The sequence below is a fragment of the Citrobacter sp. Cpo126 genome, from assembly GCF_030332445.1.
GTDB lineage: Bacteria > Pseudomonadota > Gammaproteobacteria > Enterobacterales > Enterobacteriaceae > Citrobacter > Citrobacter portucalensis.
Map to the genome: position 1 here is coordinate 250,553 of NZ_JAOWHT010000043.1, position 230,686 is coordinate 481,238.

Annotated in this window: 211 protein-coding genes, 1 tRNA gene and 1 riboswitch (1 of these 213 only partly in view); of the genes, 127 read left to right on the plus strand and 85 right to left on the minus strand. The window is 52.4% G+C overall.

Annotated elements, in window-relative coordinates; genetic code table 11:
* Nucleotides 1–84 carry the 5' end (the start) of a flagella biosynthesis regulator Flk gene (gene flk / locus OGY17_RS21775; RefSeq protein ID WP_008785362.1) on the minus strand. It extends 918 nt beyond the left edge of the window, so 84 of the gene's 1,002 nt are visible here — the first part of the coding sequence; it begins with the start codon at nt 82–84; its stop codon lies off the left edge, out of view.
* Between the two features lie 108 nt (nt 85–192).
* Between flk and pdxB the strand changes: the two genes are divergently transcribed.
* From pdxB to purF, 9 genes are all read left to right on the plus strand, one after another.
* Complete coding sequence (gene pdxB / locus OGY17_RS21780; protein WP_048234815.1) at nt 193–1,329, plus strand: 4-phosphoerythronate dehydrogenase PdxB; 1,137 nt, start codon at nt 193–195, stop codon at nt 1,327–1,329.
* 68 nt (nt 1,330–1,397) lie between these two features.
* The gene (locus OGY17_RS21785) at nt 1,398–2,411 is read left to right on the plus strand and encodes an aspartate-semialdehyde dehydrogenase (protein ID WP_008785360.1); all 1,014 of its coding nucleotides are present in this window, start codon (nt 1,398–1,400) and stop codon (nt 2,409–2,411) included.
* A complete protein-coding gene (gene truA / locus OGY17_RS21790; RefSeq protein ID WP_003028142.1) occupies nt 2,411–3,223 on the plus strand; it encodes a tRNA pseudouridine(38-40) synthase TruA in 813 nt (270 codons plus the stop codon). Before OGY17_RS21785 ends, truA begins: the two co-directional genes overlap by 1 nt.
* 24 nt (nt 3,224–3,247) lie before the next feature.
* Nucleotides 3,248–3,907 (plus strand): DedA family protein, encoded by a 660-nt coding sequence (locus tag OGY17_RS21795; protein ID WP_003028140.1) that lies wholly within the window; start codon nt 3,248–3,250, stop codon nt 3,905–3,907.
* Between the two features lie 149 nt (nt 3,908–4,056).
* Nucleotides 4,057–4,971: an acetyl-CoA carboxylase, carboxyltransferase subunit beta gene (gene accD / locus OGY17_RS21800; protein WP_191215527.1), complete on the plus strand. Its 915-nt coding sequence runs from the start codon at nt 4,057–4,059 to the stop codon at nt 4,969–4,971.
* A gap of 192 nt (nt 4,972–5,163) precedes the next feature.
* On the plus strand, nt 5,164–6,432 hold the full coding sequence (gene folC, locus OGY17_RS21805) for a bifunctional tetrahydrofolate synthase/dihydrofolate synthase (protein ID WP_137377455.1): 1,269 nt from the start codon (nt 5,164–5,166) through the stop codon (nt 6,430–6,432).
* Nucleotides 6,422–7,084: a cell division protein DedD gene (gene dedD, locus OGY17_RS21810; RefSeq protein WP_048218334.1), complete on the plus strand. Its 663-nt coding sequence runs from the start codon at nt 6,422–6,424 to the stop codon at nt 7,082–7,084. Before folC ends, dedD begins: the two co-directional genes overlap by 11 nt.
* 213 nt (nt 7,085–7,297) lie before the next feature.
* Entirely contained in the window at nt 7,298–7,786 is a 489-nt protein-coding gene (gene cvpA / locus OGY17_RS21815) for a colicin V production protein (protein ID WP_003028129.1), read from the plus strand.
* Nucleotides 7,787–7,819: 33 nt separating this feature from the next.
* The gene (gene purF / locus OGY17_RS21820) at nt 7,820–9,337 is read left to right on the plus strand and encodes an amidophosphoribosyltransferase (protein WP_003028127.1); all 1,518 of its coding nucleotides are present in this window, start codon (nt 7,820–7,822) and stop codon (nt 9,335–9,337) included.
* A gap of 102 nt (nt 9,338–9,439) precedes the next feature.
* On the opposite strand, the gene OGY17_RS21825 is transcribed toward purF, so the two are convergent.
* On the minus strand, nt 9,440–11,401 hold the full coding sequence (locus tag OGY17_RS21825; protein WP_071445213.1) for a glycoside hydrolase family 127 protein: 1,962 nt from the start codon (nt 11,399–11,401) through the stop codon (nt 9,440–9,442).
* Nucleotides 11,402–11,408: 7 nt separating this feature from the next.
* A complete protein-coding gene (locus OGY17_RS21830; protein ID WP_071445215.1) occupies nt 11,409–12,812 on the minus strand; it encodes an MFS transporter in 1,404 nt (467 codons plus the stop codon).
* 338 nt (nt 12,813–13,150) lie between these two features.
* On the opposite strand from OGY17_RS21830, the gene OGY17_RS21835 reads away from it, so the two are divergent.
* The 7 genes from OGY17_RS21835 to hisP all read left to right on the plus strand — a co-directional run bounded on the left by OGY17_RS21835 (nt 13,151) and on the right by hisP (nt 19,238).
* Nucleotides 13,151–14,164 carry a LacI family DNA-binding transcriptional regulator gene (locus tag OGY17_RS21835; protein ID WP_191215528.1) on the plus strand — a complete coding sequence of 338 codons (1,014 nt, stop codon included), beginning with the start codon at nt 13,151–13,153 and terminating at the stop codon, nt 14,162–14,164.
* A gap of 40 nt (nt 14,165–14,204) precedes the next feature.
* Nucleotides 14,205–14,774, plus strand: a complete 570-nt coding sequence (locus tag OGY17_RS21840; RefSeq protein WP_003028125.1) for a UbiX family flavin prenyltransferase — start codon at nt 14,205–14,207, stop codon at nt 14,772–14,774.
* Between the two features lie 287 nt (nt 14,775–15,061).
* Nucleotides 15,062–15,844 carry a lysine/arginine/ornithine ABC transporter substrate-binding protein ArgT gene (gene argT, locus OGY17_RS21845; protein ID WP_006683634.1) on the plus strand — a complete coding sequence of 261 codons (783 nt, stop codon included), beginning with the start codon at nt 15,062–15,064 and terminating at the stop codon, nt 15,842–15,844.
* Nucleotides 15,845–16,091: 247 nt separating this feature from the next.
* On the plus strand, nt 16,092–16,874 hold the full coding sequence (gene hisJ / locus OGY17_RS21850) for a histidine ABC transporter substrate-binding protein HisJ (RefSeq protein WP_191215529.1): 783 nt from the start codon (nt 16,092–16,094) through the stop codon (nt 16,872–16,874).
* Nucleotides 16,875–17,060: 186 nt separating this feature from the next.
* Complete coding sequence (locus OGY17_RS21855; RefSeq protein WP_003028118.1) at nt 17,061–17,747, plus strand: histidine ABC transporter permease HisQ; 687 nt, start codon at nt 17,061–17,063, stop codon at nt 17,745–17,747.
* On the plus strand, nt 17,744–18,451 hold the full coding sequence (hisM, locus tag OGY17_RS21860) for a histidine ABC transporter permease HisM (RefSeq protein ID WP_003028116.1): 708 nt from the start codon (nt 17,744–17,746) through the stop codon (nt 18,449–18,451). The genes OGY17_RS21855 and hisM overlap by 4 nt, the downstream gene beginning before the upstream one ends.
* A 13-nt stretch (nt 18,452–18,464) precedes the next feature.
* Nucleotides 18,465–19,238 carry a histidine ABC transporter ATP-binding protein HisP gene (gene hisP, locus OGY17_RS21865; RefSeq protein WP_003028114.1) on the plus strand — a complete coding sequence of 258 codons (774 nt, stop codon included), beginning with the start codon at nt 18,465–18,467 and terminating at the stop codon, nt 19,236–19,238.
* Nucleotides 19,239–19,271: 33 nt separating this feature from the next.
* Here the strand turns inward: hisP and OGY17_RS21870 are convergent, their stop codons facing one another.
* From OGY17_RS21870 to yfcG, 4 genes are all read right to left on the minus strand, one after another.
* Nucleotides 19,272–19,787, minus strand: a complete 516-nt coding sequence (locus tag OGY17_RS21870) for a GNAT family N-acetyltransferase (RefSeq protein ID WP_071845290.1) — start codon at nt 19,785–19,787, stop codon at nt 19,272–19,274.
* Between the two features lie 71 nt (nt 19,788–19,858).
* Nucleotides 19,859–20,752 (minus strand): TIGR01777 family oxidoreductase, encoded by an 894-nt coding sequence (locus OGY17_RS21875; protein ID WP_003834782.1) that lies wholly within the window; start codon nt 20,750–20,752, stop codon nt 19,859–19,861.
* Nucleotides 20,753–20,772: 20 nt separating this feature from the next.
* Nucleotides 20,773–21,135, minus strand: coding sequence for a dihydroneopterin triphosphate 2'-epimerase (gene folX / locus OGY17_RS21880; protein WP_003028107.1), 363 nt, complete (start codon nt 21,133–21,135; stop codon nt 20,773–20,775).
* A 54-nt stretch (nt 21,136–21,189) separates the two neighbouring features.
* The gene (gene yfcG / locus OGY17_RS21885; protein WP_020996685.1) at nt 21,190–21,825 is read right to left on the minus strand and encodes a GSH-dependent disulfide bond oxidoreductase; all 636 of its coding nucleotides are present in this window, start codon (nt 21,823–21,825) and stop codon (nt 21,190–21,192) included.
* A gap of 134 nt (nt 21,826–21,959) precedes the next feature.
* Here yfcG and yfcF point away from each other — a divergent pair, with 134 nt between their 5' ends.
* Genes yfcF through yfcD form a run of 3 tightly spaced genes read left to right on the plus strand, consistent with a single transcriptional unit; the run spans nt 21,960 to nt 23,822 of the window.
* Nucleotides 21,960–22,604 carry a glutathione transferase gene (yfcF, locus tag OGY17_RS21890; RefSeq protein WP_003834778.1) on the plus strand — a complete coding sequence of 215 codons (645 nt, stop codon included), beginning with the start codon at nt 21,960–21,962 and terminating at the stop codon, nt 22,602–22,604.
* A 55-nt stretch (nt 22,605–22,659) separates the two neighbouring features.
* Nucleotides 22,660–23,211 (plus strand): phosphodiesterase, encoded by a 552-nt coding sequence (gene yfcE / locus OGY17_RS21895; RefSeq protein WP_048215855.1) that lies wholly within the window; start codon nt 22,660–22,662, stop codon nt 23,209–23,211.
* Between the two features lie 56 nt (nt 23,212–23,267).
* Nucleotides 23,268–23,822, plus strand: a complete 555-nt coding sequence (yfcD, locus tag OGY17_RS21900) for an NUDIX hydrolase YfcD (RefSeq protein WP_003834775.1) — start codon at nt 23,268–23,270, stop codon at nt 23,820–23,822.
* 56 nt (nt 23,823–23,878) lie between these two features.
* Here yfcD and yfcC read toward each other — a convergent pair whose 3' ends face one another.
* The 3 genes from yfcC to ackA form a co-directional block, all read right to left on the minus strand.
* Entirely contained in the window at nt 23,879–25,399 is a 1,521-nt protein-coding gene (gene yfcC / locus OGY17_RS21905; protein WP_191215530.1) for a putative basic amino acid antiporter YfcC, read from the minus strand.
* A 199-nt stretch (nt 25,400–25,598) separates the two neighbouring features.
* Nucleotides 25,599–27,743, minus strand: a complete 2,145-nt coding sequence (pta, locus tag OGY17_RS21910) for a phosphate acetyltransferase (protein WP_008785351.1) — start codon at nt 27,741–27,743, stop codon at nt 25,599–25,601.
* Nucleotides 27,744–27,818: 75 nt separating this feature from the next.
* Nucleotides 27,819–29,021, minus strand: a complete 1,203-nt coding sequence (gene ackA / locus OGY17_RS21915) for an acetate kinase (RefSeq protein ID WP_003834770.1) — start codon at nt 29,019–29,021, stop codon at nt 27,819–27,821.
* Nucleotides 29,022–29,360: 339 nt separating this feature from the next.
* Between ackA and yfbV the strand changes: the two genes are divergently transcribed.
* The 4 genes from yfbV to OGY17_RS21935 all read left to right on the plus strand — a co-directional run bounded on the left by yfbV (nt 29,361) and on the right by OGY17_RS21935 (nt 32,974).
* Complete coding sequence (gene yfbV / locus OGY17_RS21920) at nt 29,361–29,816, plus strand: terminus macrodomain insulation protein YfbV (protein WP_003028087.1); 456 nt, start codon at nt 29,361–29,363, stop codon at nt 29,814–29,816.
* Nucleotides 29,817–29,899: 83 nt separating this feature from the next.
* Complete coding sequence (locus OGY17_RS21925) at nt 29,900–30,394, plus strand: YfbU family protein (protein WP_003028086.1); 495 nt, start codon at nt 29,900–29,902, stop codon at nt 30,392–30,394.
* A complete protein-coding gene (locus OGY17_RS21930; protein ID WP_008785348.1) occupies nt 30,387–31,064 on the plus strand; it encodes a sugar phosphatase in 678 nt (225 codons plus the stop codon). Before OGY17_RS21925 ends, OGY17_RS21930 begins: the two co-directional genes overlap by 8 nt.
* Nucleotides 31,065–31,141: 77 nt before the next feature.
* Nucleotides 31,142–32,974, plus strand: coding sequence for an SLC13 family permease (locus OGY17_RS21935; RefSeq protein WP_032944084.1), 1,833 nt, complete (start codon nt 31,142–31,144; stop codon nt 32,972–32,974).
* Between the two features lie 63 nt (nt 32,975–33,037).
* Here the strand turns inward: OGY17_RS21935 and yfbR are convergent, their stop codons facing one another.
* A complete protein-coding gene (gene yfbR / locus OGY17_RS21940; RefSeq protein WP_003028083.1) occupies nt 33,038–33,637 on the minus strand; it encodes a 5'-deoxynucleotidase in 600 nt (199 codons plus the stop codon).
* An 83-nt stretch (nt 33,638–33,720) separates the two neighbouring features.
* Nucleotides 33,721–34,938, minus strand: a complete 1,218-nt coding sequence (gene alaA / locus OGY17_RS21945; protein ID WP_003028082.1) for an alanine transaminase AlaA — start codon at nt 34,936–34,938, stop codon at nt 33,721–33,723.
* Nucleotides 34,939–35,865: 927 nt separating this feature from the next.
* On the opposite strand from alaA, the gene lrhA reads away from it, so the two are divergent.
* From lrhA to nuoN, 14 genes are all read left to right on the plus strand, one after another.
* Nucleotides 35,866–36,804, plus strand: a complete 939-nt coding sequence (gene lrhA, locus OGY17_RS21950) for a transcriptional regulator LrhA (RefSeq protein WP_003834760.1) — start codon at nt 35,866–35,868, stop codon at nt 36,802–36,804.
* A 627-nt stretch (nt 36,805–37,431) separates the two neighbouring features.
* Nucleotides 37,432–37,875 (plus strand): NADH-quinone oxidoreductase subunit NuoA, encoded by a 444-nt coding sequence (gene nuoA / locus OGY17_RS21955; protein ID WP_003028077.1) that lies wholly within the window; start codon nt 37,432–37,434, stop codon nt 37,873–37,875.
* A gap of 15 nt (nt 37,876–37,890) precedes the next feature.
* On the plus strand, nt 37,891–38,553 hold the full coding sequence (gene nuoB / locus OGY17_RS21960; protein ID WP_003028075.1) for an NADH-quinone oxidoreductase subunit NuoB: 663 nt from the start codon (nt 37,891–37,893) through the stop codon (nt 38,551–38,553).
* Between the two features lie 85 nt (nt 38,554–38,638).
* Entirely contained in the window at nt 38,639–40,441 is a 1,803-nt protein-coding gene (gene nuoC, locus OGY17_RS21965; RefSeq protein WP_003834757.1) for an NADH-quinone oxidoreductase subunit C/D, read from the plus strand.
* Nucleotides 40,442–40,443: 2 nt separating this feature from the next.
* Nucleotides 40,444–40,944: an NADH-quinone oxidoreductase subunit NuoE gene (gene nuoE, locus OGY17_RS21970; protein WP_003028069.1), complete on the plus strand. Its 501-nt coding sequence runs from the start codon at nt 40,444–40,446 to the stop codon at nt 40,942–40,944.
* Entirely contained in the window at nt 40,941–42,278 is a 1,338-nt protein-coding gene (gene nuoF, locus OGY17_RS21975) for an NADH-quinone oxidoreductase subunit NuoF (protein ID WP_003834753.1), read from the plus strand. The genes nuoE and nuoF overlap by 4 nt, the downstream gene beginning before the upstream one ends.
* Before the next feature lie 80 nt (nt 42,279–42,358).
* Nucleotides 42,359–45,085 carry an NADH-quinone oxidoreductase subunit NuoG gene (gene nuoG, locus OGY17_RS21980; protein WP_191215532.1) on the plus strand — a complete coding sequence of 909 codons (2,727 nt, stop codon included), beginning with the start codon at nt 42,359–42,361 and terminating at the stop codon, nt 45,083–45,085.
* Nucleotides 45,082–46,059 carry an NADH-quinone oxidoreductase subunit NuoH gene (nuoH, locus tag OGY17_RS21985; RefSeq protein WP_003028063.1) on the plus strand — a complete coding sequence of 326 codons (978 nt, stop codon included), beginning with the start codon at nt 45,082–45,084 and terminating at the stop codon, nt 46,057–46,059. Before nuoG ends, nuoH begins: the two co-directional genes overlap by 4 nt.
* Nucleotides 46,060–46,073: 14 nt before the next feature.
* Nucleotides 46,074–46,616, plus strand: a complete 543-nt coding sequence (nuoI, locus tag OGY17_RS21990; protein WP_003028062.1) for an NADH-quinone oxidoreductase subunit NuoI — start codon at nt 46,074–46,076, stop codon at nt 46,614–46,616.
* An 11-nt stretch (nt 46,617–46,627) separates the two neighbouring features.
* Nucleotides 46,628–47,182, plus strand: coding sequence for an NADH-quinone oxidoreductase subunit J (gene nuoJ, locus OGY17_RS21995; protein WP_003028059.1), 555 nt, complete (start codon nt 46,628–46,630; stop codon nt 47,180–47,182).
* Complete coding sequence (nuoK, locus tag OGY17_RS22000; protein ID WP_000612644.1) at nt 47,179–47,481, plus strand: NADH-quinone oxidoreductase subunit NuoK; 303 nt, start codon at nt 47,179–47,181, stop codon at nt 47,479–47,481. Before nuoJ ends, nuoK begins: the two co-directional genes overlap by 4 nt.
* Nucleotides 47,478–49,319 (plus strand): NADH-quinone oxidoreductase subunit L, encoded by a 1,842-nt coding sequence (nuoL, locus tag OGY17_RS22005; RefSeq protein WP_003834744.1) that lies wholly within the window; start codon nt 47,478–47,480, stop codon nt 49,317–49,319. Before nuoK ends, nuoL begins: the two co-directional genes overlap by 4 nt.
* Nucleotides 49,320–49,570: 251 nt before the next feature.
* Entirely contained in the window at nt 49,571–51,100 is a 1,530-nt protein-coding gene (gene nuoM, locus OGY17_RS22010; RefSeq protein WP_003027692.1) for an NADH-quinone oxidoreductase subunit M, read from the plus strand.
* Nucleotides 51,101–51,106: 6 nt separating this feature from the next.
* Entirely contained in the window at nt 51,107–52,564 is a 1,458-nt protein-coding gene (gene nuoN / locus OGY17_RS22015; protein ID WP_003027689.1) for an NADH-quinone oxidoreductase subunit NuoN, read from the plus strand.
* Nucleotides 52,565–52,622: 58 nt separating this feature from the next.
* Here the strand turns inward: nuoN and OGY17_RS22020 are convergent, their stop codons facing one another.
* Both OGY17_RS22020 and rbn read right to left on the minus strand, forming a co-directional pair.
* Nucleotides 52,623–53,627, minus strand: coding sequence for a chemotaxis protein (locus OGY17_RS22020; protein WP_128317425.1), 1,005 nt, complete (start codon nt 53,625–53,627; stop codon nt 52,623–52,625).
* Nucleotides 53,628–53,691: 64 nt separating this feature from the next.
* The gene (rbn, locus tag OGY17_RS22025; protein ID WP_286608334.1) at nt 53,692–54,609 is read right to left on the minus strand and encodes a ribonuclease BN; all 918 of its coding nucleotides are present in this window, start codon (nt 54,607–54,609) and stop codon (nt 53,692–53,694) included.
* A gap of 67 nt (nt 54,610–54,676) precedes the next feature.
* Here rbn and OGY17_RS22030 point away from each other — a divergent pair, with 67 nt between their 5' ends.
* The 9 genes from OGY17_RS22030 (at nt 54,677) to pmrD (ending at nt 63,037) form a co-directional block, all read left to right on the plus strand.
* Entirely contained in the window at nt 54,677–55,138 is a 462-nt protein-coding gene (locus OGY17_RS22030) for a GNAT family N-acetyltransferase (RefSeq protein ID WP_008785342.1), read from the plus strand.
* Nucleotides 55,139–55,201: 63 nt separating this feature from the next.
* Nucleotides 55,202–55,507, plus strand: coding sequence for a stress response protein ElaB (gene elaB / locus OGY17_RS22035; RefSeq protein ID WP_003027683.1), 306 nt, complete (start codon nt 55,202–55,204; stop codon nt 55,505–55,507).
* Between the two features lie 104 nt (nt 55,508–55,611).
* Nucleotides 55,612–56,910, plus strand: coding sequence for an isochorismate synthase MenF (menF, locus tag OGY17_RS22040; RefSeq protein ID WP_286608336.1), 1,299 nt, complete (start codon nt 55,612–55,614; stop codon nt 56,908–56,910).
* A gap of 87 nt (nt 56,911–56,997) precedes the next feature.
* Nucleotides 56,998–58,668: a 2-succinyl-5-enolpyruvyl-6-hydroxy-3-cyclohexene-1-carboxylic-acid synthase gene (gene menD, locus OGY17_RS22045; RefSeq protein WP_032944073.1), complete on the plus strand. Its 1,671-nt coding sequence runs from the start codon at nt 56,998–57,000 to the stop codon at nt 58,666–58,668.
* On the plus strand, nt 58,665–59,423 hold the full coding sequence (menH, locus tag OGY17_RS22050) for a 2-succinyl-6-hydroxy-2,4-cyclohexadiene-1-carboxylate synthase (RefSeq protein ID WP_186413144.1): 759 nt from the start codon (nt 58,665–58,667) through the stop codon (nt 59,421–59,423). The genes menD and menH overlap by 4 nt, the downstream gene beginning before the upstream one ends.
* A 14-nt stretch (nt 59,424–59,437) precedes the next feature.
* Nucleotides 59,438–60,295 carry a 1,4-dihydroxy-2-naphthoyl-CoA synthase gene (menB, locus tag OGY17_RS22055; RefSeq protein ID WP_003027671.1) on the plus strand — a complete coding sequence of 286 codons (858 nt, stop codon included), beginning with the start codon at nt 59,438–59,440 and terminating at the stop codon, nt 60,293–60,295.
* On the plus strand, nt 60,295–61,257 hold the full coding sequence (gene menC / locus OGY17_RS22060) for an o-succinylbenzoate synthase (RefSeq protein ID WP_125362701.1): 963 nt from the start codon (nt 60,295–60,297) through the stop codon (nt 61,255–61,257). Before menB ends, menC begins: the two co-directional genes overlap by 1 nt.
* Complete coding sequence (gene menE / locus OGY17_RS22065) at nt 61,254–62,678, plus strand: o-succinylbenzoate--CoA ligase (RefSeq protein ID WP_185757607.1); 1,425 nt, start codon at nt 61,254–61,256, stop codon at nt 62,676–62,678. Before menC ends, menE begins: the two co-directional genes overlap by 4 nt.
* A 95-nt stretch (nt 62,679–62,773) precedes the next feature.
* A complete protein-coding gene (gene pmrD / locus OGY17_RS22070; protein ID WP_008785336.1) occupies nt 62,774–63,037 on the plus strand; it encodes a signal transduction protein PmrD in 264 nt (87 codons plus the stop codon).
* A gap of 2 nt (nt 63,038–63,039) precedes the next feature.
* Here pmrD and arnF read toward each other — a convergent pair whose 3' ends face one another.
* The 8 genes from arnF to nudI all read right to left on the minus strand — a co-directional run bounded on the left by arnF (nt 63,040) and on the right by nudI (nt 71,127).
* Entirely contained in the window at nt 63,040–63,426 is a 387-nt protein-coding gene (gene arnF / locus OGY17_RS22075) for a 4-amino-4-deoxy-L-arabinose-phosphoundecaprenol flippase subunit ArnF (RefSeq protein ID WP_128317419.1), read from the minus strand.
* Nucleotides 63,426–63,761: a 4-amino-4-deoxy-L-arabinose-phosphoundecaprenol flippase subunit ArnE gene (arnE, locus tag OGY17_RS22080; RefSeq protein ID WP_286608338.1), complete on the minus strand. Its 336-nt coding sequence runs from the start codon at nt 63,759–63,761 to the stop codon at nt 63,426–63,428. Before arnE ends, arnF begins: the two co-directional genes overlap by 1 nt.
* Entirely contained in the window at nt 63,758–65,416 is a 1,659-nt protein-coding gene (gene arnT / locus OGY17_RS22085) for a lipid IV(A) 4-amino-4-deoxy-L-arabinosyltransferase (RefSeq protein ID WP_060683506.1), read from the minus strand. The genes arnE and arnT overlap by 4 nt, the downstream gene beginning before the upstream one ends.
* Complete coding sequence (arnD, locus tag OGY17_RS22090; protein WP_032944062.1) at nt 65,413–66,315, minus strand: 4-deoxy-4-formamido-L-arabinose-phosphoundecaprenol deformylase; 903 nt, start codon at nt 66,313–66,315, stop codon at nt 65,413–65,415. Before arnD ends, arnT begins: the two co-directional genes overlap by 4 nt.
* Entirely contained in the window at nt 66,312–68,294 is a 1,983-nt protein-coding gene (arnA, locus tag OGY17_RS22095; protein ID WP_286608340.1) for a bifunctional UDP-4-amino-4-deoxy-L-arabinose formyltransferase/UDP-glucuronic acid oxidase ArnA, read from the minus strand. Before arnA ends, arnD begins: the two co-directional genes overlap by 4 nt.
* Nucleotides 68,291–69,274 (minus strand): undecaprenyl-phosphate 4-deoxy-4-formamido-L-arabinose transferase, encoded by a 984-nt coding sequence (gene arnC, locus OGY17_RS22100; protein WP_042307134.1) that lies wholly within the window; start codon nt 69,272–69,274, stop codon nt 68,291–68,293. Before arnC ends, arnA begins: the two co-directional genes overlap by 4 nt.
* A 2-nt stretch (nt 69,275–69,276) precedes the next feature.
* The gene (arnB, locus tag OGY17_RS22105) at nt 69,277–70,416 is read right to left on the minus strand and encodes a UDP-4-amino-4-deoxy-L-arabinose aminotransferase (protein ID WP_286608342.1); all 1,140 of its coding nucleotides are present in this window, start codon (nt 70,414–70,416) and stop codon (nt 69,277–69,279) included.
* Between the two features lie 285 nt (nt 70,417–70,701).
* A complete protein-coding gene (nudI, locus tag OGY17_RS22110) occupies nt 70,702–71,127 on the minus strand; it encodes a nucleoside triphosphatase NudI (RefSeq protein ID WP_008785327.1) in 426 nt (141 codons plus the stop codon).
* A 316-nt stretch (nt 71,128–71,443) separates the two neighbouring features.
* Between nudI and OGY17_RS22115 the strand changes: the two genes are divergently transcribed.
* The gene (locus tag OGY17_RS22115; protein ID WP_008785326.1) at nt 71,444–71,986 is read left to right on the plus strand and encodes a YfaZ family outer membrane protein; all 543 of its coding nucleotides are present in this window, start codon (nt 71,444–71,446) and stop codon (nt 71,984–71,986) included.
* 79 nt (nt 71,987–72,065) lie between these two features.
* Nucleotides 72,066–73,262 carry a nicotinamide mononucleotide deamidase-related protein YfaY gene (locus tag OGY17_RS22120; RefSeq protein WP_060683509.1) on the plus strand — a complete coding sequence of 399 codons (1,197 nt, stop codon included), beginning with the start codon at nt 72,066–72,068 and terminating at the stop codon, nt 73,260–73,262.
* A 38-nt stretch (nt 73,263–73,300) separates the two neighbouring features.
* Here OGY17_RS22120 and OGY17_RS22125 read toward each other — a convergent pair whose 3' ends face one another.
* The 4 genes from OGY17_RS22125 to glpA form a co-directional block, all read right to left on the minus strand.
* Nucleotides 73,301–74,254, minus strand: coding sequence for an Rpn family recombination-promoting nuclease/putative transposase (locus OGY17_RS22125; RefSeq protein WP_192463877.1), 954 nt, complete (start codon nt 74,252–74,254; stop codon nt 73,301–73,303).
* A gap of 183 nt (nt 74,255–74,437) precedes the next feature.
* Nucleotides 74,438–75,628 (minus strand): anaerobic glycerol-3-phosphate dehydrogenase subunit GlpC, encoded by a 1,191-nt coding sequence (glpC, locus tag OGY17_RS22130; protein ID WP_204558315.1) that lies wholly within the window; start codon nt 75,626–75,628, stop codon nt 74,438–74,440.
* Nucleotides 75,625–76,884, minus strand: a complete 1,260-nt coding sequence (gene glpB, locus OGY17_RS22135; RefSeq protein ID WP_286608346.1) for a glycerol-3-phosphate dehydrogenase subunit GlpB — start codon at nt 76,882–76,884, stop codon at nt 75,625–75,627. The genes glpC and glpB overlap by 4 nt, the downstream gene beginning before the upstream one ends.
* Nucleotides 76,874–78,502, minus strand: a complete 1,629-nt coding sequence (gene glpA, locus OGY17_RS22140) for an anaerobic glycerol-3-phosphate dehydrogenase subunit A (protein ID WP_286608348.1) — start codon at nt 78,500–78,502, stop codon at nt 76,874–76,876. The genes glpB and glpA overlap by 11 nt, the downstream gene beginning before the upstream one ends.
* 270 nt (nt 78,503–78,772) lie before the next feature.
* Here glpA and glpT point away from each other — a divergent pair, with 270 nt between their 5' ends.
* Together glpT and glpQ are read left to right on the plus strand one after the other, a co-directional pair.
* Nucleotides 78,773–80,131 carry a glycerol-3-phosphate transporter gene (gene glpT, locus OGY17_RS22145; RefSeq protein WP_003834677.1) on the plus strand — a complete coding sequence of 453 codons (1,359 nt, stop codon included), beginning with the start codon at nt 78,773–78,775 and terminating at the stop codon, nt 80,129–80,131.
* A gap of 3 nt (nt 80,132–80,134) precedes the next feature.
* On the plus strand, nt 80,135–81,202 hold the full coding sequence (gene glpQ / locus OGY17_RS22150) for a glycerophosphodiester phosphodiesterase (RefSeq protein ID WP_286608350.1): 1,068 nt from the start codon (nt 80,135–80,137) through the stop codon (nt 81,200–81,202).
* 61 nt (nt 81,203–81,263) lie between these two features.
* Here the strand turns inward: glpQ and OGY17_RS22155 are convergent, their stop codons facing one another.
* Entirely contained in the window at nt 81,264–82,142 is an 879-nt protein-coding gene (locus OGY17_RS22155) for a LysR family transcriptional regulator (RefSeq protein ID WP_057066394.1), read from the minus strand.
* Between the two features lie 160 nt (nt 82,143–82,302).
* On the opposite strand from OGY17_RS22155, the gene OGY17_RS22160 reads away from it, so the two are divergent.
* Nucleotides 82,303–83,493: an MFS transporter gene (locus OGY17_RS22160; RefSeq protein WP_048234859.1), complete on the plus strand. Its 1,191-nt coding sequence runs from the start codon at nt 82,303–82,305 to the stop codon at nt 83,491–83,493.
* Nucleotides 83,494–83,496: 3 nt separating this feature from the next.
* On the opposite strand, the gene yfaE is transcribed toward OGY17_RS22160, so the two are convergent.
* The 4 genes from yfaE to ubiG all read right to left on the minus strand — a co-directional run bounded on the left by yfaE (nt 83,497) and on the right by ubiG (nt 88,425).
* Nucleotides 83,497–83,751, minus strand: coding sequence for a ferredoxin-like diferric-tyrosyl radical cofactor maintenance protein YfaE (gene yfaE / locus OGY17_RS22165; RefSeq protein WP_003027609.1), 255 nt, complete (start codon nt 83,749–83,751; stop codon nt 83,497–83,499).
* Entirely contained in the window at nt 83,751–84,881 is a 1,131-nt protein-coding gene (gene nrdB / locus OGY17_RS22170) for a class Ia ribonucleoside-diphosphate reductase subunit beta (RefSeq protein ID WP_003834668.1), read from the minus strand. Before nrdB ends, yfaE begins: the two co-directional genes overlap by 1 nt.
* A gap of 110 nt (nt 84,882–84,991) precedes the next feature.
* Complete coding sequence (nrdA, locus tag OGY17_RS22175; protein ID WP_003834667.1) at nt 84,992–87,277, minus strand: class 1a ribonucleoside-diphosphate reductase subunit alpha; 2,286 nt, start codon at nt 87,275–87,277, stop codon at nt 84,992–84,994.
* A 419-nt stretch (nt 87,278–87,696) separates the two neighbouring features.
* Nucleotides 87,697–88,425, minus strand: a complete 729-nt coding sequence (gene ubiG / locus OGY17_RS22180; protein WP_008785314.1) for a bifunctional 2-polyprenyl-6-hydroxyphenol methylase/3-demethylubiquinol 3-O-methyltransferase UbiG — start codon at nt 88,423–88,425, stop codon at nt 87,697–87,699.
* 158 nt (nt 88,426–88,583) lie between these two features.
* Between ubiG and gyrA the strand changes: the two genes are divergently transcribed.
* Entirely contained in the window at nt 88,584–91,223 is a 2,640-nt protein-coding gene (gyrA, locus tag OGY17_RS22185; protein ID WP_286608352.1) for a DNA topoisomerase (ATP-hydrolyzing) subunit A, read from the plus strand.
* 121 nt (nt 91,224–91,344) lie between these two features.
* Nucleotides 91,345–94,191: a two-component system sensor histidine kinase RcsC gene (gene rcsC, locus OGY17_RS22190; RefSeq protein ID WP_286608354.1), complete on the plus strand. Its 2,847-nt coding sequence runs from the start codon at nt 91,345–91,347 to the stop codon at nt 94,189–94,191.
* A 118-nt stretch (nt 94,192–94,309) separates the two neighbouring features.
* On the opposite strand, the gene rcsB is transcribed toward rcsC, so the two are convergent.
* Together rcsB and rcsD are read right to left on the minus strand one after the other, a co-directional pair.
* Nucleotides 94,310–94,960 (minus strand): response regulator transcription factor RcsB, encoded by a 651-nt coding sequence (gene rcsB, locus OGY17_RS22195; RefSeq protein WP_003027592.1) that lies wholly within the window; start codon nt 94,958–94,960, stop codon nt 94,310–94,312.
* 16 nt (nt 94,961–94,976) lie between these two features.
* Complete coding sequence (rcsD, locus tag OGY17_RS22200) at nt 94,977–97,646, minus strand: phosphotransferase RcsD (protein WP_286608356.1); 2,670 nt, start codon at nt 97,644–97,646, stop codon at nt 94,977–94,979.
* 737 nt (nt 97,647–98,383) lie between these two features.
* Here rcsD and OGY17_RS22205 point away from each other — a divergent pair.
* From OGY17_RS22205 to mgtE, 6 genes are all read left to right on the plus strand, one after another.
* Nucleotides 98,384–99,493 (plus strand): porin OmpC, encoded by a 1,110-nt coding sequence (locus OGY17_RS22205; protein ID WP_020996678.1) that lies wholly within the window; start codon nt 98,384–98,386, stop codon nt 99,491–99,493.
* A 114-nt stretch (nt 99,494–99,607) separates the two neighbouring features.
* Nucleotides 99,608–100,660 carry an FAD:protein FMN transferase ApbE gene (gene apbE / locus OGY17_RS22210; RefSeq protein ID WP_008785309.1) on the plus strand — a complete coding sequence of 351 codons (1,053 nt, stop codon included), beginning with the start codon at nt 99,608–99,610 and terminating at the stop codon, nt 100,658–100,660.
* Nucleotides 100,661–100,739: 79 nt separating this feature from the next.
* Nucleotides 100,740–101,804: a bifunctional DNA-binding transcriptional regulator/O6-methylguanine-DNA methyltransferase Ada gene (gene ada, locus OGY17_RS22215; RefSeq protein WP_008785307.1), complete on the plus strand. Its 1,065-nt coding sequence runs from the start codon at nt 100,740–100,742 to the stop codon at nt 101,802–101,804.
* Nucleotides 101,804–102,454, plus strand: a complete 651-nt coding sequence (alkB, locus tag OGY17_RS22220; protein ID WP_008785306.1) for a DNA oxidative demethylase AlkB — start codon at nt 101,804–101,806, stop codon at nt 102,452–102,454. Before ada ends, alkB begins: the two co-directional genes overlap by 1 nt.
* Before the next feature lie 75 nt (nt 102,455–102,529).
* Nucleotides 102,530–104,173: a multidrug ABC transporter permease/ATP-binding protein gene (locus OGY17_RS22225; protein WP_008785305.1), complete on the plus strand. Its 1,644-nt coding sequence runs from the start codon at nt 102,530–102,532 to the stop codon at nt 104,171–104,173.
* Nucleotides 104,174–104,278: 105 nt separating this feature from the next.
* On the plus strand, nt 104,279–105,715 hold the full coding sequence (gene mgtE / locus OGY17_RS22230) for a magnesium transporter (protein WP_008785304.1): 1,437 nt from the start codon (nt 104,279–104,281) through the stop codon (nt 105,713–105,715).
* Here mgtE and OGY17_RS22235 read toward each other — a convergent pair.
* Nucleotides 105,678–106,925, minus strand: a complete 1,248-nt coding sequence (locus OGY17_RS22235; protein ID WP_008785303.1) for a SulP family inorganic anion transporter — start codon at nt 106,923–106,925, stop codon at nt 105,678–105,680. The genes mgtE and OGY17_RS22235 overlap by 38 nt on opposite strands.
* A 278-nt stretch (nt 106,926–107,203) precedes the next feature.
* Between OGY17_RS22235 and mqo the strand changes: the two genes are divergently transcribed.
* Nucleotides 107,204–108,865: a malate dehydrogenase (quinone) gene (gene mqo, locus OGY17_RS22240; RefSeq protein WP_003834639.1), complete on the plus strand. Its 1,662-nt coding sequence runs from the start codon at nt 107,204–107,206 to the stop codon at nt 108,863–108,865.
* A 96-nt stretch (nt 108,866–108,961) separates the two neighbouring features.
* Here mqo and eco read toward each other — a convergent pair whose 3' ends face one another.
* Nucleotides 108,962–109,459 carry a serine protease inhibitor ecotin gene (gene eco, locus OGY17_RS22245; RefSeq protein WP_048216405.1) on the minus strand — a complete coding sequence of 166 codons (498 nt, stop codon included), beginning with the start codon at nt 109,457–109,459 and terminating at the stop codon, nt 108,962–108,964.
* Nucleotides 109,460–109,872: 413 nt separating this feature from the next.
* Here eco and napF point away from each other — a divergent pair, with 413 nt between their 5' ends.
* The 15 genes from napF (at nt 109,873) to OGY17_RS22320 (ending at nt 122,058) form a co-directional block, all read left to right on the plus strand.
* Nucleotides 109,873–110,364 (plus strand): ferredoxin-type protein NapF, encoded by a 492-nt coding sequence (gene napF / locus OGY17_RS22250; protein ID WP_286608359.1) that lies wholly within the window; start codon nt 109,873–109,875, stop codon nt 110,362–110,364.
* Nucleotides 110,354–110,617, plus strand: coding sequence for a chaperone NapD (napD, locus tag OGY17_RS22255; protein ID WP_003027560.1), 264 nt, complete (start codon nt 110,354–110,356; stop codon nt 110,615–110,617). Before napF ends, napD begins: the two co-directional genes overlap by 11 nt.
* Nucleotides 110,614–113,100, plus strand: a complete 2,487-nt coding sequence (napA, locus tag OGY17_RS22260; RefSeq protein ID WP_286608361.1) for a nitrate reductase catalytic subunit NapA — start codon at nt 110,614–110,616, stop codon at nt 113,098–113,100. The genes napD and napA overlap by 4 nt, the downstream gene beginning before the upstream one ends.
* Nucleotides 113,101–113,106: 6 nt before the next feature.
* Nucleotides 113,107–113,802 carry a ferredoxin-type protein NapG gene (gene napG, locus OGY17_RS22265; protein WP_286608363.1) on the plus strand — a complete coding sequence of 232 codons (696 nt, stop codon included), beginning with the start codon at nt 113,107–113,109 and terminating at the stop codon, nt 113,800–113,802.
* Nucleotides 113,789–114,652, plus strand: coding sequence for a quinol dehydrogenase ferredoxin subunit NapH (gene napH / locus OGY17_RS22270; protein ID WP_003027552.1), 864 nt, complete (start codon nt 113,789–113,791; stop codon nt 114,650–114,652). Before napG ends, napH begins: the two co-directional genes overlap by 14 nt.
* Nucleotides 114,649–115,098 (plus strand): nitrate reductase cytochrome c-type subunit, encoded by a 450-nt coding sequence (napB, locus tag OGY17_RS22275; RefSeq protein WP_003834627.1) that lies wholly within the window; start codon nt 114,649–114,651, stop codon nt 115,096–115,098. The genes napH and napB overlap by 4 nt, the downstream gene beginning before the upstream one ends.
* Before the next feature lie 9 nt (nt 115,099–115,107).
* Complete coding sequence (napC, locus tag OGY17_RS22280) at nt 115,108–115,710, plus strand: cytochrome c-type protein NapC (RefSeq protein ID WP_003027548.1); 603 nt, start codon at nt 115,108–115,110, stop codon at nt 115,708–115,710.
* A gap of 20 nt (nt 115,711–115,730) precedes the next feature.
* Nucleotides 115,731–116,351: a cytochrome c biogenesis heme-transporting ATPase CcmA gene (gene ccmA / locus OGY17_RS22285; RefSeq protein WP_008785298.1), complete on the plus strand. Its 621-nt coding sequence runs from the start codon at nt 115,731–115,733 to the stop codon at nt 116,349–116,351.
* Nucleotides 116,348–117,007 carry a heme exporter protein CcmB gene (ccmB, locus tag OGY17_RS22290; protein WP_003027542.1) on the plus strand — a complete coding sequence of 220 codons (660 nt, stop codon included), beginning with the start codon at nt 116,348–116,350 and terminating at the stop codon, nt 117,005–117,007. The genes ccmA and ccmB overlap by 4 nt, the downstream gene beginning before the upstream one ends.
* A gap of 76 nt (nt 117,008–117,083) precedes the next feature.
* On the plus strand, nt 117,084–117,821 hold the full coding sequence (locus OGY17_RS22295; RefSeq protein ID WP_008785297.1) for a heme ABC transporter permease: 738 nt from the start codon (nt 117,084–117,086) through the stop codon (nt 117,819–117,821).
* Nucleotides 117,818–118,030, plus strand: coding sequence for a heme exporter protein CcmD (gene ccmD / locus OGY17_RS22300; RefSeq protein WP_020996676.1), 213 nt, complete (start codon nt 117,818–117,820; stop codon nt 118,028–118,030). Before OGY17_RS22295 ends, ccmD begins: the two co-directional genes overlap by 4 nt.
* On the plus strand, nt 118,027–118,506 hold the full coding sequence (ccmE, locus tag OGY17_RS22305) for a cytochrome c maturation protein CcmE (protein WP_003834619.1): 480 nt from the start codon (nt 118,027–118,029) through the stop codon (nt 118,504–118,506). Before ccmD ends, ccmE begins: the two co-directional genes overlap by 4 nt.
* Nucleotides 118,503–120,458, plus strand: coding sequence for a heme lyase CcmF/NrfE family subunit (locus OGY17_RS22310; RefSeq protein WP_204558305.1), 1,956 nt, complete (start codon nt 118,503–118,505; stop codon nt 120,456–120,458). The genes ccmE and OGY17_RS22310 overlap by 4 nt, the downstream gene beginning before the upstream one ends.
* Nucleotides 120,455–121,012 carry a thiol:disulfide interchange protein DsbE gene (gene dsbE, locus OGY17_RS22315; protein ID WP_003834613.1) on the plus strand — a complete coding sequence of 186 codons (558 nt, stop codon included), beginning with the start codon at nt 120,455–120,457 and terminating at the stop codon, nt 121,010–121,012. Before OGY17_RS22310 ends, dsbE begins: the two co-directional genes overlap by 4 nt.
* Entirely contained in the window at nt 121,009–122,058 is a 1,050-nt protein-coding gene (locus OGY17_RS22320; RefSeq protein ID WP_032944027.1) for a cytochrome c-type biogenesis protein CcmH, read from the plus strand. Before dsbE ends, OGY17_RS22320 begins: the two co-directional genes overlap by 4 nt.
* 96 nt (nt 122,059–122,154) lie before the next feature.
* Here OGY17_RS22320 and narP read toward each other — a convergent pair whose 3' ends face one another.
* The 4 genes from narP to OGY17_RS22340 form a co-directional block, all read right to left on the minus strand.
* A complete protein-coding gene (narP, locus tag OGY17_RS22325; protein ID WP_003834605.1) occupies nt 122,155–122,802 on the minus strand; it encodes a nitrate/nitrite response regulator protein NarP in 648 nt (215 codons plus the stop codon).
* Between the two features lie 208 nt (nt 122,803–123,010).
* Nucleotides 123,011–123,087: transfer RNA gene (locus OGY17_RS22330), tRNA-Pro, on the minus strand.
* Between the two features lie 74 nt (nt 123,088–123,161).
* Entirely contained in the window at nt 123,162–124,922 is a 1,761-nt protein-coding gene (yejM, locus tag OGY17_RS22335) for an LPS biosynthesis-modulating metalloenzyme YejM (RefSeq protein WP_003834595.1), read from the minus strand.
* A gap of 31 nt (nt 124,923–124,953) precedes the next feature.
* Entirely contained in the window at nt 124,954–125,181 is a 228-nt protein-coding gene (locus tag OGY17_RS22340) for a YejL family protein (protein WP_003027506.1), read from the minus strand.
* Between the two features lie 134 nt (nt 125,182–125,315).
* Between OGY17_RS22340 and yejK the strand changes: the two genes are divergently transcribed.
* On the plus strand, nt 125,316–126,323 hold the full coding sequence (yejK, locus tag OGY17_RS22345; protein WP_048234884.1) for a nucleoid-associated protein YejK: 1,008 nt from the start codon (nt 125,316–125,318) through the stop codon (nt 126,321–126,323).
* A 120-nt stretch (nt 126,324–126,443) separates the two neighbouring features.
* On the opposite strand, the gene rplY is transcribed toward yejK, so the two are convergent.
* Both rplY and radD read right to left on the minus strand, forming a co-directional pair.
* Entirely contained in the window at nt 126,444–126,728 is a 285-nt protein-coding gene (gene rplY / locus OGY17_RS22350; protein WP_003027502.1) for a 50S ribosomal protein L25, read from the minus strand.
* Nucleotides 126,729–126,852: 124 nt separating this feature from the next.
* A complete protein-coding gene (gene radD / locus OGY17_RS22355; RefSeq protein WP_286608366.1) occupies nt 126,853–128,613 on the minus strand; it encodes a DNA repair helicase RadD in 1,761 nt (586 codons plus the stop codon).
* A gap of 151 nt (nt 128,614–128,764) precedes the next feature.
* On the opposite strand from radD, the gene rsuA reads away from it, so the two are divergent.
* The 3 genes from rsuA (at nt 128,765) to OGY17_RS22370 (ending at nt 131,356) form a co-directional block, all read left to right on the plus strand.
* Nucleotides 128,765–129,472 (plus strand): 16S rRNA pseudouridine(516) synthase RsuA, encoded by a 708-nt coding sequence (rsuA, locus tag OGY17_RS22360; protein ID WP_008785291.1) that lies wholly within the window; start codon nt 128,765–128,767, stop codon nt 129,470–129,472.
* Nucleotides 129,473–129,487: 15 nt separating this feature from the next.
* A complete protein-coding gene (locus tag OGY17_RS22365; protein WP_003834584.1) occupies nt 129,488–130,678 on the plus strand; it encodes a Bcr/CflA family multidrug efflux MFS transporter in 1,191 nt (396 codons plus the stop codon).
* 333 nt (nt 130,679–131,011) lie between these two features.
* Nucleotides 131,012–131,356: a YejG family protein gene (locus tag OGY17_RS22370; protein ID WP_085951589.1), complete on the plus strand. Its 345-nt coding sequence runs from the start codon at nt 131,012–131,014 to the stop codon at nt 131,354–131,356.
* A gap of 3 nt (nt 131,357–131,359) precedes the next feature.
* On the opposite strand, the gene yejF is transcribed toward OGY17_RS22370, so the two are convergent.
* The 9 genes from yejF to OGY17_RS22415 all read right to left on the minus strand — a co-directional run bounded on the left by yejF (nt 131,360) and on the right by OGY17_RS22415 (nt 143,015).
* Nucleotides 131,360–132,949, minus strand: a complete 1,590-nt coding sequence (yejF, locus tag OGY17_RS22375; RefSeq protein WP_267441451.1) for a microcin C ABC transporter ATP-binding protein YejF — start codon at nt 132,947–132,949, stop codon at nt 131,360–131,362.
* Between the two features lies 1 nt (nt 132,950).
* Nucleotides 132,951–133,976 (minus strand): ABC transporter permease, encoded by a 1,026-nt coding sequence (locus OGY17_RS22380; RefSeq protein ID WP_003834577.1) that lies wholly within the window; start codon nt 133,974–133,976, stop codon nt 132,951–132,953.
* The gene (locus tag OGY17_RS22385; protein WP_003834575.1) at nt 133,976–135,070 is read right to left on the minus strand and encodes a microcin C ABC transporter permease YejB; all 1,095 of its coding nucleotides are present in this window, start codon (nt 135,068–135,070) and stop codon (nt 133,976–133,978) included. Before OGY17_RS22385 ends, OGY17_RS22380 begins: the two co-directional genes overlap by 1 nt.
* The gene (locus OGY17_RS22390) at nt 135,071–136,885 is read right to left on the minus strand and encodes an extracellular solute-binding protein (RefSeq protein ID WP_286608369.1); all 1,815 of its coding nucleotides are present in this window, start codon (nt 136,883–136,885) and stop codon (nt 135,071–135,073) included.
* A 100-nt stretch (nt 136,886–136,985) separates the two neighbouring features.
* Nucleotides 136,986–138,545 (minus strand): cyclic di-GMP phosphodiesterase, encoded by a 1,560-nt coding sequence (locus OGY17_RS22395; RefSeq protein WP_008785287.1) that lies wholly within the window; start codon nt 138,543–138,545, stop codon nt 136,986–136,988.
* Nucleotides 138,546–138,712: 167 nt separating this feature from the next.
* Complete coding sequence (mepS, locus tag OGY17_RS22400; protein ID WP_003834567.1) at nt 138,713–139,282, minus strand: bifunctional murein DD-endopeptidase/murein LD-carboxypeptidase; 570 nt, start codon at nt 139,280–139,282, stop codon at nt 138,713–138,715.
* A gap of 413 nt (nt 139,283–139,695) precedes the next feature.
* A complete protein-coding gene (locus OGY17_RS22405; RefSeq protein WP_286608371.1) occupies nt 139,696–140,409 on the minus strand; it encodes a phosphatase PAP2 family protein in 714 nt (237 codons plus the stop codon).
* A gap of 33 nt (nt 140,410–140,442) precedes the next feature.
* A complete protein-coding gene (locus OGY17_RS22410) occupies nt 140,443–141,429 on the minus strand; it encodes a CobW family GTP-binding protein (RefSeq protein ID WP_003834563.1) in 987 nt (328 codons plus the stop codon).
* A gap of 119 nt (nt 141,430–141,548) precedes the next feature.
* Entirely contained in the window at nt 141,549–143,015 is a 1,467-nt protein-coding gene (locus tag OGY17_RS22415; protein WP_153687479.1) for a mannitol dehydrogenase family protein, read from the minus strand.
* A gap of 202 nt (nt 143,016–143,217) precedes the next feature.
* Here OGY17_RS22415 and uxuA point away from each other — a divergent pair, with 202 nt between their 5' ends.
* The gene (gene uxuA, locus OGY17_RS22420) at nt 143,218–144,408 is read left to right on the plus strand and encodes a mannonate dehydratase (RefSeq protein ID WP_048215901.1); all 1,191 of its coding nucleotides are present in this window, start codon (nt 143,218–143,220) and stop codon (nt 144,406–144,408) included.
* 45 nt (nt 144,409–144,453) lie between these two features.
* On the opposite strand, the gene pdxR is transcribed toward uxuA, so the two are convergent.
* A complete protein-coding gene (pdxR, locus tag OGY17_RS22425) occupies nt 144,454–145,926 on the minus strand; it encodes a MocR-like pyridoxine biosynthesis transcription factor PdxR (RefSeq protein WP_048234896.1) in 1,473 nt (490 codons plus the stop codon).
* Between the two features lie 165 nt (nt 145,927–146,091).
* On the opposite strand from pdxR, the gene torC reads away from it, so the two are divergent.
* The 3 genes from torC to torD are packed head-to-tail and all read left to right on the plus strand — an operon-like array spanning nt 146,092 to nt 150,355.
* Nucleotides 146,092–147,225: a pentaheme c-type cytochrome TorC gene (torC, locus tag OGY17_RS22430; protein ID WP_125362683.1), complete on the plus strand. Its 1,134-nt coding sequence runs from the start codon at nt 146,092–146,094 to the stop codon at nt 147,223–147,225.
* 9 nt (nt 147,226–147,234) lie between these two features.
* Complete coding sequence (torA, locus tag OGY17_RS22435; RefSeq protein ID WP_286608373.1) at nt 147,235–149,733, plus strand: trimethylamine-N-oxide reductase TorA; 2,499 nt, start codon at nt 147,235–147,237, stop codon at nt 149,731–149,733.
* Nucleotides 149,723–150,355: a molecular chaperone TorD gene (torD, locus tag OGY17_RS22440; RefSeq protein ID WP_008785279.1), complete on the plus strand. Its 633-nt coding sequence runs from the start codon at nt 149,723–149,725 to the stop codon at nt 150,353–150,355. The genes torA and torD overlap by 11 nt, the downstream gene beginning before the upstream one ends.
* 715 nt (nt 150,356–151,070) lie before the next feature.
* Here torD and yeiP read toward each other — a convergent pair.
* Nucleotides 151,071–151,643: an elongation factor P-like protein YeiP gene (gene yeiP / locus OGY17_RS22445; protein ID WP_003027452.1), complete on the minus strand. Its 573-nt coding sequence runs from the start codon at nt 151,641–151,643 to the stop codon at nt 151,071–151,073.
* A 157-nt stretch (nt 151,644–151,800) separates the two neighbouring features.
* On the opposite strand from yeiP, the gene OGY17_RS22450 reads away from it, so the two are divergent.
* The gene (locus tag OGY17_RS22450; protein WP_008785278.1) at nt 151,801–152,055 is read left to right on the plus strand and encodes a YkgJ family cysteine cluster protein; all 255 of its coding nucleotides are present in this window, start codon (nt 151,801–151,803) and stop codon (nt 152,053–152,055) included.
* Here OGY17_RS22450 and setB read toward each other — a convergent pair.
* Nucleotides 152,052–153,233: a sugar efflux transporter SetB gene (gene setB / locus OGY17_RS22455; RefSeq protein ID WP_003834548.1), complete on the minus strand. Its 1,182-nt coding sequence runs from the start codon at nt 153,231–153,233 to the stop codon at nt 152,052–152,054. The genes OGY17_RS22450 and setB overlap by 4 nt on opposite strands.
* A gap of 368 nt (nt 153,234–153,601) precedes the next feature.
* Here setB and fruB point away from each other — a divergent pair, with 368 nt between their 5' ends.
* From fruB to fruA, 3 genes are read left to right on the plus strand one after another with little or no spacing between them, the layout of a single operon-like run.
* Nucleotides 153,602–154,732, plus strand: coding sequence for a fused PTS fructose transporter subunit IIA/HPr protein (fruB, locus tag OGY17_RS22460; protein ID WP_057066527.1), 1,131 nt, complete (start codon nt 153,602–153,604; stop codon nt 154,730–154,732).
* Nucleotides 154,732–155,670 (plus strand): 1-phosphofructokinase, encoded by a 939-nt coding sequence (gene fruK, locus OGY17_RS22465; RefSeq protein ID WP_003834544.1) that lies wholly within the window; start codon nt 154,732–154,734, stop codon nt 155,668–155,670. The genes fruB and fruK overlap by 1 nt, the downstream gene beginning before the upstream one ends.
* Nucleotides 155,671–155,686: 16 nt before the next feature.
* A complete protein-coding gene (gene fruA, locus OGY17_RS22470; protein ID WP_057066528.1) occupies nt 155,687–157,375 on the plus strand; it encodes a PTS fructose transporter subunit IIBC in 1,689 nt (562 codons plus the stop codon).
* A gap of 107 nt (nt 157,376–157,482) precedes the next feature.
* Here the strand turns inward: fruA and OGY17_RS22475 are convergent, their stop codons facing one another.
* Nucleotides 157,483–158,781 carry an anaerobic C4-dicarboxylate transporter gene (locus OGY17_RS22475; RefSeq protein WP_008785273.1) on the minus strand — a complete coding sequence of 433 codons (1,299 nt, stop codon included), beginning with the start codon at nt 158,779–158,781 and terminating at the stop codon, nt 157,483–157,485.
* 75 nt (nt 158,782–158,856) lie between these two features.
* A complete protein-coding gene (gene cuyB, locus OGY17_RS22480) occupies nt 158,857–159,576 on the minus strand; it encodes a cysteate racemase (RefSeq protein WP_020996671.1) in 720 nt (239 codons plus the stop codon).
* Between the two features lie 352 nt (nt 159,577–159,928).
* Between cuyB and hypT the strand changes: the two genes are divergently transcribed.
* The gene (gene hypT, locus OGY17_RS22485) at nt 159,929–160,840 is read left to right on the plus strand and encodes a hypochlorite stress DNA-binding transcriptional regulator HypT (protein WP_020996669.1); all 912 of its coding nucleotides are present in this window, start codon (nt 159,929–159,931) and stop codon (nt 160,838–160,840) included.
* Between the two features lie 32 nt (nt 160,841–160,872).
* Here hypT and nfo read toward each other — a convergent pair whose 3' ends face one another.
* Together nfo and OGY17_RS22495 are read right to left on the minus strand one after the other, a co-directional pair.
* The gene (gene nfo / locus OGY17_RS22490; RefSeq protein ID WP_032944004.1) at nt 160,873–161,730 is read right to left on the minus strand and encodes a deoxyribonuclease IV; all 858 of its coding nucleotides are present in this window, start codon (nt 161,728–161,730) and stop codon (nt 160,873–160,875) included.
* A 71-nt stretch (nt 161,731–161,801) separates the two neighbouring features.
* Nucleotides 161,802–162,851 (minus strand): YeiH family protein, encoded by a 1,050-nt coding sequence (locus tag OGY17_RS22495; protein ID WP_258735448.1) that lies wholly within the window; start codon nt 162,849–162,851, stop codon nt 161,802–161,804.
* A 315-nt stretch (nt 162,852–163,166) separates the two neighbouring features.
* Between OGY17_RS22495 and yieE the strand changes: the two genes are divergently transcribed.
* Nucleotides 163,167–164,048, plus strand: a complete 882-nt coding sequence (gene yieE, locus OGY17_RS22500) for a DNA-binding transcriptional regulator YeiE (protein WP_003834519.1) — start codon at nt 163,167–163,169, stop codon at nt 164,046–164,048.
* Between the two features lie 195 nt (nt 164,049–164,243).
* Nucleotides 164,244–165,713 carry a lysine-specific permease gene (gene lysP / locus OGY17_RS22505; RefSeq protein WP_003834517.1) on the plus strand — a complete coding sequence of 490 codons (1,470 nt, stop codon included), beginning with the start codon at nt 164,244–164,246 and terminating at the stop codon, nt 165,711–165,713.
* 65 nt (nt 165,714–165,778) lie between these two features.
* Here the strand turns inward: lysP and OGY17_RS22510 are convergent, their stop codons facing one another.
* Nucleotides 165,779–167,764, minus strand: coding sequence for a ligand-gated channel protein (locus OGY17_RS22510; RefSeq protein WP_103285549.1), 1,986 nt, complete (start codon nt 167,762–167,764; stop codon nt 165,779–165,781).
* Between the two features lie 279 nt (nt 167,765–168,043).
* A complete protein-coding gene (gene fghA / locus OGY17_RS22515) occupies nt 168,044–168,880 on the minus strand; it encodes an S-formylglutathione hydrolase (protein ID WP_008785267.1) in 837 nt (278 codons plus the stop codon).
* Between the two features lie 322 nt (nt 168,881–169,202).
* Between fghA and folE the strand changes: the two genes are divergently transcribed.
* From folE to mglC, 6 genes are all read left to right on the plus strand, one after another.
* On the plus strand, nt 169,203–169,871 hold the full coding sequence (folE, locus tag OGY17_RS22520) for a GTP cyclohydrolase I FolE (protein WP_003027410.1): 669 nt from the start codon (nt 169,203–169,205) through the stop codon (nt 169,869–169,871).
* Nucleotides 169,872–169,885: 14 nt separating this feature from the next.
* A complete protein-coding gene (yeiB, locus tag OGY17_RS22525) occupies nt 169,886–171,043 on the plus strand; it encodes a DUF418 domain-containing protein YeiB (RefSeq protein ID WP_286608376.1) in 1,158 nt (385 codons plus the stop codon).
* Between the two features lie 144 nt (nt 171,044–171,187).
* Nucleotides 171,188–172,213, plus strand: coding sequence for an HTH-type transcriptional regulator GalS (gene galS / locus OGY17_RS22530; protein ID WP_032943995.1), 1,026 nt, complete (start codon nt 171,188–171,190; stop codon nt 172,211–172,213).
* Nucleotides 172,214–172,506: 293 nt separating this feature from the next.
* Nucleotides 172,507–173,505, plus strand: coding sequence for a galactose/glucose ABC transporter substrate-binding protein MglB (gene mglB, locus OGY17_RS22535; protein WP_003027399.1), 999 nt, complete (start codon nt 172,507–172,509; stop codon nt 173,503–173,505).
* 71 nt (nt 173,506–173,576) lie between these two features.
* Nucleotides 173,577–175,097 (plus strand): galactose/methyl galactoside ABC transporter ATP-binding protein MglA, encoded by a 1,521-nt coding sequence (gene mglA / locus OGY17_RS22540; protein WP_003027396.1) that lies wholly within the window; start codon nt 173,577–173,579, stop codon nt 175,095–175,097.
* A gap of 15 nt (nt 175,098–175,112) precedes the next feature.
* Nucleotides 175,113–176,123, plus strand: coding sequence for a galactose/methyl galactoside ABC transporter permease MglC (mglC, locus tag OGY17_RS22545; RefSeq protein WP_003027393.1), 1,011 nt, complete (start codon nt 175,113–175,115; stop codon nt 176,121–176,123).
* 51 nt (nt 176,124–176,174) lie between these two features.
* Here mglC and OGY17_RS22550 read toward each other — a convergent pair whose 3' ends face one another.
* The 6 genes from OGY17_RS22550 to OGY17_RS22575 form a co-directional block, all read right to left on the minus strand.
* Nucleotides 176,175–176,414 (minus strand): DUF2542 family protein, encoded by a 240-nt coding sequence (locus tag OGY17_RS22550; RefSeq protein WP_003834502.1) that lies wholly within the window; start codon nt 176,412–176,414, stop codon nt 176,175–176,177.
* Nucleotides 176,415–176,416: 2 nt separating this feature from the next.
* Nucleotides 176,417–177,136: an outer membrane permeability protein SanA gene (gene sanA / locus OGY17_RS22555; protein WP_003027383.1), complete on the minus strand. Its 720-nt coding sequence runs from the start codon at nt 177,134–177,136 to the stop codon at nt 176,417–176,419.
* Between the two features lie 163 nt (nt 177,137–177,299).
* Nucleotides 177,300–178,184, minus strand: coding sequence for a cytidine deaminase (gene cdd / locus OGY17_RS22560; protein ID WP_286608378.1), 885 nt, complete (start codon nt 178,182–178,184; stop codon nt 177,300–177,302).
* 148 nt (nt 178,185–178,332) lie between these two features.
* Nucleotides 178,333–179,028 (minus strand): CidB/LrgB family autolysis modulator, encoded by a 696-nt coding sequence (locus tag OGY17_RS22565; RefSeq protein WP_003027380.1) that lies wholly within the window; start codon nt 179,026–179,028, stop codon nt 178,333–178,335.
* Nucleotides 179,025–179,429, minus strand: coding sequence for a CidA/LrgA family protein (locus tag OGY17_RS22570; RefSeq protein ID WP_003834497.1), 405 nt, complete (start codon nt 179,427–179,429; stop codon nt 179,025–179,027). Before OGY17_RS22570 ends, OGY17_RS22565 begins: the two co-directional genes overlap by 4 nt.
* Before the next feature lie 131 nt (nt 179,430–179,560).
* On the minus strand, nt 179,561–180,469 hold the full coding sequence (locus OGY17_RS22575) for a LysR substrate-binding domain-containing protein (RefSeq protein ID WP_008785262.1): 909 nt from the start codon (nt 180,467–180,469) through the stop codon (nt 179,561–179,563).
* Between the two features lie 126 nt (nt 180,470–180,595).
* Here OGY17_RS22575 and mhbT point away from each other — a divergent pair, with 126 nt between their 5' ends.
* The 6 genes from mhbT to dusC all read left to right on the plus strand — a co-directional run bounded on the left by mhbT (nt 180,596) and on the right by dusC (nt 186,587).
* Nucleotides 180,596–181,954, plus strand: a complete 1,359-nt coding sequence (gene mhbT, locus OGY17_RS22580; protein ID WP_286608381.1) for a 3-hydroxybenzoate transporter MhbT — start codon at nt 180,596–180,598, stop codon at nt 181,952–181,954.
* 11 nt (nt 181,955–181,965) lie between these two features.
* Entirely contained in the window at nt 181,966–183,003 is a 1,038-nt protein-coding gene (gene gtdA / locus OGY17_RS22585) for a gentisate 1,2-dioxygenase (protein ID WP_048215915.1), read from the plus strand.
* Between the two features lie 15 nt (nt 183,004–183,018).
* Nucleotides 183,019–183,720 carry a fumarylacetoacetate hydrolase family protein gene (locus tag OGY17_RS22590; protein WP_060683539.1) on the plus strand — a complete coding sequence of 234 codons (702 nt, stop codon included), beginning with the start codon at nt 183,019–183,021 and terminating at the stop codon, nt 183,718–183,720.
* A gap of 8 nt (nt 183,721–183,728) precedes the next feature.
* Entirely contained in the window at nt 183,729–184,373 is a 645-nt protein-coding gene (maiA, locus tag OGY17_RS22595) for a maleylacetoacetate isomerase (RefSeq protein ID WP_079934534.1), read from the plus strand.
* A gap of 14 nt (nt 184,374–184,387) precedes the next feature.
* Nucleotides 184,388–185,581, plus strand: coding sequence for a 3-hydroxybenzoate 6-monooxygenase (locus OGY17_RS22600; RefSeq protein WP_286608383.1), 1,194 nt, complete (start codon nt 184,388–184,390; stop codon nt 185,579–185,581).
* 61 nt (nt 185,582–185,642) lie between these two features.
* Nucleotides 185,643–186,587, plus strand: a complete 945-nt coding sequence (gene dusC, locus OGY17_RS22605) for a tRNA dihydrouridine(16) synthase DusC (protein ID WP_003834483.1) — start codon at nt 185,643–185,645, stop codon at nt 186,585–186,587.
* Nucleotides 186,588–186,690: 103 nt separating this feature from the next.
* On the opposite strand, the gene yohP is transcribed toward dusC, so the two are convergent.
* Both yohP and OGY17_RS22610 read right to left on the minus strand, forming a co-directional pair.
* Nucleotides 186,691–186,774 (minus strand): small membrane protein YohP, encoded by an 84-nt coding sequence (yohP, locus tag OGY17_RS23395; protein WP_015572324.1) that lies wholly within the window; start codon nt 186,772–186,774, stop codon nt 186,691–186,693.
* A gap of 70 nt (nt 186,775–186,844) precedes the next feature.
* Nucleotides 186,845–187,579 carry a class I SAM-dependent methyltransferase gene (locus OGY17_RS22610; protein ID WP_267448059.1) on the minus strand — a complete coding sequence of 245 codons (735 nt, stop codon included), beginning with the start codon at nt 187,577–187,579 and terminating at the stop codon, nt 186,845–186,847.
* 169 nt (nt 187,580–187,748) lie between these two features.
* Here OGY17_RS22610 and mdtQ point away from each other — a divergent pair, with 169 nt between their 5' ends.
* Entirely contained in the window at nt 187,749–189,188 is a 1,440-nt protein-coding gene (gene mdtQ / locus OGY17_RS22615; protein WP_286608388.1) for a multidrug resistance outer membrane protein MdtQ, read from the plus strand.
* A 38-nt stretch (nt 189,189–189,226) separates the two neighbouring features.
* On the opposite strand, the gene OGY17_RS22620 is transcribed toward mdtQ, so the two are convergent.
* Nucleotides 189,227–189,796: a DedA family protein gene (locus OGY17_RS22620; RefSeq protein ID WP_126317691.1), complete on the minus strand. Its 570-nt coding sequence runs from the start codon at nt 189,794–189,796 to the stop codon at nt 189,227–189,229.
* 239 nt (nt 189,797–190,035) lie between these two features.
* On the opposite strand from OGY17_RS22620, the gene OGY17_RS22625 reads away from it, so the two are divergent.
* Together OGY17_RS22625 and pbpG are read left to right on the plus strand one after the other, a co-directional pair.
* Nucleotides 190,036–190,623 (plus strand): Yip1 family protein, encoded by a 588-nt coding sequence (locus OGY17_RS22625; RefSeq protein WP_003834475.1) that lies wholly within the window; start codon nt 190,036–190,038, stop codon nt 190,621–190,623.
* Between the two features lie 180 nt (nt 190,624–190,803).
* Nucleotides 190,804–191,751 carry a D-alanyl-D-alanine endopeptidase gene (gene pbpG / locus OGY17_RS22630; RefSeq protein WP_286608390.1) on the plus strand — a complete coding sequence of 316 codons (948 nt, stop codon included), beginning with the start codon at nt 190,804–190,806 and terminating at the stop codon, nt 191,749–191,751.
* A gap of 100 nt (nt 191,752–191,851) precedes the next feature.
* Here the strand turns inward: pbpG and dld are convergent, their stop codons facing one another.
* On the minus strand, nt 191,852–193,561 hold the full coding sequence (dld, locus tag OGY17_RS22635) for a D-lactate dehydrogenase (RefSeq protein WP_020996666.1): 1,710 nt from the start codon (nt 193,559–193,561) through the stop codon (nt 191,852–191,854).
* A gap of 232 nt (nt 193,562–193,793) precedes the next feature.
* Here dld and bglX point away from each other — a divergent pair, with 232 nt between their 5' ends.
* The 5 genes from bglX (at nt 193,794) to OGY17_RS22660 (ending at nt 200,078) form a co-directional block, all read left to right on the plus strand.
* Nucleotides 193,794–196,091, plus strand: a complete 2,298-nt coding sequence (bglX, locus tag OGY17_RS22640) for a beta-glucosidase BglX (RefSeq protein ID WP_191215566.1) — start codon at nt 193,794–193,796, stop codon at nt 196,089–196,091.
* A gap of 232 nt (nt 196,092–196,323) precedes the next feature.
* Nucleotides 196,324–197,241: a glycine betaine ABC transporter substrate-binding protein OsmF gene (osmF, locus tag OGY17_RS22645; RefSeq protein WP_008785251.1), complete on the plus strand. Its 918-nt coding sequence runs from the start codon at nt 196,324–196,326 to the stop codon at nt 197,239–197,241.
* Nucleotides 197,242–197,256: 15 nt separating this feature from the next.
* The gene (locus tag OGY17_RS22650; RefSeq protein WP_275051892.1) at nt 197,257–198,423 is read left to right on the plus strand and encodes an ABC transporter permease; all 1,167 of its coding nucleotides are present in this window, start codon (nt 197,257–197,259) and stop codon (nt 198,421–198,423) included.
* The gene (locus OGY17_RS22655) at nt 198,416–199,363 is read left to right on the plus strand and encodes an ABC transporter ATP-binding protein (RefSeq protein WP_191215568.1); all 948 of its coding nucleotides are present in this window, start codon (nt 198,416–198,418) and stop codon (nt 199,361–199,363) included. The genes OGY17_RS22650 and OGY17_RS22655 overlap by 8 nt, the downstream gene beginning before the upstream one ends.
* Nucleotides 199,347–200,078 (plus strand): ABC transporter permease, encoded by a 732-nt coding sequence (locus tag OGY17_RS22660; protein ID WP_048234924.1) that lies wholly within the window; start codon nt 199,347–199,349, stop codon nt 200,076–200,078. The genes OGY17_RS22655 and OGY17_RS22660 overlap by 17 nt, the downstream gene beginning before the upstream one ends.
* Here the strand turns inward: OGY17_RS22660 and OGY17_RS22665 are convergent.
* The gene (locus OGY17_RS22665) at nt 200,059–200,166 is read right to left on the minus strand and encodes a protein YohO (RefSeq protein WP_003027354.1); all 108 of its coding nucleotides are present in this window, start codon (nt 200,164–200,166) and stop codon (nt 200,059–200,061) included. The genes OGY17_RS22660 and OGY17_RS22665 overlap by 20 nt on opposite strands.
* 259 nt (nt 200,167–200,425) lie before the next feature.
* Nucleotides 200,426–201,157: an HTH-type transcriptional regulator MlrA gene (mlrA, locus tag OGY17_RS22670; protein WP_286573232.1), complete on the minus strand. Its 732-nt coding sequence runs from the start codon at nt 201,155–201,157 to the stop codon at nt 200,426–200,428.
* Nucleotides 201,158–201,382: 225 nt separating this feature from the next.
* Here mlrA and OGY17_RS22675 point away from each other — a divergent pair, with 225 nt between their 5' ends.
* From OGY17_RS22675 to OGY17_RS22685, 3 genes are read left to right on the plus strand one after another with little or no spacing between them, the layout of a single operon-like run.
* Nucleotides 201,383–203,068 (plus strand): sensor histidine kinase, encoded by a 1,686-nt coding sequence (locus OGY17_RS22675; RefSeq protein WP_191215569.1) that lies wholly within the window; start codon nt 201,383–201,385, stop codon nt 203,066–203,068.
* Nucleotides 203,065–203,784: a two-component system response regulator BtsR gene (gene btsR / locus OGY17_RS22680; protein ID WP_003840155.1), complete on the plus strand. Its 720-nt coding sequence runs from the start codon at nt 203,065–203,067 to the stop codon at nt 203,782–203,784. Before OGY17_RS22675 ends, btsR begins: the two co-directional genes overlap by 4 nt.
* Before the next feature lie 46 nt (nt 203,785–203,830).
* Nucleotides 203,831–204,301, plus strand: coding sequence for a YehS family protein (locus OGY17_RS22685; protein WP_003834454.1), 471 nt, complete (start codon nt 203,831–203,833; stop codon nt 204,299–204,301).
* 43 nt (nt 204,302–204,344) lie between these two features.
* Here OGY17_RS22685 and OGY17_RS22690 read toward each other — a convergent pair whose 3' ends face one another.
* Together OGY17_RS22690 and metG are read right to left on the minus strand one after the other, a co-directional pair.
* The gene (locus tag OGY17_RS22690) at nt 204,345–204,803 is read right to left on the minus strand and encodes a YehR family lipoprotein (protein WP_103285543.1); all 459 of its coding nucleotides are present in this window, start codon (nt 204,801–204,803) and stop codon (nt 204,345–204,347) included.
* 205 nt (nt 204,804–205,008) lie between these two features.
* Nucleotides 205,009–207,042 carry a methionine--tRNA ligase gene (metG, locus tag OGY17_RS22695; RefSeq protein ID WP_003834451.1) on the minus strand — a complete coding sequence of 678 codons (2,034 nt, stop codon included), beginning with the start codon at nt 207,040–207,042 and terminating at the stop codon, nt 205,009–205,011.
* A 164-nt stretch (nt 207,043–207,206) separates the two neighbouring features.
* Here metG and apbC point away from each other — a divergent pair, with 164 nt between their 5' ends.
* From apbC to OGY17_RS22725, 6 genes are all read left to right on the plus strand, one after another.
* Complete coding sequence (gene apbC, locus OGY17_RS22700; protein WP_003027343.1) at nt 207,207–208,316, plus strand: iron-sulfur cluster carrier protein ApbC; 1,110 nt, start codon at nt 207,207–207,209, stop codon at nt 208,314–208,316.
* A 265-nt stretch (nt 208,317–208,581) separates the two neighbouring features.
* The gene (locus OGY17_RS22705) at nt 208,582–208,863 is read left to right on the plus strand and encodes a DUF2574 family protein (protein WP_191215570.1); all 282 of its coding nucleotides are present in this window, start codon (nt 208,582–208,584) and stop codon (nt 208,861–208,863) included.
* 285 nt (nt 208,864–209,148) lie between these two features.
* A complete protein-coding gene (gene yehD, locus OGY17_RS22710) occupies nt 209,149–209,703 on the plus strand; it encodes a fimbrial protein YehD (protein WP_191215571.1) in 555 nt (184 codons plus the stop codon).
* A gap of 54 nt (nt 209,704–209,757) precedes the next feature.
* Nucleotides 209,758–210,441: a fimbria/pilus periplasmic chaperone gene (locus tag OGY17_RS22715; RefSeq protein ID WP_191215572.1), complete on the plus strand. Its 684-nt coding sequence runs from the start codon at nt 209,758–209,760 to the stop codon at nt 210,439–210,441.
* Between the two features lie 12 nt (nt 210,442–210,453).
* Nucleotides 210,454–212,934: a fimbrial biogenesis outer membrane usher protein gene (locus tag OGY17_RS22720; RefSeq protein ID WP_286608396.1), complete on the plus strand. Its 2,481-nt coding sequence runs from the start codon at nt 210,454–210,456 to the stop codon at nt 212,932–212,934.
* 8 nt (nt 212,935–212,942) lie between these two features.
* A complete protein-coding gene (locus OGY17_RS22725) occupies nt 212,943–213,920 on the plus strand; it encodes a fimbrial protein (protein WP_198801549.1) in 978 nt (325 codons plus the stop codon).
* 71 nt (nt 213,921–213,991) lie between these two features.
* On the opposite strand, the gene OGY17_RS22730 is transcribed toward OGY17_RS22725, so the two are convergent.
* The gene (locus OGY17_RS22730; RefSeq protein WP_003834436.1) at nt 213,992–214,324 is read right to left on the minus strand and encodes an RcnB family protein; all 333 of its coding nucleotides are present in this window, start codon (nt 214,322–214,324) and stop codon (nt 213,992–213,994) included.
* A gap of 237 nt (nt 214,325–214,561) precedes the next feature.
* A riboswitch (TPP riboswitch) is annotated at nt 214,562–214,658 on the plus strand.
* Between the two features lie 31 nt (nt 214,659–214,689).
* Between OGY17_RS22730 and thiM the strand changes: the two genes are divergently transcribed.
* The 3 genes from thiM to OGY17_RS22745 are packed head-to-tail and all read left to right on the plus strand — an operon-like array spanning nt 214,690 to nt 217,064.
* Complete coding sequence (gene thiM, locus OGY17_RS22735; protein ID WP_286608398.1) at nt 214,690–215,478, plus strand: hydroxyethylthiazole kinase; 789 nt, start codon at nt 214,690–214,692, stop codon at nt 215,476–215,478.
* Nucleotides 215,475–216,275: a bifunctional hydroxymethylpyrimidine kinase/phosphomethylpyrimidine kinase gene (thiD, locus tag OGY17_RS22740; RefSeq protein WP_286608400.1), complete on the plus strand. Its 801-nt coding sequence runs from the start codon at nt 215,475–215,477 to the stop codon at nt 216,273–216,275. The genes thiM and thiD overlap by 4 nt, the downstream gene beginning before the upstream one ends.
* A 42-nt stretch (nt 216,276–216,317) precedes the next feature.
* The gene (locus OGY17_RS22745) at nt 216,318–217,064 is read left to right on the plus strand and encodes a GntR family transcriptional regulator (protein ID WP_008785236.1); all 747 of its coding nucleotides are present in this window, start codon (nt 216,318–216,320) and stop codon (nt 217,062–217,064) included.
* Here the strand turns inward: OGY17_RS22745 and OGY17_RS22750 are convergent.
* The 3 genes from OGY17_RS22750 to OGY17_RS22760 are packed head-to-tail and all read right to left on the minus strand — an operon-like array spanning nt 217,038 to nt 220,278.
* Nucleotides 217,038–218,003, minus strand: coding sequence for a PfkB family carbohydrate kinase (locus OGY17_RS22750; RefSeq protein WP_286608402.1), 966 nt, complete (start codon nt 218,001–218,003; stop codon nt 217,038–217,040). The two genes, OGY17_RS22745 and OGY17_RS22750, sit on opposite strands and share 27 nt — an antisense overlap.
* The gene (locus tag OGY17_RS22755) at nt 218,000–219,004 is read right to left on the minus strand and encodes an ADP-ribosylglycohydrolase family protein (protein WP_286608404.1); all 1,005 of its coding nucleotides are present in this window, start codon (nt 219,002–219,004) and stop codon (nt 218,000–218,002) included. Before OGY17_RS22755 ends, OGY17_RS22750 begins: the two co-directional genes overlap by 4 nt.
* Nucleotides 219,001–220,278 carry a nucleoside permease gene (locus OGY17_RS22760; protein WP_286608406.1) on the minus strand — a complete coding sequence of 426 codons (1,278 nt, stop codon included), beginning with the start codon at nt 220,276–220,278 and terminating at the stop codon, nt 219,001–219,003. Before OGY17_RS22760 ends, OGY17_RS22755 begins: the two co-directional genes overlap by 4 nt.
* Before the next feature lie 252 nt (nt 220,279–220,530).
* On the opposite strand from OGY17_RS22760, the gene fbaB reads away from it, so the two are divergent.
* On the plus strand, nt 220,531–221,583 hold the full coding sequence (gene fbaB / locus OGY17_RS22765) for a class I fructose-bisphosphate aldolase (RefSeq protein WP_286608408.1): 1,053 nt from the start codon (nt 220,531–220,533) through the stop codon (nt 221,581–221,583).
* Nucleotides 221,584–221,603: 20 nt separating this feature from the next.
* On the opposite strand, the gene yegS is transcribed toward fbaB, so the two are convergent.
* From yegS to OGY17_RS22800, 7 genes are all read right to left on the minus strand, one after another.
* Complete coding sequence (yegS, locus tag OGY17_RS22770) at nt 221,604–222,503, minus strand: lipid kinase YegS (RefSeq protein WP_048215937.1); 900 nt, start codon at nt 222,501–222,503, stop codon at nt 221,604–221,606.
* 131 nt (nt 222,504–222,634) lie between these two features.
* On the minus strand, nt 222,635–223,366 hold the full coding sequence (artJ, locus tag OGY17_RS22775) for an arginine ABC transporter substrate-binding protein ArtJ (RefSeq protein ID WP_286608410.1): 732 nt from the start codon (nt 223,364–223,366) through the stop codon (nt 222,635–222,637).
* A 261-nt stretch (nt 223,367–223,627) separates the two neighbouring features.
* Complete coding sequence (artM, locus tag OGY17_RS22780) at nt 223,628–224,296, minus strand: arginine ABC transporter permease ArtM (protein WP_003840185.1); 669 nt, start codon at nt 224,294–224,296, stop codon at nt 223,628–223,630.
* A complete protein-coding gene (gene artQ, locus OGY17_RS22785; RefSeq protein WP_003027301.1) occupies nt 224,296–225,012 on the minus strand; it encodes an arginine ABC transporter permease ArtQ in 717 nt (238 codons plus the stop codon). The genes artM and artQ overlap by 1 nt, the downstream gene beginning before the upstream one ends.
* Before the next feature lie 6 nt (nt 225,013–225,018).
* Nucleotides 225,019–225,750, minus strand: coding sequence for an arginine ABC transporter substrate-binding protein ArtI (artI, locus tag OGY17_RS22790; protein ID WP_003027298.1), 732 nt, complete (start codon nt 225,748–225,750; stop codon nt 225,019–225,021).
* Between the two features lie 16 nt (nt 225,751–225,766).
* The gene (gene artP / locus OGY17_RS22795; RefSeq protein ID WP_003027295.1) at nt 225,767–226,495 is read right to left on the minus strand and encodes an arginine ABC transporter ATP-binding protein ArtP; all 729 of its coding nucleotides are present in this window, start codon (nt 226,493–226,495) and stop codon (nt 225,767–225,769) included.
* A 225-nt stretch (nt 226,496–226,720) separates the two neighbouring features.
* Nucleotides 226,721–227,236, minus strand: coding sequence for a lipoprotein (locus tag OGY17_RS22800; protein ID WP_003834409.1), 516 nt, complete (start codon nt 227,234–227,236; stop codon nt 226,721–226,723).
* Between the two features lie 520 nt (nt 227,237–227,756).
* On the opposite strand from OGY17_RS22800, the gene cspG reads away from it, so the two are divergent.
* From cspG to OGY17_RS22820, 4 genes are all read left to right on the plus strand, one after another.
* Nucleotides 227,757–227,969 carry a cold shock protein CspG gene (cspG, locus tag OGY17_RS22805; protein WP_020996661.1) on the plus strand — a complete coding sequence of 71 codons (213 nt, stop codon included), beginning with the start codon at nt 227,757–227,759 and terminating at the stop codon, nt 227,967–227,969.
* A 10-nt stretch (nt 227,970–227,979) separates the two neighbouring features.
* Nucleotides 227,980–228,168 carry a cold shock small protein YmcF gene (ymcF, locus tag OGY17_RS22810; protein WP_071692589.1) on the plus strand — a complete coding sequence of 63 codons (189 nt, stop codon included), beginning with the start codon at nt 227,980–227,982 and terminating at the stop codon, nt 228,166–228,168.
* Nucleotides 228,169–228,372: 204 nt separating this feature from the next.
* Nucleotides 228,373–228,696, plus strand: a complete 324-nt coding sequence (locus tag OGY17_RS22815) for a heavy metal-binding domain-containing protein (RefSeq protein WP_286608412.1) — start codon at nt 228,373–228,375, stop codon at nt 228,694–228,696.
* Nucleotides 228,693–229,523, plus strand: a complete 831-nt coding sequence (locus OGY17_RS22820; RefSeq protein WP_032943958.1) for an N-acetylmuramoyl-L-alanine amidase — start codon at nt 228,693–228,695, stop codon at nt 229,521–229,523. The genes OGY17_RS22815 and OGY17_RS22820 overlap by 4 nt, the downstream gene beginning before the upstream one ends.
* Before the next feature lie 100 nt (nt 229,524–229,623).
* Here OGY17_RS22820 and OGY17_RS22825 read toward each other — a convergent pair whose 3' ends face one another.
* Nucleotides 229,624–230,637 (minus strand): 3-beta-hydroxysteroid dehydrogenase, encoded by a 1,014-nt coding sequence (locus OGY17_RS22825; protein ID WP_060683559.1) that lies wholly within the window; start codon nt 230,635–230,637, stop codon nt 229,624–229,626.
* Between the last annotated feature and the right edge of the window lie 49 nt (nt 230,638–230,686).

Here is a 230,686-nt window from a genome sequence, read left to right on the forward strand (position 1 = left end):
GGATAACGGTTGTTCACCCGCAGCGGAAGGGGCATTTTGGCCTTCGCCGGGAGGGCGTGCGGGCGTACCTGAAATGGGCTGCATCATCTCTGTTCCTTAAATCTGTGCTGACCAGGTCTCGCAGTATGCCTGGCGGCGAGATTATGGCACACTTGCCCGGTTAACTCTCGTTCTCAAACAGGTGCGAAAGACGTGAAAATCCTCGTTGATGAAAATATGCCCTATGCCCGCGAACTGTTCAGTCGTTTGGGGGAGGTCAAAGCGGTTCCCGGTCGTCCGATTCCCGTTGCTGAACTGGATGATGCGGATGCTTTAATGGTGCGCTCGGTGACGAAAGTAAATGAATCACTGCTTGGCGGAAAACCGGTTAAATTTGTCGGTACGGCAACCGCTGGCACAGACCATGTGGATGACGCCTGGCTTGCGCAGGCGGGGATCGGTTTTTCCGCCGCGCCCGGTTGTAACGCAATAGCGGTCGTAGAATATGTTTTTTCAGCGTTACTGATGCTGGCGGAGCGCGACGGGTTTGCGTTACGCGATCGCACCGTAGGCATTGTGGGTGTGGGTAACGTTGGCGGGCGTTTGCAGGCGCGTCTGGAAGCGCTGGGGATCCGCACGCTGCTGTGCGATCCACCGCGAGCCGATCGCGGTGACGAAGGCAATTTCTGCTCGCTGGATGAACTGGTTGAGCAAGCCGATGTGCTGACTTTCCATACCCCGCTGTTTAAAGACGGGCCGTACAAAACGCTGCACATGGCGGATGACGCGCTGATTAGCCGGTTGAAGCCGGGCACTATTCTGATCAACGCCTGCCGTGGGGCGGTCATCGACAATACGGCATTGCTGAACCGATTGAATGCCGGTCAGTCGCTGAGCGTTGTGCTGGATGTCTGGGAAGGAGAGCCGGATCTCAATGTGGCGTTGCTGGAGAAAGTCGATATCGGCACGGCGCACATTGCCGGGTATACCCTCGAAGGAAAAGCCCGTGGTACCACGCAGGTCTTTGAGGCCTATAGTAAGTTTATTGGTCACGAGCAGCACGTTGCGCTCAGTACCCTGTTACCCGCGCCGGAATTTGGTCGTATCACCCTGCATGGCCCGTTAGATCAGCCAACGCTGAAAAGGCTGGTGCATTTAGTGTATGATGTGCGCCGCGATGATGCGCCGCTGCGCAAAGTCGCTGGAATTCCGGGTGAGTTTGATAAACTGCGTAAAAATTACCTTGAGCGTCGTGAATGGTCGTCTTTATATGTGATGTGTGACGACGCAACGGCTGCTGCCTTATTGTGTAAGCTGGGTTTTAACGCTGTTCATCATCCGGCACATTAATGTCTTCTTAATGCTCCCTGTCGAATAATGCGACAGGGACGCTTACGTATTTCTTGGAGTAAATCACCATGTCTGAAGGCTGGAATATTGCCATTCTGGGCGCAACGGGCGCCGTAGGCGAAGCCCTGCTCGATACGCTGGCTGAACGCCAGTTCCCGGTCGGTGAAATTTATGCGCTGGCGCGTAATGAAAGCGCCGGTGAACATCTGCGTTTTAACGGTAAATCGGTCATAGTGCAGGACGTTGCAGACTTTGACTGGACGCAGGCACAGTTGGCATTTTTTGTTGCGGGCGCTGAAGCCACCGCCGCCTGGGTAGAAGAAGCCACTAATGCGGGTTGCCTGGTGATCGACAGCAGCGGTCTGTTCGCGCTTGAGCCAGACGTTCCGCTGGTGGTTCCGGACGTTAACCCGTTCGTGCTGGCGGATTACCGTAACCGCAATGTGATTGCGGTACCTAACAGTCTGACCAGCCAACTGCTGTCTGCGCTGAAACCGTTGATTGATGACGGTGGGCTTTCGCGTATTACGGTGACCAATATTATCTCGGCTTCCGCTCATGGCAAAAAAGCGGTGGATGCGCTGGCCGGACAGAGTGCAAAACTGCTTAACGGCATCCCGATTGACGAAGATGATTTCTTTGGCCGTCAGTTGGCATTCAACATGCTGCCGCTGCTGCCCGATCGTGAAGGTAGCGTGCGTGAAGAACGTCGTATCGTTGATGAAGTGCGCAAAATTATGCAGGATGATGGTCTGCTCATCTCTGCCAGCATCGTGCAGTCCCCGGTATTTTATGGCCACGCGCAGATGGTGAATTTTGAGGCCCTGCGCCCGTTGGCGGCGGAAGAAGCGCGCGATGCGTTTTCACGCGGTGAAGACGTGGTGTTGTCGGAAGAGACCGATTTCCCGACCCAGGTTGGCGATGCATCGGGCACGCCGCACCTTTCTATTGGCTGCGTGCATAATGATTACGGTATGCCAGAGCAGGTTCAGTTCTGGTCTGTGGCGGACAACGTACGCTTTGGCGGCGCGTTAATGGCGGTGAAAATAGCGGAAAAACTGGTGCAGGAGTACCTGTACTAATGTCTGACCAGCAACAGCCGTCAACCCATAAAATTGCGCTGGGCATTGAGTATGACGGCAGCAAATATTATGGCTGGCAGCGCCAGAACGAAGTGCGTAGCGTTCAGGAAAAACTGGAAAAAGCGCTCTCTCAGGTGGCGAATGAACGCATCAATGTTTTTTGTGCAGGACGCACGGATGCGGGCGTTCATGGCACTGGGCAGGTCGTGCATTTTGAAACCACTGCCCAGCGTAAAGATGCGGCCTGGACACTGGGGGTAAATGCGAATTTACCTGGTGACATCGCCGTGCGCTGGGTTAAAGCTGTACCCGATGATTTTCATGCCCGATTTAGCGCCACGGCTCGCCGTTATCGCTACATCATCTACAATCATCGGTTGCGCCCTGCGGTTTTGGGTAAAGGGGTAACCCATTACTATGAACCGCTGGACGCTGAGCGTATGCATCGTGCGGCCCAGTGTCTGATTGGCGAAAATGATTTTACCTCGTTTCGAGCGGTGCAGTGTCAGTCGCGCACGCCGTGGCGAAACGTGATGCACATTAACGTCGAACGTTTCGGTGCATATGTGGTGGTGGATATTAAAGCGAATGCCTTTGTACATCATATGGTCAGGAATATTGTCGGCAGCCTGATGGAAGTTGGCGCCAACAACCAGCCGGAGAGCTGGATAGCAGAACTGTTAGCGGCAAAGGACAGAACGCTGGCAGCGGCAACGGCGAAAGCGGAAGGACTGTATCTGGTTGCGGTAGATTACCCGGACCGGTTCGACCTGCCAAAACCGCCTATGGGCCCGCTATTTCTGGCGGACTAATTTGAGTCGTATAAAGGCAAAACTATGGACCTGATTTACTTTCTTATCGATTTTATCCTGCACATTGATGTGCACCTGGCGGAGCTGGTTGCGGAATACGGTATCTGGGTATACGCCATTCTGTTTCTGATCCTGTTCTGTGAAACCGGGCTGGTGGTGACACCATTCCTGCCAGGGGATTCGCTGTTGTTTGTTGCGGGTGCGCTTTCTGCGCTGCCAACCAACGATCTTAATGTTCATCTGATGGTGGCACTGATGATTGTGGCGGCGATTGTGGGCGATGCGGTGAACTACACGATTGGCCGATTGTTCGGGGAAAAACTTTTCAGTAACCCGAACTCCAAAATTTTCCGCCGCAGCTACTTGGATAAAACCCATGCGTTCTACGAGCGTCATGGCGGTAAGACGATTATCCTGGCGCGTTTCGTGCCTATCGTGCGTACATTTGCGCCGTTTGTTGCCGGTATGGGACATATGTCCTACCGTCACTTTGCGATGTATAACGTCGTAGGTGCATTGCTGTGGGTATTGTTGTTCACCTACGCAGGCTACCTGTTCGGCGATCTGCCGATCGTCCAGGAAAACCTGAAATTATTGATTGTGGCGATTATCGTCCTTTCCGTATTGCCGGGGGTGATTGAAGTAATTCGCCATAAGCGTGCTGCGTCACGGGCTGCAAAATAGAAAGTAACTCAGCGGTTCGACCACTTTTTTATCCAAAGTTTCGGGCTGTTATGTTTTAATGTGCAACATTCATGGTCTGTTAGGGGCAAAAATGGCATTATGCGCCCCTTATAACAAAGCTGACTAGGGTTCAGGCAGAAAGGTCACCAATGAGCTGGATTGAACGAATTAAAAGCAACATTACTCCCACCCGCAAGGCAAGCATTCCTGAAGGGGTGTGGACCAAGTGTGATAGCTGCGGTCAGGTTTTATACCGTGCTGAGCTGGAACGTAATCTTGAGGTCTGTCCGAAGTGTGACCATCATATGCGCATGTCGGCGCGCAATCGCCTGCATAGCCTGTTAGATGAAGGTTCTCTTGTGGAACTGGGTAGCGAGCTTGAGCCGAAAGACGTGCTGAAGTTTCGTGACTCCAAAAAATACAAAGACAGACTGGCTTCTGCGCAGAAAGAAACTGGCGAGAAAGATGCGCTGGTGGTGATGAAAGGCACACTTCACGGTATGCCGGTCGTTGCTGCGGCATTCGAGTTCGCGTTTATGGGCGGCTCCATGGGCTCTGTGGTCGGCGCGCGTTTTGTCCGTGCCGTTGAGCAGGCGCTGGAAGACAACTGTCCGCTGATCTGCTTCTCCGCTTCTGGCGGGGCGCGTATGCAGGAAGCGCTGATGTCTTTGATGCAGATGGCGAAAACCTCTGCTGCGCTGGCGAAAATGCAGGAACGCGGTTTACCGTATATTTCTGTACTGACCGACCCAACAATGGGTGGTGTTTCCGCAAGCTTTGCGATGCTGGGCGATCTCAACATTGCAGAACCGAAAGCATTGATCGGCTTCGCTGGTCCGCGTGTTATCGAGCAAACCGTACGTGAGAAACTGCCGCCGGGATTCCAGCGCAGCGAGTTCCTGATTGAAAAAGGCGCTATCGATATGATCGTCCGCCGTCCGGAAATGCGCCTGAAACTGGCAAGCATCCTGGCGAAGCTGATGAATCTTCCTGCGCCGAATCCGGATGAGCTGCGTGAAGGCGAAGTGGTACCTCCGGTTCCCGATCAGGAACCAGAGGCCTGATAGTTTACGCTATGGGTTTCGGGTTGCAGGCAGGCGACAAGAGTGTTAATCCCGATGAACTTACACCGTTAAGTGATTCGGGAGAGCGAGTACAGCCAACACATCTGCAACGTGGAAAACGACGTGTAAAAAAGGGCAGGCCGGTTGGCGCTGCCCTTTTGCTTTTCTCAACGTAAAGAATCTACAGGCATCATGGACAATAAACGTATCCCTCAAGCCGCGTCGCCCCTGGCGTCGTGGCTTTCTTATCTTGAAAACCTGCACAGTAAAACCATCGATCTGGGCCTTGAACGCGTCAGCCAGGTGGCGCGTAAACTGGGTGTGTTGAAACCTGCGCCATTTGTTTTTACGGTGGCAGGAACCAATGGGAAAGGCACAACCTGTCGTACGCTGGAATCTGTGCTGACTGCGGCAGGCTATAAAGTTGGGGTGTACAGTTCGCCTCATCTGGTGCGCTACACGGAACGCGTGCGCGTGCAGGGGCGTGAACTGCCGGAATCAGCTCATACCGCCTCGTTTGCTGAGATTGAAGACGCACGTGGTGACATTTCCCTGACTTACTTTGAATACGGTACGTTATCGGCACTCTGGCTGTTTAAACAGGCCCAACTGGATGTTGTTATTCTGGAAGTGGGGTTAGGCGGCCGCCTTGACGCCACCAATATCGTCGATGCCGATGTCGCAGTAGTCACCAGTATTGCGCTTGACCATACTGACTGGCTGGGCCCGGATCGCGAAAGTATTGGTCGTGAGAAGGCAGGGATTTTCCGCGCAGAGAAACCGGCCATTGTCGGCGAACCGGAAATGCCTTACACCATCGCGGATGTCGCTCAGGAGAGCGGGGCGATTTTGCAGCGCTGCGGTGTGGACTGGCGCTATGCGGTCACGGAGAATGACTGGTCGTTTACGGACGCTCATGGAACGTTGACGCACCTGCCGTTGCCGCAGGTGCCACAACCTAACGCTGCAACCGCACTGGCAGCACTGCGCGCAAGCGGTCTTAACGTCAGCGAGCAGGCCATTCGTGACGGTATCGAACAAGCGATTTTACCGGGACGCTTCCAGATTGTGAGCGAGTCGCCGCGGGTGATTTTTGATGTTGCCCATAACCCGCATGCGGCGGAGTATCTGACCGGACGTCTGAAAAAGTTAGTGAAAAGCGGGCGTGTACTTGCGGTTATCGGTATGCTACATGATAAAGATATTGCAGGTACGTTGGCCTGGCTGAAAAGTGTGGTTGACGACTGGTACTGTGCGCCCCTGGAAGGGCCGCGTGGTGCAACGGCAGAACAGCTGTTGGAGCACCTGGGCAAAGGCAACGCTTATGACAGCGTGGCGCAGGCATGGGCTGCGGCACTTGCTGAGGCGAAGCCAGAAGATACCGTGTTGGTGTGTGGATCGTTTCACACTGTCGCACATGTCATGGAAGTAATAGACGTGGGGAGAAGCGGTGGCGAGTAAGTTTCAGAATCGATTAGTCGGCACAATTGTGCTGGTCGCGCTCGGGGTGATTGTGCTTCCCGGGCTGCTTGACGGGCAGAAAAAGCATTATCAGGATGAATTTGCAGCGATCCCACTGGTGCCTAAACCCGGCGATCGCGATGAACCAGACATGATGCCTGCAGCAACGCAGGCACTGCCGACTCAGCCGCCGGAAGGGGCGGCAGAAGAGGTGCGTGCGGGTGATGCTGCCGCGCCATCGTTGGATCCATCACGTTTGACGACGGCAAACAGCGCGGAGTTAGATCCTGTCCCTGCGCCTGTGGAACCACCGAAACCTAAACCGAAACCGCAGCCTGTTGCCGTCGCCCCGACGCCGGCACCGACTCCAGCGCCGAAACCGGCCGCTGAGGAAGCGCCAGCCCCAACCGGCAAAGCGTATGTTGTACAGCTCGGTGCATTGAAAAACGCGGATAAGGTCAATGAGATCGTGGGTAAACTTCGTGGCGCGGGCTTCCGGGTATATACTTCCCCGTCAACGCCGGTGCAGGGTAAAATAACCCGCATTCTCGTAGGGCCTGACGCCTCCAAAGATAAGCTGAAGAACTCGCTGGGCGAGCTGCAGAAGATCTCTGGTTTGAGCGGTGTGGTGATGGGGTATACCCCTAACTAAGGGATTGCGTTACGTTGCTCTGATGTAGGCCGGACAAGGTGTTTACACCGCCATCCGGCAGTGCCCGAAGAGGCATAAAATCGTATGGCGTTGAAGATTTTTTCAGCGCCATTTTTATTTACGCGTGGAAAGGAAATCCCTACGCAAACGTTTTCTTTTTCTGTTAGAATGCGCCCCGAACAGGACGACAGGGCGTAAAATCGTGGGACACATATGGTCTGGATTGATTACGCCATTATCGCGGTGATTGGTTTTTCCTGTCTGGTTAGCCTGATCCGTGGCTTTGTTCGTGAAGCATTATCGTTGGTGACTTGGGGTTGTGCTTTCTTTGTCGCCAGCCATTACTACACTTACCTGTCTGTCTGGTTTACGGGCTTTGAAGACGAACTGGTTCGAAATGGGATTGCTATCGCGATACTGTTCATCGCGACACTTATCGTCGGCGCTATCGTTAACTTTGTGATAGGCCAACTGGTAGAGAAAACAGGACTGTCGGGTACCGACAGAGTGTTGGGGATTTGCTTCGGTGCTTTGCGTGGAGCGTTGATCGTCGCCGCCATACTGTTCTTTCTCGATACCTTTACCGGTCTGTCGAAAAGTGAAGACTGGGGTAAGTCACAGCTGATCCCGCAGTTCAGTTTCATCATCAGATGGTTCTTTGACTATCTGCAAAGCTCGTCAAGTTTCTTGCCCAAAGTATAAACTTTGGGTCGTTGCTGAACGAGGAAAAGACGTATGTGCGGTATTGTCGGTATCGCCGGTGTTATGCCGGTAAACCAGTCGATTTATGACGCGTTAACGGTGCTCCAGCATCGTGGTCAGGATGCTGCAGGCATCATCACCATTGATGCCAACAACTGCTTCCGCTTGCGTAAAGCAAACGGAATGGTGAGCGATATTTTTGAAGCGCGCCATATGCAGCGTTTGCAGGGCAATATGGGCATCGGTCATGTGCGTTACCCAACGGCTGGCAGCTCCAGCGCCTCCGAAGCTCAACCTTTTTACGTCAACTCACCGTATGGCATTACGCTTGCCCACAATGGCAACCTGACCAATGCGCATGAGTTGCGTAAAAAGCTGTTTGAAGAAAAGCGCCGCCACATCAATACCACTTCAGATTCTGAAATTCTGCTGAATATTTTCGCCAGCGAGCTGGATAACTTCCGCCATTACCCGCTGGAAGCCGACAATATTTTTGCGGCCATTGCGGCAACCAACCGCCAGATTCGCGGCGCCTATGCCTGCGTGGCGATGATTATCGGTCACGGTATGGTTGCCTTCCGCGACCCTAACGGTATCCGTCCGCTGGTGATGGGCAAACGCGATATTGGCGATGGCCGTACCGAGTACATGGTGGCGTCTGAGAGCGTAGCGCTGGATACGCTGGGCTTTGAATTCCTGCGCGACGTAGCACCTGGCGAAGCGGTGTACATCACCGAAAAAGGCCAGCTGTTTACCCGTCAGTGTGCCGATAACCCGGTGAGCAATCCATGTCTGTTTGAATACGTTTACTTCGCACGTCCTGACTCCTTTATCGACAAGATTTCCGTCTACAGCGCCCGTGTGAATATGGGGACTAAGCTTGGCGAAAAAATTGCCCGTGAGTGGGAAGATCTGGACATCGACGTAGTAATCCCAATCCCGGAAACCTCCTGTGATATCGCGCTGGAAATTGCTCGTATTCTCGGTAAGCCGTACCGCCAGGGGTTTGTGAAAAACCGCTATGTGGGCCGTACCTTTATCATGCCGGGCCAGCAGTTGCGCCGTAAATCCGTGCGCCGTAAGCTGAACGCTAACCGTGCGGAATTCCGTGATAAAAACGTGCTGCTGGTGGATGACTCCATCGTGCGCGGCACCACTTCTGAGCAGATTATCGAGATGGCGCGTGAAGCCGGAGCGAAGAAGGTGTATCTGGCCTCTGCCGCCCCGGAAATTCGCTTCCCGAACGTTTATGGCATTGATATGCCTACGGCGACGGAGCTGATTGCGCATGGTCGTGAAGTGGACGAGATTCGCCAGATAATCGGCGCAGATGGTCTGATCTTCCAGGATCTGAACGATCTGATTGAAGCTGTCCGTGCTGAGAACCCGGATATTCAGCAGTTTGAATGTTCAGTGTTTAACGGGGTGTACGTTACCAAAGACGTCGACCAGCAATATCTCGATTTCCTCGACTCCCTGCGTAATGACGATGCCAAAGCGGTATTGCGTCAGAACGAAGCGGAAAACCTTGAGATGCACAACGAAGGTTAAAACTGGACATGCCGGATGGCGACGCATCGCGTCTTATCCGGCCTACAGTCCATCATCGTTGTAAGCCGGATAAGGCGTAGCCTCCATCCGGCTTTTTTATGGCTACACCTCGTCGACCCAAATTCGCATTTCTCCTTCGCCGCGGTTGGCCCAACTAAACCACGGGATAAAGGTCAGCGTCTGCTTCACAAGCGCCGTCTGGCGATTATCAAAGCTGTATAGCGGCTTATCCTCATGCGCGCTCAACACGCGTACCCCTTCCGCCTGTAGCAGCACTTTCCCTTTCAGCATGCCAACGCCCTGAATCTTACGAAACGCGCTCACCTTCGGTAGCGACAGGTTGTGCAATTGTGCGCCGTTATCCGCCTCTTCCAGACAGTAGACCAGCGGCCCGCGCTGGATCGCCACTTTGCCCGCCGCGTGGCGCACCTGAGGATTGGCATACACGCGACGAACGGGCATCGGTAGATTCAGGGTAATGATATCTCCCTCCTGCCACAGGCGATGCAGGTGCAGATAACCTTTCACCATTTTGCCCTGAGCCGCTTCGCCGTTTACCTGCACCGTTGGTGCTGCGCACCACTCTGGCAGGCGCAGCGCCAGCGTGTGCTCGACTACTTGTGGCTGGTTAAAGCGAATCGAGACCTGCTCATCCCACGGATAGTTACCCTCAATCTTTAGCGCCAGTGTCTGAGCGTCAACCGTAAACTGCGCCTCGGTACCAGCATAGAAGTTAATAAACAGCGCGTCCGGGCGTGGGGTAAAAATATAGTGACCGATGGCGACCAGCGTACGGGCGATGTTTGGTGGGCAGCAGGCGCAGCCGAACCAGCGTTGGCGCACGGGTTTTATGTGGTCGTAAATATGGTTATGCGGAATACTTTTGGGCTGCGTTTCCAGCGGGTTCACATAGAAGAAATGTTTGCCGTCCAGCGCCATCCCGCCCAGCACCGTATTGTAAAACGCGCGTTCCATGACATCGGCATAGTGCGCGTCGCCTTCCATTTCCAGCATGCGACGGGCAAACATCATCAGGCCGATGGAGGCGCAGCTTTCACCATAGGCGGTATCATTCGGTAAATCGTAATCGCTGGTGAAGGCCTCGCCGATCCCTTGCGAGCCAATACCGCCTGTGATGTACATCCGGCGCTGCACCATGTTATTCCAGATGCGCAGGCAGGTCTGGCGCTTTTCTTCGTCGTTCGTCATGCGGGCGATATGCGCCAGCCCGGTCATAAGATACACCGAACGTACCGCATGGCCGACGGCTTCGCTCTGTTGCGCCAGCGGTTTGTGGGCGTGGGTATAGGCTTTATCTTTGACCATCCATGCCTCGCCCCAGTTATCCCAGTGCCAGGTGCCCCCGCGCTTAGCAAACTCAATATCGTAATAGTACGGTTGTTGGCCGCGCTCTTCGAGAAAGAAGCGTGCCAGCGCCTGATAGCGTGGTTCCTGTGTGACTTCATACAGGCGCATCAGCGCCAGCTCAATTTCCGGATGACCCGGATAGCCACGCAACTGGCCTTCGTTTGGACCGAAAACGGTGTCGATGTGGTCGGCGAAGCGGCAGGCTATCTCCAGCAGCCGACGCTTGCCGGTGGCGTTAAAAAAGGCCACTGCGGCTTCAAACAGATGCCCGGCGCAGTACATCTCATGGCATTCCGCAACGTTGGTCCAGCGCAGCCCCGGCTCTTTAACGGTGTACCAGGTGTTGAGATAACCATCTTCACACTGCGCTTTTGCCAGCAGCTCGATGACCTCATCGGCGGTCTTCTCAAGTTGTGCGTCCGGCTTTTGACTGAGTGACCAGGCCACGGCTTCCAGCCATTTAGTCACATCGCTATCCTGAAATACCATGCCATAAAACTCACCGTGCTCAAGTCCGGCGGCAATGCGGTAGTTCATCAGCGCGTGGCTTGGCTCCGCTTCAGGGATTTCGTCGTTCAGCGCCTGCCATTGATAGGGGATAACGACGTCGCGAATCAGACGCTGGTACTCTCCTAAAAACGGGTCGGTGATGGTGATGTTATTCAGGTCGGCTTCAATCACATCAGACTGCATCATGTTTACCTCAGGAAATGTGTGAATGTCGTTGGTGAAGATCGGTTGAAATTTGCTGCATCATCGGGCCGTTGAGACGGCATTTGAGCAGGCACAGCGCCAGCGCGAGATGGAAAATTGCGGGTACGATGCTTTGCAGAAGGGTGATGCCCTGAATCGATGCTGCGGTCTGGTTTTCCAGTCCCGGTCGATAGGCCACCATAATCAGAATCAGGCTGATAATGCCCCCGGACGATGCCCATGAGAGCTTGATAAAAAAGAGGTTGAAGGCGAAGTTCATGCCGGATGAACGAACGCCATTTTTCCATTCACCGTAGTCATCGGCAAAGGCCATAATGGAGAAGTGCAGCGGCAGGGTGAAACCCAGCACCACGTTGTTGATTAAGATACAAACCAGCCACAGGGTCTGGTACTGCGGCCCGGTCGGCAGAAAGTACATGGCGATACCGAAGACGAACAGCGCCAGGTTGGTGTAAAAATACAGTTTCACCATATCAAAGCGGCGGGAGAGGGGATTAACGATAATCGCCCCGGCAATGGATGCCACGGTCACCACGCCAAAAAACAGCGACATAAATCCGGCGCTGCCCTGCAGGACATAAGAGATAAAGTACATGTAGCCGCCGCCGCGAATACATAGAATGTTCACTAGCAGGAAGGACATCACCAGCATCATCAAGAGCTGATCGTTTTTACGCAGCCCGACCAGATGTTCGCGCAACGTAAAGCTGCCCGCCAGCGATAACGGTACGCGCTCTTTGACCCAGAAGAAGCACAGCAGAAACATCACCACGCCCACGGTACACAGTACCGTTACGCCATATTGGTAGCCTTTTGCCAGGTTGCCCTGCCCAAAGACCTCCACCATCCACGGTAATCCTACCGCGACCAGGAAACCCGCAATGCCGCTTAATACAAAGCGCCAGGACTGACAAGACATCACCTGATCGTGTCGATTAGTCACCGCGTTAATCAGCGCACAGTATGGAACGTTGTTAGCGGTATAGCCGATGGAGAGCAGGAAGTAGGTGCCAAAGGCCCAGGCAATTTTCGCGTTTGGCCCCATATCCGGCACGGTGAAAGTCAGAATGCCGATTACGCCGAGCGGTACTGCGGTCCACAGTTGCCAGGGACGAAAACGACCCCAGCGGCTGCGGGTACGATCGGCAATCACGCCCATCACCGGGTCAGAAACAGCATCGAAAATACGCAGAACAAAAAACATCGCCCCCACAATGGCCGGGCTTAAGCCAAAAACATCGGTATAGAAAAAGAGCAAAAAGCCGCTTATCAAATCTGAGATGCAGTGCCCGCCGGCATCGCCTAATCCATAGCCTATCTTTTCGCGGGTCGAAAGCGTCTCGCCCGCGTCAATTGTCTGTACATCAGTATCCAGGTTATCAGCAATTGTCATAACCAATCCTCGAACAGGGGATGATTTAAAGAGTCATTACGGCTTATCTCTGACAATTTTTACTAAACAAGTAACGGCGATGAGAATAGATCTGCTGTGGAGTATTGGTATATGACGTGTTTCTTTCTCTGTGAAAATGATCTTAATTTTTACTAGAAAAATATTTTTAATAGTGATCTTAATCACAAGTGCAGGGTGGAGGAGCACGATTAGCGGTTCTGCTAGTGACTCTGTGGGGAAATTACGTATTGTTAATCGTCTGCTGTGAGAGTGATATTCTTACGGCTAATGGAATCAGACGTCGACTGAAGAACGCGTGACAGGTGCAAACAAACGGAATGGCGAAAAAGACCCGAATTAAAGACATTGCCGCGGCATGCGGCGTTTCTATTGCTGCGGTTTCCCGGGCGCTGAAAGGGCAACCCGGTCTTGGCGAGGAGACGCGTCAGAGAATACTGACGATTGCGCAGGCTGAGGGCTACGATTTTGGCCGTTTGCGCAGCGGTCGTATTAAACGCTTACTTTTTTTGCTGCATCGCGAACACAATATCGCCAGCGCGTTACCTTTCTATTCCACGGTGATGCTCGGCGTGGCTGAGGCTTGTCGGGAAAATGACATTGCGATGAGTTTCTTACCCATCGGACCGGAAGACTCGGTGGCGGAGATGATTAACCTGCACCAGCCCGATGCGCTTATCTGCGCCGGTTATCTGGAAGCTGAAATACTTGCTGAATTGCGGAAGCTGGCATTGCCTGTGGCGCTGGTGGATCTGTGGGCCGCCGACTTTCCTTGCGTCAACCCAGATAATTTTCATGGCGGATTTATTGCTACACGTCACTTGCTTGAACAGGGACGCAAGCGCATTGCATTTCTTGGACATTCGCAACGACATTACAGTATTCGCCAGCGCGTAGAAGGGTATCAGCAGGCGCTGTTTGACGCCGGACTCTCGCTTCCTGAGGAATATCAGGTTGAAGCGCCGCCAGTCAAAAATATTGAGCAGGCGCTGATTGAGGGGATGGACAAACTGCTGGCGCTGGCCCAGCCGCCGGACGCGATTTTTGCCTATAACGATATTGCCGCTCTGGTGGCGATGCGGGTCTGTGCGCGCAAAGGAATCAGGGTGCCGGAAGATATCGCCATTGTTGGATTCGATGATATTGATGCAGCGGCCTGGGCGCATCCGGCGTTAACCACCGTTGCGGTTGATAAGCACGAGCTTGGACAGGATGCGTTTCGTTTGCTGCTCAATGAGCAAGGGGAACGAAATCTGCTGCTGCCGGTTCGTCTGGTGGTTCGTGAAAGCTCGCTCAGTTCAGCGCCACATTCACAGTTGCGCCCGACGCCGTAATCCGGCAAAGTCTCGCCATTATGACGAAAAGGCTCTCACTGTGAAACGACTCATCATTGGTATTTCTGGTGCAAGCGGGGCAATTTACGGCGTGCGCCTGTTGCAGGTATTGCGTGACGTCACTGATGTGGAAACCCACCTGGTGATGAGTGCCGCTGCCCGGCAGACGCTGGCGCTGGAAACGGACCTCTCTGTGCGCGACGTGCAGGCGCTGGCAAATGTGAATCATGATACCCGTGATATCGCCGCCAGTATCTCCTCCGGCTCTTTTCAGACTGCCGGAATGGTTATTCTGCCTTGTTCAATCAAAACGCTTTCTGGCATCGTCCACAGTTACACCGATGGGTTGCTTACCCGTGCGGCAGATGTGGTGTTGAAAGAACGTCGTCCGCTGGTGCTGTGTGTACGCGAAACGCCGCTGCATCTGGGGCATTTGCGATTGATGACGCAGGCGGCAGAAATTGGGGCGGTAATTATGCCACCTGTCCCGGCGTTTTATCATCGTCCGCAAACGCTCGATGATGTGATTAATCAAACGGTTAATCGCGTGCTTGACCAGTTTGATATTACCCTTCCGCAGGACCTGTTCACCCGCTGGCAAGGGGCGTAAGCCGTTCCATCAGCGTGCAAAGAATCATCCGTTGCCCTGTTTCAGGGCAATTTTGTAACCGCGATCATATCCTCAACATTTAATTCGTTAAAACTCAACGAAACGCTGCGGTTCAACCGCCAGACCTGCTATCTTCAAAATCAGGACATTATTGCAACGTTTTATTAACATATTTAACGTCGAATATCCTCATCGACGTGAAAATGGCATAAGACATGCATGAAAAAGTCTGCAAACACACAACACAACGTAAAACATAATAAAATTACGCCACTTGAGGGTTATGTATGAAGAAGACGGTTCTTGCTTTGTCTTTGCTGGTAGGACTCTCCGCCACCGCGGCCAGCTACGCAGCACTTCCGCAGACGGTTCGTATTGGTACAGATACAACGTACGCTCCTTTTTCCTCTAAAGATGCCAAAGGCGACTTTGTCGGCTTCGATATCGATCTGGGAAATGAGATGTGTAAGCGCATGCAGATCAAATGCACCTGGGTTGCCAGTGACTTTGATGCGCTGATCCCATCGCTGAAAGCGAAAAAAATTGATGCCATCATCTCCTCGCTTTCTATCACCGAAAAGCGTCAGCAAGAGATTGCGTTCTCAGACAAACTTTACGCTGCAGACTCACGTCTGATCGCCGCGAAAGGTTCCCCAATTCAGCCGACTCTGGATTCCCTCAAGGGTAAACACGTTGGCGTCCTGCAAGGCTCTACTCAGGAAGCCTATGCCAATGACAACTGGCGCAGCAAAGGCGTGGACGTGGTGGCCTATGCGAACCAGGACCTCATCTATTCTGACCTGACGGCAGGCCGTCTGGACGCGGCATTGCAAGATGAAGTCGCGGCCAGCGAAGGCTTCCTGAAGCAGCCTGCTGGTAAGGATTACGCTTTTGCCGGTCCGTCGGTGAAAGATAAAAAATACTTTGGTGACGGAACCGGGATTGGCTTGCGCAAAGATGATGCAGAGCTGAAAGCCGCTTTCGACAAAGCGCTGGGCGAACTGCGTAAAGACGGCACCTACGACAAAATGGCGAGCAAATATTTTAATTTTAATGTCTACGGCGATTAATACAGCGGCGTGGGGAATTGACTGCACCATTGCGGGTAACCATTTCGGTGCATAATAAATTCAGTGCACTGTTTTGGTGCTTTTATCGCTGACTTAATAAGCATGAGTGCATACTTAAGCGCTTTTCATGCAAATAAATACCGCCGACAGGGTAGAATGCTTTGCCTTGTCGGCCTGATTAATGGCACGATAACTGCACCTGGTCCTGTAAAGATCCCCTATAAAAGACAGTCTGTTGAGGATAGTTATGAAAAAACTGGTGTTGTCTCTTTCTCTGGTTCTGGCTTTCTCCAGTGCTTCCGCAGCATTTGCAGCCATTCCGCAAAAAATTCGTATCGGTACCGATCCTACTTATGCGCCGTTCGAATCGAAGAATGCGCAGGGTGAATTAGTCGGTTTTGATATCGATCTGGCTAAAGAGCTGTGCAAACGTATCAATACGCAATGTACCTTCGTGGAAAACCCGCTGGACGCGTTGATCCCTTCGCTAAAAGCGAAGAAAATCGATGCCATCATGTCCTCGCTATCCATTACTGAAAAACGTCAGCAGGAAATCGCATTTACCGACAAGCTTTATGCAGCCGATTCGCGTCTGGTTGTCGCTAAAGATTCTGCTATTCAGCCGACCATTGAGTCGCTGAAAGGCAAACGTGTTGGTGTGCTGCAGGGCACTACCCAGGAAACGTTCGGCAACGAACACTGGGCGCCAAAAGGTATTGAGATTGTCTCTTATCAGGGGCAGGACAATATCTATTCTGACCTGACTGCCGGGCGTATTGACGCCGCGTTCCAGGATGAAGTCGCGGCTAGCGAAGGCTTCCTGAAACAGCCAGTCGGTAAAGATTACAAATTCGGCGGCCCGTCTGTGAAAGACGAGAAGTTGTTCGGCGTGGGTACCGGTATGGGGCTGCGCAAAGACGATAACGAACTGCGCGAAGCGCTGAATAAAGCCTTTGCCGAAATGCGAGCTGACGGTACTTACGAGAAGCTGGCGAAAAAGTACTTCGATTTTGATGTTTACGGCGGTTAATTACCGCAGGTGCTGATAAAGCCCGTAGATTTTTGACGCATTGAATTTATGCCCGATGGCGCCGCACTTATCAGGCCTACGGTGATTTTGTAGGCCGGATAAGGCAAAGCCGCCATCCGGCATTTAACGGTTAGTCTGAAATCAAAAGAGGCTTACTACTCCACCACACACGACAGGACAGGCAGCATGTTGTATGGCTTTTCAGGTGTTATTTTACAGGGCGCAATTGTTACGCTGGAGCTGGCACTCAGCTCGGTGGTACTGGCGGTTCTGATAGGTCTTGTCGGCGCAGCAGCAAAGCTGTCGCAAAGCCGGGCAATGGGGCTTATTTTCGAAGGGTACACAACGCTAATCCGCGGCGTGCCCGATCTGGTCTTAATGCTGCTCATCTTCTACGGATTACAAATCGCGCTGAATACCATTACCGATGCCATCGGTATCGGCCAGATTGATATTGATCCGATGGTTGCGGGCATTATCACCCTTGGATTTATCTACGGCGCCTACTTTACCGAAACTTTTCGCGGTGCGTTTATGGCTGTACCAAAAGGCCATATTGAAGCCGCGACGGCGTTTGGCTTTACCAGCTCACAAATATTTCGTCGCATTATGTTCCCGGCGATGATGCGTTATGCCTTACCGGGAATCGGTAATAACTGGCAGGTTATTCTTAAGGCTACGGCGCTGGTATCGTTGCTTGGACTTGAAGACGTGGTGAAAGCGACTCAGCTTGCCGGGAAGAGTACCTGGGAGCCGTTCTATTTTGCCGTCGTGTGCGGGGTCATCTATCTGGTGTTTACCACTGTTTCTAATGGTGTGCTGCTGTACCTTGAGCGCCGCTATTCCGTGGGTGTGAAGAGGGCTGACCTGTGATCGAGATTATTCAGGAATACTGGAAGTCCCTGCTGTGGACCGACGGATATCGCTACACTGGCGTCGCTATCACCCTGTGGCTTTTGATTTCGTCAGTAGTGATGGGCGGAATACTGGCACTCTTTTTGGCGATTGGTCGCGTTTCCAGTAATAAATTTATCCAGTTTCCCATCTGGCTGTTCACCTATATTTTTCGTGGGACGCCGCTGTACGTTCAGCTACTGGTGTTTTATTCCGGGATGTATACGCTGGAGATAGTCAAAGGAACGGACTTCCTCAACGCGTTTTTCCGCAGCGGGCTGAATTGCACCGTGCTGGCGCTGACGCTGAATACCTGCGCCTATACCACGGAGATTTTCGCCGGGGCTATCCGTTCCGTGCCTCACGGTGAGATTGAGGCTGCGCGCGCATACGGTTTCTCGTCATTCAAACTGTATCGCTGCATTATTTTACCTTCCGCGTTGCGTATTGCGCTGCCGGCATACAGCAATGAAGTCATTTTAATGCTGCACTCAACGGCGCTGGCATTTACTGCAACGGTACCTGATTTGTTGAAAATCGCTCGCGATATCAACTCGGCAACATATCAGCCGTTTACCGCCTTCGGTATTGCCGCTGTGCTGTATTTGATTATTTCGTATGTCCTGATCAGTCTGTTCCGTAAAGCGGAAAAACGCTGGTTGCAGCATGTATCCTCTAAATGATTCGAGTAACACGATGTCTGAAAATAAATTAAACGTTATCGATTTACATAAGCACTACGGCGAACATGAAGTGCTGAAAGGGGTATCGCTGCAGGCCAACGCGGGTGATGTTATCAGCATTATTGGCTCGTCAGGTTCCGGTAAAAGTACCTTCCTGCGCTGCATTAACTTTCTTGAGAAACCGAGTGCCGGGTCGATTGTCGTCAGCGGTCAGAACATTGGTCTGGTGCGCGATAAAGACGGCCAGTTGAAAGTTGCGGACAAAAATCAGCTACGCCTGCTGCGTACGCGTCTGACGATGGTCTTTCAGCACTTTAATCTGTGGAGCCACATGACAGTGCTGGAAAACGTCATGGAAGCGCCGATTCAGGTGTTGGGGCTGAGCAAGCAGGAAGCTCGCGACCGTGCGGTGAAGTATTTGGCTAAAGTGGGCATTGATGAGCGCGCACAGGGCAAATATCCGGTGCACCTGTCCGGTGGTCAGCAGCAGCGTGTTTCCATTGCCCGTGCGCTGGCGATGGAACCGGAAGTGTTATTGTTTGATGAACCTACGTCAGCGCTTGATCCTGAGCTGGTGGGTGAAGTGCTGCGCATTATGCAACAGCTGGCTGAAGAGGGGAAAACCATGGTGGTGGTGACCCACGAAATGGGGTTTGCCCGTCATGTTTCCACGCACGTGATTTTCCTGCATCAGGGGAAAATTGAGGAAGAGGGTGACCCGGAGCAGGTATTTGGTAATCCGCAAAGCCCGCGTTTGCAGCAGTTTCTTAAAGGATCGCTGAAATAAGTCAACAGCCCGGAGGCGTTACGCTTTCCGGGCTTACAATTTTAGCGCGTCGCGCTCCAGCCGAAACACCCAGTCGTCGTAGGCGATGCCGTCAATCTCATACGCCTTTTCCAGTACCTGCGTACGTACAAAGCCTGTCTTTTCCAGAATACGGATTGAACCCTTGTTATCCGCCAGCGCGTATGCGTTTATCGCCGTCACACCTGCATGCTCGAAGGCATACTGGCACACCGCGCGCACGGCTTCGCTGGCAATACCTTTCCCCTGAGCCTGTGGCATGATGGCGTAGCCGAGGTCGGCTTCCTGCGGGTAAAGATGGCTGATTTGCAGACCAATATCGCCAAGTGGCGTCGGGCTGTTATGTTCGCGGATGACGAAAGTGTGCTGTGCGGCCAGACGTCTGGCGAATAACAGCCGCGTATCTTTCGCCGGGGCGATGTTGCCCATATAGCGCATGACTTCAGGACATTCACGGAGTTTCTGGAAAAATGACCAGTCAGAAAATTGAAACAAAGAGAGGGTAAGTCGGGGAGTCGATATTATCGCCATAACGTCGCCATTGCGGAAATCTGGTCTATAACCTTACCACCACAACGGCGACTGTGAATAGTGCTTAGGGGTTATCGGATGACATCCGCCAGCGCTTCTTCTAAATCGTACCAGCGAAACGTAAAACCGGAAGCTTCCAGGCGTTTGGGCAATGCGCGTTGTCCACCAAGGACCAGTACTGACGATTCCCCCATCAGCAGTCGCATAGCGGTGGCGGGAACGCGCAGAATTGCAGGGCGGTTCAGAGCGTGACCCAGCGCGTGGGCAAACTGCTCATTGTGCACCGGGTATGGCGAAACCATATTGAAGGGACCACGTAGATCGTTATTCAGCAGCCAGATAATTCCGTTGACCATATCATCAACATGGATCCAGGCCATATACTGGCGTCCGTTACCGATCGGGCCGCCTAAGCCAAGACGAAACGGCGGGACCATTTTTGCCAGAATGCCGCCTGCTGAGGCCAGTACCACGCCGGTACGCAGCATACACACGCGGGTTTTGTCGCTTTGCGCAGTGCTGGCAATTTGCTCCCAGCGGGCGCACAGCTTGTGGGTAAATTCGTTATGCGGTGGCTCTTCTTCCGTAACCACAACTTCGCCCAAATCGCCGTAGTAACCGGTAGCGGAACCGGAGATTAACACTGAGGGCGGCGTCTCGCTCGCATTGATTAAATCGACCAGTTTCTGCGTAATGCCCCAACGGCTCTGGCACAAGCGTTCCTTTTGCTGTGCGCTCCAGCGCTTATCTGCAATAGGCTCTCCGGCAAGGTTAATCACGGCATCAATATTATTGAGATGTTGCCGCTCTTCCAGTCCTTTCCATAACGTGACCCGAGAGTCGAGAATCTGACGAGCCTTATCAGGGGTACGTGTCACTACGATTATCTGATGCCCCAGTTCCAGCAGGCAGGGGATCAGATGACGTCCAATCAGGCCAGTACCGCCGGTAATCAGAATCTGCATGTCGCCTCCCGGGTTACGTTTTAGCGCTGCCAGCTCAGCGTCATTGATACTGAGTCGGCGTAACGCAATGCGTGAAGTTTATCTATCTCGACTTCAGCATAAGTGACCCAGTGATGTTCGCGTGCGATATCGAGCACATCTTGAGTTAATTTTTCTAACAATGAGAAGCGGTTACCCTCCACGTGGGCAATGATGCTTTTGGTTATAGTGCGGTAATTCAGCGCGTCGTTGATATCTTCGCTGGTACGCGCTTTGTCTGCCGGATAGTGAATGGCAATGTTGATGACGATATCCTGGCGGTTAAGGATCTCCTCTTCTTTAATGCCGATAAAGGTGCGCAGACGAAGGTTTTTTATACGAATAATGGCGTCAGGTTGTGACATTGCAGGTTTCCTCCATGTATGAACCTCTGCATGATACACTAGAACCGAATTGCGTCACCGCTTCTCACTCAGTGCTTGCTGCATGGCGCGTTCCGTGGCAGGACGCGTACGGATGCGTTCGTGCCAGTTATTGACCGCCGGGTAATTGTCGAGGTCGATGCGCTGACGCTGATGGGCGTGGATCCACGGCCAGCAGGCAATGTCAGCAATGCTGTAGTGATCGCCTCCCAGCCAGGGTGACGTTTCCAGACGTTTATTCATCACGTTGTACAGGCGCTGGGTTTCAACCTGGTATCTTTCAATAGCGTAAGGGATCGTTTGCGGAGCGTAATGACTGAAATGATGATTCTGCCCCAGCATGGGACCCAGACCGCTGACCTGCCAGAACAGCCACTGCAGTGTGGTGTGGCGTTCGCGTAATTCACCGCTGAGCAGCTTACCGCTCTTCTCCGCCAGATAGAGTAAAATTTCTCCGGACTCAAACAAGCTGATGGGCCTTCCGCCATCTTCCGGCGCATGATCGATAATGGCCGGGATTTTATTGTTCGGCGAGATCAGCAGAAAATCGGGGCGAAACTGGCTGCCTTTGCTGATATCGACATGAATCAGACGGTATTGCAGCTGTGCCTCTTCAAGAAACAGCGTGATTTTGTGACCGTTTGGCGATGGCGTGTAATAGAGATCGATCATTTTCAGCATCCGTTTTGTCATGAACCGGGTCATTACAAGTATAGAGCCTGTTGGCGTGCGTGAGTTTTCATCAAGTGACAGCGAGAGAAAGACTCTATATTTTGAAGGCAAGCCAATACACTTCAGAGGACATTATGAGCAAATCTGCAATTACGCTGTGGTCAGATGCCAATTTTTTCTCCCCCTACGTGCTGTCTGTTTATGTCGCTCTGCAAGAGAAGGGGCTACCTTTCACGCTGAAAACCGTTGATCTCAATAGTGGTGAACACTTGCATCCTTCATGGCAAGGTTACGCCTTGACGCGCCGCGTACCGGTTCTTGAGATCGATGGTTTTGAACTGAGCGAATCATCAGCGATTACGGAATTCCTGGAAGAGAGCTTTGCACCGCCACAGTGGGAGCGTATCTACCCACACGATGTACAAAAGCGCGCTCGGGCGCGCCAGGTTCAGGCGTGGATCCGCAGCGATTTAATGCCTATCCGTGAGGAACGATCAACAGATGTCGTTTTTGCTGGCGTGAAGAAAGGACCGTTAAGCGAAGCGGGAAAAGCCAGTGCGGAAAAACTGTTCGCTACTGCGAGCAGTTTACTGAGCCACGGTAAGCAGAATTTATTTGGCGAATGGTGTATCGCTGACTGTGATTTAGCGCTAATGCTTAATCGCCTGGTCCTTAACGGCGATGAGGTTCCAGAAGCGCTTGCGGAATACGCCACCTTCCAGTGGCAGCGCGCTTCAGTACAGCGTTTTATCGCGCTTTCAGCGAAGCGTTCCTGCTGAAAAACGGGCCGTAATCCAGTATCATTACAAGGTAATTTTCAGCGAGGAGTGAGTGATGAAACTGATGTTCGCATCGGACATTCATGGTTCGTTGCCAGCCACGGAACGCGTACTCGAGCGGTTTGCTGCAAGCGGCGCGCAATGGCTGGTGATATTGGGTGATGTTTTAAACCACGGGCCGCGTAATGCGCTTCCAGAAGGTTATGCACCTGCGCAGGTTGCTGAACGGCTGAATGAGCTGGCATCGCGAATTATTGCGGTGCGTGGTAATTGCGACAGCGAAGTGGATCAGATGCTCCTGCATTTTCCGATGACTGCGCCGTGGCAGCAAATTCTGACAGAAAACCAGCGACTCTTTTTGACGCACGGACATCTTTTTGGCCCGCAAAATTTGCCGGCGCTCAATGCGGGCGATGTTCTGGTTTATGGGCATACTCATCTGCCGGTTGCTGAGCGGCGCGAGGGTATCTATCATTTCAATCCCGGCTCGGTAAGCATCCCGAAAGGGGGCTTTGCGGCAAGTTACGGGATTCTGGATGATAATGTTCTCAGCGTAATGGCACTCAATGATCAAAGTGTTATTGCACAGGTCGAGATTAATCCGTAATTTACCCCACAAACATAAACGCGCCGTAAGAGCGCCAGAAAAAAGAAGGTTTCCTGATGGTGGAACAGCGTCGTTTGGCAAGTACTGAATGGGTGGATATTGTGAATGAAGACAATGAAGTCATTGCACAGTCCAGCCGGGAACAAATGCGGGCGCAACGCTTACGCCATCGTGCAACGTATATCGTTGTGCATGATGGTATGGGCAAAATTCTGGTTCAACGTCGCACTGAGACAAAAGATTTTTTGCCCGGCATGCTGGATGCCACCGCAGGCGGTGTGGTTCAGGCTGACGAGCAGATGCTGGAATCAGCGCGTCGTGAAGCAGAAGAGGAACTGGGGATTGCGGGCGTGCCGTTTGCCGAGCATGGTCAGTTTTACTTTGAAGACCAGAACTGTCGCGTATGGGGTGGGTTGTTTAGCTGCGTTTCCCACGGACCGTTTGCGCTTCAGGAAGATGAGGTCAGTGAAGTTTGCTGGTTGACGCCGGAAGAAATTACCGCGCGCTGCGACGAATTTACACCGGACTCCCTGAAAGCCCTGGCGCTGTGGATGACCCGCAACGCCAAGAATGAAGGGGCGAAAGCCGAAAAGCAGGAAGAAGCTGAGTAAACTCTGTTCATCCGGCCTACTGCGTCGAGAAATCGAGTAGGCCGGACGCACACTTTTTAATGGTAACCCATCATCTGCGCGCCAATCACCACCACGCTGGACATAATAAACAGCAGTCCCAACAGCGTAGCACCTACCTTCAGCCAGTTACGAAAATCCACCCGACAAACGCCTAACGTAGCCATCAGAGATGCTGACGTCGGATAGATAATATGACTGAATCCGTCGCCAAACTGGAAGGCCAGGACTGTGACCTGACGGTTTACGCCAACCAGATCGCCCAGCGGTGCCAGTAGCGGCATGGTTAACGCAGCCTGACCAGAGCCGGAAGTGACGAAGAAATTAAAAACTGCCTGGAACGACAGCATAAACCACGCCGCGATGGCGTTATCCAGCCCGCTGATGCCATTGGCAATGCTGTGCAGCAGAGTGTTTAACACGCTGGCTTCACCCGCCTCTCCATTACCGACCAGCAGTAAAATGCCTTTGGCAAAACCAACCAGCAGGGCAGGGGCAATCATCATTCGTGCACCCTCAGTGAATGAGGAGGCCATGATGTTGACCGTCATGCCGTTGAGCCGAAACACGACGCCGATAATGCCAATCACCAGACCCATCGTGAAGAACTGACTGGCGATCTCAGGAATAAACCACGCGTTGACGATAACGCCCCAGACAACCCAAATCATCACCGCGGTTAGCACCAGTAGCACTAACCAGTCGCCCAGCGTGAAGCGTCGTTCCACGACCTCGTCCTGCTGCTCGCGAAAGAAGCTGTCGGATTCATGTACCCGGGACAAAAGCGGATTCTTTTTGATACGCGCCGCATAGGCCAGCGTGAAGGTCAGCCCGATTAGTGTAGCGATCACCCAGACCACGATGCGTAGCCCGGAACCAGAGAGCACCGGTACCCCCGCAATACCTTGCGCGACCACCACGCAAAATGGGTTCATCCATGAACTGGCGAAACCAATCTGAGTCGCGATATAGGTAACCAGCACGGTGGTGATACTGTCGTAACCTAGCCGTACCATCAAAGGCGCGATGATAATGGCAAAGGCAACAGCCTCTTCCCCCATGCCAAACACCGCACCGCCTAAGGAGAAGAGAATAAACAGCACTGGGATAAACAGGACCTCGTTGCCCCGCGTATGGCGAATGAGCGCCAGGATGCCGTTATCAATGGTGCCGGTACGCATAACGATGCCGAATGCGCCGCCAATGACCAGCATAAACATAATGATGCCGACAGCAGTGCCGAATTTCGAGCCGGAGGTTAATCCTTCAAACGGGAAATTCATCAGGCCTGGGCGTTCATCTCCGGTGGTGAATAACTGCACCCGGTGATACTGCTCTTCACCTGCGTCGTTGGTCAGAATACGAAAGGAATGGGGGTCAACCACCTTACGGGTTTTGGTTTGTCCATCAACCTGATACTGAACTTCCTGGCTGTCGAACATCCCGACGGGAACAACCCATGTTGCCAGACTGGTTAAAATGGCGACGAAAAAAATAATCACCAGCGTGTCGGGCATCGCCCATTTTTTAGCTGGCTGTGATTCTGTTACTGCTGACATGAAAGACTATCCCTGTTGCAACGCAAAAGAGAGTAAGTATGCGAACAGAAGAATAGTTATTCATTGATGCAGCGCATCCAGGCAAATGTTTCAGATTATGCCAAAAGGGAAATAGACATAAAAAAACCGGAAATATCAGCTATTTCCGGTTTGATAAGCAGATGTGTTGCCGGATAAGAGATCCGGCACACTCGGCAGATTACTGCTGCTGCTGGGAAGACTGGATCGCGGTCAGTGCGATGGTGTAGACGATATCGTCTACCAGCGCGCCACGAGACAGGTCGTTCACCGGCTTGCGCATACCCTGCAGCATTGGCCCGATGGAGATCAGGTCGGCAGAACGCTGTACCGCTTTGTAAGTGGTGTTACCGGTGTTCAGATCCGGGAAGATGAACACGGTAGCGCGACCTGCAACCGGAGAGTTCGGCGCTTTGGATTTCGCTACGTCAGCCATAACAGCGGCGTCGTACTGCAGCGGACCGTCGATCATCAGGTCAGGACGTTTTTCCTGTGCCAGACGGGTTGCTTCGCGAACTTTCTCTACGTCACTACCTGCACCAGAAGTACCGGTGGAGTAGGAGAGCATCGCTACGCGCGGTTCGATACCGAAGGCAATTGCGGAATCAGCGGACTGAATCGCGATTTCTGCCAGCTGCTCTGCAGTCGGATCCGGGTTGATCGCGCAGTCGCCGTAAACGTAAACCTGATCCGGCAGCAGCATGAAGAACACGGAAGACACCAGAGAGCTACCCGGTGCAGTTTTGATCAGCTGCAGCGGCGGACGGATGGTGTTCGCGGTGGTGTGCACTGCACCAGAAACCAGACCGTCAACATCGTCCTGTTCCAGCATCAGGGTACCGAGAACCACGTTGTCTTCCAGCTGTTCGCGGGCAACGGTTTCGGTCATACCTTTGTTTTTACGCAGTTCGACCAGGCGAGCAACGTAGCTTTCGCGAACCACATCTGGATCAACGATTTCTACACCAGCGCCCAGTTCAACGCCCTGAGAGGCTGCAACGCGGGTGATCTCATCCGGGTTACCCAGCAGTACGCAGGTTGCGATACCACGTTCAGCACAGATGGCTGCCGCTTTAACGGTGCGCGGTTCGTCGCCTTCCGGCAGAACAACGCGTTTGCCCGCTTTGCGTGCTAGCTCGGTCAACTGATAACGGAACGCCGGTGGAGACAGACGACGGCTACGCTCAGAGGTTGCAGTCAGGGATTCAATCCAGTCAGCGTTGATGTAGTTAGCAACGTATTCCTGAACTTTCTCAATGCGCTCGTGATCGTCAACCGGAACTTCCAGGTTGAAGCTCTGCAGGCTCAGAGAGGTCTGCCAGGTGTTGGTGTTTACCATGAATACCGGCAGGCCGGTTTCAAATGCACGTTCGCACAGTTTAGTGATGCGCGCGTCCATTTCGTAGCCGCCAGTCAGCAGCAGGGCACCGATTTCCACGCCGTTCATAGCAGCCAGACATGCTGCAACCAGCACGTCAGGACGGTCGGCAGAAGTCACCAGCAGAGAACCTGCGCGGAAGTGTTCCAGCATATGTGGAATGCTGCGTGCGCAGAACGTCACAGACTTCACGCGACGGGTGTTGATATCGCCTTCGTTAACGATGGTGGCGTTCAGGTGACGCGCCATATCGATTGCACGAGTAGCGATTAGATCGAAGCTCCATGGCACCGCGCCCAGAACCGGCAGCGGACTGGATTCTTGCAGTTTAGCCGGATCAACTTTGATCACTTTCGCTTTGGAAGAGTCGTCGAAAATCTCGGACAGATCCGGGCGAGTACGGCCCTGCTCATCAACCGGTGCGTTCAGTTTGTTAACGATTACGCCAGTGATGTTGGTGTTTTTCGCGCCGCCGAAGCTGCTGCGAGTCAGTTCAATACGCTCGTTCAGCTGTTCCGGGGTGTCGGTACCCTGAGACATAACGAAGACGATTTCCGCGTTCAGCGTTTTCGCGATTTCGTAGTTCAGAGACTGCGCGAACTGATGTTTACGGGTTGGGACCAGGCCTTCAACCAGTACGACTTCAGCGTCTTTGGTGTTCGCGTGGTAGTTCGCGATGATCTCTTCCATCAGCACATCTTTCTGATTGCTGGACAGTAAAGATTCAACGTGGCTCATCTTCAGCGGCTCAGCGGCTGGCAGAGAAGAGTTAGCACGGACGATGCTGGTAGTCTGGTCTGGTGCATCGCCACCAGCACGCGGTTGAGCGATCGGCTTAAAGACGCTCAGACGAACGCCTTTGCGTTCCATTGCGCGGATCACGCCAAGGCTGACGCTGGTCAGGCCGACGCTGGTTCCGGTAGGGATCAGCATAATAATACGGGACACGGTTTATCCTCTTTCGTTACCGCCAATTTAGACGGGTTACAAAACAGCACCGCCAGCTAGGCTGGCGGTGTGAAATCAGGCAGTCAGACGGCTCGCGTCTTGCGCGATAACCAGTTCTTCGTTGGTTGGGATAACCAGCGCAGGACGGGTACCTTCTTTGTTGATGAAACCAGATTTGCCGAAACGTGCGGCCAGGTTACGTTCGTGGTCAACTTCAAAGCCCAGAACGCCCAGTTTGCCCAGAGACAGTTCACGAACCATCGCTGCGTTTTCACCGATACCACCGGTGAAGACAACTGCATCCAGACGACCATCCATCAGCGCAGTGTAAGAACCGATGTATTTCGCCAGACGGTGGCAGTAAACGTCCATTGCACGTTTAGCGTCTTCTTTAGTAGCGTAGTTATCTTCAACATAACGGCAGTCGCTGGTGACTTCGGTCAGACCCAGCAGGCCGGACTCTTTGGTCAGCATTTTGTTGATCTGGTCAACGCTCATGCCCAGGGTATCGTGCAGGTGGAAGATGATCGCCGGGTCGATGTCACCGGAACGCGTACCCATCACCAGACCTTCCAGCGGGGTCAGACCCATGGAGGTATCAACACATTTACCGTTACGGATAGCAGATACAGAACCGCCATTGCCCAAGTGGCAAGTGATGATGTTCAGCTCTTCAACCGGTTTGTTCAGCACTTTTGCCGCTTCCTGTGTGACGAAGAAGTGGCTGGTACCGTGCGCGCCGTAACGACGAACGCCGTGTTCTTTGTACAGGCTGTACGGCAGAGCATAGAGGTAAGACTCTTCCGGCATAGTCTGATGGAACGCGGTGTCGAATACAGCCACGTTTTTGTCTTTCAGATTAGGGAAGGATTTCAGCGCTTCTGCGATACCGATCAGGTGAGCCGGGTTATGCAGCGGTGCGAAAGAGGCAGAATCTTTGATGCCCTGAATAACGGAATCATCGATAACCACGGAGCTGGTGTACTTCTCGCCGCCGTGTACGATACGGTGACCAATAGCGGTCAATTGCGCAGACAATTCTGGTTTTTGTGCCAGAATAGTGTTAACGATAAAGTTCAGCGCTTCACTGTGAGCGGCGCCTGCACCTAAAGCCGCTTCTTGTTTACCGCCGTCCATTTTCCACTTGATACGTGCTTCTGGGAGATGGAAACATTCGGCTAAACCAGAGAGGTATTCTTCACCGTTTACTGCATCGATGATGGCAAATTTCAGTGAGGAGCTACCGCAGTTCAGAACCAGTACTAACTTACTCGACATGGAAGTACCTATTTATGATACGTGGCTAAAAAAACGTCAGGGAGTCATAGAGCGTAGCGCATGATGACACCGACGTTTATGATTAACATCATGCGCCATAGTCTTTTTGGGCACGATGGAATAAATACCTTTGAGTCTATGTCATTTTGCGTATTTTTCAGGCAATGGCATAATGTATGCCAATTTGACGACTCAATGATTTTGGACTACAGGCCTTACAGGCCGGCACAGGATACCTGAATGTGGGTATCAAAGACAAAATGTTTTGAACGATGTCCCTTGTAGTTGTTGTTTTGCACAAATTTTTTAATTTTTATATGTGAAGTTGAGGTAACCGCCATGTCGACACCGGATAATCGCTCCGTCAATTTTTTTAGCTTGTTTCGCCGGGGGCAGCACTATGCAAAGACGTGGCCAATGGAAAAGCGCCTTGCGCCCGTGTTTGTTGAGAACCGCGTGATCCGCATGACGCGTTACGCGATTCGTTTTATGCCGCCTATCGCCGTCTTCACCTTATGTTGGCAAATTGCGTTAGGGGGGCAGTTGGGCCCGGCCGTGGCGACTGCTCTGTTTGCGCTTAGCCTGCCGATGCAGGGGATGTGGTGGCTGGGAAAACGTTCCGTAACGCCGCTGCCGCCTTCAATTCTCAATTGGTTCTACGAAGTTCGGGGTAAATTGCAAGAAGCTGGGCAGGCGCTCTCTCCGGTAGAAGGAAAGCCGGATTACCAGGCGTTGGCTGACACGCTTAAGCGCGCCTTCAAACAACTGGATAAAACTTTCCTTGATGATTTGTAATTGACCCCTGATTACGCATATAAAAGAAGGCACAAGATGCCTTCTTTTTTTTCATCGCAGTAGTAGTGATACAGGAGTCCCAAATGGAAATGACCAACGCTCAACGTCTGATTTTGTCGAATCAGTACAAAATGATGACTATGCTCGATCCAACTAACGCCGAGCGTTATCGTCGTTTGCAGACGATTATTGAACGCGGTTACGGCTTGCAGATGCGTGAGCTGGATCGTGAGTTTGGTGAACTGACGGAAGAAACCTGTCGTACGATTATCGATATTATGGAGATGTATCACGCATTACATGTGTCCTGGACTAATCTTAAGGATGCGCAGGCTATTGATGAGCGTCGCGTGACCTTCCTCGGTTTTGACGCCGCAACGGAAGCCCGTTTCCTCGGGTACGTTCGTTTTATGGTCAATGTGGAAGGTCGTTACACCCACTTTGATGCGGGTACGCATGGCTTCAACGCCCAGACCCCAATGTGGGAAAAATATCAGCGTATGCTGAATGTTTGGCACTCTTGCCCGCGTCAGTATCACCTGAGCGCGAATGAAATTAACCAAATCATTAATGCCTGAGGGGGCGAGCGTGCAGTGCAAAGGTTTTCTGTTTGATCTGGATGGAACGCTGGTCGATTCCTTACCCGCAGTAGAGCGTGCGTGGTGCAACTGGGCCGATCGCTTCGGCCTCGATCACGCCGAGGTACTCGGCTTTATTCATGGCAAGCAGGCCATTACCTCCCTGCGACACTTTATGGTGGGCAAGTCTGAGGCAGAGATCGCCGCGGAATTTACCCGTCTGGAGCAGATCGAAGCGACGGAAACCGCCGGGATCACCGCGCTGCCGGGGGCAGTTGATTTACTCAACCATCTCAATAAAGCGGGTATTCCATGGGCGATTGTGACCTCCGGCTCCATGCCGGTCGCACGGGCGCGCCATCGTGTTGCTGGGCTTCCTGCTCCAGAAGTGTTTGTCACCGCTGAGCGGGTAAAAAGAGGGAAGCCAGAGCCAGACGCGTATCTGTTAGGCGCTCAACTTCTGGGGCTGGCGCCGCAGGAATGTGCAGTGGTGGAAGATGCCCCCGCCGGGGTGCTCTCAGGATTGGCTGCTGGGTGTCATGTCATCGCGGTTAACGCGCCAGCGGATACGCCGCGTCTGGACGAGGTTGATTTTTCGCTGACCAGTCTGGAACATATTTCTGTGACCAAACAACCCAACGGAAATGTGGTCGTTATAAGAAATACCTGATCATGATTTAGCCCCAGATTGTTGGGGCTTTTTTATGGCAGAATCAGCCCATCCCTCTCATTTAACAAGGATATGTTGTGAACGGTGAATTGATATGGGTTCTCTCATTGCTGGCGATTGCCGTCGTCTTGTTTGCAACTGGCAGAGTGCGTATGGACGCGGTCGCTTTGCTGGTCATTATTGCCTTTGTTCTGAGCGGAACATTGAGCATCACAGAGGCTTTTTCCGGGTTCAGCGATCCTAACGTTATTTTGATAGCGGCTTTATTCATTATCGGCGACGGTCTGGTGCGTACCGGCGTGGCGACGGTAATGGGTGCCTGGCTGGTGAAGGTCGCTGGCAGCAGTGAAGTTAAAATGCTGGTGTTGCTGATGATAACCGTAGCCGGACTCGGTGCCTTCATGAGTTCGACCGGTGTGGTCGCCATCTTTATTCCGGTTGTCTTAAGCGTTTCCATGCGCATGCAAATCTCCCCCTCACGCCTGATGATGCCATTGAGCTTTGCCGGATTGATAAGCGGCATGATGACGCTGGTGGCAACGCCGCCGAACCTGGTCGTCAACAGTGAATTGTTACGTGAAGGACTTAACGGTTTTAGCTTTTTTAGCGTAACCCCACTGGGACTGGTGGTGTTGGTACTCGGCATAATTTATATGCTGGTGATGCGTTTTATGCTGAAAGGTGAAGACTCCGGGCAGCCGGGAGACGGCTGGAAGCGCCGGACCTTTCGCGATCTGATCAAAGAATATCGCCTGACAGGGCGTGCCCGTCGCCTGGCGATTCGCCCGGGTTCTCCCATGATTGGCCAACGTCTGGATGACCTGAAATTGCGTGAGCGCTACGGGGCAAACGTGATTGGTGTTGAACGCTGGCGGCGTTTTCGCCGCGTGATAGTCGATGTTAACGGGGTTTCTGAGTTCCGTGCCCGTGACGTATTGCTGATCGATATGTCAGCGGCCGACGTTGACCTGCGTGAGTTTTGCAGCGAGCAACTGTTGGAGCCGATGGTGCTGCGTGGTGAATACTTCTCCGAGCAGGCGCTTGATGTGGGTATGGCCGAGATTTCATTGATTCCTGAATCGGAATTGATCGGTAAAACGGTGCGGGAAATCGCCTTTCGTACGCGTTATGGGCTTAATGTCGTCGGACTGAAGCGTGATGGTACGGCACTGGCCGGAGCGGTGGTGGATGAACCACTACTGATGGGCGATATCATTCTGGTGGTGGGCAACTGGAAACTCATCACTTTGTTGGGGCAAAAAGGGCGCGATTTCGTGGTGCTGAATATGCCCGTGGAAGTCAGTGAAGCTTCTCCGGCGCACAGCCAGGCGCCGCATGCGATTTTCTGTCTGGTGCTGATGGTCGCGTTAATGCTTACCGATGAAATCCCTAATACGGTTGCCGCGATTATCGCCTGTTTGCTGATGGGAAAATTCCGCTGCATCGATGCCGAAAGCGCCTATAAAGCCATTCACTGGCCAAGTATTATTTTGATTGTCGGAATGATGCCCTTTGCGCTGGCATTACAGAAAACGGGCGGTGTTGATCTGGTGGTTAAAGGGCTAATGGACGTTGGTGGAGGGTACGGCCCGTATATGATGCTGGGCTGCCTGTTCGTGCTGTGCGCGACCATTGGGTTATTTATCTCTAACACTGCGACGGCGGTACTGATGGCGCCGATTGCGCTGGCGGCAGCAAAGTCGATGGGCGTTTCGCCGTATCCTTTTGCGATGGTGATTGCGATGGCGGCTTCCGCAGCCTTTATGACGCCAGTTTCTTCACCGGTAAACACACTGGTACTCGGGCCGGGTAACTACAGCTTTAGCGATTTCGTAAAAATTGGCGTGCCGTTTACCATCATTGTGATGGTGGTGTGCGTGGTGATGATCCCGATGCTGTTTCCGTTTTGATTTTTATGTGCCGGATGGCGGCAAACGCCTCATCCGGCCTACAAAGGCAATGTCGCCGCAAACTTACAATGGAGAATCCTGACTGATTTCATCTAATGAGAGGTGAAAACTCGGGACGAACACGTCCATAAAGTAGTCCATCTCTTCGCTGCGTCGTGACTCCAGCGTTTTTTCCAGACGTGTTTTCGCCAGCAGAAATTCGTTGTTACCGGCGGAGAGTTCTTCCAGGCACTTCAGATACGCGCACAGGGCATCGGCCTGTTTAACAATCGACCTCTCTTCTTCACTTAAGGCATGTTCATCAATGAGCGGCGCAAAAATATCGCGCAGCTCATCGGGAACCATATCGACCAGTTTTTGTTGGGCAATTTTCTCTATCGCTTTATATTCCTGAGCAATCTGCGAGTTGAAATATTTCACTGGGGTAGGGAGATCGCCGGTTAACACCTCTGACGCATCGTGATACATCGCCAACAAGGCAATACGCTCAGCATTAACCTGACCACCAAATTTACGGTTTTTAATTGCGGCCAGCGCATGGGCAACCATGGCAACCTGCAGACTGTGTTCGGACACGTTTTCGGTGCGCACGTTGCGCATCAGCGGCCAGCGGTTAATGAGTTTCAGACGGGAGAGGTGGGCAAAAAAGTGGCTCTGCTTCATAACGACCCTTACTCAGTGACTTCAGTAACGGTATTTTGCGCAGAGAGTGCTACCGGATGCAAACCCGGCAGCACTTTGCGTGGTTACAGCTGGCGATACCCTGACAGGAAACGCTCAAATTTACTCAGCGACATTTCGATATCGTCAATACGCGGTAGCGTGACGATGCGGAAATGATCCGGCCACGGCCAGTTGAATGCCGTCCCCTGGACCAGCAGTACTTTTTCCTGCAACAGGAAGTCGAGTACCATCTTCTGGTCGTCATGAATATTAAAGCGTTTAGCATCAATTTTCGGGAACATATACAGCGCACCGCGCGGTTTTACGCAAGAGACGCCGGGGATGTCATTAAGCAGTTCCCAGGCGCGGTTACGTTGCTCATACAGACGTCCGCCTGGCATGATGAATTCGCTGATGCTCTGATATCCACCCAGTGCGGTCTGAATGGCATGTTGTGCCGGAACGTTGGCACACAGGCGCATAGAAGCCAGCATCTCAAGGCCTTCGATATACCCTTTGGCATGTTTCTTCGGTCCGTTCAGTACCATCCAGCCCTGGCGGAAACCGGCAACACGATAGGTTTTTGACAGGCCGTTAAAGGTAATAGTCAGCAGGTCAGGGGCCATTGCCGCAATCGAGTGGTGCTCGGCGTCATCGTAAAGAATTTTGTCGTAAATCTCGTCCGCAAAGATGATGAGATTGTTTTGGCGGGCAATCTCAACAATCTCCATCAGCAGCTCTTTAGAATACACCGCGCCAGTAGGGTTGTTTGGGTTGATGATGACGATCCCACGGGTACGCGGCGTAATTTTGGCGCGGATATCATCCAGGTCCGGGAACCAGTCTGACGATTCGTCACACAGGTAGTGCACGGCATTACCACCAGAGAGCGAAACCGCCGCCGTCCACAGTGGATAATCAGGTGCAGGAACCAGCATTTCGTCCCCACTGTTTAGCAATGCCTGCATGGCCTGCACAATCAATTCAGATACGCCGTTACCGATATAGATATCTTCCACGGTTACGTCGCGCATCCCACGGGCCTGGTAATGCTGCATGATTGCTTTGCGGGCTGAATAAAGGCCTTTGGAATCGCAATATCCTTGCGCAGTTGGCAAATTGCGGATCACATCCACCAAAATTTCATCTGGCGCTTCAAACCCGAAAGGCGCAGGGTTGCCGATGTTCAGTTTCAGAACTTTGTTGCCTTCTTCTTCCAGGCGCTTTGCTTCCTTCAGAACCGGGCCGCGAATGTCATAACAGACGTTTTCTAATTTGCTGGATTTTTCAATGGGGGACATGAACGTTGACCTTTTTAGCTGTGAATGCCACTCCCTGCCGTGGAAGTCAGCCCAGCACAATGTACTCCCACGACGGTGAGTTTTGAAGGGTCTTTAGTAGAAGATTTTGGAAAGCAGGGGGATTATAATTCACTGTTAATAACTAAATAATGTGATTTTTGTAGAGTAATGATCTGGATTATTGTGTTTTCTGTGGTTTATGTTTTGCTTTGTTAGTGTGGGTATGGTGATTTGTCTGGTCAAAAAAAGTTAGGCCTGTAAAGAAAAAGGTAGCTGAGATCTCAGCTGAATGGCGTAATTCGAAAATACTGAGGTTTGGCCTGCGAAATCTGTTATCGGTCTGATCCCTGCGTGATGCGGTGTGAATCCATTGTTAAGCATAATTAATGAATTGAGGAATTCTTAATTAATTATTATTTATTATTTAAACGACATCAAATTGAGTTGGCCAATAATACGAAAACCGTTGCACTGACATAACACCAATTTGCCCGGAATTATTCGCGATAACACTTATAAATATAGTGGTTTTAGGTTAAGATAACTCCTATGAAATGGTGTGTAGTACGAATTTTACGATAATTCAAATGTTTGTTGGTTGTTCCTAACATCCTGAAAAGTTAGTTTTTAATGTGTAAATTATTGTTCGTTAACTATTTTTTAAATTTACAAAATTTACATGTTTCCCATTAGTCAGAATCATCCAGCAGCTAAAAATACGGCTCTTTCTCGTTGCTATATTCCGATGAATATCACGGGTATTAAAATAGCTCAGAAAGAGAATTGTTTCGTTTGTTAAACCAAATACATCCTTATTTTCACTTGGTTACACTAAGCGAAACTGAAGGGAGGCACATTACAAATGGAGTTGTTTGATTCTGAATGCACAGCATTAACCCGGTATGACCCGCGAGTAAGTGAAAAACTATGATAAATGCAAATCGTCCGATAATTAACCTCGACCTCGATCTGCTGAGAACCTTTGTTGCTGTTGCCGACCTGAATACCTTTGCGGCTGCGGCAGCTGCGGTGTGTCGAACTCAGTCTGCGGTAAGTCAGCAAATGCAGCGTCTTGAACAACTTGTGGGGAAAGAGTTGTTCGCGCGCCATGGACGCAACAAACTGCTGACCGAACACGGTATCCAGCTGTTGGGTTACGCCAGGAAAATACTGCGATTTAATGATGAGGCATGCTCATCATTGATGTTTAACAATCTTCAGGGGGTGTTAACTATCGGTGCTTCTGATGAATCCGCCGATACCATACTCCCTTTTCTGCTTAACCGTATAAGTTCGGTTTATCCGAAACTTGCACTGGATGTCAGAGTGAAACGCAACGCCTACATGGTGGAGATGCTTAAGTCGCAAGAAGTGGATTTAGTGGTCACCACTAACCGACCTGGCGATTTTGAGTGCCTGAATTTGCGAACTTCACCGACGCACTGGTATTGCGCAGCCGAATATATCCTGCAAAAAGGGGAACCGGTGCCGTTAGTTCTGCTGGACGATCCCAGCCCGTTTCGCGATATCGTGCTGGCGACGTTGAATGCAGCACAGATCCCGTGGCGTCTGGCTTATGTCGCTTCAACATTGCCTGCGGTCCGCGCGGCGGTAAAAGCAGGGCTGGGCGTTACTGCCCGTCCTGTCGAAATGATGAGCCCGGATTTACGCGTACTGGGTGCGGCAGACGGATTGCCACCTCTGCCTGATACCGAGTATCTGCTGTGCAGCGATCCGGCCACGCAAAATGAATTAGCTCAGGTTATCTTTAAGTCGATGCAGACATATCAAAATCCTTGGCAATACAATCAGTTTACCCCTGAAGGGGGAGATGACTCGCTGATTGTTGAAGGCGACTTTGAGTAAAGCGTCACAAAAAAACGTTTTAAAATGTAAGTGTAAAAAAGAGCCACTGATGATGAAAAAACATCCAGTGGCTCTTTTTTTATGCGAATATTACTGCTTTCTGTTCATTCATATACTAAAACTTAACAAAATCAGCAGGTAAAAAAACAGACTGACAATAGGATGAAAAATAATCAGCTGAGTTGCTAAATGTTTCCATGTTAAAAAACTAGAGAAATTGTTGCTGTTTTTTATGGTGAATTAACAAAAGCGTGTCACAGATCAAGAAAATACTCCCATTTAGGGGGAGGCATCTGGGTGAATTCCTGTCAAAATAGACGTGTATTATCTTTTTTACTTCACTACGGACACGATTCAACAACATTAAAAATGACCGATGATGCAATCGAAGTGGGTCTAAAGAGCACTTTATGTTAATGAAGTTGGAACAGTGTAAAATAATGTGAGGAAACTTTTGTTAAAGTTGACAAAAGGTTATAGAAAGGAGTAAAAAACCCCATCAATTAGCTGTCTAAAATGATTTTTCACAGTGATTGTAAGGTTTTTTTTATTCCTCCCCATGAATCGATGTGGCGTTCATCTGCCGAAAAGAGCAGAGAATTTGGCGCTACTTTTGATGAGTAAGCAATGAGTATGTCAACATCCACTGAAATCATCGCTCATCACTGGGCATTCGCTATCTTTCTTATCGTTGCCATTGGCCTGTGCTGCCTGATGCTCGTCGGCGGCTGGTTTTTAGGGGGTCGCGCACGCGCGAGATCTAAAAACGTGCCGTTTGAATCAGGTATCGACTCGGTCGGCACCGCCCGCCTGCGCCTGTCTGCCAAGTTTTATCTGGTAGCCATGTTCTTCGTTATCTTCGACGTTGAAGCGCTGTATCTGTTCGCATGGTCAACTTCTATCCGTGAAAGCGGTTGGATTGGCTTTGTGGAAGCTGCAATTTTTATTTTTGTGTTACTGGCAGGTCTGGTTTATCTGGTGCGTATTGGCGCGCTGGACTGGACGCCCGCGCGTTCACGCCGCGAGCGTATGAACCCGGAAACGAACAGTATCGCTAATCGTCAACGCTAACCGCGAGGCATTAAGATGGATTATACGCTCACCCGCATAGATCCTAACGGTGAGAACGACCGTTACCCCCTGCAAAAACAGGAGATCGTAACCGACCCCCTGGAACAAGAAGTTAACAAAAACGTGTTCATGGGCAAACTGCATGACATGGTTAACTGGGGCCGTAAAAACTCAATTTGGCCATATAACTTTGGCCTTTCCTGCTGCTACGTTGAGATGGTGACCTCATTTACCGCCGTGCACGATGTGGCCCGTTTTGGTGCGGAAGTACTGCGTGCATCGCCGCGTCAGGCTGACCTGATGGTCGTAGCCGGAACCTGCTTTACCAAAATGGCACCAGTTATTCAGCGCCTCTACGATCAGATGCTGGAACCGAAATGGGTTATTTCCATGGGCGCATGCGCCAACTCCGGCGGTATGTACGACATCTATTCTGTGGTGCAGGGCGTTGATAAATTTATTCCGGTCGATGTGTACATCCCGGGATGTCCGCCGCGCCCAGAAGCGTATATGCAGGCTCTGATGCTGCTGCAAGATTCCATTGGCAAAGAACGCCGTCCGCTCTCCTGGGTGGTTGGCGATCAGGGCGTTTATCGCGCCAATATGCAGTCAGAACGCGAGCGTAAACGCGGCGAACGTATTGCTGTAACGAATCTTCGTACACCAGACGAGATTTAATTTGCGCCTGTCGGCAGCAGCACTTCCTTCGCTTATCACTACATAAATAGCGCGAAGCACTGCCGACCACCACGGACCATTTGCAATGGTGAACAATATGACCGACTTAACCGCGCAAGACGCCGTATGGCAAACACGGGATCACCTTGATGACCCGGTCATTGGCGAACTGCGCAACCGTTTTGGGCCGGATGCCTTTACCGTTCAGGCGACTCGCACCGGGGTACCCGTTGTTTGGGTCAAGCGTGAACAATTACTGGAAGTTGGCGATTTCTTAAAGAGACTGCCGAAACCTTACGTCATGCTGTTTGACTTACACGGCATGGACGAACGTCTGCGTACGCACCGCGAAGGGTTACCTGCCGCGGATTTTTCCGTTTTCTATCACCTGATCTCCATTGAACGCAATCGCGATATCATGCTCAAGGTGGCTTTGTCTGAAAACGATCTGCGCGTACCGACTTTCACCAAACTGTTCCCGAACGCCAACTGGTATGAGCGTGAAACCTGGGAAATGTTTGGCATCGATATCGAAGGTCACCCGCACCTGACGCGTCTGTTGATGCCGCATACCTGGGAAGGTCATCCGCTGCGTAAAGACTACCCGGCGCGTGCGACCGAATTCGATCCGTTTGAGCTGACTAAAGCTAAACAGGATCTGGAAATGGAAGCGCTGACCTTCAAACCAGAAGATTGGGGTATGAAGCGTAGCACCGAAAATGAGGACTTCATGTTCCTCAATCTCGGTCCTAACCACCCGTCTTCTCACGGTGCTTTCCGTATTGTGCTGCAGCTTGATGGCGAAGAAATCGTCGACTGCGTACCTGACATCGGCTACCACCACCGTGGCGCTGAAAAGATGGGTGAACGTCAGTCCTGGCACAGCTACATTCCGTACACCGACCGTATTGAGTACCTCGGCGGCTGCGTAAACGAAATGCCTTACGTTCTGGCCGTTGAGAAGCTGGCTGGTATCACCACGCCGGATCGCGTCAACGTGATTCGCGTGATGTTGTCCGAACTGTTCCGTATCAACAGCCACCTGCTGTACATCTCCACGTTCATTCAGGACGTCGGCGCGATGACCCCGGTATTCTTCGCCTTTACCGACCGTCAGAAAATCTATGACGTGGTGGAAGCGATCACCGGTTTCCGTATGCACCCGGCCTGGTTCCGTATCGGCGGTGTGGCACACGATCTGCCGCGCGGTTGGGACAAGCTGCTGCGTGACTTCCTCGACTGGATGCCAAAACGTCTGGATTCTTACGAGAAAGCCGCACTGCGTAACACCATCCTGAAAGGCCGTTCGCAGGGCGTTGCCGCTTACGGTAAGAAAGAAGCGCTGGACTGGGGTTGTACCGGTGCTGCGCTGCGCGCGACCGGTATTGATTTCGACGTGCGTAAAGCGCGTCCGTACTCTGGCTACGAAAACTTTGACTTTGAAGTCCCGGTTGGCGGCGGCGTTTCTGACTGCTATACCCGCGTGATGCTGAAAGTTGAAGAGCTGCGCCAGAGTCTGCGCATCCTTGAGCAGTGCCTCAATAACATGCCGGAAGGCCCGTTCAAAGCGGATCACCCGCTGACGACGCCGCCGCCGAAAGAGCGCACGCTGCAACATATCGAAACCCTTATCACCCACTTCCTGCAGGTTTCGTGGGGGCCGGTTATGCCGGCAAACGAGTCTTTCCAGATGGTGGAAGCGACCAAGGGTATCAACAGTTACTACCTGACCAGCGATGGCAGCACCATGAGTTACCGTACCCGTATCCGTACCCCGAGCTATGCGCACCTGCAGCAGATCCCGGTAGCGGTACGTGGCAGCCTGGTGTCCGACTTAATCGTCCATCTGGGTAGTATCGATTTTGTTATGTCAGATGTGGACCGCTAATTATGCACGAGAATCAACAACCACAAACCGAGGCTTTTGAGCTGAGTGCGGCTGAGCGTGAAGCGATTGAGCACGAGAAGCACCACTACGAAGACCCGCGTGCGGCGTCCATTGAAGCGCTGAAAATCGTTCAGAAACAGCGTGGCTGGGTGCCGGATGGGGCGATCTATGCGATCGCTGATGTGCTGGGTATTCCGGCAAGCGACGTAGAAGGTGTTGCTACGTTTTATAGCCAGATCTTCCGCCAGCCGGTAGGTCGCCACGTGATCCGCTATTGCGACAGCGTGGTGTGCCATATCAACGGTTACCAGGGGATCCAGGCCGCGCTTGAGAAAAAACTCAACATCAAGCCGGGGCAGACGACCTTTGATGGTCGCTTTACGCTGCTGCCGACCTGTTGCCTGGGGAACTGCGATAAAGGGCCAAACATGATGATCGATGAGGATACTCACGCTCACCTGACCCCGGAAGGCATTCCCGAACTGCTGGAGCGGTATAAATGAAAGACATTATCCGTACTCCCGAAACCCATCCGCTGACCTGGCGTCTGCGTGATGACAAACAGCCGGTCTGGCTGGACGAATACCGTAGCAAGAACGGCTACGAAGGTGCGCGTAAGGCCCTGACCGGGCTGTCACCGGACGAAATCGTTAATCAGGTAAAAGACGCTGGCCTGAAAGGGCGCGGCGGCGCGGGCTTTTCCACCGGTCTGAAGTGGAGCCTGATGCCGAAAGACGAATCCATGAACATCCGTTACCTGCTGTGTAACGCCGATGAAATGGAGCCGGGCACCTATAAAGACCGTCTGCTGATGGAACAGCTGCCGCACCTGCTGGTGGAAGGCATGCTGATTTCCGCGTTTGCGCTGAAAGCGTACCGTGGTTACATCTTCCTGCGCGGTGAATATATCGAAGCAGCCGTGCATCTGCGTCGCGCGATCGCCGAAGCGACCGAAGCCGGTCTGCTTGGCAAAAACATCATGGGCACCGGTTTCGACTTCGAACTGTTTGTCCACACCGGGGCAGGGCGTTACATCTGCGGTGAAGAAACCGCGCTGATCAACTCCCTCGAAGGTCGCCGTGCTAACCCACGTTCCAAGCCGCCGTTCCCGGCAAGCTCTGGCGCATGGGGCAAACCGACCTGCGTAAACAACGTCGAAACCCTGTGTAACGTACCGGCTATCCTCGCGAACGGCGTGGAGTGGTACCAGAACATTTCGAAGAGCAAAGACGCGGGCACCAAGCTGATGGGCTTCTCTGGTCGCGTAAAGAATCCTGGCCTGTGGGAACTGCCTTTCGGTACTACCGCGCGTGAGATCCTCGAAGATTACGCGGGTGGCATGCGCGATGGACTGAAGTTCAAAGCCTGGCAGCCAGGCGGCGCAGGGACTGACTTCCTGACCGAAGCACACCTCGATCTGCCGATGGAATTCGAAAGCATTGGTAAAGCAGGTAGCCGTCTGGGCACCGCGCTGGCCATGGCTGTCGATCACGAGATTGGCATGGTTCCTCTGGTGCGTAACCTCGAAGAGTTCTTTGCCCGCGAGTCCTGCGGCTGGTGTACGCCGTGCCGTGACGGTCTGCCGTGGAGTGTGAAAATTCTGCGCGCGCTGGAGCGTGGCGAAGGCCAGCCAGGGGATATCGAGACACTTGAGCAATTGTGTCGTTTCCTCGGCCCGGGTAAAACCTTCTGTGCACACGCACCGGGCGCAGTGGAACCGCTGCAGAGCGCCATTAAATATTTCCGCGAAGAATTCGAAGCTGGCATCAAGCAGTCCTTCAGCAATACCCATCAGATTGGTGGTATTCAGCCGAACCTGCTGAAAGAGCGCTGGTGATTACAGGGTTAGCCCTGTGTCGCGATAAGAAATTCGATTAACGCTCGGTTACGACCGAGCCAACTGGAAGCATGCTGACTATGGCTACGATTCATGTAGACGGCAAAGAATATGAGGTCAACGGAGCGGACAACCTGCTGGAAGCTTGTCTGTCTCTCGGCCTTGATATTCCGTACTTTTGCTGGCACCCGGCGCTGGGAAGCGTCGGTGCTTGCCGCCAGTGTGCGGTGAAGCAATATCAAAACGCGGAAGACACGCGTGGTCGCCTGGTGATGTCTTGTATGACACCGGCCACCGAAGGCACCTTTATTTCTATTGATGATGAAGAAGCGAAACAGTTCCGCGAAAGCGTCGTGGAGTGGTTGATGACTAACCACCCGCACGACTGTCCGGTCTGTGAAGAGGGCGGCAACTGCCACCTGCAGGATATGACCGTCATGACCGGTCACAGTTTCCGTCGCTACCGCTTCACGAAGCGTACTCACCGTAACCAGGACCTGGGGCCGTTCATCTCTCACGAAATGAACCGCTGCATCGCCTGCTATCGCTGCGTACGTTACTACAAAGATTACGCCGATGGCGCGGATCTGGGTGTCTATGGCGCACATGACAACGTCTACTTCGGTCGCCCGGAAGACGGTACGCTCGAAAGCGAGTTCTCTGGTAACCTGGTAGAAATTTGCCCGACCGGCGTCTTCACTGATAAAACGCACTCCGAGCGTTATAACCGTAAATGGGACATGCAGTTTGCGCCGAGCATCTGCCAGCAGTGTTCCATCGGCTGTAACACCAGCCCGGGCGAACGCTACGGTGAACTGCGTCGTATCGAAAACCGTTATAACGGTACCGTTAACCACTACTTCCTCTGCGACCGTGGTCGTTTTGGCTATGGTTACGTGAACCTGAAAGACCGTCCGCGTCAGCCGGTACAGCGTCGTGGCGATGACCTGATCACGCTCAACGCCGAGCAGGCGATGCAGGGCGCGGCAGATATTCTGCGTCAGTCGAAGAAAGTAATTGGTATCGGCTCCCCGCGCGCCAGCGTTGAAAGTAACTTCGCGCTGCGTGAATTGGTGGGTGCGGATAACTTCTATACCGGTATCGCCCAGGGCGAGCAGGAACGTCTGCAACTGGCACTGAGCGTGCTGCGTGACGGCGGGATTCATACTCCGGCACTGCGCGAAATCGAATCTTATGATGCGGTTCTGGTGCTGGGCGAAGATGTCACCCAGACCGGCGCACGCGTTGCGCTGGCAGTGCGTCAGGCGGTGAAAGGTAAAGCGCGTGAAATGGCGGCGGCACAGAAAGTGGCTGACTGGCAGATCGCAGCAATCCTTAACATCGGCCAGCGTGCTAAGCACCCGCTGTTCGTTACCAACGTCGATAACACCCGTCTGGATGACATCGCCGCATGGACCTATCGTGCACCGGTTGAAGATCAGGCGCGTTTAGGTTTCGCTATCGCTCATGCGCTGGATAACAACGCTCCGGCGGTTGACGGTATCGACCGTGACCTGCAAAACAAAATTGACGTTATCGTTCAGGCACTGGCCGGGGCGAAGAAACCACTGATTATTTCCGGCACCAACGCCGGTAGCGCCGAAGTGATTCAGGCGGCTGCCAACGTGGCGAAGGCGCTGAAAGGCCGTGGCGCAGACGTCGGCATCACCATGATTGCTCGCTCTGTTAACAGCATGGGCCTGGGTATGATTGGCGGTGGTTCCCTTGACGATGCGCTGACCGAGCTGGAAACAGGTCGTGCTGACGCCGTTGTGGTGCTGGAGAATGACCTGCATCGCCATGCTTCAGCAACGCGTGTGAACGCAGCGCTGGCGAAAGCGCCGCTGGTACTGGTCATTGACCATCAGCGTACGGCAATTATGGAAAACGCTCATCTGGTGCTTTCCGCCGCAAGCTTCGCCGAAAGCGATGGTACGGTGATTAACAACGAAGGCCGCGCTCAGCGTTTCTTCCAGGTCTACGACCCGTCCTACTACGACAGTAACACCGTGATGCTGGAAAGCTGGCGCTGGCTGCACTCGCTGCACAGCACCGTGCAGAGCCGCGAAGTGGACTGGACGCAGCTCGACCACGTTATCGAAGCGGTCGTTGAGAAGCTGCCGCAACTGGCGGGTATCAAAGATGCCGCGCCGGACGCAAGCTTCCGTATCCGTGGACAGAAATTGGCTCGTGAACCGCACCGCTACAGCGGTCGTACCGCAATGCGCGCCAACATCAGCGTACACGAACCGCGCCAGCCGCAGGACAAAGACACAATGTTCGCCTTCTCTATGGAAGGGAACAACCAACCGTCTGCGCCGCGTTCACAAATTCCGTTTGCCTGGGCTCCGGGCTGGAACTCCCCACAGGCGTGGAACAAGTTCCAGGATGAAGTGGGCGGTAAACTGCGTCATGGCGATCCGGGCGTGCGTCTGATCGAAGCTTCTGCAGATGGTATGGATTACTTCACTACCGTTCCGGCGAGCTTCCAGGCTCAGGATGGGCAGTGGCGTATCGCGCCGTACTACCATCTGTTCGGCAGCGACGAAATGTCCCAGCGTGCGCCGGTCTTCCAGACCCGTATGCCGCAGCCGTACATCAAACTCAACCCGGCTGATGCCGCGAAGTTGGGTGTTAATGCCGGTACGCGCGTTTCTTTCAGCTACGATGGCAACACGGTTACGCTGCCGGTTGAAATCGCTGAAGGATTAACGGCAGGGCAGGTTGGTTTGCCGATGGGTATGCCTGGCATCGCGCCGGTTCTGGCAGGTGCGCGTCTTGAGGATCTGCAGGAGGCACAACAATGAGTTGGATTACACCCGATCTGATTGAGATCCTGCTGAGCATTCTCAAAGCGGTCGTGATCCTGCTGGTGGTGGTCACCTGCGGGGCATTCATGAGCTTTGGCGAACGTCGTCTGCTGGGTCTGTTCCAGAACCGTTACGGACCGAACCGTGTTGGCTGGGGCGGTTCGCTCCAGCTGGTTGCGGACATGATCAAGATGTTCTTTAAAGAAGACTGGATCCCGAAATTCTCGGATCGCGTCATCTTTACCCTGGCACCGATGATCGCCTTTACCTCGCTACTGCTGGCTTTCGCCATCGTGCCGGTGAGTCCGAACTGGGTGGTTGCTGACCTGAACATCGGGATCCTGTTCTTCCTGATGATGGCGGGCCTCGCGGTATACGCGGTGCTGTTCGCCGGCTGGTCCAGTAACAACAAATACTCCCTGCTCGGTGCGATGCGTGCGTCTGCGCAGACGCTGAGTTACGAAGTGTTCCTCGGGCTTTCCCTGATGGGCGTGGTGGCGCAGGCCGGTTCATTTAACATGACCGACATCGTCAACAACCAGGCTGATATCTGGAACGTTATTCCGCAGTTCTTTGGTTTTGTCACCTTTGCCATCGCGGGCGTGGCGGTGTGCCACCGTCACCCGTTTGACCAGCCAGAAGCCGAGCAGGAACTGGCCGACGGTTACCACATTGAATATTCCGGTATGAAATTCGGTTTGTTCTTCGTGGGTGAATACATCGGTATCGTCACCATTTCTGCACTGATGGTTACCCTGTTCTTCGGTGGCTGGCATGGCCCGTTCTTACCGCCATTCGTCTGGTTCGCGCTGAAAACCGCGTTCTTCATGATGATGTTCATTTTGATTCGTGCGTCGTTACCGCGTCCTCGTTATGACCAGGTAATGTCCTTCGGCTGGAAAGTCTGTCTGCCGCTGACGCTCGTCAACTTGCTGGTAACGGCGGCTGTCATTCTCTGGCAGGCGCAATAAGGGACACAAAGACCATGACCTTAAAAGAATTGTTCGTAGGTTTCGGCACCCAGGTACGTAGTATCTGGATGATCGGCCTGCATGCGTTCGCGAAACGCGAAACGCAGATGTATCCGGAAGAGCCGGTCTATCTACCGCCCCGTTTTCGTGGTCGTATCGTTCTGACTCGTGATCCAGACGGTGAAGAGCGCTGCGTTGCCTGTAACCTGTGTGCGGTAGCGTGTCCGGTAGGCTGTATTTCTCTGCAAAAAGCAGAGACCAAAGATGGCCGCTGGTATCCGGAGTTTTTCCGCATTAACTTCTCACGCTGCATTTTCTGCGGCCTGTGCGAAGAAGCCTGTCCGACTACGGCTATTCAGCTGACTCCAGATTTCGAGCTGGGTGAGTACAAGCGCCAGGACCTGGTTTACGAGAAAGAGGATCTGCTGATCTCCGGTCCGGGCAAATACCCGGAATATAACTTCTACCGGATGGCAGGTATGGCAATCGACGGCAAAGATAAGGGCGAAGCAGAGAACGAAGCTAAGCCTATCGACGTCAAGAGCCTGTTACCGTAAGGAGAGGGGCAATGGAGTTCGCTTTTTATATCTGTGGCCTGATAGCCATTCTCGCAACCTTGCGGGTGATCACCCACACCAATCCGGTACACGCGTTGCTGTACCTGATTATTTCGCTGCTGGCGATTTCTGGGGTGTTCTTCTCGTTAGGCGCTTACTTCGCTGGTGCGCTGGAAATTATCGTCTACGCGGGCGCCATCATGGTGCTGTTCGTGTTCGTGGTGATGATGCTCAACCTTGGTGGTTCTGAAATTGAACAGGAACGTCAGTGGCTGAAACCGCAGGTGTGGATTGGTCCGGCGATTCTGTCGGCCATTATGCTGGTGGTTATTGTTTACGCCATTCTGGGCGTTAACGATCAGGGCATCGACGGCACGCCAATTAGCGCGAAAGCAGTCGGTATTTCCCTGTTCGGACCGTATGTACTGGCGGTTGAACTGGCTTCGATGCTGCTGCTGGCGGGTCTGGTTGTGGCCTTCCACGTAGGGCGCGAAGAGCGTTCTGGTGAAGTGCTGAGCAATCGCACCGATGACCGCGCGAAAAGAAAAACGGAGGAGCACGCATGATCCCCTTACAACATGGACTGATCCTCGCTGCGATCTTATTCGTGCTGGGCTTAACCGGTCTGGTTATCCGCCGCAATCTGCTGTTTATGCTGATCGGGCTGGAAATCATGATTAACGCCTCCGCGTTGGCCTTTGTGGTCGCCGGAAGCTACTGGGGCCAGACCGATGGTCAGGTGATGTATATTCTCGCCATCAGCCTTGCGGCTGCCGAAGCGAGCATTGGGCTTGCGCTGTTGCTGCAACTTCATCGCCGTCGCCAGAACCTGAACATCGATTCAGTAAGTGAGATGCGTGGATGAACATGCTTGCCTTAACCATTATTCTGCCATTTATTGGCTTTGTATTACTGGCGTTTTCTCGTGGTCGTTGGTCAGAAAATCTGTCCGCTACCGTGGGTGTCGGGTCGATCGGTCTGGCTGCGCTGGTTACTGCGTTTGTTGGCGTTGATTTCTTTGCCAATGGCCAGCAGGCTTACAGCCAGCCGCTGTGGACGTGGATGTCAGTCGGCGACTTCAACATCGGTTTTAACCTGGTGCTGGACGGCCTGTCGCTGACCATGCTCTCCGTGGTGACCGGCGTTGGTTTCCTGATCCACATGTTCGCCTCCTGGTATATGCGCGGAGAAGAGGGCTATTCTCGTTTCTTCGCCTACACCAACCTGTTTATCGCCAGCATGGTGGTTCTGGTGCTGGCGGATAACCTGCTGCTGATGTACCTCGGCTGGGAAGGCGTGGGCCTGTGCTCCTATCTGCTGATTGGTTTCTACTACACCGATCCGAAGAATGGCGCTGCGGCAATGAAAGCCTTCGTGGTAACCCGTGTTGGTGACGTATTCCTGGCGTTCGCGCTGTTCATCCTCTACAACGAGCTGGGCACGCTGAACTTCCGCGAAATGGTGGAACTGGCGCCTGCGCACTTTGCAGACGGTAACAACATGCTGATGTGGGCAACCCTGATGCTGCTGGGCGGTGCGGTCGGTAAATCTGCACAGCTGCCGTTGCAGACCTGGCTTGCTGATGCGATGGCCGGCCCGACGCCTGTCTCCGCGTTGATCCACGCCGCGACGATGGTTACCGCTGGTGTCTACCTGATAGCCCGTACGCACGGCCTGTTCCTGATGACGCCTGAAATCCTGCACCTGGTGGGGATTATCGGTGCTATCACTCTGGTGCTGGCGGGTTTTGCTGCGCTGGTACAGACCGACATCAAACGCGTTCTTGCGTACTCTACCATGAGCCAGATTGGTTATATGTTCCTGGCTCTTGGCGTACAGGCGTGGGATGCGGCGATTTTCCACCTGATGACGCACGCCTTCTTTAAAGCGTTGCTGTTCCTGGCATCCGGCTCGGTTATCCTGGCTTGCCACCACGAACAGAACATCTTCAAGATGGGCGGTCTGCGTAAGTCAATTCCGCTGGTGTATCTCTGCTTCCTGATCGGTGGCGCGGCGCTGTCGGCTCTGCCGCTGATTACAGCTGGCTTCTTCAGTAAGGATGAGATTCTGGCCGGTGCAATGGCGAATGGTCATATTAATCTGATGGTTGCAGGTCTGGTCGGTGCATTCATGACCTCTCTGTACACCTTCCGTATGATTTTCATCGTGTTCCACGGTAAAGAACAAATTCACGCCCACGCAGGGAAGGGGATTACCCATCATCTGCCGCTGATTGTGCTGATGATCCTGTCCACCTTCGTTGGCGCGCTGATTGTGCCGCCGCTGCAGGGTGTACTGCCTGCGACGACCGAGCTTGAGCATGGTCGCGTTATGACGCTGGAAATTACCTCCGGTATCGTAGCGATTGCAGGCATCCTGATCGCAGCATGGCTGTGGCTGGGTAAACGCACGCTGGTGACGTCGATTGCTAACAGTGCGCCGGGCCGCCTGCTGGGTACCTGGTGGTATAACGCCTGGGGCTTCGATTGGCTGTACGACAAAGTGTTCGTCAAGCCGTTCCTGGGTGTTGCCTGGTTGCTGAAACGCGATCCGCTCAACTCAATGATGAACATCCCGGCGATCCTTTCCCGCTTTGCAGGTAAAGGCCTGCTGTTGAGCGAGAACGGTTATCTGCGCTGGTATGTTGCATCAATGAGCATCGGCGCCGTCGTTGTGCTGGCACTGTTGATGGTACTGCGTTGAGTTTGTTGGCTGGATGAACGATTGCCGGATGGCGCTGCGCTTATCCGGCCTACAAACCCAAAAATAATTTTTAGAATTCGTTGAAAATCTGTTCCTGATGTACAGGCGTCATCGGCGAAGTCAGACCGGAGACCGCCAGCGCAGAGCAACCGGAGCGTACTGAAGTACGTGAGGATTGCGAGCACTGCCGGGATTTGGGCTGACGAGTGAGATAGCCTGAGCAGGAGTAAATATAAGGGACATACTTAGCTATGTTATTACCCTGGTTGATATTAATTCCCTTTATCGGTGGCTTCCTGTGCTGGCAGACCGAACGCTTTGGCGTGAAGGTGCCGCGCTGGATCGCGCTGATTACCATGGGATTGACGCTGGCGCTTGGCCTGCAACTCTGGTTGCAGGGCGGCTATTCACTGACGCAATCCGCTGGCATTCCGCAGTGGCAGTCTGAATTTGTCCTGCCGTGGATCCCACGTTTTGGCATCTCTATTCATCTGGCTATCGACGGTCTGTCGCTGCTGATGGTAGTGCTGACCGGTCTGCTCGGTGTTCTGGCGGTACTTTGCTCCTGGAATGAAATCGAAAAATACCAGGGCTTCTTCCATCTGAACCTGATGTGGATCTTAGGCGGCGTGATCGGCGTGTTCCTTGCCATCGACATGTTCCTGTTCTTCTTCTTCTGGGAAATGATGCTGGTGCCGATGTACTTCCTGATCGCGTTGTGGGGGCATAAAGCCTCTGACGGTAAAACGCGTATCACGGCGGCGACCAAGTTCTTCATTTATACCCAGGCGAGTGGTCTGGTGATGTTGATTGCCATCCTGGCGCTGGTGTTTGTGCACTATAAAGCGACCGGTGTGTGGACCTTCAACTATGAAGAGCTGCTGAATACCCCGATGTCCCACGGTGTGGAATATCTGCTGATGCTGGGCTTCTTCATTGCCTTCGCGGTGAAAATGCCGGTAGTTCCGCTGCACGGCTGGTTGCCGGATGCGCACTCCCAGGCGCCGACCGCAGGTTCCGTTGACCTGGCGGGGATCTTGCTGAAAACCGCGGCTTACGGTCTGCTGCGCTTCTCTCTGCCGCTGTTCCCGAACGCGTCGGCTGAGTTTGCACCTATCGCAATGTGGCTGGGCGTTATCGGTATCTTCTACGGCGCGTGGATGGCCTTTAATCAGTACGATATCAAACGTCTGATCGCTTACACCTCCGTATCTCACATGGGCTTCGTACTGATTGCTATCTACACCGGCAGCCAGTTGGCGTACCAGGGGGCTGTTATCCAGATGATTGCGCACGGTCTGTCTGCAGCCGGTCTGTTCATTCTGTGTGGTCAGCTGTACGAACGTCTGCACACGCGTGATATGCGTATGATGGGCGGCCTGTGGGGCAAAATGAAATGGTTGCCTGCGCTGTCGATGTTCTTCGCAGTGTGTACGCTGGGTATGCCGGGTACAGGTAACTTCGTTGGCGAATTTATGATTCTGTTCGGCAGCTACCAGGTGGTTCCGGTCATTACCGTGATCTCGACCTTTGGTCTGGTGTTTGCCTCTGTTTACTCGCTGGCGATGCTGCATCGCGCTTACTTCGGTAAAGCGAAGAGCCAGATTGCCAGTGTTGAACTGCCAGGGATGTCGCTGCGTGAGCTGTTTATCATCCTGTTGCTGGTCGTGCTTCTGGTACTGCTTGGCTTCTATCCGCAGCCGATTCTGGATACCTCGCATTCTGCGATGAGCAACATCCAGCAGTGGTTTGTTAATTCCGTTACTACTACAAGGCCGTAAATCGCCATGACAATAACTCCACAACACCTGATTGCGCTGCTACCGCTGCTGATCGTCGGCTTGACGGTGGTGGTTGTGATGCTCTCCATTGCGTGGCGACGCAATCACTTCCTCAATGCCACGCTGTCGGTCATTGGGCTTAACGCCGCGCTGGTTTCGCTCTGGTTTGTTGGCCAGGCGGGCGCCATGGACGTCACCCCGCTGATGCGGGTTGACGGTTTCGCCATGCTCTACACCGGGCTGGTGCTGCTGGCGAGTCTTGCCACCTGTACCTTCGCTTACCCGTGGCTGGAAGGCTACGATGACAACCGGGAAGAGTTCTACCTGTTGGTGCTGATTGCCGCACTTGGCGGTATTCTGCTGGCTAACGCTAACCATCTGGCGGCGCTGTTCCTTGGTATTGAGCTGATCTCTCTGCCGCTGTTTGGTCTGGTTGGCTATGCGTTCCGTCAGAAACGTTCGCTGGAAGCCAGTATCAAATACACCATTCTGTCTGCCGCAGCGTCTTCCTTCCTGCTGTTCGGTATGGCGCTGGTGTACGCGCAGTCTGGTAATCTGTCGTTTGTTGCGCTCGGTAAGAGCCTCGGCGACGGCATGCTGCACGAACCGCTGCTGCTGGCGGGCTTCGGTCTGATGATTGTTGGCCTCGGCTTTAAACTCTCGCTGGTTCCGTTCCACCTGTGGACGCCAGACGTATACCAGGGCGCTCCGGCTCCGGTTTCCACCTTCCTGGCGACGGCGAGCAAAATCGCTATCTTCGGCGTGGTGATGCGTCTGTTCCTGTACGCACCGGTAGGAGATAGCGAAGCGGTACGTATCGTACTGGGCGTAATTGCCTTTGCTTCCATCATCTTCGGTAACCTGATGGCGCTGAGCCAGACCAATATTAAACGTCTGCTCGGTTACTCTTCTATCTCTCACCTCGGCTACCTGCTGGTGGCGCTTATTGCTCTGCAGAGCGGCGAGATGTCGATGGAAGCGGTTGGCGTTTACCTGGCCGGTTACCTGTTCAGCAGCCTCGGCGCGTTCGGTGTGGTCAGCCTGATGTCCAGCCCGTACCGCGGCCCGGATGCGGACTCTCTGTTCTCCTACCGTGGTCTGTTCTGGCATCGTCCGATCCTCGCGGCAGTGATGACGGTGATGATGCTGTCTCTGGCAGGTATCCCGATGACGCTGGGCTTTATCGGTAAGTTCTATGTACTGGCCGTCGGTGTGCAGGCTAACCTGTGGTGGCTGGTTGCCGCCGTGGTGGTCGGTTCTGCGATTGGTTTGTACTACTACCTGCGCGTTGCCGTAAGCTTGTACCTGAGCGCACCGCAGCAGCTGAACCGTGATGCGCCGTCTAACTGGCAGTACAGCGCGGGCGGTATCGTGGTGCTGATTTCTGCCCTGCTGGTACTGGTGCTGGGTATTTACCCGCAACCGCTGATCAGCATTGTGCAGTTAGCGACTCCGCTGATGTAAACGAAATGCAGAAACGAAAAAACCCGCCTTGGCGGGTTTTTTTATGCGTGAAATACGGTCAGTTTAATAGCTGACGGCTCACCAGCGGACCGCTGATGCCTTTCGCTGTGCGATCCATCACTTCCTGGATCACTGAAGAAAGCTCATTGACTTCGAATTTGGCCACGTAGCCATCCGCTTTTACTCGGCGAACGTGATCTTCGTTCGCGCTACCGGAAAGCGAAGAGTGGATAACGACCGGGATTTTCTTCAGACGTTCGTCGGTTTTTATCTTACGGGTAAGCGTAAAACCGTCCATCTCCGGCATTTCGAGATCGGTGAGAACCAGAGCGATCTTCTCACTGACAGGCTTGCCCTCCGCCAGCGCTTCTGCGGAAAGCAGCTGTATTTTTTCCCACGCATCCTGACCTGTTACATGCATCAGATGCGGGATCTCCATGGCGTTAAGCCCTTTTTCCAGCATTGCGCGGGCCACTTTGGAATCATCAGCCACAATCGCCACCGCACCCGGCGTTATGTTGAATTTATTGGTTTTCAGATCGGTTGCGCGCAGGTCGTGGTTCGCCGGTACGATGTCGTACAGGATCTGCTCAACGTCGAGCACCAGCGCCAGGTTGTTGGTCTCTTTGTTGTCGTCCAGGCAAGCGATACTGGTGATATAGCGACCATTAACGGCTTTCTCGGCGGTATGCACCTGTTGCCAGTCCAGGCGCATAATGTTTTCCACTGACTCCACAGCAAACGCCTGGACGCTGCGGGCATATTCTGTGATCAACAGGATGTTGAGTCCGGTCTCTGGCTTACAGCCCGCGACGGCGGGCAGGTCAATCACCGGGATCACCTGATCGCGAATATTAACCATACCCAGTAACGGGGCCTTCATACCCGCCGGACGCGTAAAGGTCGGCATCGGCACGATTTCACGCAGCTTGAATACGTTGATGCCAAACAGCTCTGATTTCTGCTCCTCAACAGATTTTCCGAGGCGAAACAGCAGCAGTTCAAAACGGTTAGACAGGGTTAGGTTTGTCCTGTCATCAATATCTTTCTGGAAATTGTTCATCCTGTCCTCAGTGTGAAAGCCAGCCTTTCCACTGTTATCGGCACTGAGGCGGAAAAATAGAGCGTTAAACGGTGAAAATGGCGAAATCGTGAGCCAGTGCCGTGTCTGGAAATATTGTTTTGCACTCTGCGAGTAAGCGCTGGCAGCCTTTTTCATCGTAGCGTGAGCTAACGTGGGTCATTATCAGACGTCCCACTCCGGCATCCAGCGCCAGCTGTGCGGCTTGTCGGGTTGAGCTGTGCCCGCGACTGTTTGCTTTTTCCTCCATTGAAGCGTCCAGCGTGGTTTCGTGTACCATGACATCTACACCTCGAGCCAGTTCAATGGCGGACGCGCAGGGTCCTGTGTCACCGAAAATAGCGACTGATTTTCCCCTGGTGGCCGGGGCGAGGAAGTCGGCGCCGTGGATCGTACCTCCATCTTCCAGCACGATGGTTTTCCCAGCTTTCAAATCCTGAAACCACGGGCCCGCTTTAACACCTGCCGCCTTCAGGGCATTGGCGTCAAGAGCCCCCGGTTTGTCGTGCTCTTGAATGCGAAAACCGTAGCATTCCAGCGGATGCGCCAGCGGGTAAGCCGTTACTTTTCGCAGGCCGTCATCCACAATCTCACCCGCGGTGATTTCTACAATATCCAGCGGATAATCGGTCCAGGAGCCGCTCAGACGCAATGCGGTTTCGGTAAACTCTCGCAACCCTTTTGGCCCGTAGAGCGTCAGAGGCTGGACATTGCCGGCCATTGAGCGACTGCATAGTAGCCCCGGTAAACCAAACAGGTGATCGCCGTGCAGATGGCTGATAAAAATACGATCGAGTTTTCCTGGATTGAAAGGCGTGGTGAGCATCTGATGCTGCGTCCCTTCGCCGCAATCAAAAAGCCACAGCCCCGCCTGAGTCGGGTGTTGCAGATTCAGTAAAATTGCCGTTACATTGCGTGAGCGCGTGGGGACTCCCGCAGACGTGCCTAAAAATAGTAATTCCATCTTTGCGTTACACTTTTCGCCATCAATAAGGCAGGGTGTTCAGGTTATCACAACATAGGGGCAGACAATGATTCACTGGCAAGATCTCCACCATGCAAAGCTGAGTACCCAACAACTGTACGCATTACTTCAGCTACGATGCGCGGTGTTTGTAGTTGAGCAACAGTGTCCGTACCAGGATGTGGATGGCGATGACTTGGCTGGAGAGAATCGGCATATTCTGGGCTGGCATAACGATGAGCTGGTGGCGTATGCGAGGATTCTGAAAAGCGATGACGAGCTGGAGCCGGTAGTGATTGGTCGGGTGATTGTAAGCGAAGCGCTGCGTGGTGAAAAACTGGGGCAACAGCTAATGGCCCAGACGCTGGCATCCTGCGCGCAACACTGGCCACACAAGGCGTTGTATCTGGGCGCGCAGGCGCATCTGCAATCGTTCTATGCGCGCTTTGGCTTTGTTCCGGTGACGGATATCTATGACGAAGATGGTATTCCACACGTCGGAATGGCGCGGGAAGCACATCAGGCGTAAACAGGCGCAATCAGTCCTGGTTGTCTATAGTTAGCGGGTACGTCAATAGAAAGGGAGAATATAATGTCTTTTCATTCTTATGAATCACGTATCGATGATGATCTGGAATTATTAAGTGAAACGCTGGAAGAGGTGCTGCGTTCTTCTGGCGACCCAGCAGATCAAAAATACCTTGAGTTAAAAGCGCGGGCAGAGCGGGCGTTAGAAGAGGTGAGAAATCGCGTCAGCCATGCTTCTGATAGCTACTATTACCGTGCGAAAAAAGCCGTTTGTCGGGCGGATGACTATGTGCACGAAAAACCCTGGCGCGGAATCGGCGTTGGCGCCACAGTCGGTTTAGTGATGGGATTATTGTTAGCGCGGCGATAAATTCCGTTCTGTCATCGCATTTGTACGTACTCCCTAACTGGGGGTACTGCTTTTTCTGCTCAGTACCCCGTATAATGAGAGGTTTTTAACAGGGAGAGGTCCGCGTGCATTCAATCACTACTGCGCTGGAAAGTCTGATGCGTCATTTATCGCAAGAGATGCCAGCAGCACCTGGAATTCGTATTTACGATATACCTTTTCCACTGAATGATGCGTTTGACGCTTTAGGATGGCTGGCCAGTCAACCCGTCTGGCCCCAGTTTTACTGGCAGCAGCGTAACGGCGATGAAGAAGCCGCCGTATTAGGGGCCGTCGCCGAATTTTCCTCGCTGGAATCAGCACAGCAATTTTTACATCAGCATGATAATCATCCCGACCTGCGCATCTGGGGCCTGAATGCCTTTGAGCCTCAGCGTGGCAATTTACTGCTGCCGCGGCTGGAGTGGCGACGTTGCGCCGGAGTGGCGAGCTTACGCTTACATCTCTATAGCGACGTGTCGCTACGTGAAGACGCTACACAAGCGATCGCCTTCATCTCATCGCTTGCTCCCGTAAAACCGCTCCCTGCATTGCGTTTGAATTTGACGGGAGAACAGCACTGGCCGGAGAAAGCTGGCTGGATAGACCTGATAAAACTCGCCACTCAAACGATCGCAGGAGAAGACCTCGATAAGGTCGTGCTGGCGCGGGCGACCGATTTACAGTTTTCTCAGTCGGTTAATGCCGCTGCCGTGATGGCTTCCAGCCGTCGCTTAAATCTGAACTGCTACCATTTCTTTATGGCATTCTCCGCCGACACCGCTTTTCTTGGCTCTTCTCCTGAACGTCTGTATCGACGACGTGATACGGCGCTGCGCACCGAGGCGCTGGCCGGAACCGTGGCCAATCACCCTGAGGATCATCGGGCCTGGCAATTGGGCGACTGGCTAATGAAAGATGATAAAAATCAGCGCGAGAATATGCTGGTGGTCGAAGATATTTGCCAGCGTCTGCAAGGCTGTACGCAAACTCTCGATGTGCTGCCACCGCAGGTGCTCAGGCTGCGTAAAGTGCAGCACCTGCGCCGTTGCATCTGGACGGAACTGAATCAGGCCGACGATATGCTTTGCCTGATGCAGCTTCAGCCCACGGCGGCAGTTGCCGGTATTCCGCGTGAGCTGGCGCGTGAATTCATCCAACAAAATGAACCCTTTGAACGCGAGTGGTATGCCGGTTCAGCGGGTTATCTTTCTTTGCGCCAAAGCGAGTTTTGTGTGTCATTGCGTTCAGCGAAAATTAGCGCAAACGTGGTACGCCTGTATGCCGGGGCAGGGATTGTACGTGGCTCAGATCCTGAGCAGGAATGGCAAGAAATAGACAATAAAGCGGCAGGGTTACGTACTTTATTACAGATGGAAGGATAGTGATTTCGTGTATATTTCCGATTCATATCAAAAATCCATTTATTCGATTCTCTATACTGTGTCGCAATATTGATACCGGACAATCTCATGTCAGTAAGCGCATTTAACCGACGCTGGGCGGCGGTCATTCTGGAAGCACTCACTCGCCACGGCGTCAGGCATGTCTGCATTGCCCCTGGCTCTCGTTCTACACCGTTGACGCTGGCGGCAGCGGAAAACCCCGCATTCATCCACCACACCCATTTTGACGAGCGCGGTCTTGGGCATCTGGCTTTAGGTCTGGCAAAAGTCAGCCGGCAGCCTGTCGCCGTGATTGTGACGTCCGGTACCGCGGTGGCGAATTTATATCCCGCGTTGATTGAAGCGGGCCTGACCGGTGAAAAACTGATTTTACTTACCGCTGACAGACCGCCAGAGCTTATCGACTGTGGCGCGAACCAGGCGATTCGTCAGGCCGGAATGTTTGCCTCGCATCCATCGCAAACGCTCTCTTTACCGCGTCCTACTCAGGACATTCCGGCAAGCTGGCTGGTGTCCACTATTGATAATGCGTTAGCTGCCCTGCATAGCGGGGCGGTTCATATCAATTGCCCGTTTGCGGAACCGCTGTATGGTGATATGGACGAAACGGGGATTGCCTGGCAGCAGCGCCTCGGCGACTGGTGGCAGGATGATAAACCCTGGCTGCGAGAAGCGCGTCGGCTGGAAAGCGACAAACAACGCGACTGGTTTTTCTGGCGACAAAAACGCGGCGTAGTCATTGCGGGCCGCATGAGCGCGGAAGAAGGTAAGAAGGTTGCGCAGTGGGCGCAGACGTTAGGCTGGCCGCTGATTGGCGATGTTCTGTCGCAAACCGGACAACCGCTGCCGTGCGCCGACCTGTGGCTGGGAAATGCGAAAGCTGTAGCTGAATTGCAGCAGGCGCAGATTGTGGTGCAGCTTGGTAGCAGCCTGACTGGAAAACGTCTGCTGCAATGGCAGGCCAGCTGCGATCCGCAGGAATACTGGATTGTCGATAATATCGAAGGCCGCCTCGATCCGGCCCATCATCGCGGCCGCAGGTTGGTGGCGAAAGTTGGCGACTGGCTGGAGCTACATCCGGCGGAGAAACGTCATCCCTGGTGTATGGAGATCCCTCGTCTGGCGCAACAGGCCTGGCAGGCGGTAGAAGCCCGTCGTGAGGCGTTTGGTGAAGCGCAATTAGCCCACCGTATCCGCGACTACTTGCCGGAGCAGGGGCAGCTGTTCGTGGGTAACAGTCTGGTGGTACGCCTGATTGATGCTCTGTCGCAGCTTCCGGCTGGTTACCCGGTCTATAGCAACCGTGGCGCGAGCGGTATTGACGGCCTGCTGTCAACGGCAGCTGGTGTACAGCGTGCCAGCGCGAAATCGACGCTGGCGATTGTTGGCGATTTATCTGCATTGTATGACCTGAATGCGCTGGCGTTATTGCGCCAGGTTTCTGCACCGTTTGTCCTGATAGTGGTCAATAATAACGGCGGGCAGATTTTTTCCCTGCTGCCGACACCAGCCAGCGAACGCGAACGGTTCTATCTGATGCCGCAGAACGTACATTTCGAGCATGCTGCCGCCATGTTTAACCTTAAATACCAGCGCCCGGAAAACTGGGAGCAGTTGGAGAGCGCGTTGACTAACGCGTGGCGTACACCTGCGGCCACGGTGATTGAGCTGGTGGTGAACGAAACTGACGGGGCGCAAACCTTGCAGCAACTGCTGGCGCAGGTAAGTCATCTATGATCCTGCATGCGCAGGCGAAAGAGGGGCAGACGGGATTTCCCTGGCTGGTTTTCCTGCACGGTTTCTCTGGCGATTGCCAGGAATGGCAGACGGTCGGCGAAGCGTTTCAGGATTATTCGCGGCTATACATCGACTTGCCGGGACACGGTGGCTCCGCTGACATCGGCGTGAGTGGGTTCGATGATGTCAGCGTTTTGCTGCGTAATACTCTACTTAGTTACAACATGCTTAACTACTGGCTGGTGGGATACTCTCTTGGCGGCAGAGTCGCCATGATGGCGGCCTGTCAGGAGATGCCTGGGCTTTGTGGTCTGGTGGTTGAAGGCGGACATCCCGGCTTGCAAAGCGAGGAGGCGCGCGTTCAGCGTCGTCTCTCGGATGGCCGCTGGGCTGCGCGTTTTCGCGCAGAGCCGCTACGTGAGGTGTTTAATGACTGGTATCAACAGCCCGTTTTTTCCTCGCTGAACGCGGCACAAAGAGAGGCGCTGGTCGCTCTGCGTAGCCAGAATAATGGGCAAACGCTGGCGGCAATGCTGGAGGCCACCTCGCTTGCCGTACAGCCTGATTTACGTGCGCAACTCACGACGCGCACATTTCCGTTTTATTATTTATGTGGTGAACGTGACGAAAAATTCCGCGCTCTGGCGGCGGAAATATCAGTACCAAACCATGTGATTCGTAATGCCGGACACAACGCGCATCGGGACAACCCCGCGGGCGTAGTGGACTGTCTGGCTCAGATTCTGCGTCGCTGACTATAGGACATTTTATGATCTATCCTGATGAAACAATGCTTTACGCACCGGTAGAATGGCACGATTGCTCTGAAGGCTATACCGACATTCTTTACGAGAAATCCACCGACGGTATCGCAAAAATCACTATTAATCGTCCACAGGTACGCAATGCCTTCCGTCCGGTCACCGTGAAAGAGATGATCCAGGCGCTGGCGGATGCCCGCTATGATGACAACATCGGCGTAATTATTCTGACCGGTGCTGGCGACAAAGCGTTCTGCGCAGGCGGCGATCAGAAAGTGCGTGGTGACTACGGCGGATACCAGGATGACTCCGGTGTGCATCACCTGAACGTACTGGACTTCCAGCGCCAGATTCGTACCTGTCCGAAACCGGTAGTCGCGATGGTTGCAGGTTTCTCCATTGGCGGTGGCCATGTGCTGCACATGATGTGTGACCTGACCATTGCGGCTGAAAACGCCATCTTTGGTCAGACCGGCCCGAAAGTCGGTTCTTTCGACGGCGGTTGGGGCGCTTCCTACATGGCGCGCATCGTCGGTCAGAAAAAAGCGCGTGAAATCTGGTTCCTGTGCCGTCAGTACGATGCGAAACAGGCGCTGGATATGGGTCTGGTCAACACCGTGGTTCCGCTGGCGGATCTGGAAAAAGAGACCGTACGCTGGTGCCGTGAAATGCTGCAAAACAGCCCAATGGCGCTGCGCTGCCTGAAAGCCGCACTGAACGCCGACTGTGATGGTCAGGCTGGCCTGCAGGAGCTGGCAGGTAACGCCACTATGCTGTTCTACATGACGGAAGAAGGTCAGGAAGGCCGTAACGCCTTTAACCAGAAACGTCAGCCTGATTTCAGCAAATTCAAACGGAATCCGTAATGCGTAGCGCGCAGGTATACCGCTGGCAGATCCCCATGGACGCGGGGGTGATTCTGCGCGACAGGCGGTTAAAAACGCGTGACGGGCTGTACGTTTGTCTTTGTGACGGCGAGCGCGAAGGGTGGGGAGAAATTTCCCCACTGCCGGGCTTCAGTCAGGAAAGCTGGGAAGAGGCACAAACCGAGCTGCTGGCCTGGGTGAAAGGCTGGTTGCAAGGGGATGACTCCTTACCGCAACTGCCTTCGGTCGCCTTTGGCGTAAGCTGTGCGCTGGCCGAACTGACTGGCGTATTGCCACAGGACGCGGACTATCGTGCTGCGCCGCTGTGTACCGGCGATCCTGACGATCTGGTGCTACAACTGGCGGATATGCCGGGCGAAAAAGTGGCGAAGATCAAGGTCGGTCTGTATGAAGCGGTCCGCGACGGCATGGTAGCCAATCTGCTGCTTGAGGCGATCCCGGAGCTGCATTTGCGACTTGACGCCAACCGGGCCTGGACGCCGTTGAAAGCTCAGCAGTTCGCGAAATACGTTAATCCTGAGTATCGCGGACGTATTGCCTTCCTCGAAGAACCGTGCAAAACCCGCGATGATTCTCGTGCCTTCGCGCGTGAAACCGGCATTGCCATCGCCTGGGATGAAAGTCTGCGTGAAGCAGATTTCACCTTCGAAGCTGAAGAGGGCGTCAAGGCCGTGGTTATCAAACCTACGCTGACCGGCAGTCTCGATAAAGTCCGTGAACAGGTGGCTGCGGCGCATGCGCTTGGTCTTACTGCCGTTATCAGTTCGTCAATCGAGTCGAGTCTGGGCTTAACCCAGTTGGCGAGAATTGCCGCCTGGCTAACGCCGCAGACCATTCCGGGTCTGGATACCCTGAGTCTGATGCAGTGCCAGCAGGTACGCACCTGGCCGGGTAGCACGTTGCCGTGTATCGACGTTGATGCGCTGGAACGTCTGCTATGACCCAGCAGGAAATGCCCGATAGCGTGAGCTTATCGGGCCTGGTGCAGTTCCGTGACTGGCCGTGGCGTCACTGGCGACAGGTTCGTGCGAAGGCGCCAGCCTTACGCCTCAACGATGAGGTATTAAGCTGGAGCGATCTCTGCACACGTGTAGATCATCTGGCCTGCGGTTTTGCCGCTCAGGGCGTGGAAGAGGGCGATGGTGTTCTGCTTCGCGCCTGGAATCATCCACGCGCTTTGCTGGCCTGGCTCGCGCTGCTGCAATGTGGGGCGCGGGTTTTACCTGTGAACCCACAGTTGCCTCAGCCGCTGCTTGATGCGCTTATCCCGGACTTAACGCTACGTTTTGCGCTGGATCTGGAGGCCGCTATCGCACTTCCGGAACTCAGCCCGTTGCAGATGCGGTCGTTACCAGGCGATCGCGCCGCTGCGTGGTTGCCTGAACGTTTGAGCACGATGACGTTAACTTCAGGTTCTACCGGATTGCCAAAAGCGGCTGTTCATACCTGTCAGGCGCATCTGGCAAGCGCGAAGGGCGTACTGTCATTAATGCCGTTTGGTGCTGAGGATGACTGGCTGCTCTCGCTGCCGCTGTTTCATGTTTCCGGTCAGGGTATTTTGTGGCGCTGGTTGTTCGCCGGAGCGCGAATGACCGTGCGCGACAAGCAGCCGCTGGAGCAAATGCTGGCTGGATGTACCCACGCTTCACTGGTGCCCACGCAGCTGTGGCGCTTGCTGGTCAACAACACGCCGGTCACACTCAAAGCGGTACTGCTGGGAGGTGCGGCAATTCCTGTTGAATTGACGGAGCAAGCGCGCGAGCAAGGGATTCGTTGCTGGTGCGGTTACGGATTAACGGAGTTTGCTTCTACGGTCTGTGCGAAAGAGGCTGATGGTCTGGCAGATGTGGGTTCCCCCCTGGCGGGCAGAGAGGTAAGAATCGTTGATGATGAAGTCTGGCTGCGTGCCGCCAGCATGGCGCAAGGTTACTGGCGTAACGGACAGCTTATTCCTTTAGTGAACGCGGAAGGCTGGTTTGCAACCCGCGATCGCGGCGTGCTAAAGGACGGCAAGTTAACGATTGTCGGTCGTATGGATAATCTGTTTTTTAGCGGCGGGGAAGGTATACAGCCGGAAGAAGTGGAACGCGTGATTGCAGCGCATCCGCATGTTCTACAAGCCTTCATTGTTCCGATAGAAGACAAAGAGTTTGGCCATCGCCCGGTGGCTGTCATTGAGTATGACGCTAATGCTGGAGAAACTAATCTCGAAGAGTGGGTAAAAGATAAGCTAGCCCGCTTTCAGCAGCCGATTTGTTGGCTAACATTGCCGCCCGAGCTCAAAGCAGGAGGAATTAAAATTTCGCGCCGTGCGTTATTGGATTGGGTAAGTGCTTCATCATTAACATTAAGAAAACATTAATATTATTTCTCGTTATTGTCATTCCGCAGCTATTGTCCTTTTGTTTATGAGCTAATGTGTAACCTATTGTGAAATTTATTAACAATAGGTGCGCTATGGAATGGCATGTGAAGAAGACCTGCTGTCACAAAAAAGCAGGGAGGCTCTATATCGTACTTTGCGATAGCGGTGGTTCGCTCAAGATGCTTGCCCAGGCGCAATCATCTGAGCGGATTAAGCCCGGCGATCTTCTTTCGCCGCTGAAGGATGCTCAGTATTGTATTAACCGCGATACATCTCGGGTGATTAAGATCATTGATGCCAGACAGTACATTTGTGATGAATGGGAACGTCTGTTACGACTGTCTAAAGATAAATAATCTCAGGACAGGTGTTTGCGTGAAGGCAGAAAAATCGTCATTAACCCTGCCATGATGCACAGTACCCCTGCCAGCGCTTTCACTGAAAATGTTCCCTGCCAGCCGGGCAGGATCATTGAGGCAACCCACACCAGCACATAGCTCAGGCTGAGTAGGGCATAGGCTTTGCTCAGCGCGAGTTGGTGTAGGGCTTTATGCCAACAAATCACTGACAGTAAATACCCTGTCAATCCGGCATATAAAGCAAACGCTCCGATACTGACAGAGAATACGGCAGAGATGAACGCCAGCGGCTGCAGCATTGGCGGCAGATTATCCATCGCAAAGCCGAGGCTCAACTGGGCGATGGAGGTGATCATCACGCTACATAATCCCCAAAATACGCCCATTACACTGCGCTCCCAAGAATAAATATGCCGGTAATGATCAGCCCAACGCCCAGCCAGTGGCGGGTTGTGACGGGTTCGCGCCAGATTTTCCATGCCGCGAGAGTTACCCATACAAAGTTAAGACTCAGCATGGGATAGGCAATACCGACAGGAATGTTTTGTAAAACCGCCAGCCATAGCAGCATGGCCAGACCGAGGCTTGCCAGAGCAAGCCCAATCCATTGCGTAATGTAGCGTTTTCGCGCACAAACAGACACCGGTCGGGTCGCCTGCTTCTGGCATAGCTGGCCGCAGACGCTGAGCAGGCTGGCGAGGACTAAGGCTATCCAGATCATTTGGGCCGATACTGAATCAGGACCAGACGCCCCTGATTATCAATGTAGTCAGCGGGAGGGATGGCAAGCTGATTAATATCTTCATTCTTATCAATCGAGAGCACGAGCGTAATGTTTCCTTGCTGTCGATGTTGCGCTAACCAGTCGGCAAAATTCTCCCGACTGACAAAGCGGCCTTGAGCATCCGGGTAGTTGAGGCCGTATTTTAACTCGCCCGTTTGTCCGTACATCATGATGTCGTCGCGCTTCAGGCTCCAGGCCAGTCCCGCAGCGACGCCAACGCTGTCGGTGAGAATATAACGGCTCGGCTCCAGCGATTCTTTGGTCATCTCGACAAAAAACTGCGGCTGTTTAGATTCCATCACCCGGTCAGGAATGGAGAAGCCAAATAACAGCGCCAGCCCTAATGGGCATAGTGCTGCGAATTTCCAGTTCTTCTCGCGGTTATTTAGCGTATACCAGCCAAAAATCGTCCAGATGATAAAGATGCCCCAGGCACAAAAAACCTTATACGTTTCGATATGCGACCAGACCGGCGTCTTCAATGGTCCCAGCGTGGAAACATTAAACGTAGCGACGATGCCGACGACACCAAATAGCACGTTGATCCAGCCATTGATGCGCAGGGATGCTGAGTCTTTTTCCGCAGCCTGCAGGCCGAAGCGCGCCGTTAATATCGCCAGCGGCGCGAAGCAGGAAAGAATATAGGTCGGCAGTTTTCCTTTCGCGATGCTGAAAAACAGAATTGGCATAATAATCCAGCTTAACAGGTACAGAGCACTGCGCGGAACATCCCGCTCACGCCAGCCCGTACGCAGCGCGCCGGGAAGCAGACCGAGCCACGGTAATGTGCCTGCCACAAATATCGGGATGTAGTACCAGATAGGAGCCTTATGCTGGGCATCATCCTGCGCAAAGCGCTGAATATGTTCAACCCAGAAGAAGTAATGCCAGAAATCCGGCTCGCGTTGTGCAATCGCTATACCCCACGGTAGTACGATCGCGATGCAGCCGATCACCGCCAGCAGACCGTAGAGAATGAGGTCTTTCCAACGCTTTTGGGCAAAAACCCATGGTAATACGCTAAGCACAGGGACGGCGAGTGCCAGAAAACCTTTGGTCATTACACCCATACCGCAGGTCAGCCCAAGCAACAAAAAAGCGATGATTTTGCGTGTTCTGGTGGTGGCCTGCATGCCTTCCCAAAAACAGCACATGCCCGCCATCAGCCAAAGCGCTATGATGGGATCAAGTACCGCGTAGGTGCCGATGCTGTAAACCGAAAAAAACGTTAAAAAGATAGCGGAGGAGAGTACGGCGGTACGCTTATCATGCCACAGTCGCATGGCAAGCCAGGCTACCAGTAATGCGGTCAACAAAGTGGCAAAAATAGCACCCGCTCTGACACCAAAATTATTGGCGCCAAACAACCATTGTCCGATGCTGTTCAACCAGTATCCGGCAATTGGTTTTTCAAAATAACGCAGCCCTAAAAAGTGTGGAACGATCCAGTCACCAGAGTTGAGCATTTCCCGGCTGATTTCAGCATAGCGCGTTTCATCAGGCTGCCAGAGCATACGGCTGTTGATAGGTAAAATAAAATACAGTGCGATTAAAGCGATAAATGCCAGAGTGTAGCGGGCAGCAGGTTTCATGGTGTCACACTCACCGGTTGTTGGCAGCCGAGCCATCCCTCTCTGCCGGGTATTTTTCCACGTACGATCTGTCCTAACGGCAGCGTACTGATGTCGTCAGGTAACTGCTCGCCAAGCGGGCAGAATGTCATCCCCATGTCCGCGGCGCGAGTAAGCAGCTCGTCAAAGTTCTGATGAAAGGCGATGCCTTCAACTTCCGCATGAATGGTGTACACCGGTGTTCCTCTGCTCATCTGGATGTGGGAGAGAATATAGGAGTTGAAGTCCACCGCCTGGACCTCCTGACCAACCACTTCATCCCATGTTGGTAGGGTGACGGGAATTTGCGGCGTCCCCGTTTTCCCGGATTCCAGCACCGGACGAAATAACGACGTTCCTCGACAGTCACTGTTATAGCGCAGATGGAATGCTTCTTTGGCATGGACGACACGGTTGTCGGCACGCCATCCGGCAACGGCAGAGCAGGTGACTGGCTGACCGATGATGGCTTCAAGTGTGGTGATACCTTGCGAAATATCATCAATCAGCTGTTTGTCATTCCAGTTTCCGCTTCGCGCCTGCCAGGCGTGATGATCCCAGGCATGCAAACCGGTTTCATGAATCTGGGCGGTTTGTGCAATGATTGCCGCGTTGGCCTGGCCAATCTCTTTTCCCGGCCATGCGGTTCCCGCCAATAAAATATCCCATCCGTAGAGTGATGCTGCGTTTGAACGCAGCATCTTCCACAGAAATTGTGGCTTCACCAGACGCCAGAGATGGCGTCCCATGTTGTCAGGCCCAACGCTAAAGAAAAAACTTGCCCGAACGTTATGTCGGTTTAATGTCTCCAGCAGGCGGGGCACGCCTTCGCGCGTCCCCCTGAATGTATCGACATCAATGCGCAAGCCTACTTTGGTCATGATGTGTGTTCCGTGATATCCACACTGCGTAAGAAGAAGTCCAGCGTCTCTTCTACCGTTTCCTGCATCTCAATGGTCGGTTCCCAGTTCAGGCAGCGTTTTGCATTGCGAATGTTAGGCTTACGATGCTCAACGTCTTGATAACCTTTACCGTAGTAGGTGCTGCTTTCGACGTCACGGAAACCGGCAAACGGCGGGAAGTGGTTACGCAACGGATGTTTTTCAAAGCAGGAAAGCAGCATTTCTGCCAGTTCCTGAATACTTGCTTCGTTCTGTGGATTACCGATGTTGATAATCTCACCGTCACAGCGGCCGCCTTCGTTTTCAATGATGCGGTACAGAGCTTCGATACCATCGCGAATGTCGGTAAAGCAGCGTTTTTGCTTACCGCCTTCAATCAGCTTAATCGGTGAACCTTCCACGAGGTTGAGGATCAGCTGTGTAATGGCGCGTGAGCTGCCGATACGCGCGGCGTTAAGGCTGTCCAGACGCGGTCCCATCCAGTTAAACGGGCGGAACAGGGTGAAGCGCAATCCCTCTTTTTCGCCGTACGCCCAGATAACACGGTCCAGCAGCTGCTTGGATACGGAGTAGATCCAGCGTGGTTTATTGACCGGACCGACGATCAGATTCGAACTGTCTTCATCAAAGACTTTGTCGGTACACATGCCGTAGACTTCGGAGGTTGACGGGAAAATGATGCGCTTGCGGTATTTCACGCAGTAACGAATGATTTTCAGGTTCTCTTCAAAATCGAGCTCAAATACGCGCAGCGGGTTGCGGGTATATTCGATAGGCGTTGCGATCGCCACCAGCGGCAGCACAACGTCGCATTTTTTCACATGATATTCAATCCATTCGGAGTGAATGCTGATATCACCTTCGACAAAATGGAATCGCGGATGTTGCAGGAAACGCCCAATGGCGTCGCTGCCAATATCGAGTCCATACACTTCGTAATTATCTTCTTGCAGCAGGCGCTCGGTCAGATGGTTACCAATGAAGCCGTTAACGCCGAGGATCAGTACGCGAGTACGGCGTTTGCTGGTGGTCACTGACTGGCTGTTTAGGCGAGAACCTGGCACCAGACCCAGAACTTGCGCCAGTTGTGAACCCTGCATTGCAATACCATCGCCAGCTTGTCCGGTAATAATCTCCAGTGCACCATCGACACAGGCGATCAGTAAAGGAGACACTGAGATGACGGTGCCCGGCTGGGCCGCAATGTCGTTTGTGCAAACGCGCGATGACCAGACGGTGAACTTTTGTGTGCCAACATAGCTAAATGTGCCCGGCCACGGATCGCTGACGGCACGGACCTGGTTATGTAACTCCGCGGCAGGTTTGTTCCAGTCGAGGAAGCTATCTTCCGGCGTACGGCGACCAAAACAGGTAGCATCTACATCCTGTTGAGGGAATTCGGAGTAACTTCCCGCGTTGATGGCCGGCAGTGTCTGCTCCAGCAGATGACGTGCTGCCTGACACAATTTATGGTGCAGCGTTAACGCCACGTCTTCCGGTGAAATAGCGACACGTTGCTGGGCAACAATAGCACCGGCATCCGCGCGTTTGACCATGCGGTGAAGTGTGACGCCCGTTTCGGTTTCACCATTGACCAATACCCAGTTCAATGGCGCGCGACCACGGTATTTCGGCAGCAGCGAGCCGTGCAGATTAAATGCACCCTTAGGGGCAAGACTGAGGATCTCATCACTCAGTAAATGGCGATAGTAGAACGAGAAGATAACATCGGGTGCCAGTTGGCTAATGCGCTCAATCCACAGGGGATGATTAACCTCGTCTGGGGCGTAAACCGGAATACCGGCGCTGGCCGCGAGGCGGGAAACAGATCCAAAAAACGCTTTTTCACCCGGGTTGTCGGTGTGCGTAAAAATGGCAGCGATTTCATAACCTGCATCCAACAAGGCCTGGACACCCTGACATCCCATATCGTGATAGGCAAATACGACGGCTTTCATGCGCGGTTTTCCTCGGTTGACTGCGTAGTTTGTGGGCGGATAACGTGTTGAACAAAATAGCGGGGGCGGGCGCGGACATCGTTATAGATGCGACCGATATATTCGCCGAGTAAACCCATGCCAATAAACTGTGCGCCGATAAAGGTAAACAGGACGGCAAACAGCATGAATACCCCCTCCGCTGCCCACTGTGGGCCGAGCGTCAGGCGCAGAACAACAAGCAGGACTGATAAGGTAAAGCCCGTGGCAGCTATCACGCTGCCCAGCAGGCTCAACATGCGAAGCGGTGTTGTGGTAAGGCAAGTCACCAGGTCATACATCAGGTTGATCAGACGCATGAAGCTGTATTTGGAGTCACCAAATTCACGCTCTGCATGATGTACCGGGATCTCCGTGGCGCGACGGGCAAAAATGTTGGCCAGAATAGGGATAAAGGTGCTGCGCTCCTGGCAATGCAGCATGGCATCGACGATGTGACGGCGATAGGCGCGTAGCATACAGCCGTAGTCGCCCATTGCTTTACCGGTGGTTCGTTGGATCAGATGGTTGATCATTCGTGAGGCGGTCTTACGAAATACGCTATCCTGACGGTTCTGGCGTACCGTGCCTACCACATCGAAACCCTCATCTGCAGTGGCGACCAACCGTGGGATCTCCTCCGGCGGGTTTTGCAAATCGGCATCCAGCGTGATGATCAAGTCTCCGGTGACATGGCTGAAACCGGCCATAATCGCCGAGTGTTGCCCGTAGTTGCGATTCAGTAAAATTGAGACAATATGGCTGTTCGGTGCCTGAGAGGCGTCCATCATCAACTGAGCGGAACGGTCGCTGCTGCCGTCGTCGATGAGCAGAATTTCATAGTCTTTGCCCAATTTTTCGCAGGCGGCGCTGGTGCGTCTGATTAACTCTGGCAGGCTTTCCTGTTCATTAAAAACGGGAATAACAACCGAGACTTTTTTAATCGGTGTGGCTTCAAACATGCTCATTGTCCTGCTATCTCGCGAAGCGCCGTAATGACCCGCTGAGTGTCATCATCGGTCATGTCAGGGAATAACGGCAGCGAGCAGATGCGCGCGCTGTTCCATTCAGTATTTGGGAGCGAAAGGGTAGTGAAGCGTTCGCGATAATATTTTTGCGTATGGGCCGCACGAAAATGCAGACCGGTGCCGATATCTTTGGTCTTCAGCGTTTCCATCAGGGCATCTCTGCTCAACCCGCAGCGCGTTTCATCAACACGAATGATGAATAAGTGCCAGGCATGAACGTGCGACCACTGCGGTAGGCTCAGCGGCTGGAATGGCGTATCGGCCAGCGCTTTTTGATAGTGCTGGGCAATTTGCGCCCGGCGTGAATTCAGTTGTCCCAGCTTATTCAGCTGTACCAGCGCGATGGCGGCATTGATATCTGTGAGGTTGTATTTGTATCCTGGCGCAAGTACTTCGGCCTGCGGCGCCCGGCCATAGGTTTGTCGATCAAAAGCATCAACGCCCAGACCGTGAAACTTCAGGCTGCGAAGCCGCTGAGCGAGCTGGCTGTCGTCGGTAACGATCAGTCCACCTTCCGCACAGGTGATATTTTTAATAGCGTGAAACGAGAAGATTGCCGTGCCGCGAGCACCGACATGACGGCCCTTATACAATGTCCCTACGGCATGGGCTGCGTCTTCTATTACCGGGATTCCATAACGCTCGCCAATGGCATAAATTGCGTCGAGGTCGGCGGGGGCGCCAGCATAATGTACTGGAACAATGGCTTTGGTTCGTGGGGTAATAGCGGCTTCAATTTGCTCAGGTGTCACCATAAGCGTATCGTGGTCGACATCGATCATGACGGGCGTCGCCCCCAGCAAAACAATCATGTTGAGGGTAGAAACCCACGTCATCGACGGCGTAATGACCTCGTCGCCCGCACCAATGCCCAGCGCCATCAGCGTAATGTGCATTCCTGCAGTGGCGGAGCAAACGGCGACGGCATGCTTATTCCCCGTGAGCTGGCAAAAAGCCTCTTCCAACTGTTGATTTTTCGGGCCGGTGGTTATCCATCCAGAGTCCAGAACCGCCTTCACTGCGGCAAGTTCTTCAGCGCCCATGGCCGGGCGAGAGAAAGGCAAAAAGTCAGACATCATTATTCCTTCAAGCCATTTAACGCCACCGAAGTTTTATTTTTAGTGATAAACAGGGGCGTCGTTAATTATTTCATCAGGCTACAAAGGTTAATGACTGAAGGTTAATTTATCCTTAAGAGTTTAAGGTTTTGGAACGACAGCTAAATAGAGTTATTTTTATTTATATTAATGAAATTAAAGTTTTTTTTTGGTTTTTTTTGCGACATTGCTGTTTGCTATAAGTTGATGAGTGCAATGCCGCTATTCAGAATATTAATTTTATGCCGTTATTAAAATGATAACCTACAGTAACCCTTTCAAGGTTAACGTTTTACGCGTGGCGATATTTAAATCGTAGGCACTGAGATCTTCCGGTTTAACCCAGGCGAACGCCTGGAACTCTTCGTTAATCTTCACTTCACGATTCGCCGCGACACAATCGAAAATAAGATAAATCATGTAAATCTCTTCCTGGCTGCCATCAGCATAGGTTTTAGTGCGGATATCATCACTGAAGGTCCAGGGGGTAATTTCTGATAACACCAGCTGTTCGCCCAGCTCTTCCCTCACTTCACGGCGCAGAGCTTCTTCAATACGTTCGCCTGGTTCAACACCGCCGCCAGAAAGCGCCCACTGACCGGGAAACACACCGCGGTCGTCAGCCATTTTGCACAGCAAATAACAGCCATCGTTTTCAATTAATGGGCAAACAATCGTTCTTTGGCGCATAAGTTCAGTCCTTTAGGGGAGGTAGAGAAAATTCCATCATGCACGCATCTTACCTTTTGCTGACGCTAGAAAAAATGCTTCATCAATGAATAACGCCACTTTGGTTGGGAAAACAGGATGTTTGTTGAAAACGACCCTCTGCTACGCTCACATGTACAAATGACACAAGAATTTAACCTTATCCACATCTTCTGAGTAGTATTTAGTTACAATATGTCATTGCATCGCTTTTTTAGCTCATTGATTCCTCGCCATCTGACAGTACAATTCATCGGTTTTGGGGCTATGTTTTGATTCTTGCTGGAAAGGATAGAAAATGAAAAAAAGTTTAATGTTGGGTTTTGCCGGAATGCTGTTTGTTTCCGCGTCGGCGAGCGCGATTAGCATCAGCGGCCAGGCTGGCGAAGACTACACTAACCTGGGATTCGGTATGGGCACTGAGAGTACTGGTCTGGCCGTCAGCGGTAACTGGATGCATAACGATGACGACGGTGATGTTGCCGGGCTGGGTTTAGGTTTGAATATCCCACTGGGGCCGCTGATGGCGACCGTTGGTGGTAAAGGTGTTTATACTAATCCAAACGATGGCGATGAAGGCTATGCTGCCGCTGTCGGTGGTGGTTTACAATGGCCGATTGGCGATAGCTTCCGTCTGTTTGGTGAGTATTATTACTCTCCTGATTCACTTTCCAGCGGTATCGACAGCTATGAAGAAGCGAATGCCGGTGCGCGTCTGACCATTTTGCGTCCGCTGAGCATTGAAGCCGGTTATCGTTACCTGAACCTGGCAGGCAAAGACGGCAACCGTGATAACGCGATTGCTGATGGCCCGTACGTTGGGGTTAACGCCAGCTTCTAACATTTCTGGCGCGGCGTTCAGTCGCGCCTTCCCCCCTCCATGCGTTATAGTGTTTTCATCATAAAAGCAGGAGAACACGATGTTAAACGTGGAGATGCTATCCACAGGGGATGAAGTGTTGCACGGACAAATCGTCGACACCAATGCCGCCTGGCTGGCCGATTTTTTCTTTAATCAGGGTTTACCGCTAACACGCCGCAACACGGTAGGTGACAATCTTAACGATTTGGTCGCCGTTTTGCGTGAGCGTAGCGAGCACGCCGATGTACTGATCGTTAATGGCGGTCTGGGACCTACCAGCGATGATTTGAGCGCGCTGGCAGCGGCAACGGCAAAAGGCGAAGGGTTGGTGCTGCATGAAGCATGGCTGGCCGAGATGGAGCGATATTTCCGCGATCGTGGCCGCGTGATGGCGCCAAGCAACCGCAAACAGGCTGAACTTCCGGCCAGCGCTGAGTTTATCAATAATCCGGTGGGTACCGCGTGTGGGTTCGCCCTGAAGCTTAACCGCTGCCTGATGTTCTTTACACCAGGTGTACCGTCAGAATTCAAAGTCATGGTGGAGCATGAGATCCTGCCTCGTTTGCGTGAGCGTTTCTCTTTGGCTCAGCCCCCGTTATGCCTGCGATTAACCACCTTTGGCCGTTCTGAAAGCGACCTGGCGCAGAGTCTGGATCCGCTGCCGTTGCCTCCGGGAGTAACAATGGGTTATCGCTCCTCAATGCCAATTATTGAGCTGAAGCTGACCGGTCCGGATTCCCAACGGGAAGCGATGCTGGCGCTGTGGCCAGAAGTTAAGCGGGTTGCCGGGCAGAATATGATTTTTGAAGGTACGGAAGGCTTACCCGCGCAAATCGCCCGCACGTTGCAAGAACGGCAATACAGCCTGACGCTGAGCGAACAATTCACCGGTGGCCTGGTGGCATTGCAGCTTTCTCGTGCGAATGCGCCACTGTTGGCGAGTGAAGTGGTTCCGCCTCAGGAAGAAACGCTGGCGCAAACGGCGCATTGGATAACCGAGCGACGCAGTAAGCATTATGCTGGATTGGCACTCGCAATATCGGCTTTCGAAAACGAACATATTAACTTTGCGCTGGCCACGCCTGATGGGACGCATGCTTTGCGCGTACGGCTGAATGCAAATCGCTACAGCCTGGCGATTCGTCAGGAAGTGTGCGCGATGATGGCGCTAAATATGCTGCGCCGCTGGCTTAACAATCAGGATATCGCTAGCGAACACGGCTGGATTGAAGTGGTTGAGTCGTTGACGATTTAATCATTGATTGGGAAGGCTAAATGCCTTCCCAATCTGGCTCATGCGGTGGTATCGCCAGGCAATAGCCCGGTAATTAACTGAACTAAATCACGATCAATACCTTGTTCCAGCATTATGTGAGCGATACGTAAGGCTTCTTCTTGCGTACCTTTTTGCACCCCTTGTTCTAACCCTTTTTGCATTCCTTGTTCTAACCCTTGCTGTATCCCTTCTTGCAGTCCATTTTGGTGGCCTTCCTGCCTGAGTCTCTCTGCAATTGTCATCAGCTTCTCCTTGTGATGGGGGGATCGTTCGGCAACTTCGCGGATAAACTCGCTGACGCGAGAAACGTCGCCGTACCGTATCAGGTAATTAAATAGCGTTTGTAGCTGGCTGTCATTAGCAGTGCTTGTAACTAATAGCGAGACCAGGCGGTCCACTAACCCCATTAAATCACGATCGCGGATATGTTTTTGCATCAACTCAAGCAGCGCAACCCTGCGATGCTGCGCGATTTCATCGTCAGGTATTACGGTAATGTCGACCAGCGGAAAAGCCTCTGAATACAGTTGTCGCGCCAGTTGCGGATTATCAAATTCATCCAGCCAGTTGAGCGACCAGGGATAGGGAGTTTGTTGACCGTGATAAAATAACATGGGGATCACCAGCGGCAGCGTTTTATTCCCGGCATCAAGATGATGCTGCATCGCCGCGGTGGCATAACGCATCAGGCGAAATGCCATATGCGGTACCGCGGTACTCTGATGTTCAATAACACAATAAATATAGCCCTGACCTTCGCGGGTTTTTAGTGACCACACTACGTCGGAGTAGTATGCGCGGAGATCTTGTTCGATAAAACTGGTGGACTCCAGCTTCAGCGTTTGTAAATCACATATCTCACGTAATGCGATAGGAAGGTGTATATCCAGAAAATCCCGAGCCATCTCAGGGTAAGACATTATCTTTTTAAAAACGGCACCATGTGGTGTAGATGTAGTGGATTTAGCCATGGTAGTCCGTCACCAGAAAGAGAAGATGGCGTGACGGTATCCACTTTTAATATGCGCTGCATGCGGGAAATGGGTTCTTTGCGTGGGTGAATCAGAGATAAATACGTCCGACTGCAACGTATTCAATTAAGCGGAACGGGCTACGCAAAAATGCCCGGTAGCAAACGCCACCGGGCAACAGAGTTAACCTAACGCTTTGGCAAGCAGGGTGATAGGATGTTCGCAGCGTTTGCTTGTTGACATCTCAATCTGCCATTTACAGGTTTCGCAGTCGGTGACGACGATATCAGCGCCGCTTTCTTCAATTTGGCGGAATAACGGTGCGCCAATCGATTGTGATGTCGGGTAGTTTTCCTTTTTAAAGCCGTAAGTCCCGGCAATCCCGCAACACTGAGAATCCAGCACCGTCAGCTCCAGCCCTGGAATTTGTCGCAGTAGCTCCAGCGTATAGAGCGTCCAGCCCATTTTCTCCATGTGACATGGCGTGTGATAGACCACCTTCAGCGGCAGCGTTTTCAGCGGCAGCGTTTTACCTTCATCCAGCTTGCGCCACAGCCAGCGGGTTGCCAGTTCAATGTGTTCACGCAGGCCTGAGTTGTCGACATCCAGCACTTCCGGATATTCATCACGTAGCGCAAAGGTACAGGTTGATGAGGTGGCGATCACCGGAATGCCTTTGCCATCAATCGCCTCCCTGAGTGAGGCCACGTTGCTTACTGCCTGCTTACGCGCTTTATCGGTGAAACCGTTGGCAATCAGCGGCACGCCACAGCATTTCTCTTTACTCAGCAGTTGCACGCCAGTACCCATCGCATTCAACACCTTGATCAGGTCTTTGCCGAGCTGGGGATGGTTGTAATTCACAAAGCAGCCGTGGAAAAAGGCGACCTGTTCCTGATACTGCGCCTGCTGTGCGGCAACGCTGCGATACCAGCGGCGGAAGGTGCCAAAGGAGTACTTCGGCAGCGTACGGCGATGATCGATTTTTAACGCGTAATCCAGCAACTGACGCACCGGTTTTAATGAGGTGGCGGTATTCACTATTGGGGCGAAGGGGGTGGATACGCTGCCCATTAAATCGGTATGACTTAAGACAAAGTTACGCAACGATGGGCGCGTCGTGTCGTATTTGGCGCGCGCGCGCTGGATGATATCGCCGATTTTCACGTCTGACGGACAGGCCACTTCGCAGCGTTTACAGTTGATGCAGTATTTCAGCGCGTCGTCATATAGCGCGCCATCTTTCAGGCGCAGACGTTCACCGTCCGGGCCGGCCTGCTTAGGGCCCGGGTAGCTCGGATTGACGCGGCTTACCGGGCAGGCGGTGGTGCACACCGTACATTTGATACAACTTTCAAAACGTGTGTCGCTCATTGCTGTCCTCCTGCACGTTTCGCAATATGATGCGCGGCATGTAAGGCGCTAACTGCGCACACGCCGCCTCCGCAACCCTGGGCGATAGGGTCGAATCCGCCGAGGACGGAACCGATGGCATACATGTTCTCTATCGTTTTTCCCGCCAGTGATGGACGCAATGCGGTATCGGTTGTTACGCCAAACTGTTGCCACGGTTGTGGATTGAAAACATCACGCTGATACCACTCGGCGCGGGTAGCTGTTTGCTGTACATCCAGTCCCAGGATTGGTTCGTGGATTGCCTCACGCGTGGCGACCAGCCCGCTGCTGAAGAAACTGCCGCTGGCGAGCACGGCGAAACGTGGCCGCAAGGGGATATCGGCATGATTTCGGGTCCAGATTTCGCTGACCACGCCATCCTGACAGGTGATTTTTTTCACTTCATCACCCGGCATCCACACACCGCCCTGGCGCACAAACTGGCGCTGTAATTTGTTGTGCAAACGCATGCCCAGTACCGAAGGTGGTAGGGTCGGTAACAGTGTCAGCGAGCAGGGGAGGCGCTCGTTAAGCCACTGCCAGAGCCGCTCATCGGCCAGACCAAAGCATGCCGGCATGATTATCATGTCGCAGGTTTTTGCCATTGGCAGCAATGCGTCATAGAGCAGCGACCATTTATCTTCGTTATCCAGCAGGCGCGCAATATTAACGGCACGAAACTCGGTTGGGTTATCACGCAGGACATCCAGCTCCGGTAGCTCGATTTCTGCCGTCTCGACGCTGAGATTGCGTTGGCGTAATGACGCCGCGGCGAGATGCGCCTGAAAATCCAGTAACCCGCTAATCCCTACAACGCAGATACGCTGCGCGGACAGCGGCCAGACCGGCACTTCCGGGGAACTTAACCAGGTTGAGCGCAGGGTGCCCAGCGGGGTAACACGTTGATGTGCCTGATGCACTTTGCCCTGCAAATGCGTTCCGCATTCTTCCAGTAAATTTTGCGCCTGTTGGGCCAGTTCCAGAACGTTCTGCGTTCCGATGGTGCTATACGGATGTGCGGGTGCCTGAGTGCGCAGCGCATTCAAACCCGCTTCTATATCCGTCACCGGCTGACCATCGGGTAAGCTGCTGAGCAAATCCAGTGAGCCGGAGGAAAAATGCAGGGCGCTTTGGCCGCGGGTAACAATCGTGCAGCGCAGTCCGCTTTTTTGCAGTTGCAGGCCACATAGCAGTCCGGCGAGGCCGCCGCCGATAATGACGGTATCAAATTTCATCCTGGTGCTCCTTTTCCAGACCACACAACCCTTGATAAACCCAGCGCGTGAATTCGCTTTCGCGCAGCGCATCTCCCCAGGCGATAGGCTGCACGCCTTTCCAGCGTTCGTTGAGGAAGTCGGAAAGCTGGGTAATGGACTGCGCTGCGGTAGTGACATTGAAACGTTGCAGCAAACCTGCGGCGCGACAGGCACACAATTCGCCCTGGCAGGTCCCCATTCCAACACGGGTACGGCGACGCAAATCGAGCAGGCTGTTGACGGTTAAATTCTCGACGGCGTATTGCACTTCGCCTGCGGTGACTGCTTCGCATTCACAGACCAGACTGCGGTGCTGGCGGCCTTCGCTAAGCCACGCAGGGGTGCGATCGCCGTGACGGTAGACCGCCGAGCCGCGCAGTGGAGCTGGCAATGAGATCACGCGTTTAAGCGTATGCTCGGTAGATTCCTGTGAGCCAGGCAGCGCGGTGTCTGCCGTTGTGCAAGGCTGGGTATTGCCCAGCTTACGGCAAACGGCATCGGTGGCCCATTCCGCCATCAGGCGGTAGGTCATCAGTTTGCCGCCGGTAATGGTGATAAACCCTTCCAGTCCGTCACGTTCAGCGTGATCAAACAGTACAATCCCACGGCTGACGTTACGACCGCTTGGGTCGTCGTCGCTAGCCACCAGCGGGCGTACGCCAGAATAGGCGCGTAAAATGCGCGTTTTCGCCATAATCGGCGCCAGCTTCTCGCCTTCACGCAGCAGAATATCGACCTCTTCTGCGGTGACGCGGTTGCTGTCGATATCGTCGTAATCAATGTGCTGTGAGGTGGTACCGATCAGTGAAATGGTATCGCCAGGCACCAGAATATCGGCGTCAGAGGGCTTACGGCAGCGGTTAATGACATGCTGGTTAATGCGATGATCCATAATCAGCAACGAACCTTTGGCCGGGAACATACGGATGCTCAGATCGGCATATTCCGCAATGCGTTGACCCCAGATCCCAGCGGCGTTGACGACAACCGGTGCATGCAGGGACTGTATTTCGCCTGTCAGATGATTGCGCACGTTAACGCCGCAAACCGTTGCGCCTTCGCGGATCAGTCCCGTCACTTCATGCGCCGTTAAGATAACCGCGCCATGCTCACGCGCATCCAGCATGTTAGCTGCTGTTAAGCGGAAAGGATCGACCGTGCCGTCTGGTACTTTTACTGCACCAATCAGCTGTGGATTCACAGAAGGTTCGATAATACGTGCCTGCTGAGGGTCAATCGCTTCTGCGCGAATCCCCGCCGCTTCACAGGCGCGAATAAAGGTGGCCTGGAAGGAAAGCTCATCCTCCGGCAGAGTAATAAACAGACCGTCCGTTGGCTCAACGCAATGACGGGCGATACGTTTCAGAATTTGGTTTTCGCTGATGCACTCACGGGCAGATTCAGCGTCGGTGACGGCGTAGCGTGCACCGCTGTGCAGCAGGCCGTGGTTGCGTCCGGTCGCACCTGTGGCGATATCGTGGCGTTCCACTAAGATGACGCGCAACCCGCGCAGCGCACAGTCACGTGCGATCCCTGCACCTGTTGCTCCTCCACCAATGATAATCACGTCACTTGCTTGCGAGTCGCGAGTTTTCATTGTTTTTCCTCACAGTTCGTTTTTTATCATTTAGCCACATAAAAAACATGGATTGTTTGATTTCGCGCATAATCGCTCATTATTCGAAAATGAAACGTGATTTCGTGCGCCTTTATGAACATTTGTCATAAATCTGTAACAATATGTGCTGCGTTTCACATTTTTGTTATGTATCTTTCCTTAACATCGCGGCCACACTGGGAGCGGTAGGGTAGTAATGACGAACTGCAGTGTTTACTTCGAATGAAAGACGGCCACGGAGGCTACACTATGTTGAGCATTTTTAAACCAGCGTCACACACGGCGCGTTTACCTGCAGCGGAGATCGACCCGACATATCGTCGATTACGTTGGCAGATTTTTCTGGGGATTTTCTTTGGTTATGCCGCGTACTATCTGGTACGTAAGAACTTTGCCCTTGCGATGCCGTATCTGGTTGAACAAGGTTTCTCGCGTGGCGATCTGGGTTTTGCGTTGTCCGGTATCTCCATTGCTTACGGATTTTCGAAATTCATCATGGGGTCCATTTCGGATCGCTCGAATCCGCGCGTTTTCCTGCCAGCCGGTCTGATACTGGCCGCCGCTGTGATGTTGTTCATGGGCTTTGTGCCGTGGGCGACATCGAGCATTGCTATTATGTTTGTGCTGCTGTTCCTCTGCGGATGGTTCCAGGGGATGGGCTGGCCGCCGTGTGGCCGTACCATGGTGCACTGGTGGTCGCAGAAAGAGCGTGGAGGCATTGTTTCCGTCTGGAACTGTGCGCATAACGTGGGTGGCGGTCTGCCTCCGCTGTTGTTCCTGCTGGGTATGGCCTGGTTCAATGACTGGAAAGCGGCGCTGTATATGCCTGCTTTCGGTGCGATCGTCGTCGCGCTGATTGCTTTTGCCCTGATGCGTGATACACCGCAGTCCTGTGGTCTGCCGCCTATCGAAGAGTATAAGAACGACTATCCGGACGATTACACCGAGAAAGCGGAAGAAGAGCTGACTGCGAAGCAGATCTTCATGCAGTACGTACTGCCGAACAAACTGTTGTGGTACATCGCTATCGCCAACGTGTTTGTTTATCTGCTGCGCTACGGCATCCTGGACTGGTCACCAACCTACCTGAAAGAAGTGAAGCATTTCGCACTGGACAAATCATCCTGGGCCTACTTCCTGTATGAGTATGCGGGTATTCCGGGCACGCTGCTGTGCGGCTGGATGTCGGATAAAGTCTTCCGTGGTAACCGTGGCGCTACCGGCGTGTTCTTTATGACGCTGGTAACTATTGCGACCATCGTTTACTGGATGAACCCGGCAGGCAACCCGAACGTGGATATGGCTTGTATGATCATCATCGGCTTCCTGATCTACGGCCCGGTAATGTTGATTGGTCTGCACGCGCTGGAACTGGCACCGAAAAAAGCGGCGGGAACGGCGGCTGGCTTTACCGGTCTGTTCGGTTATCTCGGCGGTTCTGTGGCCGCGAGCGCCATTGTTGGCTACACCGTTGACTTCTTCGGTTGGGACGGCGGCTTTATGGTGATGATTGGCGGTAGCGTGCTGGCGGTTATTCTGCTGGTAGTCGTCATGATTGGTGAAAAACGCCATCACGAAGAGATGGAACTGAAGCGTAACGGGGGCTAATAGATGAAAACCACATTGAAAAGTCTCAGCGTGGCGCTGATGCTCACAGGTATGGTGGTCAGCAGCGCGGCGGTTGCCGCAGATAAAATCGTGATTGCGCATCGTGGCGCCAGCGGTTATCTGCCGGAGCATACGCTGCCAGCAAAGGCGATGGCCTATGCCCAGGGGGCGGATTATCTGGAGCAGGATTTGGTTATGACCAAGGATGACCATCTGGTCGTCCTGCATGACCACTATCTTGACCGCGTCACCGATGTTGCCGAGCGTTTTCCGGATCGTGCGCGTAAAGATGGGCGTTACTACGCCATCGACTTTACGCTGGATGAAATTAAATCGCTGAAATTCACCGAAGGCTTCGATATCGAAAATGGCAAAAAGGTCCAGACCTACCCAGGGCGCTTCCCGATGGGTAAATCTGATTTCCGCGTGCACACGTTCGAAGAAGAGATTGAGTTTGTTCAGGGATTAAATCATTCCACCGGTAAAAACATCGGTATTTACCCGGAAATGAAAGCGCCGTGGTTCCATCACCAGGAAGGGAAGGACATTGCGGCTAAAACGCTGGAAGTACTGAAAAAGTACGGGTATACCGACAAGAACGACAAGGTCTATCTACAGTGTTTTGATGTTGCAGAGTTGAAGCGCATTAAAAATGAACTGGAACCGAAGATGGGGATGGATCTCAATCTGGTACAGTTGATTGCGTACACTGACTGGAATGAAACCCAGGAGAAAAAGCCGGACGGTAGTTGGATTAATTACAACTACGACTGGATGTTTAAACCGGGTGCCATGAAGCAGGTTGCGCAGTATGCGGACGGCATTGGGCCGGACTATCACATGCTGATTGATGAGAAGTCGAAGAAGGGCAATATCTCGTTAACTGGCATGGTGCAGGACGCACATCAGAATAAGATGGTTGTGCATCCTTATACCGTTCGCGCCGATCAACTGCCGGATTACACCACTGACGTAAACCAGCTGTATGACATTCTTTATAACAAGGCGGGCGTGGACGGGCTGTTCACCGACTTCCCCGACAAAGCAGTGAAATTCTTGAATAAAGAGTGATGGCGTAAGGCCTGTGATGCACCTCCGGTCACAGGCCTTAATGGATGAAACGTTTTAACTGCTAGATAAGGCCGTCTGCTGTCAACGTTTCCATACATGCCTGCAGGAGAAATAAAGGGCTGCCGTCCACCGGCGGCTCTTTTGCCAGTAAGGATATCTGTCGATAGAACGTCGGTTCCAGCGGGACTGAGCGTACTTTCCCACCAACCGCCTTCAGCGTTAATTCCGGTAATAACGCTATACCCAGCCCCTGACGAATAAAGCTCATCGCGGTATCCGGATGGTTAAACTCGTATTTAATGACCGGTTCAATTCCCTTCTCTTTAAATAGCGCCATGATGCTTAATTCATAGCGACCTTTGCTGATAATGAGCGGTTCTCCAACCAGTTGTTCCACTGAAATCGTTCTATTGGCCGCCAGCGGATGGCTTTCAGGAACTACAACGGTAAATTTGTCGCGATACACCGGTACGCAGTACATGCCATTTACCGGGAAATGTACAAATCCCGCATCGATATCCCCACTGCGCAGGGAATCAACGATTGCCGTGCTGTTTTCTTCATAAGGGATAATTTTGATATGCGGGTGGTGCTGCTCGAAGTGGTGGATGATACCGGGCAAAATACAGGCACAGGCGCTGGGAAAGCAGCCGATTCGCAGGGTTCTGGCCGGGTTTTGTCGCTCTTGCTCGGCAATCTCTTTCACCGCGTTGGTTTCAGACACGATCGTCCGCAGGTGTGAAACGATCCGACTCCCGGCCGGACTAAGTTGAATGTCTTTGCGGCGTTCGCGGATAAGAATATCAACCCCTAGTTCTTCCTCTAGCGCTGAAATTGCCTGGCTAACGGCGGATTGGGTCATGTACAGCCGCTTGCTGGCTTCGGTAAAACCACCGTACTCAAGTACGGCAAGCAGGGCGTGGATCTGGGTTAATGTCATTAGCTCTCTCTAATCAATAATATTAAAACTATTAATTTCTCTAATATAATGGACCTGTTTATACTTGCGGTCTACCGTAAAATCACACTTCGACGCACCTGTCCGTAGTTCAGTTGAGCTGAGCGTTGCCTGCGTGCGCCGTCTGGACAGGTTGTCGAATATGAAAGAAAAACTGTGGACGAAAGATTTTTGGGCAATAACGATAATCAGCTTTATTATATTTTTTGTTTTTTATGTCCTGCTCACGCTGTTGCCGATCTATATTTCGGATCGCCTGCATGCCACTCCAGATAAGGCCGGATTATTAGTCACCTTCTTTTTGGGGGCCGCAATTGTTGTGCGCCCGTTTGCGGGACAATGGGTAGGAAAATATTCGAATAAAACAATTCTGGTGCTCTCTTCTCTGGCCTTTTTGGTGGTCACTGCGCTGTATCCTGTTTGCCACTCAATTGAATCACTGCTGTTGATTCGGGTGCTTCATGGTGTAACGTTTGGCGTTATTACCACGGTAAAAGGAACGATTTCCGCGCGGTTGATACCGGCCTCCCGACGTGGGGAGGGCATCAGTTTTTTCTCGTTAGCCATGGGACTGGCAATGGTTGTGGGGCCGTGGGTAGGGCTGAACATGGCTCGCTGGGAAGCTTTTACCACTGCATTCTGGCTGTGTAGCGCGGTTGCCGTACTGGGTATTATCCTGTCATTGATTGTCGCCGTACCGCCGGTTATCCGTCATGCTGACGGCTCAAAACCGAAGCTGGGATTTGCTGCTATGTTTGATCGCGCCGCACTGCCTTTCGCGATGGTGACGTTTTTCATGACCTTTTCCTACGCGGGCGTTTCCGCTTTTCTCGCACTGTATGCGCGCGAGCTCGATCTGATGGCCGCCGCCAGTAATTTCCTGTTGTGTTATGCCATTTGCCTGATGATCTGTCGAACCTTTACCGGCAATGTTTGTGATAAAAAAGGGCCGAAATACGTGGTCTATCCGTGTTTGCTGGCTTTCACCGTCGGGCTGGTGGCGCTTGGCTATACTAACGGCAGCATTATGATGATTATTTCCGGTGGATTAATTGGCATCGGTTATGGTTCGGTCACACCCGTATTTCAGACACAAATTATTAGTTCGGTGGAACCCCATAAAATTGGTATCGCCAATTCGCTGTTTTTCAATGCGATGGATGCAGGAATGGCAATCGGCGCGTTTATCATGGGGATGATGGTCGAGGGTGTGGGATATCGGGCGATTTATCTGGTGGGTGCGCTGCTGGTGGTACTGGCCGGGGCGCTGTATATCATGCAGATGAAAAAACGCGGAGACGTGGTACTGGTCTCCGCGCATGAAGTTCACTAAACACTATAACTCTATTTCAATATCGCCTTTTGCCCGGCAACAGCACGGTAATATTTCACCGGGCTGAATGAAGGCCAGCGGTTCTGCAATCCAGTCAACCTGTCCCGCCACCAGGCGGGTACGGCAGGAGCCGCAGTAGCCTTCACGACACTGATATTCGACTTCAACATCGTGCGACTCGAGCGCGGCAAGCAGGGAAGGGTGTTCATCCTGGCACAGCAACTGCGTGCCAGAGATGCGCAGAGTCACGCGGCCCATCAGAGCTGGAAGTTACTCAGATCGTCAGTATCGACTTCGGCATCGATCTGGCCGACCAGATAAGAGCTGACTTCCACTTCTTGCGGCGCAACCTGGACGTTGTCAGACACCAGCCAGGTATTGATCCAAGGGATCGGGTTAGAACGTGTCTGGAATGGCAGATCGAGTCCAACAGCCTGCATACGGATGTTGGTGATGTACTCAACGTACTGGCACAGAATGTCTTTGTTCAGGCCAATCATTGAGCCATCACGGAACAGATAGTCCGCCCACTCTTTTTCCTGCAGCGCGGCCTGTACGAACAGGTCGTAGCACTCTTGTTTGCACTCTTCGGCAATTTCCGCCATCTCCGGATCGTCCACGCCGCTGCGCAGCAGGTTCAGCATATGCTGAGTACCGGTCAGGTGCAGGGCTTCGTCGCGGGCGATCAGACGAATAATTTTCGCGTTGCCTTCCATCAGTTCACGTTCGGCGAAGGCGAAAGAGCAGGCGAAGCTGACATAAAAGCGGATCGCTTCCAGCGCGTTCACGCTCATCAGGCACAGATACAGCTTCTTCTTCAGCTCACGCAGGTTTACGACAACCGTTTTACCATTAACGGTATGCGTACCTTCACCGAGCAAATGCCAGTAGCTGGTCATCTCGATCAATTCGTCGTAGTAGCTGGAGATGCCTTCTGCGCGTTTCTGGATTTGCTCGTTGGTGACGATATCGTCAAACACCACCGCCGGATCGTTAACAATATTACGGATGATGTGGGTGTAAGAGCGGGAGTGGATCGTTTCAGAAAACGCCCACGTTTCCACCCAGGTTTCCAGTTCAGGGATCGAGATTAACGGCAGCAGCGCGACGTTAGGACTACGTCCCTGAATGGAGTCCAGCAGCGTCTGATACTTCAGGTTGCTGATGAAGATATGTTTTTCATGTTCCGGCAATGCCTGGAAGTCGATACGATCGCGAGAAACATCGACTTCTTCCGGACGCCAGAAGAAAGAGAGCTGCTTTTCGATCAGTTTTTCAAAGATGTCATATTTTTGCTGATCGTAGCGGGCGACGTTCACCGGCTGGCCGAAGAACATCGGTTCCAGAAGCTGATCATTTTTCGTCTGTGAAAAAGTGGTGTATGCCATTGATGTGAATCCTGTCTGGAATGTACTGCCGGATGCGCTTTGCTTATCCGGCCTACAATACCGCGAATTAATTTGTAGGCCGGGTAAGCGTTACGCCACCCGGCAAAAGATTAAATCTTACATGCGCCGCTTTCGCAGCCATCGTCCTGAATGGACGGTACCAGATCGTCCTGAGAGTCTTCCGCACCGTCACGGGTGTTCTGATAATACAGCGTTTTGACACCAAATTTGTAGGCGGTGAGCAGGTCTTTCAGCAACTGCTGCATCGGTACTTTTCCGGACGGGAAGCGCGACGGATCGTAGTTGGTGTTGGCGGAAATCGACTGATCGATAAATTTCTGCATGATGCCTACCAGCTGCAGATAGCCGTCGTTGTTTGGCATTTCCCACAGCAGTTCGTATGCGTCGTGCAGGTGTTCGTAGTCCGGCACGACCTGACGCAGAATCCCATCTTTCGATGCTTTGATGCTCACGTAACCGCGTGGCGGTTCAATGCCGTTGGTGGCGTTGGAGATCTGCGAAGAGGTCTCGGACGGCATCAGGGCTGACAGCGTGGAGTTACGCAGGCCGTGAGTCTTGATAGATTCACGCAGCTGTTCCCAGTCCATATGCAGCGGTTCGTTAGCGATAGCATCAAGATCTTTTTTATAGGTATCAATCGGCAGAATACCTTTCGCATAGGTGGTTTCGTTAAACCATGGGCATGCGCCTTGCTCTTTTGCCAGCTCGTTAGAAGCCTTCAGCAGGTAATATTGAATCGCTTCAAAGGTTTTGTGAGTCAGGTTATTGGCGCTGCCGTCAGAGTAGCGTTTACCGTTTTTCGCCAGCCAGTAAGCGTAGTTGATCACGCCAATACCCAGCGTACGACGACCCATCGCACCGCGTTTGGCGGCCGGAATCGGATAATCCTGGTAATCGAGCAGCGCATCCAGCGCACGTACCGCCAGTACAGCCAGCTCTTCCAGTTCGTCCAGACTTTCGATAGCGCCCAGGTTAAATGCGGACAGCGTACACAGTGCAATTTCGCCGTTTTCATCGTTAACGTCGGTAAGCGGTTTGGTTGGCAGGGCGATTTCCAGGCACAGGTTGGACTGGCGTACCGGCGCGACAACCGGATCAAACGGGCTATGGGTGTTGCAGTGGTCAACGTTCTGAATGTAGATACGACCGGTCGAGGCACGTTCCTGCATCATCAGTGAGAACAGCTCAACCGCTTTCACGCGCTGTTTGCGGATGCTGTCGTCGTTTTCATATTGGGTGTACAGACGCTCGAACTCATCCTGATCGGCGAAGAACGCGTCATACAGACCCGGGACGTCGGACGGGCTAAACAGGGTGATGTCGCCGCCTTTCAGCAGACGGGTGTACATCAGCTTGTTGATCTGTACGCCATAGTCCATGTGACGAACGCGGTTGCCTTCGACGCCACGGTTGTTTTTCAGGACCAGCAGGCTTTCAACTTCCAGGTGCCACATTGGGTAGAACAGCGTGGCTGCACCACCGCGTACGCCACCCTGAGAGCAGGATTTCACCGCAGTCTGGAAATGCTTGTAGAACGGAATACAGCCGGTGTGGAACGCTTCACCGCCGCGAATCGGGCTACCCAGCGCACGGATGCGACCAGCGTTAATGCCGATACCGGCACGCTGAGAAACGTATTTCACAATTGCGCTGGAGGTTGCGTTGATGGAGTCCAGGCTGTCGCCGCACTCGATTAGTACGCAGGAGCTGAACTGACGCGTTGGGGTACGCACGCCGGACATAATTGGCGTCGGCAGCGAGATTTTGAACGTAGAAACGGCGTCGTAGAAACGTTTTACATATTGCAGACGTGTTTCACGCGGATAGTTAGAGAACAGGCAAGCCGCTACCAGAATGTAGAGGAACTGTGCGCTTTCATAGATCTCACCGGTAACACGGTTTTGCACCAGATATTTACCTTCCAACTGCTTCACCGCAGCGTAGGAGAAGGTCATATCACGGTCGTGTACGATGAACGAGTCCATCTGCTTGAACTCTTCTTCCGTGTAGTCTTCCAGCAGATGATTGTCGTATTTGCCCATTTCAACCATTTTCACGACATGGTCGAACAGCTTTGGCGGTTCAAACTCACCGTACGCTTTTTTACGCAGATGGAAAATCGCCAGACGGGCAGCCAGATATTGATAATCCGGCGCTTCGCGGGAGATCAGGTCGGCGGCTGCTTTGATGATTGTTTCATGGATGTCGGAGGTCTTGATTCCGTCATAAAACTGAATGTGGGAGCGCAGCTCGACCTGAGAAATCGATACGTTATTCAGTCCTTCTGCCGCCCAATCCAGAACTCGGTGGATTTTGTCGAGATTGATGCGCTCTGTACTACCATCACGCTTTGTCACCAGCAGACTCTGATTCATGTGGTTTTTTACCTGTCCGTGAAAGAAAAAATATCCCCCATATTATCCACAGAGTCATGTTGTGACTAAGTCTGTGGATAAATACTATATGTAGGGGTTGTTTGATAAAATAGACGCTATATGGTGAGTATTCTAGTAGGGATTCTTTTCAGCACAAGAGTTGATTTTGAGGTTAAATTGAGGTTGCAAAAGGGTGATAATCGCTAAGTGCGCGTCTTATAAGGCCTGGCGGGGATGTCAATAATTGAGAAAAAAAATAGAAAATTTGATCGAGTGCTGATTTCTTCATCTAAGGCAAGGAAAGTTCTTATGATCTGGCACAGGATTTGTAGGCCTGATAAGCGAAACGTCATCAGGCATGGTTCCAGTAAGCATGCCGGATGGCGGCGTTGCACGCTTTATCCGGCCTACAGGAGCGGTTAATCAACTTTGGCGGTGGTATGTACCATATAGTTCACATCAACGCCCGGGCCAAGTTTGAAGGTGTTGGTGATGGGGTTGTAATGCAGGCCGGTCATATGACGCTCTTTCAGCACGGTCTGGTCTACCCACTCTAATAATTCAGCAGGCTTAATAAACTTTTTCACATCGTGCGTGCCTTTCGGCACCATGCGCAGAATATATTCCGCTCCGACCACCGCCATCAGCCAGGATTTGCCGTTGCGGTTAAGCGTGGAGAAAAATACTTCGCCACCCGGTTTGACCAGCCTGGCGCAAGCTCTGACCACTGACTGTGGGTCTGGCACGTGCTCCAGCATTTCCATGCAGGTGACAACGTCATACTGATGTGCATGCTTTTCCGCATGCTCTTCGACGGTTTCTTGTACGTACTCTACCTGGATACCGCTTTCCAGTGCATGCAGTTTTGCTACCTGCAGCGGTTCAAAACCCATGTCCAGTCCGGTGACGGTGGCACCTTCGCGCGCCATACTCTCCGCCAGAATACCGCCGCCGCATCCGACGTCGAGTACCTTTTTACCAAACAGGCCGCCTGAGCGCTCAGTAATATAGCCCAGACGTAGTGGGTTAATGCGGTGCAGCGGCTTAAATTCACCCTCAAGATCCCACCAGCGTGACGCGACTGCTTCAAACTTGGCAATTTCTTCATGGTCAACGTTGTGAGCTACCGGAGGTTTTTCGGCATTCATTGGGGCTTCTACTCCTAAATTTGCGATGCAAATGAGTATATCAGCCTGACGGGATGAATAAAGCCTCTGTCTGGGGGAATCCATTTACCTGAATCTGCACGGATGTGTTATAATTTGCGACCTTTGAATCCGGGATACAGTAGAGGGATAGCGGTTAGATGAGCGACCTTGCGAGAGAAATTACACCGGTCAACATTGAGGAAGAGCTGAAGAGCTCCTATCTGGATTATGCGATGTCGGTCATTGTTGGCCGTGCGCTGCCGGACGTCCGAGATGGCCTGAAACCGGTTCACCGTCGCGTACTTTACGCCATGAACGTATTGGGCAACGACTGGAATAAAGCCTATAAAAAATCTGCCCGTGTCGTTGGTGACGTAATCGGTAAATACCACCCTCATGGTGATACCGCCGTTTACGACACCATTGTTCGTATGGCGCAGCCATTCTCCTTGCGCTATATGCTGGTAGATGGTCAGGGTAACTTTGGTTCTGTCGATGGCGACTCCGCAGCGGCGATGCGTTATACGGAAATCCGTATGTCGAAAATCGCCCATGAGCTGATGGCTGACCTGGAAAAAGAAACGGTTGATTTCGTCGACAACTATGACGGCACCGAACAAATTCCTGACGTCATGCCGACCAAAATTCCTAACCTGCTGGTGAACGGTTCGTCCGGTATCGCGGTAGGTATGGCGACCAACATTCCGCCGCACAACCTGACCGAAGTGATCAACGGCTGTCTGGCATATATTGACGATGAAGACATCAGCATTGAAGGGCTGATGGAACATATTCCGGGTCCGGACTTCCCGACTGCCGCGATCATCAACGGTCGTCGTGGTATCGAAGAAGCCTACCGTACCGGTCGTGGCAAAGTGTACATTCGCGCACGCGCGGAAGTCGAAGCGGATGCCAAAACGGGTCGCGAAACCATCATCGTTCACGAAATTCCGTATCAGGTAAACAAAGCGCGCCTGATTGAGAAAATCGCCGAGCTGGTAAAAGACAAACGCGTTGAAGGCATCAGCGCGCTGCGTGACGAGTCTGACAAAGACGGTATGCGCATCGTGATTGAAGTGAAACGTGATGCGGTCGGGGAAGTGGTTCTGAACAACCTCTATTCCCAGACCCAACTGCAGGTTTCCTTCGGTATCAACATGGTTGCATTGCACCATGGCCAGCCGAAGATCATGAACCTGAAAGATATTATTGCCGCGTTCGTACGTCACCGCCGTGAAGTCGTAACCCGTCGTACTATCTTTGAACTGCGTAAAGCCCGCGACCGTGCGCACATCCTTGAAGCGCTGGCGATTGCGCTGGCGAACATCGATCCGATCATCGAACTGATCCGCCGCGCGCCGACCCCGGCTGAAGCGAAAGCTGCGCTGGTTGCGCGTCCGTGGGAACTGGGCAACGTTTCCGCCATGCTGGAACGTGCCGGTGATGACGCCGCGCGTCCTGAATGGCTGGAGCCGGAATTTGGCGTGCGTGACGGTCAGTACTATCTGACTGAACAGCAGGCCCAGGCGATTCTGGATCTGCGTTTGCAGAAACTGACCGGCCTTGAGCACGAAAAACTGCTCGACGAATACAAAGAGCTGCTGGAACAGATCGCTGAACTGCTGCACATTCTGGGCAGCGCCGATCGTCTGATGGAAGTTATCCGTGAAGAGATGGAGCTGATTCGTGAACAGTTCGGTGACGCTCGTCGTACCGAAATCACCGCGAACAGCGCTGACATCAACATCGAAGATCTGATTAGCCAGGAAGATGTTGTCGTAACCTTGTCTCATCAGGGCTACGTGAAATATCAGCCGTTAACCGATTACGAAGCGCAGCGTCGTGGCGGTAAAGGTAAATCAGCAGCGCGCATTAAAGAAGAAGACTTTATTGACCGCCTGCTGGTGGCCAACACCCATGACACGATCCTCTGCTTCTCCAGCCGTGGTCGTTTGTACTGGATGAAGGTCTATCAGTTGCCGGAAGCAAGCCGTGGCGCACGCGGACGTCCAATCGTCAACCTGCTGCCGCTGGAAGCTAACGAACGTATTACCGCAATTCTGCCAGTACGTGAGTACGAAGAGGGCGTGAACGTCTTCATGGCAACCGCCAGCGGTACCGTGAAGAAAACGGCGCTGACCGAGTTCAGCCGTCCACGTTCTGCCGGTATTATTGCGGTTAACCTGAACGAAGGCGACGAACTGATTGGTGTAGATCTGACATCCGGCAGTGACGAAGTCATGTTGTTCTCTGCGGCAGGTAAAGTGGTGCGCTTTAAAGAAGATGCTGTCCGTGCAATGGGTCGTACCGCGACAGGTGTACGCGGTATCAAGCTGGCGGAAAAAGATAGCGTGGTATCGCTGATCGTTCCGCGCGGTGAAGGTGCGATCCTGACCGTTACTCAGAACGGTTACGGTAAACGTACGGCGGCGGAAGAGTATCCGACCAAGTCTCGTGCGACCCAGGGCGTTATCTCCATCAAGGTTACCGAGCGCAACGGTTCCGTTGTTGGCGCAGTGCAGGTTGAAGATACCGACCAGATCATGATGATCACCGACGCAGGTACGCTGGTACGTACTCGCGTGTCGGAAATCAGCGTGGTAGGGCGTAATACCCAGGGTGTGATCCTTATCCGTACTGCGGAAGACGAAAACGTCGTGGGTCTGCAACGCGTTGCTGAACCGGTTGATGATGAAGAGCTCGATTCCATCGACGGAAGCGCAGCTGAAGGTGACGAGGATATCGCACCTGAAGCGGAAAGCGATGATGATGCAGCAGCGGATGACGCTGACGAGTAATTAAGACGCTATAAAAAGGGCCGGAGAAATCCGGCCCTTTTTTTAATGGCATTGCGACAAAAGACATTTACCGCTACCTTAACCACACTCTATTAATGCCCTGAGGCGGAGCTTCGCCCCTTTGAAATACCTTGCTTCCGTTCATTCAACCCTAAAAGTTTCACGCTACCTGTTCAGAGCGTTGGCGCTCGTTATCTGGTGTCTGATTGCGTTCACCTCCGTGTTCTACATTGTGAATGCGCTGCACCAGCGAGAGTCTGAGATCCATCAGGAACTTAATCTCAGCTCCGATCAGGCCCAGCGCTACATTCAGCGCACATCTGATGTCATTAAAGAGCTGAAATATATTGCCGAGAATCGCTTAACGGCAGAAAACGGTGTGATGTCGCTGCGGGCGCGAGATGATAAAACCGTCGTGCCTAATTTTGAGCCGCTGTTTGCCGACTCCGACTGTTCTGTAATGGGCAACGCCTGGCGAGGTTCTCTGGAATCACTGGCATGGTTTATGCGCTACTGGCGCGACAACTTTTCCGCCGCCTATGATTTAAATCGAGTGTTCCTGATTGGCAGCGACAACCTCTGTATGGCCAATTTCGGCTTGCGTGATATGCCTGTCGAACGTGACGAGGCCCTGAAGGCGTTGCATGAGCGCATTATTAAGTATCGCAATGCTACGCAAGATGAAAACGGCAACAACTTGTTCTGGATCAGCCAGGGGCCGCGTCCGGGAGTAGGGTATTTCTATGCGCTGACGCCGGTTTACCTCGCCAATCGCCTCCAGGCGCTGTTGGGCGTAGAGCAGCCTATTCGCATGGAGAATTTCTTCACGCCGGGCAGCTTACCGATGGGTGTGACCATCCTCGACGAAAATGGGCATGCGCTAATTTCTCTCACTGGCCCTGAAGGGAATATTAAGGCTGAGCCCCACTGGATGCAGGAACGCTCCTGGTTTGGCTACACGCCGGGTTTCCGCGAGCTGGTGTTGAAGAAGAATCTGCCTCCGTCCTCCCTGAGCATCGTGTACTCCGTTCCGGTCGATCTGGTGCTGGAGCGGATCCGCATGATGATCCTGAACGCTATCTTGTTGAACGTGCTGGTTGGCGCGGCATTGTTTATGCTCACGCGCATGTATGAACGGCGCATTTTTATTCCAGCGGAAAGCGATGCTCAGCGGCTGGAAGAACATGAGCAGTTTAACCGTAAAATCGTAGCTTCTGCGCCGGTGGGTATTTGTATTCTGCGCACGATGGATGGGATTAACATCCTGAGTAACGAACTGGCGCACACCTATCTGAACATGCTGACGCATGAAGACCGTCAGCGGTTAACGCAAATTATTTGCGGCCAACAGGTCAATTTTGTTGATGTACTAACCAGCAACAATACCAATCTGCAAATCAGCTTTGTGCACTCGCGCTATCGCAATGAAAACGTGGCAATTTGTGTCCTGGTTGATGTCAGTGCGCGCGTTAAAATGGAAGAGTCGTTGCAGGAGATGGCGCAGGCGGCGGAACAGGCTAGCCAGTCCAAATCGATGTTCCTTGCGACGGTGAGCCATGAGCTACGTACACCGCTATATGGCATTATCGGTAACCTTGATTTGTTGCAAACCAAAGAGTTACCGAGTGGGGTGGATCGTCTGGTAACGGCGATGAATAACTCTTCCAGCCTGCTGCTGAAAATTATCAGCGATATTCTCGACTTCTCAAAAATTGAATCTGAACAGCTGAAGATTGAGCCGCGAGAGTTTTCACCGCGTGAAGTCATGAACCATATTACGGCTAACTATTTGCCGCTGGTGGTCCGCAAGCAGTTGGGGTTGTACTGCTTTATCGACCCGGATGTGCCCGTGGCGCTGAATGGCGATCCGATGCGTTTACAACAGGTGATTTCTAATCTGCTGAGTAACGCAATCAAGTTTACCGATACCGGTTGTATTGTGCTGCACGTGCAGTGCAGCGGCGACTACCTGAGCATTCGAGTGCGTGATACCGGTGTAGGGATCCCTGCCAAAGAGGTGGTTCGGTTGTTCGATCCTTTCTTCCAGGTGGGGACTGGCGTACAGCGTAATTTCCAGGGAACGGGACTCGGTTTGGCGATTTGTGAAAAACTGATCAGCATGATGGATGGGGATATTTCCGTCGATTCCGAGCCGGGAATGGGGAGTCATTTTACGCTGCGTATTCCGCTTTATGGCGCACAGTATCCGTTGAAAAAGGGTGTAGAAGGATTGGCTGGCACGCGTTGCTGGCTGGCAGTACGCAATGCGTCACTGTACCAATTTCTCGAATCCAGCCTGACGCGTAACGGGATGACGGTGCTGCGATATGAGGGACAACAGCCCGATGCGGATGACCTGCTGGTGGCCGACGATGTGCTGGAACAGGCCTGGCAGGGACGGGCAGCGGTAATTTTCTGCCGCCGCCATATTGGCATTCCGCTGGAAAGAGAGCCTGGAGAATGGGTACACAGCGTGGCGTCACCGCACGAACTGCCTGCGCTGTTGGCGCATATCTACAGTGTAGAGCTGGGGAGTGAAGATCTCTCCACGGCGTTGCCAGCCCCGGATAAAGCCGGTGCGACGAACGATGACATGATGATCCTGGTTGTTGACGATCACCCTATCAACCGGCGCTTACTGGCCGATCAGCTGGGATCGTTGGGATATCAGTGTAAAACGGCGAATGACGGTGTGGATGCGCTCAACGTACTCAGCAAAAACCATATCGATATCGTGCTAAGTGACGTCAACATGCCAAATATGGATGGTTATCGCCTGACGCAGCGTATCCGCCAGCTAGGGTTAACGCTGCCTGTTGTGGGGGTAACGGCAAACGCGCTGGCCGAAGAGAAGCAGCGTTGTCTGGAATCAGGTATGGATAGCTGTCTGTCCAAGCCGGTGACCTTAGACGTATTGAAGCAAACGCTGGCGGTCTATGCGGAAAGAGTGAGAAAAACGCGGGGATAGGGGATAAAAGAGCCGGATGGCGGCGTTAGTCTTATCCGGCCTACGAAACGTGCACGATGCTGTTTATTCGTAGGCCTGATAAACGCAGCGCCATCAGGCATTTTGACGTGATAAAGAATTACTCTTTGTCTGACGGACTCAGCGTCACAGAGGAGAGGTAATTCAGCAGTGCGATATCGTTTTCCACACCGAGCTTCATCATTGCCGATTTTTTCTGGCTGCTGATGGTTTTAATGCTGCGGTTGAGCTTTTTAGCGATTTCAGTAACCAGGAAACCTTCGGCAAACAAGCGCAGAACTTCACTCTCTTTCGGTGACAGACGTTTGTCGCCATAGCCGCTGGCGCTGATTTTCTCCAGCAGACGAGACACGCTTTCCGGGGTAAATTTCTTACCTTTCTGCAGCGCGGCCAGCGCTTTTGGCAGGTCGGTTGGCGCGCCTTGTTTCAGTACGATCCCTTCAATATCGAGATCCAGTACCGCGCTCAGGATAGCCGGATTGTTGTTCATGGTCAGAACGATAATCGACAGGCTCGGGAAATGACGCTTGATATATTTAATTAACGTGATCCCATCACCGTATTTATCTCCCGGCATGGAGAGGTCGGTAATCAACACATGCGCATCCAACTTAGGCAAATTGTTGATCAGTGCAGTGGAGTCTTCAAATTCGCCGACAACATTTACCCACTCGATTTGCTCAAGTGATTTACGAATACCGAACAGTACAATCGGGTGGTCATCGGCAATAATTACGTTCATAGTGTTCATGTATTGGGCTACCTTGCTACAGCAAGCTCTTGACGTAAACGTCAATGTCGCTGATGTATTTTTCTATACCTGGAGCATCTTTCTCTTGAATAAGATGTTCCAGCGCTTCACATAACTGCTTGCCGGGTACCAGATTAAGCATGGCAAACACGCCTTTCAGGCGATGGGCCGTTTGGGCTAATGCAGCGAAATCGCTGATAGCCGCCTCAGTATACAACCTCTTAACATCATCCGGTACTGTGTCTACAAAGAGTGCGTAGTAACCACTGGCATGAAGTTCGGCGTTTTCATCTCCGCCGAGGGGGAGTTCCTGGAACTCTTCTTGTGCCAGCTGCTCTTCAATCAGCTCAAGGACAGCTTCCTGCATAGCATTGCTCATATTAAAGTTGACGCGCAGCTGACCGGGGCCAATTTTCCGTACGCCAGACTCATCATCGCTTAAAAGCAAGCCCGAGGCAGTAAGATTAGACGGATTATCTGTTAAAAAGAGATCATATTCTTGACTATTCAACCGTTCATCGGGCGTGATGCAGGTTGCCCCCCAGTTTTCCAGCTGACGTAATACAATGCTACGTACGTCATTTGAGGTGACATCAAGCATTACGCAGACGTCATCCAACAGGCGCTCTTCACTATCAGCATGTTGATCGTGCAGCGGCATTTTAACATGGACGATGTAACGTGTTCCAAGTTCTTCCCGTGCTTTAATATTCAGGTGTCCGCCAAGCTTGCGGGCTAACTGATCGCACAGCCAGAACGTCAGCGGGTTGGCTTTGCCATACCGATCGCCCTGCGTGTCATTAATGAATGGGAAATGGAGATTATCAACTTCATTTAATGTGACGCCTTCCCCGGTATCCAGAATGCGGAAGGTCAGGCGTTCGGCCTCTGACTCATCCTGGTCGACTTCCAGCGTGATTTTACCAATCTGCGTGGTGGTTACCGCATATTGGATCAACAGCAGCAAAATACGGCGCAAGGCATCGCGATCGCCACGGCGTTCGTCATGGGCGCTTAAGTGATTTTTAATCAGCAGTTGCAGCCCTTTACGCTTAATGGCCGGCAGAACCTCCGGAACCACGTCGTCAATTAATGCCTGCACGGAAAACAGTGTGGATTCACCTTTCCAGGCATCGTTCTCCAGCAGGTTGGCTAGCTGGATTTCGTCCACCATGCGCACCAGAACGTCGGCCTGATTGGCCAGTTTCTGGCTGTCTGGTGTATTGAGCGCGGCGGCATTAGCAGCCAGCGTTTTCGCGGGGTCTTTCAGCGCGCTGCCAATATTCTGCATAAAGGCCGCGCGGGCCTGCTGGTTTTTCTCATACAGCCGCTGTGCTTGTTTCAGTTTCTTATTGACCAGCACCTCGCGGTCCTGGTCACGAATGATAAAGATCTGCGTTCTCGGGGAGATCTGGCTGCGAAACAGTCTGATTTCATACAGTTCATTATTGATGGTGGCCTGAATCACTCCCTGATGCTGCTCTGCCATATTGGTGATGTTTTGCAGATTTAAATGCGGCAGCAGGTGGTCGGCAATTTTATTGCTGATTACCGTGCGGTTTGCTTCCTGATCGTGTACCAGTAATCCCAGCGGCAGAAGGGAAACAATCTCTTCATTGATTGCGCGCAGAACACGTAGCTCATTATTTGCCGCAAGATTTGGCGCCACTTCAGTCGAACGGGCAGGGAGGTGGCGAAAGGTGGTATAACCAAACAGCGCCAGGGCCAGCAATGCGATGTTCAATAACAGCGGCAGCAGAATGTTTTGCAGCGTATCCAGCAGCAAGGAGCCAAATGGAACTTGCCATACCAGTCGCATATCCGTTGAATTCAGCGCTGAAGAGATTTCAATCTTGCCATTGTTGAAGCTGATACTGACGCTGTCTGGTGACTCTTTTTCAGTAACATGCTCGGTTGTTGAGGTGGCATCAGGTTCCAGATGGAAACCGTCCAACGGCATCCCGGGAGGGATCAGGTCATTAATGGGGAGGTCAAAGGCGACAACGGTGGCCAAATGCCCTGGCTGATTAAAGGTCGTACGTAGCGTGAAGTAATGTCCGTTCTGCCAGACCTGGCGGCGCAAAGAAGAGAAGCTTTCACGCTCATCCAGCGCATTAGCCTGTTGCAGCATTTCAGCGCGTCGGGAATCGACAATATTCCCAATCGTCGATTCTTTAAAACCGGAGGTAAGATCTTTCAGTGGTAACGTTGAGATTAGGATCAGGCTGTTATCCTGACCATTCAGGTAATACATTGACCATGGGACATTCTCCGCGCCCCACAGCGTATCCAGATACGTTGAAATGCGCTGGGTCATTTCCAGTGTAGAACTGTCATGCGAGCCGAAAATCAGCGCTTCAGTCTTTCTGCGGGGTTTCTCAAGATAATAGATATCTTGTTTCAGACGCGTTTCCTGTAGCCCATCTGCGCCTGGTGAACTGGTTGTAGCGGCAATATTGTCATAGATTTGCCAGGTCACGTATCGCCAGGTATCGACCCTTTTATGAATGGCATGGGTAATATCGACAATCTGATAACTCTTATCCTTTAGCCAGGTGTTGACGGCGCTCTGGACCATAACACCCATCATCACCAACAGCACAACGATCAGTAATAAGAAGAAACGGGTAATACTTCCTGGTAACAGGGAGAATCGGGTGGAAACCGTTGTGTCAGACTGACTCATTCGTGTTTATGACCTGTTAAACGACGCGAAAGATGAAAGGGCAGTATAAAGGGTAATGTATGAATTACCACACTTACACCGCGCCGCCTGGCCTGCATTCTTTGCGCCTGATTTTGTTGCAGTCATGGCGGTGCAAAGGTGTACAGTGGATAAAGGTGGGTACAAATATTCGTACGGAATGTATACATTTAGCATTAAATAACAAGAAATTATTTATCAAACTTATATCTGATCGTGACGCCCGAGATAGTTAATAGTCGTTATAGTTTTTCATCGGTAGCACAGAAAGGTAAGCTTTGTGTAAAGAAGGGTAAAAAAAAACCGAACGCTGAGCATTCGGCTGAAATAGGGGTAAACAGACATTCATAAATGAATGACGGTAATAAATAAAGTTAATGATGATAGCGGGTCTATTTTAGTTGCGAGTGAAGATTTTGTTTTGTCATTCAGTGCTATAAGATGTTTTTGTATAATGCATTGATTTTAAAGAAAATTGAAATGATTCTTGATTATTTGTGCTTATTTCGACTGTTTTTTGATTTTAAAAAAGTTCCCTTGTATTAACATTTAGAAACATCTATGCCGATAAATGAAACACCTTAAAAGTTTTAGTATCATATTCGTGTTGGATTATTCTGTGTTTTTGCGGAGAATGAAGTTGCCGACTGGTTAATGACCTTAATCAGTATGCAGTGGCATAAAAAAGCAATAAAGGCATATAACAGAGGGTTAATAACATGAAAGTTAAAGTACTGTCCCTCCTGGTACCAGCACTGCTGGTAGCAGGCGCAGCGAATGCGGCTGAAATTTATAACAAAGACGGCAACAAATTAGATCTGTACGGTAAAGTCGACGGTCTGCACTATTTCTCTGATGACTCTTCTAAAGATGGTGATCAGACCTATATGCGTATCGGCTTCAAAGGCGAAACTCAGGTTAACGACCAACTGACCGGTTACGGCCAGTGGGAATACCAGATTCAGGGTAACGCGCCTGAGTCTGAGAACAACTCCTGGACTCGTGTGGCGTTTGCGGGTCTGAAATTCGCTGACGTAGGCTCTTTCGACTACGGTCGTAACTACGGCGTAGTTTACGACGTAACGTCCTGGACCGACGTTCTGCCAGAATTCGGCGGCGACACCTACGGTTCTGACAACTTCATGCAGCAGCGTGGTAACGGCTTCGCGACCTACCGTAACACCGACTTCTTCGGTCTGGTTGATGGCCTGAACTTTGCCCTGCAGTACCAGGGTAAAAACGGTAGCCCGGAAGGCGAAGGTATGACTGGTGTGACCGGCAACGGTCGTGATGCACTGCGTCAGAATGGCGACGGCGTTGGTGGATCAATCACTTATGATATCGGTGAAGGCTTCGCGCTGGGTACTGCAGTCACCAGTTCTAAACGTACTGACGAGCAGAACAAGCTGAACTTCGGTACCGGCGACCGTGCTGAAACCTACACTGGTGGTCTGAAATACGACGCGAACAACGTGTACCTGGCAGCACAGTACACCCAGACCTACAACGCAACGCGTGCAGGCTCTCTGGGCTGGGCTAACAAAGCACAGAACTTTGAAGCTGTTGCACAGTACCAGTTCGACTTCGGTCTGCGTCCGTCCGTGGCTTACCTGCAGTCCAAAGGCAAAGACCTGAACAATGGCCTCACCAACTACGGCGACCAGGATATCCTGAAATATGTTGATGTTGGCGCGACCTACTACTTCAACAAAAACATGTCCACCTATGTTGATTACAAAATCAACCTGCTGGATGACAACCAGTTCACTCGTGATGCTGGCATCAGCACCGATGACATCGTAGCACTGGGTCTGGTTTACCAGTTCTAATCTACATTATGTCTATAAAAGGCCCTGCGGGGCCTTTTTTAATGTCGTTTTTTCGCCGTACAAACAACGATTTTTGGTGTACTCTTGCGCCCGTTCGCATGAGGATAATTACGTATGGAAATGAATTTTTATCGCGCAGCACTGATGGCTGTGACGATCTTTTTTGTCGGGTGCGATGAGGCCCCGAAACCTGCTCAGACCACAATTCCTGCCACGGTTCTGAAAGGTAAAACGATGGGTACTTTCTGGCGGGTCAGTGTGGTAGGCGTAGATGACAAACGCGCCAGGGAACTGCAGGCCAAGATCCAGACTCAGCTTGATGCCGATGATCAACTGCTCTCCACCTATAAAAACGATTCTGCGTTAATGCGCTTTAACCTGTCGAAAAGCCTGTCGCCGTGGCCGGTTAACGACGCCATGGCGGATATCGTGACTTCGGCGCTACGCATTGGTGCAATAACCGATGGGGCCATGGATATCACCGTGGGGCCGTTAGTCAACCTGTGGGGCTTTGGCCCGGATCAGCAGCCGTTGCATATTCCCACCCAAGCGCAAATTGACGCTGCAAAAGCGCAAACCGGGCTTTCTCATCTGAAAGTTGTGAATGAAGCGCATCAGAACTACCTGCAAAAAGACTTGCCGGATCTGTATGTTGATCTCTCGACCGTTGGTGAAGGGTACGCCGCCGATCATCTGGCTCGATTGATGGAGCAAGAGGGGATCTCCCGTTATCTGGTTTCCGTTGGTGGTGCGCTGAACAGCAGGGGAATGAATGCTGAAGGGCATCCGTGGCGAGTGGCAATCCAGAAACCCACCGATCGTGAAAACGCGGTGCAGGCGATTGTCGACATTAACGGGCACGGCATTAGCACCTCCGGCAGCTACCGGAACTATTATGAGCTGGACGGTAAGCGCCTTTCCCATGTTATCGATCCACAAACCGGTCGCCCGATCGAACATAATCTGGTGTCCGTAACGGTGATTTCGCCAACGGCTCTGGAAGCCGATGGCTGGGATACAGGATTGATGGTGCTTGGCCCGGAAAAGGCCAAAGAAGTCGTGCGTCGTGAAGGGCTGGCGGTCTATATGATTGTGAAAGAGGGTGAGGGGTTTAAAACCTGGATGTCGCCGCAGTTTAATAGCTTTCTGGTCAGCGAAAAAAATTAAAAAGCAAGATTGCGGGTTTTTATGCCCGACGATGGGGACACACTGAGGCTAAGCGCTATGCTTAACAAAGGAGTCCGAAATGAAAAATCGTTTACGCATCACTGACGATGACCGTTGGCAGTCCGTTGTGGATCGCGACGTTGACGCCGACGGTCAGTTTGTTTTTGCCGTCCAGACCACCGGTATTTTCTGCCGTCCGTCCTGTCGGGCAAAACATGCGCTGCGCAAAAATGTCCGTTTTTTCGCCGATGCTCAGCAGGCGCAGGCTGCCGGGTTTCGCCCCTGTAAGCGCTGCCAGCCGGATAAAGACAGCGCGCAACAGCATCGGCTGGAGAAAATAGCCCGCGCTTGTCAGTTGTTGGAGCAAGAGTCACCTCTTACGCTGGACGAGCTGGCACAGCAGGTGGCGATGAGCCCGTATCACTTGCATCGTCTGTTTAAAGCCACGACGGGCATGACCCCGAAAGTGTGGCAACAATCATGGCGTGCTCGCCGTCTGCGTGATGCCCTGGCGAAAGGTGTTCCGGTTACACAGGCGATTCTCAATGCCGGATTCCCCGACAGCAGCAGCTACTATCGCAAAGCCGATCAAGCATTAGGCATGACGGCAAAGCAATTTCGTAAAGGTGGCGACAACGTTTCTGTACGCTATACCCTCGCAGATTGCGCTCTGGGTCGCTGTCTGGTGGCGGAAAGCGAGCGGGGTATCTGCGCGATCTTGCTTGGCGATGATGACGCTACGTTGGTTGCGGATCTTCATGCGCTGTTTCCCGCCGCGCAGGATGTTCCTGCAGATGCCAATTTTCAGCAGCGCGTGCGCGAAGTGATCGTTGCGATCAACTCGCGTGACGCGTCGCTATCGCTACCCCTGGATATTCGGGGAACAGTCTTTCAGCAGCAGGTGTGGCAGGCGCTGCGCACAATTCCGTGCGGTGAAACAGTGAGCTACCAACAGCTGGCCAGCGCCATCGGCAAACCGAAGGCGGTGCGCGCGGTGGCCAGTGCCTGTGGGGCCAACAAACTGGCGATTGTTATCCCGTGTCACCGGGTGATCCGTGGCGATGGCGCACTTTCGGGCTACCGATGGGGTATTGCGCGCAAAGCGCAGTTACTGCAACGGGAAGCTACTGGCGAGGAAACATAATGCTCGATCTCTTTGCGGATGCGAAACCCTGGCAGGAGCCGCTGGCGTCAGGTGCGGTTATTCTCCGACGTTTCGCTTTTGACTCTGCGCCCACTTTACTTCAGGCGATAGCGGCTGTCGCCAGACAGTCGCCGTTTCGCCAGATGGTGACGCCCGGCGGCTATACAATGTCGGTGGCGATGACCAACTGCGGTCATCTGGGCTGGACGACGGATCAGCATGGCTATCTTTATTCTCCGTTTGATCCACTCACCGGCACGCACTGGCCGCCGCTGCCGGATGCGTTCGCTGATCTGTGCCAACAGGCGGCGACGGCGGCGGGCTATGCTGATTTTCAACCCGATGCCTGCCTGATTAACCGCTACACGCCAGGGGCAAAACTGTCCTTACATCAGGATAAAGACGAGCCCGACCTGCGGGCGCCGATTGTCTCTGTGTCGCTGGGGCTACCGGCCATCTTTCAATTTGGCGGCTTGCGCCGTAATGACCCTTTAAAGCGTTTACTGCTGGAACACGGCGATGTCGTGGTATGGGGCGGTAATTCGCGGCTGTTTTATCATGGGATCCAGCCGCTTAAGACGGGGTATCATCCGTTGACCGGAGACTGTCGTTACAATCTGACTTTTCGCCAGGCTGGTAAAAAAGAATAAAAATAAGAATTATTATTGCTGTCAGCGAAGAGATGTTTAAACTGCGGGCTGTTATTACTTGTCCGGGTTGTGTGCATGGAACTTTTACTTCTTGTCTGGCGGCAGTATCGCTGGCCATTTATCAGCGTGATGGCGCTCAGCCTCGCCAGCGCCGCGTTGGGGATTGGGCTGATTGCGTTTATCAACCAGCGCTTGATCGAAACGGTCGACACCACGCTGATGGTGCTACCGGAGTTTCTTGGCCTGCTGCTGTTGTTGATGGTTGTCACCCTCGGTTCTCAGCTGGCGTTGACCACGCTGGGTCACCACTTTGTCTACCGCCTGCGTAGCGAATTTATCAAACGAATTCTGGATACTCACGTCGAGCGTATTGAACAGCTTGGCAGCGCCTCGTTGCTGGCCGGTTTAACCAGTGATATCCGCAACATCACCATCGCCTTTGTTCGTCTGCCTGAGCTGGTGCAGGGGATTATCCTGACCATAGGATCGGCGGCGTATCTGGCGATGCTGTCGACCAAAATGCTACTGGTAACGGCAGTCTGGATGGCAATCACCATCTGGGGCGGATTTGTGCTGGTGGCGCGGGTGTATAAACACATGGCCACCTTGCGCGAAACTGAAGACAAGTTGTACAACGATTATCAGACGGTGCTGGAAGGGCGCAAAGAGCTGACGCTTAACCGCGAGCGCGCCGAGCATATCTTTAATCAGATGTACGTCCCGGATGCCAAAGAGTATCGCCACCATATTATCCGTGCCGATACCTTCCACCTGAGCGCGGTTAACTGGTCGAACATTATGATGCTGGGTGCCATTGGCCTGGTGTTCTGGATGGCTAACAGTCTGGGATGGGCTGATACCGCCGTGGCAGCGACCTATTCTCTGACGCTGTTATTCCTGCGAACACCGTTGCTCTCTGCCGTTGGCGCGCTGCCGACACTGCTCACGGCACAGGTGGCGTTCAACAAGCTGAATAAATTCGCACTGGCACCTTTTAAGGCCGAATTCCCACGCCCAACCGCGTTTCCCAACTGGCAAACGCTGGAGCTGCGCAACGTGGTTTTTCACTATCAGGATAATGCGTTTTCCGTAGGGCCGGTGAATCTGACGATTCATCGCGGTGAACTGATCTTTCTGATTGGCGGTAACGGTAGCGGGAAATCTACGCTGGCGATGTTACTGACCGGTCTGTACCAGCCGCAGTCAGGCGAAATATTGCTTGATGGTAAGGCCGTTGCCGTTGAAAAACCGGAAGACTACCGCAAGCTCTTCTCCGCCGTGTTTACCGACGTCTGGCTGTTCGACAAACTGCTGGGGCCGGAAGGTAAAGAGGCTAATCCGCAGCTGGTCGCGAAGTGGCTGGAACATCTGAAGATGGGTCATAAGCTGGAGCTGAGCGATGGTCGTATCCTCAATCTGAAGCTGTCGAAAGGGCAGAAGAAACGCGTGGCGCTGCTGCTGGCCCTGGCGGAGGAGCGCGACATCATTCTGCTGGACGAATGGGCCGCCGATCAGGATCCCCATTTCCGCCGGGAGTTCTATCAGGTGCTATTGCCTTTGATGCAGGAAATGGGGAAAACCATTTTCGCCATCAGCCACGACGATCACTATTTTATTCACGCCGATCGTCTACTGGAAATGCGTAACGGACAGTTGAGTGAACTGTTGGGCGATGAACGTGACGCCGCCTCGCGCGACGCGGTGGCTCGCACAGCCTGATCCATCGTGCCGCCGGTTTTTTAGCCACCCGGCGGCACTGTTTATTGTTATTTACATAAATCGGCATCATGATTAATGATATTTCATATCATGGATTTATGATTAATGTCCGTAATAAACAAAAACAGCGCCAGACTGCGTGATGAAGAGCGTGCGCGCCTCATCTGGCTGCTGACCACTGATAAAGCCATTATTTCAACGCTGTTGGGCAAGCTTACCCTGGCTGAGCAATATGACGTCGGTACGTTAGCCGACGATATTGCTGAGGTAGGGGCGCTGGTGGCCCACCTGCCACCGCCTGACCTCGCCGATACCCTCGAAGCTTTGCCCTCTGAAGAGCGCCACGCCCTGTGGCGACTGGTCGAAAATGAAAAGCGCGGTAACGTCTTGCTTGAGGCGTCTGAAAACGTCTGGGACGACCTGATCGATGAGATGAGCGACCGCGAGCTGCTGGATGCGCTGCAATATCTCGATATCGATGAACAGATTTACCTGGTGCAGCATTTGCCTCGTAACCTTACCGGTCGTCTGCTGGCGACGTTACCGGCAGAGGAGAGGACGCGCGTCCGCCAGGTGCTGCACTACGAGAAAAATAGCGTCGGCGCGATCATGGAGTTCGAGGTCATCACTGTGCGTCCGGACGTGACGCTGGAAGTGGTGCAACGCTATCTGCGGCGGCTGGGGAAAATGCCGGAGAACACCGATAAACTTTTCGTGACCGATCGCAATAAAGTGCTGGTTGGCGAACTGACGCTAACCTGCATTTTACTCAATGATGTGCAGCGAAAAGTCAGCGAGGTGATGGAAGATGACCCGCTCACCTTTTCTCCTGAAGATATCGCCGAAAACGCTGCGCGTACCTTCGAACGCGACAACCTGGTCAGCGCCGCGGTGGTTGACCCTTCCGGTAAACTGATGGGCCGTTTAACCATCGATGAGATCGTTGACGTTGTCTATGAAGAAACCGACACCGATCTGCGTCGAATGGGGGGCTTAAGCGCCGAAGAGGACGTGTTTGCGCCTGTTACCAAAGCGGTAAAAACCCGCTGGGCGTGGTTGGCCGTTAACCTCTGTACCGCCTTTATCGCCTCGCGGGTGATCGACGGCTTTGAACATACGATTTCGCAACTGGTGGCGCTGGCCTCGTTGATGCCGATTGTGGCGGGTATCGGCGGCAATACCGGGAATCAAACTATCACTATGATCGTCCGCGCGCTGGCGCTGCAAAATATTCAACCGGGGAACCTGACGTTTCTCATCCTGCGCGAGATGGGCGTGGCGCTAATCAACGGCCTCGTGTGGGGCGGGATTATGGGTGGCATTACCTGGTGGCTGTACGATGATATGGCGCTCGGTGGTGTGATGACTCTGGCGATGATGCTCAATCTGCTGATGGCGGCGTTGATGGGGGTTATCATTCCGATGACGATGGTGAAGCTCGGGCGCGACCCGGCGGTCGGCTCGAGCGTCATGATAACCGCTATCACTGATACTGGTGGTTTCTTTATTTTTCTCGGTCTGGCAACGCTGTTTCTGATGTAGTTGTCCGTTTGCGTCTGACGATACGCGGCAGAATGAGCATCGTCATCACCCCGGCAACCACGCCAATCGCCAGGTTGCCGGTAGAAACCGTGGCAGCGACGGTCACCAGCATCACCAGCGTTTCAGTGACGGGGAGTTTCGTCAGCGTGGTGGGCTGGATGCTGTGCCAACTGAAGGTTTTTACCGCCACAATTACCATAATACCTGCCAGTACCGACATGGGTATTTCTGCCATCACTTCGCTTAACCCTGTGACTAACAGGAGTAATACCAGTCCGGCGGCAACCGTCGAGACGCGGCTGCGTCCTTTGCCCATCTCGACGTTAACGATGGTTTGACCAATCATCGCGCACCCGGCGATGCCGCCATAAAATCCGGCCAGAATATTGGCTATCCCCAGCCCGGCACTCTCGCGATTTTTATTCGACGGCGTCACCGTCAGGTCATCCACCAGACGGGCGGTTAACAGCGACTCCATCAAACCAACAAAAGCGATACTCAGCGCGCAGGGCCAGATAATCGCCAGCGTTTGCAGGTTGAGCGGAACCAACAACTGGGTGAAACCCGGCAGGCCGCCGCTCATTGAACCTTCATCACCGACGGTCGGTAACAGTTGCCCGCTGGTGACAGTGAACACGGTTAGCAGCACGATGGCGATAAGCGGTGCGGGAATTGCTTTAATAAACCGCGGAACCCACAGCACAATCAGCAGCGTCAGGACAAACAGCCCCCAGATGAGCGGGCTTTTGCCCCAGAAATGCGGGACCTGGGCAAAGAAAATCAATATACCCAGCGCGTTAACAAAGCCAGTCATCACGGCCGTAGGGATGAATCGCATCAGACGTGCCATTCCCAATACACCAAACAGGATCTGAATCATCCCTGCCAGCACCACTGCAGGCAGGATGTATTGCACGCCGTGTTGATGCACCATCGGACCAATCACCAGCGCGACAGATCCTGCAGCGGCGGTAACCATTGCGGGACGACCGCCTAAAAAAGACATCGCCAGGCACAGTACGACAGAGGCGATCAGACTGACTTTAGGATCAACGCCTGCGATCACGGAAAACGAGATTACTTCCGGGATCAGCGCCAGGGCGGTTACCACACCGGCCAGCGTTTCGCGAACCAGCAGACGGGGTTGGCGGAGCACGGCACGGGTCGCGTGTTCAGCGACTGCGGCAGAGGAATGTTGAGTTGCAGACATAGTTACACTCAGGTCAAAAATGGCCTGATACAGCAGACCGACAGGCATCCGTGCGGTGAATAGCAAAGCGCAGCATAGTACCCGTCAGATGGACCGGTTTCCAGAAATGATTGTCAATAACCGCATAAATTATCAACGTATTAATAACATTTTTAAAAATTAAATATAATTTATAAACTTTATTTAATTATTTTTACTTAAGTGTTACCGTTGATGCCGCTCGATTTTCACCTGCATTAAAAGCAAAAAAGCGATACTAAAAGTAAGGCATTAACATTATGAAAAAAGTGACTGCCATGCTCTTCACCATGGCCGTTGGGCTGAATGTTGTCTCGATGGCGGCAAAAGCGAAAGCGGCGGAAGAGCAGGAAACGGATGTACTGTTGATTGGCGGCGGCATCATGAGCGCCACGCTGGGAACCTATTTACAGGAGCTGGAGCCGCAATGGTCAATGACCATGGTTGAGCGACTGGATGGTGTAGCGCAGGAAAGCTCAAACGGCTGGAATAACGCCGGAACCGGCCACTCCGCACTGATGGAGCTGAACTACACGCCTAAAAAGGCCGACGGTAGCATCAGCATTGAAAAGGCAGTCGAAATTAACGAAGCCTTCCAGATTTCCCGCCAGTTTTGGGCCTATCAGGTCAATAATGGCGTAATGCATGAACCACGCTCGTTTATCACCACCGTTCCGCACATGAGTTTTGTCTGGGGTGACGAGAACGTGAACTTCCTGCGTGCCCGTTACACCGCACTGCAGCAGAGCACGCTGTTCCGTGGTATGCGCTATTCCGAAGACCACGCGCAGATCAAAGAGTGGGCGCCGCTGGTCATGGAAGGTCGCGATCCGCAGCAGAAAGTCGCAGCAACGCGTACCGAGATTGGTACTGACGTGAACTACGGCGAAATCACCCGCCAACTGATTACCTCATTGCAGAAAAAGCCCAACTTTGCGCTGCAGTTGAGCACCGAAGTGCGTGGCTTTAAGCGTAATGCCGATAATAGCTGGACGGTCACGGTCGCCGATCTGAAAAATAACGAAGCGGAACACGATATCAAGGCGAAGTTTGTCTTTATCGGTGCCGGTGGCGCTGCGCTGAAGCTGTTGCAGGAAACCGACATTCCGGAAGCGAAAGGCTATGCCGGATTCCCGGTGGGCGGGCAGTTCCTGGTTGCAGAAAATCCGGATGTGGTCAATCGCCACCTGGCGAAAGTGTACGGTCAGGCCTCCGTTGGCGCGCCGCCGATGTCTGTACCGCATATCGATACCCGTATCCTTGATGGCAAGCGCGTTGTGCTGTTTGGGCCATTCGCGACATTCTCCACCAAGTTCCTGAAGAATGGTTCATTGTGGGATCTGCTCAGCTCGACCACCACCTCGAACTTTATGCCGATGGTCAACGTGGGTCTGGATAACTTCGATCTGGTGAAATATCTGGTGAGCCAGGTGATGCTCAGCGACGACGACCGTTTTGCTGCGCTGCAAGAGTACTATCCACAGGCGAAAAAAGAAGACTGGCGTTTATGGCAGGCGGGCCAGCGTGTGCAGATCATCAAAAGCGATGCGGAGAAGGGCGGCGTGTTGCGTCTGGGTACTGAGGTCGTCAGCGATAAAGAAGGCACGATTGCTGCGCTGCTGGGAGCTTCTCCGGGCGCATCAACCGCGGCACCGATCATGCTACATCTGATGGAAAAAGTGTTTAAAGATAAAGTAGCCAGCCCCGAGTGGCAGGCGAAGCTGAAAACCATTATTCCGTCTTATGGTACTAAGCTGAACGGTAACGTTGAGGCTACGGAACAAGAGTTGCAGTACACCAGTGAGGTTCTGGGTCTGAAATATGACAAGCCGCAGGTTGCTGATGAAGCGCCGAAACCACAGCTGAAACCTCAGGCACAACCGCAGCCTGAACAGAAAGCCGTCGCGGATATCGCGCTGTAAAATAAAATGCCGGATGGCGCTGCTGCGCTTATCCGGCATTGTTTATGCGTCTGTATGCCGGATAAGGCGGTACGCTGCCATCCGGCACATTCTCACTTAGCGCGCGACTGCGTCCTGAATTTTGTCTTCCGCTTTCCAGATACGGTATTTAACGTCCACGTTTTCCGGGGTATAGACCACAATCGGCAACTTGCTGTTGTAACGCAGCATGCCGTCATCACCCAGATGCGCAGTAATGAATTTCTTCTCTTTCTTACCGTCCGGGCAGGCCATCATGGTTGAAACCGGAGACGTAACTTTGTCAAAGACATAGTAGTCATATCCCCAACCCTCCAGCGTTTTGCTGTCCAGTTCTCCGCCCAGGCGGTGTTGGTTACAGTCAACTTCCAGCGTTTGTCCGATCAGCAGTTCTACTTTCAGAGTAGATTCATCTTTCTCAGGGGTAAGCTGGATAACCTGGCGCTTCATACCCTTTTCCGCCTTGGGATAAGGGGCGACTTTTTCCAGCGGCTGAGCGGCGGTATCGTTACTGGCAGCCCATGCAGAGGTGCTGGCAAAGGCGGCGAAAAGTACGGCAGGGACAATTGTCTTCATCTTATTGTTCACAGTGTTTCCTTTCTTCTGTCTTATGAACGAGTCTGTAGCAGGTTAACATATTTGGATAATCTATTAATCTGGATTTACTTATATTTAAAGTGTATTAGGTAGCGTTTCGTTGCCATGATAGCGATATATCCTAGGAATTATCCTAATATTGAGATCTTTGTCTTTTTGAGTAAGTCGTTATATACATTGTTATATAACTCATTGAAATGTGAGCAAAAGCGCATTTTTTCCCGCCAACTCAACACTCCTTTGATCCGGCAACAGCATTTACCCCAATTGGGGTATGCACCTCTAACACATCCTGAAATATCTTACGGCTAAAAATAACTACTCATAAATAGTGCAGTTTTTTATGTCGTTCAACCCGCCGAGGGAGGGCGTCATTATGGAAGGACAATGTCATGGTTGATTTATCCCGTCGAGGCATGTTGACAGGCAGTTGGCGAAACGCCAGCGCAGGGATTCGTCCGCCGTGGAGCAAGGAAGACTCTCACTTTCCGGCCCATTGCCTCCGTTGTGACGCCTGCATCCAGGCGTGCGAAACCGACATCCTGCAGCGAGGCCAGGGTGGTTACCCGAGCGTAAATTTCAAACACGGCGAGTGCAGCTTTTGCTATGCCTGCGCAGAAGCCTGTCCCGAATCACTTTTTCTTCCGCGCCACACCAGGGCATGGGATCTGAATTTTACGATTGGGGAAAACTGTCTCGCACATCAGTCCGTTGAATGTCACCGCTGTCAGGATAGCTGTGAGCCCATGGCAATAACCTTTCGCCCCACGCTTTCCGGCATTTATCAGCCGCAGCTCGACAATCAGGACTGTAACGGATGTGGCGCCTGTGTCGCTATCTGCCCGGTATCAGCCATTAACGCGGAGTACAACCATGGACAATAACTGGCAGGTCTGCAGCCTGGTCGTTCAGGCCAAAAGCCAGCATATCAACGATATCGCCACGCAGTTGCGTTCCTTTCCCGGTTGCGAAGTTGCACTCAGCGATGTGGAAAGTGGTCAGTTGATTGTGGTGGTGGAAGCTGAGCAAAGTGAAACGCTAATGAAAACAATTGAGTCAGTACGCAACGTTGCGGGCGTACTGGCGGTGTCGCTGGTTTATCACCAGCAGGATGAGCAAGGTGAGGAAACACCATGAAACTCAGTCGTCGTAGCTTTATGAAAGCTAACGCCGTTGCGGCCGCTGCGGCGGCTGCCGGGTTAAGCGTGCCGGGCGTTGCCCGCGCGGTAGTCGGTCAGCAAGAAGCCATCAAATGGGACAAAGCCCCGTGCCGTTTTTGCGGGACGGGCTGTGGCGTATTGGTCGGAACGCAGCAAGGGCGTGTTGTGGCATGCCAGGGCGATCCGGATGCGCCGGTTAACCGTGGGCTTAACTGCATCAAAGGTTACTTCCTGCCGAAAATCATGTACGGAAAAGACCGTTTAACGCAGCCGATGCTGCGCATGAAAGACGGCAAGTATCACAAAGAAGGCGAGTTCACCCCGATTAGCTGGGACCAGGCCTTTGACGTGATGGAAGAGAAATTCAAAACGTCGATGAAAGAGAAAGGCCCTGAGTCTATCGGTATGTTCGGCTCTGGCCAGTGGACGATTTGGGAAGGTTATGCCGCTGCCAAATTGTTTAAAGCGGGTTTCCGTTCCAATAACATCGACCCGAACGCACGTCACTGCATGGCCTCAGCGGTAGTCGGCTTTATGCGTACCTTTGGTATGGATGAACCGATGGGCTGCTATGACGATATCGAACATGCGGATGCCTTCGTCTTGTGGGGCGCGAATATGGCGGAGATGCACCCGATCCTGTGGTCGCGCATCACCAACCGTCGTCTGTCCGATCCTAATGTTAACGTCGCGGTTCTTTCCACCTTCCAGCACCGCAGCTTTGAGCTGGCGGATAACGGTATGGTCTTCACGCCGCAAACCGATCTGGTGATCCTCAACTACATCGCGAACTACATTATTCAAACCAATGCGATTAACCAGGATTTCTTTAGCAAGCACGTTAACTTGCGTAAAGGCGTGACGGACATCGGCTACGGTCTGCGTCCAACCCATCCGCTGGAAAAAGCGGCGAAAAACCCGGGATCCGATGCTTCTGAACCGATGAGCTTTGAGGATTACAAAGCCTTCGTTGCTGAGTACACGCTGGATAAAACCGCCGAAATGACCGGCGTACCGAAAGATCAGCTGGAACAGCTGGCGCAGCTGTATGCCGATCCGAAGAAAAAAGTTATTTCCTACTGGACGATGGGCTTTAACCAGCACACCCGCGGCGTGTGGGCCAACAACCTGGTCTATAACCTGCACTTGCTGACCGGCAAAATCTCCCAGCCAGGCTGCGGCCCGTTCTCTCTGACCGGCCAGCCTTCCGCATGCGGCACCGCGCGTGAAGTCGGTACGTTCTCCCACCGTCTGCCTGCGGACATGGTGGTAACGAACGAAAAACACCGCGATATCTGCGAGAAGCACTGGAATATTCCGTCAGGGACCATTCCGGCAAAAGTTGGTCTGCACGCCGTGGCGCAAGACCGTGCGCTGAAAGATGGCAAGCTCAATGTCTACTGGGCGATGTGTACTAACAACATGCAGGCCGGTCCGAACATCAACGAAGAGCGTATGCCGGGCTGGCGCGATCCGCGTAATTTCATCATCGTCTCCGATCCGTACCCGACGATCAGCGCCCTGTCGGCTGACCTGATCCTGCCGACCGCGATGTGGGTAGAGAAAGAAGGTGCCTACGGTAACGCAGAACGTCGTACACAGTTCTGGCGTCAGCAAATTAAAGCGCCGGGCGAATCGAAATCGGATCTGTGGCAACTGGTGCAGTTCTCTCGTCGCTTCAAAACAGAAGAAGTATGGCCGGAAGACCTGCTGGCACAAAAACCGGAACTGCGCGGTAAAACGCTTTATGACGTGCTGTTTGCTACGCCAGCAGTAACGAAATTCCCAGTGACTGAACTGGCTGAAGATCAACTGAACGATGAATCCCGCGAGCTGGGCTTCTATCTGCAAAAAGGGTTGTTCGAAGAGTACGCCTGGTTTGGCCGCGGTCACGGGCACGATCTTGCGCCATTTGACGATTACCACAAAGCGCGCGGTTTACGCTGGCCGGTCGTTGAGGGTAAAGAGACCCAGTGGCGCTACAGCGAAGGCAACGACCCTTACGTGAAAGCAGGTGAAAGCTACAAGTTCTACGGTAAACCGGACGGTAAAGCGGTTATCTTCGCGCTGCCATTTGAGCCTGCTGCTGAAGCGCCGGATAAAGAATATGACCTGTGGCTGTCTACCGGACGAGTGCTGGAACACTGGCATACCGGCAGTATGACGCGTCGTGTGCCTGAACTGCACCGTGCTTTCCCGGAAGCCGTGCTGTTTATCCACCCGCTGGATGCAAAAGCACGCGATCTGCGCCGTGGCGATAAGGTCAAAGTGATTTCCCGTCGTGGCGAAGTGATTTCGATTGTTGAAACACGCGGTCGTAACCGTCCGCCGCAGGGGCTGGTGTACATGCCGTTCTTCGATGCCGCACAGCTGGTGAATAACCTGACGCTGGATGCGACGGATCCGCTCTCCAAAGAGACGGATTTCAAGAAGTGCGCCGTGAAACTGGCGAAGGTGTAACGCGTTATGTCCCGGTCAGCAAAACCCCAAAATGGCCGCCGCCGCTTTCTGCGCGATATGGTTCGCGCAGCGGGCGGGCTGGCCGTTGTTGGCGTGGCGCTGGGGTTGCAACAACAAACCGCACGCGCAACCGGCGTGCGGTTGCGCCCGCCTGGTGCACTGAGCGAGGAGGCATTCGCCAGCGCCTGCGTACGTTGCGGTCAGTGCGTTCAGGCATGTCCCTATGACACGCTGAAGCTGGCAACGCTGGCCTCCGTGCTGGCGGCCGGTACGCCATATTTTGTCGCCCGTGATATTCCTTGCGAAATGTGTGAGGACATTCCGTGTGCCAAAGTCTGCCCGAGCGGCGCGTTGGACAGGGAAATTGAATCCATTGACGATTCGCGTATGGGGCTGGCGGTACTGCTGGATCACGAAAACTGCCTCAACTATCAGGGATTGCGCTGCGACGTTTGCTATCGCGAGTGCCCGAAAATTGATGAGGCGATCACCCTGGAGCTGGACCGCAATATGCGTACCGGCAAGCATGCGCGGTTTATTCCGACCGTGCACAGCGATGCCTGTACCGGCTGTGGGAAATGCGAAAAAGTCTGCGTACTGGAACAGCCAGCAATAAAAGTACTGCCGCTGTCGCTGGCGAAAGGGGAGTTAGGACACCATTACCGCTTCGGTTGGCTGGAGGGGAACAATGGCAAATCGTAAACGTGATGCCGGGCGTGAAGCGCAGGCAAAAAAAGGATGGTGGAAGAGTCATCGCTGGCTGCTGCTGCGTCGTTTGAGTCAATTTCTGATACTGGCGATGTTCCTCAGCGGCCCGTGGCTTGGCGTGTGGATCCTGCATGGCAACTACAGTAGCAGCCTGTTGCTGGACGCTATCCCGTTCACCGATCCGCTGATTACTCTGCAAAGCCTGGCCAGCGGGCATCTGCCGGCGACGGTGGCGTTAACGGGAGCAGCTATCATCACGGTGCTGTATGCCCTGGCCGGTAAGCGACTGTTTTGCAGTTGGGTTTGTCCCATGAACCCGGTTACCGATTTAGCCAGTTGGTTGCGCAGAAGGTTTGACCTGAATCAGTCCGCAACCCTGCCGCGCCATATACGGTACGTCCTGCTGGTGGTTATCCTGGTCGGTTCCGCCCTGACCGGTACGCTTTTGTGGGAGTGGATAAATCCAGTCTCTCTGCTTGGACGGAGCCTGGTAATGGGATTCGGTAGCGGAGCGCTGCTGATCCTCGCGCTGTTTTTATTTGATTTACTGGTCGTTGAGCATGGCTGGTGCGGGCATCTTTGCCCACTGGGTGCGCTGTATAGCGTGGTGGGAAGCAAAGGGGCATTAACCGTTTCGGCAAAAGAACGTAACAGATGTAACCGCTGTATGGATTGTTTTCATGTTTGCCCGGAACCGCATGTGCTACGTGCGCCGGTGCTGGATGAGCAAAGTCCGGTGCAGGTAACCAGCCGCGATTGCATGGCCTGCGGTCGCTGCGTGGATGTCTGTTCTGAGGATGTTTTTACAATAACAACACGATGGAGTTCGGGAGCGAAATCATGAAAAGCCATGACCTGATTAAGACGCTGTGTCAATGGACGGCCCTGCTTGCCCTGGTCGTCAGTGGGGCCGTTTGGGCTGCAAATGGAGTGGATCTGAGCCAGTCACCGGAAGTCTCAGGAACACAGGAAGGGGCGATTCGCATGCCGAAAGAGCAAGAGCGCATGCCGCTGAACTATGTGAATCAGCCGCCGATGGTTCCGCATAGCGTTGAAGGGTATCAGGTGACGACTAACACTAACCGCTGCCTGCAATGCCACGGTGTGGAAAGCTATCGCACTACCGGTGCGCCGCGCATCAGTCCGACGCACTTTATGGACAGCGACGGCAAGGTATTGGCTGAAGTTGCGCCGCGTCGTTATTTCTGCCTGCAATGTCACGTTCCGCAGGCTGACGCCGCGCCGATTGTTGAAAATACCTTCACCCCCTCGAAAGGTTACGGGAAATAAGAGGTCATTATGGAAAATTCTAACCGTAAACCAGGCTGGATTAAGCGCGTCTGGCAATGGTGGCGTCGCCCCAGCCGTCTGGCGCTCGGCACGCTGTTGTTAATCGGCTTTGTGGGCGGCATTATTTTCTGGGGCGGCTTTAATACCGGTATGGAAAAGGCCAATACAGAAGAGTTCTGCATTAGCTGTCACGAAATGCGCAATACGGTATACCAGGAATACATGGAAACCGTACACTACAACAACCGCAGTGGTGTGCGAGCGACTTGCCCTGATTGCCACGTCCCGCATGAGTGGGGCCCGAAAATGATTCGTAAGATCAAGGCCAGTAAAGAGCTGTACGCGAAAGCACTGGGGCTGATAGATACACCGCAGAAATTTGAAGACCATCGTTTGACGATGGCGCAAAATGAGTGGCGGCGTATGAAAGATAATAATTCGCAAGAGTGCCGAAACTGTCACAACTTCGAGTTTATGGATTTAACCGCCCAGAAAGGCGTTGCGGCCAAAATGCACGACCAGGCCGTGAAAGACGGGCAAACCTGTATTGACTGTCATAAAGGGATAGCGCACAAACTGCCTGATATGCGCGAAGTCAAACCGGGCTTTTAACAGGATGTAGATAACCAGGTATGCTTGAAGCCAGAGAATTACTTTGCGAGCGAGATGACAGAATACTGTTCAGCAATCTGTCATTTCGCGTCAACGCAGGGGAATGGGTACAAATTACCGGCAGCAACGGCGCAGGGAAAACTACTCTGCTGCGGTTGCTTACCGGGCTGGCGCGTCCCGATGCAGGGGAGGTTTGCTGGCAAGAGCAGCCGCTGCATCACGTGCGGGACAGCTACCATCAGCAACTGCTGTGGATCGGACATCAGCCGGGGATAAAAACCCGGCTTTCGGCGTTGGAGAACCTGCGTTTCTTCCATCATGACGGCGACATTGCACAGTGTCTGGCTGCGCTGGCACAGGCGGGACTTGCCGGATATGAAGATATTCCGGTGAACCAGCTCTCCGCCGGACAACAGCGGCGCGTGGCGCTGGCCCGTTTGTGGCTGACCCGCGCCCGGCTGTGGATCCTCGATGAACCCTTTACCGCCATTGATGTGAACGGCGTTGAGCGACTGACTCAGCGTATGGCGCAGCATACGGAGCAGGGCGGTATTGTTATTCTCACCACCCACCAACCGCTCAATGTCGAAACCGATAAAGTGCGACGTATTGCGCTGACCAGCGAGAGGGCAACGCAATGATGTGGCGAATCTTCCGTTTAGAACTGCGAGTTGCGTTTCGTCATAGTGCGGAAATCGCCAATCCTTTATGGTTCTTCCTGATTGTTATTACGCTGTTCCCCCTAAGCATTGGGCCGGAGCCGCAGCTACTGGCGCGCATTGCGCCGGGCATCATTTGGGTTGCGGCGCTGCTGGCGTCATTGCTGGCGCTGGAACGCCTGTTTCGTGATGATCTGCAGGACGGCAGCCTTGAGCAACTGATGCTGCTGCCGTTACCGCTACCGGCCGTGGTGCTGGCGAAAGTGATGGCGCACTGGGTCGTGACCGGCCTGCCGCTGTTGATTCTCTCGCCGCTAGTGGCGCTGCTGCTGGGCATGGATATGTACGGCTGGAAAATTATGGCGCTGACGTTGTTACTCGGAACGCCGACGCTGGGCTTCCTCGGTGCGCCGGGTGTGGGGCTGACGGTGGGCTTAAAGCGCGGCGGCGTGTTGTTAAGCGTGCTGGTGCTCCCGCTCACCATACCCTTACTGATTTTTGCAACCGCCGCGATGGATGCGGCTTCTATGCACTTACCGGTTGAAGGGTACATGGCAATTCTGGGCGCGTTGCTGGTCGGCAGCGCCACGTTAAGCCCGTTTGCCACAGCCGCGGCGTTACGGATAAGCGTGCAGTAACGAGAATTAGATGTGTAGGCCGGGCAAGGTGCTCTGGCACAACGGATTTTAATTTATGGAGTCTGGTGACTGAACTATGTGGAAAACACTTCATCAATTGGCGATGCCCCCTCGGCTCTATCAGATCTGTGGCTGGTTTATCCCGTGGCTGGCGATTGCCAGCGCGGTGGTACTGATAACGGGATGGGGCTGGGGCTTTGGTTTTGCGCCTGCGGACTATCAGCAGGGACAGAGCTATCGCATTATTTATCTGCACGTTCCGGCGGCAATCTGGTCGATGGGCATTTATGCCTCGATGGCCGTTGCCGCGTTTATCGGCCTGGTCTGGCAGATGAAAATGGCCAATCTGGCGCTGGCTGCGATGGCGCCGATTGGTGCAGTGTTTACCTTTATTGCGCTGGTGACGGGCTCCGCATGGGGCAAACCGATGTGGGGAACCTGGTGGGTCTGGGATGCCCGACTCACCTCTGAACTGGTGCTGCTGTTTCTCTACGTGGGTGCCATTGCGCTGTGGCATGCCTTTGACGACCGCCGTCTGGCAGGTCGTGCCGCCGGTATTCTGGTGCTGATTGGCGTGGTCAACTTACCGATTATCCACTATTCGGTTGAGTGGTGGAATACGCTGCATCAGGGTTCTACCCGCATGCAGCAAAGCATCGATCCGGCGATGCGTACGCCGCTGCGTCTGGCGATCGTCGGCTACCTGTTACTGTTTGTCACGCTGGCGCTGATGCGCATGCGTAACCTGATTTTGATGATGGAAAAACGCCGCCCGTGGGTGAGCGAACTGATCTTAAAAAGAGGCCGCCAATGACCCCTGCATTTGCATCATGGAGTGATTTTTTCGCGATGGGCGGCTACGCCTTGTATGTCTGGCTTGCCGTAGCGATGAGCGTTATCCCGCTGGTGGTGCTGGTACTGCATTCCGCGTTACAACATCGCGCAATTTTACGCGGTGTGGCGCAGCAGCGGGCGAGAGAAGCGCGTATGCGTGCGGCGCAAGTGCAACGGGAGGCGGCGTGAATATTCGACGTAAAAATCGGTTATGGATAGCCTGTGCGGTACTGGCGGGTCTGGCATTGACCATTACGCTGGTGCTTTATGCGCTGCGTTCTAATATTGACCTGTTCTATACGCCGGGAGAGATACTCTACGGTAAGCGCGAAACGCAGCAGATGCCCGAAGTCGGTCAGCGCCTGCGCGTGGGCGGAATGGTGATGCCCGGTAGCGTAAAGCGCGATCCGCAGTCGTTGAAGGTGAATTTCAGTATCTATGACGCCGAAGGTGTGGTGGATGTCACCTACGAAGGCATTCTGCCGGATCTGTTCCGCGAAGGGCAGGGTGTCGTTGTTCAGGGCGAACTGGACGAAGGAAATCATGTGCAGGCCAAAGAGGTTCTTGCCAAACATGATGAGAATTACACCCCGCCGGAAGTCGAAAAAGCGATGCAGGAAAACCATCGTCGCCCGGAAAGTGTTTATAAGGATAAAACGTCATGATGCCTGAAATTGGCAATGCGCTGTTGTGCCTTGCGCTCGGCGTGGCGTTACTACTGTCGGTCTATCCGCTGTGGGGCGTAGCGCGCGGCGACGTGCGAATGATGGCCTCCGCGCGGCCTTTTGCCTGGGTTCTGTTTATCTGCGTGATGGGGGCGTTCCTGATTCTGGTCAACGCCTTCGTGGTTAATGACTTTACCGTCACCTACGTTGCCAGCAACTCCAATACCCAGCTTCCGGTCTGGTATCGGGTGGCAGCAACCTGGGGTGCCCATGAAGGCTCTCTGCTGCTATGGGTTTTGCTGATGAGCGGCTGGACGTTCGCCGTTGCGGCATTCAGCCAGCGTATGCCGCTGGACATCGTTGCCCGCGTGCTGGCGGTAATGGGGATGGTAAGCGTTGGCTTTCTGCTGTTTATTCTGTTTACCTCCAATCCGTTTGCCCGTACGTTGCCCAACTTCCCTATTGAAGGGCGCGACCTGAACCCGCTATTGCAGGATCCGGGACTGATTTTCCATCCGCCGTTACTGTACATGGGGTATGTCGGCTTCTCCGTGGCCTTTGCGTTTGCGATTGCCGCGCTGATGAGCGGACGACTGGACAGTACCTTCGCCCGTTTTTCGCGTCCGTGGACGCTGGCGGCGTGGGTGTTCCTGACGCTGGGTATTGTGCTCGGTTCGGCCTGGGCCTATTACGAGCTGGGCTGGGGCGGTTGGTGGTTCTGGGATCCGGTTGAGAACGCCTCGTTTATGCCATGGCTGGTGGGAACGGCGCTGATGCACTCGCTGTCGGTAACCGAACAGCGTGCCAGCTTTAAAGCCTGGACGCTGCTGCTGTCAATCTGCGCATTCTCGCTGTGCCTATTGGGTACTTTCCTGGTACGCTCCGGCGTGCTGGTATCGGTGCATGCCTTCGCCTCCGATCCGTCGCGCGGGATGTTTATTCTGGCCTTTATGGTATTGGTGATTGGCGGCTCCCTGCTGCTGTTTGCGGTGCGCGGTCACAAGGTCCGCTCACGGGTGAACAACGCGCTGTGGTCGCGTGAATCTCTGCTGTTGGGCAACAACGTTCTGCTGATTGCCGCCATGCTGGTGGTGCTCTTGGGCACGCTGCTGCCGCTGGTGCACAAACAGCTGGGTCTGGGCAGTATTTCGATTGGTGAACCGTTCTTCAACACCATGTTTACCTGGCTGATGGCGCCGTTCGCGCTGTTGCTGGGAATTGGGCCATTAGTGCGCTGGGGCCGTGACCGACCGCGTAAACTGAAAACGTTACTGATTATCGCGTTTGTCACCACGCTTGTTCTGTCGCTGCTGCTGCCGTGGTTGTTTGAGGATCGCATTGCCGCTATGACGGTGGTTGGGCTGGCGATGGCATGCTGGATATTCGTGCTGGCGATGTCCGAAGCATTCCTGCGTGTTTCCCGCGGAACGAAATTAACACCAAGCTATTGGGGCATGGTGTCGGGCCACGTTGGGCTGGCGATAACTATTGTCGGTATTGCCTTTAGCCAGAACTACAGCGTTGAACGCGATGTGCGCATGAAAGCAGGTGATAGCGTCAGTATCCATAACTATCAGTTCACGTTCCGCGAAGTGAAAGATATTACCGGACCTAACTACCGCGGTGGTGTCGCCATTATTGGCGTTACCCGAGATGGTAAACCGGAAGCCACGCTGCATGCGGAAAAACGCTTCTATAACAGCACCAGTTCGATGATGACCGAAGCGGCAATTGACGGCGGGCTCACGCGCGATCTGTACGCCGCGCTGGGTGAAGAACTGGATAACGGCGCATGGGCTGTGCGTCTGTACTACAAACCGTTTATTCGCTGGATTTGGGCCGGAGGATTGCTGATGGCGCTGGGCGGATTGTTCTGCCTGTTTGATCCACGCTATCGTCAGCGCACGCGTCCTCGCGCCGCGGTGCAAAAAAATGCGTCGGAGGCTGTATGAAGCGCAACGCACTGTTAATTCCGTTTATTATTTTTCTGATCATTGCAGCGGCGCTGCTGTGGCAGCTGGCGCGTAACGCTCAGGGAGACGATCCCACGAATCTGGAATCGGCGCTGATCGGCAAACCCGTTCCGACATTTCGCCTGGAGTCGCTGGAGAATCCGGGTCAGCATTATCAGGCCGATGTGCTGACCCAGGGCAAACCGGTACTGCTGAACGTCTGGGCGACCTGGTGCCCGACCTGTCGCGCCGAACATCAGTATCTGAACCAGCTATCTGCACAAGGCGTGCGGGTGGTGGGTCTGAACTATAAAGACGATCGTCAGAAAGCCATTGTCTGGCTGAAAGAGCTGGGCAATCCTTACTCATTAAGCCTGTTTGACGGCGACGGTATGCTCGGTCTGGATCTTGGCGTGTACGGCGCGCCGGAAACGTTCCTGATCGACGGTAAAGGTATTATTCGCTATCGCCATGCCGGTGATTTGAATGCCAGGGTGTGGGAGAGCGAGATCAAACCGTTGTGGGATAAGTACAGTAAGGAGGCTGCGCAATGAGATTTTTACTGGGCCTGCTGATGCTGGTTATCTCGGGATCTGCGCTGGCGACCATCGATGTGATGCAGTTTAAGGATGAAGCGCAGGAGCAGCAGTTCCGTCAGCTTACCGAACAGCTGCGCTGTCCTAAATGTCAGAACAACAGTATCGCCGATTCTAACTCGATGATTGCCACCGACCTGCGCCAGAAAGTGTACGAACTGATGCAGGAAGGGAAAAGCCAGAAAGAAATTGTCGATTATATGGTGGCGCGCTACGGCAACTTTGTCACCTACGATCCGCCGTTGACGCCGCTTACTGTGCTTTTGTGGGTGATGCCGGTGGTAGCGATTGGTTTGGGCGGCTGGATTATTTTTGCCCGTACTCGCCGACGCGTCCGGGTGAAGCTTGAAGAGTTTCCTGACGACGTTATCCCGGATGGCAAGCGCGGTGGATTTGGGTTGTTTGTGCCCGGCATCGTGGTGGCGCTGATCGTTGGCGCGGTGAGCTATTATGAAACCGGCAGCTATAAGCAGGTTCAGGTCTGGCAGCAGGCCACCGCTCAGGCTCCGGCGCTGCTGGAACGCGCGTTGGATCCGAAAGCTGACCCGCTCAATGAAGAAGATATGACACGTCTGGCGCTGGGGCTGCGCACGCGTTTACAAGCCGATCCTACAAACGTTGAAGGTTGGATCATGCTTGGGCGTATTGGCATGGTACTCGGTAACGCCAGTACGGCCACTGAAGCCTATGCCAATGCCTATCGACTGGATCCTAAAAACAGCGATGCGGCGCTGGGTTATGCGGAAGCACTGACCCGTTCATCCGATCCTGACGATAATCGCAGGGGAGGGGAGCTGTTACGCCAGCTGGTGCGCGGTGAACATGCCAACGTGCGGGTTCTCAGCATGTACGCGTTTAACGCTTTTGAACAGCAGCGCTTTGGTGAGGCGGTTGCGGCATGGGAGATGATGCTGAAATTATTACCGGCCAATGATACCCGTCGGGCGGTGATAGAACGCAGCATTAAGCAGGCGATGGAGCAGCTAACGCCGCAGGAGAAGTAAGAGTCCAGATTGCCCGAAGGCATGCTGCTTTCGGGCCTGTGCGTGCTTTGTAGGCCGGATAAGACGCTGTTGCGTCGCCATCCGGCATCTCATTGATTACTGCATGCCGCGTGTTTGCAAAAACAGGATGGTGGCAGCAACGCGAGAACGCACGTTGAGTTTGCGCAGCAGGTTACGAATATGCACCTTCACCGTCTGTTCGGAAATATTCAGTACCGACGCAATCTGTTTATTCGACAGCCCCTGAGCCAGCTCGTGTAACACATCCAGCTCGCGTTCGGTGAGAATGCTGAATGGATCTTCCTGCGCACCAAACAGGTCACGTTCGCGCAGATATTCGCTAACACGAGCGCTAAACGCTTTACCACCTTTTGCGCCGTTACGAATGGCTTCCAGCAAGACTTCGGGATCGCTATCTTTCAGTAAATAACCATCCGCGCCGGCATCAATTAAGGCGTACACATCGCTGGCGGCATCCGATACGGTAAGAATAATAATTTGCGCGGTGACGCCGTCCCGACGCAGCGCATTCAGGGTGTCCAGCCCGCTCATACCTTTCATATTGAGATCCAGCAGGATCACATCAAGGTCCAGACGGTTTGCCAGATCGATAGCACTTGCGCCGTCGCCTGCTTCAGCGACTACGTCAAATGCGGGATCCAGTTGCAATAATTGACTAATTCCCCGCCGCATGAGCGGGTGGTCGTCGACAATCAGCACCCGAAAAGGCGTTACTTCAGGCATACTATTCTCCTGAGCTTTTATTAGTATCATTATTGTTTTCAGCGCATCAATCGTCCAGATTCATCGCGCTGATGAGAGGATGAATTTTACCCCAATTTGTGCATGGGTAAGTAGTAAAACCTGTGCTGAAGGCTGCTGTAAAACTCAGGAATGCGGAATCGCAGACATAAAAAAACCAACCACAAGGGTTGGTTTTTTTGGGGATTTTTGGTCGGCACGAGAGGATTTGAACCTCCGACCCCCGACACCCCATGACGGTGCGCTACCAGGCTGCGCTACGTGCCGACGCTATGGCTGCTAATACTACTGCTTTCCGCTACGAATGCAAGAGGATGCCTCACTAACTGATTTATAATTAATCAGTTAGCAATAAATCGTTTCTCATCCGTCAGAACCTGTAGCAGCAGGCTGAGCTGCGGTTTCTGATCTTTTATTTTCTCGCCACGTAAATCATAGGTCTGATAATTTCCGTTGTTGTTCAGCACCAGCGTCATCTCTGGCGTAGTCACTGCCATCGTGCTGCCGTCGGCGGCGGTCACCCAGTAATGGCGACGTGTAGCATTGAACAAATCCTGCCCCTGCGAGTATTCGTTAGCCGGCGTGCTGACATGCAGCAGGCGCTGCATCAGCGTCGTCATCAGGTCTGTATGATCGGTCAGGCTATTGATACGCTGGGCAGGTGTTCCCGGCCAGTGAATCACCAGAGGAACCTGCAGATGACCGCGCGACCAGGCAAAGTTGTTCTCTTCCTGAGTCAGCGGCACACCGCGACCCGCGGTAATAATCACCACCGTGTTGTCCAGTTTACCCGAGTCGCGCAGGGCGCTAAGAACACGGTTAATATTGGCATCCACATCCTGAGCGGCGCTGGCGTAGCGTTTGGCAAAGTTCTTCTGGTTACTGTCATCAAGGTTTGTCCCGTTAAAGGAGACCCAGGAGAACCAGCGATTATCTTCCTGCGCGTAGCGTCCCAGCCAGTTAATCCATTGGCTTGCGGTTTGTTCGTCTGATTGCGTTTGCACGCTCGGCATGGAGAAATCTGACAGTAGCGCCTGACGATAAAGCGGACTGGTAAAGCCATCCGAGGAGAATAGCCCTAACTGATAACCCTGCTGGTTCAGTGCAGAGATCAGCGCCGCAGGCGTTCGGGTCGACAAAATACCGTCCATGTAGCTTGGCGATACACCATAGAACAGGCCAAAGATCCCGTTATCCGTGGTGTTGCCTGAGCTCATGTGACGCGTAAAGGAGATATTCTGCCCGGCAAACTCAGCCAGCGCAGGCATCTGTTTTTCAAAGCGTGAGTAGTTCAGGCCGTCTACGGTGATCAGCAGAACGTTCTGGCCAGTCCCCATATCGCGATAGTGCAGTTCGCTGAGCGGGTACTGCACGGAAACCGCTTCCGGATTGCCCTGTTCGATCAGGCGACGCTGATACTCTTGCGCATCCAGCAGGCCATGTTTTTCCAGAAACTTACGCGCCGTCATCGGGTAAGAGAGTGGCAGGTTTGCGCGCTGCATGGTAATCGGGCGATAGAAATTGGCATCTGCCCAGATATACACCACATGCGAGGCGATAAAAGAAACGAAGAAGAATGCCGCTAACGGTTTGGCGAAATGGCGACGACGCGTCAGGCTGCGCAGCTTTTGCCAGCTCCAGGTCGCAAACAACATTTCTATTAACAGGATAACCGGCACGCTGATAAACAACAGTTGCCAGTCACGCGCCGCTTCATTCTGGTCAGGGTTAATGACCAGTTCCCAGACGATCGGGTTGAGGTGCAGGTGGAAGCGAGTGAAAACTTCGCTGTCGATTAACAACAGCGTCATGCCAGCCGTCGCCAGAATAGCTGATAAGAATCTCATCAGCCTCTGGGACATGACGATAAACGTCAGGGGAAACAGGATTAGCAGATAGGTGGCAAACACCAGAAAGCTAAAATGCCCGACAACGCTCAGGTAGGAATATACACGACCTGCAAGGGTTGTCGGCCAGTCGGCGACAAACAGGTAACGGCTACCGAGAACCATGGCCAACAGAATGTTGAACAAGGCAAACCAGTGCCCCCAGCTAACCATCTGGGAGACTTTCTCACGGTAGCGCTGACGATGAGTTACCATAAACTGTTGTTCGTTTCCCCGGAGCAGGCTCTTAATGCGCTTGGTCGTCGTTTACCGAAGACTGCAATGCGCGGGCAAAAGAGTTGGCAATCGCCTGGCGCTGGGCCGGTGCGATGCTTGTATTGATAAGGTTAGTCACCATGTTTCCCAGAACCATCAGGGAAAGGTCGGTCGGCGCCTTATGTTTTTCCAGTACGTTGAGCATCTCATTCAGCAGTTGTTCAACGTGTTCGTCACTATAGCGGGAAATTTGTGGCATAAATCGAAATCAGTCTGTTCATGAAAGGGCAACATATTACCGTACGGACAGTTTTTTTTCTGCTTTTTTATCTTCTATTGCGTCACTGCCCGGCAGGTGGTTGAATACCGCCCGGTCTAAAAGGAGAGTTTATCATGAGTCTGGATATCAACCAGATTGCCCTGCACCAGCTTATCAAACGTGACGAGCAGAACCTTGAGCTGGTCTTGCGCGATTCATTACTGGAACCGACAGCGACGGTTGTCGATATGATGGCTGAGTTGCATCGGGTGTATAGCGCCAAGAATAAAGCCTATGGCCTGTTTAGCGAAGAGAGTGAACTGGCGCAAACGCTGCGTTTACAGCGTCAGGGCGAAGAGGATTTTCTGGCATTTAGTCGTGCCGCGACCGGACGCTTGCGGGACGAGCTGGCGAAATATCCTTTTGCCGACGGCGGCATTGTCCTGTTCTGCCATTACCGCTATCTGGCGGTAGAGTATCTGCTGGTCGCCGTGCTGAACAATTTAAGCAGCATGCGCGTCAATGAAAATCTGGATATCAACCCGACGCACTATCTGGATATCAATCATGCGGACATCGTGGCGCGTATTGATTTAACCGAGTGGGAAACCAATCCGGAGTCCACACGCTATCTGACGTTCCTGAAAGGGCGGGTAGGGCGCAAAGTCGCCGATTTCTTTATGGATTTCCTCGGTGCCAGCGAAGGTCTGAACGCCAAAGCACAAAACCGTGGCCTGCTGCAGGCGCTCGATGACTTTACCAATGAGGCTCAACTCGATAAAGCCGAACGCCAGAACGTGCGTCAGCAGGTGTACAGCTACTGTAACGAGCAGTTGCAGGCTGGTGAAGAGATCGAACTGGAGTCGCTGTCTAAAGAGCTTTCCGGCGTCAGTGAAGTCAGCTTCAGCGAATTTACCGCTGATAAAGGCTACGAGCTGGAAGAGAGCTTCCCTGCGGATCGCAGTACGCTGCGTCAGTTAACCAAATTTGCCGGCAGCGGCGGTGGGTTAACCATTAACTTCGACGCTATGTTACTGGGTGAACGTATTTTCTGGGATCCGGCGACGGACACCTTGACCATCAAAGGTACGCCGCCGAACCTGCGCGACCAGCTGCAGCGCCGCACGTCAGGCGGGAAATAAAACCGTGTGCCGGGTGAGAGCGTTAACGCCTTATCCGGTCGACGAGAACCATCAGTATCGATGACAAAACCCCATAAAAAAACCCCGCCTTGGCGGGGTTTTTCTTCAACTTGTTTGCGATTACGCGCGAACGAAGTCGATGTGGGACAGCTTCGGCTTGAACGGGTGACGCTGTACAGCCTGAGCTTTAACTTTAACTTCTTTACCGTCAACAACGATGGTCAGAACTTCGCTGTAGAATTCAGCTTTAGCTTGCATGTTCATAACTGCATCGTGATCCAGTTCGATAGCAATCGGGGCTTCTGCGCCACCGTAGATGATTGCCGGGAACTTGTTAGCGGCACGCAGGCGGCGGCTCGCACCCTTACCCTGCTCTTTACGTACTTCAGCGTTGATAGTAAACATTTAAATCTCTCTTTAATAATTCCTGCTACAGGCGACCCAGCAACAGGTAAGTGATCTGCTTTGCGTATGCAAAAGCGGGCGAGATTCTATACTCAAACGGCAGGTACATCAATCAAAAGTACGATTAACCGCGTAAATCATGTGCCCGACGAAAGCGTCCTTCATAATCGAAGACCTTTTCACGGACCTGCCAGTACTGACCTTTCATGCGCGCCACCACGAAATCAGGATGCCGTAACAACGCCTGCTGATTGAGGATATCGGCGGCGGTTATCCAGCGTAAGGGTATACCGGGTGTTCGGGTGTGCGGGCGAATAAACAGTTGTTCGAAGGCCGTACGCTGCGCGGGAGTGTGCAGGCGAAAGCGTTCGCTGACGTCAGCGCCATCTTCATCGTAATAGGTGATTTTCAGCCATTCGCCTTTATCATCCTGCCCGTTTTGTAACACCATACCACTACAGCGCAGGACCAGCGCATCTTTGAGCCTGAGCGCGGCTTTCAGCATGTCATCCGGGTCAACCAGCACCGTGTCGCACTCCCGACAACGGCGGGCAGCAATGTCATTTTCCGCGTTGCACTGTGGACAGTTTTTAAAACGGAAACGAAAATCGCACTGTTCGCGATGGCCGTCATCATCTTCAAACCATCCCTGGCAGCGGCGGCCAAAATGTTCAATCAGCGTGCCGTCTGCCGTGGTTTTGCCCCAGAAGGTGTTTGCAAATCCGCAGGCAGGACAGAACACCTGTACCGGAACGTTGTCGCTTTTCCCTTTCGGTGCACCCACTTCCGGTGCGTACAGATCGTGCGGGTTGCCGGCATAATCGAGGATCAGACAGTCGGTTTTACCCGGTGCAAGGCGCAACCCACGACCGACAATTTGTTGGTAAAGGCTAACTGATTCCGTCGGGCGCAGAATGGCGATAAGGTCAACGTGCGGGGCATCAAAGCCGGTGGTCAGGACCGACACATTCACCAGATAGCGAAAGCGCTGGGCTTTGAACTCTTCAATCAGCACGTCGCGCTCAGCGCCTGGCGTATCCCCAGTGATTAGCGCGGCGTCGTCAGCGGGCAGCAGGCCCAGAATTTCTTTGGCGTGCTCAACGGTGGCGGCGAAAATCATCACCCCTTTGCGGGTTTGGGCAAACTCGACAATCTGGCTGATGATATGCGGCGTTATTCGTTGCTGCTTTTTCAGCTCCTGATTCAGATCCGCTTCGCTAAACAGGCCGTTACTCTGCGCCTGCAGGCGGCTAAAGTCATACTGCACGACCGGCATGTCGAGGCGTTCTGGCGGCGTCAGGTAGCCGTGTTTAATCATGTAGCGCAGCGGTAATTCATAAATGCAGTCGCGAAACAGCGCTTTTTCATCGCCGCGCACCATACCATGATAATGAAAATGATAAATCCAGCCCTTGCCCAAACGAAAAGGCGTGGCGGTAAGCCCGAGCAGACGTAAGTGGGGATTTACTTTAGTCAGGTGAGTGAGGATTTGCTGATACTGACTCTCTTCATCATCGCCAATACGATGGCATTCATCGACGATCAGCAGTGAGAATTCTCCCTGAAAGGCGTCCAGATTACGCGCTACCGACTGTACGCTGCCAAAGACCACTTTCCCGTGGCTCTCTTTACGCTTCAGGCCTGCGGCAAAAATATCGGCTTCCAGCCCCAGCGCACAATATTTGGCATGGTTTTGTGCGACCAGTTCTTTGACGTGCGCCAGTACCAGTACGCGACCATGTGCCACGCGGGCCAGTTCTGCAATCACCAGACTTTTGCCCGCGCCGGTTGGCAGGACGATAACCGCCGGGGTGCGGTGGTGGCGAAAATGGTTGAGCGTGGCGTCCACGGCTTCTTTTTGGTACGGGCGAAGAGTAAAAATCATGAGCTCATTAAGGTAAACAGCAACAATGTATAGTATGCCATGAATCATTTCCCTTGAGGGATGGTGTAACACCGCTATACTGGGCGGATAATAGTCCCACTTTTCGGGCGTAAACCCGCTTCTCGTATTTTTACAGGCAAAAATCACACTCATGCGACTTGATAAATTTATCGCTCAGCAACTCGGCGTCAGCCGCGCTATTGCCGGGCGTGAGATCCGTGCTAACCGCGTTACCGTCGACGGTGAAATCGTTAAAAACAGTGCCTTTAAGCTGCTACCAGAACACGACGTCGAATATGACGGTAATTCCCTGGTTCAACAAAATGGCCCGCGCTATTTTATGCTGAATAAGCCTCAGGGTTATGTTTGCTCAACCGATGATCCGGATCATCCGACGGTGCTCTATTTCCTTGATGAACCGGTTGCCTACAAATTGCATGCGGCAGGGCGTCTGGATATCGACACCACCGGACTGGTACTGATGACCGATGACGGACAGTGGTCGCATCGTATCACCTCTCCTCGTCACCATTGTGAGAAAACCTATCTGGTGACGCTGGAGTCGCCAGTGGCAGACGATACCGCCGAGCAGTTTGCCCATGGCGTACAGTTGCATAATGAAAAAGACCTGACCAAACCGGCTGTTCTGGAGGTCATTACGCCAACTCAGGTGCGATTGACCATCAGCGAAGGGCGTTATCATCAGGTAAAACGTATGTTTGCCGCGGTGGGTAACCACGTTGTGGAACTGCACCGTGAACGAATTGGTGACATCAGGCTTGATGACGATCTGGAGCCGGGTGAATACCGTCCATTGACCGAAGAAGAAATCGCCAGCGTTAACTTAACCCCGCGTTAATTTCAGGAGCTAAATGTGACCACCCGGCAGAACTCGTCAATTGCCATAGTCTTTATCCTTGGCTTGTTAGCCATGCTGATGCCGTTGTCGATTGATATGTATCTTCCGGCGCTACCTGTTATCTCAGAACAGTTTGGTGTGCCTGCGGGTAGCGCGCAGATGACCCTCAGTACCTATATTCTGGGGTTTGCAGTGGGGCAGTTGCTCTATGGCCCAATGGCTGACAGCATTGGGCGCAAGCCGGTGATTCTGGGCGGAACGCTGGTGTTTGCGGCGGCGGCAGTGGCCTGCGCCCTGGCGCAAACTATTGATCAACTGATCGTGATGCGTTTCTTCCACGGTCTGGCTGCCGCGGCGGCGAGCGTGGTTATCAACGCCCTGATGCGCGATATCTATCCGAAGGAAGAGTTCTCACGCATGATGTCATTCGTCATGCTGGTCACGACAATTGCGCCTTTGTTGGCACCTATCGTGGGTGGTTGGGTGCTGGTATGGCTTAGCTGGCACTATATCTTTTGGATCCTCGCCATGGCGGCTGTTCTGGCGTCGGTGATGATCTTTACGCTGATCAAAGAGACCCTGCCTGTAGAGCGTCGCCAGCCGTTTCGCCTGCGTACCACTATTGGCAACTTTGCCTCGCTGTTTCGTCATAAACGAGTGCTGAGCTATATGCTGGCCAGCGGGTTCAGCTTTGCCGGGATGTTCTCGTTTCTGAGCGCCGGACCCTTTGTTTACATTGAGATCAACCACGTTTCACCGCAGCATTTCGGTTATTACTTCGCACTGAACATCGTATTCCTGTTCGTGATGACTATCATCAACAGTCGCTTTGTGCGTCGGGTTGGGGCATTGAATATGTTCCGTACCGGTCTGTGGATCCAGTTCGTGATGGCGGGATGGATGGTCTTTAGCGCACTGTTTGGGCTGGGGTTCTGGGCTCTGGTCGTTGGCGTTGCGGCGTTTGTTGGCTGTGTATCGATGGTGTCATCAAACGCCATGGCGGTTATTCTGGATGAATTTCCGCATATGGCAGGAACGGCGTCATCGCTGGCTGGGACATTCCGCTTTGGCATTGGCGCCATTGTCGGGGCCCTGTTGTCTCTGGCGACCTTTAACTCGGCCTGGCCAATGATATGGTCGATCGCATTTTGCGCTACCTGCTCAATTCTCTTCTATCTTTACGCCAGTCGCGCTCAAAAACGGTGATCTATTACACAACCTGGGGGCCATAAGGTCTCCAGAGTTGATGTACATCAACCGCAAATCTATCATTTCCCCCGCTTATGTTTATTTTATGTAAAATCAATTTATGTAAAAAGTCACATCATTGTAGTTAAAAAGGTTGAGTTAGATCGCAGAAACGAGTACATATAGCCCGGAAATATGCCAGAACCGTTGAATAAATTTAATTACTGGGTTCTGTAAGCAGCATAAGTACTGGATGTAAACGTTTACCAACTGTCTAAAGACGTATTGTCAATGATGTGTTAATATTGATGTAAAATAATTGTGAAGCGATTGTGCTTCCAGGGAAAGAAAGTGATGACATTACAACTCTCAATCGTTCATCGTCTGCCGCAGAGCTATCGTTGGTCGGTGGGTTTCGCAGGTTCGAAAGTTGAACCGATTCCGCAAAACGGTCAGAGTAATGAGAACAGCCTGGTGGCACTCAAATTGCTCAGTCCTGATGGTGACAGCGCGTGGTCAGTCATGCATAAGCTCAGCCAGGCCCTCAGTGATATCGAGGTTCCTTGTTCCGTACTGGAATGTGAAGGAGAGCCGTGCCTGTTTGTGAATCGTCAGGACGAATTTGCCGCGACCTGCAGACTGAAAAACTTCGGCGTGGCTATCGCAGAACCGTTTTCAAACAACAATCCTTTTTGAGCGTCAGCTTAGCGCGAGCAGCTGACGCGTATAGGCCTGCTGTGGTGCGTTAAAGACGTGCTCGCATTGCCCTTGCTCCACGACCTCTCCCTGACGTAGCACAATAACCTGATGGCATAATGCGCGTACTACGTGCAAATCATGGCTGATAAAAATATAAGCCAGCCGATGCTTTTCCTGTAAGGATTTTAACAACGTCAGGATTTGCGCCTGTACGGTCCTGTCGAGCGACGATGTTGGTTCATCCAGAATGATCAGGGAAGGTTTGAGAATCAATGCTCTGGCAATAGCAATGCGTTGGCGTTGTCCGCCAGAAAACTCCGCAGGATAACGATGTCGCGTTTCGCTATCCAATCCCACTTCCGCCATTACCGCTTTCACCTGTGCCTCGCGTTGTTCGGCTGACAGGGTAGGCTGATGAACGCGCAACCCCTCCTCGATAATCTGTAGCACGCTCAGGCGTGGGTTCAGCGAGGAGTTGGGATCCTGAAATACCACCTGAATACGGTGACGGACCGGCAACAGCTGGCGTCGATTTAAGGTATGCAGTGCCTGCCCATCGAACACAATGCTTCCCTGCGAGGTGATTAACCGCAGAAGCGCCAGCCCGGTGGTGCTTTTTCCGGAGCCTGACTCTCCAACCAGCCCCAGCGTTTCACCGGGCCGGAGGGAAAAACTGACGTCGTTAACGACGATGTTGTGGTCCACCACGCGCTTCAGGATACCTTTGCGGATAGGAAAGGCGACGCGGAGTTTTTCCACTTCCAGCAACGGAGCTTGCCCGACAGGCAAAGGTACCGGGTCGCCGGAAGGTTCGCTGTTTAACAATTTCTTCGTGTAGGGATGCGTTGGCGCAGTGAGCAACTGTGCTGCTCTATTTTGCTCAACGCACTGGCCGTTTTGCATGACCGCCACGGTATCGGCCAGTTTTTTCACAATACTCAGGTTGTGGGTGATGAACAGTAATCCCATGTTCAGCTCGCGCTGTAGTTCCCTCAGCAATTGCAGGATCTGTGCCTGGACGGAAACGTCCAGTGCGGTAGTCGGTTCATCAGCAATAAGCAGCTCAGGTCGTGTCAGCAGTGCCATGGCGATCATCACACGCTGGCGTTCACCGCCGGACAGCTGGTGTGGGTAATCTGCGAGACGTTTGGCCGCCTGACGGATGCCAACGCGATCCAGGCAGGTCAGGATTTCTGCCCGCGCCGCTTCCCGACGCATTCCCCTATGCAGCGACAGCACTTCATAAAGCTGTTTTTCCAGATTGTGGAGCGGGTTCAGTGACACCATCGGCTCCTGGAAAATCATGGCGATTTTATTCCCCCGTACGCCGCGAAGCGTCTGCTCGTTGGCGTGAAGTAATGATTCACCATGAAAACGGATGTCCCCGGAAGGGTAAACTACCGGAGGGGACGGTAACAACCGTAGGATAGAAAGCGCGGTCACGCTTTTCCCCGAGCCAGACTCGCCCACCAGCGCTAGCGTTTGTCCGGCATCAACCCGTAGTGAGAGGGCATTGACTACGGTGCGCACGGTCTCTTGTTGACGAAAACCTACCGATAAATTTTCAATGGCTAACAGAGGTTGTGTCATTTTAAATCGCCTTGTTGGGATCAAACGCATCGCGTACCGCTTCACCAATAAAGATCAGCAGCGATAGTAGCAGGGCAACGGAGATGAACGCGGTGATGCCAAGCCACGGTGCCTGCAGGTTGTTTTTACCCTGTAACAGGAGTTCTCCCAGTGATGGCGAGCCAAGCGGTAAACCGAACCCAAGAAAATCCAGTGAGGTTAGGGTGGTTATCGAGGCGCATAAAATAAACGGTAAAAAAGTCAGGGCCGCGACCATCGCGTTGGGCAGCATATGACGCAGAATAATACTGCGATCGCTTACGCCTAGCGCTTGAGCGGCTCGAATGTAATCAAAGTTTCGGGTACGTAAAAATTCCGCGCGCACCACGCCAACCAGGCTCATCCAGCCAAACAGCACAGTAATGCCCAGCAGCCACCAGAAGTTAGGCTGGACCACGCTCGACAATAGGATGATGAGAAACAGCGTTGGCATTCCTGACCAAACTTCAATGAATCGTTGCCCCCACAGGTCCACCTTGCCGCCATAATAGCCCTGAATTGCGCCAGCCATAATGCCCATCACGCTCGAACAGAGGGTGAGCATTAGACCAAACAAGACAGAAATACGTGTGCCGTAGAGGATGCGCGCCAGTACATCACCGCCGTTGGCGTCTGTTCCCAGCCAGTTTTGTGCGGAAGGCGGGGAAGGGAAGGGCTTATCGGTGGCAAAGTTAATGCTGGTGGCCCCAAAGCGTATTGGTGCCCACAGGATCCAGCCCTGGTTTTCCAGGCGCTGTTGTAGCCACGGGTCCTGATAATCAGCCTGAGTCGCCAGCGGTCCGCCGAAGTCGCTTTCACTGTAGTTTTTGAACAGGGGGAAATACCAGCTATTGTCGTAGCGCACCAGTAGCGGCTTATCATTGGCAATCAGTTCTGAACACAGGCTAAGACCGAACAGCACCAGAAAAATCCACAGCGACCAGTAGCCGCGACGATTGTGGCGAAAGCGCGCCCAGCGGGCCTGATTGACGGGGCTTAATCGCGACATTAGCGTCCCTCAAAATCAATACGAGGATCGACCAGCGTATAGCTGATGTCGCTGAGGATATTCAGCAGCAGACCGATCAGGGTGAAGATATAAAGCGTGCCAAACATTACCGGGTAGTCGCGTGATACGGTGGATTCATAACCCAGCAATCCCAGGCCGTTAAGTGAGAACATCACTTCAATCAGCAGTGAGCCGGTAAAAAACATGCTGATAAACGTTGCCGGGAAGCCGGCGATCACCAGCAACATGGCATTGCGAAACACATGTTTCCACAGAATATTTTTCTCGCTGACCCCTTTAGCGCGTGCGGTGACGACATATTGTTTGCGCACCTCATCCAGAAATGAGTTCTTGGTCAGCATAGTCAGCGCGGCAAACCCACCAACCACCGTCGCCAGCACCGGCAGGGTAATATGCCAAAGGTAGTCGGTTACTTTCTGATACCAGGGCAGGGAGTCAAAATTGGCGGATACCAGCCCGCGAAGCGGGAACAGGTCGTAGTAGCTTCCCCCGGCAAAAAAGACGATCAGCAAAATGGCAAACAGAAAGGCCGGTATGGCATAGCCGATAATAATAAATGCGCTGCTCCAGACATCAAACCGGCTGCCGTTATGCACCGCTTTGCGGATCCCAAGCGGTATCGACACCAGATAGATGATGAGCGTACTCCACAGCCCCAGCGTGACGGAAACAGGCAGGCTGTCTTTGATAAGCGTCAGCACCGAGGCGCTACGAAACAGGCTGTCACCGAAATCGAAACGAATGTAATCCCAGAGCATTTTGAAGTAACGCTCATGAATGGGCTTATCGAACCCATAGCGGCGAGTGATTTCGGCGATCACTTCCGGGTCCAGACCCCGTCCGCCTCGATAATTACTGTCGCTGATGTTACCAACGCCGGTTTGCGCGTGGCTGGCACGAACACCTTCGCTACCCGCGCCGGGTAATGCCCCGCTTTGCCCGAACTCAATGGCGGCGACGGCCTGTTCAACCGGGCCGCCTGGGGCAATTTGCACGATAAAAAAGTTGATGGTGATGATGGCCCAAAGCGTTGGGATCACCAGCAGTAGACGTCGAATCAGATACGCGCCCATTTATTCTCCCTGTCGTCTGGCTGCGGGCAGTTTCGCCGCTTTGTTGACGTCATACCACCAGTTGTCGAGGCCAATGGTGTAAATTGGGCGAATAGCAGGATGCGAAAATTTATCCCACCAGGCGATGCGATCCTCTGCCATAAACCACATCGGCAACATGTAGTAGTTCCAGGTTAATACCCTGTCCAGTGCCCGGCCCAGTGGGATCAATTTGGCTTTATCACCTTGTGCCGCGATGATTTGGTCGATCAGTTTATCAATCACCGGGCTTTGTACGCCGGGGGCGTTGTAGCTGGAATCAATATATTGAGAGGCCCACAGAATTTGCAGGTCCGAACTCGGCCACGGCATCGCGCGATACAACCTCGGCATCATGTCATAGTCGCGACTGCGCAGGCGGTTCGTGATTTGTGAGTTATCCACCTGGCGGATATTCATGGTAATACCTAAGCGCTGCAGGTTGTGCTGGAACGGCAGCACCCATTGACTGTTGCTGCCCGCCGGGAGCAACAGTTCAAAGCTCAGAGGTTTACCGCTGGCGCTGTTTACGCGCTGCTGACCCTTTAGTACCCACCCGGCCTGCTCCAGTAAGGTATCGGCTTTCAACAGGTTGTCGCGGTCGTAGCCATCGCCTTTTGATTTTGGCGGCTGATAGATTTGGCTAAAGACCTCAGAGGGGAGATCTTTTTTCAAGGGCGCGAGTATCACCAGCTCATCTGCGTCGGGGTATTTTGTCGCGGCATATTCGGTATTCTGAAAATAGCTGTTGGTCCGGCTCCAGGCATTATAGAACAGCGCTTTATTCATCCATTCAAAATCAAAAGCCAGCGTGATGGCTTCCCGTACCCGTCGGTCGCTGAATACCGGACGCTGAATATTAAATGCCAGCCAGCGGGTATCCTGCGCGGACTTGTTTTTTTGCTCATCTTTGATGATGTAATGATTCGCGAAATTTTTCCCGGTATAACGCGTCGCCCAGTTTTTGGCATCATTTTCAAGACGCAGATCAAACGCACCGGCCTTAAACGCTTCAAAGGCGACGTTATCATCCAGATAGTAGTCGTAGCGGATGGTATCAAAGTTCCAGCGTCCACGATTGACTGGCAGATTAGCGGCCCAATAATCTTTGACGCGCGAATAGACAATATACTGGCCCATCTTCCATTTCGTAATGCGATAAGGGCCACTGGCGAGCGGCGGCGATGATAAGGGATCGCTGAGCTTATGATCTTTCCAGTACTTCTCTGGCATCACGGGTAATGAAAACAGGCTGAGCATGTCCTCTTTACCCGGTTTGGCTAATTCAATGCGTACGGTTAATGGCGCGATGGCTTTTACCGTTGTTCCCTTGTAGACCAGACGAAACTGCGGCACGCCTTCAGTCATAAATTTGTGGAAGGTGAATGCGACGTCGCGGGCGGTAATGGGTGAGCCATCGTGAAAACGCGCTCGTGGATTAATGGCAATTTCTACCCAGGAATAGTCGTCAGCATAGCGTGCGCTGTCGGCAATGAGCGGGTAATAGCTACCAGGTTCATCGTCAGAGGTCGTAAACAACGTATCGTAAAGCGTTTCGGTACGTGCACCAGGGTTACCGCGCATCGCATAGCGGTTAAAGTTGTCAAACGTGCCAATGGCGGACAGGGTGATTTGACCCCCTTTAGGGGCTGCGGGATTTACATAATCGAAGTGATTAAAGTTAAATGCGTACTTCGGTTCACTCAGTACGGCAAAAGCATAGCTTTCTTTGATGGATTGCGCCTGGGCGCTAAACCCGATGAGGGTAATAAACAGAAACAGTACGCGAGGGATCATATAAAAGCGATTTCCTTTTCCTGCCACAACCCGACGGGCATCATGCCTGAAAGATAAGGGATGTAGCGGCGAGTGAGAGTATATGAATCGCATACTGCGATCACCACGTCGGCTTATTGGGCTGTGCCATCCAACGCACAAAATCAGCAAGCTTTAATGGTCGGCTAATCCAGTATCCCTGGAAAAAATGCACCCCACGATCGCGCAGCCAACGGGCTTGCTCAGGAGTTTCTACCCCTTCCGCAACCGTCAGCATATTAAGACGTTTAGAAAGTGTCAACACGGCGTCCAGAACCGGAGAGGTCAGGGTTTCCGTCCCGATGGCGTTAATAAATCCGCGATCGATTTTCAGGTAGTCAACGGTAAAGCGTTCCAGATAAATAAGCGCGCTATGGCCGGTGCCAAAATCATCAATCGCAATTTCAAAACCTGCGGAATGTAGCCATTCAAATAGCTTTGTGGCCTCGTGCTGATTGAGCATATCTCGTTCAGTGATTTCCAGCACTATCTGAAAATAGTTTGCGGGAAGTGAAGCGTGCAGGTGCCGGATGTCGTCTTTAAATGTCTCGCCATGCAGATGCGATGGCGCGATATTGATCCCCAATTTTGCGCCAGCGGGTAACACTTTTTGTAGCGCCGGGGCATCCTGGGCGATCAACTTAAAGAGATGCTGAGTCAGCGGGACGATCATTTTCTGTGATTCAGCGTAATGAATAAAGGCATCCGGTGGGATCTCGCCCGTTGTTGGGTGATTCCAACGTAACAGGACCTCGACGCCTTTCACTTCCAGCGTTTGCATCTCTACGACGGGCTGGTACACCACATAAAACTGGTTATGCTTGATGGCGTTGAGGATATCTTTGCCTGGGCGTAAACGGATGCTGTAGATGTAGTACCAGAGGAGAAGGGCGGCAATAATCCCGGCCATACATCCCAACAAAATAGAATACCAGACGTCGGTATAGCTCCACTCTTGTGCGTATAAGCGAATTTTAAGCGGGATCCCTTCAAGAGTGGCCTGCCGCCAGGAGGTATGAGGAAGAGCGGAGACATCGATGATTCGCGATGAGAATGTCGAAATTGCGGTATTACCGACGATAATCGCAATACCGTCAAAATCATCCTGCCGGGCGGTATAGAGCAGATAAGGTGCCAGATTGATATTCAGTGAGGTAAATACGCCGCTATCGTTGAACGACGCGTTTCGGTGCCAAATCATGATCGCTGGTTTGTCCGGCATCATGGGCGTACCGGGAAGTAATTCCACATCAATATTTCTGCTGATATCGAGGTTTGGTATCAAATCCAAAATCGGAGTGAACATGGAACCTGTCGCGGAAGAGCAGAAAGCGATGCCGTCTTTTACCAGCAAGAAAGCGCGAACGTTCAGGCTAAATGCTGCACTGGAGGTCAGCTTAGCGCCGACTTGTTGGCAACTGTTGGCAACCAGCGGCTGAAGGGCATCGGTGGTGGTTTTGAGGTCGGTGAAGTAGCTGCTGACGTAATTCTGGATATCGGCAAGGAGCGTGTCGTACTTAACTTCTCGTTTATGCCAGGTGACGAAAAACTGCAGGGTACTCACGAGTATTGCGACGATAAGCCCCGTTAACATACAGGAAAGCAGGATTTTCCGACCGGATGAAGAAGAGCGTCTGAACATAGATCCTTATTTTACCTGATTTAACCGCTTACTCTGTATGAATATAACCTGAAATGACTCATGTTGTGAGATTTTTCTTAGTCGCAGGGTGAAACAAAAAAGCACCGCCGAAGCAGTGCTTTTGGAATGTCTCATCAGGATAGCCAAGGGATAGCTGCCAAACGAAACTAACTGCGGCTCAGAACCCGGCGAGCTTCGTTGTAACGTTTTTTCCAGTAAGGCTCGTTCATGCTGGAAATGATAACGCCACTGCTGGTCGAGGCATGTACAAACTGGTTGTTACCGATATAAATACCGACGTGACGGCCAGTAGAACCAGCACGGAACAGAACCAGATCGCCTGTGCGCAGATTAGTGCGCGAAACGGATTTTCCCGTTTCCTGTTGTTCATAGGTTGAGCGCGGAAGCTCTAAACCAAATTGCTCGCGGAATGTACGCTGCACGAAGCTTGAGCAATCAATACCTTTTTTGGTGCTGCCGCCAAGGCGGTAACGCACGCCTTTCCAGTCAGCATACTGGTCCATAATACGTGATTTAACATCGATATTACGTACCATATTTTCAAATTCATCCTGAGAGGCTTGCAGTGAAGAGTTATCTCCATTGCCCACAGCATGCGTCTCAGAATGCATATTCTTGGCGGTGTTCGTTGTGCTACATGCAGAAAGCAGAACCGCAACTGCTATCGCGGGTATGCCCCGCAAGATATATCTCAAAATCGGTTGAGATTTGACCATTTTGTTTGTTTTCCCTTGAAGTCCTTAACGATAAATATCGTTATAAAAAATGCCAAACGTGACGAGACTAATTACCATCGCACGATGAGACAATTCCTTAAGGTCAAATCTGTGGCAGAACGCACAAATTTATTCTGAAAGGGAATAATTATCCCGCGAGGCAAAACGAGTTCGAGATTACCCGATCGTTCCGGTCAATGCGAGTGATTTTACGTGATTTCTTATAAGAAAAATTGATACAGAAAGTGAATAAACGGCATTGTCTAAATTAAGAACAATCAGGGTAAAAAATACGCAACCTACTCATTTTAAACATGAATAAGATGACAGGAGAATGACAATCAGAATGATGAAATATTGCCCGGCATCATCAGGGAATCAGAAGTATCCCTGATGATGTTAATTACTCTGCGTTATTTGTTTAAAAATTGTTTGTTTTTGCCGGGTAGATAATTCACGAACAGAGTGACTAATCGGTCGCTTAATGGCGTCATTAGCCACCAGGGAAGGCCAATCAAGACCACCGTCATGGAGCCAACCACGATATCAGTGAGCCAATGAGCGCCAATCATTACGCGCGGAAAGGCAAAAACCACAGCAATAATAAGGCCGATTATTCCTGCGACTTTTCCGAAATAACGCAGCATAAATGCGGAAAAAATAAGCAGCATCATGCCGTGATCGCCAGGAAAACTGTCTTTCGACGCATCTTTGGTCGCAATATGCAGCAGTTCGCTGACGCGATAAATATTATCCAGCATAAGCGTGGGGCTGGCGCGTTTAACGGGAATAAGCGCCTGGCCCAGCTGATTTAATACCACTGCGGTGAGCAGCATAACCAAACCAATTGCCACAATGCGTCGGCGACCTTCCGACGTCTCTTTGAGCCAAAAGTGCAGCATCAATGCGCCCATAGCCAGCAATGAGCAGCCATCAAATGCCCGATTATTGGTAATAGCAACAACCCATAAGAACAGCGGGCTTTCCACCAGTTTATGATTAAAGAAGCGGAAGACGCCCGTATCGAGTGAAGACCAGAACCCATGCCCGGCTGAAATATACCAGGACAGAAACAGTGCCAGACCCGCAATATTAAGCAGGAGGATTAAAGGGTATCGGGTTTTCATCGTCGTTTACCATTGCTAAAAACGAAGGCAACCTTACGCGCTAGCGTCTAAACGAAGTCTCAACAACGCGCTCTGTAACGCATTCCAGTCAGTCTCGGTATCGGCGATGAGTTCAATACGGCTATCCGGTGGCGCGACGTTTTGCGTCTCTATATGCCAGTCGTCTCCCTGGCGGTTAATGCGTACCAGTCCTTCTTTAATACGCATTACCCCCTTCACGCGTCCAACAGGAGCAAGACGCGACCATTCCAGCAGACCGATGGTATCGAACACTGTATCGGCGTCAAAAATCCAACCGCAGGCCTGATGGCCCTGACCGCTGTTCAGGCTACGCCGCCAACGCTGCTGTGCGGGTAAGCTCAACGCTGCCAGCCCCTTTTTGTTGGCATGGCTATGGGCGTGCTCCGCGCTTGCAGGAAGCTCCGCCAGGTTTAGTCGGGGCAAATCCAGTAGCTGTCCGTCAATTTGCCCATGGTCGGCATGAACTAACTGGCGATTACCACCGTAGTGTTGCCACCAGCTTTGCAGGGCGTTTTCGCTTTCCGTCGTGGCACGGTCGGTTTTGTTGGCAACAATGATATCAGCAGCGGCCAACTGATCGCGGAAATTGTCATTGGCGACGCTTTTCTCATCCAGTAACAGGCGAGGATCAAGGATACAGAGGGTTGCGCGCAGATCGATCCACGGCTCATAAACCGGTGCGGTGAGTAAATCCAGAATCTGTTTGGGATGCCCGAGGCCGGTGGGTTCAATCAGCAGGCGGTCGGGTTTTCCCTGACGCAGCAGCGTATTGAGGCCAACCTGCATTGGCAGACCGTTAACACAGCACATACAGCCGCCGGGGATCTCTTTTAGCAGCGCACCGCTGTCGGCCAGCAACGCGCCATCAATGCCAACTTCACCAAACTCATTAACCAGCACGGCCCACTTCTCAGCAGGATCTTTGTTTGCCAATAAATGAAGAATAGAGGTGGTTTTGCCACTGCCGAGAAAACCGGTGATGAGATTGGTTTTAGTCACATTTACTCCAGAATCATAAATTACCGTAATGGCATTTAACAATCCTGGCGAAAAACAGGGAAAAAGAGAAGGGGGGAGAGGACGAAGAGGCGCTTCGTCCTGCTTAATGGCAGAAATCGTTAACTTTTTAACGTCTCAATGACAGCCTGATGCGCACCGTATTGGGCAATGCGTTGCCAGGCCTGCTGAATGGCCGCGACAAACTGCGGATTCTGTACGAGGTCGGTGGCGAAAATCTCGCGCAGCGAAAGCAGAGCGTTGACGCGTTCTGACTCTGTGCTCTGTTTAACCAGAGCGGAAATTTTTTCACTCAACGGGTCACGAACATCAATAGCGGTGCCTGAATCATCCACGCCGCTCACATAACGCATCCAGCCCGCGACGCCGAGCGCCAGCAGTGGCCACTCGCTTTGGCGGGCTAAATGTACGCGGATCCCTTCCAACATGCGCTGGGGTAATTTCTGGCTACCGTCCATCGCGATTTGCCAGGTTTTATGTTTCAACGCTGGGTTGGCAAAACGCTCCAACAGGCTTAGGGCATACTGGTCTAAATCAACATCGGTAATTTGCAGCGTAGGTGCCTGTTCGTTGAGCATCAGGCGGTAAGCGGCTTCACGAAATGCGCTGTCCTGCATACAGTCGCTGATGTGCTGGAACCCGGCCAGATAACCGAGATAAGCAAGAAACGAATGACTGCCGTTCAGCATCCGCAGTTTCATTTGCTCCCACGGCAACACATTTTCGACCATCTGGACGCCCGCCGTTTCCCATTGTGGGCGGCCACACACAAAATTATCTTCAATCACCCACTGGATAAACGGTTCGCAGCTGATTGCGCAAGGATCGGCAACCCCCAGCTCGCGGGCAATTTCGGCCAGTGACTCTTCAGTGGCGGCAGGGACAATGCGGTCGACCATGGTGCCTGGGAAACTGACATGCTCCTGAATCCAGGTTGCCAGTTCTGGTGAACGTTTCTCCGCCATTCCAAGGACGGCGTTTTTTACCACATGACCATTGTCCGGGATGTTATCGCAAGAGAGGACGGTAAACGGCTGTAGCCCGCGTTCACGTCGGCGGTGTAGGGCTTCAACAATAATTCCGGGGGCAGAGTGCGGTTCAGTCGGTGTTTGCAGATCGTGAGCAATACGTGGATTACTGAGATCTAACGAACCTGTCGCCGGATCGATGCAGTAGCCTTTTTCTGTGATGGTTAGTGAGACAATAGCCACCTGAGGCTCGCAGAATTTTTCGATAATGGCCGCCAGCGAATCCAGCCTGGCGTTGAGACATTCGTTGACGGCGCCGATAACAATTGGCTGGTTGCCGTTGGCCCCTTTTTCCAGCACGGTAAATAAATGATCCTGTTCGCGCAGTTGGCTCATCAGTCGATCGCCGCTGAACAGACTGATCTCACAAATACCCCAGTCTCCACCCTGCGCATTCAGCACCCTGTCGGTTAGTAACGCCTGATGGGCGCGGTGAAAAGCACCGAAACCAAAATGCACAATCCGCGTTTTTAATTGCTGGCGGTCGTATTGCGGCATCATGACATTTTCCGCCAGTGGCGCTGAGGCAATAGTTTTCATTTAATACACCTGATTAACCATAAATTAACAATGGCAGTATAAAGTTATATGACAACAAATTGAATTGGTGTGCCTCATTTATCCGGGGAATGTGAGCTTGATCAACCAATCATCGGCAATGTGTTGATCAGTTGACGGATGCCTGTATGGTAGTCGTCATTAAGATGATTTAATTTGGTATAACAACTTGTGAGGTGAAACAATGGAACAAACCTGGCGTTGGTACGGACCTAACGATCCGGTATCGCTTGATGATGTGCGTCAGGCTGGCGCAACGGGTGTTGTGACCGCCTTACACCATATTCCTAACGGTGAAGTGTGGCCGGTAGAAGAAATTCAGCAGCGTCAGGCCATTCTGGCTGAAAAAGGACTGACCTGGTCGGTAGTGGAAAGTATCCCTGTCCACGAAGATATCAAAACGCGTTCAGGTCAATATCAAACGTGGATTGCCAACTATCAGCAGAGTATCCGTAATCTGGCGACCTGTGGTATCGATACGGTGTGCTATAACTTCATGCCGATCCTCGACTGGACGCGTACCGACCTCGAATATCAACTGCCGGATGGTTCCAAAGCGCTGCGTTTTGACCAGATTGCTTTTGCGGCCTTCGAACTTCACATTCTGCAACGCCCGGGAGCTGAAGCGGATTATACCGCCGAAGAACAACGCCAGGCGCTGGACTACTTCAATGCCATGAGCGATGCAGAAATTGAAAAGCTGACCCGCAATATCATTGCTGGCCTGCCTGGTGCAGAAGAGGGCTATACGCTGGATCAGTTCCGTGCGCGTCTCGCTGAATACGACGGCATCAGCAAGGACGATCTGCGCGATAATATGGCGGTATTCCTGCGGGCGATTGTGCCAGTGGCAGAAGAAGTCGGCGTGCGTCTGGCCGTGCATCCTGACGATCCGCCGCGCCCGATCCTCGGCCTGCCGCGTATCGTTTCGACTATCGAAGATATGCAGTGGCTGAAAGAAACGGTCGATAGCATTAATAATGGTTTCACCATGTGCACCGGTTCTTACGGCGTGCGCGCTGATAACGATCTGGTGAAAATGATCGAAACCTTTGGCGATCGAATCCACTTCACGCACCTGCGCTCAACCTGTCGTGAAGATAACCCGAAAACCTTCCATGAAGGTGCGCACCTGCAGGGCGATGTGGATATGGTATCGGTGGTGGCTGCCATTTTGAGTGAAGAGCAGCGGCGTAAAAAAGCGGGCGACCTGCGTCCTATCCCGATGCGTCCGGATCATGGACACCAGATGCTTGACGATCTGCACAAGAAAACCAACCCGGGCTACTCTGCGATTGGTCGCCTGAAAGGCCTGGCAGAAGTCCGCGGCGTTGAGCTGGCGCTGAAACAAACGCAGTTCCGCGATCTGCTGTAAGTCTAACAACAGGGATTGCGCGACAGGCGCGATCCCTGTTTTTCATCAAGGCTGCGCGAGCGCCTGCTCCAGCACTGTCAGCACTTTATTGATCTGCTGTATCTGCAATCCACCAAACCCAAAAAACATAACAGCATCGCTGTTCTCTTTGCGCCATGCGGCTTCTGATCCATTTTCTATATCCGGCAGAGTGTCGAAACGGATCCCGGCCAACAGGCAGCATTGCTGCAGCCTGGTGATGAGTTCTGCGTGTCTGGCAATGCGTAACGAGAGGTGCAGACCTGCCGTTGCGCCAGCGATTTTCCCTTCGGGAAACAGAGTGGAAAGGCCATCGCGTAACAGGGTGAGGCGCGTCGCATAGCTGCAGGCCAGCTTGCTGATATGCGTATAGAACACCTGGTTTTGCATCAGTTCGGCCAAAAATTGCTGCAACAACCACTGACTGCCGTTGTTATTGAGCGCTTTCATATTCTGTACCGCCGGAAGCAATTCATCAGGGCAAATAAGATAGCCAAGCCGTGCGCCTGGCCCCAGCGTTTTAGAAAATGTCCCCATGTAGATAACCCGGTTGTGATAATCCATGGCTTTCAGCGCGGGAAGGGGATTTTCCCCATAGGTAAAAACGGCATCGTAATCATCTTCAATGATGTAAGCGCCGACGCGTTGCGCCCACGTTAATAATGACTGACGGCGCTCCAGTGAAAGCACGCTTCCCATCGGATACTGATGCGCTGGAGTAACATAACAAAGCTGGGTTTCATACTCGGGTAAATTATCTGTTTGCAGCCCGTGGTTATCTACGGCAATTGACGTAATGTCTGCACCGTAATAATTAAAAAGATGCCATGCGCCAGAATAACAAGGGGATTCGGTCACAATATGGCACTTTTTTTGCTGACTGACAGCATGATGAATAATAAATATTTGGCTGAGCAGTGATAATCCTTCCTGAATCCCGTTGGTAATGATGATGTTCTCTGCTCGGGTATTAATTCCGCGGGATAAATTAAGGTATCTGACCAATTGCTCACGCAGTGAAAATAATCCACTTGGTGAATGGTATCGGGTAAATAATTGTTCTTTAAGTATGCTTGGAGCATTATTCCATTTCCGCCAACTTGACCAGGGAAAAGCGTTGGGATCGGGGACGCCCATCCGACAGTAGCACTCTCGTCCAGGCTCGGCGTAAACATCGGTTGAGACTCCGGCAGCTTTAGGTTTTGTCGGCGGAGAACCCTGGGTAACGGGCACATGCGTTGGTGTTATACGTACAGGCGTGGTGAATATCACTTCATAGCCAATGCCGTGTCGGCTCTTGATTAACCCTGCAGCCATAAGCTTATCATAGGCCATCACTACCGTTATTTTGGCTACGTTCAATACCTGAGCCTGCTCGCGAATAGAGGGAAGCTTATCGCCACAAAGCAAATCTCCCCGCTGAATAGCCTGGAAATAAAATTGAAAAATTTGCAATTGCAGCGGAGTGCGGAGTTCTCTATTGAGCGTTAATGTAAGCATGAGGAATTCCTTATTAATATATAGCCACTATATTACGAATTTCTCGTTTTTACTATTTGATACACCTCATGGAGTAGTGGCTGTTCCTATAACTTGCTATCGCTGTCTCTATTTTTGGTTTTTATTATCCCTTAGCGTGTCGCTATTAAAAAAATGGAGGCAAGCATGTCGTGGATAAGAAAGAACGCATTGTGGTGCGTATTGGCTGGGGCGGTGGCAATGGCCCTGGCTATTTGGGGAACGTGGCAAGGCGTTCATTACACCAGTACCACCGAATTTTGTTTATCGTGTCACTCGATGCGCACGGCTGGAGAGGAATATAAAACCAGCGTGCATTTTCGTAACGCATCTGGCGTGCGGGCTGAGTGTAAGGATTGTCATATCCCCCCGGGCGTTGTTCCAACGCTTATTCGTAAAACTGAAGCCTTAAACGACCTCTATCACACCTTTATTTCTCCTTCTATCGATACTCCTGAAAAGTTTGCTGCCAAACGCCCGGAGCTAGCCCAGCGGGAGTGGGCACGCATGAGCGCGAATAATTCAGCGGCGTGTAAATCCTGCCATAGCTATGAGGCAATGGATCATGGCAAGCAATCGGCAAACGCGGCGGCGCAAATGACCGCAGCGGCAGCAAAAGACAGTAACTGTATCGATTGTCACAAAGGAATAGCCCATCACAAACCCGATATGAGCAGCGGTTTTCGCGATCGCTATAAGCAGCTACAGCGTCAGGGAGATATGCCAACAGATGCGACCACACTGTTCTCATTAAGCGAAAAATCACTGGCGGCAACGGCAGGGAGTCCGGCCGGGAAGGCGCTGTTATTTCCTGCTACCGAGGTCAAGGTGCTGAAAAAAGAAGGCAGTAACGTGCAGCTCGAAATCACGGGCTGGCGAGAAAGCAAAGGGCGTGGACGGGTGATCACCCAGTATATGGGGAAACGCGTTTTCTCCGCCGTTCTCGATGAGCCCCTGATGGCGAACGTAAAAGTGCTACACACTCAGGTCGATCCTGACTCACATCAGGAATGGCAGCAGGTGAGCGTCACCGCCTGGACCACCGATCAGGACTTTATCAACACGCTTGCGCCAATCTGGGAATACTCAGATCAAATGCTGCAATCCACCTGTAGTGCCTGTCATAGCACTCCTCCTACAACCCGATATACCGCTAACGGCTGGATCGCCGGACTGAAAGCCATGTCGACCTATTACCGGCTTAATCCGGTGGAGGAACGTACGTTGTTGAAATACCTCCAGACCCACGCCAGCGATGTGTCTGAAACCAACAAAAAGTAAGGATAATGTATGGATATTCATGACTTTAATCCGTCCCGCCGCCGTTTTCTCAACGGAATGCTGGCGGTGGGGGCTGCCAGTGCACTGGCGCCTAATCCGCTGATATCAAAAGTGTGGGCGGCGGGGGAAAATCCCGAACAGTGGATCCAATCTGGTTCGCACTATGGCGCTTTTGAAGCCAAAGTGGTCAACGGTGAGTGGACCGAAACCCGTCCGTTCAAACATGACAAATACCCCTGCGATATGCTGAACGCGGTGCGTGAAGTGGTCTACAACCCGTCGCGGGTGCGCTACCCGATGGTGCGTCTGGACTGGCTGCGTAAGCGTGAGAAGTCAGATCGCAGTCAGCGCGGAGATAACCGTTTTGTACGGGTCAGTTGGGATCAGGCGCTGGATCTGTTTTACGAAGAGCTGGAGAGGGTGCAAAAAACCTATGGCTCATCAGGCGTATTTACCGGGCTTGCCGACTGGCAAATGGTGGGCAAATACCATAAAGCGGGCGGGGCGATGGATCGGGGACTTGGCCTGCATGGTAGCTATGTGACAACCGTCGGCGACTATTCTGCGGCAGCGGCACAAGTCATTTTACCGCATGTGATTGGTTCGCTGGAAGTTTATGAGCAGCAGACGTCGCTTCCGCTGGTGATTCAAAACAGCAATACCATCGTGCTGTGGGGGTGCGATCCGATCAAGAACCTGCAGATCGAGTTTTTGGTTCCCGATCACGATGCGTTTGGCTACTGGCAGCAGATTAAAGAGGCGGTAGCGCAGGGTAAGATGCGCGTTATCAGTGTTGATCCGGTGCGTAGCAAGTCGCAAAACTATCTTGGCTGCGAGCAGTTGGCGTTGCGGCCACAAACCGATGTCGCGTTAATGCTGGCGCTGGCGCATACCTTGTACGAAGAAAAACTGTACGACACGGCGTTTATTACCGATTACACCGTCGGCTTTGAGCAGTTTTTGCCGTATCTGCTGGGCGAAACCGATAAACAGCCGAAAAATGCCGAATGGGCGGCAAAAATCTGCGGCCTGACGGCAGAGCAGATCCGAGACTTCGCCCGTCTGTTGGTGAAAGGCCGGACACAGTTTATGGGCGGTTGGTGCGTACAACGCATGCACCATGGTGAGCAGTATCCGTGGATGCTGGTGGTGCTGGCCAGCATGGTCGGTCAAATTGGTTTGCCCGGCGGCGGGGTAGGATTTGGCTGGCACTACAACGGCGGTGGTACGGTAACATCCGCCGGGCCTGTGCTTTCTGGACTGGGAGGGATCACGAATCCCCCGCAGGCAAAGTACAACGCGGATTTTCGCGGCGTATCGGAGCATATCCCCACTTCGCGTATCGTTGACTGCCTGCTTGAGCCGGGCAAAAAGGTTGCCTTTAACGGCGAGACGTTAACCTGGCCTGACATCAAAATGGCGATCTACAGCGCGGCAAATCCATTTCATGCGCAGCAGGACAGGAATCGCATGATCGACGCGTGGAAGAAGCTGGAAACCGTGGTGGTGTTGGATCACCAATGGACCGCGTCGTGCCGTTTTGCCGATATTGTCCTGCCCGTTACCACCCGCTTTGAACGTAACGATATTGAGCAGTTCGGTACGCATTCGAATAAAGGGTTGATGGCGTTGCATCAGATCGTCAAACCGCAATATGAAGCGCGACATGATTTTGATGTATTTGCCGGGCTGTGTAAGCGCTTTGACAAGGAAGCGGTGTACCGTGAAAACCGTGATGAAATGCAGTGGATACAGACGCTTTATGACGAAGGCGTGAAGATGGGGGCATCGCTCGGCGTCTCATTACCGGATTTCACAACGTTCTGGCAGGGTGACGGATATATTGAATATCCGCCGGGTCAGCCGTGGGTACGTCACGGTGAGTTTCGCGACCAGCCAGACCTGAATCCGCTGGGAACGCCGTCAGGTCTGATTGAAATCTACAGCAAAACCATCGCGGGCTTTGCCTATGAGGATTGTCCGGGGCATCCGGTGTGGATGGAACCCTTTGAGCGTACCCATAGCGGCAAAAAAGATAAATACCCGCTGCATCTGCAATCCTGCCATCCGGACAAACGTCTGCATTCCCAACTGTGCTCTAGCGAGGTGTTTCGCAACACCTATGCGGTTGCCGGAAGAGAACCGCTTTATATCAGTGAACAGGATGCCACCGCTCGTGGCTTAAAAGCCGGTGATATCGCCCGCGTCTTCAACGCTCGTGGTCAGGTACTGGCTGGCGTAGTTGTCAGCCCGGATTTTTCCCCTGGCGTGGTCCGTATTCATGAAGGTGCATGGTACTCCCCGCAGGAAGGGGGGAAAGCCGGGACATTATGCACTTATGGCGACCCGAACGTGCTGAGCGCGGATATCGGTACTTCACAGCTGGCCCAGGGGCCTTCAGCGCATACCGTGCTGGTGGAGGTCGAGCGTTATCAGCAGAAAGCCCCGCAGGTGACGGCTTTCGGTGGTCCGCAGATTGTGAAAGAGGAGGGGACCAGTGCAGCATAAGCAAATTCATCAGCAGCGGGCAGCTGTGTACCAGTGGTTTTCGCAACTGCTATTTCGTGAGCTGGATGAAAAACAGCTCGCCAGTCTGGAAAACGGCGATAGCCAGGCTTGGATTGCCTCACTGGCGGCGGTTCCTGGAGTGTCTGCCGAGGTTAAACGTTTTGAGCGTAGCCTGGGCCGGGTTTTGCGGCGCGACTCCAGACAGCTGGAGCTGGCAGCAGATTTTGCCTCGCTGTTTCTGCTGGCCCCGCCGGCTAGTGTTTCTCCCTATGCAGGGCACTATCCACACACGACAGCGGCAGAAGAACGTCGGCAAATGAATGTGCTGCTGATTGAGCAAGGTCTGGCAGCGCGAGAGAATGAACCCTCCGATCATATTGCTGTGCAGTTGGCATTAATGGCGAGGATGGTTGCTAAAGAGGAGAGGCTATCGGCGCAATATTACTTTTTGCATCATCATATTCTGTGCTGGGCACCGTTATTTCGCGACGCTTGTCTGGTGCGGGATAACGAGGGGTTTTATCCTCAGGCGGTGAATCTGATAGTGCGTTTTATGCAAGAGGATGAACAGTATCTGGAGTCATTGCTGATGGATGATTTTTATTTCAGCAGCCAGCGCTGAAAATGAAAAAAGGGACAGCCTGCGTTGTAATGCCAGTCAGTTAAGCATTATGGAGCATATTTTATTGCGGCATAGGGTTCCGTTCACCTCAGCGGAGTCATTTCTCTGAAGCGCAGATACCTGTGAACGTGCAAGGGAGGCTCACCGCCGCCTCCCTTGCAACCCAGGCTCCCGGCGGGAAAATCGTCGCGATGCGATTCATTCGGCTCATGCCGTCTGCCTGTCGGGTCGGGGCCGAGCCTGCGTCCCTGCAGGCCGTCCCCTCTGCCCGCATCCCTGCGGGCAGACCCGGTCAGCCGTCAACGCCTCATCGATTTTCAGCCGGACCGGGGTCATCGCTTCAACTCTCTGATTTCCAGTTAAATCTGTTTTGCTGTTTAAACAAAAAAAGTAGATGGTCAGGTGTGGCTGGTCCGGCTGAAAATTGCCGACGTGTTTCCGTAAGGCCGGGAGAACCCGCAGGGATGCGGGTTCAGGGCGCGCTTTGCAGGGACGCTACCTCGCGCCCGGCCCGATAGCCTGAAGGAAAAAGCGGAGGGTATTGCGTAGCAACAATTTTCCCGCCTGGAGCCGGGATTGTTAAGGGTACGGCGATAGTACCCTTAACACGTTCACAGGCAGTATCGTTTCAGAGAAGTGATATCACTAAAGTGAACGGAACATTTTGCCAGAGACAACATGTCATTATCTTTGGTTCACCTGTAACGACAGGAGCTTAATCTGCACGGCCCATATAGCGACGTTCTTCGATATGAATACGGATTTTTTCACCCGCACTCAGATACTCAGGAACCTGGATCACCAGACCGGTGCTCAGGGTTGCTGGCTTGTTGCGAGCACTCGCTGAAGCACCTTTAATCCCCGGTGAGGTTTCAACGATTTCCAGGTCTACGGTCTGCGGCAGTTCAAGCGCCAGTAGCTGGCCATCCCAGGTCAGGACCTGCATGTCCGGCATCCCGCCTTCCGGCATGAACAGCAGCTCTTCTTCAATCTGGTCTTTGGTGAAGGTATACGGGGTATAGTCTTCTTTATCCATAAAGATGTATTCGTTGCCATCGACGTAGGAGAAATCAACGCCACGACGGCTCAGAGTGACGGTATCCACGATATCGTCACCTTTGAAGCGCTCTTCAACTTTCAGACCGGTACGCACATCAGAAAAACGCATTTTGTACAGCGTGGCAGCACCACGTGCAGACGGTGATTGAATATCGATATCTTTTACAATCAGCAGTTTGCCATTGTAGTTCAGTACCATACCTTTTTTAATTTCGTTCGCTCTTGGCATCGAAAAAATCCTGTAGTGGGGAGTGTCTAAAATATCGCGTAAAACTACTCGCGCCGGGGCATTCAGGCAAGCGGAATTCATGCTTTTGCTGGTGCAAAAAAGGTGGTACTGTGCCCTTCCCGCACAATCCGATGGTTTACGATTAAGAGAGTACTGTATGGAATGCCGTCCGGATTGTGGTGCATGCTGCACCGCGCCTTCAATCTCCAGTCCCATCCCCGGTATGCCTGATGGCAAGCCCGCTAATACGCCCTGCGTTCAGTTGGATGAATCCCTGCGTTGCAAAATTTTTGCGTCGCCGCTACGACCAAAGGTGTGCGGCGGTTTACAGCCCAGTGCGGAAATGTGCGGGCGGACGACGCACCAGGCCATGGTTTATCTCATCGAGCTTGAAGCGCTAACCGCGCCTTAAACGTCCTTGATGCGCGCCAGGCACGCGACGGTGGCGACGATCATCACCAGTGCAAACCAGAACACCGCGTGATAGTTCCAAATTTCAGCGGCAATCCCCGCCAGCGATCCGGCAATAATCCAGCCCACGCGAATGGTATTCGTATAGAGGGTGGTGGCTGAACCCGCCTGTCCCGGCATCAGGTCCTGGAAATAGAGCATACCAATCCCGCCGAGAATACCGATGTAAATCGCGTTCAGCAGCTGTAAGCCAAGCAATATCGCCGGAGAGTGAGCCAGCAGCATACCGGCATAAAAGAAGAATCCGGCAACGACGGCAATTCTCATCAACAGACGTTTACCCAGACGCTTTGCAAAATAGCCAGCAATCAACATGGTTGGGATTTCCAGTCCGGCTGCGGTGCCCATCATGATGCCCGCCAGTTTTTCCGGCAGATGCAGTTCGTTGATGATAAACAGCGGCATATTAATGATATAGAGACTATTGGTTCCCCACATTAATGTGCAGATAACAAACAGCAGCAACGTGTCGCGTCGATTGCGGCGCGGGGCCTCAACTGCGCCTGTCGCGAGAGGCACGTTTTTACTCATTGAGGGTAAAAACAGCCAGACCATTACGCCGCAGACAACAAACGCCACCGCCGCGCTGAGATACATCACCGTAAAGCTGAATCCCATGGCCAGCGCGTAGGCCAGCGGCGGGCCAATTACCCAGGCTAGCGAAACCTGCGCACGTAATATTGAGCTGAACATGACGGCTTCCCGACCTGTGCGGTCGGCGTGTTCACGGGCGAGAGCAAACATTTGCGGGTTGGCGGTCGATCCAAAGCTGCTGAGGAATACCCCGACAAACAGCAAGATAAAATAATTACGGTTCCAGGCGAACAGCACGCAGGCCAGCATCCCCAGCACGCAGCAAAACACAATCAGGTTCTTGCGATCGCCTTTTCTATCTGAACGTCCGGCCAGAAACTGACTTACCAGAATACCGATCACAGCGCTACCGGTAAAAAAGAACCCGACCATGCCGGGACGGGCGTGGACTTCATCCGTCAGAAAAAGGCTGAGCGTTGGCGTCTGCAACGCACCGGCGATACCCGTCAGAAATGCGACAAGCAGGAACGCCGAAGACGTTAAATCAAACGCCTTGGGTGTGGCGGCTACGGGGGTGTTATGCATGTTTTGATATCAATGATGTGAAGAGACGCGGAGTTTACGCCGCTTGTCAGAAAATAAACAGGGAGCCAAATCAAAATCGGCATCAAAAATCAAAATAGCATTTCAGTCAAAGAATGCTGTTTGCTGACGTTGCTGAATCTGACAAGCTGACGGCGTTTTTGCGTCAGCATTTTTTTCTCCTTCGCAGAGAAAATGTGCGTTATCTCTAAATTCAGCAAGTAATTTGTCAACTTTACTTGTGTGCTGAAGAAAAAAGAGCAAGACTTCTTGAAACGTTTCAGCGTCATCTTGCCTTAACTGATGGAGTCGGGTGACGCCTTTTTTCTCATGTTGGCTGAATCGTTTCAATTCAGCGGGAGAGGAGAATCATGTTCCAGTTATCTGTTCAGGATATTCACCCGGGCGAACAGGCCGGGAATAAAGAAGAGGCTATTCGCCAGGTTGCCGCTGCCTTAGTGCAGGCAGGTAACGTCGCGGAAGGCTACGTCGATGGCATGCTGGCGCGCGAACAACAGACGTCCACGTTCCTCGGCAACGGTATTGCGATTCCTCACGGTACGACGGACACGCGCGATCAGGTACTGAAAACCGGTGTGCAGGTATTTCAGTTTCCGCAAGGCGTGACCTGGGGCGAAGGGCAGGTTGCTTATGTGGCAATCGGCATCGCCGCAAGCTCTGATGAACACCTCGGTTTACTGCGTCAGCTGACACACGTGCTGAGCGACGACTCCGTCGCTGAACAGCTGAAATCTGTGACCACGGCGGAAGAACTGCGTGCGCTGCTGATGGGTGAAAAGCAAAGTGAACAGCTGAAGCTTGATAACGAAACGCTGTCGCTGGATGTCGTGGCCAACTCGCTGGTGACGCTGCAGGCACTCAACGCGGCACGGCTGAAAGAAGTCGGTGCGGTTGACGCCACCTTTGTGGCCAGAGCAATCAATGAGCAGCCGATGAATCTTGGTCAGGGGATCTGGCTGAATGACTGTGCTGAAGGTAACGTGCGTAGCGCCGTTGCGGTCAGCCGTGCAGCAACAGCGTTCGATGTACAAGGTGAAGCGGCAGCCCTGCTGGTGACCGTCGCCATGAATGACGATCAACCGGTTGCGGTGCTGAAGCGCCTTGGCGATCTGCTGCTGAATAATAAAGCTGACCGTTTGTTGAAAGCTGATGCGGCAACGGTGCTGGCGCTGCTGACCAGCGATGACGCCTTAACTGATGATGTACTGAGCGCCGAATTTATTGTGCGCAATGAGCATGGTTTACATGCCCGCCCGGGCACCATGCTGGTGAATACGATTAAACAATTTAACAGTGAAATTACCGTGACAAATCTTGATGGAACCGGCAAGCCGGCGAATGGACGCAGTCTGATGAAAGTTGTGGCGTTAGGCGTGAAGAAAGGACATCACCTGCGCTTTACTGCACAGGGTGAAGATGCTGAACAGGCACTGAAGGCGATTGGCGAAGCCATTGCGGCAGGTCTTGGGGAGGGCGCGTAATGAGCAGACGTGTTGCTACTATCACCCTTAACCCGGCCTACGACCTGGTGGGCTTCTGCCCGGAAATTGAACGCGGTGAAGTGAACCTGGTTAAAACCACCGGTCTGCATGCGGCAGGGAAAGGGATCAACGTCGCTAAGGTTTTGAAGGATTTAGGTATCGATGTCACTGTGGGTGGCTTCCTGGGTAAAGACAACCAGGATGGTTTTCAGCAGTTGTTCAGCGAGCTGGGCATTGCCAACCGTTTTCAGGTCGTGCAGGGCCGTACCCGTATTAACGTCAAGCTGACCGAAAAAGATGGTGAAGTATCTGACTTCAACTTCTCCGGCTTTGAAGTCACCCCGGCTGACTGGGAACGCTTTGTAAATGATTCGCTGAGCTGGCTGGGGCAATTCGACATGGTGTGCGTCAGCGGCAGTTTGCCAACCGGCGTGAGCCCGGAAGCCTTTACCGACTGGATGACGCGCCTGCGTAGTCAGTGTCCTTGCATTATCTTTGATAGTAGTCGTGAAGCGTTGGTAGCAGGTCTGAAAGCGGCACCATGGCTGGTGAAGCCAAACCGTCGCGAACTGGAAATCTGGGCCGGTCGCAAGCTGCCGGAAATGAAAGATGTGATTGAAGCGGCGCATGCGCTGCGTGAACAGGGGATCGCCCATGTGGTGATTTCACTCGGCGCAGAAGGTGCGCTGTGGGTTAACGCCTCAGGTGAGTGGATTGCTAAACCGCCGTCAGTTGAGGTGGTCAGCACCGTCGGCGCGGGTGATTCAATGGTTGGCGGTCTGATTTACGGTCTGCTGATGCGTGAGTCCAGCGAACATACCCTGCGTCTGGCGACGGCTGTTGCCGCCCTGGCGGTAAGCCAAAGTAATGTAGGCATTACCGATCGTCCTCAGTTGGCCGCAATGATGGCGCGTGTCGACTTAAAACCGTTTAACTGACAGCAGGAGAGGCATAATGAAAACGCTGCTGATTATTGACGCTAATCTCGGCCAGGCTCGCGCTTACATGGCGAAAACCCTGCTTGGAGCGGCGGCACAGAAAGCACATCTGGAAATTATTGATAATCCGAATGATGCCGAACTGGCAATTGTTCTGGGCGATACGCTTCCTGCCGACAGTTCGCTGAACGGCAAAAAAGTCTGGCTGGGCGACATTGGTCGTGCGGTTGCGCATCCTGAACTCTTCCTCAGCGAAGCTAAAGGCCATGCAAAACCCTACAGCGCCCCGGTTGCAACAGCACCTGTGGCCAGCAGTGGTCCAAAACGCGTGGTGGCGGTGACGGCGTGTCCGACCGGTGTTGCTCATACGTTTATGGCTGCTGAAGCGATTGAAACTGAAGCGAAAAAACGTGGCTGGTGGGTGAAGGTTGAAACACGAGGTTCTGTTGGCGCAGGTAACGCCATTACGCCGGAAGAAGTGGCTCAGGCTGATCTGGTGATTGTGGCCGCTGACATTGAAGTTGATCTGGCGAAGTTTGCCGGCAAACCGATGTACCGCACCTCTACCGGTCTTGCGTTGAAGAAAACCAAGCAGGAGCTGGACAAAGCGCTGGAAGAAGCAACACCGTACCAGCCAACCGGTAAAGCGCAGACTTCAGCAACCGAAAATAAGAAAGAGAGCGCGGGGGCGTATCGTCACCTGCTGACGGGCGTCTCTTACATGCTGCCGATGGTGGTTGCTGGCGGTCTGTGTATTGCACTCTCGTTCGCTTTTGGTATCGAAGCGTTTAAAGAGCAGGGGACGCTGGCGGCGGCGCTGATGCAGATTGGCGGTGGTTCAGCCTTCGCGCTGATGGTGCCGGTACTGGCAGGTTATATCGCGTTTTCCATCGCTGACCGTCCGGGTCTGACGCCGGGTCTTATCGGCGGTATGCTGGCGGTAAGCACCGGTTCCGGCTTTATTGGCGGGATTATTGCTGGTTTCCTTGCCGGTTATGTGGCGAAGCTTATCAGCACGAAGCTGAAACTCCCGCAGAGTATGGAAGCGCTGAAACCGATCCTGATCATTCCGCTGTTCTCAAGCCTTGTGGTTGGTCTGGCCATGATTTACCTGATCGGCAAACCGGTGGCGGGTATTCTGGAAGGTTTGACTCACTGGCTGCAAACCATGGGTACGGCCAATGCGGTGCTGCTTGGCGCGATTCTTGGCGGCATGATGTGTACCGACATGGGTGGTCCGGTTAACAAGGCGGCGTATGCTTTCGGTGTGGGTCTGCTGAGTACGCAAACTTATGCGCCGATGGCGGCCATCATGGCTGCGGGTATGGTACCTCCGCTGGCTCTGGGTCTGGCAACGCTGGTTGCGCGTCGTAAGTTCGACAAAGCGCAGCAGGAAGGCGGCAAAGCTGCCCTGGTACTGGGCCTGTGCTTTATCACCGAAGGGGCAATCCCGTTCGCTGCCCGTGACCCAATGCGCGTTCTGCCTTGCTGTATCGTTGGTGGTGCGATTACCGGGGCTATCTCGATGGCGGTGGGTGCGAAGCTGATGGCACCACACGGCGGGCTGTTTGTTCTGTTAATCCCAGGCGCAATCACGCCGGTGTTGGGATACCTGCTGGCAATTATTGCTGGTACGCTGGTAGCCGGTCTCTCCTACGCGGTGCTGAAGCGCCCGGAAGCTGAGGTTGTGGCAAAGGCGGCCTGATTTAACGTCAATACCAGGGGCAGAGAATTCTCTGCCCCTTTTTTTATGTTTTTACCTATACCGTTGCAGCATCGCCACAATAATCCATCCAGCCTTAATAAAACGGGTCAGGCAATCATTGGCGCGATGATAAAACCAAAGGCAACACCAGCAATGATCCCACCCAGTCCTGGCAGCATAAACGGATGGTTTAAGACATACTTGCCCACGCGCGTTGTCCCTGTGGTGTCGAACTCCATTGCCGCCAGAGAAGTCGGGTATGTTGGTAGAACAAACACCCCGGTTACCGCCACATAGGAGGCCAGAATTGCCCATGTAGGCACGCCGAGCGCAACGGCCAGAGGGATGATCAGCGGCGTGGTGGCGCCTTGCGAGTAGAGAAGCGCGCAGGTACCAAACAGCACCAGTGCCAACAGCATGGGATAAGCCCGTAGAATATCGCCTGCGATATCCTTAATCTCCGCTAAGTGGGCATCAATGAAGGTCGTTCCCAGTGTAACAATCCCGAGAATGACCGCCAGTGAACTCATCCCTGATCGAAACGTGGATGTCAGGACAATAGCATCGGTTGATGTTTTGCATAACACCACCATCAGGCAAGCGGCAGCCAACATACAGATAATGATGATATCCCGGGTATTCATTGGGTTGCCTGCATCGAATCCAGGGCGTAGCTGCGGGCAGGCGGCAAGAATAACGATGACGACCGTTGCCAGCATAAACAGGGCGACCGAGAGTTTGGCACCCGGCGTGGTGCTGTTTTGCCCTTCATATTTACGCACTAATCCTTTTTGCAGGCGTTCCAGATAGACTTCATCATCCTGAAGCTCGCATCCCTGACGTGAGGCGATAAAAGCGGCAACCATCGCGGCGACAAACGAAGCTGGTAGACATACCGCCATGACCTGAATAAAGGTGATACCGTTGCCCTCCATAATGGTCAGCATCGCCGCCATTGCGGCACTGATCGGCGAACCGGATATCGCCACCTGGGAGGCGACTACGGATCCGGCGAGCGTACGAGAAGGGCGGATACCGGACTCTTTGGCGACTTCGGCAATCACTGGCAGGGTAGAAAATACAATGAACCCTGTTCCGGCCATAATGGTCATCGACCAGGTGATAATCGGTGCAATAATATTGATATATTTAGGGTTACGCCGCATGAAATTACCGGCAACGCGAACCAGATAATCCATACCTCCTGCGGCCTGTAGCGCCGATGCTGCCACTACAACTGTCATAATAATGAGGATAACGTCAACGGGTGGCGAGCCAATTTGCAGATCAAATCCCAACGTTAAAATAGCCAGCCCCAGACCACCGCATAAACCAATACCTATTCCGCCGAGGCGGATACCAAAAAATATTGCACCCAACACGACGATAATTTCTAACCAAACCATAATGGCCTCCGCCAGAGAATAATTTGTTATTAAAATAAGTGGTTGTTTAATGCTTTATTAATCTGGTGACGGCTGTTATTGCGCCAGAAGATGATGTTTGCCAACTCGTTTTTCGTACCATTTAATACCGGCGCGAACTAATGAACCGGTTGAGTCAATATATTTATCTGGAGACTTTCTGACTGCGTCGGCAAGAATGACGGGGACTTCAGTACATCCCAGTACAATGATTTGTGCGCCGCGTGAGAAGAGCACTTCAGCCTGTTCATTCATCAGCGTTTGTGCCCGCTTAAGGTCGCCGGCTTTTAAGCAATAAATACTTTCCATGACCTTTTCCTGACCGGATGAATCAGGACTGATGCAGGTTAAACCAAGAGATTCTATGCCTTTTTGGTAGAGTCCCATGTAAAGGGTGGCGTTAGTAGCAAGTAAACCGATACGTGATTTTCCGCAGTTTTTGACCTCATTCATGGTTGTTTCAACGATACTGAGTAACTCTGTATGACAGCACTCTTTTAATTCATTAAACCAAAAGTGGGCGGTATTACAGGGGATCACAATACACTCCGCACCAGCATCTTCCAGTTTGTGCATATAATCACGCATTGCCGGAAGTGGGGAATGACCATGATGCATTAACGCATCAGTTCGGTCTGGAATATCAGGGATGGATGAAATAATTAATGGGATATGTTCCTGATCGCGTTGTGCTGCGGTAAAGGTGACGAATTTATTAAAAAGATCGACGGTTGCAGCAGGCCCCATACCACCAAGTACGCCAATTAAACCTTTCACGATATATACCTCTATTTGCCGATTTTTAATATTCAGAGTTGGTTTCTATCTGGTGCTTATGTTTAACAGCAGAGTGTCGTGAGGAGAAATGCAATAATGTTTGATTCAATGCAAAAAACGCATGAGTGTGATGTCTTTTACCACCTCAGCAGGCCGGTAATCAGCCAGAGGTCCGACATTACGCGGTGGGTGAGCGGTCGTGGTCGATGGGTAAAGAAATATGTTAATGTCAAAAACGAAGGCATTATGCAAAAAACGAATCACCAGATGCTAATGTTGAATATCATCACCGGGAATATTCAGGCATGATGCTTAAGACTAATCGACATATTTAAACATCCGCGTGATAGGCATGAAAAATATCGAGACAAAATGGTTATATGATTTTCTGACGCTGGAAGCGTGTCGTCATTTTTCTCAGGCCGCAGAGGAGCGCAACCTATCCCAACCGGCATTTAGCCGGCGGATCAAGGCGCTCGAATCCGCTGTTGGGGTGCTGCTGTTTGACCGTACGACGAGTCCACTGCAGCTGACGGAGGAGGGTAAGTTATTCCATTCGCAGACCCGTAGCCTGCTACAACAGCTGGAATGCAATTTAGATGAGCTAAGTGGTCACAACCTGCTTGGCGTTCCCAATATCAAAATAGCGGCGGCACATTCTCTGTCGCTGACGATGTTGCCCAGATTAGTACATTCAATGTCGGCATGGGGCGAGGAGTTTGTTTACCACGTCGAAGCGATTGATGTAGTCCAGGCGGTGAATACATTGCGCGAAGGGAAAAGTGATTTCATTATCTCCTTTCGCGATGAAGACTTAATGCAGTCACCTTTCTGCGGCTTGAAGGTTTTTGAGTCTGAGCTCTATCCCGTCTGTGCTGCGGATGCACAGGGTAAGGCGTTGTTTGATATCTATCAGCCGCAGGTGCCGATTCTGAACTATACCAGCACTTCCTACATGGGAAGATTGGTTAACCGTCACCTGGCGGAGGTGGGCAGTATTTCAGCGCGTACGCTGTTTATGTCTTCGATGAGTGAGCTATTGAAGAATATGGCATTGGATGGTCATGGTATCGCCTGGCTGCCAGCGTGGACGATCGTGAACGAACTACGGGATAAGCGCCTGGTTTGTCTGGACACGCCGGAGTTGATGGTGCCAATTCAGGCCTATATTTACCGAATGGATACCCGTTTGAATAAAACGGCTGAGCATTTCTGGCGGATTTTGTACAACCATATGCCAGAGGATCTGGTTACGCTCACTTGATACGCGCCAGCTTGTCTGGCGCGCGGGGATCGTTACGCCACTGCTTTTTCTGTTTGCTGGGCTTTCAGCCAGGCGATCTCTTCGGCCCATATATCCGGATTAATGGTTTCCAGTACCAGCGGAATACCGTCAAAACGATTATCCTGCATAATCCAACGGAAGGCATCATGGCCAATATTGCCTTCACCCAGGCTGTGATGACGGTCAACGCGACTACCAAACGCGCTCTTGGCGTCGTTCAGGTGCATACCGCGTAGATACTTGAAACCGACAATACGTTCAAATTCCGCAAACGTCTTTTCGCACTCTTCTGCGGAACGCAAATCGTACCCCGCCGCGAAAGCGTGGCAGGTATCAATACAAACGCCAACACGGGACTTATCTTCGACGCCGTCGATAATGGCGGCCAGGTGCTCAAACTTGAATCCCAGATTACTACCTTGTCCGGCGGTATTTTCGATAACTGCCGTCACGCCCTGGGTCTGAGCGAGGACGATGTTGATGGATTCGGCAATGCGCGCCAGACATTCATCTTCCGGGATCTGCATCAAATGGCTGCCCGGGTGAAAGTTCAGCAGGGATAAGCCCAGCAGTTCACAGCGTTGCATTTCATCAAGAAACGCATCACGCGATTTTTCCAGCGCATCGCTGACCGGGTGACCGAGGTTAATCAGGTAACTGTCGTGAGGCAGGATTTGTGCGGAGGTGTAGTGGTACTTCTCGCAGGCAGATTTGAAATCATCAATGATTTCGGTGGTTAGCGGTGCAGCACGCCACTGGCGCTGATTCTTGGTGAACAGGGCGAATGCGGTCGCTTCGATTTCTGCGGCTCGAATAGCGGCGTTAGCCAGACCGCCAGCGGCGCTTACGTGCGCTCCGATATATTTCATAAATTTAACCCGCCATACTCAAATACAAAAAGGGAGAGTATAGCGGGTTAATGGAGGTGAGTCGTGATCGTTTATGCCATCAGGGCGTGGACAGCGACGTTAATCGCACCACCACCGACAATCAGCCAGACAAACAGCAGCAGGGCCATCAGTAACGGTTTGGCACCGGCTTTTTTCAGTGCGCTAACGTGAGTGGTTAACCCCAGTGCAGCCATTGCCATTGCCAGCAAAATGGTGTCCAGCGTTACCAGCATGTTCACAACCGACTGCGGCAGCAGGTGGAACGAGTTAAAAATCGCGACCACAATGAACAGGATGGCAAACCATGGAATAGTGATTTTGCTTTTCTCACCGCCCGTAGCCGGAGACAACTGTTTAACGCGTGCGGCCAGGAGGATGAGGAACGGTGCCAGCATCATGACACGCAGCATTTTGGCAATAACCGCGGCGTTTTCTGCATCCGGGTTAATGGCGTGCCCGGCAGCCACTACCTGTGCTACTTCATGCATGGTGGAACCAATGTAAATGCCGTAGGTTTCTGGGCTAAACCAGTGTGCCAGCAGCGGATACATTGCCGGATACAGGAAGATAGCGATGGTACCGAAGATCACCACGGTGGCGACAGCGACGGTTACCTTACTGGCTTCCGCTTTCACTACCGGCTCGGTTGCCAGCACGGCGGCGGCCCCACAAATGCTGCTCCCCGCACCAATCAGCCAACTGGTGTGGCGGTCCAGACCAAACAATTTCTGCCCCAGGAAGCAGGCAATCATAAAGGTACTGCTCAGCGTTAACACATCAATCACGATACCGCTGACGCCGACGTCAGCAATTTGCGCGAAGGTGAGGCGGAAGCCGTAGAGGATGATCCCCAGACGTAATAAATGTTGTTTAGCAAACAGCACGCCGCCGTCACAGCTTTTCCAGATGTGCGGATAGACGGTGTTGCCGAGGACCATCCCCAACAAGATTGCTAAGGTGAGGGCGCTGAACCCGGCACCTGCGACGGCGGGAATGGATCCACCCCATAAGGCGACCCCAGTGATAACTGCACTCAGGGCAAGCCCCGGAATAAAATGCCACGCTGTACGACGATGAGTCTGCAAGGTGAGTTCTGTCATATCCTTCTCCTTTATCTGGGTAAAAGAGTACGGCGAAGTGGTTTAAAAATAAAATTGATTATATATTTATAATTAATCTATATAAGTGGTATACCCGTCATACTTCAAGTTGCATGTGCGTTGGCTGCGCTCGTTCACCCCAGTCACGTACTTAAGTACGCTCCCGGGGATTAATGAGGGACATCCATGTCCCTCACCAGAGGCCAGCCTTTGGCTGGTCAAATTCGTTCCTGACGAATTTGTCTCTCTCTTGCCGCCTTCCTGCAACTCGAATTATTTAGGGTATAAGTAACGGATATCCGGTGGAAAACGACTATGCATATCACCTTGCGGCAACTTGAAGTGTTTGCTGAGGTACTAAAAAGCGGTTCAACGACCCAGGCGTCTGTCATGCTGGCATTGTCGCAATCGGCGGTGAGTGCGGCACTTACCGATCTGGAAGGGCAACTCGGCGTGCAACTGTTTGACCGCGTCGGCAAACGGCTAGTGGTCAACGAGCACGGGCGTTTGCTCTACCCGCGAGCGTTGGCGTTACTTGAGCAAACGACCGAAATCGAACAGCTTTTTCGCGAAGATAATGGTGCCATTCGGGTCTATGCCAGTAGCACCATTGGTAACTATATCTTGCCTGCTATGATCGCCCGCTATCGGCAGGATTTTCCTGATTTGCCGCTCGAGCTGAGCGTGGGTAACAGTCAGGATGTGATCAATGCGGTGCTGGATTTTAGGGTAGATATCGGGCTGATCGAAGGGCCGTGTCACAGTACTGAAATTATCTCTGAACCGTGGCTGGAAGACGAGCTGGTGGTGTTTGCTGCACCGTCGTCACCGCTCACAAAGGGGCCTGTTACGCTGGAACAGCTGGCGGCTTCGCCGTGGATCCTGCGTGAGCGAGGATCCGGTACGCGTGAACTGGTGGATTACCTGCTGTTGTCTCATCTGCCGAGATTTCAGATGGCAATGGAGTTGGGTAACTCAGAGGCCATTAAGCATGCGGTACGCCATGGTCTCGGGATCAGCTGCTTGTCGCGTCGGGTCATTGCGGAGCAGCTGCAGGCGGGAACGCTGAGCGAAGTTCCCGTGCCGCTGCCGCGTTTAGTCCGCACTCTCTGGCGCGTGCATCACAGGCAAAAACACATCTCCAATGCCATTACGCGATTTTTGCATTACAGCGACCAGGTCGAGCTGGGCGAATAGGGCGCTTACAGTCGTAAGGTCATCTCTTTATAGAACGGCGGTTATATCTTAACCGCTGTGCGCCGCAAATTTTCTGCTTTACTTATAATCCGCGGCCAGTCATGAAGGTCTCTTATAACAGCGTATTTGTGCCGGAAGAATGCCATTTCGTCTGCTACAATCGCGCCTCATTTTTTGGATGGATAGCATTTTCACATGGTTTCCGAAACTAAAACCACAGAAGCGCCCACGCTACGTCGTGAACTGAAGGCGCGTCACCTGACGATGATTGCCATTGGAGGCTCCATCGGTACAGGTCTTTTCGTTGCATCTGGTGCAACTATTTCTGCAGCGGGTCCAGGCGGCGCGTTGTTCTCTTATATTCTGATCGGTCTGATGGTGTACTTCCTGATGACCAGCCTCGGTGAACTGGCTGCCTATATGCCGGTTTCCGGCTCGTTTTCCACCTACGGTCAGAACTACGTAGAAGAGGGCTTTGGCTTCGCGCTGGGCTGGAACTACTGGTACAACTGGGCGGTAACGATTGCCGTTGACCTGGTGGCCGCGCAGCTGGTGATGAGCTGGTGGTTCCCAGACACGCCGGGCTGGATCTGGAGCGCACTGTTCCTCGGCGTTATCTTCCTGCTGAACTACATTTCCGTTCGCGGATTTGGTGAAGCGGAATACTGGTTCTCACTGATCAAAGTTACCACCGTCATTATCTTCATCGTGGTTGGTGTGATGATGATTTTCGGTATCTTCAAAGGCGCTCAGCCGGTGGGCTGGAGCAACTGGACGACCGGTGATGCACCGTTTGCCGGTGGTTTTGCTGCGATGATTGGCGTGGCGATGATCGTCGGCTTCTCCTTCCAGGGGACAGAGCTTATCGGTATCGCGGCTGGCGAATCTGAAGATCCTGAAAAGAACATTCCACGTGCGGTACGTCAGGTATTCTGGCGAATCCTGCTGTTCTATGTGTTCGCGATTTTGATTATCAGCCTGATCATTCCGTACACCGATCCAAGCCTGCTGCGTAACGATGTAAAAGACATCAGCGTTAGCCCGTTCACGCTGGTATTCCAGCATGCGGGTCTGCTGTCTGCGGCAGCGGTGATGAATGCAGTTATCCTGACGGCGGTGCTGTCGGCAGGTAACTCCGGGATGTACGCCTCCACGCGTATGCTTTATACCCTGGCATGTGACGGTAAAGCACCGCGTATTTTCGGCAAACTGTCTCGTGGCGGCGTACCGCGTAACGCGCTGTATGCGACCACCGTGGTGGCGGGGCTGTGCTTCCTGACTTCAATGTTTGGCAACCAGACCGTGTATCTGTGGCTGCTGAATACTTCCGGGATGACGGGCTTTATCGCCTGGCTGGGGATTGCTATTAGCCACTATCGCTTCCGTCGCGGTTATGTGCTGCAGGGTCACGATGTGAAGGACCTGCCGTACCGTTCTGGCTTCTTCCCGCTGGGTCCGATCTTCGCCTTTGTGCTGTGCCTGATTATCACCCTGGGTCAGAACTACGAAGCGTTCCTGAAAGACAGCATTGACTGGGGCGGCGTGATGGCTACCTATATCGGTATCCCGCTGTTCCTGATTATCTGGTTTGGCTATAAGCTGACCAAAGGAACCCGTTTTGTTCGCTACAGCGAAATGAAATTCCCGGGTCGCGTGAAGAAGTAACAGTATAAAAAAGCATAACAAAAACCCCGGCATGATGAGTGCCGGGGTTTTTTATTGCGCCTAACTTAGAAGCTGTAAGTCATGCCAACCGTGTAACGACGTCCATCAAGGACGGTGTCGTAGGTATCGTAATCGATTTGTTTATCCAGCACGTTATACACGCCAGCGGTCATCAACAGATCCTTGGTAGCATAGTAACGTAAACCAACGTCGACCTGAGTATAGGACGGGGTGCCCTGTGCCATAGAGGTTCGGCTCAGGTATTCAGACGTTTTCCCGCGCAGATTCAGACGGCTCCAGAAACCGAGATCCTGCGTAGCCTGCCAGTCCAGCGTCGTGTTAAACATATGCTTCGGCATTTTGTTCAACGGCTGGCCGGAGAACTGACCGCTTTTCTGCTCAGATTCCGTGTAGGTGTAGTTCGCGGTCCAGTTGACGTCGGAGGTTATTTTCCAGCCGAAGGTGGATTCTACGCCGCGCATATTGGCTTTATCGACGTTAACGCGATCGCTGACGAAGTCATAAGTCGTATTGCCGATGGTGCAGGCCGGATCGGAACTGCTGTTACAACGGCGAACTTCGGTGATTTTGTTTTTAAAGTCGGTATTGAACAATGTAACGCCTGCGTTGAGGTTGTTGCCGTTATCCCACAGTAAACCGATCTCTTCGCTGAGGCTTTTCTCCGGTTTCAGATCCGGGTTGCCGACAATGATTCCGTTCAGACGACCACCGCCGGTAACCTGTCCCCAACTGGCAGAAGACTGGCGCAGATCCGGTGCACGATAGCCTGCGGAAACGCCACCTTTTAAGGTCCACTGATCGCTCAGATGCCATACGCCATAGCCGCGTGGCGTCCAGTTGTCACCGTAGTTTTCATCCTTATCCATACGCAGACCGCCGGTCAGCGTGAAGGTATCGGTAACGGCCCATTCATCTTCAGCAAACAGCGCCCAGCTCCAGCGGGTCAGTTTGTTCAGTCCATCAGCCGCTTGCAGCTGGTTGCCGTTATCGCGTAGTTTTTCATAACGGTATTGCCCGCCCAACGTCAGGGTGTGCGCCCCAAGGAATACCTGGTTCTGGTTATTGAAAATCGTGTTGTAGGACTTCATCTGGCGACCGGGGTTGTCGGTCTCTTCCTGCTGGACATAGCTGGTGGAGTTGAAGTCGTCGTAATAACCGCTGTGGGTTATTGAGTACGTGGTGTGCACATACTTGTTTTCGCTTTTACTGTTGGGCTTACAGCTTCCGTTACGGCAGTTTTCCTCTGCCATGGATTTGCCTGGCGTACTGTCGCGATCCTGCAATTCACGTGCGTAATCGAAATCGATGTCGTTTTTATCATCTGGCGTAAAGTTCAGGGTTAATCCCCCGCTACGCATACGCTGTTCATTGTAGCCATTTACGATTTCATCTTCTGCGCGGTGGGAGAATAATCCGGTCACCTTCGCGCCAAGTAATCCGTCAATCAGTGGTCCAGACGCATAGGCGTTGGTCTGGTAAATATCGCCGGAGTCTCTGTCTTCCTGGAAAGTGGCATCGCCGTGCAAAGAGCCGGTCCAGGCTTTAGTATTCGACACTTTTTTGGTGATGACGTTAATGACGCCGCCCATCGCATCAGAGCCATAGAGGGACGACATCGGGCCGCGGATTACCTCGATACGCTCGATGGATTCCAGCGGCGGCAGCCAACCTTGCTCAATACCTGAGTTGTCGCTGTTAGGACGTGTACCGCGGGTGCTGATGCGTTTACCGTTGACCAGGAAGAGTGTGTATTGCGAAGCCATACCGCGAATACTGATATCGCTGCTGCTCCCCCCGCCAGTGACGACGACGCCAGGGACATCTTTTAGCGCATCGGTGACATCTCGATAGGCTTTGTCCTCAATCTGCTGCTTGGTAATAACAGATATTGAAGCCGGGGCATCCTGAATTTTCTGCTCGAAACCGGTAGCGGTAACGACCACGGTGTCTTGTTCAGCGGCATGGCCGAGTGATGGGAGGCAGGCGACGCATACTGCGGCAGCTACAGCCTTAACGTGAGGTATAGTCATTTGTATCATTCCATTTAAATGAATCAAACTGCGCGTCATGTGAAAGGCCATGACAATTGTATGTATTTGTCTTTTAAGGACTCTTTTCAGTAAAGAAGCGGGGGGATTGTACAAAAGTATGAATTTTTGTAAACACAAATGATAATAGAAATCATTTGTGTTTGATATGATTTGGAGTGAAATGCTTTTTTAATCAATAAGATAGTGGGGGAAGAAAAAAGGAGAAAAAGTGAAGGAATGATGGAGAAATGAAGAGGGCTTCCGCCCTCAACTCAGGAATTACTTCAGCAAATACTGGGCGTGGAAGCGCAGGTGATCCTCAATAAACGACGCAATAAAGTAATAGCTGTGGTCGTAACCAGGCTGGATGCGTAGCGTCATTGGCCAAGCGGTCTGACGGGCCGTTTCGGCCAGTACCGCGGGCTGCAACTGATCGGCAAGAAACTGATCGCTGTCTCCCTGATCGATTAACGTCGGGATCGCGTCTGCGGGTTTGCTGGCCAGCATTAACGCGCAGCTATCCCACTCTGCCCACTGTGTTTTATCTTCGCCCAGATAAGCGCTAAAAGCCTTCTCACCCCACGGAACGCGACAAGGGTTGACGATCGGCGCAAAGGCGGAAACGCTGGTGTATCTCCCGGGATTTTTCAGCGCCATAATCAATGCGCCGTGGCCGCCCATGGAGTGTCCGCTGATGGCGCAGCGATCGCTGACGTTAAACTGCGACTGAATCAGTGCCGGAAGCTCATCACGCAGATAGTCATACATACGAAAATGCGTTGCCCACGGCTGCTGGGTGGCATTGAGGTAAAATCCGGCCCCTTGACCTAAATCGTAGCCATCATCGTTGGCAACCTGCTCGCCGCGCGGGCTGGTGTCCGGCATCACGAGAACAATACCCAGCTCAGCTGCAATGCGCTGCGCGCCTGCTTTGGTGGTGAAGTTTTCATCATTACAGGTCAGGCCCGACAGCCAGTACAGCACCGGAGGCGCGGCGTTATCACGGGGTGGTGGAAGAAAAATACTGAAGGTCATGGCGCAATTTAACGTGGCGGAGTCGTGACGCCAGCGTTGCTGCCAGCCTTCAAAACAGCGGTGCTCTTCAAGCATTTCCATGCGTGGCTCCTTGTTGTGTTGAACCTGAATGTGTTTGCGAACTCATCATAATACAGATTATTCATAGCACTGTGAGTAACTTTCACTTCCGCATTGAGCAAACATACTTCATCATCTATATAACTTTACATTAACACTCGACGTCACCGGGCTGAACGACAAGTGAAATCAGCAACGCTGAAAGGCTGTGCCAATTTCAATAATTATCACGGTGAATACTGGATTATGTGCGCCGCCTCACGCACAATGTTCTGGCTGTGACACAGCCTAAAAACTTTGCCCCATGCAGGGCAGAGGCGCCCCACCTGCAGGAGAAGAAGAAATGTCATCACTCAGTAAAGAAGCGGCACTGGTTCATGAAGCGCTGGTTGCGCGTGGTCTCGAAACCCCGCTGCGCCCGCCCGTGCAAGAGATGGATAACGAAACACGCAAACGTCTTATCTCTGGCCATATGACCGAGATTATGCAATTGCTCAATCTCGATTTGAGCGATGACAGTCTGATGGAAACTCCGCATCGCATTGCGAAAATGTATGTCGATGAGATTTTCTCCGGCCTCGATTACGCCAACTTCCCGAAAATCACCGTCATTGAAAACAAAATGAAGGTGGACGAGATGGTCACGGTTCGTGATATCACGCTGACCAGCACCTGCGAACACCACTTTGTCACTATCGATGGCAAAGCGACGGTGGCGTATATTCCGAAAGATTCGGTCATTGGTCTGTCGAAGATTAACCGCATTGTGCAGTTCTTTGCGCAACGTCCGCAGGTACAGGAACGTCTGACTCAGCAAATTCTCACCGCGCTGCAAACGCTGCTCGGGACGAATAATGTGGCGGTATCGATTGATGCGGTGCATTACTGTGTGAAAGCGCGCGGCATTCGCGATGCGACCAGTGCGACCACCACCACTTCTCTTGGCGGATTGTTTAAGTCCAGCCAGAACACGCGTCAGGAATTTCTGCGCGCAGTACGTCATCACAACTGATTAGGGCAGGAACCATGGAGCGTAATGTCACGCTGGATTTTATTCGTGGCGTCGCCATTCTTGGTATCCTGCTTCTCAATATTAGCGCCTTTGGCTTGCCAAAGGCGGCATACCTCAATCCCGCCTGGTATGGCAACATCACCTTATCCGACGCCTGGACCTGGGCGCTGCTCGATCTCTTCGCGCAGGTAAAATTCCTCACGCTGTTTGCGCTACTGTTCGGTGCCGGTCTGCAAATGCTGCTCCCGCGTGGTAAACGCTGGATCCAGTCGCGGCTTACGTTGCTGGTGCTGTTGGGTTTTATTCACGGTTTACTCTTCTGGGATGGCGATATCCTGCTGGCATATGGCTTGATCGGCCTGATTTGTTGGCGGCTGATCCGGGATGCGCCGTCGGTAAAAAGCTTATTTAACACCGGTGTGGTGCTTTATTTGGCGGGCGTTGGTGTATTGCTGCTGTTGGGTGTGATCTCCGGGAGCGAAACCAGCCGGGCCTGGACGCCGGATGCTTCAGCGCTGCTGTATGAAAAATACTGGAAAGTGAACGGCGGAATGGAAGCAATCAGCAATCGCGTGGATATGATGTCCAATAGCTTGCTAGCGTTAGGTGCGCAATACGGTTGGCAACTGGCGGGGATGATGCTGCTCGGCGCGGCATTAATGCGTAGCGGCTGGCTAAAAGGGCAGTACAGTTTGCAGCATTATCGACGCACTGGCGTTCTGCTGGTTATTATCGGCATGGCGATTAACCTGCCTGCTATCATCGCTCAGTGGCATCTGGACTGGGCCTACCGCTGGTGTGCCTTCCTGTTACAAGCCCCGCGAGAGCTGGGGGCGCCTTTGCAAACCATTGGTTATGCTGCGCTGATGTTTGGTTTCTGGCCACAGCTTAGTCGCTTCAAATGGGTCATTGCTATCGTCTGTGTGGGGCGCATGGCATTAACCAACTATCTGTTACAAACCTTAATCTGCACCACGTTGTTTTATCAGGCCGGTTTATTTATGAAATTTGACCGGCTGGAGCTGCTGTTTTTCGTCATCCCTGTCTGGGCGATTAACTTACTTTTCTCTGTCATATGGCTGCGTTTCTACCGGCAGGGCCCGGTGGAATGGCTGTGGCGTCAATTAACCCTGCGTGCTGCGGGGACATCATTACCGCGAACATCCAGATAACGATCTGGATCACATTCATTAACAAAATGGATGTAAGCGCTTTCATTCCTGTGACATCACTCACGCAGTCCGTTTCATTGTGCTGACAAAATACCCAGCCTGGGGTGTCTGCGGGCAGCCGCAATCTAAAACAGGGCAGTGAATATGGTAACCATTCGTGATGTGGCACGGCAGTCTGGCGTTTCTGTAGCGACCGTTTCCCGCGTACTGAACAACAGTGCGCTGGTGAGTCCCGATACGCGTGAAGCGGTAATGAAGGCAGTCACTCAGCTTGGCTATCGACCTAATGCCAACGCACAAGCGCTGGCGACGCAGGTTAGCGACACGATTGGTGTTGTCGTCATGGATGTATCAGATGCGTTTTTTGGCGCGCTGGTAAAAGCCGTGGATATGGTTGCCCAGCAGCATCAGAAGTATGTCCTGATTGGCAACAGCTACCATGAGGCGGAAAAAGAACGTCATGCCATTGAGGTGTTGATTCGCCAACGTTGTAACGCGCTGATTGTACACTCTAAAGCACTGAGCGATCGGGAACTGGCCGAGTTTATGGATCAAATTCCCGGCATGGTTCTGATCAACCGCCTTGTTCCTGGCTACGCACACCGTTGCGTCTGCCTGGATAACATCAGCGGTGCCAAAATGGCTACCCGAATGCTGCTAAATAATGGTCATCAACGCATCGGTTATCTGGCATCAAGCCACCGTATTGAAGATGACGCCATGCGCAAAGAAGGGTGGTTAACTGCCCTGAAAGAGCAGGGGATTGTTGCGGCAGAAAGCTGGGTCGGCACTGGTTCGCCCGATATGCAGGGCGGAGAGTCCGCGATGGTGGAATTGCTGGGGCGTAACTTACAACTGACGGCGGTCTTCGCTTATAACGACAATATGGCAGCCGGCGCGCTGACTGCGCTAAAAGATAACGGCATCGCTATTCCATTACACCTTTCTATCATTGGCTTCGATGATATTCCCATCGCGCGTTACACCGATCCGCAGCTAACCACTGTGCGCTATCCCATTGCCTCAATGGCAAAAATGGCGACTGAGCTTGCGCTACAGGGGGCGGCTGGCACGTTGGATCCGCAGGCGTCGCATTGTTTTATGCCAACGCTGGTGCGTCGTCATTCAGTAGCGCTGCGGCAGAATGCGGCACCGATCACTAACTCATAACGTTGCGCGATGTAACCGCTTTCAATATGTGAGTAAATTCACAGTATATTAACAATGCGATAGCTATGATGACACTGTTTGTTGCGCTGTAACTACTATGTAACGGTGAATAATCACTTTCATCGAGGTATAGGTGCCCTAAACAAAAATTAAAGCCTGTTTTTGGAGCGTTGCCAGACACGGAAGAAATATTTTTTAAAAGTGAGCTTCGGCGTTCAGTAACACTTCAGTAACGTTCTGCCTGCCGAGCATTTATCTCAAGTACTACCCTGCATAATAAAACCGGAGATACCATGAATAAGAAGGTGTTGACCCTGTCTGCTGTAATGGCAAGCATGTTATTCGGCGCGGCTGCGCACGCTGCTGATACCCGCATTGGTGTGACTATCTATAAGTATGACGATAACTTTATGTCTGTAGTACGTAAGGCTATTGAAAAAGATGCCAAAGCGGCACCAGATGTACAGCTGCTGATGAACGACTCGCAGAACGACCAGTCCAAACAAAACGATCAGATCGACGTGCTGCTGGCAAAAGGCGTTAAAGCACTGGCAATTAACCTGGTTGACCCGGCAGCTGCTGGCACGGTCATTGAAAAAGCACGCGGACAGAACGTACCGATCGTATTCTTCAACAAAGAACCTTCTCGTAAAGCGCTGGACAGCTATGACAAAGCGTATTACGTCGGTACCGACTCTAAAGAGTCCGGCATTATTCAGGGTGATTTGATTGCCAAACACTGGGCAGCTAACCCGAACTGGGACCTGAACAAAGACGGCAAAATTCAGTTTGTTCTGCTGAAAGGCGAACCGGGACACCCGGATGCTGAAGCACGTACCACTTACGTGATTAAAGAGCTGAACGACAAAGGCATTAAAACTGAGCAGCTGCAGTTAGATACTGCAATGTGGGATACCGCTCAGGCGAAAGATAAGATGGATGCGTGGATGTCTGGTCCAAACGCGAACAAAATTGAAGTGGTTATCGCTAACAACGATGCGATGGCAATGGGTGCAGTTGAAGCGCTGAAAGCGCACAACAAAACCAGCGTACCAGTATTTGGTGTGGATGCGCTGCCTGAAGCGCTGGCTCTGGTGAAATCTGGCGCCATGGCCGGTACCGTGCTGAACGATGCCAACAACCAGGCGAAAGCCACCTTCGATCTGGCGAAAAACCTGGCTGACGGCAAAGGTGCGGCAGATGGCACTAACTGGAAAATTGAGAACAAGATTGTTCGCGTTCCGTACGTAGGTGTCGATAAAGATAATCTGGCAGAGTTCACCAACAAATAAATACTCCGTATGTGGGCGCAATTTCATTGCGCCCTTAATAACGCACTCTGCAAGGCCAACAAGGTATAATTATGGTCAGCACACATACTCAGTCGTCAGGCGAATACTTGTTGGAAATGACCGGCATCAACAAGTCCTTCCCCGGCGTTAAGGCGCTTGATAATGTCAATTTAAAAGTCCGCCCGCATTCTATTCACGCCCTCATGGGAGAGAATGGCGCGGGGAAATCAACATTATTGAAATGTCTTTTCGGCATCTATCAAAAAGATTCCGGCAGTATTTTATTTCAGGGTAAAGAAATCGATTTTCATTCTGCGAAAGAAGCGCTTGAAAATGGTATTTCGATGGTACACCAGGAATTAAACCTGGTATTACAACGTTCTGTAATGGACAACATGTGGCTGGGACGCTATCCCACCAAAGGCATGTTTGTCGATCAGGAAAAAATGTACCGCGATACCAAAGCGATATTTGATGAACTGGATATTGATATCGATCCGCGTGCGCGTGTCGGCACATTATCCGTTTCACAAATGCAGATGATTGAAATTGCGAAAGCATTCTCCTATGACGCCAAAATCGTCATCATGGATGAGCCAACTTCATCGTTAACCGAAAAAGAAGTTAACCATCTGTTCACCATCATCCGTAAGCTGAAAGAGCGTGGATGCGGTATTGTTTATATCTCTCACAAAATGGAAGAAATCTTCCAGCTGTGCGATGAAATTACCGTACTACGTGACGGCCAGTGGATTGCGACCCAGCCGCTGGAAGGGCTGGATATGGATAAGATCATCGCCATGATGGTCGGACGTTCACTGAACCAACGTTTTCCGGATAAAGAAAACAAACCTGGTGAAGTCATTCTGCAAGTGCGTAACCTGACCTCGCTGCGCCAGCCGTCGATTCGTGATATCTCGTTTGATTTGCACAAAGGGGAGATTCTTGGGATTGCAGGTCTGGTAGGCGCAAAACGCACGGATATCGTTGAAACGCTTTTTGGTATTCGTGAGAAATCATCAGGTACGATTACGCTACACGGCAAAAAAATTAATAACCACAGTGCAAATGAAGCCATCAACCATGGTTTTGCGCTGGTCACGGAAGAGCGCCGCTCAACCGGTATTTATGCGTATCTGGACATTGGTTTTAACTCGTTAATTTCTAATATCCAAAATTACAAAAACAAAGTCGGTCTGTTGGATAATTCCCGCATGAAGAGTGATACCCAGTGGGTAATTGACTCCATGAGGGTAAAAACGCCGGGTCATCGTACGCAAATCGGTTCACTTTCTGGCGGTAATCAGCAAAAAGTGGTTATTGGTCGTTGGTTATTAACGCAGCCAGAAATTCTGATGCTGGATGAACCGACGCGTGGAATCGATGTTGGCGCGAAATTTGAAATTTATCAGTTGATTGCCGAACTCGCGAAAAAGGATAAGGGGATTATTATTATTTCCTCTGAAATGCCGGAGCTGCTGGGTATTACCGATCGTATTCTGGTGATGAGCAATGGTCTCGTTGCTGGAATTGTTGACACTAAAACAACAACGCAAAACGAAATCCTCCGTCTTGCGTCTTTGCACCTTTAAGATTAGGGGCTCCTCATGAGTGCGTTAAATAAGAAAAGTTTTCTTACTTACCTGAAAGAAGGCGGAATTTACGTTGTTCTTTTGGTTTTGCTGGCGATTATTATTTTCCAGGATCCCACTTTCTTAAGCTTACTGAACCTGAGTAATATTCTCACGCAATCCTCGGTGCGTATTATTATCGCATTGGGTGTGGCTGGACTGATTGTTACCCAAGGGACCGACCTGTCGGCGGGGCGTCAGGTTGGCCTGGCGGCAGTGGTGGCGGCAACTCTGTTGCAGTCGATGGAGAATGCCAACAAGGTGTTCCCGGAAATGGCGACGATGCCGATCATTGTAGTGGTGCTGATTGTCTGCGTGATTGGCGCCATTATCGGTCTGGTGAACGGTATTATCATTGCTTATCTGAACGTAACGCCGTTTATTACCACACTGGGTACGATGATTATCGTTTACGGGATCAACTCCCTGTACTACGACTTCGTCGGCGCATCGCCAATTTCTGGCTTTGACAGTGGATTCTCAACCTTTGCGCAGGGCTTTATTGCACTGGGCAGTTTCCGACTCTCCTACATCACATTCTATGCGCTGATTGCGGTGGCCTTTGTGTGGGTGCTGTGGAACAAGACCCGCTTCGGTAAAAACATTTTCGCCATCGGCGGAAACCCGGAAGCTGCGAAAGTGTCCGGTGTAAACGTTGCGCTGAACCTGCTGATTATCTATGCGTTGTCTGGCGTGTTCTATGCCTTCGGTGGTTTGCTGGAAGCAGGGCGTATCGGCTCTGCGACCAACAACCTCGGCTTTATGTATGAGCTGGATGCGATTGCGGCGTGCGTGGTTGGTGGCGTGTCGTTCAGCGGCGGGGTAGGTACCGTGTTTGGCGTAGTGACCGGTGTGATTATCTTCACCGTCATCAACTACGGTTTGACCTACATCGGCGTGAACCCTTACTGGCAGTATATTATCAAAGGCGGCATTATCATCTTCGCGGTCGCGCTGGACTCACTGAAGTACGCGCGTAAGAAGTAATCTGGGAAGAGAAAAATAAAACCGGTGCAGAGGCATTCTGCATCGGTTTTTTTATTTGATAAAGAGTAACCAGATACCAGTGAACAGTGCACCAATGGCCATACCGAAATAGACGATGATATAGCTCCAGTAAGTGCTGGGTTCTTTAGCGCGAGAAATGATCATTGGCGTCTGCGAACCTTTCACTGTTTTCTCGACGATACCGGAACGCAGTCCCTTCAGGCCTTCTCTGCACGTCCAGAGAACAATCATCAGTACGCCAATAACGATAAAGATCGTTTTTCCTTCCATGCTTATTTTCCTTGTTTCTTTTGTAATTCGAGTAATTGTTCAGGCGTGACCGCCGGATACCCCTGCGCATCGTCCGGTACCTGATGCATGGTAGGGATGGGCACCAGTGGACCTAAAAAACGGGGCTCACGTTTGAAAATGTAGAGATCGGCGAGTGCGCCAAAACGCGCGCCAAATTCACGAACCCGCACGGTGAGCATATCTTTTGGCGAAGGTACGGCGTAGCACTGGGCCTGGATACCCATATGCAGCGCAATAAACAAGGCGCGCTCACAGTGGAATCGTTGAGTAATAATGATGAAATCGTTGGTATCGAACACCTTGCGGGTACGCACGATGGAGTCAAGCGTCCGAAACCCGGCGTAATCAAGCACGATGTCAGCGGGATCGACGCCTGCGGCAATCAGATCCTTACGCATCGTCATGGGTTCGTTATAGCTTTGCTGGGCATTGTCGCCGCTTAACAGCAGATAGTTTACCTTCCCGCTGTTATAGGCGTTCAATGCGCCCTGAATACGGTAGCGGTAATACTGATTGATGACGCCGGTGCGGTAATACTTCGCCGTGCCCAGAACCACACCTACCTGGCGGTAGGGCAAATCCTGCAGTTCGTCGTAAATGTAGGGAGCCGTCTTCCAGCTCATCCACCGATCGAGTCCAAGCACAGTCAAAAGCAGCAAGCCTAGCAGGACTAACAGGCTGTAAAACACGCGCTTTAACATGCAGAAAACTCGTTATTTGGGTGGAATTTCAATCAGGCTACTGTACCGGAAGACGTAGCGCAAGAAACAGCAGTCTGATTGAGGGGATTTTAGGCATTCTGCATAGTGCCGGATAGCGGTGTAAACACCTTATCCGGCCTACGAACCGGCGTTATTGAGTCGATTAACCCAGGAGAACGCGCTCAATATTATTGCAGCCCAGTGCTTTCAGCGTGGCGGAGGTCGCATCCCACTGGATCAACGGCGCATCGGCTTTTTCAGCCAGCACCGCGCGCTGAATGTCCGGATAGTCGTAACCGTTCAGACTCAACAGGTTTAACGCGCCCTGCAGCGGTGGCAGGGTCGGGTTAAAGGCGGCATTTTCAGCATAGCTGCCGCTAAAAATACGGCCATCTTTACACTCCAGCGCCACGCCGCTTGGGGATTTGCTGTACGGCATATGACATCTGTTGGCAGCAGTGATTGCCGCTTGGGTCAACGCATCGCCCTGCAGCGCGAAGCCGTGATCCTGATCGTCCATCAGCAGCGTTTTAATCTCCAGATCTTTCGGGCCGAAGGCATCTGGCAGGTAATCACGCAGCATGTGTGGCGCACGTCCCGGCAGATGAATCCGTAAATCCAGTCCGCTGTTCAGTTCGTTCATAAACTGGCGACAGTGGCCGCACGGCGTGTAGTTGACGGTGATGGCGGCGAGCCCTTTTTCACCGCGCAGCCAGGCATGGCTGATAGCGCTTTGCTCGGCATGAACAGTTTGCTGCATGGTCGCGCCCAGGAACTCCATGTTCCCACCGAAGTACCAGTTGCCGCTGATGCCGCGAGAAATTGCCCCAACGTTGAAGTTGGACAGCGGAGTACGTGCGCAGGCCGCAGCCAGCGGCAGCAGAGCGAATGCCAGCGCGTCTTCGTCCAGTCCCGATTCGCGTTTTAGCAAAGAGACCTGCTCAGCAGTCAGCATGGCGGGGAAATGTGCATCCGCCAGAACAGGGGCCAGGGCTGATTGCAAGTTATCCGCGAGTTGGGCAAAAGCAGTTTGAAAACGTGGATGCATGGCGATGCCTCATAACAATGTAATGGAATCGTAGTTTACGGGCCTGTTATGGCTTTATATGTGATCCAAATCTCATTGTGTATGCAACTTATGAAACTTAAATGAAAAATGTGCAACGCATCGCAAATAAATAGCTAAAAAATGAAGATTAACCCACCACTGCCAGAATAATCGGGAACAGGAACGGGGCTACCAGCGAGGTAATAATGCCGCAAATGACCAGCGCCAGTGAGCTAAACGCACCTTCCTGATAGTCCAGTTCCGCACAGCGTGCGGTGCCCAGGGCGTGCGACGCGGTGCCCATTGCCAGCCCACGAGCGGCCTTAGTGCGAATACGCATGGCATTGAGTAACGTATGTCCAAATACCGCCCCGAGAATGCCGACAAAAATGACGCATACGGCGCTGATCGCCGGAATGCCGCCAATACTGCCACCCACGGCCATAGCGATAGGCGTGGTGACCGATTTTGGCATGATAGACGCGGCAATTTGCGGCGATGCGCCCATCAACAAGGCGATTGTTGTACCTGTAACCATCGCCACAACGCTCCCGGCAAAACAGATAGCAATGATTGATTTCCAGCGGGCGCGAATCTGGTGCAACTGTTCGTATAACGGATAGGCCAGCGCGACCACGGCAGGCTGCAGCAAATCGTTCAGCACTTCGCTGCCTTTGAAATAGTGATCGTAGGGAATACCGGTCAGCAGCAGAATGGGAATGATCACCACCATGGCAACAAGCAGCGGATTCAGCAAAGGCATTTTAAAGCGAGCTGCCAGCTTACGTGCGCCAAAAAATACCGCCAGCGTAAGAGGTAACGACCACCAGATATACGACATCATTTTTTTGCTTTAGCCTCTTTTTGCCCAACGATTTTGCGCTCACCGTGCACAATGTGCGAGCTCCAGCTCACCACCAGGAAAACGACCAGCGTACTGATGGTACAAGACACCACCACCGGACCAAATTGCGCGCGCAGCAGGTCAAAGTACTGCATGATCCCCACGCCAATCGGGACAAACAACAGGGCCATATAGCGAATCAGCACGTAGCAGCCGGGGTTAACCCATTTTGCCGGTAACACCTGCAAAGCCAGTAAGACAAATAGGATCAGCATGCCGATAATGCTGCCCGGAATGGTGATAGGGAGTAGCGATGCAAGAAAAATACCTGCATAGAGGCAGGCATAAATCAGGACGAATGCGCGCAAATATTGCCAGATAACGTTCAGTGCTTTGCTCATAGTTGAAACCCTTGACGAGACTGATTCATCATACAATTAAACTTAAAAACGTGCTACCGATCACATCATGAATTCTAAGCATAGAGGAAATAGATATCTGGAACATCGGGCGATGGCCCTAACTCTCCGCGCTAAACTTGTGCCAGGTAGTACAGAAAACGGTTCAGGGCGGTAGTAGGCGTTTCGTTGTTGCGCCAGAATACGCCGACGCTGCCTTTTTGTTCAATCTTCGGCAGATTCAGGATAGCCAGTTGTCCCTGGGCGGCATACCTTTGTGCCAGCCGTAGAGAAAGAATAGAGATCATGTCGCTACTTTGCAGCAGGTTGGTACTGACGTTGATTGATGCCGATTCAATGATGTTTTCCGGCAACATTACGCCGTTATCAACCAGCGCGTTATCAATGCTTATCCGGATAGGGGTTCCTGTCGGCCAGACAATCCAGCGCCAGTTAGCCAGATCGTGCCAGGTGAGCAGGGGATATTTTGCCAAGGGATGATCGGGGCGGGCGACGAAACAGACCGGCTCGGTATACAGCACTTGATAATTGAGCGGTAACTGAAGCGCCCGACCGCCGACCCTACCGACGACGACATCCACCGAACCCGCGAGTAGATCGTGCAGCAGCGGGGTCATCACTTTCTCTTCAATATTTAGATGCAGGGTTGGCAGTTCTGTGAGCAAACCCAGTATTGCCTGTGAAACACAGTCGGTCGCTACCGGCGAGCAGCCAATCTTCAGACTCCCTACAAGGCCGCCTTGCTTAAAACGGGCGATTTCATACTGCGAACGCTCCATATCATTGATCAGGCGTTGGGCATGTTGCAGTAGCAACTTGCCGCCTTCGGAAGGGCGCAAGCCTTTACTGTGACGTTCAAAGAGCGTGATGCCAATCTCATCTTCGAGCTGTGATAACCATTTCGACAACGCGGGCTGGGTGATATTCATCATCCGGGCGACGTGCGTCAGATTTCCCTGTTCGCCCAGCGCGATAAGCGTTTGCAGGTGTTGCAACTTCAGTTTCTGCGCCCAGTTTGCCATTTGCTATAACCTCCAGGTTATGCCTCTGCATGAAAAGCCATTGTACATTTCATCTCCAAACATACAAAGTCGCAACATACCTAAAACAAAACAGACATCTACTCTACCTGCACTGAGGCATTCACTATGACTCAACAACGTGATCTACAAGCACTGATCGATTCCGCCCCCGTCGGTAAGACCCAGTGGCGCGTTATCATCTGCTGTTTTCTGGTTGTCATGCTCGACGGATTTGATACCGCGGCGATTGGTTTTATCGCACCCGATATTCGCACTCACTGGCAGCTGACTGCTGGCGATCTGGCACCGCTGTTTGGCGCTGGTCTGCTGGGGCTGACCGCTGGCGCGCTGCTCTGTGGCCCGCTGTCCGACCGTTTTGGCCGCAAACGAGTGATAGAACTCTGCGTGGCGCTGTTCGGTGCGCTCAGTCTAATTTCGGCTTTTTCACCCGATTTGCAAACGCTGGTTATTTTGCGCTTTCTTACCGGCTTAGGGCTGGGCGGCGCGATGCCGAATACCATTACTATGACCTCGGAATACCTGCCCGCGCGTCGGCGTGGCGCACTGGTCACCATGATGTTCTGTGGCTTTACTCTGGGATCGGCAATGGGCGGTATCGTCAGCGCACAGCTGGTGCCGGTGATTGGTTGGCACGGCATTCTGGTGCTGGGAGGCGTTCTACCGCTAATGCTGTTTGTTGCTCTGCTGTTTGCGCTACCGGAATCCCCGCGCTGGCAGGTTCGTCGTCAACTGCCGCAAAACGTGATTGCCAGAACCGTTAGCGCCATCACCCGGGAACGTTATGACAATACCCATTTTTATCTCAACGAGGGTGCCGCGATAGCTAAAGGCAGCATTCGCCAGCTGTTCGTTGGGCAACAGCTGCCTATTACCCTGATGCTATGGGTAGTGTTCTTTATGAGCCTGCTGATTATTTATCTGCTCTCCAGCTGGATGCCAACGCTGCTTAACCATCGTGGAATTGATCTGCAGCATGCCTCCTGGGTAACTGCCGCCTTCCAGATTGGAGGAACGCTGGGGGCACTGGCGCTGGGCGTGCTGATGGACAAATACAATCCTTTCCGCGTGCTAGCCGTGAGTTATGCGCTGGGCGCAGTGTGCATCGTCATGATTGGCCTGAGCGAAAACGGTCTGTGGCTGATGGCACTGGCTATTTTTGGCACCGGCATCGGCATCAGCGGTTCTCAGGTTGGTCTTAATGCGTTAACCGCCACGCTTTATCCGACACAAAGCCGGGCGACGGGCGTCAGCTGGTCTAATGCAGTGGGGCGCTGCGGCGCGATTGTCGGCTCGCTTTCCGGCGGGGTGATGATGGCGATGAATTTCTCATTCGATAACCTGTTTTTCATTATTGCCGTCCCGGCGGCCATCAGCGCGGTAATGCTTACGCTGCTGACGGTTGTTATCCGCCAGTCGGCCTCTGCCTCAAATACTCTGCCACGCGCAGGTGTTGTGAATGAATAAGGAGAATCCCTATGTCTGAACTGAATCAGGACGTTAAGAACAGCCGTCAGCAGTTTTACCAGCATATTTCCGGGCAGAATCTGACCCCGCTGTGGGAGTCGCTGCACCGCCTGGTGCCGCCAACACCGAACGCACATTGCGCGCCTGCGTACTGGAACTATCAGGAGATCCGCCCGCTGCTGTTGGAAAGTGGCGATCTGATTGGCGCGAAAGAGGCGATTCGCCGCGTGCTGGTGCTGGAAAACCCAATGCTGCGTGGACAGTCTTCAATCACCCCAACGCTGTACGCGGGATTGCAGTTAATTATGCCGGGCGAGGTTGCGCCGAGTCATCGTCATAATCAGTCTGCACTGCGCTTTATTGTCGAAGGGAAAGGCGCATTTACCGCCGTGGATGGTGAGCGCACCCAAATGCATGAAGGCGATTTTATTCTGACGCCGCAGTGGCGCTGGCACGATCACGGCAACCCGGGCAGTGAACCGGTGGTGTGGCTGGACGGTCTGGACCTGCCGTTGGTGAACCTGCTGGGCTGTGGCTTTGCGGAAGACTACCCGGAAGATCAGCAGCCGGTCACGCGCAAGGAGGGGGATTACTTGCCGCGTTACGCGGCCAATATGCTGCCGCTGCGTCATCAGAAAGGTAACTCATCGCCGATTTTTAACTATCGCTACGATCGCAGCCGTGAAGCACTGCATGACCTGACCCGCATGGGCGACGCCGATGAGTGGGACGGTTACAAGATGCGTTACGTCAACCCGGTAACCGGCGGTTATCCCATGCCTTCGATGGGGACCTTCCTGCAACTGTTGCCGCAGGGCTTTTCCTCACGAATGGCGCGTACCACCGACAGCACTATCTACCACGTGGTGGAAGGAAGTGGGCAGGTCACCATCGGCAATGAGACCTTCAACTTTTCGCCAAAAGATATCTTTGTGGTGCCGACCTGGCACGGCGTGTCGTTCCAGACCCGCGAAGATACCGTCTTATTCAGTTTTTCGGACAGACCGGTTCAGGAAGCACTGGGGCTGTTCCGCGAAGCACGCTATTAATTTGGGAGAGAGAAAATGACGCAATACGTATTTGAACCACAAGCGCCTGTTACCGTTCCGGTTGTTGGCTGTGATGAACAATTTCCTGTGCGCCGTGTTTACTGTGTGGGCCGTAACTATGCCGCTCATGCGCGTGAAATGGGCTTTGATCCGGATCGTGAACCACCGTTCTTCTTCTGTAAACCTGCCGATGCGGTAGTCCCCGTGGCGGCTGGTCAGATCCTCGAACTGCCGTACCCATCGCAGACCGATAACTATCACTATGAGATAGAGCTGGTGGTGGCGATTGGCAAAAAGGGCAGTGATATTCCGCTGGAAAAAGCGCACGAATATATATGGGGCTATGCCACCGGTCTGGATATGACCCGCCGTGACCGGCAGATGGAGATGCGCCAGATGGGGCGTCCGTGGGAAATTGGCAAAGCGTTTGATCTCTCCGCGCCCATCGCGCCGCTGCATAAAGCCAGCGAAAGTGTGGATGTTAACCATGCGCCAATCTGGTTGCAGGTCAACGGCGACGATCATCAGCGTAGCGATATTCGCCACCTCATCTGGTCTGTGAATGAAACCATCAGCTATCTGTCTGGTTTCTTCGAACTGCAGCCGGGCGATCTGATCTACACCGGTACCCCAGAAGGCGTGGGGGCGGTAGTGAAAGGGGATGTGATCACCGGAAACGTAGACGGTTTAACCCCCATCGCCGTGAAGATTATCTGAGGTGGATGATGAAGCTGTACAGTTTCTTTAATAGCTCGGCGTCATATCGGGTGCGCATTGCGCTGGCGCTGAAGGGGCTGGATTACCAGACGGTGGGCGTCAACATTCGCATCGGTCAGCAGAACGAACTGGCCTACCGACGGATGAACCCGGTGGGACTGGTGCCGACTCTGGTGACCGATGACGGAGAATCACTTGGGCAGTCGCTGGCAATAATTGACTGGCTGGATAGCCACTTTCCGCAGTCGCCGCTGCTGCCTGCTGACTTTCCGATGCGCAGTAAGGTGCTGGAAATAGTCTATGCCATCGCCTGTGATATCCACCCGGTGAATAACATGCGGGTACTGCGCTACCTGAGCGAAGAGTTAAAGGTCAGTGAAGAAGATAAAAAACGCTGGTATGCACACTGGATCCAGCAAGGGTTAAGCGCGGTGGAACAGATGCTGCGCCAGAGCCATTCGGGGACGTTCTGCGTGGGTGATGCGCCAACGCTGGCGGATTGCTGTCTGATCCCACAGTGGGCGAACGCGTTACGTATGGGCTGTGATCTGAGCGGATATCCGCGCTGTAAGGCGGTATATGATGCCTGTACTCAGCTTCCGGCGTTTATCGCCGCCGCGCCCGAGAATCAACAAGATAAAATTCCAGCCTGATAAGGAGAACGACAATGGCTAAAGTGACACGCGCAATTATCGTGGGTGGCGGGATTGGCGGCGCGGCGACCGCGCTATCGCTGGCCCGTCAGGGCATTAAAGTGATGTTGCTGGAGAAAGCGCACGAGATTGGTGAAATTGGCGCGGGTATTCAGCTCGGGCCGAATGCATTCTCTGCTCTGGACAGCCTTGGCGTGGGGGAAATCGCCCGCCAGCGCGCCGTTTTTACCGACCACATCACGATGATGGATGCGGTAAATGCGAAAGAGGTGGTCCGCATTGAAACCGGCCAGGCGTTCCGCGATCACTTTGGCGGTCCTTATGCGGTTATCCATCGGGTTGATATTCACGCCAGCGTTTGGGAAGCGGCGCTGGTGCATCCTAACGTTGAGTATCGCACTTCAACTAACGTGGTTGATATCCGCCAGACAGAGAATGACGTGACGGTATTTGACGAGCACGGCAACAGCTGGACGGCGGATATTTTGGTCGGCTGTGACGGTGTGAAGTCGGTTGTCCGCCAGTCTCTGATTGGCGATGCGCCACGGGTTACCGGACACGTGGTCTATCGCGCCGTGATTGATTGCTATGATATGCCGGAAGATTTACGCATTAACGCACCGGTGCTGTGGGCCGGACCACACTGTCACCTGGTGCACTATCCGCTGCGCGGCGGTAAGCAATATAACCTGGTGGTGACCTTCCACAGTCGTCAGCAGGAAGAGTGGGGCGTGAAAGATGGCAGCAAAGAGGAAGTGCTCTCCTATTTTGCGGGTATCCATCCGCGCCCGCGCCAGATGCTTGATAAACCGACGTCATGGCGGCGCTGGTCCACCGCCGACCGCGAGCCGGTAGAGAAATGGGGAACCGACCGCATCACGCTGGTGGGGGATGCCGCGCACCCGGTGGCGCAATATATGGCGCAGGGTGCCTGTATGGCGTTGGAAGACGCTGTAACGCTCGGTAAAGCGCTACAGCAGTGTGATGGCGATGCGGCTGATGCCTTTGCGCTGTATGAGTCGGTGCGTATTCCGCGTACCGCACGCATCGTCTGGTCAACGCGTGAAATGGGCCGTGTCTACCACGCCGCAGGTGTCGAGCGTCAGGTGCGTAATCTGCTGTGGAAAGACAAATCGCAGGCGGAGTTTTATCGCGGTATGGAATGGCTGTACGGTTGGAAAGAAGATAACTGCCTGTTGCCGCGCTGAGCCTCTTTAATCTCCCGAACGGAGGCGCTACCATAGCGCCTCTTTTTTTGCGGGTGACGATATGCGTGTTTTACTGGCGCCGATGGAAGGCGTGCTCGACTCACTGGTGCGCGAGCTGCTGACTGAAGTGAATGATTACGATCTGTGCATCACCGAGTTTGTGCGCGTGGTGGATCAGCTCCTGCCGGCAAAAGTATTTCATCGACTCTGCCCGGAACTCCATAACAACAGCCGGACGCCATCCGGCACGTTGGTTCGCATTCAGCTGTTAGGACAGTATCCGCAGTGGCTGGCGGAGAATGCCGCGCGCGCGGTAGAACTGGGCTCATACGGTGTCGATCTAAACTGTGGCTGTCCATCGAAGCTGGTGAACGGCAGCGGCGGTGGCGCAACGCTATTGAAAGATCCTGAGCTTATCTACCGGGGCGCAAAAGCTATGCGCGAGGCGGTTCCGGCTCATCTTCCGGTGACGGTGAAAGTTCGTCTGGGCTGGGACAACAGCGACCGGCAGTTTGAAATTGCCGATGCCGTCCAGCAGGCTGGTGCCAGCGAACTGGCGGTGCATGGCCGAACCAAAGAGCAGGGCTACAAGGCGGAACATATCAACTGGCAGGCGATTGGCGAGATCCGCCAGCGACTAACCATTCCGGTTATCGCGAATGGTGAAATCTGGGACTGGCAGAGCGCCCAGGATTGTATGGCCATCAGCGGATGCGATGCGGTGATGATCGGACGTGGCGCATTAAATATTCCGAACCTGAGCCGCGTGGTGAAATACAACGAGCCGCGTATGCCGTGGCCTGAAGTCGTGACGCTGTTGCAAAAATATACCCGCCTTGAAAAGCAGGGGGACACCGGGCTGTATCATGTAGCGCGGATTAAGCAGTGGTTAGGGTATTTGCGCAAAGAATATTCAGAGGCAACAGAACTGTTTCAGGAAATTCGTGCGTTAAATAATTCGCCGGATATCGCACGTGCGATTCAGGCTATCGAGATTACTGCCTGAACTCAGCTCCAGTAGGCCGGATATGGCGTTTACGCCGCCATCCGGCATCAGAGAGAATAATAGCCTGAGATTTCTGCTATCAGGCCTGGGCGAAATGACGACATCAGAAAATCATCTTAAACACGCCTGTTACCACCAATAGCCCAATCAGAAAAATAATCAGAATTACCCACAGCAGAATTTTCATTAACTTTCCTTTTTTTGGTAAGTTCAGATTGAGTATAGGAAAGTATTAATCATTCTGCCTGGAGGCGTTGTTATGCTGGTTTACGTGCGCTGAGCAGAAACACCATCGGCCGCTCTTTTTCTTCATCTAAAGCCGGGTTTTCAGCAATCTGTTGCCCGGACGGCCCCCATTCATCGACATAAACGATCTCGAATCCGGCGGCAATCAGCGCATTAATCCAGGTCGCCAGCTTACGGTGCTGTTTTTTGACGCCTTCAGCAAACCAGTTACTGATGCGCTCACCTTCCTGCTGATAATGATTAACCGGCCAGGACAGCTGCCCAGTTTTATCTTTTATCCAACCCTGATTAAGCGGTGCGGTATAAATTGGATGCTCGGCAGAGAAAACTAACATACCGCCTGGTGTTAATGACTGGTAAATGGTTACGAATAATCGTTCTATATCGTGCAAATAGTGCAGGGCAAGCGAGCTATAAACCAGGTCAAAAGAATTTGGGGACAGGGTTAGCGTTTCGAGATCTTCACGCTGATAAACGATGCCATTACCCTGCGTCATACTGTGTGCCTGGGTTAACATTTTTTGTGAAATATCCAGTCCCATTACGCTGGCTGCCTGATTATCGCGCGCGTAGCGGCAAAACCAACCATATCCACAGCCCAAATCAAGAATGTTTTTGCCTTGAAGAGAGGGGAGCATCGCTTGTATTGTCGGCCATTCTGGCGCGCCGTCGAGTCCCTTTACTGAACGATCCAGCGTGGCATATCCGGCAAAGAACTCAGGATCGTCATAGATATTCTGTGACATAACATCTCCATCCATTAATTATTAAAATTATTTAATCTATATTATTCACGAGGTGTATATTTTTCTGATTATATATTTTTATTGCCAAAGATGTATTGCCACGCGTAACTAAAAAAGCAACAGCGACAAGTCGTAATCTCTGCACATCTTTTCTTACCTGTATATCTCCATGAATCGTAATTCTGTGTTTGTCACGACGGCATTGTTGCCGCTTTTTGTTCTGATGTCTGGCTGCGCGCCGATGCATGATGACCGCCAGTCTCTGTCACAGCAGACGCCTGCCGCAAATGTCGATACCACATTGCCTGCCGCGTTAAAAAATGGCTGGCCGGACAGCCAGTGGTGGAAGGCATATCACGACCCCCAGCTTAATGCGTTGATTGACAGCACGTTACGAAATTCTCCTGATATGCAGGTCGCGGAACAGCGCATTCAACTGGCGGAGGCGCAGGCTAAGGCCGTGGAAGCGCAGGATGGCCCGGAGATCGACTTCTCCGCAGACGTTGAGCGTCAGAGAATGTCAGCTGAGGGGCTGATGGGACCTTTCGCCATAACCGATCCCGCAGCAGGAACCACGGGGCCGTGGTATACCAACGGTACTTTTGGTTTAACTGCCGGCTGGAATCTGGATCTGTGGGGTAAGAATCGGGCCGAAGTGACTGCGCGCATTGGAGCCGTTAAGGCGCGTGAGGCTGAGCGCGAGCAAACCCGGCAGCTGCTGGCGAGCGGTGTCTCCCGTCTTTACTGGGAATGGCAGACGCAGGCCGCACTGAAAACCGTGCTGACGCAAATCGAAAACGAGCAGCAAAATGTGATTACCGTCGATCGTCAACTGTATCAAAACGGCCTCACTTCTTCGGTGGAAGGTGTTGAAACCGATATCGATTCCAGCAAGACGGAGCAGCAGCTGAACGATGTCAGCGGTAAAATGAAGGTGATTGAGGCGCGCCTAAGCGCGCTGAGCAACTCGCAGTCCGTTGCCCTGAAGCTCCATTCGACCAAACTGCCCGTGGTTGAAAGTCAGCTTCCGTCCCAGCTAGGTTATTCGCTGCTGGCCCGTCGACCAGATTTGCAGGCAGCACACTGGTACATTGAGTCATCGCTGAGCAGTATTGATGCGGCGAAAGCGGCGTTTTATCCCGATGTGAATCTGATGGCATTTTTACAACAGGATGCGTTACATCTGAGTGACCTGTTCCGCCATTCCGCGCAGCAAATGGGCGTAACCGCCGGGTTGACGCTGCCTATCTTTGACAGTGGCAGACTGAATGCGAATCTCGATATTACGAAAGCGCAAAGTAATCTGACGGTGGCGAATTACAACAAAGCTGTGGTGGATGCGGTGAATGACGTGGCACGTGCGGCATCGCAGGTAGAAACACTGGCGCAGAAAAATCAGCATCAGCAGCAGATTGAACATGACGCTCAGCGCGTAGTGGGGCTGGCACAGGCGCGCTTTAATGCGGGTATTATTGCGGGCTCCAGGGTTAGCGAGGCAAAGATCCCGGCATTACGTGAGCAGTGCAACGGTCTGCTTTTGCAAGGCCAGTGGCTGGATGCATCAATCCAGTTGACCAGCGCGCTGGGCGGCGGTTATCACGCATCCTGATTTAATCGGCCCGCCGGTGTTCCGCTGTCGGGCCATATTCATTGCGCTTTACGCGTGCTTCGACGTTTCATCCACCAGCGGACGCCCGCGACTATCGCGATAACCAGCACCAGCCAGATGCCATGCTTGATATGCTGGTCAAGGCTGTGCAGCCACGGCGCGATCACTTCACCACCGACGTAGCCGAGGGTGGTAAATAGCAATGCCCAGACAAACGCGCCAAGAATATTTAGCGGTAAAAAGATCTTCGGCGGCAGGTGACTGGCGCCAATCAGTAAGGGACCAATAACGCGAAAGCCGTACATAAAGCGCGTACCGACCACAAACAGGTAAGGACGCCGTTGGATCATTTTCTGCGCATAATGAATTTTCGCCTGATGGCGCGAGAAACGACGCAGAATTTTGCCGCCAAAACGACGTCCGAGTAAATAGAGCAACTGATCGCCAATCATCCCACCTAGTGCGACCGAGAGTACCACCAGCGGGAATTTCAGGACTCCCTGATGCGCCACGACGCCGCCTAACAGGGTAATGGTTTCACCTTCCGCCAGGCTGCCGATGATTAACGCAGCATAGCCGTACTGCGCAACATAATGCGTTATATCCATACGTTGTATGACCTCCACGATAATAGCATACACCCTATGAATACTTGATGCCGGAAAAGACGCATAGTAGCGCTTAACGTCGTTCAGTTCCCTAATGCCTGATGGCGCTTCGCTTATCAGGCCTACGGCTTACACACTTTTTACCCGGCGCTTCGGTATTTTTCATGTGTACATAAAATAATCAAAAGCTGAATTATACTTGAAGTGTTGAGGTCCGGAGCTGACAAGAAGGGGGCGGTATGAACCATGTCTGGGGGCTGTTTTCCCATCCCGATCGTGAAATGCACGTGATCAACAGCGAAAACGAAAGTGTTTCGCATCACTATACCCACCATGTACTGCTGATGGCGGCAATCCCGGTTGTTTGCGCGTTTATCGGTACCACGCAAATCGGCTGGAATTTTGGCGATGGCAATATCCTGAAGTTATCTCTGTTGACCGGATTTGCGATGGCAATTCTGTTTTACGGGGTGATGCTGGCAGGCGTCGCCGTCATGGGCCGGGTTATCTGGTGGATGGCACGTAATTACCCGCAGCGTCCGTCGTTGGCGCATTGCATGGTCTTTGCAGGGTATGTCGCGACGCCGCTGTTTTTAAGCGGATTGGTCGCACTTTATCCGCTGGTCTGGCTGTGCGCATTGGTGGGGACCATTGCGTTGTTTTACACCGGTTATTTACTCTATCTCGGCATTCCGACGTTCCTGAATATCTCTAAAGAGGAAGGCCTGAGCTTTTCCAGTTCGACGCTGGCGATCGGTGTGCTGGTACTGGAAGTTCTGCTGGCGATTACGGTAATCCTGTGGGGTTACGGCTATCGGTTATTCTGACGGATAAACCTGTCTGCGCTGCGTTGTTGACGTAAAAGTCAGCAACGCAGCATTTCGAGACGATTCTCCTGTGGCGGCAAACCTGCCGGATCGCTATGATGCCAGAGCTAGCTTGAGATAATACTTAGTCTCTGGCGGTGTGCGTTGTGACGTGCGTGAACCATTATCAGAAATCTCATCATGCTGAAATTCCGAGTTTCATTATTAAGCCTTGCCCTGGTGCTGGCCGTTCCTTTTGCACCCCAAGCCGTGGCTAAAACGGCACCTACTGTAGCAGCTTCTCAGCCTGAGATAGCGTCCGGTAGCGCGATGATTGTTGATCTGAATACCAACAAAGTTATCTATTCGAACCACCCGGACCTTGTGCGTCCGATTGCGTCGATTACCAAATTAATGACCGCGATGGTGGTGCTTGATGCACGACTGCCGTTGGATGAGAAGCTGAAAGTTGATATCAGCCAGACGCCGGAAATGAAAGGCATCTACTCTCGTGTGCGACTGAACAGTGAAATTAGCCGTAAAGACATGCTGCTGCTGGCGCTGATGTCATCAGAAAACCGTGCGGCGGCGAGCCTGGCGCATCATTACCCTGGCGGTTATAACGCGTTTATTAAGGCTATGAATGCCAAAGCGAAAGCGCTCGGCATGACTCAGACTCGCTTTGTGGAACCAACCGGCTTATCGATTCATAACGTCTCGACCGCTCGTGATTTAACCAAGCTGCTGATCGCCAGCAAGCAGTATCCGCTGATTGGCCAGTTAAGCACCACGCGTGAAGATATGGCGACCTTTGCCAACCCGGCTTATACGCTGCCATTCCGTAACACCAACCATCTGGTATACCGCGATAACTGGAATATTCAGTTAACCAAAACCGGGTTTACCAATGCGGCAGGCCACTGTCTGGTGATGCGCACCGTGATCAATAACAAACCGGTGGCGCTGGTGGTGATGGATGCGTTCGGTAAATATACCCACTTTGCCGATGCCAGCCGTTTACGTACCTGGATCGAAACGGGCAAGGTGATGCCGGTTCCGGCAGCGGCGCTGAGCTATAAAAAGCAAAAAGCGGCGCAGATGGCAGCGGCGGGTTCAGCGACGAGCGAGCAAACTGCACAGAACGATTAAATAAGACAACTTATCCGGCATACACATAGCTAATGTAGCGGTAGGCCGGGCAAGCGAAGCGCCCCGGCAACATGCCCGGTGGCGCTTATCTTTTTCTGGTTTACGACTCTTTCCAGAACTTTTGCTTACTCGTTTTACCAATCCCCGGATTCATACTGTTGGTGGGGTCATTCTCGCGGTAAAAACGGGTTAATGTTTCCGGTGCTTTATACAGATGTCCGACGTTATGCTCTGCTGGATACTGTGCTCCGCGCTCGTGCAGAAGCTCCAGCATCTGCTCTTTCAGGGCATGCGCATCCACGCCTTTTTTCACGATGTAATCCTGGTGGAAGACGTAGCACATAAAGTGGCCGTAATAGAGTTTGTGCACTAGTTGGCTGTCGATCTCTGCAGGCAGATGCTCGTACCATTCGGTGTCGTTACGGCGCAGCGCGATATCCAGCGCCAGAATATCTTCCACTTCATCGGCATGTACGGCCTGATAACGAATCGCCGCGCCAGCCGCCGCAAAGCGATGCAAAAACGCCTTGCTGCCTTCTTCCGGCGTACAGGCAAAGAAGTCGCCTTCAGCGGTTTTGAAAAACTCGCTTAGCCAATTTTGCGCTTCAGCCACGCCACCACCGGCCATTTTTAACAGCAGGTGATGTTCGTACTTATCGCGCCAGCTTTTCATGCGCGCGGGTAAGTGGCTGGGGAACAAATGGCCAAATTTCTGCATTGCCCGATCGGTGAAATGTGGACGGAAAATTTTCACTTTTTCCAGCATTGCATCGGTGCGACCTTTCAGGGTGAAGAAGAACGGCATTTTGTCGGTGCCGAGCTTGTCGATCATCAGAAACGTATCTTTGCCGTATTGCTCAGCGATGTCATAAATATCGCGGTGCATATATTCACCGGCGACCGGCAGATGCTCAAATTTTGCCAAAATATGACGGCGGATCTCCGTCAGCACCTCTGGCTGGTTGGTACCGATGTAAAAGACCTGCTGGTTTTTTTCGGCTTCGAAGGTGTCCAGACGCACCGCAAAAACCGCGAGCTTGCCTGCACAACCGGATGATTCAAACAACCGATCCGGATCGGCGTTATAGCGAGCGGGCGTGTCCGCCTCAATATCTCTGACGCGGGTAACGTAGTCGTGATCGTGTGCATGACGCCCGTCATGGCGCACATCGTCATCTTTGATCCGCTCGTCATCAAGTTTGCTCAGAATCTGTTCCGGGGTTTGGCCCAGTTCGATACCCAGATGGTTAACCAGCTGTAACTTACCCTGCTCGTCAATACGCGCAAACAGCGACATCTCCGTGTATGCCGGACCGCGCTGAACCAGCGAGCCGCCGGAGTTGTTACAAATACCGCCAATCACTGAAGCGCCGATACAGGAAGATCCGATCACCGAATGCGGCTCACGGCCAAACGGTTTGAGCGCTTTTTCCAGTGAATAAAGCGTGGTGCCGGGATAGGCCAGCACCTGTTCGCCTTTGCCGATGACGTGCAGCTTATCAAGGCGCAGGGTGCTGATAATGACAATCTCGCGGTCGTAATCATTACCGCTTGGCGTAGAGCCTTCGGTCAGCCCAGTGTTGGCGGCCTGCATCAGGATAATTTTATCTGCGGCGACACAAGCGTTCAGGACGCGCCACAATTCTAAAAGCGAGCCAGGGAACACCACGGCGAGTGCATCGCCCTGACCGGAGCGGAATCCCTTGCGATAGCGGGCGGTTTTAGCAGGGTCTGTGAGCAGGTGTGAATGACCTACCAGACGGGTCAGTTCATTCAGAAAAGCTTTATTATCTGTTGTAATGGAAGACATTCTCCACTCCTTGTGGTGGGACTCAATATCAGAAACAAGCATAGCGCTTTGTATGACAATACGCTTTCTCATTCACATTGTCTCTGGGTTGTCTTCCACTGAGTCGCGTTGGTTTCGAAAATTAGGAGAATAACCTTAGCTTTCTTTATCGCTCCCGTTTAGTCTTACGGCAAACTGCGGTTTTTGTTATATTTTCGCTGCCTCGTCGGGAAAAAATAAAGAGAGAATCAACATGAAATGGCTATGTTCTGTAGGTGTCGCGGTGAGTCTGGCGTTGCAACCAGCGCTGGCGGACACGCTGTTTGGTAACCATCCTCTGACGCCAGAAGCGCGGGATGCATTCGTTACCGATTTACTTAAACAGATGACCGTGGATGAGAAAATTGGGCAACTACGCTTGATAAGCGTAGGGCCTGATAACCCGAAAGAAGCCATCCGCGAGATGATCAAAGACGGGCAGGTTGGGGCAATTTTTAACACCGTCACGCGCCAGGATATCCGCAAAATGCAGGATCAGGTGATGGAGCTCAGCCGCCTGAAAATTCCTCTCTTTTTTGCCTACGACGTATTGCACGGCCAGCGTACCGTGTTCCCGATAAGTCTCGGTCTGGCGTCCTCTTTTAATCTCGATGCGGTCAGAACCGTTGGCCGTATTTCCGCGTATGAAGCTGCCGATGATGGTCTGAATATGACCTGGGCGCCAATGGTCGATGTCTCTCGCGATCCGCGCTGGGGCCGTGCTTCAGAAGGTTTTGGTGAAGACACGTATTTAACGGCTACGATGGGTAAAACCATGGTGGAAGCGATGCAGGGGAAAAGCCCGGCTGACCGCTATTCGGTGATGACCAGCGTCAAGCACTTCGCCGCCTATGGCGCGGTTGAAGGTGGCAAGGAATATAACACCGTCGATATGAGCCCACAGCGTCTGTTCAACGACTATATGCCGCCGTATAAAGCCGGGCTGGACGCCGGTAGCGGTGCGGTGATGGTGGGTCTTAATTCGCTAAACGGTACGCCTGCAACCTCAGACGCCTGGCTGTTAAAAGACGTGCTGCGTGATGAGTGGGGCTTTAAGGGGATTACCGTTTCCGATCACGGCGCGATTAAGGAACTGATTAAGCACGGTACCGCCTCCGATCCTGAAGATGCGGTGCGTGTGGCGATCAAGTCCGGCATCAACATGAGTATGAGCGATGAGTATTACAGCAAATATCTGCCGGGCTTGATTAAATCCGGCAAAGTGACGATGGCGGAGCTGGACGACGCCGCGCGTCATGTGCTGAACGTGAAATATGATATGGGGTTGTTTAACGATCCGTACAGCCATCTGGGGGCCAAAGAATCTGACCCACAGGACACCAACGCAGAAAGCCGTTTGCATCGCAAAGAGGCGCGTGAAGTGGCGCGCGAAAGCCTGGTGCTGCTGAAAAACCGTCTGGAAACGTTGCCGCTTAAAAAATCCGCCACCGTGGCGGTTGTCGGACCGCTGGCCGACAGCAAGCGTGATGTAATGGGCAGTTGGTCCGCCGCCGGTGTTGCCGATCAGTCGGTAACGGTGCTGACGGGGATTAAAAATGCCGTCGGCGAACAGGGCAAAGTGCTGTACGCCAAAGGGGCGAATATCACCAACGACAAAGGCATTGTCGATTTCCTCAACCTGTATGAAGAAGCGGTAAAGGTTGACCCGCGTTCGCCGCAGGCGATGATCAATGAAGCCGTTAACGCCGCGAAGCAATCTGATGTGGTTGTCGCGGTAGTCGGTGAAGCGCAGGGCATGGCGCATGAAGCCTCCAGCCGCACCGATATCACCATTCCGCAAAGTCAGCGTGACCTGATTGCCGCGCTGAAAGCCACGGGTAAACCGCTGGTTCTGGTGTTGATGAACGGTCGTCCGCTGGCGCTGGTGAAGGAAGATCAACAAGCCGATGCGATCCTCGAAACCTGGTTTGCCGGGACGGAGGGCGGTAACGCCATCGCCGATGTGCTGTTTGGTGATTACAATCCGTCAGGCAAGCTGCCGATGTCTTTCCCGCGCTCTGTTGGACAGATCCCGGTCTATTACAGCCATCTCAATACCGGTCGTCCGTATAACGCCGATAAGCCGAACAAGTACACGTCGCGCTACTTTGATGAAGCCAATGGTCCGTTGTATCCCTTTGGTTATGGCCTGAGCTACACCACGTTTACGGTTTCTGATGTGAAGCTCTCTTCTCCGACGATGAAGCGTGACGGAACCGTGACGGCCAGCGTGCAGGTGACCAACACCGGCAAGCGCGAAGGTGCAACGGTGATTCAGATGTATTTACAGGATGTGACCGCCTCCATGAGTCGTCCGGTAAAACAGCTGAAAGGTTTTGAAAAAGTGAATCTTAAGCCAGGTGAAACCCAGACAGTCAGCTTCCCGATTGATATTGAAGCGCTCAAATTCTGGAACCAGCAGATGAAATACGATGCAGAACCTGGCAAATTTAACGTTTTCATCGGCGTGGATTCCGCCAGAGTGAAGCAGGGCGAATTTGAACTGCTGTAATAGATGAATAAAGTCATGCAGCATGCCTGATGGCTCTACGCTTATCAGGCTGACAAAGTCGTATCATCCGGCAAATTCATATTGGGTTTGCCGGATTTTTTTTATTTTATTATCGCCTTACCGCTAATAACTCTCAGCGTTACCACCCAATTGCCAGGTTAAGGCTTGATTTTTCGACTATGCTTTTTCCTCAAGTCTCTGAAAAGGGCCGCAAAAGGATGAGGAGTACAGCATGATAATCTCAAAAGTATCGGTGGGTTCGCTGGTGCTGTTAGCCGCGATAAGCCTACCCTTACAGGCCGCGTCACCCGTCACAGTTGGTTCAAAAATAGATACCGAAGGGGCGCTGCTCGGCAACATTATTTTGCAGGTGCTCGAAAGCCATGGCGTGAAAACTGTCAATAAAGTACAGCTGGGCACCACCCCAGTAGTACGTGGGGCAATCACCTCCGGTGAGCTGGATATTTATCCGGAATATACCGGTAATGGCGCATTCTTTTTTAAAGATGAAAATGATCCCGCGTGGAAAAATGCGCAGGCCGGTTTCGAGAAAGTGAAAAAGCTGGATGCAGAGCAAAATAAGCTGGTCTGGCTAACACCTGCACCCGCCAATAATACCTGGACCATTGCGGTACGCCAGGATGTCGCGCAAAAGAACAAGCTTGAGTCCCTTGCTGATTTAGGCCGCTACCTGAAAGACGGGGGAACGTTCAAACTTGCTGCCTCTGCTGAATTTATCGAACGGGCTGACGCGTTGCCTGCGTTTGAAAAAGCCTATGATTTCAAACTGAATCAAAATCAGCTGTTGTCGCTGGCAGGAGGAGATACCGCGGTGACGATTAAAGCAGCGGCGCAGCAGACTTCTGGCGTCAATGCGGCGATGGCTTATGGCACCGATGGCCCGGTAGCGGCGCTCGGTCTGCAAACTTTAAGCGATCCCAAAGGTGTCCAGCCCATTTATGCGCCAGCACCCGTCGTACGTGAATCGGTGCTGAAAGACTACCCGCAAATGGGAGAATGGCTACAACCGGTTTTTGCCAGCCTGGATGAAAAAACATTGCAGCAGCTGAATGCCAGTATTGCCGTGGAGGGGCTGGATGCGAAAAAAGTTGCAGCAGACTACCTGAAGCAAAAAGGATGGGTGAAGTAACGGAGTTTGCAGCAGGTGGGTGTTTTGTCAAAGATTTCAGTTAATCGGGTGCTGTTGTTACTGGTACTTCTTACCTTCGCGGCGGCAGCGCTGCCTTTCATTAGCTATGCGCCTAATCGCCTGGTCTCCGGTGAGGGGCGCCAACTCTGGGATATCCGGCCCGACATGGCGTGGGGATTGGCAGTAGCCTGTTCGCTGCTGTTTCTTCTGTGCTTTGTACCGGGAAAGCCCGGCAATATATTGACGCTTGTTATTAGCCAGTTGCTGGTGATTGCGGCGCTGGTAACCGCAGGAACAACGGCAACGTATCTGGCCCAGACGGGAAGTCCACTGGCCAGAACCAGCCTGGGCAGCGGGTTCTGGTTGGGGCTAGGACTAATGTTGCTGGCCGCCAGTGACGCCATTCGTCGCATAACCGAGCTGGCATCATGGCGTTGGCTGTTGCACGCGCAAATGTTTATTTTTCCGCTGGTGCTTTTGTTCTCCGGCACGTTTAACGATCTTTCCCTGCTTAAAGAATATGCCAACCGTCAGGATGTCTTCAACGACGCCCTGGCGCAGCATCTGACAATTCTGTTCGCTACCGTGGTGCCCGCGCTGCTTATTGGTGTGCCGTTGGGCATCTGGTGTGCTTTCTCTGTCTCCCGTCAAGGGCCGGTTTTTGCGGTACTGAATATCATCCAAACCATTCCATCAGTCGCGCTGTTTGGCCTGTTAATTGCGCCCCTTGCCGGGTTGGTGAAGCACTTTCCTTTGTTGGGTTCGCTCGGCGTCGCCGGAACCGGCCTGACGCCTGCGCTTATTGCGTTAGTGCTGTATGCGCTGTTACCGCTGGTACGTGGCGTTGTGGCTGGATTGAATCAGGTGCCGCGGGATGTACTGGAAAGCGCCCGAGCGATGGGAATGAACACTTTCCAGCGATTTGTTTCGGTGCAGTTCCCGCTGGCATTGCCGGTCTTCTTGCGCAGTTTACGGGTAGTGATGGTGCAAACGGTGGGAATGGCGGTGATTGCTGCGCTGATTGGCGCAGGGGGATTTGGCGCGCTGGTCTTTCAGGGATTGCTCAGTAGCGCCGTCGATTTAGTGTTGCTGGGCGTGATCCCGGTTGTGGTACTGGCGGTATTGATTGATGCGCTGTTTGATTTAGGGCTCGCGCTGCTAGAGGTATCGAATAATGATTGAATTTCGCCATGTCAGTAAAACCTATGGCCAGCAAAAAGCCGTTGACGACCTTAATCTGCGGTTGGGGGAGGGCAGCTTTTCGGTGTTAATTGGCACGTCAGGTTCCGGGAAATCCACCACGCTGAAAATGATCAATCGGCTGGTTGAACATGACAGCGGACAGATTCGCTTTGCCGGGGAAGAGATCCGCAGCCTGCCGGTGCTGGAGTTAAGGCGGCGTATGGGATACGCGATTCAGTCGATTGGCTTGTTTCCCCACTGGACAGTCGCGCAGAACATCGCCACGGTGCCGCAGCTACAAAAGTGGTCGCGTTCTCGTATTGATGACCGAACAGACGAACTGATGGCGCTGCTGGGTCTCGAGGACAGTTTGCGCCATCGTTATCCGCATCAGCTGTCTGGCGGGCAACAGCAGCGGGTCGGGGTTGCTCGCGCACTGGCGGCAGATCCGCAGGTACTGCTGATGGATGAGCCTTTTGGCGCGCTGGATCCGGTCACCCGCGGTGCGCTGCAGCAGGAGATGACGCGTATTCATCGTCTGCTCGGGCGTACCATTGTGCTGGTGACGCATGATATCGACGAGGCGCTAAGGCTGGCGGAGCATCTGGTTCTGATGGATGCAGGAAAGGTAGTGCAGCAAGGCACGCCGCTGTCGATGCTGACAGCACCGGCGAACGAATTCGTGCAAACATTCTTTGGCCGTAGTGAACTGGGCGTACGTCTGTTGTCGCTTCGCACGGTAGGGGATTTTATCCGTCGCGGTGAACACACAGCCGGTGAACCGTTGGTAGATGAAATGACGCTGCGTGATGCGTTGTCGGTGTTCGTAGCGCGCGGTTGCGACGTCTTGCCGGTCGTGACCCCGCAGGGGGTGTCCTGCGGGACGCTTCATTTTCGTGATTTGCTTTCGGAGATGCCGACCCGTGAAACGTCTTGCTGATCCGTTGTTGTGGCTTATTGTCCTGTTTCTGGTCCTGTTAGTTGGGTTGCCTCATAGTCAGGCCTTGTTCAGTGCGCTATTTCCGGCGCTACCGCGTCCCGTGTATCAGCAGGAAAGTTTTGCGGCGCTGGCACTGAGCCATTTTGGCCTGGTGGGGATTTCAAGCCTGATTGCCGTACTCATTGGCACCGGGGCCGGTATAGCGGTAACCCGACCCTGGGGCGCGGAATTCCGGCCGATGGTGGAAACCATTGCCGCCGTGGGGCAGACCTTTCCGCCAGTTGCGGTGTTGGCGATAGCTGTACCGGTGATGGGATTTGGTCCTGAACCGGCAATTATCGCGTTGATCCTGTATGGCGTATTACCGATCTTGCAGGCAACACTGGCGGGACTCGGCGGAATTTCACCCAGCGTGATGGATATTGCCAGCGGAATGGGAATGAGTCAGGGGCAGCGGCTGCGTAAAGTCGAGTTGCCGCTGGCGGCCCCGGTGATTCTGGCCGGGATTCGCACGTCGGTGATTATTAATATCGGCACCGCAACCATCGCCTCAACCGTTGGGGCGAACACGCTGGGTACGCCGATTATTATCGGGCTGAGTGGGTTCAATACCGCCTATGTGATTCAAGGAGCGCTGCTGGTCGCGCTGGCGGCGGTAATTGTTGACCGCGGGTTTGAGAAATTAGCGAGGCATCTTACCCGGCACGTAAAATAAAAGTATAGCCTGCCAGCATGACACCGCCGATACCGCCGATGGCCATCAGCAGGAAGAGGGTAATGACACCGATTTTAGCTGCGCTCATTATGCACTCCTTATGTGAATTCAAGGATTGTACACGTTTGTTAATAGAATATTAAGAGCCTGGATCATTAGGCGTTATTGGCGCAGACAGTTTGAACACGGCCAGCGCGGAAGAACCGGAGCGTACACGTAGTACGTGAGGATTATTCGCTACGCTCACCCTCCGGGCCGCCCTAAAGGGCGTTCAAAACTCTCTGAGTGTTGTCTGAGCACTGCCCAGGTTCGAAATGGCAAGCAAAATAGCCCTAATGGGCCAGGCTCTAAATACCGAGTGGATAAATATCGTGACCCAACGCGCGCCATTCGTTCAACTGTTGCTGCTGTGCGGGCGTTTGGCTCTCGCCGCACCAGACAAGCAAGGTGCGACCTTCAAACAGCTCCGGTCGCAGTTGGTTCAGCGAATGGGCAAGGACGTCAATGCGCCATCCCTGCTGGCTGGCGACCCAACCCTCCAGCCATAAACGGGTCGTATCCTGAATGTTCCAGCCAACCACCAGAGCATCTTTCCCCTGTTTCTTACGTGCTGAGGCCAGACAAATCGCGATATAGTTGATCAGTACGCCGTCGAGGATCCCCAGTAACGCCTGCAGGATCGGCTGTTGGCATTGCAGACGTCGGCGTAACGGAATGAACAAATGGGTGTTGAGCGTTTGTGCGGGATAATCCTGGCCGCGCTCTTTGATCCACAGTCTGAGGCTATGCAGATTATTACTTTGCAAATAGCTCAACAGCGTCTCTTGTTGTTCACGCCAACCGTTATGCACATCAATGCTCTCATTGCTGAGCAACATTTTAACCTTGCTGACCTGAACACCGTTGTTTATCCAGCGTTTTATCTCGCGGATCCGGTCGATATCCGCATCGTTAAACAGGCGATGCCCGCCGTCTGTCCGCTGCGGTTTAAGTAATCCGTAACGCCTCTGCCACGCGCGTAAAGTGACAGGGTTGATATCACAAAGCAAAGCCACTTCACCTATTGTGTAAAGCGCCATCGTCGTCTCACTCTTGCTCGCGAGGTCCCAGTTTTACTTTAGACGCTCTTTTGCGAACCAGGTAGTTTTGTCTGTTTTTTGATCTATGAATGGGTGATTTTGTAACCATGCTCGCGCTTTCGAGTGATCGTTCTCACAAATTCGTCTTTTTTTGCAACACTTCAAAGAAAGTTACACGCAGCCCATGTATGTTACGCGCTTTTAAGTGATGTGTGGTTGGCGGGTATGTACGAGTTTAATCTGGTGTTGCTGCTGCTTCAGCAGATGTGTGTGTTCCTCGTTATCGCGTGGCTCATGAGCAAAACGCGTTTGTTTATCCCGCTGATGCAGGTGACTATCCGACTCCCGCACAAACTGCTTTGCTATGTTACTTTTTCCATTTTCTGCATTTTAGGCACCTATTTCGGGCTGCACATTGATGACTCCATTGCCAACACTCGCGCTATTGGCGCGGTGATGGGCGGGCTGCTTGGCGGCCCGGTGGTTGGCGGTTTAGTTGGTCTTACCGGCGGTTTGCATCGTTATTCGATGGGGGGGATGACTGCGCTTAGCTGCATGATCTCGACCATTGTGGAAGGGTTGCTCGGCGGGCTGGTGCACAGCGTGCTTACCCGTCGTGGTCGTACCGATAAAGTCTTTAGTCCGCTGACCGCGGGAGCGATTACCTTTGTTGCCGAACTGGTGCAGATGCTGATCATCTTATTAATTGCGCGTCCGTTCGACGATGCGTTTCGGTTGGTCAGCAATATTGCCGCGCCGATGATGGTGACCAATACCGTGGGCGCAGCCTTATTTATGCGTATTTTGCTCGATAAACGGGCGATGTTTGAAAAATATACCTCCGCTTTTTCCGCCACAGCACTCAAAGTTGCCGCCTCAACGGAAGGTATTTTGCGCCAGGGATTCAACGAGGTTAACAGCATGAAGGTTGCTCAGGTGCTGTATGAAGAGCTGGATATCGGTGCGGTGGCGATTACCGATCGTGAGAAACTGCTGGCATTTACCGGTATTGGTGACGATCACCATCTACCCGGAAAACCTATTTCATCGTCATATACCCAACGCGCGATTGAAACCGGAGAGGTGGTGTATGCCGATGGGAATGAAGTTCCTTACCGTTGCTCTTTGCACCCGCAATGCAAATTAGGCTCGACGCTGGTGATCCCTCTGCGAGGTGAAAACCAGCGGGTAATGGGGACCATCAAACTGTATGAAGCCAAAAACCGCCTCTTTAGTTCGATCAACCGTACGCTGGGGGAAGGGATCGCCCAACTGCTTTCGGCACAGATTCTGGCCGGGCAGTATGAGCGGCAAAAAGCGATGCTCACGCAGTCGGAAATAAAACTCCTGCACGCCCAGGTCAATCCCCATTTTCTGTTTAATGCACTCAACACCATCAAAGCTGTGATCCGACGCGATAGCGAGCAGGCCAGCCAACTGGTGCAGTATCTGTCGACGTTCTTTCGTAAAAATTTAAAACGCCCGTCGGAAATTGTGACGCTGGCCGATGAAATTGAACACGTTAATGCTTATCTGCAAATTGAAAAGGCACGATTCCAGTCGCGTCTTCAGGTGACCTTGACAGTGCCAGAAGAACTTTCGCATCAGCAATTACCCGCCTTTACTCTGCAACCCATCGTGGAGAATGCCATTAAACACGGTACTTCTCAGTTACTGGATACCGGTGAAGTATCGATTACCGCCCATCGCGAAGGGCAATATCTGATGCTGGATATCGAAGACAATGCCGGGCTGTATCAGCCAACCTCAGAAGCCAGTGGACTGGGTATGAATCTGGTCGATAAACGACTGCGCGAGCGGTTTGGCGATGATTATGGCATCAGCGTAGCGTGTGAACCTGACCGCTTTACCCGAATCACTTTACGACTTCCTCTGGAGGAACTGGCATGATCAAAGTGCTGATTGTCGATGACGAACCGTTAGCCCGGGAGAATCTGCGGATCCTGTTGCAAGAGCAAAGCGACATCGAGATTGTCGGTGAATGTTCGAATGCGGTGGAAGCCATTGGCGCGGTGCATAAATTGCGTCCGGATGTTCTGTTCCTTGATATTCAGATGCCGCGAATCAGCGGCCTGGAAATGGTTGGCATGCTTGATCCCGAGCATCGTCCGTACATTGTTTTTCTGACCGCCTTTGATGAGTATGCGGTGAAAGCCTTCGAAGAACATGCGTTTGATTATCTGCTCAAGCCGATTGAAGAAGCACGGCTGGAAAAAACGCTAATCCGTTTGCGTCAGGAGCGTACCAAGCAGGATGTATCACTGCTGCCAGAAAATCAGCAGGCACTGAAGTTTATTCCGTGCAGCGGCCATAGTCGGATTTATTTGCTGCAAATGGATGATGTGGCGTTTATCAGCAGTCGCATGAGTGGTGTGTATGTGACGAGCAGCGATGGTAAAGAAGGCTTCACTGAGTTGACGCTCAGGACGCTGGAGAGCCGTACTCCTCTGCTGCGTTGTCATCGGCAATATCTGGTAAATATGGCGCAATTGCAGGAGATCCGTCTGGAAGACAACGGTCAGGCGGAACTGATTTTGCGTAACGGACTGACCGTTCCGGTGAGTCGTCGTTATCTTAAAAGTCTAAAAGAGGCGATTGGACTGTAAAACTGATACACTGCGCGCCATTGCATCACCGACAGTTGAAGGCTCTATGCTAAGTAACGATATTCTTCGTAGCCTGCGCTACACCCTAAAAGCGAACAATAACGACATGGTGCGTATTCTTGCGCTTGCTGACATGGAATCCACCTCCGCAGGTTTCGATACCTGGATGACAAAAGAAGATGAGGCTGGGTTTGTTCGTTGCCCGGATATCATTCTCTCCGGTTTTTTAAACGGCCTGATTTATCATCTGCGTGGTAAAGATGATTCTGCACCGGAACTGGCGCTGGAGCGTCGTGTTAATAACAATACGGTGCTGAAAAAGCTGCGTATCGCCTTTTCGCTGAAAACCGACGATATTCTGGCTATTATGACCGAGCAGAAATTCCGTGTGTCGATGCCGGAAATTACCGCCATGATGCGTGCACCTGATCATAAGAACTATCGCGAATGCGGCGATCAGTTCCTGCGTTATTTTCTGCGTGGTTTGACATCACGGGTACATAACGCGAAGCCATAAAGAGAAAATGGGCGACGCCGATTAACATCGGGTCGCCAATGGTTTACTTCACTTCTTTAAAACCCGCCGATTCCATTACCGTTTGCATTTGCTTCATGCTGATGTTTTTATCGGCGTTTTCAGAGAGTTTCATCCCTGAAATGGCCTGCAACGCTTTTATATCAACTTTTTCCATATCGATAGTGACATTTTCTTGCGCGTAGGTATCTGAATAGGTGAGTTTTTCTTCTATGCCAGTAATGTTCTGATATTTGGCGCTTAATGCGTCGAATACTTTTTCTGCTTCCTCTTTATTGCTGGCACCGACTGACGCATAGCTAATTTTACTTTCGGAGATTTGCTTCAGGACCTTATCACCTTTATAGGTGTAAGAGACGGTGATATCAGAACCATTAATGTTGGCATTGAATGTTTTTGTCTCTTCTTTATCACCACATCCCGCCAGGGAAAAAACCACAATCGATGCCACGGCGAGAGAAAATAATTTTTGTAACGCTTTCATGTAAAACTCCATTTCATGAATATCGGATGCTAAATAATAACGTCCACGAATCTGGTGAGCCCGGACTACCTTGATACCAGAGCAGTATAGAATAAATCTAATATTAACAACGAAGCAGTCCGAAAATGGAGCAGGGGTTAAGATTAGAGGAAGCACTTGCGTAGCAAAAAAAAGCGCTGCGGTTGCAGCGCTTGAGATGTTTGATTTACTTCACCTGTTGGCCTGGTTTTGCACCTTCGTCCGGGCTTAACAGGAAGATATCTTTCCCGCCAGGACCTGCGGCCATCACCATCCCTTCGGAAATGCCGAAGCGCATCTTACGTGGTGCCAGGTTGGCAACCATAATGGTCTGGCGGCCAATCAGGACCTGCGGATCTGGATACGCAGAACGAATACCAGAGAAGACGTTACGTTTCTCACCACCGAGATCCAGCGTCAGACGCAGCAGTTTGTCGGAACCTTCCACGAATTCGGCGTTTTCAATCAGCGCTACACGCAGGTCAACTTTGGCGAAATCGTCAAAGGTGATGGTTTCCTGAATCGGGTCATCAGCCAGCGGGCCGGTAACCGGTGCTGCAGCTGCTTTCACTTCTTCTTTCGACGCCTCAACCAGCGCTTCAACTTGTTTCATGTCGATGCGATTGTACAGCGCTTTAAAGGTGTTGACCTTGTGGCCGAGCAGTGGCTGTTCAATGGCATCCCAGCTCAGTTCGCTGTTCAGGAAAGCTTCAACACGTTCAGCAAGCGTTGGCAGAACCGGTTTCAGGTAGGTCATCAGCACGCGGAACAGGTTGATACCCATGGAGCAGATCGCCTGCAGGTCGGCATCGCGGCCTTCCTGTTTAGCCACGACCCACGGTGCCTGTTCGTCAACGTAGCGGTTTGCCACGTCGGCCAGCGCCATGATTTCACGGATAGCTTTACCAAATTCACGGCTTTCCCATGCTTCGCCAATCACCGCTGCGGCGTCGGTGAAGGTTTTATACAGCGCCGGATCGGCCAGCTCAGCCGCCAGAACGCCGTCAAAACGCTTAGCAATAAAGCCAGCGTTACGGGATGCCAGGTTGACTACTTTGTTGACGATATCGGCGTTAACGCGCTGGACAAAGTCTTCCAGGTTCAGGTCGATGTCATCAATACGTGAAGAAAGCTTCGCGGTGTAGTAGTAGCGGAGGCTGTCGGCATCGAAGTGCTTCAGCCAGGTGCTGGCCTTAATGAAGGTGCCGCGAGATTTGGACATCTTCGCGCCGTTCACCGTCACATAACCGTGTACGAACAGGTTGGTCGGCTTACGGAAGTTGCTGCCTTCCAGCATGGCAGGCCAGAACAGGCTGTGGAAGTAAACGATATCCTTACCGATGAAGTGATACAGCTCGGCGTCGGAATCTTTCTTCCAGTACTCGTCAAAACTGGTGGTGTCACCGCGCTTATCGCACAGGTTTTTGAATGAACCCATATAGCCAATTGGCGCGTCCAGCCAAACGTAGAAGTACTTGCCAGGCGCATTCGGGATTTCAAAACCGAAGTACGGGGAATCGCGAGAGATATCCCACTGTTGCAGGCCGGATTCGAACCATTCCTGCATTTTGTTGGCGACCTGCTCCTGTAACGCGCCGCTGCGCGTCCACGCCTGCAGCATTTCGCTGAATGACGGCAGATCAAAGAAGAAGTGTTCGGAGTCACGCATCACCGGTGTTGCGCCAGACACGACGGATTTCGGCTCGATAAGTTCGGTCGGGCTGTAGGTTGCGCCGCAGACTTCACAGTTATCGCCGTACTGATCCGGAGACTTACATTTCGGGCAGGTGCCTTTAACAAAACGGTCCGGCAGGAACATGCCTTTTTCCGGATCGTAAAGCTGGGAGATTGTACGGTTCTTAATAAAACCGTTCTCCTTCAGGCGAGTATAAATCAGCTCAGACAACTCACGGTTCTCTTCGCTGTGCGTCGAGTGGTAGTTGTCGTAGCTGATGTCAAAACCTGCAAAATCAGTCTGATGCTCCTGACTCATTTCACCGATCATCTGCTCTGGCGTGATCCCAAGCTGCTGTGCTTTCAGCATGATTGGCGTACCGTGTGCGTCGTCCGCGCAGATGAAGTTAACCTGGTGGCCGCGCATTCGCTGGTAACGGACCCAGACATCAGCCTGGATGTGCTCCAGCATATGGCCGAGGTGGATTGAGCCGTTGGCGTACGGCAGCGCGCACGTTACCAGAATTTTCTTCGCGACTTGAGTCATAGTGGGCAATTACTTCTTTTGTAGTGAAAAGGGCTTTGATAGTACCAAAATGGTAATTACTGCGCCAAGCGATAAGGGCATTTATCCGTAAATGAATAATTGTTGCGGTTGGAGTAAACTACCTGGTGACTATTGTATATTCAGAACAACAAAAAGGAGTCGGGATGAACGCACAATCCCAGGCCAAATCACCAGAGACCCTGCGCGCCATGGTTGCCGGGACGCTGGCGAATTTTCAGCATTCAACCCTGAAGCATAATCTGACGACGCTTAAAGCGTTGCACCACGTCGCCTGGATGGATGACACGTTGCACGTTGAGCTGGTCATGCCGTTTGTCTGGCATAGCGCGTTTGAGGACTTAAAAGAGCAATGTAGCGCCGATCTGCTGCGTATTACCGGTGCGAAAGCGATCGACTGGAAACTGTCGCATAACATCGCGACGCTGAAGCGCGTGAAAAACCAGCCGGGTATTAATGGTGTGAAAAACATCATCGCCGTCAGTTCAGGAAAAGGTGGCGTGGGTAAATCCTCTACCGCTGTGAACCTGGCGCTGGCGCTGGCTGCAGAAGGGGCGAAGGTAGGGATTCTGGACGCCGATATTTATGGTCCGTCTATCCCGACAATGCTTGGCGCGGAAAACCAGCGTCCAACCTCGCCAGATGGTACCCACATGGCACCGATCATGTCTCACGGTCTGGCGACGAACTCTATTGGTTATCTGGTCACTGACGATAACGCGATGGTATGGCGCGGCCCGATGGCCAGCAAAGCGCTGCTGCAGATGTTGCAGGAAACTTTATGGCCGGATCTTGATTATCTGGTACTGGATATGCCGCCGGGCACCGGTGACATCCAGCTGACGCTGGCGCAGAACATTCCGGTAACGGGCGCGGTTGTTGTCACTACGCCGCAGGACATCGCGCTGATCGATGCGAAAAAGGGCATCGTGATGTTCGAAAAAGTCGAAGTGCCGGTACTGGGTATTGTTGAGAATATGAGTATGCATATTTGCAGCAACTGCGGTCACCATGAACCGATCTTCGGTACCGGTGGGGCACAGAAGTTGGCCGAGCAGTATCACACTCAACTGCTGGGGCAGATGCCGCTGCATATTTCTCTGCGTGAGGACCTCGATCGTGGTACGCCGACGGTGATTAGCCGTCCTGATAGCGAATTTACTGCTATTTACCGCGACCTGGCAGGACGAGTGGCTGCACAGCTCTACTGGCAGGGAGAGGTTATTCCGGGCGAGATTGCCTTCCGCGCGGTGTAATTTATAGCGTTACAGATATTCACCGCATCAATATATTATTGATGCGGTGAATATATTAAATTTAAAAATCTTACGATATTGTTCATTCTGCGTTTATAATTCATGCCTTTTTCCGAATAAATCACCTCAATGCATCATTACAATTGATCAAATCTATCTCATTAATCTACAATTTCAATTGGTTCAAATAGGGTGTTATGCCCATAATCTGCTGAACAGGTCCTCTGTATGCTATTTGATGCTAACCATAGGAATAACGATTAAAATGAAAAAAAGTTTACTGATGGGAATTATAGCTCTGACTTATGGAATGAGCGCCCCTACCTTTGCTTCCGATACTGCGACCTTAACAATCAGTGGGCGAGTCGTTGAACCAACCTGTAGTGCTGACGTCGTGAATAACAACGTTCAACAGAAATGTGGTCAATCTCTTCATCTTTCAAATGTTAGTCATGTGGATCCTGTTCCAGCGAAGGGCGTCGTGACCGAGATCGTTTCTGTACCAGGGAATTCTATGCGACAGATAGTGTTAAACCGTTACGATTAGACTAAGAATCTCAGTGTTGATATTAAGCACTCATCATTTATATGAATGATGAGTGCTTTTTTTATTTCTCTAACAAATAAAAAACGACAATTAATAACGCTAATTTATTAAATATATAAATAGTGTTTATCTTCACTTATTTGTTGCGATTATATTGCAATTAGTAACTTGTTTTAAATCAACAAAACAACACGTTTACATTGCGGTAACGTTTTTGGTGTGCGAATTTAAATCCAAGAGTTAACCCTCTTAACAAATAGAAATTATTTTATTAAGGAAGATATTATGAAGCGTTCAATTATTTCTGCTGCTGTGCTGTCTGCTGTATTTATGAGTGCTGGGGCTTTTGCTGCTGATGATACAGGAACACTGACTATTAAAGGGGTTGTTTTACCTGTTTCATGCACTATAGTCAGTGGTGCTGCTGAAGATAATATCGTTATGCCTGATGTCAGTCAGAGCGCTTTAAGCCAAATAGAAGTTGGTGAACAATTGGAAGGGTTTACTAACTCATCTAGCTCAAAGATTAAATTTAAATGTGAAGGGAAAAATAACCCTAGCATTTCATTCATAGAGGATGGATTTACTAGCCAATACAGAGATATTACCGCAAAAAGTTCTGGGGCCGCGGAAGGTGTGGGATATAAAGTATATCTGCAGAATGAAAGGGCAAGTGGTGGGGCTTCAAAAGCTATCCAACCAGGAGAGTCAGTTAAGCTGAAACCAACCGATAATGGTGAATATGAATTAGATTTTAAAGCCTATTATGCGAAAACTGCGACAACGGTGACTGCTGGTGAGGTTAACTCTGTAATTAAATTGCAAGTATCTACTGATTGATTTTATTCCGGCGGCTTTGCCGCCGTTTTTACTTTCTTATATATGGTGGTTGAGATGAAAGGACTCATTAGTTTTATTCCTTTTTTGTTTACTCTCCCTGCTCATGCTGGTGTAGTTATTTATGGTACGCGTGTTATCTACCCGGCAGAAAAAAATGAAGTTCTGGTACAATTGATGAACCAGGGTGAACGCTCTTCACTGGTACAGTCGTGGATTGATGATGGCGACAGCTCGTTACCACCGGAAAAAATTCACGTACCGTTTATGCTCACCCCTCCGGTAGCAAAGATCGCAGCGGACTCTGGCCAGCAGTTAAAAATTAAAAAAATGGCGAATACGCTGCCTAACAACAAAGAAAGTTTATTTTTTCTCAATGTTCTGGATATTCCGCCAAACAATCCTGATAGCGCAGGAAAGAATGTACTCAAGTTTGCTATGCAGAATAGGATTAAACTATTTTATCGACCTAAAGGTATCTCGCCAGTTAATAAACATACGTTTCAAAAACTATCTATGAAACGTAGCGGTAGTATTTATTCCATTAAGAATGATGCCGCTAACTGGGTCACGGTGACGGAAGTAAAAGCTAATAATGTTAAAATTAATAACGAAAGCATTATGCTTGCACCGCTCTCCAGTGCGGATGTGGCGTTAAAAAATGCTAATACCAATCAATATAAAATGACCATTATTGACGATCACGGTAATTATATTAGCGATAACGTCAGCCTAAAATAACAGGAGCTGGTTATGTTAAGGATGACTCCGATTGCTTCGGCGGTATTACTGTTGCTACTCGGTATTGATGCCCATGCCGCAGAAGAAACGTTTGATACAAATTTTATGATGGGTGGAATGAAGGGTGAGAAAGTTTCTGCATTTCGCCTCGACGATAATCAACCCCTGCCAGGCCAATATGATATTGACATCTACGTCAATAAACAGTGGCGTGGTAAGTATGATATTACTGTTAAGGATAATCCGGATGACACCTGTCTATCCCGCGATGCATTAACGCGTCTGGGGATAAATATACAGGCGTTGGACAAGAAGAATGAATGCCCAACCTTGAAGCAGGCGGTGCAAGGGGGCAGCTATGCATGGAATATTGGCACGTTTCGCCTGGATCTCAGCGTTCCGCAGGCCTATGTCGATGAACTTGAGCAAGGGTATGTTCCTCCTGAGAACTGGGATCGTGGCATCAATGCCTTCTATACCTCGTACTATGCCAGCCAGTATTACAGCGACTATAAAGATTCTGGTAACAGCAAAAGTACCTACGCGCGCTTTACCAGTGGGTTAAACCTGCTGGGTTGGCAGCTGCATTCCGATGCCAGCTATAACAAAACCGATGACAGCAGCGGGGAGTGGAAAAGCAACACCCTGTATCTGGAACGCGGAATCCCGCAAATTCTCGGCACCCTGCGTGCCGGGGATATGTATACCTCATCAGATATTTTTGATGCGGTGCGCTTTCGTGGTGTTCGTTTATATCGCGATATGCAGATGCTGCCGAACTCCAAACAAAACTTCACGCCATTAGTGCAGGGGATCGCGCAGAGTAACGCGTTGGTTACCATCGAACAGAACGGTTTTGTGGTTTACCAGAAAGAGGTTCCGCCAGGCCCGTTCTCTATTGCGGATTTACAGCTTGCAGGCGGCGGTGCGGATCTTGATGTTAGCATCAAAGAGGCTGACGGATCGGTAACAACCTATCTGGTGCCCTATGCTGCGGTGCCCAATATGTTGCAGCCGGGTGTCTCAAAATATGATTTTGCGGCTGGGCGTAGCCATATCGAAGGCGCCAGTAACCAGACCGACTTTGCACAGATGAGCTATCAGTACGGGCTGAATAATCTGTTAACGCTGTACGGCGGTACCATGCTGGCGGATAACTACAATGCGTTTACGTTGGGTACCGGCTGGAATACGCGTATTGGCGCGATTTCTGTTGATGCAACACAGTCCCATAGTAAGCAGGATAATGGCGATGTGTTTGACGGGCAAAGTTATCAGATCGCCTATAACAAGTATTTGACGCAAACTGCCACCCGTTTTGGCTTAGCGGCGTATCGCTACTCTTCCAAGGACTATCGCACGTTTAACGATCACGTCTGGGCAAATAACAAAAATAACTACCGTCGTGATGAAAACGATGTGTATGACATTGCAGATTATTATCAGAATGATTTTGGCCGTAAGAACAGCTTTTCGGCGAACGTCAGTCAGTCTTTGCCGCAAGGCTGGGGCTCGTTTTCGCTCAGTACGCTGTGGCGAGACTACTGGGGGCGTAGCGGTAGCAGCAAAGATTATCAGCTGAGTTATTCCAATAGCTGGCAACGGATAAGCTATACCTTTTCAGCTAGTCAGACTTACGATGAAGATCATCACGAAGATAAACGTTTTAACATCTTTATCTCCATTCCGTTTGACTGGGGAGATGATATTAGCGCTCCGCGCAGACATTTGTATGTGTCTAACTCAACGACTTTTGATGATGATGGTTTTGCGTCTAACAATACCGGGCTTTCCGGTACCGCAGGCAGTCGCGATCAGTTTAACTATGGGGTGAATCTCAGTCATCAACGGCAGGACAGCGAGACAACAGCGGGCGGCAATCTGACGTGGAATGCGCCAGTTGCTACGCTTAACGGCAGCTACAGCCAGTCGTCTAAATATACGCAAGCTGGCGGCAGCATTTCGGGTGGCCTTGTGGCCTGGTCTGGTGGTGTGAATTTAGCCAATCGATTATCAGAAACGTTTGCTGTAATGCATGCACCGGGTCTGGAAGGGGCGTATGTAAATGGGCAAAAATACCGTACGACCAACCGTAATGGTGTGGTGGTCTACGATGGGTTGACGCCTTATCGTGAAAACCACTTGATGCTGGATGTTTCTAATACTAATAGCGAAACCGATCTGCAAGGGAATCGGCGTAATACAGCCCCATATCGGGGAGCAGTCGTTCTGGCGACGTTTGATACTGACCAACGTAAACCCTGGTATATCCGGGCGCTACGCCCTGATGGTTCACCGCTGACGTTTGGTTATGAAGTAGAAGATATTCATGGACACAATATTGGCGTGGTAGGTCAGGGAAGCCAGCTTTTTATTCGTACCAATGAAGTGCCGCCGGAGATAAAAGTGGCGATTGATAAGCAACAGGGACTTTCATGCTCAATCACCTTCGATAAAACGATTGATGAAAGTAAAGTTTATATTTGTCGGTGAGGTGGTAGATGAAAAAATATCTTATAATATTAATTATGTTATTTCCTATGATGTCTTATGCAACTTGCAATGGCTCACAAAAAAAGAGTAATAATATTAGTGTTACCTTAACAGACGGAGAGGGTTCTCAAAACTTCAATACGAATTTCGATGGTGATTTTACTTGTCATTTATCTACTGATAAAATGTATATGGTCAATGCGTTACAAAATTACATAGTTGAGCTATATGATATTTCAGGTGAGAAACCTATCTACATAAAGTTAAATGCATCTGTTGAAGGTGATTTCCCGATAGATACGCCAAGTTCATCTATATTCGGAAAGCAATATTCGGCGGCAAGTTTATTTAATACAAAAAATATTGTACTTAAGATGGAGTATGTCGATGCTCCTGGTAATGTAAATCTGAGGTCTTCTAATGTGAACACCTTTACTATTTCTGATGCGATTATATTCTCATCAAATTCTAGCTGCAGTTGGCAAAATATTCTTGCATGCTTTGGGCTTAATGCTTCATTTGCACAAAGTATAATTTTTAATGTAACGCACCAACCAACAACGTGTAAATTCCTACAGTCTGATTATTCTATTACATTACCTAACATTTCTATAAATGATTTACATGCAGGTAGATATGGAGGAAATGTTTCTGATACATTAAAGTTAGAATGTAATGGTGTTAATAATGTAGCAACAAACCCGGTAACACTTAAAATTTCTTCTGGCGATTGGTCGGATGATGGGCTTACATTAAAAAATACTTTAGCTGATGGTGCGCAAGGTGTGGGGTTTAATATCTACAGTGGTTCAGATACTAGTATCCCCCTAAAAAATGGCTCTGTTTTAAAAAGAATAAAAAAGATGGGGGTTGTTGATAAATATTATAATTTTATAGTTAGTGCTAGGTATGCACGAATTAATGGTGAATCATTACGAACAGGGAAAGTGCAAAGCAAGGTTGTTTTTACTATTGCATATGATTGATTTTATATATAAAAAATAGAACACGAATTGCCCATTGGACAGCACGTGTTCTTCATTTTAATTAAATACCTTCACCGATGATAAAAAATCTCGCCGTCGTAGGCTTTAATGATCTTAGCATCGGCATCATTGACCAGTACATACGCGCCGCCCATGTAGGTCCAGTGGGTGCCTGCCGTCGGCGCGGGCAGGTTGCGCAGATTCCACTGTTTAATGGTGTATTCTTCGGTGAGATACAGTGGTGGAACCTTGTCACCGGGTTTGAAATGGGTGAAGTCAGCAATAAAGCTGCTCAGTTCATACTTATCGATACCGGTGGGGGCAGCTGTTGCAGCTGGTGCGGCCCAGACGACGCTGCTTGCAAGCAGAAGTGCACCCAGCAACATTTTATTCTTCATACCCATCCTCTCTACCTCTTCGGGTCATCAAAATCAGTCATGTATCATTCCTGGCATACCGGATGTCTGACAAGCACTATTTTGTGATCACTCCAGTAATTTCGTAAAAAGTGTAAATGAAAGTACAGAAATCCGGCAACTGTGACCAGAGGTTTAGCGGCGAAGCATCAGCGTGCAGTGCCAATTTACATCATCAGACACAGACAGTATCCTGTTGCTGAAACCAACATATTACATTTGCGTTTCAACGACTCGGGGTGCCCTTCCTGGTGAAGGCTGAGAAATACCCGTACCACCTGATCTGGATAATGCCAGCGTAGGGAAGTCTGACACTGCTCGTGTCCCTTCTTCGCGCGGGCAGGAGCTGAACAATGCAGCCTGACCTGCACAGCCGCGCGCTCGCGGCTCACACTTTGCACCAATTTAGAAACTTATCCCCGCTCACACACTGTATGACCAATGAGGTCGTGCAGAGCTTTACTGCCAATACGTTACTGGCGCTGGGCGCATCGCCTGCGATGGTGATCGAGCCTGAAGAAGCCAGCCAATTCGCCGCTATTGCCAGTGCATTGCTGGTTAATGTCGGCACCTTAACTCGGGAACGGGCCACGGCGATGCGTGCCGCAGTTGAGCAGGCTCATCATGCTAAAACCCCGTGGACGCTCGATCCCGTTGCCGTAGGCGCGCTTGAGTTTCGCCGCCGCTTCTGCCTGGAATTATTGTCACTACAGCCTGCGGGTATTCGTGGCAACGCTTCGGAAATACTTGCTCTGGCCGGCATGAACGGTGGGGGACGCGGCGTGGATACAACCGATACGGCTGTCGCTGCGCTTCCGGCAGCGCAGGCGCTGGCTCGTCAGATTGGGACCATTGTCGTGGTTACCGGCGAAGTGGATTACGTCACCGATGGTCAGCGTACCGTTTGCGTGGACGGTGGTGACCCGTTGATGACTCGCGTGGTGGGCACCGGATGCGCGCTATCAGCGGTTGTTGCGGCCAGTTGCGCTTTAGGTGGTGACCGACTTGATAACGTCGCCTCCGCCTGTAGCTGGATGAAACAGGCCGGGCAAATAGCCACACAACAATCAAACGGACCGGGCAGCTTTGTCCCGGCATTTCTCGACGCCCTCTATAACCTGAACGCCCAGGAGCAAGCATGAAACGGATTAACGCATTAACGATCGCCGGAACCGATCCAAGCGGTGGCGCGGGTATTCAGGCTGATTTAAAAACCTTCTCGGCGCTGGGCGCTTACGGCTGTTCCGTTATCACGGCGTTGGTGGCGCAAAATACGCGTGGGGTGCAGTCGGTGTATCGCATTGAACCTGATTTTGTCGCCGCGCAGTTGGATTCTGTGTTCAATGATGTGCGTATTGATACGACTAAAATCGGTATGCTGGCTGAGACGGACATTGTCGAAGCTGTTGCCGAACGTTTACGTCGCCATCGAGTACAAAATGTGGTGCTGGACACGGTGATGTTGGCGAAAAGCGGCGATCCGTTGCTGTCGCCCTCGGCGGTAGAAACACTGCGTACCCGATTGCTGCCGCAGGTTTCGATTATCACCCCTAATTTACCCGAAGCTGCTGCACTGCTCGGGGCATCGCATGCGCAGACTGAGCAGGAGATGATAGAGCAGGGAAGGGCGCTACGGGCGCTGGGCTGCGAGGCAGTGTTGATGAAGGGCGGTCATCTGGATGATGCGCAAAGCCCCGACTGGCTCTTTACGCGCGATGGTGAGCAGCGTTTTACCGCACCAAGGGTGATGACCAAAAATACCCATGGCACCGGTTGTACGCTATCGGCGGCGTTGGCAGCCCTGCGTCCGCGCCATAACAACTGGGCCGATACCGTACAGGAAGCCAAACTGTGGCTTTCAGCGGCGCTGGCACAGGCCGACACGCTGGAAGTTGGCGAAGGAATCGGTCCGGTGCATCATTTCCACGCGTGGTGGTAATGGGTATACTGGCTGCAGAAACGGCGGCCAGGAAAAAGATAAATGGAACAAGCGCATACCCAGCTTATCGCACAACTGAATGAACGTATTTCAGCGGCGGATAACACGCCGCTGTATATGAAATTTGCGCAGACGGTGAAGAATGCTGTGCGCAGTGGGATCCTGGAGCACGGTAATATCCTGCCCGGCGAGCGCGACCTCAGCCAGTTGACCGGCGTTTCTCGGATTACGGTACGCAAGGCGATGCAGGCTCTGGAAGAAGAAGGTGTAGTAACACGTGCCCGCGGTTACGGAACGCAAATTAACAATATCTTCGAGTATTCGCTCAAAGAAGCGCGTGGTTTTTCTCAGCAGGTGGTGTTACGCGGTAAAAAACCGGATACGTTGTGGGTTAACAAAAGAATTGTGCCTTGCCCGGAAGAGGTGGCACAGCAGTTGGCTGTTGTCGCAGGGAGTGATGTCTTCCTGCTCAAACGCATTCGTTACGTTGACGAAGACGCAGTCTCTATTGAAGAGTCCTGGGTACCCGCACATCTAATTCATGACGTGGATGCCATCGGTGTTTCGTTGTATGACTATTTTCGTAGCCAGCATATTTTCCCGCAGCGCACGCGCTCACGTGTTAGTGCCAGAATGCCTGACGCAGAGTTCCAGGCGCACATTCAAATGGATAGCAAAGTGCCGGTACTGGTGATCAAGCAGGTAGCGCTTGACCAGCAGCAACGGCCTATTGAATACAGCATCAGTTACTGTCGTAGCGATCTATACGTTTTTGTGTGCGAGGAGTAGCTCCTCGCGTGACGGGGCGCAATCGCCGCCGCGATGTCCAACTACCCAGGACGCCACCGCGTTACCTAACAGCACTGAGTCGGCCAGCGTCCAGCCAGACGCCAGCCCAGCCAGCATGCCGCCAGCGTGGCTGTCACCTGCGCCGATAGTATCAACGACCGCCGTTGCAAATGCCGGTACGCAGCCGGATGTCTGTGCGCTGAAATACCATGCGCCGTCTTTATCGTGACGCACGACCACCGGTGCGGTGAAACGCTGCACCCATTCTGCGCCAAAACCTTCCACATCCTGACTTAATGCAAACCGCTCGGCAGCAATTTCCGCCTCCTGACGATTAAGTGACACCAGCGGACGACAGGCCATAATTCTTGCCAGTAAGGGCTCGGGAATGTCGCCGATGCGCGGGCCAAAATCGATAAATGGTGTCACCTCTTCCTGACCTTCCAGCCACTGCACCAGCAATTCACCGCACGGGGACGCTAGCTGATAACCCGAAAGATACACCAGGCTATGACGCGGGATATCCAGCTGTGCCAGCCAGGCGGCATTCCACTGATTCTCAACGCCGCTAAAAGACATAAAGGTACGCTCGCCATCCGGCTCCACCAGTGCCAGACACCAACCGTTATCGCCTTCGGCATTGTCGATCCGGCTATGCAGTCCCTCTTTTGTCATCCGGTTGCGGATAATGTCGGCCCACACTCCCTGACCCAGTGGTAGAGCATTGCAGGCATCGATACCTAAACGCTTAAGCGTGACGGCGATATTGAGTGCGCAGCCGCCAACGTTAACACCTTGCTGCTTGAGCTCGATGTCACAGCCGCGCCAGGGGAGGGCATACGCATCGGCAATGACATCAATCACCGCCGCACCCACCACCGTTACTGGCCGCTGTGTACGTAATTGCGAGAGAAGTTGTTGCAGATGCGTGTTGCTCATAGCGCCTCCCGCTGCTCGCGCAGTCGCATTAACCCGTTGGCGTAGTGGGCAAAGTCCAGCTGATTCACCGCGTCCAACTCCTGCTTCAATGCTGGGTTGATCGCGCTCACGCCGTGTAATGCACCACAAATGGCGGTTGCCATCGCCCCGATGGTGTCGGTATCGCCGCCGAGGTTAGCGCACAAAATGGCGCAGCGGTTAGGATCGGTCTGTGCCAGCTCAACCATGGCGATAGCGCAAGGAACGGACTCAATGGTGCTGGTTCCTGCCCCCACAACCTGATACAACTGCTCGCTGGCGGACTCGACGCCATCGGCGTTACGGACGATTTTCAGCGCCAGTTCAAGGCGTGCACAAAGCGATGCGCTAAAGGTGGTGATTCGTTTTTGCTGCGCATGCAGGGCAATGGCAGGTAGCGCGTCGACAATCTCTGACCATTTTCCTCCGTCGATGGCGCGCGATACCGCCCACGCGACGACAACGGCTCCCGCGATAGCCAGATCCGATTTATGCGTTGGGCTGGAGGCCAGTGCTACATCATCGATAAAGGCATCAAGATCGCGGGCGGGCAGCAGGCATCCCAGCGGGGAAACGCGCATTGCCGCGCCATTAGTCACGCCGTTGTTTTCCAGTTCGGCGACCGGTTTACCGTCACGAATAGCTTTCAACGCAATTTTCGAGGTCGGGCCGAGCACGTTTTTATTAAAAGCATCAAACTGCTCGGCCCAGGCCAGAATATTGCGACCAATAACGTCTGGCACAATTTCGCCGTCGCACTCAAGCAGGGCATCTGCCAGACACAGTGCCATGGACGTGTCATCAGTGAACTCCGCCTGGTTAAAATAGCAGGCGGCATTATTTTCCGCAGGGCCGGGCAAAAAACGGTCGATCCAACCGAAGTGTGTTTTTACCCGGGTTCTTGGCCACAGTTCCGACGGCATGCCCATCGCATCCCCTAACGCCTGCCCATAAAGAGCACCGAGAATACGTTCTGCTTTCATTTTACTTCCCCTTGTTTCAACGCTACATCGCGATCGTCCACCTTAATGGCGGTGATTTCTTTGTCTGATTCGCGAAAGAAAATCATAAACATCACGGCAATGACGGCAATCATGACCGCGCCAAATCCCCACATGCCAGCCCAGTTAAAGGTGAGACCATTAACCGGTTCTTGATAAGCAAACATTTTTTCCATCATCACGCCGCCCAGACGGTAACCGAGCAGGCTGCCGAACCCCTGACAGCAGAGGGTGATAAGCCCTTGAGCTGCGGTGCGCATGTGGACCGGCGCTTTTTTATCGACATAGATGTAAGCCGTGACGTAATAGAAGTCGTAACTGACGCCGTGCAGCAGAATGCCGAGAAACAGCAGGGCGTAAGTGAAATATTCTTCCGCACCGCCGTAAACGAAAAATCCGTAGCGGATCGCCGCAGTAATAAGACCAAGCAACAATACCTTTTTAATGCCAAAGCGTTTGGTGAAAAACGGTAGCGCCAGCATGAAGAAGATTTCAGAGAATTGGCCCAGTGTCATCCAGCCGGTGGCGTTTTTCATACCGACTTCTGTCAGGTAACCGTTGGCAAAGATGTAATAGAACGCCAGTGGCATCGCAAACAGGAAAGAGCAAAAGAAGAAGACGAGGAAGCTCTTATCGCGGAGCAGGATCAGCGCATCCAGACCCAGCATAACTTTGAAATCCATTTTGCCGGTACTTTTTGGCGGCGTATCCGGTAAAAAGAAGGCAAAAACGCCTAACAATGCGGAGCTTCCGGCAGTGATAAGCAGGGGAATATTGGTCGGTGAGATGTCGTTATAGCCAAGCATTTGCGGTAAGAAACCGCAGGCCAAACCGGAGGCAATCCAGCCAATGGTGCCCATCACGCGGATGCGCGGGAAATCACGTTCAACATCCGGTACGTTGGCAAAAGCAATACTGTTGGTCAGCGCAATCGTCGGCATATAGGTCAACGAATAGGCCAGTAACAGAGGGAAGAATCCGCTAAAGGTGGTTTGCTGGGCGGCGAAGTACATCAGAATAGCGCCGACGAACATCAACACCGCCAGCACTTTTTGCGCGGAGAAAAAGCGGTCAGTGATTGAACCGACCAGAATGGGCGACAGGATCGCCGCAATGGCGGTGCAGGCGTAGGACCAGCCGATCTCACCGGCACTAAAGCCACTTTTACTCAGCCACAGCCACAGTGGTACAAACCAGGCGCCCCAGATAAACCACTCTACAAACATCATGAACGACAGCTTAACTGTAGTTTTCATCTTTAAATCCTTCATGACAGGTAAGGTACGCGCTGATAGTACCATTCAATAATACCTTTGAAATACCTTTGAGATTAAACTTTGACCGCCTTAACATTATTTTTTCCTGAATCGAGCCAGCAGAAGTTGCTGAAAAGTGCGCTAAAGATGGAAAAAAAGCGCAGTCGGTACCAGGCTTAATGCTGCCCGCAAAAAGGCGGGTCAGGACAATCCATATTCCGGTTTTAAACCGGAACTTACGGGAGCATAGCTATGACTGATATTGCGCAGTTGCTTAGCAAAGATGCCGACAGCCTTTTACAGCATCGTTGTATGACCATTCCTTCTGACCAACTTTACCTGCCTGGACATGATTACGTCGATCGCGTGATGGTGGATAACAACCGGCCGCCTGCCGTGCTGCGTAATATGCAGACGCTGTATAACACGGGGCGACTTGCCGGGACAGGGTATTTGTCGATCCTACCGGTGGATCAGGGGGTAGAGCATTCTGCTGGGGCTTCGTTTGCCGCTAACCCGCTGTACTTTGATCCGAAGAATATTGTGGAGTTGGCTATCGAAGCAGGGTGCAACTGCGTGGCATCGACTTACGGTGTGCTGGCTTCTGTCTCCCGCCGCTACGCGCACCGTATCCCGTTCCTCGTTAAAATTAACCACAACGAAACGCTCAGCTATCCGAATACCTTTGACCAGACGCTGTATGCCAGCGTAGAGCAGGCGTTCAATATGGGTGCGGTTGCGGTAGGGGCAACCATCTATTTCGGTTCTGAGGAATCTCGCCGCCAGATTGAAGAGATTTCAGCAGCGTTTGAGCGCGCACATGAGTTGGGTATGGTTACCGTGCTGTGGGCGTATCTGCGTAACTCCGCGTTTAAAAAAGATGGCGTGGATTACCATGTTTCCGCCGATCTTACCGGGCAGGCTAACCATCTGGCTGCCACTATTGGAGCGGATATCGTTAAGCAGAAAATGGCGGAAAATAACGGCGGGTATAAAGCGGTTAATTTTGGCTACACCGACGATCGCGTCTATACCAAGTTGACCAGCGAGAATCCAATTGACCTGGTGCGTTACCAACTGGCGAACTGTTATATGGGGCGCGCCGGGTTAATTAACTCTGGCGGGGCGGCCGGCGGCGACACCGACCTGAGCGATGCAGTACGTACGGCGGTTATTAACAAACGTGCGGGTGGTATGGGGCTGATTCTGGGGCGTAAAGCGTTCAAGAAAACCATGGCCGACGGCGTTAAGTTGATTAACGCCGTACAGGACGTTTATCTGGACAGCAAAGTCACTATTGCCTGATCCTTCGGATTGTCGTTGGGTTAGCGCAACAGCGGACAACCTGGCGGCAGTCTGCAACGTAGCGCAGCGGGCAGGATTTCAATATGAAACTCTTGTCCGCTGAGCGGTTCGCCATCGAGATTAAAGGTAATTTCGTGTGGGGCGCGGATATCAAACCACGACGATGCGCCGTCAATAATGTTAGGGTTGTCTTCGGATTGCGTTAACGCCGAAAGCAGTCCTGGCAGTAGTTCTTCGCCGGTAAAAATGCGCAGTTGCAGCAGACCGTCGTTGATCAGCGCCGTCGGGCAAAGCTGTTGCCCACCACCGGCCTGGCGACCGTTACCGATACCAATCACCAGCGCCTTACCCTGCCAGTGAAAATCCTCCCCACGAATGTCACAGATGTCGGGCTTGAGCGTATCCATGCGCATTAATCCGTGAATAAAATACGATACACCGCCCAGTGCGGCCTTGAGTTTTTCCGGCGTTTCGGTGGTGATGCGCGTGCCAAATCCCCCGGTCGCCATGTTGATAAAACAGGTTTTATCGTTGACCTGCACCATATCGATCGCAGTCGCATTTGCAGCGATAGCCAGCTTTAACGCCTTATCAAGGTCGTCGGGTATACCAACGCTGGTGGCAAAGTCATTCGCCGTTCCCAACGGTAAAATACCCAGCGCTGGAATATTGCCACCCTGCGACTGAATCAGCGCTGTCGAAACTTCGTTGATGGTGCCGTCACCGCCGCCGGCTATCACCGTAGCAACGCCTAGCTGACGAGCTTCATCAACGTAGCGTTGGGCATCGCCTTTTTCCCAGGTCACGCGAACATGGATTTCCACGCCTTCATCGCGAAGCTTCGCAATGGCATCACGCAGGGGGAGATTATCAGCACTTTTTCCATTGAGGATCAGTAAACTGGCAGGGAACGCTATCATCCGTTTGCCTCACTTTTTTTCGTTTTAACAAGTGTATGCCAGGAAAGCGTTTATGGCGTAAGAACTGACTGAAAGCGCAGGCGAAGAGATAAAAAAAGCCGCAGAGCGCGGCTTTTCAGATTGGGCAGACGTTACTGCGGGAACCATTGATCGCTGATTTTCTGGTACGTGCCGTCAGCTTTGATTGCCGCCAGCGCGCTGTTCAGTTTTTCCAGCAGGGCTTTGTTATCCGGGCGAACCGCGATGCCAAGGCCAGTACCGAAGTATTGCGGATCGGTTACTTTGTCAGTGGCTACGCCTAACTGCGGGTTGGTTTTCAGCCATTCGTTAACCACAGCGGTATCGCCAAATACGCCATCAATACGGCCATTTTTCAGGTCGATAATCGCATTCTGATAGCTATCGTAGGCCACGGTTTTCACCTCAGGATGTTTGTCCTGCAGGTATTTCTGATGGGTGGTGCCGTTTTCCATACCGATGCGCTTACCTTTCAGGTCGGCAAAGGTTTTATAGGTGTCTTTTTTCGCAATCACCAGCGCGGAGTTGGCATAGTAAGGCTGAGTGAACGCAACCTGTTTGCTACGCTCGGGCGTGATATCCATTCCGGAAATCACTGCATCATATTTTTTGAATTTCAGCGCGGGGATCAGGCTGTCGAAAGCGTGATTGGTGAAAGTACATTCTGCCTGCATTTGTTTGCACAGCGCCGTTGCCAGGTCGATGTCAAAACCGACAATTTTATTGCTCGCGTCCAGTGATTCAAATGGCGGATACGTGGCTGATACACCGAAACTAATTTTTTCAGCAGCTGAGGCGCCAGCGGCGAAAGTAGCAAGTAATGCGGCCAGTACTAACTTTTTCATGGTGGAACTCCCGTCTGTCAATCTTATGATTATTACCGTGTCTGCGGCGTGGAGTAACAATGCCATTTAATGAATTTATATGCAATAAAAGCGATTAAATATTTTTACTGGTATAAAAAAAGACGGACAATTTAGGTTGTTGTCCGTCTTTATTATTTTGCTTTATGCATATTTGTGGGATGGCGGTGCTAGCACCTTATCCGGCCTACAAAAGGTGCATGAACCGTAGGCCTGATAAGCGTAGCGCCATCAGGCATATGCTTAATTCCGGTGTTCAAACGCCAGCGCTTTACGTTCGATTAAGCGCATCATCAGCGTCAGCAAGCCGTTGACGATCAGGTAAATCACACCTGCCGCACCGAAGACCATAACGTCATAAGTACGACCGTACAGCAGCTGGCTATAGCCCATGACTTCCATCAGCGTGATAGTGTAAGCCAGTGAGGTACTTTTAAATACCAGCACCACTTCGTTGGAATACGAGGAGAGGGCGCGTTTAAAGGCGTACGGCAACAGAATCGCCAGCGTATCCTTTTTGCTCATCCCTAACGCTCCGCAGGACTGCCACTGGCCTTCCGGGATTGCACGGATAGCGCCGTAGAACAGTTGCGTAGTGTAGGCCGCACTGTTTAACGACAGCGCAATTAAGGCGCATAACCAGGGTTCAGAGAGCAGATGCCACAATACCGGATATTCTTGCAATGCCGGAAACTGTCCTGGTCCGTAGTAGATCAGGAAGATTTGCACCAGCAGCGGTGTACCGGTAAACAGCGTGATATAAGCGCGAACCAGCCACACCAGCACCGGCGTTTTCAGCGTCAGGATGACGGTGAAGATCAGCGCCAGCACCAGAGCAACCACGATGGAGGCGACCGTCAGCGTCAGGCTGGTATGCAGCCCTTTCAACAATTCAGGTAAATACTCAAGCATCAGCCTGGTCTCCGCTCAAAACGTGTCGCGCGTAGGTCAATGCGTTTGAGAATGTACTGACTCACCAGCGTAATCACCAGGTAAATAGCGGCCGCCACAATGTACCAGGTAAACGGCTCCTGGGTGCGGGTGGCAATACTCTTCGTTTGCAGCATCAGATCGTTCACGCTGATAAGGCTGACCAGCGCGGTATCTTTCAGCAATACCAGCCACTGGTTACCCAGTCCCGGTAAGGCATGACGCCACATCTGCGGCATCACCAGACGAAAGAAGATCGCGGCTTTAGACAAACCCAACGCCTGACCTGATTCCCATTGTCCGAGTGGCACGGCCTTCAGTGCGCCACGCAGCGTTTGTGATGCGTAAGCGGCGTACAGTAATGACAGTGCAATGACACCGCACAGGAATGGGCTGACGTCGAAGTTTTCGATCTGCATCTGAACCGGGATTTGTACAAACCCGAGATTGATCGTAAAGCCATCGGCCAGCGTCAGCAGCAGCTGTGAGGAGCCGAAATAGATAAACAGAACCACCAGAATTTCTGGCAGACCGCGCAGGATGGTGACCAGGGCCGAGCCCGCCCATGCCACCGGGCGCCATTTTACTGACTCCCAGACGGCAAAAAACATGGCGAGCGCAAGGCCAATGATCAGCGCACAAACGGCAAGGCCGACGGTCATCCCGGCGGCGCTTGCTAAAGGAAAAAATTCATTCATCAAATATTACTTCTGGAACCATTTGTTGTAGATGGTCTCGTAAGTCCCATCTTTCTTCACTTTTTCCAGCGCAGCGTTAAATTTCTGCTGCAGCTCGGTATTGCCCTGGCGTACCGCGATGCCCAGACCTGTACCGAAGTAATCTTTATCCGTTACTTTGTCACCAACCGCGGCAAGCTTAGGATTGTCTTTCAGCCACTCGGTTACTACTGCGGTATCACCAAAGACGCCGTCAATACGACCGTTTTGCAGATCGAGTTTGGCATTCTGGTAGCTGTCATACGGCACAGTGGTCACTTCCGGATGTTTATCCATGATGAATTTCTGGTGCGTGGTACCGTTTTGAACGCCGACTTTTTTACCTTTCAGCTGGTCGATGCTGGTGTATTTACCCTGCTGGCCCACAAACAGCGCAGAGTTGTCGTAGTAAGGGGTGGTGAACAGCACCTGTTTTTCACGCTCAGGTGTGATGTCCATACCGGCCATTACCGCGTCAAAACGACGGAACTTCAGGCTCGGAATCAGGCTGTCGAAGGCCTGATTGGTGAAGGTACACGTAGCGTCAATCTCTTTACACAGCGCATTTGCCAGATCAACGTCAAAACCTACGATCTTGTTATTCGCATCGATAGATTCAAACGGAGGATAAGACGCTTCGGTGGCGAAACGAATGGTTTGGGCTGCGGTAGCGGAAAGACTAAAACCTGCGATTAGCGCGGCAATCAGAACTTTTTTCATTGTATTGTCCCGAATCTTAGTGAGAAAGATAGTTTTTAAACGCTTCGGTTTGCGGGTTGGCAAAGCAGCTCGCATCCCCAAACTCGACGATATGACCGTTTTCCATATACACCACACGGCTGGCCGTTTTACGTGCAACTTCCACTTCGTGGGTGACGATCACCTGAGTAATGTTGGTTTCCGCCAGTTCGCGAATGATGCTGACGATTTGGGCGGTAATTTCCGGGTCAAGCGCGGCGGTCGGTTCATCAAACAGTAGCACCTGCGGCTCCATCATCAATGCGCGGGCAATGGCTACACGCTGTTGCTGGCCACCGGAAAGATGTAATGGGTAACGATCGCTGTAAGGCTTGAGGCGCAGACGTTCCAGCAGTTTCTCGGCGCGCGCCATCGCTTGCTCTTTTGTCAGGCCCAGTACACGGCAGGGCGCTTCAATCAGGTTCTGCACAACCGTGAGATGCGGCCAGAGATTATATTGCTGAAAGACCATGCCCACGTTCTGACGCAGATCCCGAATGGCTTTATCTGACGGGGTCTTCGTGAAGTCGAAACGGTTGCCTGCAATAGAGAGCGTGCCCGAGCGCGGCATCTCAAGCAGGTTGAGTACGCGCAGCAGCGAGCTTTTCCCGGCTCCACTTGGGCCAAGTAACACCAGTGTTTCACCCTGAGGGCAATCCAGCGTGATATCGAACAGCGCCTGATGTGCGCCGTAGAAGCAGTTAATGCCGTTTAATTGAATACTCATTGACACTCGATACTGGCAGTCTGATAGCTATTGAAGCCGCAGATACTACCTTTGACAGAATAGTTATGCAATATTTATGCGTTAAAAGTTAAATGCAAACCGCATTCTTCTCTAAACATAGCACAAAATAGCGGGGCCACCAGTGGGCAAGAATAAATGTCGGCATTCTATGCAGAATGCCAGACAATTTATGGGGGTTATGATTTAAGCGGGTGAATGGGGCGGTTAGCGGTTTTCGACAGACTGGCGTAGCGTCCCGGCTGGCGCGTGTACGCTGCCGCCCAGATAGCGTACATCATCAACGACCCAGCACTGACCTTCACGGATCATCAGCACTTCATCACGCCAGCTTTGGTCACCTTGTTTCAGCTCTACGCGCAGTGGAATGTTGCGTGCATCACTATTCGGAATAGTCGATGCGCTGGCGACACTGGCGCTGTCTGGTAACGTAGCGCGACTGGAGAACGGATCGCTGTTAAACAGGTCGCGGTGTGCATTATCGCGGCTGGCGTCGGTTAGCAGTTTAGCCAGATTGTCGCTCAGGTACGGACGAAGGGCGGTAATGTCATTGTTTCGATGCTGAATACGGTAATCATAGAATTGTTGAGCCACGCTGTCTGGCCCACCTTCTATGCATGAACCACTACGCGTGCCGTTATCTTTATAGACCGGCGTCACGGTCGTACAGGCGCTGAGAAGTAGTGCACATGGAACCAGCAGAGAGAGTTTCGAATAGCGCATAATGATTTCCTTATAAGCTTCCTACTAATTGTGTTCTACGATGAACAATTCGGTCTCACTAAAGATTGTATGATCGATTAACACATTGTTTTTGCTAAAGCAAATTCGCGGACACCCCACCTGAAGCATGTTGGTGGCGCTCGTTGCCAGCTTCAGCTTTAGTATATCAACCTGCAACGGGGCGTTGGCAGCCATTCATGCTTCTTATACTGTATAGACCATCTGAGCATTTGCATGTTCCATTTGCCGCGCTTTACGCCTGGCTAAACAAAACTCATGCCGTGTTGTTGGCTATAAGGGACTCCGGATAGCTAAAATAAGAGTTGCTTAATCTCGGTGCCCGTGCGTTAATGATCCGGTCGGTTTGAATAACAGACGATATACAAAGTAGTTTACTCAAGCAGTTCTCATTTTCAGGTGTAATCCGTTTATCCCCTCTTTGAGTCTCTTCATTAAGCACTACGAAGTTTCTGTCATAAAAACCAAGCTTGCCGAAAGGCTCAAATTAAGGAATAAATATATGTCTACTAAAATGACTGGTTTAGTTAAATGGTTCAATCCTGAAAAAGGTTTTGGCTTCATTACGCCTGCAGATGGCAGCAAAGATGTCTTTGTCCATTTCTCAGCGATTCAAAGTAATGAGTTTAAGACGCTGAATGAAAACCAGAAAGTCGAATTCGGTGTGGAGCAGGGACCTAAAGGTCCATCCGCAATTAATGTTGTGGCGCTTTGAGGTAACTATTATTACTAATCATATTCACTTTCGCTGTCCATGTTGCCATGGTTCCCAATACAGAACATCAACCTTTGATGTTACTGAGGGAAATCCGTTCGGGGCAAAATGTATTTTTTGTAAATCAAAAATGATTACATTTGATAACGTAGCAATGTACATTCAGTCCGGCCAGGCGCCATTAGATTTTAGAAAATAATAACTTCAGGCCCCCAAACATCTGGGGGCTTTTTTATTTCTGGCGGCATGCCAGTCAAATAAAAATAAAAAACGCACCACCTGAAACCGCTACACATCAACAAGGATAGCAGTTTTATTTGGCGGGCTTTCCTTTGAGTGTCATAGTGTATTGGTTTGATAATGCTTTTGAGATTGTGCTCTTAGCACAAAAAGGAGATTAACCATGCAGTTTTCGACAACCCCTACGCTGGAAGGACAGAGCATCGTGGAGTACTGCGGTGTTGTTACCGGTGAAGCCATTTTAGGCGCGAATATTTTCCGCGATTTCTTCGCCGGCATTCGCGATATTGTTGGCGGTCGCTCCGGCGCGTATGAAAAAGAGCTGCGTAAAGCGCGTGAAATTGCTTTTCAGCAGCTGGGCGAACAGGCGAAAGCGCTGGGTGCTGATGCGGTGGTCGGTATCGATATCGATTACGAAACCGTAGGCAAAGACGGTAGCATGCTGATGGTGAGCGTCAGCGGTACCGCGGTGAAAACTCGCCGATGAAACGTCTGTTGTGTCTGCTGGCATTTACGCTGTTGCTGGTGGGATGTGCTGGCGAAAAAGGGATTGTCGACAAAGACGGGTATCAGTTAGATACCCGCCGTCAGGCCCAGGCTGCTTATCCGCGCATTAAAGTACTGGTTATCCATTACACGGCCGATGATTTTGACTCTTCCCTGGCTACGCTGACCGATAAAAACGTCAGTTCACACTATTTGATCCCCGCAGTGCCGCCGCTTTACCATGGTAAACCGCGTATCTGGCAACTGGTGCCGGAAAAAGATCTGGCCTGGCATGCGGGGATTAGCTTCTGGCGCGGTGCTACGCGTATTAACGATACCTCAATTGGTATTGAGCTGGAAAACCGCGGCTGGCAAAAATCAGCGGGCAGCAAGTATTTTGCGCCGTTTGAGCCCGCGCAGATTCAGGCGTTAATCCCATTGGCGAAAGATATCATCGCCCGCTACGACATAAAACCGCAAAACGTGGTGGCTCATGCAGACATTGCGCCGCAGCGTAAGGACGATCCCGGTCCGCTGTTTCCGTGGCAAGCACTGGCCGCTCAGGGCATTGGCGCATGGCCGGATGCTCAGCGTGTGGCATTTTATCTCGCCGGACGAGCGCCCCATACGCCGGTAGAAACCGCGTCATTGCTCGATCTGCTGTCACGCTATGGCTATGAGGTAAAACCCGAGATGACGCCGCGTGAACAGCAGCGGGTGATTATGGCGTTCCAGATGCACTTCCGCCCGACGTTGTGGAATGGCGTGGCGGACGCGGAAACGCAGGCGATTGCCGAAGCGTTACTGGAGAAATACGGGCAGGGTTAACGCAGACACCAATGCCTGATGGCGCTTCGCTTATCAGGCCTACGGTTAATTTGGCAGGATTTTGTGGCGCTTGTGCCGCCACCCTGCAATGGCTATCAGCCTAACGCGGCAGCTTACCGTGGTCGCGCAGCCAGGCCGCGGTACGCTCAATCCCTTCATCCAGCGTCACAACTGGCTGATAACCTAACTCTTCCTGGGCGCGGCTGGTATCCAGCGTAAAGTCAAAATTCAGCTTCGAAACGCCGTAATGCGTAAGCTTTGGCTCTTTCGCCGATTTATTGCCTAAACGCTCCATGCTGCGGGCAATCATGTCCAGCATCGGGTAGGGCACGGAGCGGATACGGCAATCAATATTCAGCTCGTCGATAAGTTTCTGCACAATACTGCGCAGGGTGCGATGTTCACCGTTGGTTATATTGTACGCGCGACCCGACGGCAGCTTATCGCAGGCTTGCTGACTCGCCAGCCACATCGCGTGAACCGCGTTCTCGTAATAGGTCATATCCACCAGCGCACTCCCGCCGTGCGGCAACAGGATGCTGCCGTAGTGGTACATCATATGGGCGAGGCGGGGAATAAAGACTTTATCGTGAGGTCCGAACAAGCTTTGTGGGCGCAAGACAGTAAAGCGAGTCTGCGGGTTGGCCTGGGCGAGCAGCGCAATCACCTCTTCACCAGCCGCTTTGCTGCGGGCGAATTCGTTGGCGAAGCGATGGGGACGGAAGTCTTCTTTGATATCGCGATGATGGTGATAATCAAAATACAGCGACGGAGAGGAGATATGAATAAAGTTACGTACGCCCCAGGCTACGGCCCACTCGCCCAGACGGCGGGTAGCACGAACGTTGGCCAGATCAAAAGCTTCCTGAGTTCCCCATGGAGAGGTGAAACTGGAGCAGTGCCACAGCGTGTCAATGCCGGCCAGCATCACTTTTGCCTGCGAAGAAACCAGCTCGGTCAAATCCGCATGCACAAACTCTGCGCCCATTTTCTCCAGCAGCTTGCCCATCGCTTCGTTGCGACCGGTGGCTCTGACGCTGACGCCTTTGCTGCATAAAAACTCAACCGCGTTTCGGCCCAAGCCGCTGGTGGCTCCGGTAACCAGTACCTTCATATCAATCCACTGTGTTTAAAAAACGTCGTGCGCATTCTTCCGTGAATTA

Bases quoted from the DNA above. Each gene is read 5' to 3' on its own strand.
- OGY17_RS21785 (WP_008785360.1), top strand. From the start codon at position 1,398: ATGTCTGAAGGCTGGAATATTGCCATTCTGGGCGCAACGGGCGCCGTA.
- truA (WP_003028142.1), top strand. From the start codon at position 2,411: ATGTCTGACCAGCAACAGCCGTCAACCCATAAAATTGCGCTGGGCATT.
- OGY17_RS21795 (WP_003028140.1), top strand. From the start codon at position 3,248: ATGGACCTGATTTACTTTCTTATCGATTTTATCCTGCACATTGATGTG.
- accD (WP_191215527.1), top strand. From the start codon at position 4,057: ATGAGCTGGATTGAACGAATTAAAAGCAACATTACTCCCACCCGCAAG.
- folC (WP_137377455.1), top strand. From the start codon at position 5,164: ATGGACAATAAACGTATCCCTCAAGCCGCGTCGCCCCTGGCGTCGTGG.
- cvpA (WP_003028129.1), top strand. From the start codon at position 7,298: ATGGTCTGGATTGATTACGCCATTATCGCGGTGATTGGTTTTTCCTGT.
- purF (WP_003028127.1), top strand. From the start codon at position 7,820: ATGTGCGGTATTGTCGGTATCGCCGGTGTTATGCCGGTAAACCAGTCG.
- OGY17_RS21825 (WP_071445213.1), bottom strand. From the start codon at position 11,401: ATGATGCAGTCTGATGTGATTGAAGCCGACCTGAATAACATCACCATC.
- OGY17_RS21830 (WP_071445215.1), bottom strand. From the start codon at position 12,812: ATGACAATTGCTGATAACCTGGATACTGATGTACAGACAATTGACGCG.
- OGY17_RS21835 (WP_191215528.1), top strand. From the start codon at position 13,151: ATGGCGAAAAAGACCCGAATTAAAGACATTGCCGCGGCATGCGGCGTT.
- argT (WP_006683634.1), top strand. From the start codon at position 15,062: ATGAAGAAGACGGTTCTTGCTTTGTCTTTGCTGGTAGGACTCTCCGCC.
- hisJ (WP_191215529.1), top strand. From the start codon at position 16,092: ATGAAAAAACTGGTGTTGTCTCTTTCTCTGGTTCTGGCTTTCTCCAGT.
- OGY17_RS21855 (WP_003028118.1), top strand. From the start codon at position 17,061: ATGTTGTATGGCTTTTCAGGTGTTATTTTACAGGGCGCAATTGTTACG.
- hisP (WP_003028114.1), top strand. From the start codon at position 18,465: ATGTCTGAAAATAAATTAAACGTTATCGATTTACATAAGCACTACGGC.
- OGY17_RS21870 (WP_071845290.1), bottom strand. From the start codon at position 19,787: ATGGCGATAATATCGACTCCCCGACTTACCCTCTCTTTGTTTCAATTT.
- OGY17_RS21875 (WP_003834782.1), bottom strand. From the start codon at position 20,752: ATGCAGATTCTGATTACCGGCGGTACTGGCCTGATTGGACGTCATCTG.
- folX (WP_003028107.1), bottom strand. From the start codon at position 21,135: ATGTCACAACCTGACGCCATTATTCGTATAAAAAACCTTCGTCTGCGC.
- yfcG (WP_020996685.1), bottom strand. From the start codon at position 21,825: ATGATCGATCTCTATTACACGCCATCGCCAAACGGTCACAAAATCACG.
- yfcF (WP_003834778.1), top strand. From the start codon at position 21,960: ATGAGCAAATCTGCAATTACGCTGTGGTCAGATGCCAATTTTTTCTCC.
- yfcE (WP_048215855.1), top strand. From the start codon at position 22,660: ATGAAACTGATGTTCGCATCGGACATTCATGGTTCGTTGCCAGCCACG.
- yfcD (WP_003834775.1), top strand. From the start codon at position 23,268: ATGGTGGAACAGCGTCGTTTGGCAAGTACTGAATGGGTGGATATTGTG.
- yfcC (WP_191215530.1), bottom strand. From the start codon at position 25,399: ATGTCAGCAGTAACAGAATCACAGCCAGCTAAAAAATGGGCGATGCCC.
- ackA (WP_003834770.1), bottom strand. From the start codon at position 29,021: ATGTCGAGTAAGTTAGTACTGGTTCTGAACTGCGGTAGCTCCTCACTG.
- yfbV (WP_003028087.1), top strand. From the start codon at position 29,361: ATGTCGACACCGGATAATCGCTCCGTCAATTTTTTTAGCTTGTTTCGC.
- OGY17_RS21925 (WP_003028086.1), top strand. From the start codon at position 29,900: ATGGAAATGACCAACGCTCAACGTCTGATTTTGTCGAATCAGTACAAA.
- OGY17_RS21930 (WP_008785348.1), top strand. From the start codon at position 30,387: ATGCCTGAGGGGGCGAGCGTGCAGTGCAAAGGTTTTCTGTTTGATCTG.
- yfbR (WP_003028083.1), bottom strand. From the start codon at position 33,637: ATGAAGCAGAGCCACTTTTTTGCCCACCTCTCCCGTCTGAAACTCATT.
- alaA (WP_003028082.1), bottom strand. From the start codon at position 34,938: ATGTCCCCCATTGAAAAATCCAGCAAATTAGAAAACGTCTGTTATGAC.
- lrhA (WP_003834760.1), top strand. From the start codon at position 35,866: ATGATAAATGCAAATCGTCCGATAATTAACCTCGACCTCGATCTGCTG.
- nuoA (WP_003028077.1), top strand. From the start codon at position 37,432: ATGAGTATGTCAACATCCACTGAAATCATCGCTCATCACTGGGCATTC.
- nuoB (WP_003028075.1), top strand. From the start codon at position 37,891: ATGGATTATACGCTCACCCGCATAGATCCTAACGGTGAGAACGACCGT.
- nuoC (WP_003834757.1), top strand. From the start codon at position 38,639: ATGGTGAACAATATGACCGACTTAACCGCGCAAGACGCCGTATGGCAA.
- nuoE (WP_003028069.1), top strand. From the start codon at position 40,444: ATGCACGAGAATCAACAACCACAAACCGAGGCTTTTGAGCTGAGTGCG.
- nuoF (WP_003834753.1), top strand. From the start codon at position 40,941: ATGAAAGACATTATCCGTACTCCCGAAACCCATCCGCTGACCTGGCGT.
- nuoG (WP_191215532.1), top strand. From the start codon at position 42,359: ATGGCTACGATTCATGTAGACGGCAAAGAATATGAGGTCAACGGAGCG.
- nuoH (WP_003028063.1), top strand. From the start codon at position 45,082: ATGAGTTGGATTACACCCGATCTGATTGAGATCCTGCTGAGCATTCTC.
- nuoI (WP_003028062.1), top strand. From the start codon at position 46,074: ATGACCTTAAAAGAATTGTTCGTAGGTTTCGGCACCCAGGTACGTAGT.
- nuoJ (WP_003028059.1), top strand. From the start codon at position 46,628: ATGGAGTTCGCTTTTTATATCTGTGGCCTGATAGCCATTCTCGCAACC.
- nuoK (WP_000612644.1), top strand. From the start codon at position 47,179: ATGATCCCCTTACAACATGGACTGATCCTCGCTGCGATCTTATTCGTG.
- nuoL (WP_003834744.1), top strand. From the start codon at position 47,478: ATGAACATGCTTGCCTTAACCATTATTCTGCCATTTATTGGCTTTGTA.
- nuoM (WP_003027692.1), top strand. From the start codon at position 49,571: ATGTTATTACCCTGGTTGATATTAATTCCCTTTATCGGTGGCTTCCTG.
- nuoN (WP_003027689.1), top strand. From the start codon at position 51,107: ATGACAATAACTCCACAACACCTGATTGCGCTGCTACCGCTGCTGATC.
- OGY17_RS22020 (WP_128317425.1), bottom strand. From the start codon at position 53,627: ATGAACAATTTCCAGAAAGATATTGATGACAGGACAAACCTAACCCTG.
- rbn (WP_286608334.1), bottom strand. From the start codon at position 54,609: ATGGAATTACTATTTTTAGGCACGTCTGCGGGAGTCCCCACGCGCTCA.
- OGY17_RS22030 (WP_008785342.1), top strand. From the start codon at position 54,677: ATGATTCACTGGCAAGATCTCCACCATGCAAAGCTGAGTACCCAACAA.
- elaB (WP_003027683.1), top strand. From the start codon at position 55,202: ATGTCTTTTCATTCTTATGAATCACGTATCGATGATGATCTGGAATTA.
- menD (WP_032944073.1), top strand. From the start codon at position 56,998: ATGTCAGTAAGCGCATTTAACCGACGCTGGGCGGCGGTCATTCTGGAA.
- menH (WP_186413144.1), top strand. From the start codon at position 58,665: ATGATCCTGCATGCGCAGGCGAAAGAGGGGCAGACGGGATTTCCCTGG.
- menB (WP_003027671.1), top strand. From the start codon at position 59,438: ATGATCTATCCTGATGAAACAATGCTTTACGCACCGGTAGAATGGCAC.
- menC (WP_125362701.1), top strand. From the start codon at position 60,295: ATGCGTAGCGCGCAGGTATACCGCTGGCAGATCCCCATGGACGCGGGG.
- menE (WP_185757607.1), top strand. From the start codon at position 61,254: ATGACCCAGCAGGAAATGCCCGATAGCGTGAGCTTATCGGGCCTGGTG.
- pmrD (WP_008785336.1), top strand. From the start codon at position 62,774: ATGGAATGGCATGTGAAGAAGACCTGCTGTCACAAAAAAGCAGGGAGG.
- arnF (WP_128317419.1), bottom strand. From the start codon at position 63,426: ATGGGCGTATTTTGGGGATTATGTAGCGTGATGATCACCTCCATCGCC.
- arnE (WP_286608338.1), bottom strand. From the start codon at position 63,761: ATGATCTGGATAGCCTTAGTCCTCGCCAGCCTGCTCAGCGTCTGCGGC.
- arnT (WP_060683506.1), bottom strand. From the start codon at position 65,416: ATGAAACCTGCTGCCCGCTACACTCTGGCATTTATCGCTTTAATCGCA.
- arnD (WP_032944062.1), bottom strand. From the start codon at position 66,315: ATGACCAAAGTAGGCTTGCGCATTGATGTCGATACATTCAGGGGGACG.
- arnA (WP_286608340.1), bottom strand. From the start codon at position 68,294: ATGAAAGCCGTCGTATTTGCCTATCACGATATGGGATGTCAGGGTGTC.
- arnC (WP_042307134.1), bottom strand. From the start codon at position 69,274: ATGTTTGAAGCCACACCGATTAAAAAAGTCTCGGTTGTTATTCCCGTT.
- arnB (WP_286608342.1), bottom strand. From the start codon at position 70,416: ATGTCTGACTTTTTGCCTTTCTCTCGCCCGGCCATGGGCGCTGAAGAA.
- nudI (WP_008785327.1), bottom strand. From the start codon at position 71,127: ATGCGCCAAAGAACGATTGTTTGCCCATTAATTGAAAACGATGGCTGT.
- OGY17_RS22115 (WP_008785326.1), top strand. From the start codon at position 71,444: ATGAAAAAAAGTTTAATGTTGGGTTTTGCCGGAATGCTGTTTGTTTCC.
- OGY17_RS22120 (WP_060683509.1), top strand. From the start codon at position 72,066: ATGTTAAACGTGGAGATGCTATCCACAGGGGATGAAGTGTTGCACGGA.
- OGY17_RS22125 (WP_192463877.1), bottom strand. From the start codon at position 74,254: ATGGCTAAATCCACTACATCTACACCACATGGTGCCGTTTTTAAAAAG.
- glpC (WP_204558315.1), bottom strand. From the start codon at position 75,628: ATGAGCGACACACGTTTTGAAAGTTGTATCAAATGTACGGTGTGCACC.
- glpB (WP_286608346.1), bottom strand. From the start codon at position 76,884: ATGAAATTTGATACCGTCATTATCGGCGGCGGCCTCGCCGGACTGCTA.
- glpA (WP_286608348.1), bottom strand. From the start codon at position 78,502: ATGAAAACTCGCGACTCGCAAGCAAGTGACGTGATTATCATTGGTGGA.
- glpT (WP_003834677.1), top strand. From the start codon at position 78,773: ATGTTGAGCATTTTTAAACCAGCGTCACACACGGCGCGTTTACCTGCA.
- glpQ (WP_286608350.1), top strand. From the start codon at position 80,135: ATGAAAACCACATTGAAAAGTCTCAGCGTGGCGCTGATGCTCACAGGT.
- OGY17_RS22155 (WP_057066394.1), bottom strand. From the start codon at position 82,142: ATGACATTAACCCAGATCCACGCCCTGCTTGCCGTACTTGAGTACGGT.
- OGY17_RS22160 (WP_048234859.1), top strand. From the start codon at position 82,303: ATGAAAGAAAAACTGTGGACGAAAGATTTTTGGGCAATAACGATAATC.
- yfaE (WP_003027609.1), bottom strand. From the start codon at position 83,751: ATGGGCCGCGTGACTCTGCGCATCTCTGGCACGCAGTTGCTGTGCCAG.
- nrdB (WP_003834668.1), bottom strand. From the start codon at position 84,881: ATGGCATACACCACTTTTTCACAGACGAAAAATGATCAGCTTCTGGAA.
- nrdA (WP_003834667.1), bottom strand. From the start codon at position 87,277: ATGAATCAGAGTCTGCTGGTGACAAAGCGTGATGGTAGTACAGAGCGC.
- ubiG (WP_008785314.1), bottom strand. From the start codon at position 88,425: ATGAATGCCGAAAAACCTCCGGTAGCTCACAACGTTGACCATGAAGAA.
- gyrA (WP_286608352.1), top strand. From the start codon at position 88,584: ATGAGCGACCTTGCGAGAGAAATTACACCGGTCAACATTGAGGAAGAG.
- rcsB (WP_003027592.1), bottom strand. From the start codon at position 94,960: ATGAACACTATGAACGTAATTATTGCCGATGACCACCCGATTGTACTG.
- rcsD (WP_286608356.1), bottom strand. From the start codon at position 97,646: ATGAGTCAGTCTGACACAACGGTTTCCACCCGATTCTCCCTGTTACCA.
- OGY17_RS22205 (WP_020996678.1), top strand. From the start codon at position 98,384: ATGAAAGTTAAAGTACTGTCCCTCCTGGTACCAGCACTGCTGGTAGCA.
- apbE (WP_008785309.1), top strand. From the start codon at position 99,608: ATGGAAATGAATTTTTATCGCGCAGCACTGATGGCTGTGACGATCTTT.
- ada (WP_008785307.1), top strand. From the start codon at position 100,740: ATGAAAAATCGTTTACGCATCACTGACGATGACCGTTGGCAGTCCGTT.
- alkB (WP_008785306.1), top strand. From the start codon at position 101,804: ATGCTCGATCTCTTTGCGGATGCGAAACCCTGGCAGGAGCCGCTGGCG.
- OGY17_RS22225 (WP_008785305.1), top strand. From the start codon at position 102,530: ATGGAACTTTTACTTCTTGTCTGGCGGCAGTATCGCTGGCCATTTATC.
- mgtE (WP_008785304.1), top strand. From the start codon at position 104,279: ATGTCCGTAATAAACAAAAACAGCGCCAGACTGCGTGATGAAGAGCGT.
- OGY17_RS22235 (WP_008785303.1), bottom strand. From the start codon at position 106,925: ATGTCTGCAACTCAACATTCCTCTGCCGCAGTCGCTGAACACGCGACC.
- mqo (WP_003834639.1), top strand. From the start codon at position 107,204: ATGAAAAAAGTGACTGCCATGCTCTTCACCATGGCCGTTGGGCTGAAT.
- eco (WP_048216405.1), bottom strand. From the start codon at position 109,459: ATGAAGACAATTGTCCCTGCCGTACTTTTCGCCGCCTTTGCCAGCACC.
- napF (WP_286608359.1), top strand. From the start codon at position 109,873: ATGGTTGATTTATCCCGTCGAGGCATGTTGACAGGCAGTTGGCGAAAC.
- napD (WP_003027560.1), top strand. From the start codon at position 110,354: ATGGACAATAACTGGCAGGTCTGCAGCCTGGTCGTTCAGGCCAAAAGC.
- napA (WP_286608361.1), top strand. From the start codon at position 110,614: ATGAAACTCAGTCGTCGTAGCTTTATGAAAGCTAACGCCGTTGCGGCC.
- napG (WP_286608363.1), top strand. From the start codon at position 113,107: ATGTCCCGGTCAGCAAAACCCCAAAATGGCCGCCGCCGCTTTCTGCGC.
- napH (WP_003027552.1), top strand. From the start codon at position 113,789: ATGGCAAATCGTAAACGTGATGCCGGGCGTGAAGCGCAGGCAAAAAAA.
- napB (WP_003834627.1), top strand. From the start codon at position 114,649: ATGAAAAGCCATGACCTGATTAAGACGCTGTGTCAATGGACGGCCCTG.
- napC (WP_003027548.1), top strand. From the start codon at position 115,108: ATGGAAAATTCTAACCGTAAACCAGGCTGGATTAAGCGCGTCTGGCAA.
- ccmA (WP_008785298.1), top strand. From the start codon at position 115,731: ATGCTTGAAGCCAGAGAATTACTTTGCGAGCGAGATGACAGAATACTG.
- ccmB (WP_003027542.1), top strand. From the start codon at position 116,348: ATGATGTGGCGAATCTTCCGTTTAGAACTGCGAGTTGCGTTTCGTCAT.
- OGY17_RS22295 (WP_008785297.1), top strand. From the start codon at position 117,084: ATGTGGAAAACACTTCATCAATTGGCGATGCCCCCTCGGCTCTATCAG.
- ccmD (WP_020996676.1), top strand. From the start codon at position 117,818: ATGACCCCTGCATTTGCATCATGGAGTGATTTTTTCGCGATGGGCGGC.
- OGY17_RS22310 (WP_204558305.1), top strand. From the start codon at position 118,503: ATGATGCCTGAAATTGGCAATGCGCTGTTGTGCCTTGCGCTCGGCGTG.
- dsbE (WP_003834613.1), top strand. From the start codon at position 120,455: ATGAAGCGCAACGCACTGTTAATTCCGTTTATTATTTTTCTGATCATT.
- OGY17_RS22320 (WP_032944027.1), top strand. From the start codon at position 121,009: ATGAGATTTTTACTGGGCCTGCTGATGCTGGTTATCTCGGGATCTGCG.
- narP (WP_003834605.1), bottom strand. From the start codon at position 122,802: ATGCCTGAAGTAACGCCTTTTCGGGTGCTGATTGTCGACGACCACCCG.
- yejM (WP_003834595.1), bottom strand. From the start codon at position 124,922: ATGGTAACTCATCGTCAGCGCTACCGTGAGAAAGTCTCCCAGATGGTT.
- OGY17_RS22340 (WP_003027506.1), bottom strand. From the start codon at position 125,181: ATGCCACAAATTTCCCGCTATAGTGACGAACACGTTGAACAACTGCTG.
- yejK (WP_048234884.1), top strand. From the start codon at position 125,316: ATGAGTCTGGATATCAACCAGATTGCCCTGCACCAGCTTATCAAACGT.
- rplY (WP_003027502.1), bottom strand. From the start codon at position 126,728: ATGTTTACTATCAACGCTGAAGTACGTAAAGAGCAGGGTAAGGGTGCG.
- radD (WP_286608366.1), bottom strand. From the start codon at position 128,613: ATGATTTTTACTCTTCGCCCGTACCAAAAAGAAGCCGTGGACGCCACG.
- rsuA (WP_008785291.1), top strand. From the start codon at position 128,765: ATGCGACTTGATAAATTTATCGCTCAGCAACTCGGCGTCAGCCGCGCT.
- yejF (WP_267441451.1), bottom strand. From the start codon at position 132,949: ATGACACAACCTCTGTTAGCCATTGAAAATTTATCGGTAGGTTTTCGT.
- OGY17_RS22380 (WP_003834577.1), bottom strand. From the start codon at position 133,976: ATGTCGCGATTAAGCCCCGTCAATCAGGCCCGCTGGGCGCGCTTTCGC.
- OGY17_RS22385 (WP_003834575.1), bottom strand. From the start codon at position 135,070: ATGGGCGCGTATCTGATTCGACGTCTACTGCTGGTGATCCCAACGCTT.
- OGY17_RS22390 (WP_286608369.1), bottom strand. From the start codon at position 136,885: ATGATCCCTCGCGTACTGTTTCTGTTTATTACCCTCATCGGGTTTAGC.
- OGY17_RS22395 (WP_008785287.1), bottom strand. From the start codon at position 138,545: ATGTTCAGACGCTCTTCTTCATCCGGTCGGAAAATCCTGCTTTCCTGT.
- mepS (WP_003834567.1), bottom strand. From the start codon at position 139,282: ATGGTCAAATCTCAACCGATTTTGAGATATATCTTGCGGGGCATACCC.
- OGY17_RS22405 (WP_286608371.1), bottom strand. From the start codon at position 140,409: ATGAAAACCCGATACCCTTTAATCCTCCTGCTTAATATTGCGGGTCTG.
- OGY17_RS22415 (WP_153687479.1), bottom strand. From the start codon at position 143,015: ATGAAAACTATTGCCTCAGCGCCACTGGCGGAAAATGTCATGATGCCG.
- uxuA (WP_048215901.1), top strand. From the start codon at position 143,218: ATGGAACAAACCTGGCGTTGGTACGGACCTAACGATCCGGTATCGCTT.
- pdxR (WP_048234896.1), bottom strand. From the start codon at position 145,926: ATGCTTACATTAACGCTCAATAGAGAACTCCGCACTCCGCTGCAATTG.
- torC (WP_125362683.1), top strand. From the start codon at position 146,092: ATGTCGTGGATAAGAAAGAACGCATTGTGGTGCGTATTGGCTGGGGCG.
- torA (WP_286608373.1), top strand. From the start codon at position 147,235: ATGGATATTCATGACTTTAATCCGTCCCGCCGCCGTTTTCTCAACGGA.
- yeiP (WP_003027452.1), bottom strand. From the start codon at position 151,643: ATGCCAAGAGCGAACGAAATTAAAAAAGGTATGGTACTGAACTACAAT.
- OGY17_RS22450 (WP_008785278.1), top strand. From the start codon at position 151,801: ATGGAATGCCGTCCGGATTGTGGTGCATGCTGCACCGCGCCTTCAATC.
- setB (WP_003834548.1), bottom strand. From the start codon at position 153,233: ATGCATAACACCCCCGTAGCCGCCACACCCAAGGCGTTTGATTTAACG.
- fruB (WP_057066527.1), top strand. From the start codon at position 153,602: ATGTTCCAGTTATCTGTTCAGGATATTCACCCGGGCGAACAGGCCGGG.
- fruK (WP_003834544.1), top strand. From the start codon at position 154,732: ATGAGCAGACGTGTTGCTACTATCACCCTTAACCCGGCCTACGACCTG.
- fruA (WP_057066528.1), top strand. From the start codon at position 155,687: ATGAAAACGCTGCTGATTATTGACGCTAATCTCGGCCAGGCTCGCGCT.
- OGY17_RS22475 (WP_008785273.1), bottom strand. From the start codon at position 158,781: ATGGTTTGGTTAGAAATTATCGTCGTGTTGGGTGCAATATTTTTTGGT.
- hypT (WP_020996669.1), top strand. From the start codon at position 159,929: ATGAAAAATATCGAGACAAAATGGTTATATGATTTTCTGACGCTGGAA.
- nfo (WP_032944004.1), bottom strand. From the start codon at position 161,730: ATGAAATATATCGGAGCGCACGTAAGCGCCGCTGGCGGTCTGGCTAAC.
- OGY17_RS22495 (WP_258735448.1), bottom strand. From the start codon at position 162,851: ATGACAGAACTCACCTTGCAGACTCATCGTCGTACAGCGTGGCATTTT.
- yieE (WP_003834519.1), top strand. From the start codon at position 163,167: ATGCATATCACCTTGCGGCAACTTGAAGTGTTTGCTGAGGTACTAAAA.
- lysP (WP_003834517.1), top strand. From the start codon at position 164,244: ATGGTTTCCGAAACTAAAACCACAGAAGCGCCCACGCTACGTCGTGAA.
- OGY17_RS22510 (WP_103285549.1), bottom strand. From the start codon at position 167,764: ATGACTATACCTCACGTTAAGGCTGTAGCTGCCGCAGTATGCGTCGCC.
- fghA (WP_008785267.1), bottom strand. From the start codon at position 168,880: ATGGAAATGCTTGAAGAGCACCGCTGTTTTGAAGGCTGGCAGCAACGC.
- folE (WP_003027410.1), top strand. From the start codon at position 169,203: ATGTCATCACTCAGTAAAGAAGCGGCACTGGTTCATGAAGCGCTGGTT.
- yeiB (WP_286608376.1), top strand. From the start codon at position 169,886: ATGGAGCGTAATGTCACGCTGGATTTTATTCGTGGCGTCGCCATTCTT.
- galS (WP_032943995.1), top strand. From the start codon at position 171,188: ATGGTAACCATTCGTGATGTGGCACGGCAGTCTGGCGTTTCTGTAGCG.
- mglB (WP_003027399.1), top strand. From the start codon at position 172,507: ATGAATAAGAAGGTGTTGACCCTGTCTGCTGTAATGGCAAGCATGTTA.
- mglA (WP_003027396.1), top strand. From the start codon at position 173,577: ATGGTCAGCACACATACTCAGTCGTCAGGCGAATACTTGTTGGAAATG.
- mglC (WP_003027393.1), top strand. From the start codon at position 175,113: ATGAGTGCGTTAAATAAGAAAAGTTTTCTTACTTACCTGAAAGAAGGC.
- OGY17_RS22550 (WP_003834502.1), bottom strand. From the start codon at position 176,414: ATGGAAGGAAAAACGATCTTTATCGTTATTGGCGTACTGATGATTGTT.
- sanA (WP_003027383.1), bottom strand. From the start codon at position 177,136: ATGTTAAAGCGCGTGTTTTACAGCCTGTTAGTCCTGCTAGGCTTGCTG.
- cdd (WP_286608378.1), bottom strand. From the start codon at position 178,184: ATGCATCCACGTTTTCAAACTGCTTTTGCCCAACTCGCGGATAACTTG.
- OGY17_RS22565 (WP_003027380.1), bottom strand. From the start codon at position 179,028: ATGATGTCGTATATCTGGTGGTCGTTACCTCTTACGCTGGCGGTATTT.
- OGY17_RS22570 (WP_003834497.1), bottom strand. From the start codon at position 179,429: ATGAGCAAAGCACTGAACGTTATCTGGCAATATTTGCGCGCATTCGTC.
- OGY17_RS22575 (WP_008785262.1), bottom strand. From the start codon at position 180,469: ATGGCAAACTGGGCGCAGAAACTGAAGTTGCAACACCTGCAAACGCTT.
- mhbT (WP_286608381.1), top strand. From the start codon at position 180,596: ATGACTCAACAACGTGATCTACAAGCACTGATCGATTCCGCCCCCGTC.
- gtdA (WP_048215915.1), top strand. From the start codon at position 181,966: ATGTCTGAACTGAATCAGGACGTTAAGAACAGCCGTCAGCAGTTTTAC.
- OGY17_RS22590 (WP_060683539.1), top strand. From the start codon at position 183,019: ATGACGCAATACGTATTTGAACCACAAGCGCCTGTTACCGTTCCGGTT.
- maiA (WP_079934534.1), top strand. From the start codon at position 183,729: ATGAAGCTGTACAGTTTCTTTAATAGCTCGGCGTCATATCGGGTGCGC.
- OGY17_RS22600 (WP_286608383.1), top strand. From the start codon at position 184,388: ATGGCTAAAGTGACACGCGCAATTATCGTGGGTGGCGGGATTGGCGGC.
- dusC (WP_003834483.1), top strand. From the start codon at position 185,643: ATGCGTGTTTTACTGGCGCCGATGGAAGGCGTGCTCGACTCACTGGTG.
- yohP (WP_015572324.1), bottom strand. From the start codon at position 186,774: ATGAAAATTCTGCTGTGGGTAATTCTGATTATTTTTCTGATTGGGCTA.
- OGY17_RS22610 (WP_267448059.1), bottom strand. From the start codon at position 187,579: ATGTCACAGAATATCTATGACGATCCTGAGTTCTTTGCCGGATATGCC.
- mdtQ (WP_286608388.1), top strand. From the start codon at position 187,749: ATGAATCGTAATTCTGTGTTTGTCACGACGGCATTGTTGCCGCTTTTT.
- OGY17_RS22620 (WP_126317691.1), bottom strand. From the start codon at position 189,796: ATGGATATAACGCATTATGTTGCGCAGTACGGCTATGCTGCGTTAATC.
- OGY17_RS22625 (WP_003834475.1), top strand. From the start codon at position 190,036: ATGAACCATGTCTGGGGGCTGTTTTCCCATCCCGATCGTGAAATGCAC.
- pbpG (WP_286608390.1), top strand. From the start codon at position 190,804: ATGCTGAAATTCCGAGTTTCATTATTAAGCCTTGCCCTGGTGCTGGCC.
- dld (WP_020996666.1), bottom strand. From the start codon at position 193,561: ATGTCTTCCATTACAACAGATAATAAAGCTTTTCTGAATGAACTGACC.
- bglX (WP_191215566.1), top strand. From the start codon at position 193,794: ATGAAATGGCTATGTTCTGTAGGTGTCGCGGTGAGTCTGGCGTTGCAA.
- osmF (WP_008785251.1), top strand. From the start codon at position 196,324: ATGATAATCTCAAAAGTATCGGTGGGTTCGCTGGTGCTGTTAGCCGCG.
- OGY17_RS22655 (WP_191215568.1), top strand. From the start codon at position 198,416: ATGATTGAATTTCGCCATGTCAGTAAAACCTATGGCCAGCAAAAAGCC.
- OGY17_RS22665 (WP_003027354.1), bottom strand. From the start codon at position 200,166: ATGAGCGCAGCTAAAATCGGTGTCATTACCCTCTTCCTGCTGATGGCC.
- mlrA (WP_286573232.1), bottom strand. From the start codon at position 201,157: ATGGCGCTTTACACAATAGGTGAAGTGGCTTTGCTTTGTGATATCAAC.
- OGY17_RS22675 (WP_191215569.1), top strand. From the start codon at position 201,383: ATGTACGAGTTTAATCTGGTGTTGCTGCTGCTTCAGCAGATGTGTGTG.
- btsR (WP_003840155.1), top strand. From the start codon at position 203,065: ATGATCAAAGTGCTGATTGTCGATGACGAACCGTTAGCCCGGGAGAAT.
- OGY17_RS22685 (WP_003834454.1), top strand. From the start codon at position 203,831: ATGCTAAGTAACGATATTCTTCGTAGCCTGCGCTACACCCTAAAAGCG.
- OGY17_RS22690 (WP_103285543.1), bottom strand. From the start codon at position 204,803: ATGAAAGCGTTACAAAAATTATTTTCTCTCGCCGTGGCATCGATTGTG.
- metG (WP_003834451.1), bottom strand. From the start codon at position 207,042: ATGACTCAAGTCGCGAAGAAAATTCTGGTAACGTGCGCGCTGCCGTAC.
- apbC (WP_003027343.1), top strand. From the start codon at position 207,207: ATGAACGCACAATCCCAGGCCAAATCACCAGAGACCCTGCGCGCCATG.
- OGY17_RS22705 (WP_191215570.1), top strand. From the start codon at position 208,582: ATGAAAAAAAGTTTACTGATGGGAATTATAGCTCTGACTTATGGAATG.
- yehD (WP_191215571.1), top strand. From the start codon at position 209,149: ATGAAGCGTTCAATTATTTCTGCTGCTGTGCTGTCTGCTGTATTTATG.
- OGY17_RS22715 (WP_191215572.1), top strand. From the start codon at position 209,758: ATGAAAGGACTCATTAGTTTTATTCCTTTTTTGTTTACTCTCCCTGCT.
- OGY17_RS22720 (WP_286608396.1), top strand. From the start codon at position 210,454: ATGTTAAGGATGACTCCGATTGCTTCGGCGGTATTACTGTTGCTACTC.
- OGY17_RS22725 (WP_198801549.1), top strand. From the start codon at position 212,943: ATGAAAAAATATCTTATAATATTAATTATGTTATTTCCTATGATGTCT.
- OGY17_RS22730 (WP_003834436.1), bottom strand. From the start codon at position 214,324: ATGGGTATGAAGAATAAAATGTTGCTGGGTGCACTTCTGCTTGCAAGC.
- thiM (WP_286608398.1), top strand. From the start codon at position 214,690: ATGCAGCCTGACCTGCACAGCCGCGCGCTCGCGGCTCACACTTTGCAC.
- thiD (WP_286608400.1), top strand. From the start codon at position 215,475: ATGAAACGGATTAACGCATTAACGATCGCCGGAACCGATCCAAGCGGT.
- OGY17_RS22745 (WP_008785236.1), top strand. From the start codon at position 216,318: ATGGAACAAGCGCATACCCAGCTTATCGCACAACTGAATGAACGTATT.
- OGY17_RS22750 (WP_286608402.1), bottom strand. From the start codon at position 218,003: ATGAGCAACACGCATCTGCAACAACTTCTCTCGCAATTACGTACACAG.
- OGY17_RS22755 (WP_286608404.1), bottom strand. From the start codon at position 219,004: ATGAAAGCAGAACGTATTCTCGGTGCTCTTTATGGGCAGGCGTTAGGG.
- OGY17_RS22760 (WP_286608406.1), bottom strand. From the start codon at position 220,278: ATGAAAACTACAGTTAAGCTGTCGTTCATGATGTTTGTAGAGTGGTTT.
- fbaB (WP_286608408.1), top strand. From the start codon at position 220,531: ATGACTGATATTGCGCAGTTGCTTAGCAAAGATGCCGACAGCCTTTTA.
- yegS (WP_048215937.1), bottom strand. From the start codon at position 222,503: ATGATAGCGTTCCCTGCCAGTTTACTGATCCTCAATGGAAAAAGTGCT.
- artJ (WP_286608410.1), bottom strand. From the start codon at position 223,366: ATGAAAAAGTTAGTACTGGCCGCATTACTTGCTACTTTCGCCGCTGGC.
- artM (WP_003840185.1), bottom strand. From the start codon at position 224,296: ATGCTTGAGTATTTACCTGAATTGTTGAAAGGGCTGCATACCAGCCTG.
- artQ (WP_003027301.1), bottom strand. From the start codon at position 225,012: ATGAATGAATTTTTTCCTTTAGCAAGCGCCGCCGGGATGACCGTCGGC.
- artI (WP_003027298.1), bottom strand. From the start codon at position 225,750: ATGAAAAAAGTTCTGATTGCCGCGCTAATCGCAGGTTTTAGTCTTTCC.
- artP (WP_003027295.1), bottom strand. From the start codon at position 226,495: ATGAGTATTCAATTAAACGGCATTAACTGCTTCTACGGCGCACATCAG.
- OGY17_RS22800 (WP_003834409.1), bottom strand. From the start codon at position 227,236: ATGCGCTATTCGAAACTCTCTCTGCTGGTTCCATGTGCACTACTTCTC.
- cspG (WP_020996661.1), top strand. From the start codon at position 227,757: ATGTCTACTAAAATGACTGGTTTAGTTAAATGGTTCAATCCTGAAAAA.
- OGY17_RS22815 (WP_286608412.1), top strand. From the start codon at position 228,373: ATGCAGTTTTCGACAACCCCTACGCTGGAAGGACAGAGCATCGTGGAG.
- OGY17_RS22820 (WP_032943958.1), top strand. From the start codon at position 228,693: ATGAAACGTCTGTTGTGTCTGCTGGCATTTACGCTGTTGCTGGTGGGA.
- OGY17_RS22825 (WP_060683559.1), bottom strand. From the start codon at position 230,637: ATGAAGGTACTGGTTACCGGAGCCACCAGCGGCTTGGGCCGAAACGCG.